A 230,686-nucleotide genomic window follows, 5' to 3' on the forward strand; every position below is an offset into this window, starting at 1 on the left:
AGACATTGTTCACAAATTATGACTTTTACTGTTTCGCATTACCTTGCTTTCATTTTAATTTTCTTGTTTATTATTGCATTAATTGTTTATAGCATTTATGCCTTTATCTTTGTTAGAGTGCGTAAAAGTGTTAATCAACTTTATAAAGATCAAAACACTTATAATGAATTATCGGCTAATTCTTTTATTGGGGCTACCAAACCTTTTGAATTACTATCAAGGAATAAGCGATATCTAGAACATGTTGTTACTTATATGAAAAATTTTGATGCTCATTATAAATCACAATTAAACACCACACTAGCATCAATCAATGAATTAACCAACTTAAAAAATCATTTTGATTTGAAGTTTGCAAAGTCCACATCGGCCCAAATTAATAATTATTTTCTTGTTTTAAATGATCTTAAAAAACATTTTAATGAGTTAACTGTAAACTCATCAATTTACCAAAACAGTGCTTCACGCTTGGTTGTAACTTACCGAAATCTTGTTAATAATTTATCCTTGTTTTTAAAACAACACATTTTACCTAAATATGATAGTGTGATTTTTAAAGATTCTTTAAATAACATTTCGTCAGTTTTTAATGATGCAGACGATTCATATAACACTTTAAAAAACGACATTTTTATTAAGAATATGGAAAATTTACGTAAAGTGATTCACTCGCTACTAGTGTGTGTTAATAAACTATATACCCTTGATAAAAAAAATGATTATGTTAAGTTTTTAATTAAAGAAATCAATCTGCATTACCAGCAATCACGAAAAGATCCTAATGTTTCACAGTTTTCGCAACTAAACGGAATTTATCGAGTGATTAGCGAATCATCGCTTTCTGTTCAAAAAGTTGACGAACACTTACACTTATTTGAATTTAAAGAATCAGAGGTAAAAATTCAAGATTTACTAACAATTTTAGTGCCGCTTAAAAAACATTTATATGATGAAAGCCACGCTAAGCAAATCATTAATTCTGGTTTTGAAAATTTCATTAAAAGTGCAAATCTATTCGAAACTAAATATCACGAGTTAGCCCAAGCAATTAACAAAGTCGGAGAAAATTTTTCTCGAGACGTTGAGATCACGACACGAACGAATCAAATTGACCAACATCTTAATGAAATTCGTGAAGCAATTCAGTCAATGCAATTTGAACGCGAACAACAAAAAGATGATTACAGTGTTCTTTTAGAAAAAATGAATTTCATTATTTCAGCCATTTCCACCCTTCGCACTCGCCTAGAAGAATTAATTTTAATTGCTGATAAAAAAATGAATATTTATAAAAATGTTATTTACGGTATTAATAACTTAAAATTAAGATATTCACAATTAGAGTCGATTATTGAAAATAATAAATTTTTTCCTGATCAATTGACAATAAATGAGTTTTTAACGCTTAAACAAGAAGTTGATTTAAAAGAGAAAGCATTATATTCGGATTATAATCTAGCGATTAAAAATTTTGATGAATTTGCAAAAAATGCTAATAAGACATTTATTAAAACACTAAAAGTAATTGTTGATCTTGCTACACTAAAAGAAATTTCGCGAGCAATCTTTTTATATTTAAACAAATATCGTTCTGAAAGTTCTGACATTCAAAAACATTTGGTTTTAATTGAAGAGGTTTTCGATGAAGGTGATTACGAAAAATGTGTGCATAGTTTGATTCGAGTTTTAGAAATCATGAAGCAATCAGCAGCTAAATTTAATATGAATTTAAACTAGGATTTTTTACACTTAAACTTATATCACTTTGCAGAAAGGTTTTTGTACCAATCTAATTCAAGTAGGCGGAGGTGCACTTTTGACCGTCATGATCTCGCCCAGATTTCAATGCCAATTCTAGTTAAACTTACTATAGCAATGACGATATAGGAGATAATGTAACCAACAATCATAACCGCTGGCCATTTAATCTTTAAGATTTGTTCAACGCGACTATATTCGCCTCCCTGTTGTCAATCTGCTTCTAGCACCCCTGTTGTATTTCCCATAATTTTGGGAATTAATGCCACCATAATGAGGATATAAGAAAAATAAAATAAAGCGAAGCCATGCATGTGGATTAAAAGCGTTTTTTTTCAATTTGTCGTTCAGCAAATCACCATCAGACTAATTAGCATGGACAAATAATGTATCATGAAATACAATTCGCCACCGTGGTAGCCGACAAAAATATAGATTCAGATCCCTTTGGGGTAATTAACCGGGTTGCCAACATCGTGAATAATTTGACCAAATAAGGTGATTGCTGCTCCATAGAATCCAAAGGGTGCTAAGATTTGAGCAATTTTTTTCTTTTTTAAAAATAAAGATAAACTTCCAAAAATAATATAGAAAGGACAAAGATCTAATAATAGCAAGCGACTGTAATCAAGACCTTCTAAAGGTCGGTTCGGATCAGGTGGTGGCATCAAGGGACTGCCAAATAAATCGTAAAGAATTTTACCTCTTAGTTCGGGAACTAAATACTGAAGTTGACGTCCAAAAAAGGCATATCCAAAACCGATCAAACCAACAATAATTCAAAATCATTGATTACTAGCTATTTTTTTTGTTTTGGGACTAATAAAAATGATAAATAAGGCAGGAGTAGCAATAACGAATACAAAAATGATAGTCATTGGCATTTTATTATTTTTAAATAATTATTAGATTTAATTTTATCTAACAATTAAATTTATGTGATCATTATGCAAAACTAAGATCATTACAACGACTACATAATGAAAACACTCATTAATAAATTGGTTTATTTTAATGGCGTCAATAACTGTACCAATTTTTCTTAAATACCGACATAAATTTCTTTAATTTTACTTTCCTATACTATAATGCTTAATTGCATTAAAAAGGAATATTTTCGGATGACGCGTAAGGAAATTGAAAAATTTATTGACGACGATATAACTTTTATAACAGGCTTAAATTTAGTAAACCGGAGATTTGTGGTATTACTAAAAAACAAGAGCTCAACTTTAAAAGTAAAATTTTCAGTTTACGAGTCTTCGAAAAATCAAAATGTTAGTTTAGAGTTTAATCAAGATAATCAATTAACTAAATATACATGCAGTTGTGCTAACTTTAATCAACAACGTAAAAAATGTATCCATTTAGCGGCAGCTCTGCTTAAGTATTTTCCCGAACCAAATGAAATAAAATTAAAAATTAATCAATTTTCAGATCTTGATTTGACTAGTTTCAAAAGTGAATCTTGGAAAAAAGTAAAATTTGTTTTTGAAAAAATTAAGGATGAAACTTTTTCAAAGAAGCACTATTCTTTATTTTCTGTCGAAGCATTAATCGATGGCAGGAAAAAATTAGCAATTTTAGCCACTTACCAACTTTTTAATGATTTTCCTAACCAACTTAATTTAATTGAATTGAATGGTACTGGGCATAGAGTTGAAAGTAATTCATTCAACCAAATGGATTTACAAATTTTTCAATATTTAATTTCGAACCAACCCCAACAATTAATTGAGAAGACAGATTTAAATATTCCAGGAAATTCATTTTGGATTAGCGATAATTTGATCGATAAATTATTAGCAAAATTAAAGGAAGAATTGAATTCTAAAGATAACTATATTGAATTAGTTAACAAAAAAGCAAGTGCTTTTTATTTTGTTAGTAAAAATTCAAAGAAAAGAATTGTTTTAAAAAACTTTAAATCTGATAACTATTACTGTCAAATTCAAGCTTTTTTGGATGCGGAATGAATTAATGTTTTTGCATCCTGGACCAATAAAAATAAAAAGATTTTTTTTTTAGAAGATGCTGAAAGCCTAGCTTGAAAGGGCAAGTATAACGAAACCGTTAGTTTGTCAAACTGTTCGATTATTGACTACTATACTTTTTATTATTTACGCCAAATTACTGATTTTTGAATTATAACTAAGGACAATATTTTCAAAAAATTATTTGAATATTTACCGAAAACCTTTTATGAACTATCCTACAGTTCAAAAAATAAATTGTTTGAACGCAAAATCAAGTTTTTATATTTCAATGAGGGCTTGCCTTTTAGTGTTTTGTCTTGTGATAAAGAAATTAATTTGAAAGATCGGCTTGCCATTTATGAAAAAACCATTGTTAATTGTGCTGATATCAAAACGAAAGAGACTAAAAAATCACTAAATAAAGATGCTTCTGCAAAAATCACTGCTAGTTTAATTGAAGAGATTGTTGGCTTCTTTAAAAGTTTTCCAAAAACCGATTTAATCCAATGCAAGATTGATAAAAATTTAACAAATGAAGGTTTTTTACATTTTAATTATTCAAATTTAAAAAAAATTACAATTCAAAAAGGTCAGAAAGGCAAATTAATTATCCGCTGCGATCGTGTTAATTTTAGTATTTCAGAACTTAGTGCGATTTGCAAAGAATATAATGGTCAAAACGATTTAATTATCACCAAAGATTGTTACTATCAATTAAAGAGTCCTGAAAATATTTTATTTTGTGAATTTTGGTCAAAATTTGATTTTTATGATGCTAAATCTGATGGTCTAGGTACTTTTGAATTTCCCAAATTTCGAGCATTTGATTTATTATCAGCTTTTGGGGATGACGTGGAATTATTAAAAAAATATGCCGATGATTCGGTAATGGAGTTAATCGAGTCATTCCAGCAAAAACATCATAAAAGCGTTAGGGACAAACTAATCGATAAGCCCTTTGACAAACTGCTGCGTGATTATCAGAAAGAGGGCCATTTATGAATGCGAAAATTACAAAATTATTCCTTTGGTGGGATTTTAGCTGATGATATGGGTTTAGGAAAAACGGTTCAAACCATTTCTTTAGTTGCACACGCTTATTATGCTATTCCTAACGATATTCCTTCATTAATTATTGTTCCGACATCCTTATTATTGAATTGAGAATCCGAATTTAAAAAGTTTGTTCCGGAGTTAAAAATTACTACAATTCGTGGAATTCCAACCGATCGACTTCAATTAATTGCTAACAATAAAACCGGAGTGGAAATCACTTCTTATTCTTATTTTAGACGCGATCTGGAAGAACATCAGAAAAAAATTTATAAGTTTGTGATTATTGATGAAGCACAAAATATTAAAAATCATGAAAGTAATTTATCGAAAGCGGTCAAAATGATCCATGCCAGTCACCGATTTGCTTTAACAGGAACTCCGATTGAAAACAGATTAACTGAGTTATGATCCATTTTTGAATTTATTACCCCAGGTTTGTTTGGAACTTATCGCGATTTTGTTCGTGATTACGAACGGCCAATTATCAAAAATGAAAATCAGTATATTACCGATCGACTTAAGAAAAAAATGAACTTTTTTATTCTAAGAAGGGTTAAAGAAAAAGTTTTAAAGGAATTACCACCAAAAACCGAAACTGATATTACTGTAGAATTGACTCCCGAACACCGTGCAATATATGAAAATCACTTGAATCAAACCCAAGAAAAACTAAACAAACTAATTCAAACAAATAAAGGTAATAACGTCCGCTTTCAAATTTTAAAACTGATTATTGAACTGCGCCAAATCTGTTGTAGCCCCTTAATTAAAGGATTTAGTTTCGAAGGGAAAAATGCGAAGTTTAATGCCTGTTTAGAACTTATTGAAGAAGCGGTTGCTAACCACAAAAAAGTATTAGTATTCACGCAGTTTTTGGGAATGATTGATTTATTTGAAACTGAACTTAAAAAACGCAAAATCACTTTTTTTACTCTAACTGGTTCGACGCAAAAAGACAAAAGAATGGCATCTGTGAACCAATTTAATTCTGATGATACACCTGTGTTCATCGCTTCATTAAAAGCAGGTGGGATCGGGTTAAACCTTACTGGAGCAGAAGTTGTAATTCATTATGATTTGTGGTGGAATATTGCTGTTCAAAATCAGGCGACTGATCGGGTGCACCGGATTGGTCAAAAAAAGCCTGTACAAGTTTATCGGATTATTGTTGATGATTCGATTGAACAAAGAATTATCCAAATTCAAGATTCCAAAAAACATTTAAGTAAATCGGTAATCAGTGACGACAAAAATCTTTTGGATTCGTTATCAATTAATGAGTTAGTGAATTTATTTAACCCTAATCAAGAGGTTGCTAAAAAGTACTTTGAAAAAGAAGTTACTGACGAAACTTAATTATCAATATGTTTAGGATTTTATTGGCGAGAATGCATTGTTAGTCGTGTACGTATTCAAACATTTGCTATACCAAAAAATAATCATGATTTCACCATATAAATTTATATTTTAAACACATTCAAAATATGAAATTTTAATTCTTTATTCAAACAATTTCGAAACGGTTGAGAAGATATTCAAGTTTTTTATTTGCATCACGAATCGTTGCATTATTTAAAATAAATTTAACACGAAAACAACTATCGGTTTTGGAGATTTTTTCTTTCACTAACTTTGTGATTGTTAAAAACTTTTACAATTTTAATGTATTTAAAAATTGTTAAATTTTCAAACTCATTATAGATATCATAACTTCGCCTTATTTTTAAATTAAAAGTTTGAATTAATTAAAAAATTAAAATCTTTTTAATTTATTTTTTACCGAATGATCTTTTGCAATTTAAAATTTACATAATTAGTATTATGGGATTTAATTATGAAAATGACTTCAAAAAAAAATAATTTGAACGAACTAGCAATTAATACAATTCGAATGTTGGGCGTAGAAATGATTGAAAAAGCAAATTCAGGTCATCCTGGAATTGTTTTAGGAGCAGCACCAATGATGTATGCATTATTCAAGAATCACTTGAATGTATACCAAAAAGATTTGAATTTTATTAACCGTGATCGTTTTATTTTAAGTGCCGGACATGGTAGTGCTTTATTGTATGCAACGATGTTGTTAGCCGAATATCCCTCCCTTAGCATGGATGATATTAAAAATTTTCGTCAAATTAATGCTAAAACTGCCGGACACCCCGAAAAACACTTATTACCTGGAGTTGATTTTGGCACTGGCCCACTAGGACAAGGAGCAGCAACTAGTGTTGGTTTTGCGATTGCTGAAGCAAACATGAATGCACGCTTTTCCACTTTAATTGATCATTATACATATTGCATACTAGGAGATGGTTGCTTGCAAGAAGGTGTTACTCACGAAGCATTAGCGATCGCTGGCAGATACAAACTTCATAAATTGATTTGACTTTTTGATTCTAATAACGTGCAGTTAGATGGAAATGTTTCTGATTCAACTACAACTGATTATGCAAAATTAGTCGCAGCCCATGACTGAGATTATCTTTTGGTAAAAAACGGCATGGATCACGAAGCAATTGACCAAGCAATTACTAAGGCAAAAAACAACAAAAAGCCAACTTTTATTGAATGTAAAACAATTCTTGGTTATGGTTCAACGGCAGCTAATTCGCATGAAGCCCACGGCAGCCCGATTAGCGCCGAAGGGATTAAAAAACTGCAGGATTTTTTCAAATATCCTCACGAACCATTTGCAATTGATCAATCATTACAATCACATTTCAAACCAATGTGAGCCCGTGGCGAAGTTAAATATAAAAAGTATGAAAAAAACCTAAAAACGCTTGAATCACAAAAACCAGATTTATACAACGCGTATCACAACCAACTAAACAAAAAACTGAATTTTTCGCTTGCAGATCTAGATCATTTAAAAATAAAAGATGTCGAAGCATCACGAAACATTGCGGGTGAAGTTTTTAAAATCGTGAGCAGTTTAAATCCGAATGTTATGGTCCTAAATAATGATTTATCAGGCTCGACGAAAATTAAACCTGCAAATAAAAATAATTTTGATTTTAATAATTATCGTGGGCAAAACATTAATGTTGGGGTTCGTGAATTTTTAGCGACTGCGATTTGTGCTGGAATTGTTGCCCATGGCGGTTTGCTAGCAATTACTTCGACATTTATGAGTTTTGCTGATTATTGTAAACCAGCATTAAGGTTAGCAGCAATTAATCAAATCCCAATTGTTTGCTTGTTTAGTCATGATTCGATTTCAGTGGGCGAAGATGGACCAACCCACCAACCAGTTGAACAATTAACAATGTTACGAACAATTCCTAATGTAAATGTTTATCGCCCCGCTAATTTATTTGAATGCTATCACGCATTTCATCAAGCATTTATTAGTGATTTTCCTTCAGTAATTGTTACTAGTCGTTCCGGTTTTACACAATCTAAGCCAGTTGATATTAAAGCAAACGGGTTACAACCTTATTTTGTCTATGAACCTCAAGGCAAACCAGAATTTTTAATCTTTGCTACCGGTAGCGAAGTTGGCCTTGGCATTGATTTGGCAAAACGCTTTCAAAAAGATCAAATTCACGTCGGGGTTTTATCAATACCTAATATGAATATTTTTTGGAATGAACAAAACCCATTTTTTAGACTTATTAAAAAACTTGCTAACCATAGCGTTCTCATTGAAGCTGGCACCCCATACTTATGAAAGCAATTTTTCAAGCACGTCATTGGCATCAATCAGTTTGGTATTTCAGGAAAACCTAGTGATGTTAGCAAATATTTAAATTTTGATGAAGATGGTATTTATCAAAAAATTTCTGAAATTTTTGGAAACAAAGCATAATTAAGTCAATTCAAAAAATTAGAACAGTTTAATTAATCAAGGTTTATTTTTATTAAATATTCGTAGAAAAATCAGATAAGAATAGGATAGTTAATTTTCGAACTTTTTTAGGATAATTTTGGCTGAGGATTTTTAAGATGAAAAAATACGATGCAATCAACCAAAATGCTCCAGCGACTAAAAAAGATTTATTTGATAACTTTTATTTTTATGTTTTAGCAATTGTGAATAACATTATCAGACGTTATCCTGCAACAAAAAATTATCTTGAATATCAAGACCTGCGAACCATTGCTTACATTATTTTAACTGAAGCGTGGAGTAAATTTGATGATCGTAAAAAAACCGCATTTAATAAATATTTGGCTCTATATGTTAAAAATTACATTCGTACCTACATTCGTGATTTATTATTTGATAAGGAAAATTACACCCCAATTGCTATTTTAAGTGAAGAAAATCTTGATGTAATTTGTGCTAATAATAGTTCATGAAAATATGACCCTAATAAATATTTAGAAATGAATGAAATAAATGAATTGATTGACAAAAGCTTACAAAAATATTCCAAAAAACAGCAAAAAATTTTAAGACAAATTATTAATAACCATACGATTAAAGAAATTAGCACTAATTTAAAGCATTCAAGAAGAAAAATTCAATATTTAAAATCGAGTTTTTACCGAGATTTGTCTTACTATCTTTCTAAATCGGCTTGCATTAATTTTGTATAATTAACACGTGGCATCAACCACGTTAATTGGAAGGTAATACTTTAAAAAACTAACAAGTGCTTTTGTCTTTAAGTTAGAATATTGGAATTATTTTAACTTGCGTTTATAGATAACTGGTTGCGTTACTATTTTTAAAACTTGATTGTACAAAACTAAAGCCGGTAAAATTTATTAGACTAAAAACGGAATTTTAAATTTATTGGTGATAGTGTGTGTTGTATTTAAAAGGGAGTCAATATAGATAACCTTTGTTTGTGAGTTTAGGGTATTCAACTAAGTAAATTAACTGTTTTTACCCTGGAGTGATACCAGGGTGCTTAGTAAAAAAGAAGATCGCATTGTTGTTTGTCGCGATCTTCTTTTTGCTTAATTATTCAAAAATTAAGAGTTATTCACTCTTTAAAGTATTTGCTAATTTAATAATTTGTTCTTTTGGCATGAATCCAGGCGTTGGTTGACCAACCATCTTTCCTTTTAAAAAGGCAATTGTGGTCGGAATGGAAAAGATTTGAAATTCTTGGGCAACTTCAGCCACAACATCAACATTTAATTTAGCAAAAGTTACACCAGTAACTTCCTTTGATGCTTGTTCAAATAACGGTGCCATCATTTTACAAGGACCGCACCAGTCAGCATAAAAATCAACAAGAACGCGTTCGTTTTCTTCAAGTGTCTTTTTAAACTCTTGGGATGAATTGATTACAGTCATATTTAATAACCCTTTATAGTTCTAATTTATTTATAGTACTTAGTTTATAACAAGAATATTTTATAACCATTTATTTGCTTAAAGAAAAAGGTGTTAAAGAACTTACTTTTTTTCACTTTTTTTCACTTTTTTGCCCCGATTTGATTCGATATATCGACATTTTGGAAACCCCGAGCAACCAACAAAAGGCTTACCTGTGCGATTGGCTTTTCTTTCAATCAATTCTTTATTACATTCAGGACATTGTCGATCTAGTAGTTTTGGCTTCTCTTTTTCTTTTAAGGATTCATTATAACGGCAATCAGGATAACCAGAGCAAGCGATAAATTTTTCGCGACTACGCCGGTTAAAACGGTAAATTAAATCTTTATCACATTCTTTACAATTACGACCAACTTTTTCAGGCGGTTGTTTTTCAATGTTTGCTATTGCTTTATCCATATTTTCTTTAAACTCCGATCAAAATGATTGTAAATAGTGGAAGTATTCTTCTTTACCCTCGGCAATTTTATCTAACTTGTCCTCCATGTTTTTTGTGAATTCTTTGTTGATGATTTTCGGAAAATTATTTTCAAGTTCAGTAATCACCTTTCGACCCAAAATTGTTGGGACAAATGCCCGGGCTTCTAAGTTGGCATAACCACGATCCAAAGCAATATTAGACATCTTCGAATAAGTTGATGGCCGACCAATTCCGGCTTTTTCCAAACCCGCAATTAAAGACGCTTGGGTATATCGTGGCGGCGGACTAGTTACGTGTTTATTAATATCTACTGATTTTGATTGGTATTTATTGCCAATTTTTAAATCATTAAGTGGTAATTGGTGGACTGGATCTTTGTCATCATAATGGGTGTAGATTTTTTTATAACCATCAAAATCAATTTCCCTACTAGTTGCATAAAATTTATTTTCATTGTTAATAAACCGAACATCAACCCGTTTATAGCGAGCTCCGTTCATAAATGCCGCTACTGTTCTGATTCAAATTAGTTTATATAAAGCATAAAAATCTTTTTCTACTTTATCTTCAATTGATTCAGGCGTAATGGTTATATCAATTGGCCGAATGGCCTCATGGGCGTCTTGAATAGCAACTGTACTTGTTGCTTTCTTGGTTTTCGCAACTGATTTTGATAAATATTTTTCACCATAATTTTTTAAAATGTAGGCTGAAACACTTTTTTGGAAGTTGTCTGAGATCCGTACACTATCGGTACGTGGATAGGAAATCAAAGCAATCTGGTCACCATTAACGTTTACACCCTCATATAAGCGTTGGGCAACAGCGGTAATTCGTTTACTGTTTCAGCCCAATTTATTAATGGCATCTTGTTGCAAGGTTGACGTTTTGTATGGTTCTTTTGGAGATCGAGTAATGTATTTAGGTTCATCAATCGCATAAACCTCAAATTCTTTACTTAATGAATCTTTCACCGCATGAGCATCTTTTTCTTCTAAAAAGTCAATACCCGATACTTCTTTGGGTTCATCATATTTTAGTTTACTTGCTAGTTTTGGTGAGATCTTACGCAGAATCAAAGGTGCGTTATTTTTCAAAATAACATCGACAGTTCACCATTTTGTTGGAACAAACGCTTCAATTTCTTTTTCACGGTCTTCTAAGAATTTTAAAGCAACTGATTGTACGCGTCCAGCCGATTCAGCCCACAATGTGGATTTAACTAGTTTTGATAACCGAAAACCAATCATCCGGTCAATAATTCTGCGAGCAAACTGACTGCGAACCCATTCATTGTCAATGTCACGAGGTTTTTCTAGGGCACTAATAATGGCTTCTTTAGTAATTTCATTAAAGACAATGCGCTTGCATTTCTTTTGATCTTCCTTATTAATAATTTCATAGACGTGTCACGAGATTGCCTCACCTTCCCGATCAGGGTCACTAGCTAAGTAAATTTCTTCGGCAATTTTTGCTCGCTTTTGGATGTTGTCAATAATGTCTTTTTTTGATGTCTCATTTTTAGTACGTGGCTTGGGAACCACCCAGCGGGGCTCAAAGGTTTCTTCATCATAACCACCATTTCATACCGTTGGCAAGTCCCTAATATGCCCAATCGTAGCGACAATTTCAAAATCGCTAGGTAAATACTTTTGTAAAGTTTTGATTTTGTTAGGCGACTCGATCACTAATAATTTCATTTCTGATTTCTCCATGCAAAATACATTAAAAATATACTTAATAAATTTGCTTCCAAAGATATTTTTTAAGGTTTTTTTACCTTATCTATATATAGATAAATAAATATGGTATTAAAATCAATCAGTTAATGAGGTTGAATTTAAATAAATTCAGAATTAAAATTATCAAAATTTAGTCTTTTTTTAGCCAAAATTTACTTTTTAAAAATTATGTTCAAAAAAAACTAATATTGCAGTTTTGACAAGATTGCTTCAAGACATTTTTTTATCATCAATTACATAATTTTTAATTTTTATTAATTTGAAAAAGTAAAATTGCTAGATTTAGTTTTTAATGACTACAGATCATGGTGACTTAAAAGCGGCTATTAATAATTGAAGGCAAGGATTAGTTGCTGCACACTGTTGTGGTTAACGGCATTGAATTGCATAATGGTTTTGCTGGCGGCAAAGCGCCACCAATTTTGGAACCATTAAAATTGTGTTAAAAGCGGTAAAATTGATACTTTTGTTTTGATTCGCAGCAATCACAACTATAATTTTATATATACTAAATAGGTAAATTGAATTAATGAATGTAAAGATTATTGTTAGTAGCAACTAATCCAAGATAATTATCAAACCATTTAATTAAAAATTAAAGCAATGTAGTTTCATAAAAAAATTATGAACTTTATTGGAGGCTAAAATGGCTAAAAAAGAAGATTGTGTATTTTGTAAAATTGTGTTATCAAAAATTCCAGCAAAGGTTTTAGGCGAAACTGATCATGCCCTCGCTTTTTTAGATGTAAACCCTGTGGCTAATGGGCACACCATTATTATTCCTAAAGATCATTATGAGAATTTATCAAGCACACCATCGGCCACTTTGAATGAAGTCATGCACTTAACTTCTAGTATTGCCAAAAAAATCATGAATTCCGCACTCGATCCATGGGGTATAAACTATTTATCAAATGAAGGTTCAGTGGCTGGACAAGAAGTGTTTCACTTTCACATGCACGTAATCCCTAAATATGCCCAAGGTGAGGGTTTTGGCTTCAAGACAAATAAGGTAAATCTTGAAAAAATTGACGTTGTTTATCAACAACTACAAGAATAATTTTAGATACTTGATAAACCAGCACTTGGGAGTTCGGGTTCTTCTTTTTTAGTTTTTGGTGATTGCTTATCACTCTTTTTCCTTGTTTCGTTTGCATCAAGATCAATAATGACAGCAGTATTATCAGCATTAATATTTTGGTTTTGATCGCTAAAGGCAACTTCGGTTTCTTTTTTTCGTTCATGAATTAACAACTGCGTATCAATTTTTAATCGGGAATATTTGATAAAACCTAAACTAATGACGCCAATAACGGTTGCAATTGCAAGACTAATTCATAATAAGATTCTTAAAATATTAATTGTGCTTGCAATTGCCCGGTCACTATCAATATATTCACTGATCCTTTTGGTTTTTCAGATTGCTAGATAAGTAAAGCCACCAGAATCATTTAAAGATCTAGTGAAATGAATTACAATACCTACGATCAAAGTAATCAAAACCAGAATTTCAAAAGCAAAAACCGCTAGTCCAATTAAATAAAATTTTGTATATTTTTTGTCGAAATAAAATTTTTTATAAGGATAATCAGCAACAAAATACTGTAAATCAAAATAATATAAAATAATTGAGATGATCACTCCAATTAATGGTGATGCTAGAAGAATATACGGATTAATAATGCCTGCTTGTAAATCTGTTACTATTTTATAAATAACAAGGTTAATTCCTATCGCTAGAACTAATAAGAAATTAGCAATTACAATATTATAGTGAGTTTTTCAATTTCGTTTCATGCTTAGATGATGGTTATTCAATAATTTTATCAATTATTGCGTGCAAAATTTTTTTTAATTTTGGCTCGCCATAATGATCCATGGTGATTAAAGATTGATCAATTAGGATCGCCTTGTCTGTTTTGTGGGCTAACCTTTCATTATACACTTCGTGAATAATGGCTTTTAAAATTAAATCCATTTGTTCATAAGATCATTTGGATTTTGTTGTTAAGGCTTGAATTTTTGCAATTGTCTTATTTAAATTATAAGAAAAATAAGTGACAATTTTAATTTGTCACGGATCGATATCAGGAAAAGTTTTTAATTCGTTAATAATTGTTTTAGGATCTTGCTCATTTTTGGCAAGACATGAAAAAATGTATTCAAAAACCGCGACCCGTTTGGCTCAAATTTGTTTTTTCATAAATTTAACTTAACGTTTATGCATAACTTTGGGTCAAATTGTTAAATATCAGAAAGAGTTAGGCACGTTTGTGAAATGATCCATCTTCGGTGGAAACAATGATTTTTTCACCAGTTTTAATAAATTGCGGAACATCTAAAACATATCCAGTTACTAAGGTGGCTTTTTTCATGGCGTTGGAAACACTGTTGCCCTGAACAGCATCCTCAGCATATTTCACTTCTAAAACCACTTTATCTGGTAGCGATAAACCTAAAATTTCGTCCTTGTATGACAGGACACTAACTTCGACACCTTCAGTAATAAAGTTTTTTTCGTATTCTAAAGTACTTGTAGGTACTTCAATCTGTTCATAGGTGTTATTATCCATAAAAACATATGTCGAATTATTTTCGTACATGTAAGCCATTTTTCTTTTATCAACTTGGGCTTGTTCGACTTTTTCAGAAAAAACTTCTTCGGTAATTGAACCAGTACGTAAGTTTTTTACCTTACATTTAACAATGGCCTTGCGCATCGCTGTTTTATTGAATGAGTTAGAAATTACTAAATAGATACTATTGTTAAAAAAAATAGTATGACCAGCACGGAGGTCATTTGGAGCAATAATGTTTCCCATCAGTTTTTATGGTCCTTTCTTTTGAAGATCATTGCAAATATTAACAGTTTTTTTACTGTTTAATAAAAAATCATGAATTTTTTGTTTTTTGTTTGTGTATCGAATCACTTTTTTTGTTTTAAAATGCACGTAAATTGCAAAAAACGGTTCAAGGATTTTTGGAAGTCATGTATACGATGGTCGGCATGGTAGTTCGATGATCCGATTTCTTTGCTTTAATTCTTCGATAAAACCTGGAAGTAACGTATAAATATAAACAACGACTCCAGCATCATTAAGACACATGTGTTTTAAAATGTTACATCATGTTTCAAATTTTAAATCATTTGATCACGGAGCTGTTGTGGAGTTACCTGGTCTTGATGAATACCAAGTTGCTAAAGGTTCACGAATGTAATAAACTGAACTAGTTTTGGAAATCGCATCGTGGTACATAATGCAGTCTTGATACCAAATGTTCTCAACTAGATCATCTAAACTATAAAATAAATCACGGCAATAAAATTTAAGCAAGGGTTGGCTATGTGGCGTTCTTAGTTTATGTTTATTTGTAATTCTTCTTGTTTTTCCAAAAAAAGGATTTAAAACAACTTGCTTTTTATTTGTTAAACAGTTAAAAGAACAAACAACCATCTGTTCATCTAGATGATTTGCGACTTTAGTTAATGCATTTTGTCCAAAATAATCATCGCTGTCTAAAATCGTAATCATCTTGCCTTTTGCTAATTTGTGCTTTTTGACATAATTAATTACTGATCCTCAATTGCCGTTGGGTTTTTTAAAATAAAAAATATTTTCGGGATACTTATCTAAAAATTCTTGAACAACACTTGGTGTTTCGTCAGTGCAACCGTCATCAATAATTAATATTTGGACTTGATTGTATCCATAATCTTGCGTTAATATTGAATTAATGGCAATCGGTAAATATTTGGCACAATTGTATGTTGGAATGATTACACTAAAATTAAATTCTGGTTTTCTTGATGCTAACATATTGGTCGAAGGAACAACGTGAACAAACATGGAACTATTTTATGCAGAATGTTAAATACTGTTTGTAAACTATATTTAATAATATCAAAAAATTAAGTAAATTCAGTAATTTTTTACTACCATCAAACCTAAAAAAAAGATGCATTTTTGCATATTTTATACTTCCTAAATTTTCATTTTGATTTGTAATTAAAATCTTGAATGTTTTTATGCAAATTATTTGTTGTTTATAAAAAAGTTAATGATTAAAAAAACAAGAATTATCAGCACTATACAGCAAATGTTTTATAATACTGCCATTGAATTATCTAAAAATTTTAAGCAACTTATTCGAATTATATTTGTAAATCAAGCGACTAATTATGGTAAAAAAATCAGCAACAGCAATTAATCCCTACACAACAAAACAATATCAAATTTATGCATATACTCACGATGAACGACAAGCACCTAATTTTGTTGGTCATATTAAGGTTGGTGAAACAACAAGAGATATTGAAACACGGGTTAATGAACAAACGAAAACTGCTGGATTTCAACCGCAAATTCTTTTTTGAAAATTAGCACGAAAGAACGACGGCACATGATTTCGGGATACAGATTTACACCGGTATTTTGAATTTAATAAAATTAAACGTAGCAAAGAAACTGGTGGACCAAATGGGACTGAATGGTTTGATTTTAAAGGGCGGGAAGAAGATGCTTTAAAATTAACTGAAAAGTTTATTGAAATTGACTATGATCCTTTAATAAATCCTCAAGGCCAAAAAGACTATATATTGCGTGCGGAACAAAGTCAAGCTGTTACTTGCACTTTTAATTATTTTCATTCGCAAAAACAACCAAAAGAATTTTTATGAAATGCCAAACCACGCTTTGGCAAAACTTTAACCACCTATGATTTCATTAGAAAAATTCAAGCAAGTAATGTTTTAATTTTGTGCAACCGTCCGGCTATTGCAAATTCATGATTTAATGATTTTGATGATTTTATCAGTTGAAGAACAGATGAAGGGTATCGGTTTGTTTCTGAATCGTCTGCAATTAAACGCAATAGCATGTCTTATAAGCAATATGAAAATTTTAAAACAGAACACCCAAACAAGCCAATTAGAAGAATTGCTTTTGTTTCCTTACAAGACTTCAAGGGCGCTAAGTTTGCTGGTGGTTTTTATGAAAAATTAGCTTGAATGCAAGAAGTGGATTGGGATGTAATTGTTCTTGATGAAGCCCACGAAGCTATTGACACACAAAAAAGCCAAATGGCCTTAAATTCATTACGAACTAAATTTACCTTGCATTTATCGGGTACTCCGTTTAAAGCCATTGCTACTGAAAAATTTCGTGAAGATCAAATTTTTAATTGATCTTATCATGATGAACAAAAAGCCAAAAATGATTGGGATGAGAATAATGGCTCAAACCCTTATGCTCGTTTGCCACAATTGAATTTGTTTACTTATAAAATGAGTGAAATGATCCAAAAGGAGCTTAAATCAAAAATTAAAGATGACTTTAGTTTAGATTCGCAGTATGCATTTGATTTAGGTGAATTTTTTCGTGTTGGTAAAAATCATAAATTTGTTCATGAACAAGATGTAAAAAAGTTTTTAGATGTAATAACTCAAGGTAAATACCCTTTCAGTTCATCTGAACAATATGTCAATCGACTGCACCATACTTTTTGATTATTGCCTAGTGTTGCGGCAGCTAAAGCGTTAAAAAACTTGCTGAATAACCACGAATTTTTCAAAAATTTTGAAATTGTTTTAGCAGTTGGTAAAGGATCAGGTTGTTCACAAGTAATAAATGAATTTGATACTGGTTTTAGAAAAAATCAAAAAAGTTTTAACAAAGTTCGTGAGGCCATTGATAAGCCACACAGCAAGACGATCACATTATCAGTCGGTCAATTAACGACTGGCGTAACTATTCCCGAATGAACTGGTGTGTTGATGTTGCGTAACATTGAATCAGCAAGTTTATATTTTCAATCAGCTTTTCGGGTTCAAAACCCGCACGAGTACGAAGTTGAAAATGAGCAACATGAAAAATTTCTTGCAGTAAAAGAAAATGCTTATATTTTTGATTTTGCCCCAGACCGAACGCTTAAGTTTTATGATGATTTTGCTAATGGATTACTTGTTGGTGAACAATACAAAGTTAACAACGAACAACGCCGAAAAAATATTGAGGCTGTTTTAAATTTCTTTCCCGTAATTTCCGAAGATTCCAAGGGTTCTTTGTGTGAACTGAATATTGATGATGTCTTAACGATTCCTAATGAGATTAAATCAGAAAAAGTTGTTCAAAGTGGCTTTATGCATAATTTTTTGTTTGCTAATATCAATAATATTTTTCGGATGCCTAATCAGATTAAAGAAATTTTAGATCAGATTGAGCCAATTAACAACAAGAAAAAAAGCAAAACAAACTTGGCATTAATTAACAATGATTCCGATAGTAAAAATAGCCTTGAAGCGATAACGATTAACCAATCTGGTGTTTTTGGTAAAAAAATAGTTGCTTCAGTCTGAAAACAGAATGATCATGAAACTTTGGATGATACAGTAAACCATTATGATTCTTCGGAAATAATGAAGAAAATATTTGAATCTTATCAATTAGAACAAAATAATGTTCTTAAAAATATTAAGAAATTACCTACAAATAAAATCAAGAAAATTGATAATAATTTTAAAAAGGAAATTGCTAGAGAGTTAGAAACAATTGAAGAAGAATCACAGGATCAAATTAATCGATTTCAAGAACTAATAAGTCAAAAAATTAAATTTGGTTTAAATGAAAATGACCAACTAGAATTAAATAAATTAGAAACTAGCATCCAGACACAATACAACGAAAAATTGTATGCAAAAGTTGACCAAGCCTTTCAAAAATCACTTGAAGCAATAAAAAATGCTGTAGATGATGTGGATAAGAAAAAACGCGAAGATGTAACCCGTGCCCATTTACGCGGCTTTACCCGCACGATTCCGATTTATTTAATGGTTTGTGATGACAAACAAATAACTTTAGCCAATTATGAAACGAAAACTGATCCACAAACCTTTCAAGAAATTAGTAGTATTACAGCCGAACAATTTTGCCTTTTAAAAAACGGTTGCGTTGACGAAAATGGCAAAGTTTCGGGATTTTTTAATGAAGTTATTTTCAATAACAGCATTCAAAAATTCTACAAATTGAAAAATGAATTAGCCAATTATTTTGATGAGACGATTAATAATGATATTTTTAATTTCATTCCCACTCAGAAAACTAATCAGGTTTTTACGCCAAAAAAATTAGTTAAAGAAATGGTTGACAAATTGGAAGAAACTATCCCTGGACTATTTACCAATAAAACTCATAAGTTTTTAGATCCTTACTGCAAGAGTGGTCTTTATTTAGCTGAGGTTATCAAGCGTTTATACATTGGTTTGCAAAATGAAATTGTTGATGTCCAAGAACGAATTAAATGAATTTTTGAAAAGCAAATTTACGAATTTGCCCGAGTGATATTTTAGTTAAACTTATTTCTAATTATTTATCAGCAGGACGAAAGGATTTGGTTTTAAATTTACAAAAATATGAAAATGATTGCAATTTCAAAAATCCTAATTGGTTTAACGATTCGATAAAAAAATGATGAGGTGATGCAGTGAAGTTTGATGTAATTATTGGCAACCCACCATATCAGGAAAAAGATGGCGGGGCCCAAGCAAGTGCAAGTGCCTTGTATCAATATTTTGTGGACGCTGCTTTTTTGTTTTCAAATGTTAAATATGTTTCATTAATTACGCCATCACGCTGAATGACCGGTGGCAAAGGGCTGGATGATTTTAGAGCCCGAATGCTAGAAAACCAAAATTTAATGTATCTTTACGACTATTGCGATGCAAGTACATGCTTCCCTGATAATGAAATCAAGGGGGGGGGTAAGTTATTTTTTGTTTAATCGTGATTATGTTGGTAAATGCGACATCACAACTATTGATTTTGAAGGAAACAAAGAAACATCGAAACGTTATTTAAAAGAATCAGATTTAGATGTTTTTATTCGGTACAAGTCCTTAATAGCAATTTGGAACAAAGTAAAAAGTAAGAAAAATGAATTTTTGGACACAATAGTTTCTTCGCGCAATCCTTATGGTTTTACTACGGACGTTATGAACAATTCTGAAAAAAAAGAATCATCGATTTTTTCATTCACAAAAACTCCAGATAGTTATGTTATTTTGGGATTGGGCAAAAATCAGAAACGATTACGGATGTATTTTCCCAAAAATCATTCATTAGCGAAATTTAAGAAGACCAAGGCTTTTGAAAAATATAAAATTTTTATTGCTAAAGCCTACGGAGTCGGTGCTATTGGCGAAACAATGTCAAGTCCGATTTTGGCTGAACCAGAAGAATGTTGTACAGAAACATTTCTAGAAATTGGTGGTTTTGACACCGAAAAGGAAGCCGAAAATTTAATTAAATATATCCGAACTAAATTTTTTAGAGCTTTAGTAGGAATTCAAAAACAAACGCAAAACACAACTCAAAAAACTTTTCGTTTTGTTCCCGTGCTAGATTTTAGAACAAATAATGAAATTAATTGAGAATTATCTGTACCTAAAATCGATGAGCAACTTTATAAAATGTTTGAATTATCTGACGAAGAAATCAAATTTATTGAAGAAAAAATTTCGGAAATGGAATAGAGTAATGCATAATCTTGTGTTTTATTAAGATCTTAGTGCAATATTAGTAGCATATCCTTGAACGAGTCATTCTGGGCTTCCCAAAGGTGCAAATAATAAACGCTGTGCTGTAATGAAGATTCCAAATCCAACAAGAATCATTAGAAATAAGTAGAAAAGTCAATCAAAATGGTGAACTTCAAAAACACGATATCTTGTTCGGGCATATCTAGGATCATAGGATCTAGCTTCCATTGCATTCGATAATTCACCTGCGTTTCTAAAGGCAATTGAAACCATTGGAACAATTAAGGAAATTAAAGCGTTCGCCCGTTCCCAAAATTTACCGTTTTTAAAATCAATTCCGCGCGAAGCTTGAGCATTTAAAATGCGTTGTGATTCTAATAATAATGAAGGAACAAAACGAATGGCAATACTAATTGTCATTGCTAGTGCATTAACAGGTAATCGCAAAAGTTTAAAAGGCGATAATAATTGTTCAATGGCAAAAGTTAATTCAATCGATGTACTTGTTGTTGTTAAAATTGTGGCTAATAGAATCATCATGTAAATTTTTTGAGCAATGAATATGGTTTGAATTAGCGTCCGGATTGATAAAGCATATCCTTTAAATTCATAAACAGGAAAAATATTTAAAACCCCACTACTATTAGAAACCCTAATGCCAGTTAATTGAGCCCCAACCACTTTTGATACTACCATTTTAAAATTTGAAAAATCAACTGCCCCATTAACTGTATAAGTTTTAATTTCTTCTGGATAAATTTGTGCTAATCTTGATAAAAAATCTTGATAAGTAATCGCTTCTTTTTTATTTAATAAGTTTCTAATATTGTCGGCAATTCTTTCTCCAGGTATCATTTCCCGTTGGAACTGAACGTTAACCATCTTATTTCCTTCTAAATGGAAATTATTACTATTAAAAAAGTTTTTCCCATCAAAAATATTTGATAATACGCGATCTTGGTAAAGCCCGATGGAATTAAATCCAAAAATATTATTTGGTTTGCCATTAGGTAAATCATAAAAATTGATCGCTCCGGGATCACGGTATGTAAACCAATTAATAAAAAATAAGATTAAAAACATAAAAATAATGGACTTAATCGTGGAGAAATAAATTCGTGATGGCAATTTTGCTACAAAAAATAAAGAACTAACAATTAACCAAACAATCATTTGGGCCACAAAACCAATGGGAATAAAAATTAAAATCATAAAACTAATGAACATCAGCATTTTTAAAGTTGGATTCATTTTATGGATAATGGAATTTCTTGAAATATAACCATTAATAAAATTATTCATTCATTTATTCTCCTAATATTTCCAAGATACCTTCAGCAAGTTCATTAACAGTTTTAGGTTTTAATTCATATAATTTTTGAAAACGCTCATCAGCTTGCGACAACTGGTTAATAACTTTAATTACCGGAGGAGGTTTGATTGAAGTTTTGGATAACAATTCTTTATTTGTAAAAATTTCATAAGGAGTGCCATGATCTAAAACTTTCCCCTCGGCCAACATTAAGATTTCATCAGCAATCTCTAAGACTTTTTCCATCTGGTGGGTAATGACAAATAATGTTTTATCGGCCTTTTTAGCATCCAAGATAATCTTCATCATTTCGCGTTCGCCATCGGGATCAAGACCGGCTGTTGGTTCATCAAAAATAATCATTTCTGATTCAATTGCCAAAATACCAGCAATCGCAACTCGCCTTTTTTGTCCACCAGATAATTCAAAGGGACTTTTTTCTAAAAAAGATGAATCTAGGCCCATAATTTTTAAATACTTTTCGGCTAGCTGATAACCCTTTTGTTTTGTTGATCCTAAAGCAATTGGTCCAAATGCAATGTCTTTTAAAACCGTATCTTTAAATAATTGGTATTCAGGAAATTGAAAAACCATCGAAATCGTTTTTCTTAGTTTTTTAAATTCTTTGATCTTGCCGCGTTTACCACCTACATAAATGTTTCTTACCCAAATATTCCCATATTTAGGAACTAGTAAACCATTGAAGTGAGTAACTAGTGTGGATTTGCCGCTACCAGAATCACCAATAATGGCGTAAACTTTATTTTTTTTAAAAGTGAAATTAATATCATCTAAAGCCTTAAAAGCATCTGGTGTATTTTCATCAAAAACACATTTAAGATTAGTGACTTTTAAAATTTCATCCCCAACTAGGGGTGAGATTAATTTTTGTTTTTTATACATTGCAAAATATTCCTAATTAACTTTGGTTGGTTTAAAGTAGGCTCAATGAATGGATTTTTTTTATTAAGTTCTTTTCCTAGTGATAAGGTAAAAGGAATATCTAAACGAATTTCCCTTAAAAATTCTTCATCTTGAAAAATTTCCTCAGGTTTACCAACACGTACTAAATGACCATGATTCATAACAAATACGCGATCAGCATTAATGACTTCTTCCATATCATGAGTCACTGAAATGATCGATTTTCCGCTATTTTTTAAGGTGATCATGAACTGCTTGATGTCAATTTTTCCCTTGGGATCTAGCATTGATGTTGATTCATCAAACAAGATTACATTCGGATTAATCGCTAAAATTGAGGCAATCGCGACCCGTTGTTTTTGCCCTCCTGATAGTTTATGCGGCTCAACTTTTAAAATATGTTCAATGCCTACTTGTTTAGCGACATTGTGCACAATTGCTCGCATTTCATTTCGGGGGAATTTTCGGTTTTCAAGTCCGAAAGCAATGTCATCTTCAGCAGTAATCCCGATAAATTGATTATCCGGATTTTGAAAAACGATCCCAACACTATCACGTAAAAATTTTAAATTTGTTTTTGTAACCGGATGACCGTATAAATAAATGGTGCCTGATCGGGGTTTTAATAATCCTGTTAATAATTTTGATATTGTTGATTTTCCAGAACCATTATGCCCGATGATACAAACATATTCTGGCTGATATATTTCAAATGAAACTTCTTTAACTACTAGAGTTTCATCATACCCAAAACTTATGCGATCAAAATGGACTGCAACTGATTTAGTCGTTTGCATTTATATTAATGAACAACTCCGTATTTTTAACTTATTGTTGCTTACAAGTTAGATGCAAGCATTAATCTTAATTATATATTAATTATAAATATTATATTATAAATATTATATTTAACATCGGTTTTGACTAGTTGTTATCAGTTGTTACTGCCATCAATTATTTTTTGATAAACGAATATTAAGTATTTTAAATTTGAGTTTTTTTAGTAGTAAAAATATCGAAAAATAACTAACTTATGCTAAATTAATAGCCATATATCTTAGACTTAGAATTTTCCACCTATTAATTACTTTTTTTTGTACTTTTCTGTTACAAAAGGCAAAAATGGATCACAAAACAAGCATTGCTAAAAAAGTAATGCAGTTATTTTGATTATCTATGTTGTTTTTCTAGCAAATTGTTTTTATTTTTTAGGTGCAGCTGATGTTAGTGCAAAAATGTTTAAAAAATAACGAAACACTTTAAGTTATTTTATTTTAATTCCGAGTTATTTTTTGGCATTTTTTTTCTTTGTTGTTTTTATGGATCGCGAAGATAATACAAATATATGTTGTTAATTGACGTCTAAAAGGATCTTCTAAATTAATAAAACACAATATTTAAAAACTAGTATTTAATTTTTTTTGCCAAACGAAATTAAAATGCGTAAAATTATCGAAAACAATCTTTTTTAACGCTTTCTTGCGTCTGACTAACCCTTGTTAAAAATAAGGTTAAAATATTATAATCATCCTATTGTGAGATTTTAAAATCAAGCACTCACTAGTTTTTATTTTCAACTAATTCTAGATAACTAACTATCATACATGCATTCTTTTGATCCAAAACTAAAACAGTTAATTAAAAATAATCCTTTTGAAAAAAAACATATTTTTTTCGTAATTTTAAGATTTGTTGGACCAGCAATTATGGTTAGTATGTTTCAAGCCCTATATTTCTTTGGTGACCAAATTATGATTGTTAAATTTGTCCCACGGTCACCAAATTTAAACCCTGACTCCATTTTTACATCTGCACACGATCAATTAAACGGTGCTCTCACTGCAGCAAATGTTGATAGATTAAATATTTTCCAAATCCAAGCGTTACAGTTGCCAAGTCGTGATCACAATTTATATATTGATTATTTAAACGCTGTTTACCGAACTAAAGGGCAGCCTTTAGAAGTTATCGATGTAATTCGGGCTGCCATTTCGATTAGTGTTCCTATCACCATTATTCTTAACGGATTAACGGTTTTTATCAGTATGGGAATTTCTGTTTCTTATGGGAAAGCTTTAGCTCGAAACAATCCGAATGAATTGCAAAAAATTTGATCAACAGGATTTATTACAAATCTAGTACTTGGGTTAACCACATCCATGGCAATTCTTGGATTTTCTTCAATTTGATTGTCCCAAAGTGCATCTGGCGGCATTAGTGCTTCATTTTCGAAAGGATCATCAGAAGACCAAAAAATTATTGATCGTTTTTCGGTTGAAATTTTTCAAAAATTACAAGTTAAATACGCCCAAGGATATATTTATATTTTGTCGGGCTTTAATGTTTTACAAGTCTTTGTACAAATGTACTATTTGTTATCACAAAGCGAAGGACGACAGGTGTTTATTTCGATCGTTCCAGTAATTGCTAATCTTGTGAATTTTCTATTAGATTGAGTTTTTATTCGTTTTACCACTTTGGGTTTAAACGGCTCAGCTGTTGCCACAGTAATTGGCTGATTTTTAAATTTTTCGGCTTATTTTATTTTTAGTTTCATCATGTCTATTAAAGATAAATCTTATCTTGATGTTCGCAAATTAAGATTTAAGTTATATGCTTCAAATTATTTTTCAATAATTATTTTAGTTGGACTAGCCTCTTTATTAAGAAATGCCTCTTTAGCGTTATCAAACGCATTATTTCAAACTTATTTAGTTAGCGTGACAATTGCTGTTCAACCATCAATAGATGGCGTTTTAGTCCCACAAAATTATTACCAGTCGATTTTTGGAAGTATTGCTCCCATAACTGGCCTTGCTTTGCAATCAATTTGGGGTGTGATTCAAGGCGGACGCGTTGTTTGTGCTTATAAATATGGAAAAAAAGATTATGCTTCTATCAAAGCAGTTTATTGATATGTAACAATCCTGTCATTTGCTCATGGAATCATTATTTATTTTTTCTTAGTTTTTGCCATTGCCAATCCATTATTAATAAATCTATTTAACGTTACTACTGGGCGTGATTTGGATGAAGCTAATCGAATCTTACGTATTCTAGCGTTACGAGTTCTTTTTGTTGCAGCAGGTACAACAGCCCAACTCTACTTTCAGTCAACTCAAAAAATTGTTTTATCATGGATTTCTTCAACCATGCAAGGAATCTTTATTTTTTTACCTTTACTTTTTATTTTTAATGCATTTGCGTTAGATCTTAGCGGAACACAAGGAATGAATGTTTTTCTTTGGTTGCCGACTATTAATGCTGCAATTGTTGGGATAATTAATCTATTAATTGGAGCAATTCATATGTATTTTTTCATGGGTAAAAAAGAAAAATTAATTGAACAAGGTTTGAAAAAACCAAGTCGCTGGCTTGCTGCTAGTTAGTTTATTTTTAACTTAAAAGCTCATAAAAATAAGATTTACTAATCAGCACAAATAGGTTTAAAAATTAATCAATTAATAAATATCAAAATTACTACAAATTACTCGAAAGATTATGACTAAAATAACGGCCTGAAATACGCAAAAATATCATTGCATCCATTCATCATTTGTAAATTATTTATAATTTTGTACTTTGAAAATAAGGTGCGTGAAACACAACTACCTGCTGGTCTTCTATTATTTTTTAAGAACAATGACATTATTTCTTTACTTCGGCAAAAATACAACTTTAAAATATAATTAATCTAATGATTTTTATGTATGCCTAAAATTCTTGTTATAGGAGATACGATTTTAGATCGCTATCTTCATTTATTGCCAATAAAAATTTCAAATGAAGCCCCAGTAATTATTCAGCAAATTATTAATGAACATGTTAATCTTGGTGGCGGAGCTAATATTGCTCGCAATCTTGCAGCACTAGATAATGAAGTTACTTACTGTGGATTAGTTTCAAAAGAAACAGAAAGTCTATTTACACGGCTTTTTGCAGAACAAAAAATTCATGCAAAAGTTTATGTTGCTGATGGTTGTATTTCTGTAAAAACCAGAATGATTTCTAATGGTCAGCAAACTGGCAGGTTTGACAGCTCAACTCATGTTGATGAAGTAACCATTTTAAAAATTCAAAAAAAACTTAAAAAATATGTTTTGGAAAATTTAAGCAAATATGATTGTGTTGTAATTTCAAAATATTTAGATTTTTTCTTAACAACTAAATTTATTAATACAATTAGTTTGCACGCTAAAAGAATTAATATTCCCGTTATTTTAGATAATCGTTTTAAAGATACAGTCCAAGTCAAAAATATTTCGATTTTAAAGTTAAATTATTTTGAATTTAAAAATCTTTTAACTCATCCGATTCAAGATACCGAAACATTAATATTTAAAGAATTAAAACTACTAAGATCAAAGCTTCGTTTTGATAACATTATCATTACCAGAGCAAGCGAACCGACCATTTGAATTAATCATCAAAATGAAATTCAAACCTTTGGTGTGCAATCATGTCAAGTGGTTGATGCCACTGGAGCTGGTGATACTTTTTTATCTGTTCTTGCTACGTACTTAAAAAAATTTGACCTTGCACAATGCGTTCAACTTGCCAATACTGCTTGTTCATTAGTGATTCAAAAACCAGGCACTTCAATGATCGATTTACACGAACTTAGTGAAGTGGTTGGTGATCTGGTTTTCCATAATTTAAAAGATGATGAATGGATTTTTAAAAAAATTGCCAATCTTAAAAACAAAAATAAAAAAATCGTTTTTGTTAATGGTGTTTTTGATCTTCTGCATTCTGGACATGTTGAATTATTAACTAAGGCAAAAGCTTTAGGCGATGTTTTAGTTATTGGAATTAATAGCGACAAATCAGTTAAAAAAATTAAGGGTGAAACAAGACCAATTACCGAATTGGCTGACCGGATGCAAGTCTTAAGTGCAATTAAATATGTTGACTATTTAATTCCGTTTGACGAGACTGATGCATCACAATTGCTAGAAAAAATTCAACCCGATGTTTATGCGAAGGGAGCTGATTACACACTGGCTTCAATTGTTGAAAAAGCGGCCTTGAAGTATTGCAAAGAAGTTGTTTTTATTAAAACATCTGATCGCAAAACAACATCCAAAATTATTGATTTCATTAAAAAATTGTCATAACATTTTATTTAATTTCGGATAATTAAAATTTAAAAATTTGGTTTTCAGCAAGCAATGTTTTAAGTAAAGCAAGAACAGCTAAATAATTTTTAAATTAATATTGCTAATACATAAAATAATGGAAAATCTTTAGTTATGAATCCAATCTTAGGATAGTTATTACTTTGTATAAATTTTTATTCTTATTACCAAGTTTAAAACCATTTTTATTTTTTAATAAAATTTAAATTTTTAAAAAAGATAATTGCACTTGATATAAGATAAATTCATTCAGTATAATAATTAAATTTTTAGGTGACTCTCGTGACAAAAGACGAAAATCAGCCCATTATAAAAATTACATACGATAATATTTTTGGAATTTTAGAGTTGCAAAGTCCATCCTAGCAAGGATACCCTTAAATGAGGAATCGAGAAGAAAATTTACTAACTAGGATAGTGTTAGCGGTTCTTGTAGTTGGAACAATTACATCAGTGTGTTTGTGAATTAGTTTCGTCAACGAAATTTTAGAAACTGACAAACAAAAGATTGTTGCAATTTTTAGTCATGATCTTACAGAATTTATGATCAGAAATAAAGAATGTAACTACTGTTTTTGTAAAAGATCAAATCATCATACCTGAAAAGTTTAGCCACTAATTTGCCATTATTGATCGTTTTCCAATTGTAAATTCTTGAAGATCTCGTTCATTAAAAATGAAAATTGTCGTAAAAAAGACAGCAAATTTTTTAACATACTGGAGATTTGCAAGATAATAAGTTAATTAAAGAATTCATTATTAAAAAGTATAAGTTAAAGCAATGAAAAACTAAAGGCAAGAGCAAACAACAATATCCAGGAGTAAAAATGCAGCGAGTTAGCCTTTTTTAAAAAGAAATCCTTATTGATTTATTATGGCAGCAATAAAATTCTATTTATGTAAAGTTTCCTATGTTTTTATTTAAATTTTTTTACCAAAGCATTGAATATGCAAATAAGCCATTAAGAAAAAATTGATAATTATTACATCATTTAAACTAGTGACGAATGCTTTGATATTTTTATATTTAGGAAAAAATATAATATGAAATTGATCTAAATCCAAAATCAAGAATAAAAATTATTAAGCAAATTAACGTTAGCAATCCATTAGTTGAATTAATTATTTCAGTATGCTCTAGTTTACAAGACAAAAAATTTGCAGAAACTAAACCCATAAGGTTCAAGAATTACTTGGTTATTTTAAAAGCAATGATCTTTTGCTACAGTTTGCTAATAACTCTAAAAAAGTGTTGTACCAGCATTAATAATTGCAACACTACAATCCTTAGAATAAAACAATGATAAAAAAATTCTGCCCCTGCAGAAATTTTTAAACTTTCAATACGATATGTCAGCAACTAGTGATGGCACTACCATAAGAGTAAAACTTAAAGTACTTTAAAAAAGATAACTTTCTGTTGACTTTTAATTAAGTATATCAATATTTTTATGAAACTTATTTGTTTGACTAACAACCAATTTTAAAATTAATCATTATTATTTTTTTCTATATAAAATTCTTATTACCGATATAATATTTTCTTTAATTTCAAAAAAATCAGGAAAAAATACTCTAAATAAATCTAATTAATAAAAAATATTTTTAAATTAAAACCAGAAAATTAATTCAACAAGTAAGATTTTTAAAATACCGTTTAAAAACGCTTTGATTCATCAGTTTCCTGATCAATTAGATATTGATAATCCTTGTAAAATTCAATTGTTTCTAAGTATTTTTCAACGAACTCAATCATATTAGCATCTACTCTAAACTGAACGTAACCAACTTTCTTCTTTTTAAGATGACTAAAATCTTGGTAAATTTGTTTAATTAATAGTTCTAACTTATGTTGATCTCATGAAACATCAACATGGACTATAACAATATTTTTCATTAATTTGTAAAGCTTTTGTACTGGCGGTGGTGGCGGTGGTATGTCAGTAGGTAAATGGTACGAATCAATCCGGGCGTTAATTGCTGCATTACCATGATCAACTTTTTGGTCTAGCTTATCAACCTTTTGATTGGTTTTATCAATTTCCTTTTTTAATTCAATTTTAGTATTATCAATTTTCTTGTCCAGTTTATCAACCTTTTCGTTGGTTTTATCAATTTCCTTTTTTAATTCAATTTTATTATTATCAATTTTCTTCTCTAGTTTATCAACCTTTTGATTGGTTTTATCAATTTCTTTTTTTAATTCAATTTTAGTATTATCAACTTTTTTGTCCAGTTCATCGACCTTTTGGTTTGTTTTTTTAATTCAATTTTATTGTTGTCAATTTTTTGGTTTGTTTTTTCAATTTCTTTTTTTAATTCCATTTTATTCTTGTCAATCTTTTGATCCAATTGATCAACCTTTTTGTTTGTGCTCTTAACATTTTCAGCAAGTTCTTTTAGTTGCTCAAGAATCAATTTTTGAAATTTGGAATCATTATCTTTTTTTGCCATACTAATTACCTCTTTTGATCCTTCTAATAAAAAGTTTTAAAATTGAACTTTCTTGTTTTTAATGGTTGAAAATAATGATAGTCTATTATAAATTATTTTGCTTTTTTGAATTTGCAATTTTTTAAAATAATTTTAAATTTAGCATTTAAACTGATAACGATGCATTACTACTAGTTATCTAATCTAAATCATTATGGAAATCATCTACAAATATGTAGTTTTCCTATATTAATTTAGATTAATAAATAAAGATTTTTTAAACTTTAAGTAGTCACAATTCTTTGATAAAGATGATGAGGCACTAAAGAATTTCGCATAAATTTATTATCGTAAATAATTGCACAAGTTATTTATAGGCATGATATCAAATTAGCAAAACGATTAGCACTTTGCATACTTAATTAGTAAGAAATAAAAAAACTAACAGTTGCTAAATACAGATTAAAAAACTCAATGATTGATCTATAAAATAAGTAAAAATTATTAAGATTAGAAATTTTACAATGGAAAAATTATGATTTTTTGATCTTTTTAATAACCATGAAAGTTAATATACATTTTGTAGTTTTGGAATTTAACATTTTTACATTTTTCTAGTATATAGCTTATTTAAAAAATGAATAATTTTTTAATGTGAACTAACTAACATTTATATTACTAATTTAGAATTATTATTAAGTTTAGTTTAGTTTTGATATTTTAAATTTTATTAATCAATTTTTAAATTTAGTTTCCAAATTCATAGTTGTAAAACAGATTGTAAAAACAACCTTTTTATAATTAGATCCATAATATAATTTAAAATTATCATTGTCTCCAGTTGTTTTGTTATTTGGTTTCATCGTTTCAATCTAAAGACTAATGATAAATCAATAACAATCAATCCATTTTTATTTGACCCTTACTATGTCCCAGGTTACTGCGGTTATTATAATCGAGTTTAAATTGGTATTTGCCTTCAACATTTTTAATATTTCGCTTTCTTAAAAAGGATTTTGAAAATTCGATCTTTGAGTAAATTAGTTGAGTAAATTAGTCTTATTAAGTTTGTTTTTCAAGCTAATTAATTTAAAAAACATAAACATTTTTAATTTGTATCATATTGCCAAAAAAAATTTAAAGAATTCTTCATATGATTATTAGTTTGTTGAATTCTGCAATTTTTAATTTTGTTATTTTTTTAACTTCTATTTAAAAAATACAATAATTTCTTAGTAATCCTTAAATTTTGGACTACAAAGGATTTAATTTTTAGATTTTTCTATCAAAAAGCACGATTTTTTAAACAAACCACTTGACAAAAAAAAAAAAAAAACAAAATATTTTCATCATTTAAAAACAAAACATGAAATTTTTCTAAACCTTCTGCTTGTTTACGAATAATCATGTTATGTTATAAGAGGTATCTAAATGAAAAAGTTTAAAAAGAAGTTTTTATTAACTGGGTTGGCATTAGCGGTTCCGTTGGTAGGTGCCATTGCATCAGCATGCTCTGAAGTTAGTCAAGATAGTCCAACAAATCCGCCTGCAAATCCGCCTGGACCTAAAGCACCTGGAACAAACCAAGAATCTGCTGGATCTAAAGGAACTGGAGCAAACCAAGAATCTGCTGGATCTAAAGGAACTGGAACAAACCAAGAATCTGCTGGATCTAAAGGAACTGGAGCAAACCAAGAATCTGCTGGATCTAAAGGAACTGGAGCAAACCAAGAATCTGCTGGATCTAAAGGAACTGGAGCAAACCAAGAATCTGCTGGATCTAAAGGAACTGGAACAAACCAAGAATCTGCTGGATCTAAAGGAACTGGAACAAACCAAGAATCTGCTGGATCTAAAGGAACTGGAACAAACCAAGAATCTGCTGGATCTAAAGGAACTGGAACAAACCAAGAATCTGCTGGATCTAAAGGAACTGGAGCAAACCAAGAATCTGCTGGATCTAAAGGAACTGGAGCAAACCAAGAATCTGCTGAATCTAAAGGAACTGGAGCAAACCAAGAATCTGCTGGATCTAAAGGAACTGGAACAAACCAAGAATCTGCTGGATCTAAAGGAACTGGAACAAACCAAGAATCTGCTGGATCTAAAGGAACTGGAACAAACCAAGAATCTGCTGGATCTAAAGGAACTGGAGCAAACCAAGAATCTGCTGGATCTAAAGGAACTGGAACAAACCAAGAATCTGCTGGATCTAAAGGAACTGGAGCAAACCAAGAATCTGCTGGATCTAAAGGAACTGGAACAAACCAAGAATCTGCTGGATCTAAAGGAACTGGAGCAAACCAAGAATCTGCTGAATCTAAAGGAACTGGAGCAAATTCAGATCTGAATCTCCATGTTTAAAAATACTTATTTTAAGTATAAATCAACAGAAAAGTAAAATTGTTGAAAATATTGAAAAAATATACTAAAGCATGTGGTTTATACTATTTATTATTTCTAACATTTAGTAATTAACAAGTGAGATATTTTTAAATATAAATTCTAAATGAAAATTATTACAAGATAATAGTTGGTAAAAATGCTTTGAAAACACTAATAAGGTTTCATACATTTTTATGAAAATAGGAATTAGGGTAAAGGGATTTAGTGTTGACCTAAAAAATTTAAATAATTTTAAGTTTGTGTTGTAAATTGACTTTTTTGTAAATTTACAAGATTTTAATGTTTTTATTTATTATCCGTATTTTATTGTCTTTTTATATATTTTTTACAAAAAAGTCAGTTTAAATTTCTTAAAAATTTTATACAGTAGACATTCATAAAAATATTAATTTCAAAAAATGATTAATAATGATTCTTAAAAATATGACCTAATACAAAATTATTTGTGAATAAAAATAGGAATATTTCCAAGTAATGACATATAATAAAAAAATAAAAATTAGTTAGAGTTTAAAAAATTAAAAAATTACACAATTAATTTTTACAAATGACCTAACGAGATATTCTGCATTTTTCTTTAGCTTTTTGAAAATATTTATTAATTAATTAGCAATTTATTAATAATTTAATGAGTATTTTTTGAAATTAAGAACCAAAAAAAATGAAATAAATCATTTAGTTTTATTTTTTATAAAACTATTCTCCTTTCTTAGTATAAAAACCATGAATTTATAAACTTACGCAGTTTAATTAAAAATAAAACTTACAAGATTTATTATGCACACAAGATATTTTCCATATGCTTATTTCGTAATGGAAAACTAACTTAAAAAAATAAGTATTTTTAATTTGTGTTATGTACCAAAACTAAATTTAAAAGTTAATTATGTAAATTATTAATTTTTTCAATTTTATCTTTCTAACATCAATTTTAAAAATACGATGATTTCTGCAGTATCAACATTGATGTCACTACATATTGATTGATTTTTTGTTTTTTATATAAAAAAACACGAATTTTCAAACAATTCTCTGCACAAAACGAGAAATCATCAAACTCTAAAATAAAACATTGATCCTCCCAAATTTAATATACTTGCAAATATCGAGGTGTAAGATTAATGAAATTTCACAAAATCTGCAATATTTAAAAATAAATTTTTTAACTTGGCTTATATTAACAATTTTATTAGTAGATATGACTACCAATGTGTTCTTTATCAGGTAATATGTGCTAAAAAACGACTTAAAAAATAATGAAAGAAATATGCAAACACTACTAGAAGCAAGAGTAGTGGAATCTGCAAAACAATCAAGAACTTAAACGCAGAGACTAGATCGCATTTATTTTATCATTTTTCTTCTTTTAATTTAGTGTAAATGTTATACGACTTTATTTGCTTTTCAATGTTTTTTTAAAACCGATCTAATAAATTAACAAATATTTTTTTTGAATTTGACATGAATATTTTAATTCTAAGATTTTTTACTAACTAAATAATAATGTACACCTAACATAAAAATTAAATAAGCATATTAATTAATTCATTCATTAAAAACAATATTTTAAAATTAAAAGCAGTCAATTTGTTTGAAAAATAAGATTTTTTACATACTGTTTAGATACGTTTTGATTCATCAGTTTCCTGATCAATTAAATATTGATAATCCTTACTAAATTCTATTGTTTCTAAGTATTTTTTAACAAATTCAATTATATTAGCATCTACTCTAAATTGAACGTAGCCAACTTTTTTCTTTTTAGGATGACCAAAATCTTGGTAAATTTGTTTAGTTAATAGTTCTAACTTATGTTGATTTCAGGAAGTATCAATATGAACTACAACAATATTTTTCATTAATTTGTAAAGTTTTTGCATTGGTGGCGGTGGAGGTGGCAGGTCAGTAAATAAATGGTACGAATCAATCCGGGCATGAATTGCAGCATTACCATCATCAATTTTTTGATCAACCTTATTGACTTTTTGATTGGTTTTTTCAATTTCTTTTTTTAATTCAATTTTAGTGTTATCAATTTTCTTGTCTAGTTTATCCACCTTTTGATTGGTTTTATCAATTTCTTTTTTTAGTTCAGTTTTAGTGTTATCAATTTCCTTTTTTAGTTCAGTTTTATTATTATCAATTTTTTTGTCCAATTGATCAACCTTTTGATTGGTTTTATCAATTTCCTTTTTTAATTCAATTTTAGTGTTATCAATTTCCTTTTTTAGTTCAGTTTTATTATTATCAATTTTTTGGTCCAATTGATCAACCTTTTTGTTTGTTTTCTTAACATTTTCGGCAAGTTCTTTTAGTTGATCAAGAACCAATTTTTGAAACTTGGAATCATTGTCTTTTTTTGCCATATTACTCACGGACCTTTTTAATCTTTATGTTTTTAATACATTGCAAGGTTAAATTTTTTCATTTCTAACACTTGTAAACACCAATTAATTTATTATAAATTATTTTGTTATTCCAAATTTAGAATTTTTGTAAAAATAGTGACTCAATTTAATATTAAAAAAGGATCAAACACCTTTTTAACTGTGAAATTTTTAATAAATATTGAAAATAGATTAACACTTGTGTAGTTTTATTGCATCATTTTTTTAAACTTTATTCACCTATTTAACCTTTTAATCTAAAATTTACTGTTATTAAACGAATTACCAAAATAACTTATTGGCACTAAATTTTATTTAATACTAAATTATTAAAATTTTTGCAATATTAAGCTAAATTAATTTTTTCAGTTGTTCCCCCTAAAGTTTTACAGTAAAAATTTATGATAAATAATTTGTAGCAAATTGATTTGCGTTTTTAAACTGATCAAGTTTAGTTTGATGTTTATTGAAATCTTTATTTGACCACTAAGTTTATCACTTTGTTTTTAACACCTTGGTTCGAAGGTTTTTAAAAGTGATTTTTATAATGACAATAAAATTGTTATTTTTAATTTTATTCTTAATTTCAGTATATGCGATTTGTATTATTCCATTGCAAGTTATTGGTTATGAGGATTTTTACTAGCGGGAACGGCAAGCAGTAAGCTATTGTATTTGGATGGCTTTACTATTGTTATTTCGTAATTTGATTTTATTCTGTTGTTTAACATTAATCAATAATTGATTTAAACTATTTTAAAGTATTTTTTAGTGACTAGCGATTAATTGTGAGCAGGTTTTTCATCTCGTTGAATAACTTTCATTTCATATCATGCTTTAATGTGTGACGTAATGCTAGTGAAATTTTAAGGATTTATTTTGATTTGTATGAAAATAACAAATAATTCTTTTATAAGTTACTGTGAGCTAAAGCATTTTTGGGAATTTGAATTGTCTTTTTTAATAATTAATTTTATTGTATTCATGCATTGATTAGACCATGTTTACACATGAAAATAATCATTATTATTTTTTAATGCCTGTATTATTTAATGGATTTATGGAAGTAAATTTCATATTGCCAATATTTTTCTATTAAATTTCTACTAATAGTAATTTCTCTTAACTGTTAGGGAACTAGAATTCATTAATTAGATCAAAATATGCAAGTGATAAAGTTTTCCTCTAAGCAATAATGTTCAAACTTAACCCTTTTCTTGACTGCAAATTTAAAAGTTTCTTTAATCAGACATTTGCAAATAAAAATAATTATTGCTTGCATACATATTTTCCGTGTTTAAAATTAACATATTTTAACTAGTTTTAACAGAATTATAAAAACTAAATTTATTGATGATTTAGGAATATTATCAAACAAAGAAAAGGCTTTTTAGATAGTGTTTTTTCAAGCATCATTATTTTTAAATTTGACAGTAATAGCGATCAAATAAATTCTAGAATATCTAGATGGTTAGTATAAGAAATTCACATATTTTATTGGTAAAGAATTTGTTTAAAATTAAAATTTAAATCTAAATTGAATAGTTTTCTTATAATGCTTTGTAGTTTAAATTAGTTTTAAAAAATATTAGTTTTCAGTTTAGGTTATCCAAGCAAAATCAGACTTTAAGGTTCATTAAGCAAAAATAATTGATTGAATTTTGTAATTTTCAATTTTTGTTTTTATTTTAAATATCGAATAATTTTGTGAATATAAAACTTACAATCACGGCTTGATTTAATTTTTAATTTTTTCTACTAGGAAAGCATAATTTTTTCAGCAAACCACTTTTAACAAAAAAATCATCTTATTATTTACAAACTAACCATGGGTTCTTCAATATCTTTTATATCTACGAAGGATCATCTCACAGGAGATTTAATTTCAATAAAAATTTAAAAAATTGATTAACTGATTCCTTAAAACCAATTAAAACTTGAATGTATTAAATATTAATAAGACTATTTTTTAATGTTGTTTAAATAGAATTCATAAAGTTTTGGAATTTGGTTTAAACCAATGGTTGTGTAAGCGTGTATAATTTGCTGAAAATCTCAATCCCATCACTTCATTTCCAGTAATTTTTTAATATCATCATCACCAAAACGGTACTTAATGATTTTGGCCGGATTACCACCAACAACGGCATAAGCAGGAACGTTTTTTGTTACCAAAGCATTGGTGCCAATAATGGCCCCATCGCCAATTTGCACGCCTGGCATGATTGTCGCCGCGTGCCCAATCCACACATCGTTGCCAACAACGATCGGCCCTTTATTAATATCGCGAATATTTTGGCCCGCAATAGCTTGGTGGTAAACTTTTGGATCAAATAAGAAAAAAGGATAAGTGGTAAACAATTGGGAAAAATGGTGAGCGGCATTAAAAATAAATTTGACTTTTCATGCTAACGAACAAAATTTGCCAATAATTAAACGATCGTCAGCTGTTGCATAAAACACGCAGTCCCTCACAAAATTATGGGCTCCTGTTAACGAATGATAATAAGTATATGCTCCAATTTGCACATGATCTGGAAGGTTAGGAATATTAGCGATGATCCCTAAATCTTCATATGGTTGGCCATTAGCTAATTTATTTGGTCAAAGCTGATCTTTATAATCGTTGTTAAACATGTATGATCCTGACTAATAATGATTTATTTTACGTAAATTTTAGTGCCTTTTAGTAATAAAAAAACTAATCCCTAGAGGTCAACTAAGAATTAGTTTTAATTAATGGTCTTTATTTAAATAAACGCTTGAAGATATCGTTGTATTTTTTTACAAAAATAATGCTTAAATCATCCTTAATTTCTTTTGGAACTTCATCTAAATAACGTTCGTCTTTTTCTGGCATGAAAATTGTTCGAACCCCACCACGGTGGGCAGAAATTGTTTTTTCTTTAACCCCACCGATTACTAGCACTTTACCACGTAACGTAATTTCGCCAGTCATGGCAACTGTTGGGTCAATCTTTTTACCCGTTAGTGCAGAGATAATTGCTGTAGTTAACGCCACCCCAGCACTTGGACCATCTTTAGGAATACCACCTGAAGGGACATGAATATGCAAGTCAATCGTCTTAAACATTTTCGGATCAATCCCAAATTCTTTAGCATTAGACTTGACATAACCTAAGGCAACGTTGGCTGATTCACGCATAGTTTCTTTTAGGTTTCCAGTTATTGTTAGTTCACCCTTACCTGGCGAGTAGGAAACTTCGATTGGCAATAAGTCGCCGCCACTGGATGTATAGGCCATTCCATTAACAATTCCCGGGATGGTGTCTTCATCACGGACGGTGTAATCAAAGATTTCTTTTTTCAAGTAAAACTTCACGGCTTTCACGTCAATTTTTTGCGTTTTAATACCATCTTTTTGTGAACGAACTAAGAACTTGCGAGCAATTTGTTGAATGGTTCTTTCAAGTTGTCTTACCCCAGCTTCTAAAGTAAAGTGCTTGATGATGTAACTGATTGCTTCATCGGTGAAATTTAGTTCATCACTACTCATTGCTGCGTTTTCTAGAGTTCTAGGAATTAAGTAGTTTTTAGCAATCGCTAGTTTTTCTTGTTCTGTATAACTTGTTAGTTCAATGATTTCCATCCGGTCATATAAGGCTTCTGGAATGCCTTCAGCATAATTAGCAGTGGCTACAAACATCACTTTTGATAGATCGTAATCTTCTTCAATGTAATTATCGTTGAACTTGTTGTTTAATTCAGGATCTAAAACTTCTAATAAAGCACTGGCGGGGTCACCATGGTTGTCACTTGTCATCTTATCAATTTCATCAAGTAAAAATAATGGGTTAACAACTTTGGCTTTTTTCATCCCCTTAATAATGCGTCCTGGCATTGAGCCGATGTATGTTTTACGGTGCCCCCTAATTTCAGATTCATCGTGAACGCCACCTAAGGACATTTTGACAAATTCTTTACCTAACGACTCCGCGATTGATTTGGCAAGACTTGATTTCCCTACCCCTGGCGGACCAACTAGACACATAATTGGACCCCGAATTTTCTTCGTACGCATTAGAACGGCTAGATATTCAACAATCCGTTCTTTTACTTTTTGCAAGCCGTAATGATTTTTATCTAAAACCTTAGACACCTTTTTAATATCTTCGTTATCTTTACCTTCTTGTCATCACGGAATATCTAATAATCATTCCACGTAAGTGCGAATTATTGAATTTTCTTGGGAATTGACTGTTGCTTCATAACGGTTTAATTCGGCAGTAACTTTTTCCTTAATGTGTTTTGGATAAGGATTACTATTAAGTTTTTCGCGTAATTCACTAAGATCATCTTCTTTAGTGCTAATGTCACCTAATTCTTCCTTAATAGCCTTTAGTCTTTCGCGTAAATAAAATTCTCGTTGTTGTTTGCTTAAATTGTCATTAATTTTTTTAGTTATCTTGCGATCAATTTGTTGGAATTCGGCACTTTTATCTTCGTTATCTTTATCTTTTGCTTGTTGTGCTGCCTTAGCGTGTTTTTTTAAGAATTCAGCAATGGTATCTAAACGTTTGGCAACGTCTAAAGTGCTTAATAAATTTTGACGTTCGGGGACACTAAAGTTATCAATTGAATTAGCTAATAGATCCGATAATTTATCAGCATCACCAGAGAAAATGCCTACTGCTCGGCTTTTATCAGAAGCCGAAGACGCCTCATTAGTTTCGTTGATGTTTGCCAAAATTTTGGAATCTAGTAAACCAAAAATGTCACGAATCCGGCGGGTATTTTCGTTATCTGAAATATTTGTTGATTTTAATGTTTCGTATTCGATTACAGGTTGGGCTGACAAATGGTTGTATTTACTCAATCTAACCCGTTGAACTCCTTTAACTGTTAGTTTGACAGAAACAAGATCGCCCTCAGTTTCGTTTCGTTCCATTTTTTGAATTTCACATAAGGTGCCAATATTATAAATATCTTTTTCAGTTGGTTCTTCAACATCCCGTTCGGTTTGGGCAGTAATTACAATTTGTTTGTTCTTTTTGTATGCGGCTTCGATGGCTTCTAACGATCGCTTTCGACCCACATTAATTTCTTTTACACAACTAGGGAAAACGATAATTTCTCTAGAAACTAATATGTATGCCTTTTTCATCTAGTTAAATCCTTTCCTGATTAACAATGAATTTTAAGATCATTAATGGTAACATTATACCACATTAGCAATTATTGGCACTCTGTAAACATGAGTGCTAATTTATTGTTTTTGCTGGTTTATAATGAATTCGTTAACCTTATTAAGTTTTATCATTAAATAAATTTGTTCAAATTCTTTTAGCATTTTTGATTTTACTGCTGCCAGTTTTTCTTGATCTTGAATATTCAACTCTTTTAGTTGTTTTTCGATTTCAGCATTGACTTCATCATCGGAAATATCAATCTTATTAACTTTTGCTAATTCTTCAAATGCTAAGGTAAATTTCACGTGACGAACTGAGTTTTCCCGTAATGTTTGAGCAAGCCCATCATTGGTGTTGTTTTGGATTTTTAGAAAATCTTCCATACTGATGTTGGCGTTTTTTAAGTTTTGTTCAAGCATTTGGTTTAATTGTTTGATTTGGTCTTTTACTAATGATTCAGGAAGATAACTAAATTTGGAATGATCAATTAAATAATTTGAAATAACCGTAGTGTTGTTTTTATTAATGTTTTTGATCATGGTTTCTTCCAAGCGTTTTTTAGTAGATTGCTTGAAACTATCAACATCAACAACGTTATCCATTTTTTCTTCTTTGGCAAGTCTAATGATATAATCATTATTAAGTTCGGGATACTTAATTTCTTTAATTGCCTTAACTGTTACTTTAAATGAGACAGGTTTATTGCTCATTTTTGGGTCGTGATAATCTTTTGGAAACACTAAATCAAGAATTCTTGTTTCGTCTTTCTTGGCATTAATTAATTTGTCTTCAAAACCATCAATAAATGATTTTGAGCCAATTTCTAATTCATAATTAGATGCGGTGGCTTCGGGCAATACTTTCCCATCAACCGTTCCTTCAAAATCAATGGTTACTAGATTACCATCAGCGACCACGTTATCTTCTTTTGTTGTAATGGTAGCATCGCTTTTCATCCAATTTTTGATTTGCCGACTGATATCTTTTTCGGTAATTTCTGCTGGTTTTTGCAAGTTGGGGATGCTATCAATTGCAGGTAAGGTAATTTCTGGAATTAATTCAAATCTTAACTTAATTACTAGTTTTTGATCATCAATTTTATCTGGTTCAATTTTTATACTATCATCAATAACTTCGTCATCTTCACTAATTAATTTGTCATTAATAATAGCCTCATAATTCTTTTGAATAATTTTATTAGCAGCATCTTCAAGAACAACACCCATATTTACCGATCGACGTGCAATTGCGATTGGGGCTTTACCAACTCGAAAACCAGCAATCTTAATTTTTTTAGTTTGGTTTCTAACTTGGGTTTCAATTTCATCAGTTCAACTTTTATCTTCAAAGGCAATAGTTAACGTTAATTCGCGATCGTTTTTTTGTGATTCAATGATTTTGTACATAATTCAATTATCCTAACTATTTTTTTATTATCGGCATTTAAATTTCATTGATTTTAATGTATTTTATTATAAAAAATTTTTAGATAAATATTATGCAAACATTTTACTCCTTTGAATTTTGTTTCAAATCGTTTAAATTTGAACTTTAGTTAAGATTTTATCGATCAAAACGCTGGTCTCACTGCGTTTTTTTACATTATGATTAAAGTTTAAACTGTGATAAACATACTGTACAATTTCTTTGGCTAACAAATCGACATTAATTTCGGGATGGGCTGGAAAATAAAATAATATGAAGCGGTTAACAAGATCTAGTGCTAATGTGGTTAATGATGGTTCATCAGTGACTAATTCGTTAATCAGATTTGTTAATTTAGCAAAATAATCATTTGTTTCATTTGAAGACAATTGGGAACCAATTTTGGCATAGCGAATTGTCCCGGTATCGCTATTTTCCATTTTGACTTCAATCCCTTCAAATTCACGGACCTTTGAAAAAATTTCAAATAAATAAATTTTTCAATGGTTATCAGTATCTTTTGCTGTTAAATAAGGCATAATAAACGAAAACTGCTCGCGTTGAAAATAACCTGGTGGTTTAGTTTGAACAATTTCCAATAAGGCTAAGTTACTTGGAAAATTGGCAAAAGCTTTGCTAATTAACTCTTTAGATGTTAAGTGGCCTAATGCGGCTTCTTGTTGCTTATTAATTAGTTCAACAATTAGTTCTTCATACATGTTTAAATGTTCTTCAACTTCTTTTGGAACATAAGACATTTGCAATTCTTCATCAATTAATTCCACGGCTTTTTTAATATTTTTTTCTTGCAAATTTTGGTTAATTAATTCAAAGATTTGTTTATAAAATGAATAACCCGAAATGGCTTTTTTAGCATTGGTATCGTGAAATTTTTGCAAAATTTCTTCTGCTGTATTAATTGGCGGCTTTCCGGTTAATTCATTTAGTGTTAATGAATAAACTTTAGATGAATCATTCATGTATTTTTTTTCATAATCCCTCACCATTTGATCCACCATTTTTTGGTCAACACCCTTATTGTTATGATTATCACCACCAGGTTTGTCTATTATTTTAACTTTGGTTTTTTTATTCATTGCTAGATTCTTTTTCTTGGTAATTGGTAGCCACTAAATAATAATTATTTGCTTGGATTTTGTTCGCATTAAAAAAAAGATTAAGCTCTTTGGTTAATTTTAAAGGCAAGGGGATCGTTTGAAATTCATTCTTTTGGTAGAAATAGGCATGTTCATGAGCTTGGTGTCTAATGTTGTAATAAATCTTAAAATTAGTTGTATTCAAAAAGGCCTGCACCAAACCGTGTTTAACAAATGAATGTAAAGTGTTATAAACACTAGCCACGTTTGGCTTTGCTAGATTGTTAGCAGAAAGGTGGGAAATCACGTTTTCAATCGTATGTCAACCTTCATGTTTAACAAGGCATTCAATAACATCCTTACGTTGTTTAGTAAGCTTTAGTTTTTTGTCTGATATTTTTTTTAAATAATAATTTAGGTTATGACTAGTTGTGTGTTGTTTCATTTTATTTAACTTTTCTTAGAAGGGAAGGGATCATGGAATGTTTGGTTGTTTAACATCATGATTTCTTGAGCATATGGTGGTTGATCGTCAACGTATGGTGTTTCTAAAATAACTGGTAAGTTTGCAAACTGTTTACAATTTAATAAATTTAATAATACATTAAAACCAATCTTGCCATAGCCAATGTTGGCGTGTCGGTCTTTGTGGGAGTTAATTTCACTTAACGAATCATTAAAATGAATCACTTTAATTTGCTCTAGCCCAATCGTTTTTTTAATTTCTTTAAAAAGTTGTTCTGTTTTAGCCAAGTCATAACCAGCGTCATGTACATGACATGTATCTAAACAAACCCCAATACGTTTTTTATTGGTAATTTTAGCAATAATCGCTTGCAGTTGGTCAAAATTTTTACCGATTTCATTGCCTTTGCCGGCCATGGTCTCTAAGCAAATGACAACATCTTTCGTATTGCTAATAACTTGATTTAAACTTTGAATTAAATTTTTGATGGCTAAATCAGGAGTGGTGTTAATTGCTGATCCGGGATGTAAAACAATGTATTTAGCACCAATAGCTGCAGTTCGTTCTACTTCTTTGATAAAAAAGTCAACCCCAAATTGCCGTTTGGCAGCATCAGCCGAAGCCAGATTAATAATGTATGGTGCATGAACAATGATGTTGTCAAGGGCTCTGCCTTTTTCCTTTCAAAGTTCTTGGGCACTAATTATTTTTAATTCTTCAAGGTTTTTTCGGAGCGTATTTTGTGGTGGGCCTGTATAAATCATGAAAGCGTTAGCATGATAACTTAACGCTTCTTTGACGCTGCCTAATAAGTATTCGGGTGCTTTCATTGCGACGTGTGAACCTAAAAGGTATTTGTTTTCATTCATGACCATGATCCTTAACTAGTTAATGATATGTAAAATTTATAAAAAAAGTTTGTTTTATGCATCAAATGCATTTAACAAACTGTTTGATCATTGACTTTATTAATTATATTTTATTTTTCAGTTTTTACTAGTACAGGAACAACTTCAACTTTAGTTTTGTCTGATCCAAATTTTTTGTATCTCACAATGCCAGCACTTTTTGCAAATAAAGTGTCGTCGGTTCCTTGACCCACATTTTTGCCAGGTCAAATGCGGTTACCACGTTGGCGGTAAATAATTTGACCAACTTTGGTGTGTTGACCATCAGCAAGTTTGGCTCCGAGAAACTTCGGATTGGAATCACGCCCGTTTTTGGTTGATCCTACTCCTTTTTTTGATGCAAAATACTGCAGGTCGACTGGTAATCAAAATTTCTTCTTATTCATTGTTGTTTTTCCTTTTAAATGATGATCTTTCGCGAGTTATCAATAATTTTTATGTAGTTAGGGTAAACTTTGGCGATGGCTTCGATTTGGGTTTGAATGACTTGCAAAGCGACCAATTTGTCATAATCACTATTTTTTAGTTCAAATGAAAAAATATTATTTCTTTCTGAACGTTGAATACTTAGATCTTTAGGGTCATACCAATTTAATCCGCCCAAGACAATGCCACTAATAGCCGCGCAAACAATATCGTCACCTTTTGGTGCGAAGAAGGCGTGACCTTCAATCTTCACCCCGCCTGCATAAAAAGTTATTGCTAGCATTACTCTTCCGCGTTTTTAAAATTAATCTTAACAATTTTTAACTTGGTGTATGGTTGTCTGTGTCCATACTTTTTCAAGTGGTGTTTTTGACTAATGTGCTTAATGACCTTGATTTTTTTTTGTTTACCTTGTTTTTCAATACGGCAGGTTACAAAAGCATCAGGTAGGGTTGGTTTGCCAACAATTGCATTCACTGCAAGAACCTTATTAATAATAATCTCATCGCCAATTTTTCCATCGATTTTTTCGATATAGATTTCATCGTTTTCACGAACTAAATACTGCTTGGCTCCGGTAGCGATAATTGCAAACATTGATTTCCTCCAGAACGATTTGTTTTGTTGATTATTTTTATTAATCTTGGATAACTAGATAAAAGCCTACTTATGCCCTAAAACAACTATACAATTATTGCTGTATAGAAACTAAACACTAACATTTTAACATAAAATCAATCTTATGCTATCTGAAAGTTCGTAAAAAACTTGGTTTTATTGATAAATATTTTTTCAAAAAATATCAGTAAAAAATTGAAAAGCAAGAGGCTAGAAATAACCTGTTATTTTTAAAAATTGGCTAGAATTACTTTACGTATTTTTTATATTCACTATAGCCTAAACTATCCATATCTTCTAAGGCAATGAAGTTTAGTGATGCAGAATTAATGCAGTATCTTAAACCACCCGTACTTTGAGGACCATCGGTGAAAACATGACCTAGATGACTATCGGTGTTTTTGGCCCGTACTTCAATCCGACGCATGCCATAAGAGTTATCCATTTTCTCGGCAATTAACTCTTTTTCAATAGGTTTAGTAAATGCTGGTCAACCACAACCTGAATCGAACTTATCAGATGAAGCAAATAAAGGTTCACCACTAGTGATATCGACATAGATCCCTTTTCGAAATTCATGGTCATATTTGTTGCGAAAAGCTGGTTCAGTTGCTCCGTTTTGGGTCACGTTATATTGTAATTCATCAAGATTTTCTTCAAGTTCAGCTTGGGTCATTTTTTTAAATTTTTGTTCCATACGTTTTCTTCCTTTATTTTTGTGGGTCTATATTATAAATTACTAAATATGGTTGACCGATTTTATTGATTGCCAAACTCTCAGGTAGTTCTAAAATTGTTTTTGGTTCACCGGCTGGTAAATTTAGTTCTTTAGCACTACAAATCATGCCATCAGACTGGTGGTCTAATACTTTTGAACTATTAATGAATTTGCCAGTTGGAATACAAGCATTAGGCAAAACCACTACAACATATTGATCTTGACGAACGTTAATTGCACCGCAAACAATTTTTTGTAATGCATTTTTACCAACATCTACTTCACAAAAATTTAGGTGACTTTTTGCGATTGGTTTGATTGTCTTGATTTTCCCAATAACAAACGGATACAAGTTAGCATATTCATTTAAATTAATTTTCATAATTTGATTTAGTTGCTTGATTAAGCTCTCGTTAGGAGCATTGATCCCGGCTACTAAATTCAGTTGAAACCGTTTTGGATTAAAAAGGTTGAAACCAACCAAACGATCTTGTTCATCATAAAACAAGACGCAATTTTCGTTAACTTCTTTTTTAACTTGTGCGTTTGGATTACCAATGAAACCAACTAAAATATTTTGTAAGGTTAGTTCATCATAAAAAAGATTTAAGTATTTTTGTTCTTTTGTCATTAATTTGCCTCAAGATAAATACCATAAGCATCTAATCCGGTATGGACGGCAATAATTGAACTCATTGGGCGACAAATAATGTCTAAGTTTTCTGGAAGAATTTTTTTAAACTCATTCAAAATTTTTTGGTTTTGTTTTTCGTTTCTTATTGTAGAAACAATGATAGCCCGTTTAATGCCGTTTTTCCTTCAATTAATTTTTTCATCAAGATAATTCACCATCCGTTCGTGAGCACTAGTTGCATCCCTTTTTTTATCAAAGTATTCTAAATGTCCGTCAGCTGGTAATAACTTAATTAAAATTTTTAACTTAAGGGTTTTAACAATCATGGCCTTAAAGCCTTTTAAGCGCCCTCCGGCTATCAATTGGGACACATCATTAACAACAATTGTCCCTCCCTTTTTTTGGTTATTTTCCTTAACTAATGCATTAATTTTAGCCTCATCAAATCCATGCTTCGCCACATGATCTTTAATATCTTGCAAGGTTCAAACAATACTATATTCCACATCCTTGCAATCAACTACATAAAATTTATCAACACCTAATTCATTTTCAATTATTTTCCAAGTATTATAAGTTCCAGACATCTGGCTATCAATTGGAATCCCGATAACCCGATCATAGGTTTTTAATAATTCTTCCACTTTTTTCATCACTTTATCGATTGCAACTAATCCGGTTTTAAATTTGTGCCCCTTTGCTAGTTCATTTGCTAATGTGTCTAAATCCATATTGATTCCCGCTTGATAAATACGTTCAGGTTGCACATTTATGTTAATGATTGATAATGGCATCATATAAATATCATTTTCTGGATCTTCATGATAGGATGCTGATGAATCGATTAAATAAGCAATTTTTTGAATCATAATTTCCTCACGTATTTTATTGATTTAACTAGTATTGAAAGATTACAGTAACTTCAAACAAATTCCTTTATTTTTGTTTGGTTGTACTTATTAAATTTTAATTAGTTAAACATAAAAAACAAAACATTTGTTGTTTGATTATGAATAATCACATCGAATTTTAGGAATGCTTAACACCAAGTTAAGATGTGAAAAATAAACTTAATTATTTTATAATTTTTACTATCTAATTATTTTTTGACTTTGAAGATTTTAATTATTTGGTTTAACTATCTTTGATTTTAGGCTAGCAATATTTGATCAAATGAATGTCTATTAGTGTCATTCTTTGAACATATTCAAGTCTTAATTTGAAACATGTAATTGAGTATGCAGTCGAAAGGAAATTTGCGTGATCAGGTTAGATGGCAAAAAAATTGCAAAGCAAATTGAGCAAGAACTTTATCCAATTACTTCCACAAAGTTACACCATTTGGCATTGATTCAGATTGGTAACGACTTTTCAAGTTCAATTTACATTCGAAAAAAAATTGAAGCGTGTGAACGCTTAAAAGCTAAAACATCGTTGATTAAACGCATTGATATTAAGCAAGCTGAATTAATTTCATTGATTAATGAATTAAATTACAATCCATCGGTTCACGGAATTTTAGTCCAGTTACCGTTGCCTAAAAATTTTAATGTGGATGTTGTTTTAAATGCAATTAGTCCAATGAAAGATGTTGACGTTTTTCTACCAGCAACAGAAAATTTAGTAACACTTAGTAACCAATCACCAGTGCCTTGTGTGGTGAACGGTATTTTACATCTAAAGAAGGCGTATGATCTGGATTGAAACAAGAAACAAATTGTTGTGGTAGGCAAAGGTAAAACCGGTGGTCAGCCGATTATTAATTGATTACAAAAACATCAATATTGAGTTCAAGGATACGAAAAAAATGATGCAGATATTAATATCAAAATTCAAGATGCTGATGTTTTAATCACAGCGATTGGCAATCCACACGTTATCGACAGTTCGAAATTAAAAAAAGGGTGTGCTTTTTTTGATGTGGGTATTTCCCGCGATATTAATAATCGGGTTATTGGTGACATTAATTTTGAAATTGCTAGTCAAACCCAAGCCGCATACGGCACCCCTGTACCTGGTGGGATTGGTCCAATGACCATCGTGATGCTCCTAAAAAATCTGATTATTTTAAAGCAGATCCAAGATGAAAGCAAATAAATTAACCGTTATTTATAATCCCCATATTGTTAAAAATCATGAACAGTTAAAACTCATTATTGCAGCTTCTAAAAAACTAACCTTAAAAACTAAATTGATTACTACGGATGCATTAGTTAGTTTTTTAAACGAAAAAACAAAGACCAGAAATTTTTCGAAAAAGATTTTGTTTTTAGATAAAGATATTGCTTTAGCCACATTTTTACAAAAACAGGATTATTGGGTTTATAACAAAGCTTTAGCAATTAATTATTGCGATAATAAAGCCTTAACTCATGCCGCATTAGTAGACACAAAAATTAAACAAATTAAAACCTTATTAGGTCCAATTCTTTTTGATAATGAAAAAATGAATCCAACTAGTCCATTTATTAAAAATATTCGTCGTACTTTCAAATATCCAATAGTCATTAAAGATGTGTACGGCTCATATGGAGTTAATGTCCATTTAGTGAATTGTGAACAACAAGCAATCGAGATTATTAATAGGACTTCTGGTCGACAAGTTATTGTGCAAGAATTTATGAAGCAAAAAATTGGTGAAAGTGTTCGGGTTTTTGTGGCCGGTGGCAAAATCATTGCTAGTATTCACCAAAAGCATCCTACTGACTTTCGTTCGAATTTAACGCTAGGATCACAAGGTTCATTGATCAACCTATCAAAAACTCAACAAAAACAAGCATTTTTAATTAACCGTCATTTACAGTTGTTTTATTCAGGAATTGATTTTTTGTTTGATAATTCTGATCAATTAATTTTTTGTGAAGCAAATTCTAACGCTCAGTTAGTCCATGTTTCTAAAACTAGTGGTAAAAATTTTGTTGTTAATTTATTAGAAGCAATCATTAACGATCAAACGTATTACAAATCATTAGAACAGAACAATTAAACCAAAATTTTTTGTTTAATATTTAGATATATTTACTGGATTTTTATCCACTTCAGTTATTTTGAATGATAAATTTCCCGTGTTTTAATTCGTTTTTTAAAAGTTGTGGTTTTTGCGTGAATAGGTCGCCCGGGAACGCGGTGGTGATGGCGACATCGTGCGGTGTATGATTCTTGGTTACCAATTAAAATTTGGGGCGAATCGTATGTCGCTTCTTTGCCATCAATTAGCCGTTGGGTTCGGGTAGCTTCAGCACCGCATTCGGTGCAAATTGCCGTTAATTTTGTGATTTTTTCAGCAATTGTTAATAATAATGGAATTGGTCCAAAAGGCTCGCCCTTAAAATCACGTTCTAAGCCAGCAATTAACACATTAATTCCATTATCTGCTAGTGTTTGCACAACTTCAACAATCTCTTTGCTAAAAAATTGGGCTTCATCTATTGCTACTAGATCGGGATGACTTTCGTTAACGTGATCATAGATTTGGTAAGGATCATCAATAACAATCGCATTAAGAAAACGGCCATCACGCGAGGCAATTCCTTGCGAACGCGAATCAATTTTTGGTTTAAAAATTAAAAATTTCACTTCGGCATACCGAACCCGATTAATTTTTCTAATTAATTCTTCTGATTTACCAGCGAACATTGGTCCACAGATAACTTCTACCCATCCTGGTTGGTAAGAAAGTGCGTTTTTTTTAGCCATTCCATGATTCCTTTAGCGTTAAAAATAAGAATGTTTAAATCTTGAGATTTTACTTTGAACAATGTGTGTTGATTCTGAAATTACTTTTTTGATTAATGATAATCATTTATTATTGTATCTATCCTATTTTAAAAAATGATTTTTAAATGAAGATTTTTCTTGAGATAGTGAACTGAATTGAAAATTTCTTATAACATTCAAATTAAAAGTTAAATGTTTATCATTTTTTTGATCAATTTCATTTTATAATTTAATGAGTTTTCAACTCATTGTAATTTTGAATTACATTACTACAATTATTAATAATTATTCAAAATCATGTTAATTACTTTGATTTTTGGTACTATTAATGGTAATGATTTACGGGAGCGTACCCAAGTGGTTAAGGGGGCACCCTGCTAAGGTGCTAGATCGGTTTCCGGTGCGAGAGTTCGAATCTCTCCGCTTCCGCCATATTAAAAATAGAAAATCCAGATAAATCTGGATTTTTTTAATTTGTAGTGTATTGATCTAACAATTAAAAATTAATTAAATCGTTAAAATCCGCCAAAACCACCGTTACCACCCTTCATGAAATTTAAAAAGGGATTTTTGCCACCTTGTAACATTTTGCCCATGTCGGCCATTTTTTTGGAAGCTTGGTCCCATTCTTTTAATAGTTTATTTAGTTCATCAGGTTTGCGTCCTGATCCTTTAATAATCCGAACCTTGCGGTTTAATTCACGTTGTAAGAGTTTAGGTTGTCTTCTTTCTTTTAAGGTCATGGAGGACATTAAAATTTTTCAGATCCGCATCTTTTCTTCGATTTCACTAATTTTATTATCGGAAATCTTTTCTGATCCTGGAACCATTTTCATAATTGAACCTAAGGTACCAATTTTTGACATCATTCCCATTTGCTTCATCAAGTCATCTAAATCCATTTTACCCGACAGCATTTTTTGCATTGTTTTCATTGTGTCTTTTTCATCAATGGTGTCAGCTGCTTTTTCAGCCAAGGTCATCACATCACCTAAGCCTAAAATCCGATCGGCCATCCGCTCGGGATAAAATAAATCTAGCGAACCCAAGCGCTCACCAATGCCCGTAAATTTGATTGGAACATCTAAAATACTTGTTAATGATAAGGCTGCACCCGCCCTTGCATCTGAATCTAGTTTGGTAATAATAATCCCCGTTAGTTTTAAAACATGATGGAATTCAGTTGCAACATTAATAATTTCTTGTCCAGATAGGCCATCAACGACCATTAAAATTTCATTTGGATGTACCGCCTTTTTAATGGCAACTAATTCATCCATTAGTTCTTGGTTCGTTTGTAATCGTCCCGCAGTATCAAATAAAAGAACATCATGATTATTTTGCTGTGCTTGTTCTAGGGCTTGTAATGCAGTTTGTGCTGGATTTTGAATCCCTTTCTCGTAAAAACCACAATCGACTTTTTGTGATAAAGTTTTTAATTGGTCAATTGCGGCCGGACGGTAAATGTCTAACGCGACCATCATTGGTTTTTTGCCATGCTTTGTTTTTAAAAGCGTTGCTAGTTTGCCGACTGTTGTTGTTTTCCCTGAACCCTGTAAACCAACCAGCATAATTTTTAAAGGCTTAATTAGGTAATCAATTCCTTGGATTTTACGCCCAAGAATGTTCGTTAATTCTTCTTTAATGATTGTTAAAAAAATTTGCTGTGGGTCCTGGCCAACTTCTACCATTTGGCCAACTGCTTTTTGTTCAACCTCATTAATAATTTTTTTAACGACTTGCAAATTGACATCAGCATCTAATAAAGCAATCCGAATTTCTTTTAAAACTTCGTCAATATCTTTTTTTTGGATGGTTTGCGAATCCAATCGCTTTTTCATTTTTTTTGCAACAATATTGGCAATCATTGTTTTTAACATACTTCATTCATCCTTTAAGTTTCAAGTAACTAGTTTATATTTGTTTAAACTAACAAGACTTTAAATTTAAACCTAATCACTTTCATTTCATAACTTATAATTCTTAAATAGTTTAGGTTTAGGAATTTAGTTTTTAATAACGTCTTAAATTAAATTTTAATTTGATTATTTAACAATTAAAAAATTTTCTTTTTTTAACTTTAGAAATAAAAAAATCAGTAAAACCATTTGTTTACATTATTGAATGAAATTGTGATTTTTGATGGTGAACGATGCTTAAGGGGTACAACTAATTTTTTACATCAAAGGCCAAAATTAGTTAATGTTAAGAAAATTTCCTGATATTTAATAATTCTTTTTTTGGTTATGTTATGATAATGTCACGATAGATACTAAAAATTATTTAAAAGGGAAGAATAAAAAGAAACACTATATGGGTCCAATACAAATTATCATGTTTGTGCTTGCGATTTTGTCCTTAATCATTGGTTTATTGCTATCTAATTCTGGTTCTACTGGTGGGTTAGCGTGATTGTCGGGACAAGATCTTGAAATCTTTAAAAAAACAAAAGATCGTGGCCTGATTAAAAGCTTACAGATCATTATGTTTGTACTAATGCTTTTGTTTTTGATCCTAGGTTTAGTTTTTCATTTTTCTTTAAGATAAAGCGGAATATAAGAACATATGGAGAACGATGGAAATAAGATGAACCAACTCGATCAATTTGCCCAAGACATTATTAACTTAATTAAGAGTGAACGGGGCCGTCCGATTCCTCCGGGCATTGTGGTTCGCAACTTGATTGAAAAAAACAGCATTGGTAGTGACTCGCGGACGGCTAGGCTATATAAAACGAAAATTTACCAAGCGATTGATGATTTAACTGCGAAGGGATTAATTCGTCAGTTACCTAAAAATAACAAATTAGTGATTGGTTATGAAGATGCCCCAGCAGTCATGGGCGAAGTCAAGGAAGGAACGATTTCCATTGGTGCTAGAAATTGTGGGTTCATTCGGTTACCCAACCACGATCGGGCCTCTTATTTTGTTTATTCTTTGAACCTCAATGGGGCTTTGAATGGTGATATTGTTAAGTTTGCACCTTTGAACAAACCAGCAACCCGCGATTTAAAAGATGCTACGGTATTAGAAGTAATCACACGTAACAAAACAAAGTATGTTGGTAAATATACTTATAACGGCACGAAGTATGTGGTTTATCCCGATGATCCAAAATTATACTTAACGATTGTTTTAGATCATGATTATGGCTTAAAAGAAAACGATAAAATCTTGTTTGAAATTGTGCAAATTCAAGATAATGATACGGCTGTTGCCAAACTAATCCATGTCATTGGTAATGCTAATGACCTTGGTGTAGACATTCAGTCAATTGTTTATGATAATGGCATTAGTCCCCAATTTGAACCAAAGGCTTTAGCTCAAGCCCGAACTTTAAAGTTAGATGTAGAAGCAGAAATTGCTAAAAACTTAAGAAAAGATTTAACTAATATTGATCTGGTAACGATCGATCCAGCAACCTCAAAAGATTTAGATGATGCCATTTATGTAGAAAAATTAGCCAATGGTGATTATAAGTTAATTGTTGCCATTGCTGATGTTTCTCACTATATTCCTTTTAATTCGGATTTAGATCATGATGCTTTTAACCGTTCAACTTCGGTTTATTTGGTGAATAAAGTGATTCCGATGTTGCCTGAAGAACTATCAAATGATTTGTGTTCACTAAATGCTGGTGTGAAGCGCATGGCAGTTGCTAGCGAAATGGTTTATAGCCATGATGGTATTTTAAAATCACAAGTCGCTTATCCGGCAATTATGGAAAGTAAGCGTCGTTTTAGCTATGATGAAGTTAACGGTTTTTTTAATGGTACTAACCAGTTAGATAGCGACCGTGAAGAAATTAAATCAATGCTAAAAAATGCCCAAGAACTTGGCAAGATTTTAGCAGAAGTCAACCGAAAGCGCGGCTATGTCGAATTTGAAATTCCTGAGCCAGTGATCGTTTTGGATGAAAATAACATTCCGACCGATATTTTAATTGCTAAACATGAACAAGCCCAAGCGATGATCGAAGTGTTTATGATTGCTGCTAATGAGGCTGTAACCTTGTTTGCTAATAAAAATAACGTGCCGTTCTTATACCGGGTCCACCCCAAACCTTCGCCTCGTAAATTAGCTGTTTTTAGCAAAGAAGTAAAGCGTTTAGATTTCAAAATTAACGACAATATTAATAAAATCTATCCGAAAACAATTGCCCACTGGTTTGAAGTTAATCATGACAACCGTCATTTAGAAATTATTCACCGGTTACTTTTGCGAGCAATGGGTAAAGCCTTTTACAACACCATTAACTTACACCATTTTGGTTTAGCAAGTACCCATTACACCCACTTTACTAGTCCGATTCGTCGCTATCCCGACTTAATTGTGCACCGCTTGTTATGAATGTTTGTTTTTGATAAACAATCCTATTCAGATGAACAAAGAAAGATGTTAGTTGATAAATTGAGTACGATTTGTGAACATTCTAACCTTGGTGAAATCCGGGCGGTTGAGTGTGAACGGGCTGTTAATAGTTACATGTTCTGTTTATATATGGAAAATCACCTTGGTGAGCACTATGAAGGGTTTGTTTCCTCCGTGATGAATTACGGGATGTTTGTGGAATTACCTAACACCATTGATGGGTTAGTTCGCGTTTTAAACATGAATGATGATTTTTATACATACGATGAAAATTCATTGAGTTTAGTTGGCAAAAACCACGGCAAAGCGTATGCCATTGGTGATAAGGTGAAAATTCAAGTGACTTCAACGAACATTCACGACCGTAAAATTGACTTTACGTTAATTCAAGGACTTGATTAATTTTCGAGCTTATTTTTAGCCAAATTTTTGATCAAAACAGTTTGTTATTTTGGAATAATCAAACTGTTTTTTTTAATTTAAATTTACGGTAGAAAACAAGGATTGAGTGTGATAAAATTAATTGTTGTTTAATGCACTTTTTCATTAATTATTAATAATTATAAGGAAGATTAAAAAACATGAGTCACCAGTCTTTGAAGACAACTTTTGAAGATGCAAAACAATTAAGTTCTGCTAAAGGTTGATTTAAGATGAAAAAAACCCAAGTGACAGGGGAACTAACTTATAAAAAACTAGTTTTCTTGTGAGCGATGGTTTTATTTGGTTATTTTTTATTTGTTGTTCAGTGGTACTCAATTGGTAATTTTGCTGGTCTTGCTGGCGGGGGTTGAGGTGCTGCTTTTTTCCAACCAGGCACAGTACAAAGTCCGTTTATCCGTGGGGTGCCGAACTGAATGATTACTCTAGGCCGTGGCCTTGGTTCGTTTTTTGCAGGTTGGTTAATTGTTAAGTTTGGTCATAAATACGCCGTGATTGCCGTTTTAGCCTTATGTGTGGCCTCCTTTCCGTTTATTATTTTAGGACAAAATCAAGTGTGAAATTCAGCCTCAATTGCCGGTGGTGCCAAGGTTACTAGTGACGGGGTGGCTGCTGGTGGCTTTGCGGGCTTTGTTATTTTTCGGGTTTTATTAGGAATTGGGGGAACAACCTTAATTACTTATACCAATTCGATTATCGGCAAAATGCCCCAATCCAAGCGTCCGTTCCATATTAACACTAACACTTTTGGTTTTAATGCTGGTGCTTTTATTGCTAACATTTTCTTTGTGATTCCCATTATCAATGATGCTACTTTAAATAGTAAGTTATGAACTGGTGTTCTTAGTGGCTTCGTTGTTTTAATGGGGATTGTGTTGCTTTTATATTTAATTTTTGGCCAAGAAACTGTAGCCCGTGAAATTAAAAATAAGCAAGAAAATTTAGCGGATGCTCCTAATGCTGTAACTTTTAAAGCGGTTGTTAAGCAAAAAGACACTTGAAAAATTGCTTTTTTATTTATTTTGTGGTTGATTGCTGTGGTCTTTATTAATTCTAGTACCATGCACCAATTTATCGAACAATCACCAGCAAATTTTCGAGCCCTAGCGATCGATCACGCCTTAACAACAAATAAAAGAGTTGTTAGTGGGGTAACTTCGCGATACTACTGGGTGTGACCATTATTTATTTGTTTTTTTGTTGCTGGTTTTTTTGGTGGGTCGTGGTTGATTCCTGTATTTAGTAAAACCCGCTTTCACCGCACCCGCTATCTAGTTTTTCTTTTTGGCGTTTCTGCAGTCTTGTCGGCAGCAGCAATTATGTCCGGTTATTTTGGCGGATATGATAACCAAATTGCTTTAGCGTTCATGTTTGTCTTGATTTTTTTAAGTGGGGTGTTTATTTGGGGAGCCCAATCGGTATGTTTATCAGTTCCCCAACAAGTAATGCAAACATCAGCGAAGTATGTGGGGATTGCTGCAGGAATTATTTGGGGCGTAGGTTATTTCGGTTATACTGCTGCTGAATTGTCGTTAAGCTTAATCTCTTCTTATGTTCATGCTTTTAATTTTGCTAGTGCTGTAGAACAAGTCGGCTTAACAATTCGTCAAGGTGGTGCAGCCGATTACAATAGTGCGTTAGCCTTATTTAATTCGGGAAACCACAGCGGTTATAAAACTTCTGAATCAGTTGGTAATATTATTATGATTGTTGCGTTCTCATTGATTTTATTAGGGCTGATTCTAGCAGCATTCATTTTACCTAAACCTGGATACCGTGACCAAAATGGAACATTTATTGAATTTAATAAAAAATGAAATCCACTTAAATTAAGTCACTGGAATTTTAGACATCCTGATAACATTATTCCCAAGATGGGTGATAAATAATTTCTATTTAAGTATTTATAAAATTTTAAATCTGAGTTTGCCGCAAAGGTGCTCAGATTTTATTTATATATGGACCTGTTTTCATGGTTTTAAGATATCTTTACTAGTGAAAATTTGCATTTTAATGATCTGAACGTATTGATTAAGCCATGAAAAATGAAGATCTAATTTCTTGTGAGATTGATATCATTTAATTAACCGTTACTATAAGATGTCTTTAGCAAGGTTGTAAATAATCAACTGTTATTGATTAACAACAATTAATCAACGTTAGATTTTTATAGTAAAAACAACTTTATAGCATCATGATTAAAGTTTCATTATTTTAACTGGTCTTTGTTTTTTAAAATTTGATAAAATCCTAAATACTATTATGACCGATAAATATAAGCCTGAACTTTCTAAAGATATTCTTGAAGATTTATTAAATGACTACACCACAAAGCAAAAGTTGATTTTAGCTAATAAGCAATATTCACGCAATGGTGTTAGCTTAGACCCCAAAGAATTTTTAACCCTAGATTTGTTAGATTTGAATCTGCAATTTCATGATCGAGCAAAAAAGTCCAAAGCAATTGCAGTAATGCGCAGCCGTTATCATGCTGAAGTGTTTACTCCGGCTTGAATTTGCAATAAACAAATCAATTTGATTGATAACCAATATCTGGGTTATAAAAATGCTTTTAATACTGAACATGACAAAAAATGAAAAACCTCTCGTAAAAAGATTGTTTTTAAAAAAGGGTCATGATCTGATTATGTTGCTAGTACCCGATTGGAAATTACTTGCGGTGAAGCCCCTTATTTGGCATCCCGGTACGATGCGGTTTCTCGAGAACCAATTGCTTTATGGGATCGCATCGGGATTTTTGATCGCAAAATGCGCGTTATTAAGGAAAATGTCACTACAAAAAAAGATTGATTAAAATGAACACAACTAGCATTACAGTCCGTTTACGGTTATGATTTTCAAGGCGATAATGTCTTTTTTGCCAGAAGAAATCTCTTACTTTCATACCAAGAATATTATTTCGATTATTTTTCAAAAATGCCAGATGTTAAAACTTTAAAAGAAGTTGTCAAAATTATATGCTGGAATATTTGACAAATGGATGGGATTAAATGCGTAATTCCTTTTAGTTGTGAAAGTGCTAAGCAACCTGGTTTATTTGGTGACTTAGACAAAAAATGTGATGCTTGTCAAAGCGATAAAAAATTGGGGCATGTTGGGATCCATTGTTTGATTATGGATTGAGATATTAAAGAACCCGTTAAGTTTGAGCAATTATTTGCAAAATAAATTTATTATAAAATTTGAATATTGCTGAAACTAAATCTCGATTTCAATTAACTAGACAAAAAATTACAACTTTAATGCATGGAACATTACAGATTATTAATATATATAGACCAATACTGTATGTTAAATTTTTGTCTCAGATTGTCTTTTGTATTGTTATATAATAATTAGACAATTTTAATTGAACATAACAGTATAAATGATGTTAAAAAATTCAAAACCAAAAGTCAAAACATATTATCAGAAACGACCTAAAATATATGCGTATATCCATCCTGATGTTCCTTCACTAAACGGTCATATTAAAGTTGGCGAAACTACCGGTGATGTTGATAAAAGAATTAAAGGCCAAACACAAACGTCTGGTGTTATACCTAAAAAACTTTTTGAAAAATATGCACAAAAAAGTAATGGGACATGATTTAGCGATCACGATTTACATCGTTTTTTTGAATTAAATAACATTAAACGAAGTAAAGAAACAACTAAGACAGATGGAACGGAATGGTTCGATTTTACCGGTCGCATGGATGATTGCGAAAAATTAACAGATCAATTTATTCGTATTGATTATGATCTAGTTCAAAGTTCTGATGATAAATCAGATTATATTTTACGAAGCGAACAACAAGCAGCTGTTAATGTTACCAAACAGTACTATGATTGTAAAAAAGAGCCAAAGGAATTTTTGTGAAATGCCAAACCCCGTTTTGGTAAGACCTTAACTACTTATGGTTTTATAAGGCAAATTAAAGCCATTAACGTTTTAATCTTGTCCAATCGACCAACAATTAGCGACCAATGACTTCAGGATTTTAAAAAATTTATTGAATGAAAAAACGAAGGTTATTCTTTTGTCTCATCAGCAATTGATAATGCGGTGAAATATGAAGAATTTGCTGGATACAAAAATTCTTATCCCGAACGCATAATTAAATTGATTTTTTTCGCTTCACTCCAAGATCTAAAAGGTGCCATTGACCTTGGTGGTAAATATGATAAATTATCGTGAATGAAAGAAGTTGATTGGGATCTAATTGTTATTGATGAATCCCATGAAGGTGTTGATACATCAAAAAGTCAATTTGCCTTAAATTTACTAAAAACGAAATTTACTTTATATCTATCTGGGACCCCATACAAAGCTATTGCCTCTGAAAAATTTCGAGATGATCAAATTTTTAATTGGTCATATTATGACGAACAAAAAGCCAAAAATGATTGGGATGAAAATAATGGCCCAAATCCTTATGCTAAACTGCCTAAATTGCATTTATTTACTTATAAAATGAGTGAAATTATCAAGTCGATAGTTTCGAAAGGAATTAAAACTGACAGTGGGGCCCAATTTGATTATGCATTTACTTTAAATGACTTTTTTAAAGTCAATAAAAAAACTCATAAGTTTGAACACGAAGCAGATGTAAAAAAGTTTTTAGATGTTATCACTCAAGGTCAATATCCTTTCAGTTTATCGGAAAATTTCGCTAGCGAACTTAATCATACTTTTTGGCTTTTACCCCGAGTTGCTGCTGTTAAGGCATTGGCAAAGTTGTTAAAAAACCATGATTTTTTTAAAGATTATCATGTTATTCTGGCTGTTGGTAATCATGATGATAGTTGACAAGAAAATGAACAAGCATCTGAGGAGATTTTTAAAAAGAGTGAAAAAAGTCTAGATAAAGTTAAAAAGGCCATTCAAAAATACGAAAAAACGATTACCTTATCAGTCTGCCAACTGACAACCGGTGTAACAGTTCCCGAATGAACTGGAGTGTTTATGTTACGAAATATTAACTCTCCAAGTTTTTATTTTCAAGCAGCTTTTAGGGCCCAAACTCCCCACGAAATTGCAAACGAACAAGCAATTTATTGAAAAGAAAACGCTTATATATTTGATATCGCTCCTGACCGTACGTTATCATTATATGATCAATTTGCTAATGGTTTAACTTTAATCGACTATCAAAACACCGAACATGAAAACCTATTGAGTGCTGAAAAAAATGAAAATATTAAAACCATGCTTAACTTTTTTCCAGTAATTGCTCAGGATACTGATAGTTCTTTGCGCGAACTTAATTTAGAAGAAGTTTTAATAATTCCAAACCAAGCTAGAGTTGAAGAGATTGTAAAAAGTAAATTTTTAAGTAACTTTTTATTTGCTCATATGAATCTTTTTTGACAAACAAATCGGTTTAATACAATCATTGAAAAACTTCAATCTACTAAAAAACAAAAAAATTCTCAAACAAATTCTTTAGTAAATGACACCAACGTTGATATCATTATAATTAGTGAATCAAATGTTTTTGGCAATCCAATTATTGGTAAAAGAAAAACCACTGAGGAAATTTTACACGAAGGCAATAGTGGCTTTAATTCCAAGACATTGGCCAATGAACTGTATTCAAATTATGAACCAGAATTCGATGCTGTTATTAAAAAACTTGGTAATTTATCCAAAAATGAAGTTAAAAAAGTTAAAAATGAGTTCAGGGAAAAAATCATTTCGGAGCTAAAAATCCTTGAGGATGCTTGTCAAGCAGATATTAGTAAATATAATGATTTAAAAGATAAAGAACTTAAATATCTACTAACTGAAACTGAACAAAATGAATTAGCCGAATTAAAAAAGCAAATTCATGAGCGGTATACACAAAAACTTAATTTTGAAATTCCAGATGCATTTGAAAAATCAATTAATGATCTTCATAATGCTAAAGAAAAACAAGACAAGAGACAAAAGGAAGATAAGCTGCGTAATCATCTCCGTAGTTTCACCCGCACCATTCCGATTTATTTAATGATTTTTGGTGATGAAAAAATCACTTTAAACAATTATGAAACATATGCTGATGATGCTACTTTTGAAAAGATTTCTGGAATTAGCAAAGATGATTTTTTAATATTAAAAAATGGCGACAAAGATGAACATGGAGAAACACGTGGTGTGTTTGACACAACCAATGTGAATGCTAGTTTTCAACATTTTTTAAATTTAAAAAAAGAGTTAGCTAATTATTTTGATAGTAAAGCAACTGATGATATTTTCAATTATATTCCCAATCAAAAAACTAACCAGATTTTTACCCCTAAAGCAGTAGTTAAAGAAATGGTGGATCAGTTAGCGGCAAATAATCCTGATCTATTTACCAACAAAAACCATAAATTTTTGGATATATATTGCAAGAGTGGACTTTATTTAGCTGAGATTATCAAACGTTTAAACGTTGGTTTAGAAAAAGTTATTCCTGATGCACAAGAGCGCATTAGATGAATTTTTAAAAATCAAATTTATGGCATTTGCCCAAGTGATATCTTACTCAAACTAGCATCCAATTATTTGTGTGCAGATAGAAAAGATTTACATCTAAATTTACAAGTATGTCAAGCATACGAAGATTTAAAAAACCTCAATGATGCAAACAAACTTGCGTTGGCAATCGCAAATTTATGGAAGGATTTGGAAATGAAATTTGATGTGATTATTGGCAATCCACCATATCAGGAAGAGGATGGTGGTCCATATGCTAGCGCTCGTCCATTGTACCAATATTTTATGAGTGCAGCTTTTTCGTTTCCAAACGTTAAATATGTTTCTTTAATCACCCCTTCAAGATGAATGACTGGTGGCAAAGGGCTGGATGATTTCCGGGAAGAAACGTTGATGAATCAAAACTTAATCTATCTTTACGACTATTGCGATGCAAGTACATGCTTTGCTGATAATGAAATCAAGGGGGGGGGTAAGCTATTTTTTGTTTAATCGTGATTATGTTGGTAAATGCGATATTACAATCATTGATTTTGAAGGAAACAAAGAAACATCAAAGCGTTATTTAAAAGAACGAGATCTAGATATTTTTGTTCGTCACAAGTCCTTGATAGCAATTTGGCACAAAGTAAAAAGTAAGAAAAATGAATTTTTATGATCCATAATGTCATCACGTAATCCGTATGGTTTTAATACAGAAGCATTAACAAATCCTGAAAAATTTGGTTTTAAGCCCTTTTCTTTAAGCAAAATTCCTGAAGGCTACACTATTTTGGGTCTTGACCAAAAACAAAAAAGATCACGTATGTATTTGCCGAAAGATTACAAGTTCCCTAAGGATCAAATAAGCAAGGCCTTTTTAAAATATAAGATTTTTGTTCCTGAAGCTTATGGAACTGGTAAGTTTGGCGAAGTATTAGGAAAAGCAGAACTTGCTTATCCAGGATGATGTTGTACAGCCACTTTTTTAGAAATCGGCTGCTTTGAAACTGAAAATGAAGCGAAAAACTTAATTAAATACATTAAAACTAAATTTTTTAGAGCTTTGGTAGGAATTCAAAAAACCACCCAGCATACCGGTTCTAAAGCATATCGCTTTGTTCCTATGTTAGATTTTAAATCAAACCACGAAATCAATTGAGAACAATCAGTATCTGAAATCGATAAGAAACTTTATGAAATGTTTGAGTTGTCAGAAGAAGAAACTAAATTTATTGAAGAAAAAATTTCAGAAATGAAATAAAGGTGTTTTATCTTGAATATATGTAGTATTTTTAACTTAATTAAGAAAATTATTAATTAAAATTTTAGTTTTATTAATCAATGTTTTGAAGCCCAAAAAGATCAACTATTTGCTTTATTTGTTTTATATAAATATTAAACTGCATTGTTATATAATACTTCAACGTCTATTTGATATAAAAACAAACCAAATTAAATCAATATGGAAAAAAGATTAAAGACATTAATTAATCCGTACAAAAAAATCGAAGGTAAAATTTACGCATTCATTTTTGATAAAACTGAAGTACCTATCTATGCAGGTCAGATTAAAGTTGGCTACACAGAAGGGGATATTCATATACGAGTCAATCAACAAAGGAACGGACTAAATCTTAAAATCCTTTTTTGAAAATTAGCACGAAAGAATGATGGTACATGATTTCGGGATACAGATTTACACCGGTATTTTGAATTTAATAAAATTAAACGTAGCAAAGAAACTGGTGGACCAAATGGGACTGAATGATTTGATTTTAAAGGGCGGGAACAAGATGCTTTAAAATTAACTGAAAAGTTTATTGAAATTGACTATGATCCTTTAATAAATCCTAAAGGCCAAAAAGACTATATATTGCGTGCTGAACAAAGTCAAGCTGTTACTTGCACTTTTAATTATTTTCATTCGCAAAAACAACCAAAAGAATTTTTATGAAATGCCAAACCACGTTTTGGTAAAACTTTAACGACCTATGATTTCATCAGAAAAATTCAAGCAAGCAATGTTTTAATTTTGTGTAATCGTCCGGCTATTGCAAATTCATGATTTAATGATTTTGATAATTTTATCAGATGAAGAACAGATGAAGGGTATCAGTTTGTTTCTGAGTCGCCTGCAATTAAACGCAATAGCATGTCTTATCAACAATATGAAAATTTTAAAACAAAACACCGAAACAAACCAATTAGAAGAATTGCTTTTGTTTCCTTACAAGATTTCAAGGGTGCTAAGTTTGCTGGTGGTCCTTATGAAAAATTAGCTTGAATGCAAGAAGTGGATTGGGATGTAATTATTCTTGATGAAGCCCATGAAGCTATTGACACACAAAAAAGTAAAGATGCCTTAAATTCATTACGAACTAAATTTACCTTACATTTATCGGGCACCCCGTTCAAAGCCATTGCTTCTGAAAAATTTCGCGAAGATCAAATTTTTAATTGGTCATATCATGATGAACAAAAAGCCAAAAATGATTGGGACGAAAGTAATGACTCAAACCCTTATGAAGACATCCCACAATTGAATTTATTTACCTACAAAATGAGCGAAATGCTGCATCATGAACTTAAAGAAAGCATTAAGGGCAGTGACTTAAATTTGAAACAGACATTTGGTTTTGACGAATTTTTTCGAGTTAATCAAAAAACTCATAAATTTTATCATGAGGAAGATGTTAAAAAGTTTTTAGATGTAATAACTCAAGGTAAATACCCTTTTAGTTCATCTGAACAATATGTTAATCATTTACACCATACTTTTTGATTATTGCCTAGTGTTGCGGCAGCTAAAGAATTAAAAAACTTGCTGAATAACCACGAATTTTTTAAAAATTTTGAAATTGTTTTAGCAGTTGGTAAAGGATCAAGTTCTTCACAAAGAACAAATGAATTTGATACTGGTTTTAGAAAAAATCAAAAAAGTTTTAACAAAGTTCGTAATGCCATTAATAAGCCACATAGCAAGACGATCACATTATCAGTCGGTCAGTTAACGACTGGAGTAACTGTTCCTGAATGGACCGGTGTATTTATGTTGCGTAACATTGAATCAGCAAGTTTGTATTTTCAATCAGCCTTTCGGGTTCAAAGCAAGCATAAGTACGAAGTTGAAGATGAACACGGCCAAAAAATTTCTTTAGTCAAACAAAACGCTTATATTTTTGATTTTGCACCAGAAAGAACGCTTAAGTTGTATGATGATTTTGCTAATGGACTAATTATTGGTGAACAATATAAACAAATAACCAATCAACGCAAAGATAACATTAAGGCTGTTTTAAATTTCTTTCCTGTAATTGCCGAAGATTCCAAGGGTTCTTTGTGTGAACTTAATATTGATGATGTCTTAACAATACCTAATCAAATAAAATCTGACGAGGTTGTTGGAGATAAATTTATTAGTAACTTATTATTTGCTAATCTTGGTAGTCTTTCTGAAATGCCCGATAAAGTTAAGAAAATTTTAGACAAAATTTCACCAAGTAAAAATGGAAAAAATTTTAAAAAAGATTGATTTTTAACTAAAAACGATTCAAAAAATAAAAATAAGACTAAAGAAATTAAAATTAACCAATCTGATGTGTTAGGCAAAAAGATAACTGCAGCAATTTCTACAATTAGTAATGATGAAATTTTAAACGATGCAATTAATTATTCTGATTTTTCAGAACTCAAAGAAAAAATATTTAAACTTTATCAATTCGAACTAAATAATAATCTTCAAAAATTTCCTAATTTACCAAAGGACCAAATTAATAAAATTAAAAGCGAATCAGAAAATAAGATTTTAGAGATCCTTAAAAATGACGGTAAAGAATCTTGTGATGATATCAATAAATATAAAGAACTTGTAAGCAAAAAACAAAAAGGACACAATTTAAGCGAAAACGAGCAACAAGCATTAGATGAATTAATATATCGAACTCGTTCACTATATGATAGCGAAAATTTATCGGGAAAAATTGGGGATATTCTTGACGAATCTTTGGTTGCATTAAAAACCGCTGAAAATGACAATACAAAAAAAGAAAATGAAGATCACGTGCAGAATCACTTATATGGTTTTGTCAAGACCATTCCCCTATATCTAATGCTATGCAATGATGAAGATGTCTCGCTAGAAAATTATGAAACCAAAGCAGATGATGCTACTTTTGAAAAGATTTCTGGAATTACTAAAGACGAATTTTTAATATTAAAAAATGGATATGATGGCCAAACCGGGAAAGTTCGGGGGTTTTTTGATGAAACTATTTTCAATACTAGTATTAAAAAATTCTTTGAATTAAAAAATAAATTAACTCATTATCTTGACGACCAGTCCAAACAGGATATTTTTGATTACATTCCAACTCAAAAAATTAACCAGATTTTCACTCCGAAAAAACTAGTTGAAGAAATAGTTGATAAATTAGGCGAATATATCCCTGGATTATTTACCAATAAAAATCACAAGTTTTTAGATCCTTACTGCAAGAGTGGACGCTTTCTAGCCGAGATTGTAAAACGCTTAAACATTGGTTTACAACATGAAATTCCAGATTCACGCGAAAGAATCCGATGAATTCTTAAAAATCAAATTTATGGCATTTGCCCGAGTGATATCTTGCTCAAACTAGCATCTAATTATTTGTGTGCAGATAGAAAAGATTTAGATCTAAATTTACAAGTTCTTGATAGTTCTTTTGATTTAAACCGTTCAGAATGACTTAAAGATGCTATTAAAAAATGATGGGGAGACGAAAAATTTGATGTAATAATTGGCAATCCATCTTATGGTGAAAAACGTGATAATCACGATTCTTCTTATCAATATTCGGGAAATGCGATTTTTTCACTGGAAAATGCTAAATACATTTCATTAATCACTCCTTCGAGATGAATGACCGGCGGGAGAGGTTTTGGATATTTTCGAGAAAAAATCCTGGAGTCTAAAAGTTTTATGTTTCTCTATATTTACGCTAATGGGAATAAATTCTTTGCTAATACTGAAATTGAAAAAAAGGGAATAAATTATTTTTTAATGGATTGTGGATATACTGGTCCATGTGATGTTAGAGTTTTTGATTTTGCTGGAAAAGAAGAAAATTCAGAACGTTATTTAAAAGAACCGGATTTAGATATTTTTGTGCCCTACGAAATTTTAATAAAAATTTGACGAAAAGTGCAGAGCAAAAAAGATAAGTTTTTATCATCTATAATGTCATCGTGCGACCCTTACGGCTTTAACACAGAAGCATTAACAAATCCTGAAAAATTTGGTTTTCAACCCTTTTCTTTAAGCAAAATTCCTGATGGTTATACTATTTTGGGTCTTGACCAAAAACACAAAAGATCACGTATGTATTTACCGAAAGATTACAAGTTTCCTAAGAATCAAATAAGTAAGGCCTTTTTAAAATATAAGGTTTTTATTGCAGAAGCATACGGAGTAGCAGCCATCGGTGGATCTTTATCAACTCCAGTTTTATCTACACCAGTGCTATCGATTCCGGGAGAATGTTGCACAGCCACTTTTTTAGAAATCGGCGGTTTTGAAACTGAAAATGAAGCGAAAAACTTAGTTAAATACATTAAAACTAAATTTTTTAGAGCTTTGGTAGGAATTCAAAAAACCACCCAGCATACTGGTTCTAAAGCATATCGCTTTGTTCCCATATTAGATTTTAAATCAAACCACGAAATCAATTGAGAACAATCAGTATCTGAAATTGATAAGCAACTTTATGAAATGTTTGAGTTGTCAGAAGAAGAAATTAAATTTATTGAAGAAAAAATTTCAGATATAGAAAACCTAAAATAATTTTTAATTAATTTAATGTTAATTTAGGGCCTGATAAGGCCGACTCAGCACCAGGTTTTTTCCTAATAATGGTGTTTTTCTTATCTATTAATTGCTTAAAAAGAAAATTGACAATCTTGACATTAACGCTATTACCAAATTGTTTGTAAGCTTGCTGCATATTTTCATCAAAAATAAAATCTTCCTTGAAATTTTGAAGCCGGGCACATTCGCTTTCGGTTAAGCGTCTTTGGTATTTACCAATTATCGGAATTTGAACGATTGCAACTAGTGCTGGAAAAACATCAGGGCGTTTAACCCTAATCCCTGACGGACGAAATTGAATAATCCCGTCTCAAATCGAATTTATTGAAGTACCTGCTTGTCATTCAAATTTTTGGTGTGATGGTGCTAAGTTTTTAATTTCTTTTTTATAAGTTTTTTTTCAGTTATCAATGGCTTTTTTGTTTTCTAAATACAATTGGTTATTTTTGGCAATAATGGCATTTTTTCATTCTGGAAAATAGTTATTAGTAATTTTGTTTGATAAGTATTCTAACCAGATTGGAAAACCTAAAATTTTTGGATTAATAATTTGATAGAATTCATTTCACAAATTTAATGTCATTCTTTCATATTCATTGATCAAATATTTTTCATTGGTTACGTTTTCATCTAAAACTTCATACACAGAATTATGATTTTTGGTAAGTAAATTTTTTAAATCAATTTTAATTGGGACCTTTCGGTTTAACGGGTCATATTTACCGATAATAAAAATTCGTTCGCGAAACTGCGGAGTGCCAAATTGGTGTGGACTTAAAATAATGGGTTCACTAACGAGGCGATAACCGATATCAACAAGCACATTTTTGATAATTTTTCAAGTCTTACCTTTGTCGTGCGAAACCAGATTTCTCACGTTTTCTAGCATGATATATTTTGGTGTTTTCGCTCTTAAAATTCTTTCGATTTCAAAAAACATTGTTCCCCTAGTGTCATGAATGCCTTTTTGTTTTCCCGCCTTCGAAAACGATTGACAAGGAAAACCAGCACATAAAACATCATGATTGGGGATGTCTTTAATTTGTAATTTTGTGACATCGTTTCGGCTATTAACCCCATAATTTTTTTGGTAAACTACATTGCAATTATTATCAATATCTGCTGCTAGTACACATTGACCGTTATTTAATGTCATTGCTTGGTGGAAACCACCAATACCGCTAAATAAATCAATAAATTTAAATTTTTTCATAGTCTTTAGATTGCTGGAAACCGATAAATAATAAAATTTTCAATATTTTTTTTATGAAATAATAATTTTGGATTTCTCGACTTACCACTCGGCTGGTGTCCTTGCAAAAAATCATCGCTGATGTAGCGAATATTGAATTTATTGACTTCCAAAATATACATATTTTGAAAATTAACACTATATTTCATTCGTTGACTATAACTTAATAAATCTTTATTTTTAAAATTCTTTTTTTGGGGAAATTTGTTAATTAAATTGTTTCAATAAATTGATGCTGAAAAGCCTTGAACATCTGCGTCTTTAATAGTGGTGTGTTGGTAAATAACATACCAAAATTTTTCATATTGATCTAAATATTTTAAAAACCGGGTTTTATCATTGCCGATTACATTATTTTTTAAAATATCACTAGCTTTTAAATCGCCAAAAAATTGACCGTTATAAAAAGATAAATCGTAATCATACTGATTATCTTGATGATCACTACCAATGTATTTCACTAAATTTTCATATTGACTTGATTTTAAAAACTTATTGAGTTGAAATTCTAAAAAAAATCCAGCCCATTCCGCCTGTCTTCAGTTTGGTCACAAACCATCATGCATTTCACCAATCGCATTAATGGCACAAATATCTTTGCCGGTAAAAAAACTTTTGTTGTACTCATTAAAAACTTTGAATAAATCATCTTTAGAAGCCGATTTTTCTGAAAGATAATTAAATAAATTTTGCGGTTTGATTATGGTAATCAAATTATTGAATTTATCAATTTTTGAAAAAATACCATCGCGCATTCCAATAAACAAATCATTGACATAAACATGTGCTGAAGAATTATGCATAATTTTATTTAAGTATTTTGTTTTATCAAAATCGACATAGATAATGTTTTCTTTGTACTTATATATTCCCAGAAAACGAACGTCATAGTAAAGATTTTTTTGAGTTATTGATGTAACAAATTTTTTCCAAGAACTAGGCAATTGAATTCTTTTTTTAAAAATGGGGTGTTGGCCGTTGCCACCTAAATAAGTAATGGCTTTAAACAACAAAATGATTTTTTTATTGGAATTAGATTGATTTACAAAACTAATCACCTTTTTGTTACATACCACTTCAACGTTAACGTTATTGGCCCCAAGATGCTTTTTAAAAAGTGCTAAATATTGATCAAAAACTTGCACAACATCATCTTGATCAATAACTACCTTCATATTAATGTTTAACTGCTCACTTTTTAAATTTGCCACACTTTAATCCTGATAACTTTGATTTATGTATTATATAAAATCTGATTTATCGAACATAACTACATTTATTTCTTTTTTAAAGATTTAGCCATTGCAATTAATTATGATGAAATTTTGATCGCAATGTTTTAATTTTAACCTGTTTGTAATCAATTCTTATTTATGGGTTAATTTATCAAACTACAGGGTTTATAAAAAGTTATTTATATAAAATGTAAATATTAAGTATAATTATATGGTAAATATTTATATTTAATTCTGCCGATTTAGTTTAGGGGTAAAACAAGTGCATGGTAAGCACTAAAGACAAGTTCGACTCTTGTACTCGGCACCAGAAAACAAACAATAACAACTTGCCTAGTTTCCAAAACTAGGCATTTCTTTTGCTTATAACTTTCCTTACTGAACAGTTTTCATAAAAAATATGGAAAACTTGAAAAAAACACTTAACTATCTTGATTCTTTGATGAACTATTATTAAAATTTAATTGTAGTGATCATATCACTATGTTAAAAATTAAGGATACCACACCCTGAAGAATATTTGGGTTGTGGAATAAAAGCCTTAATGTTCTTTTTGCGTGGGTATAAATCAAAGGTGATTTATGCATTTAATACGCACTAAAGAAATTGTTGTGAAGTCTAAAGAGTTTCAAAGGTTAATTGTTTTATTTAATGAGATGTTTGCTAAAGTGGAAATTGGGCTCGTCATCAACTTAATTGAAAGCGAAATTAAATCTTTAAAAGATTTTCAAACCCAACTTCTTAATCTGTATCACCAAGCATATTCAAAATGAAAATGAAACCAAGTTCGCCGTAAGGATGAAAAGATTCTTCAATTTTACGAAGATTTAATTCGTAAATACGATATTATGATTCACTCCGTGTCAGATTATTTAAAAAAATTAGATAATTTTGTAAGCAGTGCGACTTCTAATAAAAGTACGAAGCGGTTAGTGAATAGTTTAGCCCGGCTAACCTTTAAGGTTTTTCTGGATTTAAATTGTGGCTCTTTTTTAGAAATCAAGTCGATTTCAGCAATGCTAAATAACCTTAGCATGGCGATTGCGAACCAGTAACTTTAATTCACATCTTCAAACACCATTTACTGGTGTTTTCTTTTTTTATTTTACGCTATGTGCGATTAATTCAATTGTTTTATATTCGAATGTAACAATATCATTATTTTTAAGTTTTTAAACGAACTTGTTTAGACTTACTATGCCTAAATAATTTCAAAAAAATTTTGTGATCAATATCAAGATATTTTTTAGTTAATCACAAAATTTTATATAATTGAATCACTATTATAGATACAAAATATTTAGGCAGGCTAACCTTATGTCAGATTTAATTGATAAAGCATATGAAATTGCTGTCAAAGAATTTAAAAACAAGCCCTTTGCTTTTAACCGGCTATGGAATGAATTAACTAAAACTGAAAAGATTTCTAACCAGGATAAACCGAAATTAATTGGTGGATTTTACGTTGATTTATTGCAAGATCCCCGTTTCGTGCATGTTGGTGATCGGAACTGACGGTTACGATCAACCATGAAGTATGAAGAATGGGATAAAATTACCCAATTGATGTACGGGGTTAAAGAATACTACGAAGAAGGTTATGAGGATTTAGTTGAAAAGCAACAAGAGGAAAAAACAACAGAAGAAATCGGCCCTGATATGAGTAATGAAGATAATGTTTCTGACACTGTCTACCTTGATTCACTTTTAAGCACTAATATTCCCGAAGATGAAGATAATAGTTAAATTTTTGGAGAATGAAAATGCATGCTACAAACACCCGCTTACAAAACGCTAAGGCAATGATTCAAAAAGGCTTTGTAGAAAACTTTGCCATCCCCCACATTAATGTTAATAACTTAGAATGAATTAGTGCTACCCTAGATGCTGCTGAAGAAACAAAAACTCCCGTAATTATTGCTGTGTCTGAAGGTGCGAAAAAATACATGGGTAGTTACCAGTTAGTTTTTCATATGGTGAACGACTTAATGGAACTTAAAAACATTACCGTCCCAGTTGCATTGCATTTAGACCATGGTTCTTTCAAGGCAACCTTTGAAGCAATTGACGCTGGCTTTACTTCGGTAATGTTTGATGGTTCACACCTTCCATTTGAAGAAAATTTTAGTAAAACCAAAGAAGTAGTCGCTTATGCTGCTAGCCACAATGTTTCTGTTGAAGCTGAAGTTGGCACGATTGGCGGCGAAGAAGATGGCATCATTGGTAGTGGTGAATTAGCTGACCCGAATGAATGTGTAAAATTATTAAGCATTGGCAACATCACAATGTTAGCGGCTGGTTTTGGCAATATTCACGGAATTTACCCTAATGATTGAAAGGGACTAAATTTTTCAAGATTGCAAGAGATTAGATTAGCGACCAAAACCCCATTAGTACTCCATGGTGGTTCGGGAATTCCTGATGATCAAATTGAAAAAGCCATTTCTTTAGGAATTAATAAAATTAACGTTAATACCGAATGTCAACTGGCTTTCGCTGAAGCTACAAGAAAATATATCGAAGATAAAAAAGATCTTGACTTAGTTAAGAAAGGCTATGATCCTAGAAAGTTATTAAAACCGGGAACCGAAGCCATTAAACAAAAATGTATTGAAAAATTTAAGTTATTTAAAGCAATCGGTAAAGCCTAGTAGTTGTTCTAAATTTGTTACTTTAAGGAGATCTGAATGCTTTCAGCAGGAATTGTTGGATTACCAAATGTTGGTAAGTCTACATTATTTAACGCTATTACTAATTCCCAAGCACAAGTTGCCAATTATCCGTTTGCTACCATTGATCCTAATGTGGGAATTGTTAATGTTAAAGATCCAAGATTAATTGCCTTAGCCGAATTAATTCAACCCGAAAAACTAGTATTTAGTTCTTTTCAGTTTGTTGACATTGCTGGCTTAGTGAAAGGTGCGTCCCAAGGGGAAGGATTAGGTAATAAATTTTTAGAGAACATTCGAAACGTTGATTGCATTTGTCATGTGGTTCGTTGTTTCAATGATAAAGGTATAATTCATGTGAACAATGTGGTTGATCCGATTGCTGATTTGGAAGTAGTTCACACTGAACTGATTATTTCTGATCTTGATTTAATTACTAACCGCATTGCTAAAATTTCTAAGAAAGCACAAAGCGGGGACCAGTTGGCTCAAAAAGAACTTAACATTTGTTCAAAAATTAAAACGGCTTTAAATGCTGGCAACTTTGCTAGCGAAGTGATTCACGATGACATTGAAAAGCAATTAGTGAAATCTTACAATTTACTAACAACCAAACCCTTTATCTTTGTTGCTAACATGTCTGATTCAGAAATTTCCAATCCCGAAGTTTCTGATCTTTTTATCAAACTTAAAAAATATCTAGAACCAAAAAAGGCCACTTTAATTGCAATTAGTGCCAAAATTGAAAGCGAAATCGCAACCAGCACTTCCGAAACCGAACGCTGTGAAATTATGGAAATTTTTGGAATGGGCCAAGTTTCGGGTCTTGATAAAATCATTAAGTCTGCTTATGACGTTTTAGGCTATTGAACTTATTTTACTTTTGGCAAAAAAGAAACAAGAGCGTGAGCGTTTTTAAAAGGATTAAAAGCACCTGAATGTGCTGGGATTATTCATAGCGACTTTGAACGTGGCTTTATTAAAGCCGAAATTATTCGGGTTGAAGATTTATTGCATTATAAATCTGAAGTGAAAGCAAAAGAAGCCGGAAAACTGCGTTTAGAAGGAAAAGATTACATGATGCAAGATGGTGATGTTTGCCATTTTAAGTTTAATGTCTAAATGAAAATATTATAAAATCATTACAGGTTAATCGTAAATTATTATTTAGGTTTTATAATTACTTATTAAGTATTATTTCCACTAACTATTATTTAATGAATAAAAGCACTTTAAATAACAACTAATTGCCAAGGTGAACCCGCCCATGTTTGAATATAATCTTGAACAAATTAAGATCTTAAATTCCAGTCTTAAAAAATTTCCTTACATTTCTTTAATCGATCCGAAAGATAATAAATCCTTTGAAGGCGAAAGCCGGTTTTATTTTCTAAATTTCTACACTAAAAAAGATACGGATCTAATCTCCTTAACTCCAGGCGATCTACTTTTAGTTTCTTTGTCTAAGCACGGTCAGGAAAGCATTAAGGTTATTGGAAATTTATTGCAAATTTTACCTAATGATGAATTAGAAATTCAAGTTGAATCTAATGAACTTCATAAATTACCTAGCGATTTAAAACACTTAAAAATAATTACTTGCTTAAAAAAAGATGTTGAAAAACCATTAGAATTATATTTTGAACAAGTTGCTAGACGCGTTGCTAAAACGATTGCTAAATTCGAAAAAAAACGCAAACGCCGGATGGAGATGGAGCAAAAGTTTGCAACCGAGATTGCCACTTTAAATTTTCTCCCTGCACCAACTGTTTTAAATCGCTCACAAAGTGATCAAAAACAATCTTATTTTGATGCTTACACACTAGCTAATTTACCAGATTCCCGAATCGGCTTAGCCCAATTTCGGCAAGAAATTATTGAAATTTTAAGTCATCATGGTTGTGTCGGTGTAAATGCTGCAACATTGCGCCCAAAAGGATCTTTAATTAGTTCAATTAATATTGAATCTCCCGGTGCTGTAACCTGAATTAATGATTTAAGTAAAACTACAGAATTTATCATCCAAAAAGGCAATACGAAAGGAAAGCAACTAACTTCCTTAGCAGACTGACACCCTGATGTTATCGAATTCATTGTTTCTAAAATTAATGATCCCAAGATTCTTCGTTGAATTTTAGACAATGTTAAAGATCCGTTAATTATTAAGGAAGTGAAGCAAAAATTTAAATTTTTTCCATTAACTGAAGTTGAAAAAAAATACCACGAAAATATTCTTAGCACCAGTTCTGATGAAGTTGCAAAAAATGCATCAAAAATAATTTTAGAAGAAGCAGGATCATGAAAAATTATCAATCAAGATTTTCTAGCAGGAACTGATATTGCTATTGCTATTTCCGACCAATTTATGAATGCTGTCAAAATAAACGCTAAGTGAACGCTTAAATATCCTGATTTAATAAATCTTAGCCGTAAGCAAAAAAACTTTTATGATGCTAACTGGAGTAAAATTAACAACGTTTTTCATTGAGAGCAATTAAATTATCCAGTGAAAAATTATTATGAAATTAATGCCAAAAATTTATGGGATTTAATTATTTATTGCTCATTACATCTAAACCAGCCGTTAATTTATTTTGTGGATACTATTAATCAAGCAAGTGTAGTTGGTGATAAATCAAAAAATTTAATAGTAATCGATCCTTTAAATCATCTTCCCTTACACCAGCATTCGGTCTGTAATTTAGGTTGAATTAATCTTGCAAATTTTATTGATAAATCATCAGGTAATATTAAACAAACCGAATTAGAAGAAACCGTGCGTATTGCGGTTAGGTTTTTAGACAATGTGATTGATGCTAACGAATACTTTTCATTACAGGCAAAGAAACATGCTTTAGGCATGCGACCCATTGGTTTAGGAATTATTGGGTTACACGATTTTTTTATTTGATCATCGGAACGTTATGGTTCGAAAAAATCACGTGCGACAATTGATTTGGTAGCATCAACAATTGCCAAAACCGCTTATCGAGCTTCGGTTGACTTAGCTGTTGAAAAAAAACCGTATAAATTCTTAAAACGAAAGAACTTTAAACTTCTTTCTGAATCTAATTATGTGAAATCACTGTTGTCAGAGATTGTTGAAAAAATCACCAAAAAAGGCTTGCGTAACTCGTGTGTATTAGCATCGGCAAATTCTTTTGAATTAAGCAAAATAGTTGGGGTTGCTAACGGTGTAGACGCCTATCATAGTTTTTATTTAGATGAAAACCAAACTAGCAAAATTTCGTTAGTTGATGAATGATTGCAATACAATGAAACTCCAAATTCGCAAAGTGAATACGAATCTTTAGTTTCAAACTTACCGCCCTATTTTGCTAGTGCAACTGATATTCCGACTGAAGAACATGTTAAAGTTCAAAATTCACTTGAAAAATTTTACGATTCAGCAGTTATTAAAACCGTTTATATTTCGGAAAATGCAAGTTTAGAACAAGTTGAAAAAACTGTTGAAAGTTTATACGATGGCCAAGTCAAAGTAGTGAATTTAAAGATTTTTCAAGGAAGCGCAAAAAATTACCAATCAGTTTCTAATTACAAAACAACTGAACAATTAACCAATAATCTTAAAGCAACAAATGAAACCAAAACAACAGGTTTATTATCGTCTGTTCAAGCTTTAAATTCAAAACAAGTAACCGTTAATCCTTCTGGGAATGATGTTATTGTTGAAAAACCAAAAATAAATGAACCACAAAAAGCAACTTCGTCAGTTCACACCCAACAAAATTCAACTGTGATTCATTCAAATAATTCTAATGAGAACACTATGGATGATGCTACTAGTCTTGAAACTAACCACGAAATATCTGCGAATAATTGATCCATACAAAGTCAATCTAGTCAAGATGAAGCATGCGATAAATCAGAACCCTTAGCAAATCCAAATCAGAATGTTTTTACAGAAAAATAGTTGATTTTAAAATAACTGAATTTGCATCTTTTTCAAAAAAGGTATTCTTGACAAAATTAAATAATTTTCAATAATAAAAACGAGGTTTTACATGAGTTCTGAAAAATTACCAATTAACCGCCTGCACTCCATCAACACCGTTTTAACTGAAGTTGTTCAATACCTTAATGCGAATGTTTTTCAAAATATTTTTCAAGATTGCGTATTAATAGTTCAAAAAGGCAACCGACCTAAAGGCGACGCAATTGCTTGGTTTGCTCCAACCCGTTGGGAAATTGATGGGAAAACTTATCACGAAATCACTTTAGTTGCCGATTGGTTTGGCACTCATTCGATTCCCAAAATGATCCTAATCATTGTGCACGAATTAATTCATTATGAAGGCAATTTATTATCGCTACCAACCACAAATAAAACTGGAAAATTTCATAACAATAATTTTAAAAGAATTGCCGAAAAAAGGGGTCTTGTTTTTGGCGAAAAAAATAAAAAATACGGTTGAATTGATGAACAGCCTGATGATTCATTACAACATGTGATTAAGAGGTGCATTCAAGACCTTGATTTAGAGAAAAATTTGCCTAAATTTGAACGAATTAATTTAGAACGAAAACCTGCCAAGAAGACCATGTTTAATTTTTCATGCCCCAAACATGGCATTAAAATTAAAGCTAAATTAGATACAAAAGTTTTATGTGGGTTATGTGATAGTCAATATGAATTTGATGATGAATTACCAAGTTAATCATGATTTAGACTAATCGCTAATTTTAGTTTACATATGCTATAATACTACAGATTATAGTGATTATTAAATTAATGCAGATGTAGTTCAATGGTAGAACGTGACCTTGCCAAGGTCGAGACGCGAGTTCGATTCTCGTCATCTGCTCCATTATCATCAAATCTGATTTTTTAAATCATTCATTATTTTAAAAGATAAGAAACTATATCAACAGATATAAAGTTCTTATTTTTATTTTGTTAGTAGTTAAATAACGGTTAATTTGTACATACGCATACCATTAAAACACCATCTTTTATCTTAAGAATACTTGATTTTAATTTCTGTAACATATTTATTGATGAAGAAAACTATCCAGGATTTTTTTTGTAATAATTAAAATATGAAAATAACGTTCACGTGACAATTGCTTACTTAAAGGAATATCTATCATGGATGCACAAAAGCAAATTAAAAATTTAATTAGCAAGTTAAGACGGTATGAATATGAGTATTATGGTCTAGATGCACCTAGCGTCTCTGATGCTGAATATGATGTTACTTTACAAGAATTAGCCCAATTAGAATTAAAATATCCTCAATATAAAGATCCTAATTCACCAACCTCACGAGTCGGTGGGGTAATTTTAGATAAATTTAAAAAAGTAACCCACCAGTTTCCGATGCTTTCATTAGGTAATGCCTTTGATGTTGGTGATTTATACCACTTTGATAAACAGATTAAAGATGTTAGTCATTTACCTAACTTAAAATATGTTGTTGAACCCAAAATTGACGGATTGAGCATTTCGTTAATTTATAAAAATGGAGAATTCGTCCAAGCATTAACTAGGGGCGATGGCGTTAATGGGGAAGATGTCACTGTGAACGTTCGGACCATTAAAAATATTCCTTTAAAAATTGATACTGATTTTGAAAATGTTACCGTTCGGGGTGAAATCTATATTTCCAAAAAAGATTTTCTAGAACTTAATAAAAGTCTTAATAACGAAAAGGAATTTGCTAACCCCCGTAACGCGGCTGCTGGGTCATTGCGTAATTTAGACTCTAGCATTACTGCAAAAAGAAAATTAAGTGCTTTTTTATATTACCTTCCTGACGCAATTGAAAGGGGTTTTATAAGCCAACATGAAGTCTTAAGGCAACTTAAAAAATGGGGTTTTCCAATTGCCAAAGAAATAAGACTAACTAATTCGATTGATGAGGCAATTAATGCAGTTAATTTTTTTACTAACCAGCGGGAAATTTTACCATACGCCATTGATGGGGTTGTTTTAAAATTAGATGACCTCAATTTTTATGAAAAATTAGGGTCAACTACGAAATTTCCAAGGTGAGCAATTGCTTATAAATTTCCGGCTGTTAAAGTTGTGACTAAACTATTAGATATTCAAACAACGGTTGGTCGGACTGGCAGAATCAACTATATCGCCAAACTGGAACGAATTAACATTGATGGTACGTTTGTAAGTTCAGCAACTTTACATAATTATGATTATATTTTAGAAAAAGACATTCACATTAATGATTATGTTCTGGTTTATAAAGCTGGCGATATTATTCCCAAAGTTATGGAAGTTGTTAAAGAAAAGCGCGACTTAACGACAATTGTTAAATTTAAAATTGCCACGCACTGTCCCCAGTGTCATGAACCCTTAGAACAAACACCTGGCGAAGTTGACCAGTACTGTATTAATAGTGCGTGTGCTTCACGAATTGTTCAGGCCATTATCCATTATTGTTCACGCGAAGCGATGAATGTTGAAGGCGTATCTGAAGGAATTATTGAAAAACTGTTTGCTGCTAAATTGTTAACCAGTATCACTGATTTATACGAATTAAAAAACAAGCAACAAGAAATTTTAAACGGTAATTTCAAAATTAAAAACAAAAGTTTAAACAACATTTTAATATCGGTTGAAAATTCTAAAAATAACCAATTGTCCAATCTTATATTTGGTTTAGGCATTAGACATATTGGGTTGGCAACTGCCAAAGTTTTGGCCAAAAAATTTAAAACAATTCAAGCTTTAATTGCTGCCAAATTAGTAGATTACCAAAACATTAGCGATATTGGCCCAATTGTTGGCCAATCGTTAGTCGATTGGTTTGCTTTAAAAACAAACCTAGATATTTTGCAAAAACTCATCAATGCTGGTGTAAAAACCACCGAGGTTGTCGATCGTTCCCAAGTAGATGAAACATCAATTTATTATCAAAAAACCTTTTTAATTACTGGTTCATTTTCCATCCCTAGAAACGAAATTAAAAAAATTTTAGAACTTAAATTTGATGCCAAGGTGTCGGGAACATTGTCGGCTAAAACTGACTATGTTCTAGCTGGCAGTAATGCAACTTTAATTAAAGTTGAAAAGGCGAAATCATTAAAAATTCCGGTTTTATTAGAAGAAATTTGGAAAACCAATTAAACAACTTGATATTATTGTTATTTTTATTAATTCATCTAGTTATAATAACTTATATTCATTTAAGGAGATGGCCGTGGCTCATATCATTCGTAAAGGTTATGCGTTTGATGATCTTTTATTGGTTCCCAAAGCATCAAATATCTTACCGAAAGAAGTTCAATTAAAAACCAAATTAACTAATACAATATCGCTTAACATTCCGATTTTATCAGCAGCAATGGATACAGTTACTGACCACAAGATGGCAATTGCGATGGCCCAACTCGGTGGTTTAGGAATTATTCATAAAAATTTTAGTTTAATTCAACAAGCACAAGAAGTCGTTCTTACAAAGCAAAAGGAAGTTGATTTTAATTCATATCCCAACGCTGTGGTTGATGCTCATCAAAAATTACTAGTAGGCGCGGCTGTGGGGATTGGCGATGATACTTTAAGTCGAGTTGCTACCTTAATTAAATATGGTGTTGATATCATTTGTTTAGATACAGCTCATGGTCATAGCAAATATGTTGTTGAGGTTTTAAGAAAAATTAAAAAGAACTACCAAATTCCGGTAATTGTTGGCAACATTGCAACAGCTGAAGCAGCGTCTATCTTAATTGAGCAAGGGGCCGATTGCTTAAAAGTTGGGGTTGCTCCTGGCTCCATTTGTACAACCCGGATTGTTAGTGGTGTTGGTGTACCCCAACTTACAGCAATTATGGACGTAGCAAGTGTTGCTAAAAAAAATAATATCCCAATTATTGCTGATGGCGGCATTAAAAATTCGGGTGATATTGTTAAGGCTTTGGCAGTAGGTGCTAATTGCGTAATGTTAGGCTCATTGATTGCTGGTTGTGACGAAACTCCTGGTGATGTTATAGAAATGGGCGACGGACAATTGTTTAAAACTTACCGGGGCATGGGCAGCACAGAAGCTATGAAGGCTGGATCAAGTGATCGTTATTTTCAAAATAACGCAACAAAATATGTTCCTGAAGGGGTTTCTGGGTTGAAAGAATATTTGGGCCCTTTAAATGACGTATTATTTAATTTACTTGGCGGGATCCGTAGCGGTATGGCTTATTGCGGAAGTATAACAATTGATGTGTTACATAATATTAGCGAATTTATCGAACAATCTTCAGCAGGATTAAACGAATCATATCCCCATGATATTGTCTTAACTGATCATAAATAGTTTTATAGTTTCATTTCATTGTTTTTATCTAACTTTAGGTTAAGGTGATTAATAACATTTAAAATTTTAAAAACTAGTGATTCAGTATTACAATTATTAAAAGTACGAATAATTTTTTAAATCATTCTTATAATTAATCAACTTTATTCTTTAATATTATTTTTATTTTCAGTTTTAATGAACTACTTATTTTTTTGAATATCCATTAATTGACTTTAATGTGATATCAGTTCAAACAATTTTCTTTGAAAGAAGATTTTGATTTTTGTAGCTGATTTTTGCGATAATTATTTTGCCTAATCTAGGCTTTATGTATTGAATGACACTTTTTAGTTAATAACAAATCAGGCAAAAACTATTAAATTTTAATTGATAGGATTTTGTATGAACAGTACAAAAGATTTTTCAGTAAATAAAATTATATTAACTGTGATTTTAAAGGTAATTTATTTTTTCAATATTTGATCAATTACAATAAATGATAAGCGTGTTATCGAATTAACTGAATAAATTTTATATATTAAAAAACAGAAATTTTAAATGAAAGAAAATGAATAAGAAAAGATCTTGTAAAAAATTTTTAACAGTAATAAAAAGTTATAGCCTTCTTGCACTTACCATTAGTGTTTTAACTACTAGTTGTAGCATGGTTTATGAACGATCTATGACATCTAGATTCCTTGATGAATTTAATAAAAATCTGCTGCCAAGACATGTTAAATTAGGATTTCAACAAAAAACTATTGACGAATTTTTGCAAGAAAATGAAACACTTCCATATTTAGAATTACGTAAAATTATTGATGAAACTGATTTACCTGATGTTCCGGTAAATGGTAAAGTAATTTTTATTTCTTTTAGCAAACAAATTAATAACATTTTAATAACTAACTATGCTTTTATTGATGGTGAAAAAAGCACACCATTTCGTGTCCTTTTAGAAGGATTTAAATCTACTAATAATCAAAATTCTGAAAAACTAAACCCAAATTCTAACCCTAAAAAACCTGAACCCAAAGAAGATGATGAGCAAGAGGACTCTATTGGTAATTCAAAAAATCAGCAAACAATTTTGCAAAATGTAAATAAGCAATCCCAAGAAAATCCGTTTATTTTGCCAAATTCTAATCAACATGTTTTAAGTGAGAATCAGGTTTATCGAGACATATATAACCGCACTTTTGCTTTAGGTTTTCACGGATTAGAACAAGATCAAAAATCAATTATTAATTATTTAACTCAAGGCACTGGTTGACTTTTAGATTATGCCTGAAATTCGAATAAAACTAAAGTTATGCTTTATCTTGCGACCAACGCCCATGTATATGGTGCAAGTTATGCACCATTAGACAACAAATACAAATCTACCTTTCCCGAATATTTTAATGATGGTTTTGAAACAAATGTAACAACGATTAAAGGCATTTCCATTGGTAAGGCAAAAAAGAATGTTAATTTAAACCAAATTGAGAACGGAACTGATCCCGGACTAGCAAACTATGTAAATTGATTTAGCAACATTTCAATTAATAGTCATGATCGTAATGCAAAAGATACAACAGTTGTAACAAATATAATTAGCCCCCCCCTAACCGTTTTCTTAGCAGTTAATTTTTTTGATGATCTTGCAACAAAAAAGATTATTGCTAAAATGAACTATACGCAACTTCAAAATGATCCAGTTAACAATACAAAATTTATTGGTAAGGATTTTGCTGTTTTTGGTTTAGAAATCAATTACCATTCTTTAAAATCACAAATTGTAAATAATACGAAATTATCAGAGTTAAAAGAACAAATCGATCAAGCAATCAAATCATTAGATGATAGTATTACTTATTTTAAAAACACTAATGTGCCCAATCATTATTTAAAGGATTTACCTTATTTATCAGTAGATTACAAATCAATGTATCGTTTAAACCCACTAAATCAAACGCTTAGAACTGATTATAATTTCAAAAATTTTTATTCAAATACACGTAAGATCCATATTGCTGGCTATCCAGCAGCAGATGGAAGACAATTATTTATGCGAAACTATCCCAAAAATGTTAGGACACAACAAAAGAAACAAGGCGTATTCAACCGTCATTCGTTTTCACTAACATCGGAAACAGTTAATTTTTTTGGCAATAAATTTACTAAAATTGATGGAGTTGAACAGGTTGCAAACAGCAGTTTATTTTACGGAGCAAGTGGCTCATTAGCTATGAACGAGTATGGTCTTCCGGTCGGAATTTATACAAACATTTCTGGATCAAACGATTATAAAGACTTAAGTGGTGATGGTTATATTTCCTTTTTAATTAAAACTGTTGATGAGTTTTATGATTTTACAGGATCAACACCAGCAGATCCCATTGTTTATGCACATAATTTAATTGATGGAAGTGATAAAACGAAATACCCCCGTCAAAAGAAATCCTACCGTGAAAATTTAAAAGTGATCGATAGTTTTATTGATTATCAAAAAACTGCTTTGTTCCCCGAAGGTGCTTAAAACTTGATTAATATCATTTTTGATTTTAAATTTTGTAATCTGTGTGTATAAAAAATAAATAGGGTTGCTAAAGGCACCCTATCTTGGTTTGAATAAGCCATGTTTTGTAACAATGCGAATTACATTGCTGTCAATCATTTATCTACCATCATGTGATGGTCATTGTTCCAGTTTTTATTCCCGGTCGAACATTCCCTTACCAAATTTTAGGTTTCTCACTTACGGAGTTTACCGCGTTTCACTATTATTTTTCAATAATACTCGTTTCTGTGGCACTTTATGAAAATATCACCTTATTCATGAAAATGAACTTAGGCTCATTCTCGTCGTCTCTTTTTGAGCTAGGCTTTATTTGTTAAACCTACGTAAACGCTACAGGCATTACAGCCTGTGTGAGCATGGACTTTCCTCTACTATTTTTCATAGTAGCGATTGACTACAAACCAGTTTTAAATTTGATTTAATAATTAATCTATTAAATATAATACATCCTTTTTTATTTTGTACAAAAATTATTACTGTTTTTCAAATACAGATTTATTAACAAATCTTAATTCACAAGATTTATTCTATGTACCTAATCTATATCTGAAAATTTCAATTTGGAATCAGTGGTAGCTTATAAAATCTATTTATTTTGTTCTTGAATTTGCATCTTTATGGTTCAAAGCTATTAACTTTTTTGTAACTACAAGCATAATGATTAACTACAGCAAACTTTATATAATTATCTTCAATTTAGACTATTGAACTATTCAATTGTAAGCAGAACTTTAGATTTAGGACTTTATTTAAATTAACATAAAGTTCAAAGTAAAATGAAAAACGCCCGCTGACGACCTTGCTTTTGAAGTAGGTTCCGGGAAACGTATCTAACAAAATTTTAACAAAAATTTTCATATTTTTAATTAGTATTCATCAATTCTGTTCTTCATGATTCTGGGAATCCAATGTGATTTAATTGAATTTCCTTTTTATATTTTTCAAATAAACCCGACAACTCATTATTAATTTTATTGTTCCATAAACGCTTATCAGGAAATATTTCTTTAAGGATTAAGAAAAATTTATAAACATAATATTCTTCTTTTTCACTTAAGTTTACTTCTAAAATTCGCTGTTTATCAGAATCAAATTTAAAAAAGTATAAACGATTAAGATGTGCACATCAATTTCTTAAATACTTACAATTATCAATCCAATTTAATAAAATTTCTGAATCTAGATTTTTTTGAGACTTTAATGTTTTAGCTGTAATGTTTGCAAAATTGTCTAAAACATCATCCTTTCAATTTTTCAAAAAGTCACAAAGATCACTAAATGTAAAAAAATCTACAACAACTCATATTGGCATGCTTTTATACTTTTTCTTATGATGTTCAATAACTAAGGGGTAAATATTTCGATTTTCAATTTCTTTTTTAATTTTTTTGTAAAAATCATTCTTTTGTCTAGGGCCTTTATAAAAAAAATTTTCTTGATCATGATACCATGAAGGACCAAATTTTTTTCCACAAAAGTATGCTATTTGAGTTTTTAAATAAGTCTCAATTTCTACTAATAAAGACAATAAAAATAATCTTAACTCATTATCAAAATTATAAACTTTTACAATTGTTTCAAAATTAAGATTGTCAATTAGTTGGAAATATTTTTCTCCTGATTTATCGGTTATTTCTATCTTGCTATTAGTTGTAGGATCAATTTTTTGAAAAGGCAAAAGATATCCAGACAAACGATAATAATTAACTCATGAAAGAATTTTTAGTGCATAATTTTTATCGTTAATTATGATGCCTCGATCCTCTAAAATTGCAATTTGTTCTTCAAAAGTTTTAAATTTTTTTAATGGTTCCATAAAAGTAAAATATTACCAAAATTTCAGATAGTTCAAAGGATAAAATTTAATTAAAAAATCAATTTTTAATCTTTAGTCTTACTTTTGATATAAATTTTGTAAAAGCAAGTTTTGCAGAAGATTTTATTTCTTAATATAAAAACGTTGATTTATTATAATTTGAATTATTTTTAATTAGTTATAACTTATAGTAACAAATAACGTTATATTCTATGACACATGAAACTGAACCAAATTGTTTCTTTCGGTCTAGTATTATTAATTTTTGAAATATTTACTAGCGTAAGGATTGATTTTTTCTAAATTATCAACTAACGTCCATTCTTCATGACCAGGAAAAATTCACATACCTTGATGTTTAAACTGGTTTACAAATGCTTTAATACTTTGTTCCATTAATTTGGAATTAGAATAGTCAAAGTCAGTCCTACCAATATCAATATCAAAAATATGATCACCTGTAAAAACATATTTATCGGTATAGTAACAACTACTACCTGGGGTATGACCGGGAGTATGAAGGACTTTTAATCCAAATGGATTTTCTTCCATTACCAAAGTTTTGTTGAAAGTCATTACTTGATGATCTTTTAATTTTCCCAAACTATTAAAATACATCGCATTCGGTTTTTTCGATAACTGGTAGTCAGCATCATTAACATATGCCAAGCATTTGTACTTCTCAATAATTTTTTGTGCCCCGTAAGTATGATCATCGTGTCCGTGAGTGATCAAAACGCCTTTTGCTAAAAGATGTTTTTCATCTAAAAACTTCATAACTTGTTCATAATTAAAACTAGGATCAATGATGATTGCGTTTTGATTATGTAACAGCACGTATGTATTATTAATAATTTTCGAATCTATAAACACATATAAATCTGGAAAAATTTTTCCTTCTCGATAGTTCATTTAATGATGACCAGCCTCATATTTATCATTAGTGCATGATTCCAATATTTTGCATTAAATTAAAACTTAAAGGCGAAATAATGCATGTATTTTCAAAAATAAAAATTATTTTTTGAAGATAGTAGCCTAATCTTTTTTATTTTTTAAATATGACATTTAAATGAGTATTAATGTTTAAATTTTCAAAAGAATAATTCGATTAAACAACTGAAATTAAACTTGGTTTTGTTACACATTGCAACATTCTTTAATTATTCAGTTTTCATACATGATAAAATTATAGTACTTAATAAGGTAAGTATATGAAATCAGTAATTAGTGAAAAAAATCAAGCCAAAGAACCACGTGTTGTTCCTTCGAAACGCCAAATTCGCATTGCAACTATTGTTGCTACAAAATCAGAAGATATGGAATTAATTGTTCCAACTGATTTATGAAGAAGAGCCCATTTTATTGTTGATTTAATTTCAATTGAAAAGAAAAATAGTGTGACACTAGCACACGGAACCGCCATTAAATGTACCCAAACAATTGATAAAACCAATTTAAAACAGTACAACGCCATTTTTTTACCTGGTGGTGAAGGGGCAATGAAGTTTCATTTGGAACCCAAATTAGTAGAGCACTTAAAAATGTTCAATGAAACTCAAAGATACTTAATGGGAATTTGCATTGCTCCGCTAGTGTTTAGCAAACTCGACCTTTTAGGAAAACACAAGGCGACATGTTTTCCAGAAAACCAAAAGGAACTTGGAGCAAATTTAGATAAAAGTGCTAAAAATGTCGTTGTGGATGGTAATTTTATTACTGCAAAAGCGGCAGGTAATGTTATTGAATTTGCTTTAAAAGTTATTGAAGTATTAGCGTCTAAAAAAGAAGCCGAAACTGTAGCAAAAAAAATTAATTATAAAAAAAATTAAGGAGAGTTGCGATGCTATCGATTCGCTGAAAAGATTGTCACGCTTCAGATGCTGTGACTTCGCACTTTGAAACAAAGTTAGCAAAAATTATGCGTTTTGACATGATTGATCACGATAACATTAAAGCCGAAGTGGTAAAGTACGAAAAGGAAGATTGTTACACGGTTCGTTTAAATGTTTCTATTATTAAAGGATCAGTGATTCGCTCTGAGGCAAGTGCGAAAGATGTTTTAACAGCAATTAATGAAGTTATTGAAAAATGCTTAGACCAAATTCGCCGCGTTAAAACTAAACATAGTGTGAAAAAACCCAACCATAATTAGATAAAAAAATATTGCTTGTTGTATTAGATTAAGTTTTAATTTGCCATTTTTAATAACATGGTATCTTTGCTATTAGGATCGCATGCAAAGTTCTCCTAGTATAGGCATGAATTTATACATATCTACATACTAAAACTTAATAAAAGATGTTGTTTTAACCATCTAATGACCTTTTTGGTTTAATTTATTGTTTTTAGTTTCTTATGTATTTTAACTTCGATATAATATTAGTAGCAAGTTACTTGAAAGGTATCTTAATGGAAATTATTGAAACAAAAAAACTTTGAGACAATTATGAAGAATTGGCTAATACCAACATTTGTTTAGTGGGTTGAATTCGTGCGAATCGAGCTAGTGGTAAAATTGGCTTTATCGGTTTTAGCGATGGTTCATCGTTAAACACAGTCCAAGTCGTGTATAAACTCGAATTCCTTCCTAATTTTGCAACGATTAGTGCAGCGACTCTAAACTCTAGCATTTTAGTTGAGGGCAGGCTGGTAGTTACTAAAGGTAGCAAACAACCTTTTGAAATTCAGGCGACAAAAATTGATGTCTTAAAAGAAGCTGACGCTTCTTGTCCAATCCAAAAGAAGCACCATAATAACGAATTTTTAAGAACGATTTCCCACCTAAGACCGCGAACTAATAAGTTTTATAGCATTATGAAGATTCGTAATGAATTAGCCAATTCCATTCATGAGTTTTTTAAAAACAATGGTTTTGTTTTAGTTCATTCACCAATTATTACTTCAAATGATGCTGAAGGTGCTGGTGAATCATTTGAAATTAAGGATACTGAAAATGGTCCTTTTTTTGGTAAAAAAGCCCTACTTACGGTTAGTGGGCAAATGGCTGCGGAAGCTTTTGCACAAATCTATAAACGGGTGTATACGTTTGGTCCAACTTTTCGTGCCGAAAAATCACATACTAACAAACATTTAGCAGAATTCTGAATGGTTGAACCAGAAATCGCTTTTATCAATTTGGATAAATTAACAATTATTATGGAACAAGTTATTAAGCATTCAATTGTTTATTTATTCAAGTATGCGAAAGATGAACTTGAATACTGCAATAACAATATTGATAAAACGCTAATTGAGCGTTTAACTAAAGTTGTTGATAGTAATTTCCCGAGAGTGGAATATCGTGATGCTGTTAATATCTTAAAAACAGCAGTTGCTAAAAAAGAAGCAAAGTTTATCAATGAAAACATTTTCTTTGGTATGGATTTAGGTACAGAACATGAAAGGTATATTTGTGAAAAAGTATATAATAGTCCAACTTTCATTTTAAACTACCCAAAACGGATCAAAGCCTTCTATATGAAATTAAACGAAGATGGGACAACCGTTGCTGCAACCGATTTATTATTTCCGGGAGTTGGTGAATTGTGTGGCGGTAGTCAACGTGAAGATTCCTATCAGAAATTAATTAAACGCTGCAATGAATTACAAATGGATACCAATGGGATTCAGTGGTACTTAGATTTACGCAAATACGGTTATTATCGGTCATCGGGTTTTGGATTAGGATTTGATCGCTTTGTTATGTATTTGACAGGATCAGATAACATTCGCGATGTTATTCCTTTCCCTAGGAGTCATGGACAATTAGAATTTTAAATATTAGAATACGCCGTTCCTATTTACGTAAGATTCCTAATTTATTAACAATTATTAGAATAATTCTTTTTATTCCCATTATTAGTTTAATTAGTTCATCAACTGCACCAGCGTATCATATTGATTTAATTCACATCAATATTAGTAAATACCCAATTTCAATTGGTTTTTTAATTGCGGGAATTTTGTTTATCTTAGTGGCATTTACTGACTGACTTGATGGCTATTTAGCAAGAAAATGAAAAGTTGTATCGGAATTTGGAAAGTTATGGGATCCAATTGCCGATAAAATTCTTATTAACTCGATTATGATTACACTTAGTGTCTTCGATTACTTACACTTTGGCATTACGATTGTTTTTGTGATTCGCGATATTTTGATTGATGGCTTAAGAATGTTGGCGTTACATTATCACGTTGTTGTCGCTGCTAATAAGTATGGCAAACTAAAAACCATTTTTCAAATGATTGCGATTTGTTTTAGTCTATTTTTATTTGGAATGAAAAGTTCAGCTGCAGTTACGCCTAACAGTCAAATATGATACTGGTTTGCACAAATGCTGTTGTATTGGATTGCATTATTTTTTGCAATTTTATCATTAGCAATATATTATTTTAAAATAATGACCGTGGTTAAAATAGAACACACCCTTCGCGGTGTAAAAATTCCTTCAAAGGTAAAACCTAGTTAGAAAGCAGAATCAAACATGTTAGATTTTAAAGATATTGTTATTGATAAATTAGCAAAACAAAAATTGACATTAGCGATCGCTGAATCAGTTACTGGCGGAGCAATTGCTTCGACAATTGTTGGTGCACCAGGTGCATCAGTTGTTTTTAAAGGCGGAGTTGTCGCCTACAGTAAAGAAGCGAAAATTCGCTTACTTAACGTTCGCGAAAGCACAATTGCTCAGTATGGGGTGATATCAGCACAAGTTGCTAAAGAAATGGCAATTGGTGTGGTTAAACAATTGAACACCGATATTGGACTCGGGGTTACTGGGGTTGCTGGTCCTGAAACAGTTGAAAACCGGACCGTTGGTACCGTTTTCTTTTGTGTTGTAGTCATTGACAAAGCCTACGAATTTGAAGCCCAATTTAATGATGAAGGCCGTAATAAAAATCGGATTTCAATTACTTCCAAAATTTTGGAAGAATTATTAAAAATTGTTGTGAAATTAACTAAAAGTAAAGAATAATTTTCTCGTTTTTAATTTGGTAATTATTTTGAAGTTAACTACCTTTGAATCGTTTTTTTTAGTTAGCAATAAAACTCTAGTAAGGTTATGTTAAAATTTTGATAGTAAAAATTCTCGGATAATTAAAATTAGTATCTAATTTTAGTTAAAACCTAGGATTCGTGCGATTATCATCTCAAGATTATTGATCAAGATTTTGTGTAGCAAAAACTAGCATTATTAATGGTATTAAAAACCAACCTTTGGCTAAAAGGAAAAAAACTTATGAACGAAAATCAAACAACAAAAATTGAACGGACAGCAGACGGGACTTGAATCTTACGTAATTATGAAATAGCTAACACCAAAACACGATTTGAAATGTTAGTTTTTGATGCCCAAGAAGAAACAATTACCGGATATATTTTTGCCGATTCTAAAAAAGAATTGGATGCTTTAACAAAAGTAATTAACGATAATATTGGTGCTAACAATTATGTTGATTATTGCTACTTAGTAGTTATGAATCAAGATTTATTAAAAACTGCTGATATTGTTTTTAAATTTTGAAAAGCAAACCCAATTGATAATTTTAACGTTGGTTTGTGCTATCTTGATAGCCAAACCAATGGTTTATCAAAAATTGCTACAAGTCTTGCTAAAAATCGCCATTTTTTATTTACAAATTATGTAAAACCACTAGAAATCCAAAAAATTTTACAACTAATTAATGTTCATAACAAGATTGATGCTATTGATCACTCGCCTTCATCAATTATTCGCACTAATTTGGATCAAGATTTAAAAAACTCTTTTGAAGAATATGACAAAAACACCCCTGATTGGTTACGGGATGTAAGCACCAAGGAAGTAAAAAGTGATTTGCAACTAAATTTTTCTTCGCATGTACCAAAAGATTTTAAAATTGATTTGGAAAACAATAGTTATGAAAAAACAACAAAAGACCTTGATCAAAAAGTTAATCAACTTACCGAAGAAATTAAAGATCTAAACTACTCGCAGTCATCCTTAATTGAAGAAATTGATAAATATAAAGAAAATATTAATACTAATTCTAGGCTAGCAAATGATTTAAAAAACTTAAATTTTAATCTAAAAGATTATGGTGTTAGTAATACTGATTTATTAAATGATTTAAGAGATTTAAAAAAACAAAATGATTTTGCAACTGATCCGCTAGTCTACGATCCTTCTCTATCTACAAACGATCTTGATTTAGATTTAGCCGATGATTTATCTACTTATCACGATCAATTATTGAACGACTCGAACTATTATCAGAAATTAAATTCAATTACTAATGATTTAAAATCCCATGATTTTTCCGAGGAAACTAATCGGATTTTAGATGAATTAGAACACAATAAAGATTAGACCTAATTTGACTTAAATTTCAACCAAATAAATTCTCGTTATTACTTATGAGTCTTTATTTTTTTTATTTATCGTTGTGTAGTTTTAATAAAAGATCTTGAGCAATAATTATTTTATATTCAAGTTCTTGAATTTCTTCGCAGCCCTCATCAAGATTTAAATTTTGTAAATTAACATCAAATTCAATATCACTTATTTTTGTTTGCAGGTTATCGATATAAACGCTTAATTTTTCGATTTGTCGATATTTAGGATCAATAGTTGGATCAATATTGGTATCTTGGAATACAATTTCAACTATTTTTTGTTTTAGTTTTTGATTTTTTAATAATTTTTTGGCGAGATGTCGATTTTGATTGTCAAGATCATTTTGTAAATTGATCATTTTTCTAATTTGAATTGTTGATTGGTATTTTTGCTTAATTAAGTTTAATTTTTGTTTTTCTAAATAATTTAAATTTAAATCACTCTTTTTAAAATGATGATGTATAGATTCTTCATTTTTGTGACATAATAGATCAATCTTTGGATATTGTTGCAACTCTATTAATGTTTGGTCGTCTTTTGGTAAATTTGCTGAATCCATTTTTTGATTATTTTCAACAATTTCAGCATTTGCAGATAATTTTAATGTTGTCTTGTTTTCCATCAAATCATCCTCTAAAATTTTTTGCGAATTTTTAATTAAAATTTCACTAATTGGTTTAGCTACTTGGGGATGAAAATTACGCTGAATTGTTTGAATTGGCTCCAATTGAGTTGCCAGTAATTTTTTGTAATCATTCTCCTTATGGCCTTCTTGAACTTTGTTATCTAATATTTTTTCGCTATCAAAATTTGTTGCCTTATTTTGTGTTTCATTATTTTTTTTGTTTGCATTGATTTTTTTGCGATGTTGAACTTTTTTACTTGATAATTGTGTTTTTTTGCTTTCTTTCAATATTTTTTTGCTAGTTTTACAAATTAATTTGTCTTTTGATTTACCTTTATTATGTAAATTTTTTGTTTTCCTTTTGATTTCATAATTTACATTACTTTGAATAGGTATTGTTAAATTAGTATTTATATTCGTTTTTTCGCTAATGGTCTGTGTTTGAAGTTGTTCATCAATAACTGTTTCTGATAATTTATTTAAAATATTTTCTTCGTTTTCTTTAGCAAGAAACTGGCTGCCGATAAGCACTTTAGAGTCTACTTGGTTATTTAATTCCAACTTGCTATTAATCTCTTCTGTAACGCTATCTTTTTTATTAGTTGTAGATTCAAGAAAATTTGTCGGAGCGTGATTATCATTTTTTTCAAGCAAGTTTGCATCGCTTGATTCTTCATTTTTTTGATCTTTTTCTTCGCTTGCAAAAATGATATTGATATTTGTAAAATGATTTATAGATTCAGACTCATTCTCGTGTTGATTTTTTGCAAATCTTAGTTCATCACTTAGACTTTTTGTTTCATCAATATTTTGAGTTGATTTGCTTAAATCAACCGAATCGTTCATTAAAAACTCTGCAACACCAATCAAAGTTCTTATTTTCTTTTTATCTTTATTTTTCATGTCAAACTCGCATCAATGCTATTGGGTCTATAATTAAATTTTAACAAAAGATACATAAATGTTATTAATACAAATTTAGCAGTTTATTGATTTATTTTTTTAATAATGATCCGGATTGGTGAATTTGGGCATCAATTGGTTTAATAATATCTTTTAATTCCATTGCTAAATTATTAAAAATTGGTCTTAATTCTTTAATCAAAGTAAACAAATTGCTTTTTCTTTTGTTTTCAATAATTTCCATTGTTCTATCGTGGAACATTGGAATGTATTTATCCAACAAAAAATCTTTAAAAGTCATTTGCATTTGCGACAATATCTTGTTTTGAGCAATCGATTTTCAATCATACATACTAATTAAAATCCGAAAGCGTTTGTCGCTAAAACTATTAGTAATTGCTTTTTGATACCGACATAATTCTGTCACCACTTTTAAGTTATAGGACATGACTTTAATGGGCACAATTAAAAAATCTAACATTTTAAAAATAGCATCGTTTATTTTAGCAACTGTAGGATTTAAATCTAAAACACAATAATCATATCTTTTTTTACTTCTTAAATCGTGAAATAATTTTTGGAAAATTCTTTCAAGTCCGCCGAATTGAACTTTTTTTAATCACTCTAAATCTGAATCATAAAAACTAACTAAATCAAAATTTAAAGCATGATTTTTCTCAATAATTTTAGCTAATGATACTTTTTTATTAATGTACTCTACAAACGATGGAGCATCAATTAATTGGGATAAATTTGTTTCACCTTCCACATCAAAATTAATAAACAAGACGTTTTGACCAAAACCAACCCAGGCATCAGATAACCCGATTCCACACGTTGTTTTACCAATTTTAGTTTGCGGCGAAATAATCCCAACTTTAAGCATAATCATTTTCCTTAGAAATTATTTGTTTTCATGATCTTGGAAATTTTCTAGGAGTTTTTTTAAATTTTTGATAAATCACGTTATTTAGCATTTTTCCATTAAAAATTGTTTGTTTTGAAACAAAATGCTTTAAACCTAAACTTTTTAAAAACGGTTCAGCATCTTTTACTTCGCTTTCAAAACTAATGGATTTTAAATGAATAATCATCCCGTTAACTTTAATTCATTGCACAAACAATTCGTTCATGATTTTAATGGATGCTACCGCCCGACTAATTCCAAAATCATAAGATTCTTGATGAAATGAATGTTCAAGTAGTTCCGCCCGTTGTCAAGAAACCCTAACATTTTTTAATTCCAGTGATTGAATAACAAGATTTAAAAAATTAACTTTTTTCTTGTTTGCTTCTAATAAATGAAAATTACCTTGGGGAAAACTTAACGCTAAAATTATTCCTGGCGATCCAGCACCCGAACCGATATCTAACAAATTAAATTTTTGATCATTAGGCAAATTTAAATCGTTAATAATGGCCATGATTTCATCCACTAAGCCTAATTTAATTTGGAATAACGATCTAAATCCGGTTAAATTGTACATTTGATTGTGCTTGTAAATTAATTCAAGATAACGTTCAATTTGTCAATTATTTATCATTTTGCTTGGACTTATTTATATAGTTTTTAACTGCTACTAAATCAGGAAAATTAATTCCACTAATTCGACTAGCTTGATCTAAGTTGATTGGTTTAATGCTGTTTAATTTATCAACGGCTTCGTTGGATAAATTAGGCACTTTTTTATAATCTATTTTTTGGGATAAAACAACATTTTTTAACGAACCAATTTGGGTTAAATTTTTTTCCGAATTTTTAATATATCCCGCATACTTAACATTAATTTCAACTTGTAACATTTCGGCATATGTAAGTTTATTAAAGTTTTTTTTAATTAAAGTTAATAATTTTTTTAGAGTAATTTCGGGCCGAGAAAGGTAATGTCGCAATGACAAATTAGTATTATTAGTTAGTTTTCTTAATTGTTCAAATTGACCAATCTTTTTTGTTTCTAAAAATTTTAGAACTTGTTTGATTCTTTTTTGCGATGCTAGGTAACTTAGGTATTGTTTTTGGTCAATCATTTTTAATGATTTAGCTTTTTTAATCAATCGGGTTTGGGCGTTATCATTTCTTAATAATAAACGGTGTTCAGCACGCGAGGTTAGTAGCCGGTAGGGATCACTAACGCCTTTAGTAACAATATCATCAATCATCACCCCAATGTATGCTTCATTTCTGGATAAAATGAATGGTTTTTTTTTGAAAAGTTTTAAAGCAGCATTAATTCCGGCCATAATGCCTTGTCCAGCAGCTTCCTCATATCCACTTGTGCCATTAATTTGACCCGCAGAATAGAGGTTTTTAATTAATTTTGTTTCCAGGGTCGGTAATAACTGAATGGGGTCGATTGCGTCATATTCAATTGCATAACCATATCTAATAACTTTGCAATTTTTTAATCCAGGTAAGGTACGAATGATTTGATCTTGGGTTTTTTCATCAAAAGATGTTGATAATCCAGCAAGATACATAGTGTCTAAAGAAATTGATTCAGGTTCGATAAACAACTGGTGGCGATTCTTATCTTGAAAGCGCATCACCTTATCTTCAATACTTGGACAATACCTTGGGCCAATTCCACTAATTTGGCCACCATAAACTGCTGATCTACTAATATTTTCTTGAATAATTTGGTGTGTTAATTGATTCGTATGAATCAAATAACACGGCAATTGTTTACTTAATTTTAAAAACTTTTTTGTAGAAAAACTAAAGGCTAAGTTAGCATCAGTTCCCGGTTCGATGGTAGTTTGGGAATAGTCAATAGAATTTTTATCAATTCTTGGTGGCGTTCCGGTTTTTAACCGTAATAATTTAAAACCTAACGCAACTAAATTAGCTGATAAATGGTGACTATTTTTAAAACCATCTGGTCCAGCATTTTGGTTATTTTTACCAGTATGAGTTACTGATTGCAGGTAAGTTCCTGTTGTTAAAATTACCGCATCAGCTGCCAAGTGTTTTTGTTTTTTTAAGTTAACGCCAGTAACTTTTTGTTTCTTGGTAACAATTTCGACAACTTCATCTTCAACCAAAATGATGTTTTTTTGTTTTGTAATTTTTTTTAAAAACCAATGATGGTATTGCTTTTTATCGATTTGTGCCCGTAGGGCTTGAACACCTGGGCCTTTGGAACTATTTAACAATTTCATTTGCAAAGCACATGCATCAGCCGCTTTGGCTTGCATGCCACCTAATGCATCAATTTCTCTCGTTACAATTCCTTTAGCTGGTCCGCCGATGGATGGATTGCACGGACAATTGGCGACTGATTTTTTATCTAAAACAACTAAGTAAACTAAACAGCCCAATTTTGCTGCACTAAAAGCCGCTTCTAATCCGGCGTGTCCAGCCCCGATAACAACCACTTTTTTCATACAATTGCAAACTGTACCCAACTATTAAAACGATAGTTTTATTCTCATTCAATCGTACCAATAGGTTTATCAGTAATGTCGTAAAGTACCCGGTTTACTTCTGGAATTTGTAAGCAAATTTGTTCGCTCACATTCTTTAAAAATTTGTGCGGTAAATGAATGTATTGCGCACTAACTGCATCTTGCGATTTTATTGCTCGTAAGACAATTGTTTGACCATAGATGCGTTCACCATCCCGAACTCCGGTTGTTAGTGTTTCGGGAAGAATGGCAAAGTATTGGAATGCTTCAGCAGACAATCCGGTTTGTTCCATTGCTGCTCTAAAAATAAAGTCTGCTCTTCTTAAAATTGCCAATCTTGCTTCAGTGACTTCGCCAATTACTCTAACTGCTAATCCAGGACCTGGGAATGGTTGGCGGTTAATAAAATGCTTTGGTAGACCTAACGCTTCAGCAAGTTCTCTAACGTCATCTTTATATAAATCACGTAGTGGTTCAATTAAAGTAGCGTTAAAATTTTCTGGCAACCCACCAACATTATGGTGTGATTTCACCATTTTTTCACCATTTCTAGATTCTATAACATCAGGGCGAATTGTTCCTTGAACTAAGTAGGGAAAATCCACATTTAAATCTTTTGCTGCTTGGGTGAAGACATCAATAAAAGTTTTACCAATAATTTTGCGTTTTTCTTCCGGATCAACCACTCCTTTTAAGCGATCCAAAAACAACTTTTTGGCATCAACGTGTCAAACGTTTAATCCAATTTTATTTCGCAAACTATCTAATACTTCATAAACTTCGTTATGTCTTAGCAAACCATGATCTACAAAAACACAGTGTAATTGTTCGCCAATTGCTTTTTGGACTAACGTCGCAGACACCGTTGAATCAACCCCACCACTAATGGCGCAAATTACGTGTTGATCTTTGACTTCATTGCGAACTAATTGCACAACTTGCTCGATAAAATTTTTCGGATGTATATTATTTGTCATATCTGAACCTAGATTAATTTTCCTATTTTTTTATTTTTATTACTTATTAAAAAATTAAATGTGCTTTCTATTGTAAATTTGGGATTTGTTTTTTGTTAAAAAAGTTAACAAATTATCCAGATAATAATTCGCTAAATTAACTTACTTTGCTTCTTAACTAGATAAATTGCCAAAAATAATGAATTTGTTTGTAAAAAAAAGTTAAAAACAAAGATTTTAACTATTTGTAATGATTTTAATAATGGTCCTGGGAATGAGACTTGAACTCACAAGGTATTGCTACCGGTGGATTTTGAGTCCACTGCGTCTGCCATTCCGCCATCCCAGGTAAACTTGTTAGATTTTACTATATTTTCAAACGATCTTGATTTTTAAGTTTCGTGCTGTTGAATTTATATTAGTTTTTAAAACCTTAAATGATTCAGAATTATTAGCATACATTTTCAAATAAAATTGTTATCTTGAATATTAGATGTATTTAACATTTAATTTGGTTTAAATCTTAATTTAAATAGATATGGTTAAATAATTTAGGATATAATTGTTTAATCATCTTGAAAAAGATGTGTTGATTTTATTAGCAAGCAGGAGAGCAATTTGCTCATTGAAACTGCACTTAAGAACATGGAGGTGTTGCTTTATGGCTAAAAAACAAATCACAAGAATTGCCAAATTAGAACTAATGGGCGGTCAAGCCAAACCTGGTCCAGCATTAGCTTCAGTTGGAATCAATATGGGTGAGTTTACCAAACAATTTAATGATAAAACCAAGGATCGCATGGGAAAAGTTGTCCCGGTTGTGATTACTGCTTATAATGATAAGTCCTTTGATTTTGTTACTAAAACTACCCCGACAACTGTTATGCTAAAGGAGGCGGCCAAAATTGAATTGGGTGCGAAAAATTCCAAAACCGACAAAGTTGGAAAAATCTCCAAAGAAGCGGCTTTGAAAATTGCCGAGTATAAAATGCCTGATCTTAATGCGTATGATCTTGATGCGGCCCTTCGTTTAGTCGCTGGAACTGCCAAACAAATGGGTCTCGAAATTGAAGGTGTTGATCCGATCAAACCTAAAGCGGAGAAAAAGTAATTATGGCTGGCAAGAAATTAAAATTAGCCCGTTCTAAAATTGATCATAAACAAGTTTATGACTTAACGCAAGCAATTCAATTAATTAAAGACCCATCATTGACCAAATTTGATGCATCAATTGATGTTGCAGTAAAACTTAATTTAGACACTACTAAAGCTGACCAACAATTACGTGGAGCCATCTCCTTACCACACTATACTGGTAAACCAATTCGCGTACTAGCCATTACAGATAATCCCCAAGCAGCACTTGCTGCTGGTGCTGATTTTGCAGGCGATAGTGACAAAATTAACGACATTAAAGCCGGTTGAATGGATTTTGACGTCATGATTACAATGCCAAAATTCATGGTGGAATTAAGTAAGTTAGGTAAAGTATTAGGACCAAGAGGATTAATGCCTAATCCTAAAACGGGAACGGTAACCCAAGATATTCCAAGTGCTGTCAAGGAATTTAAAAAAGGGAAAAAAGAATACCGAACTGATTCGTTTGGTAACATTCACATGTCAGTTGGCAAGGTTTCTAGTCCTGTAGAGCACATTGAAGCTAACGTTAACACATTGTTAGATTTAATTAAGTCCCGCAAACCAGCAGCCGTTAAAGGCGTTTATATTCAAAATATTGCTTTGACATCAACTATGGGTCCAAGCGTTAAAGTTAAAATTGTTCTTTAATAACTTTTTTATATAACCCAAAAGTAAGTAAGGGCTTAACCTTACTTGCTTTTTATTTTGTAAAACTTTTTAAAACTTAAACCAATTAACTAAACCAAAAAAAAACTATAATTCATGGCAAAGATCACGAATTTTGTTTTTTAAATGAGCCACTCCACTTTTTGAAACCGTTGTTTGTAAAGCCAGACTCATTTTTTTGGCAATAATCGACAGTGTTAATTCATCACCAGACATGATGATTTCACAAAAAATTTTGATTTTTTTTGGTAAGGTTTGATACTTTTCATGTTTTTTTAATTTTTTAACTAAAACGATGGTTTCGCTCAAACTATTGATTGATTTTCGTAAGTTGGAAATATCAAGATTATTAAGTCTTTGGATGTTATTAGTAAAGTCGCGACCAATTCTTAAATCTTCGTATTTAAATAATGTTTCAATGGTATTCATTAATTTCAAAACATCAGCAATAGCTTCGGACCTTTTTAAGTATAAAACATACCTCCGGTTTCGTAAAATTATTTGTAACTTTTCAATGCCGAAATAAATTAAGATTTGTTGGATAAATTTTGTGTAGATTTCTGAATCTGAAACAAATTCTAGGTGGTAATTTTTCCGTGTGGGATCACTGACACTGCCGCGACTTAAAAAAGCCCCAACAATAAAGGCTTTTTTGTGATCATCATTGAATTGGTCTAATGCTAATGGCTGATCTAATTCTAGATCAGTTTCAATTTGTTGAAAATTGGCAATAAAACTAATACTAAATTCTTTACGAATTTGAATGTTTCTCGGATGATTACTTGCAATTTGTAAATTCTTTAAATCATAAAGATCTTTTAAACACTTAATTAGAAACCGGGCCAAGAAAGCAAAATGGGTTTGGATTTTTCAAAGATGGCCCTGGCCTTCATGATATTCTTGAATTAAATTGTTTAGTAAATAAGAACGTAAAAAACCTTTAATAAACGTGAGGTTGTAATCTTTGCGACACAACTCGTTTTTTACTAGTTCGCTAAATGTTTGTTTCATCGTTTACCCCAACATTTATCGAATCAATTTGAAAATCATTAACTAATACGATTAAGATGTTCTTTCACACTTAGTGCAGCAATTGTGCCATCACTAATTGCTGTTGATATTTGGCGATATTTTTTGACTACACAGTCACCAACTCCGTATAAACCCACAACCTTGGTGGAACAGTCTTGATCTGTTTGGATAAAGCCGTCTTCATTCAAGACGTTAAGGTTAACCAAAAATTTGGTTGCAGGAATCGAACCAATGTACGGAAAAACACAACTAACATTGAGGGTTTTTAAAGATGCATCCTTCACTGATTTAATGACGATAGCAGTTAAATTTGATGTGCCTTGTAACTCGTTTGGAACGTATGATAAAAAGGGTTCAATATTTTTCATTTTTTTCATTTGGCTTACAGCAAACGGATCGGCTCGAAATTCATCACGACGGTGAATTAAATAGACTTTAGCAGCAATACTTGCCAAATACATTGCTTCCTCGACAGCAGCATTACCTCCGCCAACAACCGCTACTGGTTGATTTTTAAATAAAGGTCCATCGCAAATTGCACAATAACTAATCCCTTTAGTTAAAAATTTTTGTTCGTTAGCTAAACCCATTGGCCGTTCATTGGTGCCTGTTGCTACGATTACGGTTTTGGTAATTAAGGTTTCGCCATTAATCAAATAAACTAAAAAATAATCACCCTCTTTGTCGATTCGTGAAACGGTTGAATAGGTGATGGGAACGCAAAGTTCATTTAGTTGATTAAACATTGCTACACCTAAATCTGGTCCGGAAATTTTGCTAATTCCTGGATAATTTTCAACAAATCCCGTTTTTAACATTTTGCCACCAGGAGCACTGCCTTCAACAACCCGAACCTTAATATTTGCTCGTGCTGCATAAATTGCTGCACTAATTCCACCTGGTCCAGCCCCAACAATTACTAATTCATATAAATCTTGATTGCCATCGATTCGAAACATCAATTGATCCTCCTAAGCATTTATGTACGTCATTTTACTAAATAACTAAATCTAAATTAACTGTTTCGATTTTTGCGTCTTCATTAAGCATTACTAATCTTGATAGTGCTAATAATTGGTTATCAAAGTTAAAATATGATATGTAGGTTGCCAACAGATGTTTTTGCAGTAATTTATACTTAGAAAAAACATCATTGGTATCATCGAATTGAACCGCAACTTGTTCTTGATTTACAACCGGTTGCCCATTTGCTGCAAACAGTTTATATGTTTGTAAATCCAAGTGTTCGCTTGGAAAAACCTTAACAATGCCATGGTTAATTATTGAATCAAGAACAGAAAATGGTTTTTTATCTTTATCAAAATAAGTGACCCTTAAAACTTTAGCAAAGTCTCGACTATAAAAATCAGTATTTTTAGAAATTTCTTTAAAAATATCCATATCTTTTTTTTGAAATGGACTAGCCATTAATCATTCACATTTTGATGAATTAACCGCAACGTTCCGAATTGTTCGCAGAACCCCAGTTTTATAATTGGTATTGACAAGATAACCAGGTGAGGTTATGTTATCTAAAATTTTAAAGGTACATAAATTTGTCATTACTTTACGAACTAGCGACCGAGTCACGGAAAATTTTAATGCCAACTGGTGTTCTGATGGAATGCGTTCGGATAAAGCCCATTCTCCACTTTGAATCTTCAGAATGATGTATCGATAAATTGCTGCTTTCATAAACCACTTTACTCCTATTGTATTGTCTTAGTAGTAATAAATATTTATGATTTAAAAAATAGAATAAATAAAACTAGCAATATTTATTTTGGTTAAAAATCTTGAATAATTTTAGACAAGAATAATAAAATTATAATAAAAGCAGTCGATTTATGTAATAATTAATTTTAATAACCGGGAGCCACGTTCATGCAATCAAAAAGTAATCAAATTTGGAGCGAGTTATGTAAAGAACTTCCGTACGTTCCCGCATATGCAATTTCCCATTTGCTAGATCCTAGTATTTTTCATTTTATCAATAATGTTGATCATCATGTTGAAAAATTAACTTTTTTTATTATTTATGACGCAATGAATGAAACCAAAAGATTATTAATGTTTGATAACGGTTTAGGCTATAGTCGGAAGGAAATCACTAATTTTATTAACTATGAAACTATTGGTTCTAGAGGTTGAAAACAATGAATTCGAGCCTTGCAATGGATTGGTAATAATAGCAAAATATATAACCAAAATCAAGATGCTGAAAAGGGCAACATCACGATGATCCAATCTAATCGCGAACAGTTTGAAATTTTGTCACAAACCGAATGTTCAAGCAAGGAATTTTACTCACGAACTAAGTTTCAACACGGCACGTTATTACAAATTAACGATGTAAAAAAATGAACTTTAAAGGAATTTCAAAACATTGTTTTTACCATCAATCGTATCTATCAAAAATATGTTAACTTGGATAAAATCGACTTCCACGCGATTTATCGCGTTGATAACAAGTTTTTTGACTGTAGCAGTCTTGATCCAATTGAAGTTGCATCGTACCGCAATGCACTACCGATTCAACCGGTGAAAAAACCAGAATTATTTCGATTAAATGAAACTGATTACCAATTAACAATTAATGAAAAAATCGATTTGGAAAACCGCACAATTACCATTAAGGGATATGCAGGTATTTTAAATTCTCCTAACTATGAAAAAGCAGGTATTTATTGTTATAGTAGCAATAAACTCGTTTTGGGGGCAATATCAAATTCAAATTTTAAACCAGCAAAAATTTTTGGAACTAACGAAGATGTTGAATACAGTTCTTTATATGCGGAATTGGAGTTTTCCAACCTTCCTGTAGCAATTACGGGTAATAAATTTTCTGTATCCGAAGAAAATTGGAATAAAATTACTGATTTATTAACGAAAATTATTGGCGAACAAGGTGATTTTAAAACCCCTGATAAACTAACAACGAAAATTAATACCGTTTACCAGTCAACTAATGTTTTACCACTAACTACAGTTAAACAATATAGCCAGATTAGCGAAAACATTATCGATTCATTACGGTCAACTAACGCCATTATTGACGTACAAATGGAAACCGTTAAAGAAAATAAACAAGAAGCCAATATGTACTCAATTAAGGATGAGTATGGCAAAGAGTATAAAATTCAGTTAATTCGAGCAACAAATCAGGATGCTAGCGGCTATTGAATTAAAAAGAAATATGTTGATGATCTAATTGTTGTTTATTTTAATTACGAACATCCTTTTTTTCGACCAATTATTAGTAACAAACGTTCGTACAATACCTTTTGTGAATTTGTTATTTATTATGTAATTGCTGAAGAACGAGCGATTGTTGAGGGTTGTAGTGTCGAAGAGTTAAAACTATTAATTGATAATTATTTACGTAAGGGAAACTAGAATGGAGATCTCGCAAGCCATCAAAGTTGCTATTAGTCAATTTCAGGCTTCGAACCACGAAGCTCATTTTTTTGATTATTGTAAAAAAAGCGGATTAGATGATAGTGCAATCAAAAAAATCATGACGAAAGCGGCTGATGTCATTAGCACCTTAGGTGATCGTCCCAGCGGCTTGAAAGGGCTTTTAGTTGGTAAGGTTCAATCTGGGAAAACTAGTACATTTTCGGCTTGTATTTCTCGGGCTTTTAGCAAAAATTACGATATTGCCATTGTATTATCGGGTCGCGACAATGTTTTAAATAAACAAACTTTTGAACGACTTAAGGCCACTTTTACCAAAAATGATTTTTCCACAGGAATTAATGTTTACCAGGTTAAAGAAGTAATTGCTAGTCAAGACAATAAGACTTTTGTTGATGAATTAAATAAAGCAATTATTAATAAGCACAAAACGATTTTTGTTAGTTTAAAAAACCAACAAATTGAAAAATTGACTGAATTATTATGTATTCCCATCTTTAAAAACGTTAAATTTTTAATTGTGGATGACGAAGGTGATTTAGCATCATTTAATACTGCTGAGCATAAATCAAGCGAATCAGCAACCTATCGCATGCTTAATGAAATGCTGAAAAAAATGAATCAAAATTTTAGTTTTTTATCGGTTACAGCCACGCCACAAGCACACATTTTATTAGCCCAAACTGATTTTATTAAACCCGATTTTATTTTTACCATCGAACCTGGGGCTGCTTATATGGGTTTAAAAGATTTTTTTGGTCGTGATTATTTAAACTATATTATCAAAGTGGCTAATGAAGAAAAGCAAGCGATTGAAAATGAACGTGAACAAACACCTGAATCGTTTAAAACCGCGATTTTATATTACTTAGTTTCAGCAGCAATCTTTCACCTTGAAAATCAAAAAATTCAAAAAACGGCGATGTTAGTCCACACCGCGAAAGAGATTTTGCAACACAACATGATTGCCGATAAAATTAATTCTTATAAAAAAACCTTAGAGCGTTTTTTAAAAATTCCAGATTCGGGTGAAGGTGAAAAATTAATTACCCAAATCAAAAGGATTTATGGACAATACCGGACCCAAATCCCCTGGCATGACCGTTTTATTGATTTAATGCTTTGTCATTTAAACTTCCTTTCTGTTAATGTTGTTAATTCCGAAATTGATGATCCGTTATACAAAGATGCACCTAATAACATTGTTGTGGGTTCATCAATGATTGAACGCGGTGTCACTTTTGATAATTTATTGACAACCTATATTACGAATCGGGCTGAAGATGCCATTGCGATTGATACAGCATTACAACGCGGCCGTTGGTTTGGATATCGCCGCAAGTACGAACACTTAATGCGCATTTTTATTCTAGAGCACTTATTAACTAATTTTAAAGAACAGATTTTAGAGCATGATAATTACTTGTGAGACATCTTGACCAATGCTGAACAAAAACGTTTACCATTTACTCAGATTGAAAAGAAATTATTAATTTCAAGCGATGATCTAGTCGCCACGCATAAAGTTAAACAAAGTCGGATTAGTTTTGATCGGTATTTAGTAAACAATAATTTGAATCGTTCTGCTGAATTACGTAAATATTGTGACCAAATTTTTCAAAAGGTTGTTGAAGATAACCAACTTGTTCACTGCCAAGTTGGTGATGGCAATACTTTTCGCATGCTTAAAGAAGGTAGCATCAATAAAATGAAGGCCATCTTTGATTTGCCAGATCGTTACCAATTTTTTGCTAGTGCCATTGGGATTGACCCCAATAATTGAAGTCTTTTTGAAGATGAAGTTTTAAGTTTATTTGAAAATAAAATTACAATTGCCATTATGGATAATAATTTAGCAATTTCTAAAATTCGCAAGCGCATGATTCATGAGGACGGAACTGTGGAATTATTCCAACCAAAAAATGTTAGTGGCAATAAATATGTTGGCGATAAAGATTGGCATAAAGTTCATGAATTTACAGATAGCATGATTATTCAAATTCATAATATTTATGTCGAAGCAACCCACCGTTTGCAAAAGTTTATTGCAATCGTTTTACCGAAAAAAATTCATACGAATTTTGTAATGACTAAAGAAGGTAAAAAAAATAATACTTAACTTTTTTTAAAGGTTTGAATAACCAAAATAATTAAAGGAATAAAAAGCGATAATCAGGTAATAATCGCTGCAACTGCGAAAAAAGCTTTTGAAGAAAATGGTTTTAATTTTGCAGGTAGATTTTTTACTTCTTGACTATCACGATTTTTAATTTTTGGTTCACTTGCTTCTTTTTGTTTGTAAAAATTATTTAATGGTGGTTTTTGATAACGGTTATTTTTCAATTCGGCCATTTCTTTGTTAAAACGCGAATTAAGTTGGTTAGCAAAAACCGGATCGTTATCGTTGATTTGGTCAATATTACTTAAAATTTGTGACATATCAACAGAAGGTTTTTCTGGTTCAGGAATTATTGGGAATAAATCTTTTTTATTAGTTATGTGCTGTGTTTTTTGTTTTGTATGAACTGAATCGTGTATTTGTGAAAGGATTGTTTGGGAATCATCAACAACAAGAACCGTTTTTTTAGGTTCTTTTTCATGGTTAATTTTTGACAAATCATTGGTCAGTGCTTCAAAAACATCAATTTCTTCGTCATCTTCACTTTTATCTGCTTTTGAATCAATGTCTAATAATTCGGTTAGCGATCCTGATAGGTTTTGATCGTAACGGTTACTTTTAGTTCGAATTGAATTTTCAACATCTAATGGCTCGGTTGCTACGTTTTCTAATTCGCTAGAATTAATCGATTGGGTTGTTCATTTTTGCGAAGCAATGTGTAAACTTTTTGAAACATTTTGGTCAGGTTTAGTGGGGCTATGATTTTTACTAAGATATTGATCGTAGACTGTTTGAGCAACTTGGTCCGATAATGAATCGTAATATAGAGAGGTGGGACTGGTGGTTTTTTCAAACGGTTTTAAATTATTTTTTTTCGCATCAACAAAACTCGTTTTTTGGACAGCAACAGTTTCCTTTGTTTTTTTATTTGGATTTTCAGCCACCAGATCAACCCAATCAAAATTATCTAAAGGTGGTGTTGGTTGTAAACGATTATTAGACACTTGGCTTTCCATTTGTGCCTTTTTTCTTAAATATGCAGTTCTTGGACCAAGTGGTTTAGTTTTTTTAGCAAAATCGTTTGTGTTGGCCATGGTTATTTTTCCTAATTGAAAATCAAATGCTATTTATGAATTATATTATGTTAAACAAATCATCATTTACTAATTAAATTAAATTAATGATAATTTTTATCTTTTGTTTATGAAATTTAATTAATTTAAAAAAAGTTTTTCAACATTTTTAATCTTCTTTGAATCGCTAATAAAATGGTAATTATTGCCAAAATAATCGCTGAAATTGAAAGCCCTAAATTTAACTGGGTACGCAATAATGATACTAAATTGGTAATGGCGGTCACTAAGCCAACTAAACTTAAAAAGATTTGAATTGCAATCACAGCTAAAACCTTTTTTTCAGATCATGAATTAGGAACCATTAATAAGAAGATGGCAAGAATGATAAAAATTCAGGGAATGTATAGATTAGGGTTCATTTGTTAGTGTTTTTTGCTCGTGATAATGGTGCGATCGGTTTAAAACAAACGGTATTTTTGATCGTTGGTTTGCGAATACTTCAATTCTTTTTTCTCTAATAATAATGATGCGAATTTGAAATTTATTAACCGTTTGATCAGCTTCAATTGCTTTTTGAATTTCATAAGACAATAAATCTAATTGTTCATCTTTAATTAAATCTGGTTTCACCATGATTCTTACAATTCGACCTGATTGTAACGCGTATGCTTCATTGACACCATCTATTTTTTTGCAAATTTCTTCAAGTTTTTGCACCCGTTTGATATATTCACTAAATGAATCAATTCGAGCTCCCGGACGGGCGGCAGATAAGGTGTCAACAACCTTAACTAATGCTCCATAAATTGTCGTGGGCTCGACTTTATGGTGGTGTGATTCAATGGCATTAATGATGTATTTCGGCAATTGGTGTTGTTTGGCAATTTGTACTCCCGACTCGACATGATCATAATCTTCTTCAAAATCCACTGATTTGCCAATATCATGGAAGAAGGCTGCAAGTTTAGCTTTTTCTGGATCAATTTTGATTTGAAGGGCAATATGAGTAGCTAAAGCAGCACATTCTAAACAGTGTTGTAAGACATTTTGACCATAACTGTGACGGAACCGCAGCCGACCTACAATTGGATAAATTTCTTTAGGAAGGTTAAATATTTTTAATTTATCTTCTAATGCTTCCTTACCGTATTGGTAAATCTTTTTTTCAAAATTTTCTTTTTCGATTAAATATAAAGTTTCAATTTTAATTGGTTCAATATTTTTCGACTGAATTAAAACGTTTAGTAAATTAACAGCAATTTCACGCCGAATCGGATTGGCGCAAGATAAACTAATTTCTGCTTGTTTTTCAATAATCATATCAACACCAGTAAGGGCTTCGAACAAGCGTTTATTGCGACCTTGTTTTCCAATAATTCTTCCCTTTCACGCATCATTTTCTAAAGCAATGGTGGCGGTTGAACGCTGCGAAACAATTTCTTCGGCCATATTTTCCATAGCAGAAACCAGAATTTTTTGGGTTTCAATCTCCAGATTTTCCATTAATTTTGCTTTTTCATCATGATAAAAACGGTTTAAAGTGCCTCGCATATCTTGATAAACATTTTCAATTAGAAGACTTTTAGCATCTTCAACCGAAAGTTGGGCAATCTTACTTAACTTGATGTTTTCTAATTCAAGCGTTTTTTTCAAATCAGAAACTTGTGTTTCGTATGTTTTTTTGCAATGTGCTAATTCGATTTCACGTTGCTTGGTTTTTTCGATTTGGTTATGTAAATTATTTTTTAGTTCTTTAACTGCATCCAAATCTTCAGTCAATGAGGTCTGATTATTAAAAGATTGGGTTGGCAAAGATTGGGTTAGTAAAGGTTTTGACTCTAATGAAGCAGTTGTTTTTTTTTCAAAAACCGCGAAATCATTTGCTTGTTTTTTTATATTTCTTTTTTTATTAATCTTTTTTAATTTAGGAATAATTAAAAGCGCAATAACAATCGTAAGAGTTATTATGACTAAAGCAACAAGAATTATCAAAATTATCAAGAACGTTGCGTTCTTATTTAGAAAATCTGTCATAAAAATATTGTTTATCTTTTTAATAAGCCAAAAAAACAAAACAATATAACACATATATAATACTAAAAAAACTAAAAAATGCTTCTTAATTTTTAAGGAATGTGAACTAGCTAAATAGGAAAGATTTACAAAGATAATATTTTTATCTTAATAAATTTGGTTTATTTGCAATATTTCTTTTATAATGAAATTGTTTTTTAAATTTTATTAAAAGCAAAAATGGGAAAGTAAAAATTAAAACGCATTATTTGATTACATCATTTTTCGTTTAACTAAAAAATTTTTAATTAGTTAAAAGGATTTGTTTTAATGACAACAAGAAATGTATTTGCCATTATTTTAGCTGCCGGAAATTCAACTAGAATGGTTGGCTTTAACCAACCAAAACAATTTTTATTACTAGACGAATATTGTGTTTTGCACCACACCTTAAAACCATTTTTTCAATGCAAGCAAGTTAGCCACCTGCTAATTGTTACCAAACCGATTTGGTTTGAACAAACCAAAAAAATATGTAAATTATTAAACCAACATTGCGTTCGAACACCAGAGGATTTAAAAATATCTCTAGTTAACGGAGGTCACGATCGAAATGATTCAATTGTTAGTGCCTTAGTATCCATCCAAACAATGCATGAAAAGTGTAATCAAGACATTATTTTAACTCACGATGCCGCCCGTCCTTTTGTTTCGGTTGATTTAATAGAACAATGCATTCAAGCGACTAAAAAATACGGAGCATGCAGCGTTATTTCACCTGCTGTTGATACAGTGGCTTTAGCAAATAATAATTTTTTTGAACAAACCTTACCTAGAGATAAAACTTATTTAGTACAAACCCCACAATGCTTTATTTTTCAACATGGGATTAAAATGTACGATATTACTAAAACTAATTCGTGACCTAAATCAACTGATGTTAGTTCATTATTATTGCTAAAAAATTTTAAAGTAGCAGTCGTTCATGGTTATCGAGAAAACATTAAGATTACTACTAATACTGATTATGAATTAGCGAAATTAATTTTGGAAAACCGTCGGAAGCAGCGGATTGAACAGAATTAATTAATAATAAAACTCATTCCTACCGGAGCATGGTCGCTTACTTTATTTCGCAACCAATCATAATCGGTTTTACTTTTATCTGTTTTGGGACGGGTCACAATTTTTTTATTTACTGATTTTTGAAAATCGAAAATAAAACCTTGTGAATCAGGATGGATTGCGTGCATGTCTTTAGCTTTTTCAGGTGCAACTAACTTAAAATTACTTGAAAACTTGTAAATAATTTTGTCATAAGGATTCACGTATTGACCGAATTTACTCGATAGTGATGATTTATATGAATCAGAATCTTCAAAGGCAAATTTAAATCCATTTGCCGCAATTTCTTGTTCATTGAAAACTTTGGCCTGGTTTTTGGTATGAATGTTTGTATCAGCCATAAAAAATAAATTATCTGTATCTAACTTGTTTTGCATTTCTTTGATCATGGGTACAAATGATTTGGCATCATGGACTTCATAAGTCCCTTGTTTGCTAGCATCACTTTTCTGTTCTTGTGTTTCTCTTAAAGGACTATATTTAGAAACTCCAGGACTATCAAAGTGATCAAAAACAACCCCAAAAGTTATTGCTGGATTTAATTTATAACTAAAGGAAGCACCATACGGTGGACGAACGTAATACAAGTTGTCTTCTTTTGTTTTTGGATTTGAATAAATAAAAGTTTTTTTAAGTTCAAATAAGTTCGTTTTATACAAAATTAGGGTTTGTTCAATTTGGGCTGGTAATGTATTTTTTGAAGGATTCAGGTTACCGCTTAATGAGTAAGACCATGAATTGTTACTACCATTGTTTAATTTGTTAAGAAAATATTTAAACTGTTTGGTTTGTTCATTGATATCTTTATTGATTTCAACCAAGCCAATTAGATCATAATTAATATACTTGATGATATTGACAATTGCGTCTGTTTTGCCATCTTCGATTTGTGTTGTTTTTTTATTTAACATGAAATTTAGTGTATTTCAGCCGCCGATCGTAATTCTATCTTTAGGATTGTGAGTTTGAGTGTTATTTTGCTTGCTGTTATTAATTTGAGTTTTTTGGAAAAATCTGGTAACAACAAAATATGCTCCAGTTGCTGCGGCAATTAAAAATAATGTAAGTCAAATAAAAATAATTGTTTTGAATGTGCGGGGTTTACGTTGTTTCATAGCGACTCACTAAATGATTTAATTTTATAAATACAAAACGGTATTTAGAATTAACAACATCGTTTAAATACCACCTTGTTATAAAAGTAAATTATAAATTTTTAAAAACTGTGACAACCAATTTAATTATGCTAATTTTTTTTAGTTACCACCAATAAATTATTTGCTTAGTGTACGAAAATCATTGTTCTTATCATTGTTCTTATTTGTAATTAAAAACTCAAATATAAGATTTTTTTTACATTTTTATGAAAAATAGACTGTTTTTATAAGCTATTTGTGTCATTAAAAAACATTCGTTTTTATTAATTTAAATTTAAATTAATGCTTTTTCAGTATTTCGTTTTAATGGATCTTTGATTAAAAAGAAGTATAATACTCTCTACCACTATTTCAGTATTTAAGGAGACATGCACCATATTTAAATTAAAGAAAAAGGCTTTATTTATTGGATTTGCTCTTGCAGTTCCATTGATTAGCGGAATTGCATCAGCTTGTAGTACTGCTAGAAATGTAAATCAAGGTAATCAGGGTACTACTGAGCCACTACCAGGCGGCTCTGACAATCAACCTAGTCCCGGACAAAACAATAAAGAAACTGAATCACAAGGAAATAATAATCAAACTAAACCCGAACAAAATAATCAGCAGGATGAATCAAAAAGAAACAATAACCAAACTCAGCCCGAAAAAAACAATAAGCAGAGCGAGGAAGAAATAAAAAAAGAAAAAGAAACAGTTGTTGACACTTTTAATAAAATCCCTGCAACTGCAACAACTAAAAAAAATAATGAAAACATCCTACCTTCAACTCTTGTTAATAGTCTTGTTGATTTAGGTAAAGTTAATGAGCAACTTGATGAAAAAAATAAAATTCCAGATGCACCGAATGGATTTGAATATCTATTTTCGGCAGAAGGAAATGATGATAATGGAATTTTAAAGATCAAGATTGGATTACGAAAAAAAGGTGGCACAAACTTTTTTGATTTAGATGGCAATCGTTCCACTACACAAGTAAATAAAGAGGTTTCTGTAAGTGGCTATCAAAATAACAAAGAGGCGGCTGCGTCCTTTTACAAAAAGATAACTCAAACCAATTTAACAACAAAAAATCCATCAGAAAGTATTGATGATGTGGCCGCAAAATTTTTGGAAAAAACTAAATCCTCAACCATTTCTGAACAGATCCAATTTATTAATGAGCAAATCAAGGAAGAAAATAAAAAAATCCCATCCAATTTAGCCGCTCCAGATACTTTTGACTTAAAAATTTCTGCTCAAAAAAATGCATCTCAGGGTAGATTAACTTTTAAATTTAGTTTAATTAAGAAAGAAAAAATTTATAATGTAGATGGATCATCTCGAAATCTGGATCCGCTTTTTGAAAAAACTGGCAAAACATACATGTTAGGAAAAGATGTTGATGTTTTGGGATATACTAAAACTAACAGTTCGTTAAAAGTTACCCCTAGCACCAGCAAAACCAAGCGATAGAATCGTATTCCAAATACACAATTTTAATTAATAATGTTGCCCCAATGTATTATCAAACAAGAATATAATTTGTTTTGGTTAGATTAGATACTTTGAAAAGCAGGTTCCTTTTTTCAAGTTTTTTAAAATAAAATAAATTAATAACTAACTTTTATATTTTTTCTTTTACATACATGAATATTAGTTTTATGTTTCCATAAAATAATGGATAATCAGCAATTAAGTTGGTTATCCATTTTTATTACTTTTTTGTTATGCTTGACACACAACATTTAAAAATTACTAATTCTTGTTTTCTTTGATTAAACAGAATTATTGCCTGCCTTCCATTTCTTGATAGTCGTATTTGAACTTTCGTACTGTTCTTTTTTGCGTGCTTTATATATTCCTCATTTTTTTGAAAATACTTTTTATTTTCTTTTTTAAATTGTCTCAAATTTAATAACTTTTATTTTTATCAAAAACATAGCAATAAACGCCTTTTTTAGATTTAGTATATTTTCGTTATTGTTAACGTTATTCGCATGTTGAAAAAAGGATTATATTTTTCTAATTTAGCGAATTCGTGTTTTTTAATTGTTTCGCTTTCATGCATTTTTGATTAAAAAGAAGTATAATTTCTGCCATTATCCATTTAAGAGAGATGTAATATGCTTAAACTAAAGAAAAGAATTTTGTTATTGGATTTGTTCTAGCAATCCCATTGATTGGCGGGATTGCGTCAGCTTGCAGCACAGCTCGAAATGTAAGCCCAGGCAATCAAGGCAGCACTGAAACAGTACCTAGCGGCTCAAATAATAATCAAAATAAACCTGAAACAAACAACAAGCAAAGCGAATCAGAAGGAAGTAATAATCAAAATAAACCTGAACAAAACAACAAGCAAAGCGAATCAGAAGGAAGCAATAATCAAACCAAACCCGAAGCAAATAACAAGCAAAACGAATCAGAAGGGAACAATAATCAAACCAATCCTGAAGAAAATAATAAGCAAGTTGACCCTGAAGGCGATAAACAAACTAAACCTGATGGAAACAATAATGAAGTTCAACCGAAAGAAACTAACAAACAATCTGAGGCAGAAATAAAGAAAGAAAAAGAAACAGTTATTGGTATTTTTAATAAAATACCTGTAACTGCGATAACTACTCAGAAGAACAAAAACGTATTACCTTCTGATGTAACTGACAATATTGGTAATTTGAATAAAGCAAATGAACAACTGAAAAATAAAATTCCAGATGTACCAAATGAATTTGAGTATCTAATTTCTGCAGAAGGAAATGATGATAAAGGAATTTTAAACATTAAAATTGGATTACGAAAAAAAGATAGTGCAGACTTTTTTGATTTACAAGGTAATCGTTCAACAACACAAGTAAATAAAGTGGTTCTTGTGAGCGGCTATCAAAATAACAAACAGGCGGCTTTATCTTTTTACAAAAAGATAACTGATAATAGTAGTGCAAAAACAGTTAATACTAACAAAAATGCGATGGAAATTGGCGAAAAATTTAGAGAAATAAAACACAAATCTTCATTATCGATTTCTGAACAAATTAAATTTATCAATGATCAAATTAAAGAAAATAAACAAAAACTGCCATCTAGCCTAACTGTTCCAAAAGGTTTTGTTTTAAAAATTTCTGCTAGTCCAAATGTTACTAAAGGTAAAGTAGTTTTCAAGTTTAGTTTACTTAAAAATGAAAAAATTTACGATAAAGACGGATCGTCTCGAGAACTTGAGGCAGTTTTTGAAAAACCAGGGGTAAGTTATATGTCTGGGAAAGATTTTGATATTGTAGGATATACTACAACTGAATCAGCGGGTCCTACAAAAACCAAACCAAGACGATAGAATACATCAAAATATTTAATCTGAAATAATAATTCTGGTATTGTGTGCACAAGATTAGATATTTTTTAAAATAGATGAATTTTTGGCTGTTTAAAAATATAGTAATTGTTTTAAATCTCAATCAACATTTTTAATAATTATTTATTATATTTTTATTTAAAGTACTCGTATATATTATTCTTTTTTTACGAAAACAAAATTAGTGGACAAATTAGCAAATCCGTTGATTGTCCATTTTTTATTATTTTGTTTTGATTTTTTTAATTTTATGTAATTTAAAGTTGTTTGTCACTTCCCTTTTGTTATCTTCAACACACAACACTTGTAGTTTGCTAATTTCTGTTTTTTGCCTTGGCTTTATGAAATGATGTGGGTATTTTCCATTTCTTGATAATCATATTTGATTTTTTCGTATCATTCTTTTCATACGCTTTATCGATTAATTTTTGTCGCGCCTTTTTTTTAAATCAATTAAAAAAACAACTTTATTTAATTAATTTACTAAATCTATTTTTTACAGTTATTCACATTTCGCCATCAATAACAAAACTTTCTAACTTAGTACTGAATTGAAGTTATTGTTAAAGAATGTGTGATAAGGCGGTCATGTGTAATACTTGCTATCCAACTTTTTATTTGGAAATTAAGTAAATAAAATTTTTTGATTTGAAAAAGATTCTTTTATACAAAACAAGAATTTGTTTAACTTTATGTAAATAATCGATTTTGAAGCAAAAAAATGTTACTTACTGACCAAAATTATGAATTATTATTTGTATAGTTTTAGTTTCTTAATAAAGAACTTGAATTGTTTTGGTTATTTATTTCCATTTGATTGATTTCAATTAATCACATCAAATCATCACTAAAATGTGTAGTAATATTTAAGTTTGCATTATTGCACTGCTTTTTCTTTTTAATTTTGTGTTATTTTATCGATTATAAATTTAAAATATATCCGAAACAAATGGTAATTTTGTATGTAGCACTCTAATTGATATTGATTTTTTAAAAAATTGGTTGAAAAGAAAATAACTATGAAGAAGTTCTGCAGCAATTAAAAATAATGCAGTTGTACTTAAAATAATTGTTTTGAATGTGTTGGTACTTACATTGTTTCATAGTGATCTATTAACTTATCTAACTTTTATTAATGCAAAATTGATATTTAGAAATTAATGGCATCTTTTTGAATGAAACTTTGGTAAAAATAATGTTTAAACTTTCGAAAGTTTACCTGCATGAGGGGACAACCATTAGCATCTTAATTTGTATCCTAAATTAGGATTTTATTTTTCTAATTTAGGGAATTAATGATTTTTCAACTGTTACGATTTTATCTATTTTTTTTTTTAAAAGGAATATAATTATTAATGCTAATATATCTAGGAGGCATGCAATATGCTTAAACTCAAGAAAAATATACTACTTATTGGATTTTCTTTAGCAATTCCGTTGATTGGTGGAATTGCATCTGCTTGCAGCACCGCTGGCACTGGCGGCCAAAGAAATCAAGGCACAAATGAGTCTCTACCAGGCCAACAAAATAACCCTGGGGGAAATAATAACCAAACCCCGCCAGGAAATAATAATCAAACTCAACCTGGAGGGGCAGATAACAAACAGGCCGAGTTAGAAAAAGACAAACAAGCTGTCTTAGCTTTTTATAAAAAAATAAATCATACTAAAGTTCAAACTAAAAATACAACCAAAAAAAACCAAAGATGTTGCTGACCAATTTAGAGAAAAAGTTAAATCTTCATCTATTGCTGAACAGATTAAATTCATTAATGAAGAAATTAAAGAAACAAGTCAACATCTACCATCTGATTTAACTGCTCCCCAAACTTTTGACTTAAAAATTAGTGCTAATTTTAATCCACGTTTGGGTGAAATAACTTTTAAATTTACTCTACTTAAAAATGGAAAAAGTTATGATATAAATGGATTACCTAAGGATCTTGATATCTTTGAAAAACAAGGACTTACTTATCGATTTGGAAAAGATATTGGTGTTACAGGGTACACTAAAGAAAATGGTTCATTTAATATAACCCCTTCGACCAAAAATAATAAAACCAAGAAATAAGATGTATTCAAATACATAAATCTGAAATGAAAATTTTGGGTGATGTGTAATTAAAAGTCTAGTTTTGTTTGGTAAGAATTAGATAATTCGAAAAAAGAGATTAATCTTTCAAGTCATTTGATGAGAAATAAATTATTACGTAAAATTTGAATCAACATATTTTAGTGATTATTATCTTTTTGCTTTGCAAATTCTAGTAAAAGTTTAATTTTTTGAAGAAAAAAATCATGGATAATCACCAACTAAGTTGATTGTCCATTTTTATTTCTTATTTTGACCATTATTTAGTTATTTTAGACGTCAAAACTATTTATTACTTTTTCTTCTATTATGTTCGATGCATAACATTTGTAAATTATTAATTTCTGTTTTGCCGCCTTGGCTTCACGGAACGATGTGATCGCCTTCCATTTCTTGATAGTCGTATTTGATCTTTTCACGCCCTTCTTTTTGACACGCTTTACATATTCCGTCATTTTTTTTGTAAACAGTTATTTTATGCTCTTTTTTAAACTGTCTTAAATTTAAATGGCTTTCATTCTTATCAAAAACATATCAGTAAATTCTTTTTATGAATCGATTATCTCTAACATTAATTTTTATTAAGAATCCATGTTTTTGGTATATAATCTTTTGGTAAATATATTGTAAAGTTTTCCTTACAAACTTTTATGTTGATACGGCTAGTTATCTGTATCTTCTTAGCAAGAAATTGCATGCCCAAAAGGAAGTAACATAAAATGGCGAAATATGAAGTCATGTTGCTTGTTAGCGGAAAGATTTCTCCAGAACAAGCAACAAGTATTACTGATCAATTAAAACAAAATATTAAAACTGAATCCATCGAAACAAAATATCTAGGAATTAAAAATTTAGCATACCAAATTAAAAAGGAAAGTACTGCTCATTATTTTTTACTTAATTTTAATGGTGATGCGAAATCAACTTTTGATTTTAATCGATTAACGTTAATTAATAAATCGGTATTGCGACATTTAATTATTAATCTTGAAAAAGATTATGGTTGAAGGGCAGTAAATAACGAAAAAAAGGTCCGATTAGCAAAACATCGTTTGGCTAAATATGAAGAAATTATGGCCAATCCTGACGCTCCACGGCCGTTACCGCGAAAAGCCCGCTACGAACGGCCAAAACGTCGCGATGAATGGGACATTGTATTGCGGGTTACTGATTCTGGAATCGAAGAACCTCTTAAACGAACCCCACCCATTAAAAGAAAAGGGATTGAATCAAGAAAACCAGATACACTTGAACCTCAAGGAGAATAAAGCGGTATGAATCGGGTATTTCTTGCGGGATATTTAGCAAGCGATCCTAGTAGTGTTCCAACATCAACCGGAACGATGGGCACAAGAATTTCGATCGCTGCAAAAGATGTACGAAATTCAAGCGAAACCCATTTTGTTAATTGTGTTGCATGACAACAAACAGCAAAGTTCATTTCCACATATTTAAAAAAAGGTGACTTTTTAGTTGTTGAGGCCCGCTTGACAGTTAATAAATACATTTCCAAAGAGGGAAAAAATGTTTCCAGTTTAAGTGTAGTCATTGACAGCGTGAGAACCACAAATACAAATAAAACCAAAATTCAATCAACCAATGATTTTTCCCAGTTTTCCAAAGGTATTCATAATAAAAACCAATTTGAAAACTATATGGAAGAAGAAGTTGCTAATCTAGAAGCAGCCTTTCCCGATACAGTCGACTTAGATGTAAGTGATGCGTTTGTTACCAAATCAGTTAATGATAATCTAATCACGACTAATTTTGATAATAAACCAGTTTCTGAAAAGACCAGTAAAGTTAAAGATGAAGAAAATGACGATGATTTGTCTTGACAAGACGATCTTGATGATTAAATATTAAAATAAGGAGTTTTTTAAAATGAACGACGACCTAAATATTGTAAAACAAGCGGCAAATAACATTTCTGAAGACGAACCGGTCAAAAAAGAAGTTGATCCTAATGCTGTTTCTGAAGAACGTAAGGGATTAGGAAGTTTTACCAAACGAAATTACCGACCTGGCGAATCTGGACCAGGATCAGTAAGTGCTCAACGCAAGCGTTACTACCGCGGTCGCGGTCGTAAGATTTGCCATTTCTGTGCTAAGGGCGTTTTGCAAATCGATTATAAGGATGCAGAAACCTTAAAACGCTATACCAGTTTATACGGGAAAATTATGTCACGGCGGCAAACCGGGAACTGTGCATCGCACCAAAGACATTTAGCTAACAGCATTAAACGGGCGAGGATTGTGGCTTTATTACCATTTGTTCGTGAATAAAATTTACTTTCTTTGAAAGGAGCACTTAAATGAATGATCACCAAATTAGAAAACGAATTGGTCCATCAGTTATTACTCCTGAATTAGGCGTTGAAGCCGAAAGTATGGCCTTAAGTGCATTGTTAAACCAGCTTCCTAATAGTGATGATATTTTCAATAAACTTACTAGCCACGATTTTGAAGATGAAGCCCACCGTTTAATTTTTGGTGTTGCCAAATCATTGCATTACGCTCAAAAAGAAATTGATCCAACAACGATTATTGAAAATTTAATTAGCACCAAACTAGCTTCATATACTGATGCCACTCAAGTGGTGACCAGTATCTTTGCCTTAAAGCCTAATGTTAAATCTTTAGAAAGTTATTTTTCAGTAATTAAAATGGCTTCGATTTTGCGCGAGTTAAGAAATCTTGGTGTTGAGATGCAAAATCTGGAAGTTGATTCAGCAAATTTCGATGATCGTTTGGTGGAAATTGAACAACGCTTTTTAGCCATTTCCAAAGAACGGATTGGCGATGAAATTATTCCGTGAAGACAACACGTTGAACACTTTCGTGACAAATTAAAACAAGCTATTAAAGGCGACATTATTACCGGGATTCAAACCGGATATCCGGGAATTGATAAACTAACTAATGGTTTCCAACCCGGCGACTTAATTATTCTTGCCGCCCGTCCTGGTCAAGGTAAAACCGCCTTATCGATTAATTTTTTAATTAACTGTGCCAAAAATCTTAAAAATAACGAAATTGTTGTGATGTTTTCTTTAGAAATGGGGATTGATCAAATTTTGCACCGGGTTACTGCTTGTGAATCCATGGTTAATTTTACTTTTGCTAATTTTAAAAACTTATCGCCAGAAGATAATGCTAGCATTTCTTATAGTTTAAGCGAAGTGGAAAACTTATCAATTGTGATTGATGATTCTAGTAATTTAACCATTAGCGAGATTCAAAGCCGATTAAAGCATTTGGCAAATACTCACAAATTAAAACTTGTTATTGTGGATTATTTGCAATTGTTAAGAGCCACAAAACAAGATTCCAATTTAAACCGTCAACAAATTGTGACGTTAATTTCCCATAGTTTAAAACAAGCTGCACGTACTTTTAATGTGCCAATTTTAGCATTAGCCCAATTATCACGAAAAATTGAAGAACGCCGTGGCCCAAGCAGTACGCCCATCTTGTCAGACCTGCGAGAATCAGGTTCGATCGAACAGGATGCTGATCTTGTTTGTTTTTTAAATTCGCCACTAAAAGACGATGAAAGCAATGATGAAGGCTTAAACGAAAATCCCGAAATTGAATTTATTATTGCTAAGCACCGGAATGGGCCAACTGGCAAAGTGATTTTAAGTTTTGCTAAACGCATTGGCAAGTTTACTTCAGTTGCATATGATCATGATTTTTCCGAGGATAATGATGATGTTTAAATTAAAAAATAGAAAACGTGTTTGAAAACCAACCATTTTTTTTGGGATGTTAGTTATTCCAGCCTTAATTGTCTCAGCATGTAGTTCGCCATCATCGCGAAAGTATCTTACTTCAGTCACTCAGTTTACTAACTTACGTGCTGATCCCAATAACGATCAAAGCACCATGGTGAAAATTAGTTATTCACAACGTATCGAAGGCGGTAGCACTCCGACCGTGATGTATAAACAAACCCCATTGCCAGGACAAAACAACGTTCCTAATGATGCAACCATTGCTGCGACAACAACCGTTCCTAGTGCTTTCCAAACAACATATGCCACAGCAGCGAACACTATTGGTTATCAGTTAGCTCAAGTCGCAAGTATTTATGCGACCACGATCAATAACTTTAATACGAAATTAAGGGGGGCAAACCGAATTGATTTATTGGCTTTAGCTCCAAACCAAGATAACAATTTGATTAACCAGTTTCACCAAGCCTTATCAAATAATTTAGTTATCGGGAACGATCGGACCAATATTGGTTTTGGGATTTCAGACATCCTTTTTAATTTTCGCCATTTAACTGCTAGTACAATTAATCACCTAAATGGTGTAAACACTAAACCCTACGGATTATCTGAGACCGACATTTACGATGTGCGAAAAAATAATAGTCAGATTCTAAATAATCAAGAAATTATGACTGCTGACTCATCAGCCAAATTAACAGAAGCTAATCTTGCTAACCGTTTAGTTAAATTGTTTGCAATTACGGACATCACTGTTGATTTTCGTTTCTTTTTAACTGGACTTGATAATACTGGTGTGCCCCCAAGAACTAGTATTTTAGATGCGAATAATCCTAGTCAACAACTAGCAATCAACAACTTAAAAAGACTGTGAAGATTTAAATTTAAAAGCACTTTAGATACCTTTAACTTTCAATTAAAGTTACAAGACATGATTGCCCATGTGAACTATTCAATTAATAGCAAAACTGAAAACAACCGTTTTATGGTTCAAAGCGTTACTCCTTCTAGCATTCAATCAATTGCTCCGATTGGCTTATATTATCCCGAACTAAGTGTTTATAATGGCAACCAAATTATTCCTAATAACTCGGCAACTAAATTAGAATCTACAATTCTTGATGTTGTCCGGATGCAAAATGCTATTTTATCCAAGGAACAATTAGGAGCACCAGTTGCTGCTAATCCAAATAGCAACCCTCCAGTTGTTCAAAAGGATGCCTCGGGTTTTGCTTTACAACAGCAAAACATTCGCAATGTCACTAATAGTTTTATTGCTGAAATTCGTAACGAACGCCCGGTTGTGAACCAATTAAAAAAACAGGTAATTACCCAATTACCACTAACTGCAGCAAATAATGAATCGCCAACCAAACCGCTATTCATCGAAGATTTATTCCACTTGTATTTTGCTAGCGTTACTAGTTCAAATAATAAAGCTCCGTTTGAGTTTTAATTTATGTTAATTGATTTGCTTAATGAATTGCCGACAAATTGAAAACCGTTATTATTAGAAATTAGCAAATTACCTTTTTTTAGAATTCTTGAGCAAAATTACAAACAAGCATGTATGACCCATACGGTGTTTCCTAAACCAAAAGATATTTTTAAAGCCTTTAGTTTTTTTGATATTCAAGCAACTAAGGTGGTTATTTTGGGTCAAGATCCATACCATGACACCAACCAAGCAAACGGCTTGGCATTTGGTATTAATTGTAATGCTAAGTTCCCTGGTAGTTTACGCAATTTATTAATTGAATTAAAAAATGATTTAAATATTGATCAAAAAGATTGATCACTAAAAACATGGGCCAAGCAAGGTGTTTTATTACTTAATACTTGCTTAACTGTTAACGCCCACACACCCTTAAGTCACGAAAATTTTGGTTGGAAATCGTTTGTTTTAGTTGTTTTAAACCACTTGATTCAACTAAAAAACCCACCAGTTTTTATCTTACTAGGTAAAAAAGCATCTGATTTAGTGCGGCCGATAAAACCGAAATATTTCATTTATTGTGCTCATCCTTCACCCTTTAGTGCACCAATGTTTTTTGGTAGCAAACCCTTTTCGAAAGCCAATGATTTATTATCAAGGCTTGGCTATGAAAAAATAAATTGGTAAAATAATACTAGTAACATATGAATAGGATCACATTATCATTGCAACAACAATCATCAAAAATGACCATAGATTCATCACTTGCCTTTATTACTTTTGGCATTTTATTTGCCATGATTATTGTTTTTGCATTCGCTAAAAAAACTTACTTTTATTTAATTCGTAAAAAACGCTACTACATTATTCCTAGAGTTAGTGTTTATGGTATGACGAATATTGCCATGATTATTGCCATTGCAGTTAGTATCATTATTTTGATTATGGCCGTAACCGGTGGTTTGGCTAGCGTTTTGTTTCGCGCCTATCCTGGCACCCGGGTCACGATTGAAATTATTTTAATTAAGATTTCTGGTTTATTATTTGGTCCGATTATTGGGGTAGTATCAGGTGCATTTATTGATGTTTTGACTGTTGCCTTATCTGGTGGTTTTTTTCATTATGGTTATTTTATTGCTGCGATCATTACCGGCATGTTATCCGGACTATTAAGAGTTGTCATCACTTTTTCTAAAATTAGCCGCCGCAATAATTTGTTTTTAGCAATTTATGCTTCGGTATTTATGGCCGTATCAGCGGTTGTTGTCGTTTTTTTAATTCAACGAATTTTGCCTATTGCGACTTCAACTTTAAACTTTAATGTTCCTGGGATTCCAGCCAAAATTAATATTCCCGTTGTTCATTTCTTTTGAGGACTTGGTGCGTTTGCTGTTTTAATTATTGTTTTTGTTTGGACGATGTACAGTGTTTGACTGTACAAGTCCAAGCGTTATAATTACGCATTAACCCGTTTTAACTATCGTAAAATTAAACATGGCAATCATAAAAGTTCATTGTGATTAAATTCACGCAAAAACTGGTACACGTCGTTAGTAAGTGTGGTGGTTTTAGCCGCTAGTGCTACCTTGATTTTAAACATTTTGTTTTTACCAATTTTTGATGCGGAAATTACCGGTCAGCCCTACCCATTTTGGTTAATTTTCCGCTCGATTATTGCTGCACCTAGTTTGTTTGTAATTGATATTATTGTGATTTATCCAATTTTACTTACCATTAGTCCGATTGTTAAATACAATTATGAAGATGAACTTGTTGAAGAATTAAATGTACCCCTATTTAACCAAACATGAAAATCGTTAGATGTCGAAACAACCATGATTAGTAAAGAACAAATTAAAAATTATAGTCGTAGTTTATTGTTTGAGCCTGATGAAAAACAATTACATCAATTAGAGCACGAGTTTTGTGAAATTTTAAACCAATTTGAGCATGTTGCTAGTATTGATACTACAGGCTATGAGACTTTTGATTATCCTGTAAAAATGCCAGCAGGTTACTTGCGGGAGGATACGGTTAGTTTACCTGATGAAGTAAGCAACATTTTAAAATGTGCGAAAACATTTGATGATAAGTTAGTTAAGGCATACTAAATATGCATTCTTTTATTTTAGATTTGCATGAAAAATTAATCCAGAAAAAAACTAATCCAAAAGTTTTAGTAGCCAAGTCCTTAAAAACGATCAAAAAATTTAAAAAAACTAATTTTGTTTTGTGAAAAAACTCTTTAGAAGCTACCCGTATTGGGAAGCATTTAGACATCACATCGTTATTAACTACTTCCCTTTTAGCAGGCATTCCTTACGCTTTAAAAGACAACATTAGTACCAAACATATAGCAACAACTGGTGGCTCAAAATTTTTAGAACATTACATTCCACCATATGATGCGACTGTTTATAAGTTATTAAAAGATGCTGGTGGCATTCTGGTTGCTAAAACCAATATGGATGAATTTGGTTTGGGTGGTACTGGTTCGTTTTCTGCATACGGAATTGTCAGTCATCCATTTAAAACAAAACATATTGCTGGTGGTAGTTCATCAGGTTCAGCTGTCGCTGTGGCTTGTGGATCAGTGCCTTATGCCATTGGCACTGATACAGGTGATTCGATTCGGCGCCCGGCTAGTTTGTGTGGGGTGATTGGTTATAAGCCATCTTACGGTTTAATTTCGCGCTATGGCGTGTTTCCGTATGCACCAACTTTTGATCACGTTGGGGTTTTTGCAAAAACGGTAGGTGATGTAGCCATTGTGGCTGACGCCATTGTTAAGTATGATCCGAATGATTTTACTAGTCAAAAAAGTGACATGCAATTTTTTCAGACATTATTACAACCACTTCAAAAACCCGTTCGCATTGCGTTTACTACCAATCTTGATCCACTAATGAATCAAGCCATTTTAACCGCCTGAAACCATTTAAAATCAATTTTAGCTAAAAACCAAATTGAACTATTTCATGTTGATTTAAATCTCGAATTATTTAAAGCAATTGATCCGGTATACAAAATTTTGTCCTATGCTGAAGGTGCTAGTTGCTACGCAAATTTAACTGGCATTCCGTTTGGTGAGTCGAGTACTGGTAATGATTTTTTAACTAAAGTAATGGATGCTAGAAATAAATACTTTGGCGAGCAATTAAAGCGCCGTTTTACCATTGGTGCGTTTGCTACAAGTAAAGAAAACTTTGAAAAATACTATTTAAAATCCAAAAAAGTCCGGGCTAAAATTGTTGATCACTTTAACCAGATTTTAGATCAATATGATGCTTACATTACTTTAGGAGCATCAAGTTTTGCACCAAAAATTAAAGATGTTTTAGATGATCAAGTTTTGCCGTCAGTGATTGATGATTGTTTACAATTAGCCAATTTTGGTGGCTTACCTTCGATTACGATTCCGTTTGCTAAATCTAATGACAACCTTGATTTAGGAGTTAACCTTACTGCTAAACAATTTAGTGATGAAAAACTATTACAGATTGCATCTTTAGTTGAAGCCATTTTAACCCACAACGGGGGTTTTGTTCATGTTTAATTTTCAAGCAACAATTGGGGTGGAAGTTCATACCGTTTTAAATACCAAAACCAAAATGTTTTCTAGTGCTCCTAACTGTCGTACTGATGCTGCAAATGTCAATTTGCACGTGATTGATCTAGGCTTGCCTGGAACCATGCCAGCACCAAATAAACAAGCCATTGTTAAAGCTTTGCGATTGGCCCAAGCGTTACGCATGAAAGAAGTCAACTTATTAGTACGGTTTGACCGGAAAAATTATTTTTATCAAGACTTACCTAAGGGTTTTCAGATTACCCAGCAATACCATCCGTTTGCTAAAGATGGCTCATTAACAATCGTGGTTAATAACCGTTCAAAGCAAGTTTTAATCGAACGGTTTCATCTTGAAGAAGATACGGCCAAACAATTTAATACAGCAAACGGATTATATTTAGATTACAACCGTTGCGGTGCACCGTTGATTGAAATTGTGACCAATCCGGTTTTTGAAAACGCGTTAGAAGCAAAGGCTTATTTAATTGCTTTAAGACAAGTTTTGTTACACAACAATATTTCTGATGCGAAAATGGAAGAAGGATCAATGCGGGCTGATATTAACGTTTCGGTTCGCCCAATTGGCAGTAAAAACCTTGGTACAAGGGTTGAAATTAAAAACATTAATTCCTTCAATAATGTTGAAAAAGCCATTAATTACGAAATCAAACGGCAAATTGAAAGTTTATTATCTGGGGTTCAAATTGTCCAATCAACTTACCGTTATGATGACACTAGTCAAACCACGGTTTTTATGCGCAAGAAAACGATTGATGTTGACTACCGGTACATGACTGAAGCTAATATTTTACAAATCCAATTAGATAAAAATTGGGTGCAAACGATTTACGATGATCTACCCAAACAGCCCGAAGCAATTATCGAACAATTAAAAAACTTGCAAATCGATCCCAAACAAATCGACCAATTACTTGATTCACAAGAACTTTTACAAGCGTTTAATTACGTAAATGATCAAGTTAACAATCCCAAAGAAGTCGTTCGTTGGTTACTAACTGAGTTACTTGGTTTAGTTAATAAAAAAGAAAACAATACGTTTGAAAATGCAGTTAGTTCAGTTGATTTAAATAATTTAATTACGTTAATTAATTTGCTTAGTGCTGGCGAAATTAACGGCAAACAAGCAAAAAAAATCTTAGAAGTTAGTTATGAAAATAAAAAATCACCACAAGTTTTAATTAGTGAACTTAACATGGTGCAAATTAAAGATAAGGCAGTTTTAATGCCAATTGTTAATGACTTAATTGAAAAATCAAAAGAAAATATTACTAAGAATTTAGCAACCCGCAAAGAGCGCGTGCAAAGCATGTTGCTAGGTTTGTTAATGAAAGAAACGAATGGTCAAGCAAATCCCGATGTTGCAAATGAAGTTGTTAATCAGTTATTAAATGAAAAGTTTAACTCAAAACAATAGATTAATTTTTGTAAGTTGTTTAGCAAAATCTTTGACAAAATCAACCTAATTTTCAGACTAATTACTCGTTTTTTCAATCTTAAGATTAGTTTTAAAAAATGATCCATTTGATTAATCGGAGTGATAAAAAAATACTAAATTAAAAATTAATTAGATAACTTTTTATCTATCTTTAACTTTTGTTTTGTCATAAAATCTTGTCACTTTTTAATTTTTTGATAATTTTTAGTTTTTTTTGTCGTTATTATATTTTTAGAATTTATAATATCATGGATATATCTTGATTTGCGATGCCAATTAGGCAGTTTTTGTAATAAATTATGAAGGATAAACGTATGGTTCAAAAAAAAGACAAAAGTGGTTCAAGTACTGTAACTGCTAATAAAGCGGTGAGGAAAAGTGCAGTTAATAAAAAAACCGAACAAAAAACTAGTCCAGCAGTAGTTGATCTTAATGGCAACTTCAAAGAAGTGTCACAAAAAGGTTTGAATGATTTATCTTATTCAGATTATTACAAAAACTACGTTTCTGTTAAAAAAACCAAACCCAAAAGAGTTGTAAGTTCCAATTTGGTGGCTCAAAAAAACCAACCGGAACGGCTTTTTGATTCGCCACAACCTATTAGTTATACGCATGAAGTGGCTACTGATCCATACAGTAAATATTTTCAACAACCCGGCCAAGAAACGATTGACGTTATGCCACGTTCGGTTAAAAATGAGCCAACGCAACGGGTTTTTTCTGAACCTAGTCATGTTGTCCCGCCAATGCGGTTTCATTCACAGAACAACCCTTATCCGGCAAATCCCAGCCAAAACTACCACCACACATCCTTTCCGCACCAACGCCCGTTAAACCAGCATTACTTTAGTAATCAACAAAGACCATTTGCGGTGGTACCACCTTACCAGTTTTATCGAAACCCTAATCCTAACGTTTTTTATCCTAATCAAAATTTCAATGTTGCTGGTTTTAACCCACCGTATTACAATCCCTTACCTTACTTTGGACCAAATAATCACTTTCGGCCACAAAACCAGTTTGCTAATCAAGTTAACCACTTTTCGCCCCAACCATTAGGATATCATCAACCACTACCTTACCAAGTTGGTCACCGCTTAACTTTTCCAACTTACACTAACCATCCCAACCATGCTTTAGTTCCATCAAATACAACCGATATTTGGGACAGTCCAAGCACCAAGCAGTTATTAGATTTTGATCCATATGAACCAACAGCTCATGGTGCTAAAACTAATCGGCAAGAATCTAAAAACAGCTTGGTTGTTGCTAATCAAACTGATCAAAAAGATCAAATAGCTCGCTTAATTGATGTATTCCAAAGCCATGCTGCAGCCCAACAAGTAATGATGGAGCGTCAACAATTCCAAATTGAACGCCAGCAAGAAATGCTAGAGCGGTTACAAACTCGTTTGCTTGAGCAAAATGATGCTAGTGATTATGCTTTAACAGCACATCATGGCGAACCAGATGTTGAGGCGGTCGATTTTTTAGACGTTAATGAGCAAAAAAAATCGATTCTTGCTTCAGTAACGCCTGTTGACTTTAAAGTTGATGACATTAAACTCGAAAAGCCTCCGGTTGTTAGCACACCACAAGTTTCGAAAGTGACCATTGCCGATGCTAATTTAAAACCAAGTTTATCTGCATCTGATGTTAAAGAACTAATTGATTTAGCATTGAACGAAAAACTTGCAGCCTTAGAAAAAAAGCATCAACAAGAAAATCATTTAGAAACTTTTGTATCCGCAGTAGAAGTTAAAAATGAACCAGAAACAATTGAGTTATTAGAAGAGTTTGATCAATCTTTTGGTAAACAAGATGATTTTAAAAAACCTGATGAATTAGTTAACTATAGCGATTTTGCACAGCCTAGCGACCATGCTTTAACCGATCCTTTATATGAAGAATCAATTACTAAACCAGGAGATAATGCTGATCCCTATACTGATTTAGTTGTTGATGACTTGAGCGAGTCGTTTGCGGGATTTCAAGATTTTGAAAAAAGTAGCATTGATGACGTTAAAATCTTCCAAAAAAAAGAAGTCAAGCAAGAAGCAGACAAACAACCGGAAGTTCAAGAAGACATAGAACAATTCATTGCAGATGAAAGTCTTGCAGTTGATTTAAAAGTTGAAGAAGGCGAAGTTACTTTTAACACTGATCAAACTGCACCAATGGTTAGTCAAAAACAAAATCCAAGTAAGCGTTTTTGGGAAGCACTAGTTGGCGAGGTTGAATATGGTTACTACAATAACAAGTCATGAAATTGAATTGGACGTTTTGACCGTTTACGAAATTGAATTCCTTACAAAACACCCGATGAAGCACCAAAAATTCCATCAATTCATGCAACTTTAATTCAAACTAAAATTGATAGCGAAACGTTTTGAAAAAAACTAGTTGACAACCCCGATTATGGACACCGTGAAAACGGTATTTGGGTCTGAGATGGTGTTTTTGATCAAAACTTTAATTGAATTCCTAATCCTACTTTGGATAAGCAGTGTGACGTTTTTGAAGAAGTTAAACCAGTTATTGATTTAACCAAGAAAGAAGCAGTTAATAACAACGAATTATATGCTCACCTGATTGGTGATGAATATTATGGTTATTATGATGATGACCACACTTGAGTTTGAACTGGTTCATTCACGCTAGATGGAACTTTTATTCCCGATAATCGTATTAGTAATTTTCAACCTGTATTACCAGAAAATTTTGGTAAACCTAAAACTTCAAAAACCCCATTAATAAATGATTCATTTAAAGATCCAGTGTTTAATGTGGTGGATGCAACAAATGAACGATCCGAAGAGCCAAAAGTTAGTGATTTATTTCAATATGACATTGTTGTTGATTCCAAGCAAACTGATTTTGGAACTACTGATCATTCCGAATACTTAGTAGTTAATGATTCTGAAACAATCGAGTTTAACAAAAAAACAAATCTGTTAGAAGCAGATCTTCATCATGATCATGACCATGATATTGATGTTTTTACATATCTACCTGCTGAAACCACTGATATTGGCTTTGAACCTTCCCAAACTGACGCCCTGCCAACTTTTAACGTAAGTGCTGAACCATTAGTTGAACCTGATAAGCCAAGCATTTCACTAAAAGATGAGCCAATCCCACAAATTGATACTAGTCAGTTACCGTTCTGATCCCGGTTTGAAGGTAACCCGGCTTATGGTCACTATGATGCTGATCACAACTGGGTTTGGGACGGCTATTTTGATGATGATGAAAAATGACATGATGACGGTGCGGTTGTTGAATATGACCCAGAACAATTACCAGTAATTAGTCAGCCTGCTCCTAGTGTTCAACCAACAACTGATGAAGTCAACCGCATCATTAATTTTGAAATAGTTGAACAAAATGAATCGGTTAGTTTTGACATTAGTGCCTTTGAACCGTCTAAACCTGTTTTAAAACTTAGTGAAACCAAAAAAACTGAACCAATTAAAACAACTAGCGAACATGATCGCATTATTAATTTCGACATCGTGGAACAAGGTGCTTCCACTGGTTTTGACTTAGCGGCTTTTGAACCTTCAAAACCAATTTTGAAATTAGAGGAATCTAAAAAAACCGGTCCCATTCAAACACCAGTAAGTTATGAACCTGATGAAATCATTCTTGTTGAAGAAAAAAAGATTAGCCAGCCACAGCAACCATCGTTACTTCAGTTGGTTCAAGAAGCAAAACCTGTTGTTTTTAACAAGCAAAAGACTAATGACGCTACCGAACAAGAATTAGAATTATCGACTAGCCGAGCAACTTTAACAGAACTACCGATTGCAAAAAATCTTGAAGAACCAGTTAGTTTAGTTGAAATAAAAGACAGTAGTGCAGTTTCTTTTATTAAATCTGAAAAACCCAAAGTTGTTAATGAAATTGCATCATCTCCTAGTTTAATGATTTATGAACATAAGGATTTACTTGAAAACCATCAAGTTTTTTCAAATATCAATAAACCAATTGAAGACGAACCACTTCTAGTCCACGTTGAAGAAAGTATCATTCCGTCTGTTCCAATTGAAGTTGAGTCAAATGAACCACTTGAAACGATCGCTGCTTTCGAACCGGAAACATTTGATGATTACGTCCCACCAGTACAAATGCAACCTACTGAGGAAATCAGTATTGATGTGGATTTGGTTGATGATGTCGTTGAAGAAAGCACAACCGAAGAGCCATACGAACCGGTTATTTTTTTAGTTAACGATGAACCTTTAATGAAAGCTGGTGCACAATTTGAAAGTCTTGCCCAAGCCGAACAAGAAGCCAAAAAAGCAGCACTTTTTAAAAATGGCGTACCAACATTTTATCCTGAAGAATTTGTCGAGTTTGCCGATGAACAACTTGTAGCAGTTGATGATTATCAAGAAGAGCCTGTCTCTGTCATTTTACAAGAACTTGAAAATATTGGAATCGAAGTAACTGTTGAACGAGACTTCGCACCTGATATTATTGAACAAACACCAACAACTTTTACACAAGAACTTGAAAATTCTGCTATGGAAGAAGTTGATCCAGCAGTTCAGGCTGATCTCCAAGAGGTTGAGAATGTTCCAGTTGAGGTTTTACACGAAGATCTTAACGAAACAAGCATGGATGAAAGTGATGAAGCTGTTGCTAAAGATGGTGAAACTAATGCTTCTTTCTGGGAAAAATTTGTGGGCAACCCTCATTATGGTCATGTCAATGCGGATAATGAATGAGTTTGACATGGTGCTTTTGACGAAAACGAAAATTTTGTTTTATTTGATGAGTATGCAACACAACAAGAACAAACTGCTGGTGCAACAGCAGAAGAAGCTATATCGCCTTTCTGAACGCAATTTATCGGTAATAGTGCATACGGTCATTATGATGAAAATCATCAATGGCAATGGGATGGCTCGTTCCAAGACGACAAGGAACATACTTGAATTCCTGACCAAAAAATGCAAGATGCCCAAGAAACTATTGTTGAACGTGAACCAATAGTAGATAATGAGAATTCTGTTGCAACCCAATCTGAACTAGAACCAACGCATCGTGAAGAATTTAACGAACCACAAGAAGTAAGCGTTGAACCATCTGACATTGCTGAACCACGATTTGATCAAGATCTTCCTAATTCTGAAGATTCAAGTCAGCCTGAAGAAACCATTGATGAACCAAACTTCGAATCTGGTTTGGCTGCCAATGAGCCAGAAAGTGCTGATGCGGAAGAAGTATTCTGAAGCAAATTTGTGGATGATCCAAATTATGGTCACTATGATGAAAATGGTGAATGGGTTTGAGATGGTTATTTCGAAGATGATGAACAACACACTTGGGTGCACAATGAGCCACAGGATGAAGTTGAATTGGGTCACCAAGAAGCGGATTTTACTGAACCACGATTTGATCAAGATCTTCCTAATTCAGAAGATTCAAGTCAGCCTGAAGAAATCATTGATGAACCAAACTTTGAATCTGGTTTAATCAACGATGACGCATTATTAACTAAAACCCAATCATTGGATAACGAACTAAGTGCGATGACTCCAGAAACCGAAGAGCCAGTCGCTGAAGCAATTGACGGACCAAACTTCGCATCTGGTTTAGCAGCCAATGAGCCAGAAAGTGCTGATACTGAAGAAGTATTCTGAAGCAAATTTGTGGATGATCCAAATTATGGTCACTACGATGAAAATGGTGAATGGGTTTGGGATGGTTATTTCGAAGATGATGACAACCATACATGAGTTTCTAACAAACCTGAGTCTGAAACTTTACCAAAAACAAGCGCAGAAGCATTAGCAACAGAAGCAAAAGATACTATCGAAGGTCTGGATGAAGTTAGTGAAAGTACAGAACCAGTAAAGCAAGTTGAAGCAAGTGAAAATGAAGTAGCGATTGAGGCCATTGAAGGTGAAAACTTCATTACCGCTGATGAAAATGGCGAAATCGATTTCGAAAAATACGTTGGCAATGAAAACTTTGGTTACTACGATGATCGTGAAGAATGACAGTGGTACGATGGTGATTTTGATGAAGATGGCAATTGGTTTGTGTACGAAAAAGACGATAGTGAAGTTGAAAACTACGATGTTACTAAAGATATTCCTGTACTAAAAGATGTAGGAACGAGTCGAATTGATGCTGATGACTGATTATCCAAGTTTGATGGAAATTCAGCTGATGCGTTATTTAATGATAAATATTCAGAGTAATAATTAATTAAAGATAAATAAAAAAAGCAAGTCTCAACCATCGACTTGCTTTTTAATTAATATGGCGCGCCCGATAAGACTTGAACTCATAACCTTCTGGTCCGAAGCCAGACGCTCTATCCAATTGAGCTACGGGCGCATATATTATACTATATTATAACTTTTTTATACTAAAATGCTTAAAAACTAAATATTATTTTTAACCTGAACTTTGATTACATTCATAAACTTTCCAGATTGAACGATAAAAATTTATGAATCTTATTTTTTCAAAGATAGATATTAACCTTTTCCCAATCGTTTTAAATTTCATTTTTTGCATACAGTAAATATAAAAGTGTGGCAATTATACCCATTGGCAAAAGTCTTGCTAAGAAGGTTAAAAATTTATATTTACTACCGACTGCTGTTTTTATTAACATATTTCTTTTTTTAAGTTGTTGACATAAGGCTTTTGCAACAATTGTTGGACTAGCACCATGTTGTTTTTCTTCTTTTTCCATCTTTGTAATTGACGCCTTAACACGCTTGGCATACTTATCTTCGCCATGATAATTAGTATGCTGTGCTCTAGTGTTAGAAAAATTGGTACGCGTATCGCCAGGCATGATATTACAGATTTGAATGTTTTCTTTATTTAAAACGGGCATAAGCATTTCGGTATAAGCATCAATTAAGGTTTTTGTTAAAGCGTATCCGCACTGAAACGGAATCGCAAAGGTTCCAGCGACACTACCAATATTGAAAATTCTTCCTGACGTCTTTTTTAAATAAGGTATTGCAATCTTAATAATTTTTAAAGCTGCAATTAAATTAACTTCTAGCATTTGGTTAAACTTGGTTTCGTCCATCATTGCTAATGCTCCGCTTATTCCATATCCAGAGTTATTAATTACTAAATCGATCGAGCGGTGTTGTTCAAAAATCTTTTGAAAACAAGAAGTTACTAATTGGTCATTGGTAATATCACATTCTAAATAAGTAATTAATGTGTTTTCTTTTGCTTTGCGCGATAAAGAATAAACCGTTCAGTTATTTTGAGCAAGTGTTTTGGCAATTTCATAACCAATGCCACCTGACGCTCCCGTAATAATTGCTACTGGCTTGGCAACTCTTGCAATACGAATATTATTATTTTTAATAATTGGTTTTTTATTTAGAACTTGTAAGTAATAAATATTTTTAGGTAAATTATTAATCAATTTCATTGTTTTTCTTAAGGATAATAATTTTTTTAAAAAGGACTCATAGAAATAATCATTTTCCTGATAGTAACACGCGTGAATTTGTGGCAGATATGGCTTCATTTCGATTCTCAATCCTTGTAAGAAACCTAAAACGTAATTATTAAAAATTACATTTTTTAAAGGATCTAAATGATCAAATGCAAGGTTAACAATTAGTTTAACCGGTTTATCTTTAAATCCAGCAAGGATGGTCTTTACATGCGTATTAAACCTTAGAATTGCTTCATGCATGGATGATAGATCACTATTTTCAATTAGACTTGCTGATAATTTTGGCGGCTTTAAAGATAAGATGACGTGACTAATTTCATAATTAGCAAAAGCTGTTAAAATTTTTTCTTTAATTTGTTCACGATTTTCAAAATCACACGTTAAACGATTGGTATTATCTAACCGATCATTAGATGTTGCTGTAATAATCACTGGTTCCATTTGAAGAGCACGAATGGTTTTAATGATTGTTGGCTCGAGATTAAGGTCGTCATTTATTAAAATTACCCTTGATGTTTTTACCATGTTTTTCTCCTTCAATGCAAGTAAGCAACTACTAATTTGCTTTGGCAGATTTGCCAAGTTAAATAATTAAATTGTAATGATAAATTGACTAGTTTATTGATGTAAATGGTCATTTACATGTTTTTCATTAGCAACTATAATTTTATAACAATTTGATTAAAAACCTAATTTCCATTCTGAAAACAATTAAACTATATTAGCTTATCAATTAATATGAGATTTGCAATTATTTTTGAAGTTATTTTAATAAGGCAATTTGTGACAAAATAAACTAAATTTACTAGAGTTTTTAGTGAATTATGGTATTAGTGGGTGAGTTTTATTTAAAAAATTAATTTTAAAACGTCATTAATATTTATTAATTGATCTCATTTATTTTGGTATTAATTTTTATTTATTAAACTAATAAATTCTAAATTTATTGCTGGTGAGTCAAGCACCAAATGTAGGTTGCTTTAATGATTAAATGTTCATTATTAACAGCAAAGGTTATCACTATTTTATAGACAAGAAACCAAATACGATTGATGTGAATTAAACCAAATACGATTGATGTGAATTAAAAGGTAAATCTAATTTAATAACTATATATTTTATAATTATTTTAACGAGAAGATTTCAAGTAGTTAGGAGTTAACAAATGACCCCACATATCAATGCAAAACCCAATGATATTGCCAAAGTAGTTTTAATGCCAGGTGACCCGTTGCGAGCTAAATGAATTGCCGAAACTTTTTTAACAAATTTTCGGTGTGTTAATGAAGTTCGCGGTATGTTAGCGTTTACTGGAACTTATAAGGATAAAGAGGTTACGGTTATGGCCCATGGGATGGGCATCCCTTCAGTTGGCATATATTCGCATGAATTAATGCATTTTTATCATGTTGACGTTGTGATTCGCGTTGGTTCTTGTGGGGCGTTAAAAAAAGAACTAAAACTAGGTGATTTAATCATTGCCGATGAGGCTTATAGTGAATCGTCATATGCTAAACAGATTCAAGTTCTTACAACTAACAATCGCCTTAGTGCTACTAAAGAATTGGTTGAGTTAGCCCAAACCAAAGCACAAGAATTGAAAATAGAAACCCAAACCGGAAGAATTATTTCTGAAGATTCTTTCTACCAAACTTTGTATACAGCAACTGACATGGTTGCCAAGCACAATGCTTTAGCAGTTGAAATGGAAGCATTTGGCTTATATGCGAATGCAATTAAAAACCAAAAACAAGCCCTCACTTTGTTAACGGTTAGTGATTCTTTAGTTTCTGGCGAAATGCTCTCAGCCCAAGAACGTCAAACTTCATTCAAAAACATGATGATGTTGGCCTTAGAAATAGCACATACATCACTAAATAAGTAAAATTAACATTGAAAAGTAATCAAGAAAACCACATTATGACTCAGTATAACGAATACATTGACCATACCTTATTACGTGCTGATGCATCACCTGATGAAATTAGTAAATTATGTAACGAAGCGATCAACTATAATTTTTTTTCAGTTTGTGTGAACCCATCGTATATTGCTCTTGCCAAAGAAAAACTTGCTGGTTTCAATATCAAAATATGTACGGTAGTTGGCTTTCCTTTAGGTCAAACTTTTACTAAACAAAAAGCATATGAAACAAAAACTTCAATTCGGGCTGGAGCAGATGAAATTGATATGGTCATTAATATTGCCGAACTTCGTAATCAATGTGCTTGTGTTGTTGATGAAATTCGGAAACTCAAAAAGATTTGTGGCAAAAGAATTTTAAAAGTTATTTTAGAAACGGCATTATTAACTGATAAGGAAATTGAACTCGGTTGTTTAGCGGCTTTAGAAGGTGGGGCTGAATTTGTTAAAACATCTACTGGTTTTTCAACTCGTGGTGCATCGTTAGACGACATTAAATTAATGAAAAAAATTGTGCAGGATAAAATTTTAATTAAGGCGGCTGGTGGTATTAAAACCGCGAAAGAAATGATCACCATGATTGAAGCTGGTGCGAATCGTATTGGCACTTCACAAGGTGTGACTTTAATGAAAGAATTGCAACAAATTTAAAGGCGTAATGATGAATTTTATTGATTTAATTGAACGCAAAAAACACAAAAAACCGCTTAACGAAAAACAAATTCAATTTTTCATTAACAATGTGGTTAATAAAACCTTACCAGATTATCAAGTTAGTGCTTTTTTAATGGCACTTTGGTTTAATGGTTTGTCTACCAACGAATTATATTTTTTAACAAAGGCCATGATTGCATCTGGTGAAACCGTTTCATTCCATCCTAAGTATCAAAAACCAATAGTTGATAAGCATTCCACTGGGGGCATTGGCGATAAGGTGACAATTGCTTTAGCGCCAATTTTGACGTGCTTTAACCTTGGTGTTGCCAAACTTTCTGGACGTGGCTTAGGATTTACTGGTGGCACAATTGATAAACTTGAAGCGTTAAGCATAAATACTGATATTACCTTAGAAAATGCTAAAAAAATTCTTCAAGACCATGACATGTTTATTATGGCCCAAACTGATAATTTAGTTCCCGCTGACCGCTTTCTATATGCCTTGCGTGATGTTAGTGCAACTACTGATTCTTTACCTCTAATAGCAGCATCAATTTTATCCAAAAAGTTTGCTTTAAAAACTGACTATATTTTTATTGATATTAAATACGGGAAAGGTGCGTTTTGTAAAACATCAAAAATTGCTCAAAGCCTTGGGGAGATGATGGTTAGTATTGCTAAGAAGTTTCATCGTAACGTCAAGTATGAATTAAGCGATATGAATCATGTTCTAGGCAAGACAATTGGTAACGCCATTGAATTTAAGGAAGCAGTTGATTATTTAAGAAATGATTTAAATTTGGTTGGTAGTGATTTTCAAAAATTAATGGAAAAAATCGTTGCTAATATTTTATTAGCTACCAAACAAGTTAAAAATCGTAACGAGGCCATTGAACAACTAAAAAAAGTTCTAAAATCGAAAGAAGCCTTTAATAAATTGTGTGCTTGGGTAAACAGCCAGAATGGTAACGCAAAAACAATCATCAACAATAATTTTTTTCATCCGAAACATGAAGTTGTAATTAAGGCAGAAAAATCTGGTAAAGTTAATTACATTAGTCCAATTGCTTTAGCTGAAATTGGTATTAGTTTGGGTACAGGTCGAAAAGTGAAAACCGATGTTATTGATTTTCAAGCCGGTTTGTATTTGCATGTTAAAGACAACGAAAGGGTTCAAAAAAATCATCCAGTTTTAACTTTATATTCATCCACACCAATTAGTAGTACAATCATTAAGAATGCTAGTTGTTTAATTAAAATTAATTAGGAAATTTATGGATTATAATTGCCAAAAGGATCGTTATTTTTTAAAGCTTTTAGAAATTAAAAAAAGTGCTTATGCCCCGTATTCCAATTTTCATGTTGCTTGCATTTTAGAAACTAATAAAGGTTGGTTTTACGGCGTAAACGTTGAAAATGCGGCCTATCCAGCCACTTTATGTGCAGAACGGAACGCGATCGGATCGATGATTACTAATGGTGCTTCAAAAATTTTAAGAATCTGGATCCTAACTGATTCTAAGCAAACTAATGGTACAGCTTGTGGTCTTTGTCGTCAGGTCATCAGTGAGTTTGCTGATCCTAAAGCACAAGTAACTACTTATAACATCTTGGGTCAAAAAACGGTTGCGACCGTTGCCGAAATTTTACCAAATAATTTTAGTCCATTAGCCATGAGTAGCAATCACAAGGAGTAAAGATGATATCCGAACTAATCGTAAACCGATGATTAAATCATCCTAAAGTTGGTCAAAAGTTAAAAAACCAAATTTTAGCAATGGATGCTAACGAACTAAAGACTGCATTTGATTTGGCTCCATTGGTTTTTGGTACAGCTGGAATTAGAAGCAAAATGGGTCCAGGAACCCAGTATTTAAATGAATTTACTTACCGGCAAATTGCTTTAGGATATGGCTTATTTTTAAAAAAGAAATATCCCGCTCAACAAATTAATATTATTGTGGCTCATGATAACCGCAATCATGGGGTTTTCTTTAGTAACGTGGTGACTGATGTGTTAACATCACTTGGCATTAATGTGCTTTTATATGATAATAATCAACTAGTGGCTACCCCGATTGTATCTTATACCATTCGCAAATTAGGCTCCCACGGGGCGGCCATTATTACTGCTAGCCATAATCCAAAAACCGACAATGGCTTTAAAGTTTATGATTCCACTGGTGGCCAAATCTTAACCGAAGATTGTTTAAAAATCGTTGAACTAATGCCACCTGCCGATTTAATTTTGGACTTAGAAATTAATGCTAATAATGCTTTAATTACTTTTATTAGTGATGCGATTTTTGATGAATATTTTAAGGCGATTAGTCAAGTTTTAATTAACACTGATTGCCAATTATTGAAACATGACAAAATTATTTTTAGTGGTCAACACGGAACTGCTAGTAAATTATTACCGCAATTTTTAAAACGCTTGGGCTACACTAACATCATTCCGGTTGTTGAACAATGTGAATATGATGGTGATTTTACCCATACTAAATCACCAAATCCCGAAAATCTTGTTGCGTGGGAATTATCAATCAAATATGCTAATTTTCATAACGCGAATGTCATTATTCAACTAGATCCAGATGCGGATCGTTTTGCAATTGCTGTTCGTAAAAACCATGATTGAAGGTTTTTTACAGGTAACGAAATGGGCATCATTTATACTTACTACATGCTTAAAACGAAAAAGTTTACTAAACCCCCATTTATTGTATCTTCTTATGTTTCCACGAATTTGGTTGACCGAATGATTCAAAAATATGGCGGTCAAGTTTATCGCACAGCAACTGGGTTTAAATCAATTGGTGCAAAAGTGACCGAAATTGGTGAACGTGAGGATTTTGTTGTTGCTTTTGAAGAAGCAATCGGGGCTTTAAATTCGTTAATCGGACGCGATAAGGATGGCTTTCAAGCCGCAGCATTAACGTTAGAAATTTACTATCATGCCAAGCAATTTCACCACATGGATTTAGTTGATTTTTTAGAAACATTAATTTATGCTGAATTTGGTAATATTTATAACGATACGATTGCTTTTACGTTTAAAGAACTAAATTGGAAAGATCTAGCCAAAAAACGCATGGAAAAGCTTTTACACTATTCGTCTAATCAAATCGCAAGCCGGAAAATTACTCGTATTGAGTGAAACGAAGTTGGCGGTTGCATTGATTGATTGTTAGATGGTGATTCTTGGTTAAGGTTTCGTACTTCGGGAACCGAGCCGAAATTTAAGATTTATTTTAATCTTTATGGTGATCAATTAATTAAGTTAAAGCAAGAAGCGATGGATATTGAAAAAGAATTAAAGACAATTTTAGATCTATAAAGATAGGATTATTATGAAAAAACGAATTATTATTGGCAATTGAAAGACGAATAAAACGCAAGCTGAAGTTCAAGCGTTTTTTGCCGAAGTTAACCCGGTTTTACTAGAAAAGAAACATGCGAATTGATGTGGTGTTGCCCCTGTTTTTATTCATTTACCTTTAGTGTTATCGTTAGCGAAAGGACAAATGGTAACCGTTGCTCAAGATGCCAATTTTATTAGCACTGGCGCTTATACGGGAACAGTTAGTTATTCGCAATTGAAAGACCTTGGTGTTAATACAGTAATTATTGGGCACTCCGAGCGCCGGGAGTACTATCACGAAACTGATGCCATTGTTAATCAAAAGATTAATGCTTTGTTAACAAATGGTATGACGCCAATTTTGTGTATTGGTGAAACTAATGCTCAGTTTGAAGCCAATGTGACAGATAGTGTTTGTGCAAGTCAATTAGAAAAAGCCATTCATGGGGTTGATCAACGATATTTAGATCAATTAATTATTGCTTACGAACCAATTTGGGCGATTGGAACTGGAAAAACGGCAACTGCCGAAATTGCTGAAAGTACCATTAAAAAAATTCGCCTGCATTTGTCAAAATTAACGAATGATACTCTTGCTAAAAAAATTCCGATTTTGTATGGTGGTTCAGTCAAGCCAAACAATATTGAATCACTAATGGCCCAACCAAACATTGATGGGGCTTTAGTTGGTGGAGCATCTTTAAGTGCTAAAGATTTTTTAAGTTTACTAGGAGATCAATAGTTTTTTATGGCTTGTAATAACCGCAAAGTTTTATTAATGATTTTGGATGGCTATGGCGTTTGCAAAGAAGTTAAAGGGAATGCGGTATTAAATGCAAAAACTCCCCATTTAGATCGCTTACAATCTGCTGAATTTCCCCACACTTTGCTTGCCGCTTCTGGACAAGCGGTTGGGCTACCAGAAGGACAAATTGGCAATTCGGAAGTTGGTCATTTGAACATTGGTGCTGGTAGAATTATTTACACAGGGCTATCATTAATTAATAAAGCAATTAGTGATCACTCTTTTTACGAAAATCTTGCTTTAAACCAAGCTGTTGCTCACACAAAAAAACACGATTCAAAATTGCATGTGATGGGTTTAGTTTCCCACGGTGGGGTTCATAGTTTACTAAATCACATCGTTGCAACTTTAAAATTAGCACACCAAGCTAGCGTAAGAACGGTTTTACATATTTTCGGCGATGGTCGGGATGTTCCGCCAGAATCATTGTTGCACGATCTTGAACAATTATTACCAACTTTGAAAGAATTAAATGTAACCATTGGCATGATTTCTGGTCGGTATTATGCGATGGATCGCGACCAGCGCTGGGAGCGTATTGATCTAGCTTATGATGCCTTATTACATGGTGCACAAATTACTTTTAATGATCCAATTCAATATATTAAAGAATCATATGCTAAAAATGAATCGGATGAATTTATCAAACCTGCTACTAATGCCGTGACTGATTTGCAAACAATTACTTTGCAAGATCATGATGCAGTTGTGTTTGCTAACTTCCGTCCGGATCGTGCTCGGCAATTAAGTCACTATATTTATGGTTCAAACTACTATCAAGTTCAACCAAAAATGCGTCGCGATGGCTTATTTTTTGTAACGATGATGCAATATGAAGGTATTGTCCCTTCAGCCGTTGCGTTCCCGCCTGAAACTTTTAAAAATACCTTAGGTGAAGTTATTGCTAATGCTGGTTTAAAACAATTAAGAATTTCTGAAACCGAAAAATACGCCCACGTGACTTTCTTTTTTGATGGCGGTAAAGAAGTTGATTATCCAAAGGAAACTAAAAATTTAATTCCTTCCAATCGTAGTGTGCCAACATACGATTTAGTTCCTCAAATGTCTTGTAAAGAAATTACTGACGCTTTACTTCCTACTCTTGGTAAGTACGAGCTAACTGTTTTGAATTACGCTAATCCTGATATGGTTGGTCATACAGGTAAATACTTACCTACGGTTCAAGCACTGGAAATGCTTGATGTGCAAATAGGTCGGGTTATTGATGCATGTATTCAAAATAATGTGACTTTATTTTTTACTGCTGATCACGGTAACGCTGAAGTGATGCTTGATGACAAAAATGAGCCAGTAACTAAGCATAGCACTAACCCCGTTCCTTTTACTTGTACTGACAAAAATATTAAATTACTCGATGGTGGTAAGCTAGCAAACGTCGCTCCAACTATTTTAGACTACATGGAAATTGAAATTCCTAAAGAAATGGACGAAAAATCAATTCTTGTAAAAAATAATTAAGCAAGTTTAGTTTTCCTTATCTTCTATTTGCATGAAAACTTTATTTTCATTTAATTGAATTTAGGAAAATACTGGAATAATTCCAATTTTTTTTAAAAACATTTACCATCTTAATACAGGTTGGATTGAACACTAATCACAAAAAATAACTGTTGTTATTTTACATCAGGATTTATTACGAAAAAATCGATGAATCGATATTCAATAATGACTAAATAGAAAGCAAAAAACCAATGATTAACATTGGTTTTTTTATAAGTTTTATTTTTTTGTACAAGACTATGCTAAATCTTATTTCGCAACCATATATTTTTCTGGATGTTCTGTTTTCATTTTGGCGATAAATTCATCTTTATCCAATGAACCGTATTTATTCATTAATTGGACACATTCCTGATATTCTTGAAGTGCTCAATTTGCATCTTTGAATCCAGTGACAACAACTCATTTTTTTTGTAATAATTTATATGTTTCAAAAAAATTCTGAATTTCATCTAACAAGTGTTTGCTTACATCTTTTAAATCTTTAATATGTTCATACCTTGGGTCACAAGCAATTACGCCAATTAATTTCGTATCAGTTTCCCCGTTATCAATCATTCCCATTGCTCCAATAATTCTTGTTGGAACAATTACCCCCGAAATAAAGGGTTGGTCACTAATGACTAAGCAGTCAAGTTCATCGCCATCCCAATCTAGCGCTTCTTTGATGAAACCATAGTTTTGTGGATAGTAATTGGCACCATATAAAATTCGATCAACAGTGATTTGTTTTGTTTTTCGGTCATATTCATATTTAACATTTGAATGTTTAGGAATTTCTACTGTTATGTTTAATATAATGTTTTTTTCCATAAATTAATCCTTATAGGTTTTACTAATTATAAAACATCATTCTAATTTATTATTTGTGGGTGAATTTTAAATAATATTATAAGTTTAATAAAATCATGCTTTTATTTAGGTTACCTAGGCGTTTATTTTTATTTTCTAAAAGATTTTCTAATATATTAAATTAGTTGGTTAAAATTACAAACAGATTGACCGTAAATTAAAATACCCCCCAGAGTTTAATTGCAAACCCTAACTAGAAAGGAATTCCATAATGGTTAACATCTTTTAAACGAATGTCGGAATTAGTGGAAATAATAATGGGTTTTTTAAGAGACATAATTGCAATATCTAATTCAATATATATATATACACCCGAATCATTATTGATAATATCAGCCAGAAATATATCTGCTGATAAAACAACTTATTTATTTTTTTAAATTTTTTTTGGAGATAGCGGACTTGATTTGTTCTTGTTAAACGATTGCTCGATCAAAGCAAAGCTTGGATTTTAAAATTTTTCATTCTAATCAACGCTGGCTCCTTTAACTAGTTAAATAATCTCGTGCTAAATATAGTTTTATTCTTTCATTTTTCATTAATTTTAAACTTTATAAGACAAAAAATATGATCATTTTTTATTTTTAAATGGGATGAATTGGTAAGTTAAAATAAGCCATTTTTTGTGAAAATTAATTAATTTTTAAAACTTATTATGTTGAAATAAATCGTTGAAATTTTTAGTTATCAAGCGTTCAATTTATAAGTTGAAACAACATTGGTTTTTTATTCTATTAAAGAACAAATAATAAATTTATGCATCTAGGTGTTAACTATAATATTCATGTTATATAATTGATTTGCTTTTATGGTTATAAATCCATTTCGAAAGGTTTTCTTACATCTATGAACAATAAAGTGCTTGTTTTAAAATCATCAATGATGCCGGACACTGATTCATTCTCAACACATTTGCTAAACAAATTTTTGGAATACTATAAGGCTAAAAATCCAACCGATGTTGTTGAAATTATTGATTTAAATAATCTACCAATGGCTGCAAAAACGATGACTAGTGGCAATTTGGCTATGTATTGAAATGACGCAGATAGCGATAAATATATTGAACAACTAAAAAGTGTAAATAAAGTTGTAATCTCTTCACCAATGACAAACTTTGGTATTCCAGCAACTTTAAAAAACTATATTGATCATATTTCTGTCGCAAATAAAACTTTTTCTTATAAGTACTCAAAAAAAGGCGAAGCAAAAGGGCTATTAGGTAATTTAAAGGTTCAAATATTAACAACCCAAGGAGCACCATTTGGATGATACCAATGGGGAAATCATACGGAAAATTTACGCGGAATTTGGGATTTTTTAGGAGCTAATGTTGTCGAACCACTTTTATTAGCCAGCACTAAAGTAACTTATGCTAATAAAAAACCAGAAGATGCAATTAAGGACTATGATGCTCGTATCAAATGAGCTGCTGAACAGTTTTAGAGCACTAATTTTATTAAAAAAACAAGTGAGGTGAAAGGACCCCACTTGTTTTTTTTACTTTAATTTTGGTTTGTATGAAGAAGCAACTAGTATAAAACTATTTTTTAACTAATCGTTTATACCATTCAACGACATACGTTTCATTAATTTCACCTGGTAATTCATTGCGCTCTGGATAGCGAACGTAAGTCCCGGTAAAAGTTTTGTGATTTACCTCAGCAAATCCACAAGCGTTTTTGCTTTCAATTGTTGCTTTTACCATTGGTAAATTACGAGCCTTCTCTTTGATTTCAATAATTGCACCAACCGGAATAATACTTGAAGGAATATCCACCGTTTTTTGGTTAACCTTAACATGACCATGATTCACCAATTGGCGAGCACCACGACGTGTTGGGGCAAAACCCATGCGGTACACTAAATTATCTAACCGCGATTCTAGAACTCTAAACAAGTTCATTGTCAGAATGCCTTCCATTTTTTTAGCAACAGAAAACAAGCGTCTGAATTGGCGATCAGTAATTCCGTACATGTACTGCATCCGTTGTTTTTCTTGAAGTTGTTCGGCATATCCTGACAACTTTGGTCGCATTTTTGCATTTCCATGTTGTCCGGGAATAGTACTACGTTTTTTCCCTTTTGAAAATTCCTTATTGTTTTCTAATAACGAAAAATTTAAACGACGCGAGCGGCGGTGAATACTGCCTGTATATCTTGACATAATAAAACCTTCTTTTTTATCTTTGATATTGTATTAAAACACTAGTTACGTTAAATAATGATTCTTGTTTTATGAAACGTTATTAATGGTTTCAGAATCTTTCAGCATTTCTTACTTCCAAAACAATAGTTAACGTTTATTTAAAACAATACCATTCTGCTGAACTGTGCATTAATATCTTAACATATCTAAATTTAATCTTGAAACTTTTCAAACTTAATATCTTGTGAGATAATGTCATTTAACTAGTTATTGTTTTTCTTTGGTTTAGTATTGGACTAAGTCAAAACAAGAATCAATATTCTTGTGATATTTATTCAAATAAATCAATAATACTGTTGTTCAATAGATTGATGTTGTCACAGACTAATTTTTTATTTTTAATATGGACAAATTTTAGTTTATCTTTGTAATAATTGTAAGCTGATTTGTATGGTTCAATTGAAATGTCAATCCCTTCAAGAAGTCTTAATCCCATGATTAAAATTTGTAAAAAATATTTTTTTGGATTCATTTTTCGTGAACGTTTTATTGGCTTATTAATGGAATTAATGTATTCATACGATATTCTTTTTTCAAGACCATGAGCCCCATAGCCGACTGCAGCCCAATCTTTTGTATACCAATAAGCTAAGTTATGTTGAGAGCGGTATTTTTTATTGATTGCTCAATTGGAAACCTCGTACCGCTCATAACCATTTTTTGCTAAACCAATGATTGCTGCTTCTAATTGATCGGCCTCATCATCTTGGTTAATTTGGTAATGTTGCTTGGTAAGCATTGATCCTGGTTTTAAATCTAATCCATAAAAGGAAATATGGGTCAGATGGTTTTTAACAACAAATTCAATGGCATCATTGACGTCACTTACTTTCAGTAAAGGTAACGCATAGATAAAGTCAGCTGAGATGTTTTTAAATCCATGTTTTTGCAGCAAACTTACTGCGGTATAACAGGTTTCAATTGAGTGCAAACGATTTAAAAGTCGCAAGATCCGGTTATTTGTTGATTGGACACCTAAAGAAATCCGGTTAACCTTATTGATCTTCATCACTTTGATTTGATTTTCAGTGATTAAATCAGGATTACATTCAATTGTAAATTCACACCTGTTATTAGTTAGTGGTTTTAAATGACTTAACAAATAATTTAAATCGTTATTATCTAAAGCATTTGGGGTTCCACCACCCAAATAAATGGTTTTAAATTGCTTATTTTTAAAACGTTTCAATTGTTTGACTAAGTAAGTTACGACTTTTTTCGGATCATAGTCACACATTAACTCTCTTTTAAAATCACAAAAGGTACAGATTGTTTTGCATAAGGGAATATGCAGGTATAAATGTTGGGTCACGTTAGTTTGCCTTCGAAAAATTTGCAACTTTTTGCTTTAATTCATCGTATGAATCTTTGGTTTCATCATACACAATTGCTTGGTTAAAATAACGGCTTTTACACCAGGAAATTTGCCGCTTCGCCAGATTTCTTGGTAATTGCTTTAAATATTCTAAATCAATGGTTTGCTTTTGAACTAGACATGATGCTAGATAATAATATCCTGTTGCTTTAATGGCTTGCGTATGCATTAAATTTGGATATTTTTTTAATAATGATCTAATTTCATCTACTCAACCATTTTGGTACATTTGCATCGTTCGCATATTTAATCATTCATATAAAAGAGATCGGGGCGGCATACAAACAATCATTAAGGTATTGTATTTAAAAGTTGTTTGCACATCAAGACTTGATTTTGGAACATTGTTTAGTTCACAAATTGTGATTGCTTTAATTAAACGCCGCCGGTTATTAACATTGATTTTTGACGCTTCTTTAGGGTCTATTAACGTTAACTTATCGTAAAGGGCTTGGTTAGTTCATGTTGCGTAATTTTGTTCTGACAAATCACTTCACATATCCTTCTTTTCTAAATGATAGTCTTTCAGCAAAGCATCAACATACAAATGTGAATTGCCGCAAACTACGGGTAATTGACCTTGATCATGGATGGTTTTTAATAAGGGTTTAGCTTCGTTTTGAAAACGATAAATACTTCATTTTTCATTAATATCACAATGATTAATAAAATGGTGCTTGACCTGTTGAAGTTGTTTATCTGAAGGTTTATTAGTTCCAACATTGAGTTCCTTATATATCTGGAAAGCATCTGCACTAATCAATTCACTATTTAATTTTAGATCACGAATTAACCGTAAAGCCAGACGACTTTTTTTTGAAGCAGTTGGTCCAACGATAGCTAATACTTTTTGTAACATGTTATAAATTTCAGCAAGCGATGGTTATTTTTTAATTTCATATTTTACTAATTACTAAATTTAACGGTTCGAAAGAATCTAATAGTTCTATTTTTTCATAAAAAACATCAATTTTTAGATAATAAAAATGAATTTAAAAATGAAACAGGTTTTTTGTGATTATTCTTGCTGGCACTTACTAATAATATTTTTTATTTTATATTTTATATAATTAATTAAACATCCATGATGATCGCTGCAGCAAAGATTAGATTTGTTGTTAGTTATTTATTTTTACCAAATTTAACGGGTTATAAAAACATGCTTCATAATTTTTTTAAATTAATTGCTCCAAAAAATCGTATTTTAAAGCGTGCCCAAAAAGCAGCTCATGCCATTAATGCTTTAAAAGATGAATACCGAGTCTTAACTGATGAACAGTTATTTGCAAAATCAGATGAATTTATCGGCGAATTGAGCAACAATAAAACCTTAGATGATATTTTAGTTCCAGCATTTGCCGCAATTCGGGAAGCGATTTATCGCGAAACCAATCAATTTGCTTATCTAGTGCAGTTAATGGGTGCATTTATTGTTCACCAGGGCGATTTTGCCGAAATGGTAACTGGCGAAGGAAAAACCTTAACATTAATGCTGGTTGCTTATTTGAACGCTTTAGACAAAAAGGGCGTTCATATTGTCACTGTTAACGAGTATTTAGCCCAACGGGATGCGGCATTAGCTGCCAAAATTTTTGCCCGTTTAAATTTAACCGTTGGATGCAACACTGCTAACATATCGCCATGACAGAAAAAAGAGGCGTTTGCAAAGGACTTAACGTACACGACAAACTCCGAATTAGGGTTTGATTACTTGCGTGATAATATGGTTTACAATTACGACGATAAGAAAATTCGTGGGTTACATTTTGCCATTGTTGATGAGGGCGATTCGATTTTAATTGATGAAGCAAGAACGCCATTAATTATTTCAGGGCAACCAAAAAAGGATTTCAGTAAGTATTTTGAAGCTGATAAGTTTGTTAATAGTTTAACTGATGATGATTTTAAAATTGATCCCGAATCGCGCTCGCCTTCACTAACAGAAACTGGAATGGTAAAAGCCGAAAAATTCTTTAATGTACAAAATTTATTTGATATTGAAAACTCGGACTTATTCCATAAAATCGGTAACGCCTTAATGGCTTGTAAAGTTTTTGAAAACGGTAAAGAGTACATTGTTCGCGACGATAAGATCTTGATTGTTGACCATTTTACCGGGCGGGTTTTAGAAGGTAGAAGTTACAATAGTGGGTTACACCAAGCCGTTCAAGCCAAAGAACGCGTGCCGATCGAACCTGAAAACGTTGTGGTTGCTACCATCACCTACCAATCTTTCTTCCGCCTTTATAAAAAATTAGCAGCCGTTTCGGGCACCGCACTAACTGAGCATGAAGAATTCATGAAAATCTACAACATGGTGGTCGTTCCCGTACCTACCAATCGTCCCATTTGTCGCAAGGACTATCCTGACTATGTTTTTGGTAATGCCAAAATTAAATGACAAGCAGTTGTCAAGCACGTTCAGGAAATTCATGCCAAGGGACAACCAATTTTAATTGGTACGGGCAGTGTTGAAGATTCGGAAATTTTGTCGAATTTATTACACGAAGTGAACATTAAACACGAAGTCCTTAATGCAAAAAACCACGCTAGGGAAGCCGAAATTATTAGTCATGCTGGTGAAAAAAATGCGGTTACTTTATCGACTAACATGGCTGGTAGAGGAACAGATATTAAACTTGGTGAAGGTGTTTTGGAACTGGGCGGTTTGTATGTAATTGGAACTGAGCGCCATGAATCACGTCGGATTGATAACCAGCTTCGTGGTCGTTCGGGGCGACAAGGCGATGTTGGTGCCAGTCGTTTCTTTATTAGTATGTCAGATAGTTTGTTTAAGCGTTTTGCCAAAGACACGATTGATAAAGCAATTGTGAAATTAGGTGATGACTCTTTTGACTCGGTTTTCTTTTCGAAAATGTTAAACCGCACGCAAAAAAAGGTGGAATCAGTCAATTTTGATGTGCGAAAAAATCTCATCGATTACGACCATGTTTTAGCGAACCAGCGGGAATTAGTTTACAAGCAACGTGATAAGGTTTTATTAGCTAAACAACTAAAACCCGTAATCGATAAAATGTTAGGTCAATTTATTGTTAAATTTGTTAACGATTATAAGGATGCGAAAAACCAAAATTTAGTTGTTCACACTTATTTATCAGAAGCATTAAATAACGAATTACTAGGAATTGGAGTAAGTAAACCGAGTCATTTTGAAAATCTCAACATTAACCAAGCAGTTGAAAAAGCAACGACAATGGTTAACAACATGATTGAACATAAAATTGAATTGATTACTGAAGCGATTGCTACTAATATTTTTAAAAATATTATCATTCAAGCGATGGATAACGAATGAATTAAGCATTTGGATCGCATGATTAAACTGCGCGAAGGTGTGAGTTTAAGATCGTTAGAACAAACTAGTCCTTTAAATATTTATGTTAAAGAAGGTGACCTTTTGTTTGTTAGTATGTTGGCGAAAATTGCTAGAAATGTCATTGTTGCTATTTGTCAATTGTCAACACCAACTTCGCAAGTTGAACCAGTTGTTGATTCAGTTGCTTTGCAACAGCGGGCCGAAGCACTTGCTCGCTTAGAGCAAATTCGGCAACAAAACCAGCAATCTTTTGTTGACAAAAACGATTCTTCTGAAGATTTAACTACTACCAAAGAACCGGTTAAACCACCGGTAACTAACCCATTGCCGGAACTAGATATAGATCCCGTTCCGGTTTTAACTGAATTTGTGAAAGAATCAATTCCGACCGGGCATTTACAACCTACAGAAGATGTGAATGCCAGTTTTATTGAAGACGATCGGATTGAAGAATTTACCGTTGATCAAAAAACCCAAAACGAACTTGAAGCTGTTGAAGTTATTAAAGACGTTGTTGAAGTTAGTAGCGACGAATCATTTTCAACACCCGTTAGTGATCCCGACTCGTTTGCTGGTGTTGAAGTTGCCCAAACAATTGCTAAAAATAGTAAACCAAAAATTATTGCGACCAAACCAATTGTTTATTCGCCAGCAAAAATTAAAGTTACTGCTCCGATAATGCATACTGTTCAGATCGCAAAACCTCCAGTTCGTTCACCAATTAAACCGAATGATGCAGTTAATGTTGCAAATGATGTGGAGCAAAAAGGGATTTTTACTAAAATTGAAAAGAGTAAAAAAGAGTTAGTTATGGAACTTGTTAACGATAAAGAGGTTTTAATTGAAAAAAGTAACTAATGGCAATAGCAATGGATAAATTTAATTTAGTTAGTAAAAATCATCCGGCTGGTGACCAACCACTAGCCATTCAAAAACTTGTTGATGGCTTATTAAAAAAGAAATACAAACAAGTCTTACTAGGTGCAACAGGAACTGGGAAAACTTTTACGGTTGCTAACGTAATTCAACAAATTAATAAACCAACTTTAGTTTTAGCTCCAAATAAAACTTTAGCTGCCCAATTGTATTTGGAATTTAAGGAATTATTTCCCCATAACGCTGTTGAATATTTTGTTTCTTACTTTGATTTTTACCAACCCGAAGCTTATATACCAAAGACTGACACTTACATCGAAAAAAGTTCAATGACTAATGCCGAAATTGAAATGTTGCGGTTAGCTACTTTAAATTCTGTTTCATCACGAAGCGATGTGATTGTTGTGGCATCAGTCGCCTGCATTTATCCTAGTGCTCCTCCTGATGACTTTGAAAACTTTCGCATTGTTTTTAAAAAGGGTAACAAAATTAAAATATCGGATTTAAAGCGGCGTCTTGTGCATTTAAACTATAAATTTAACCGGATTGAAATGGCTCCGGGCAACTTTCGGGTTAATGGTGATGTTGTGGAAATTGCCCCTGGTTATACTGATCAATTTTATTTACGATTGTCATTTTTTGATGACGAAATTGAAGAAATCGCCAAAATGGACGTGACCACTAATTCTTTAATTGAACGTTGGATTAGTTATGTTCTTGGCCCAGCTGATGAGTACATTATGAATCGGGACCGCATGAACGAATCATTACGTTTAATTCAAAAGGAAATGAAAGATCGGGTGAAATGGTTTACTGCCCACGATAAACTAATTGAAGCCCAACGGATCGAAACTAGAACCAAATATGATTTAGAAAATTTAAAAGAATTTGGTTTTTGTAACGGCATTGAAAATTATTCACGACATTTAGAATTACGCCCCGCTGGATCAACACCGTGGAGTTTATTTGATTATTTTGGCAAGGACTGGTTACTAGTAATTGATGAATCGCATATTTCCATACCCCAAATTCGGGGAATGTACAATACGGATCAATCACGAAAGAAAAACTTAATTGAATATGGTTATCGCTTGCCGTCAGCCATCGATAACCGTCCCTTAAATTTTGAAGAGTTTGAAAAGAAAACCAAATACACCATCTATGTTAGTGCAACTCCAAATGACTGGGAAATTGGTGCATCTAACCACGAAATTGTCGAACAAATTGTTCGCCCAACTGGTTTAATTGATCCGGTGATTGAAGTTAGGTCTAGCAAAAACCAAATTGATGATTTAATTGCCGAATTAAGAAATCAAATTGCTAATGACCAACGGACGTTCATTACCGTAATGACTATTAAAATGGCTGAAGATTTATCAGAATATTTAAAGGAAAAAAAGATTAAAGCGGTTTATTTACATAATGAATTAAAGACGTTAGAAAGGTCAGTAATTATCAACGATTTAAGAAAAGGCAAATATGACTGTATTGTTGGTATTAATTTATTAAGAGAAGGTCTTGATGTTCCCGAAGTTTCATTAATTTGTATTTTTGATGCTGATAAATCTGGTTTTCCCCGAAGTGATAAATCGCTAATCCAAATAATTGGCCGGGCCGCTAGAAACATTAAAGGAAGGGTAATCATGTATGGTGATACAGTTAGTGATGCAATGCAAAAAGCGATTGATGAAACCAACCGTAGGCGCGAAATTCAATTGGCCTTTAACAAGAAGCACAAGATTACCCCAAAGAGTATTGTTAAACCAATTTATGAAAATTTAAGCAACAAAGAAACATCACGGAAAATTAATGAATACCTTGAGAAAAAAACCAAAAGTCTGCAAGACACGACAAAATTGATTGAAACTTTACGCACAGAAATGCTTGCGGCTGCTAAAAACCAGCAGTATGAACGAGCTGCAGAATTACGGGATGCAATTATTGAGTTAGAAGCAAGCCAATCAAAAAAGATAACTAAAAAATCAAATAAAAATTAATAGTTATAAAGTATTAACAATTAAAACAAATTTTAGTTTTTAGATTAATCCTTGCAGGAAACGTTTGGGTTCTATAGTAAGGACGTTTTTGGCAAATTTAGGTAGTGAAATTTCGAAGTGTTATGTAATTTTTAAGGAAATTTACAAAAAAAATGCATTGACATAAATTTGGTGTTTTCAAAGATAGCCTTTTCTTTCCTTGTCCTTTTATTTTAAAATTCTTCCTGCTTTACCTTTGTTATTAATGTTGCTTTGCCCAAGTAAAACTGTTACGTAAATAAATGATTGCTACCAGTTTCTGGATATATTAATTTTTATCAATTTTTGCTATAAAAGTAAGCAATTTTGAATTATCAAATTTCCATTATTTTATGGTTACCAAAAATCTTAATAATTTGCAAACTATTTAAAAAGAATCAGTTTACAATAGTGTATAATCCAAATTAATATAAAGAAGTTTTTAAGGATTCATTATGAGATATAAAAATAAGATTTATTACTTTGGATCATTTTTTCAGTTAGGTGTAATCTTTTTGGCGACTGCATGTAGCAATGCTAAAACTGCTGATCAAGGAACTACTCTTAAAAACAATAGTTTTAACCAAACTATTACTCAAGAAATGGTTATAAAAAACCAAAACAATTGGCAGGGTCAAATTGAAGTTACACATGATTCAGCATGATCACCGGTGATTGATAAGGCGATTAATTTACTACCTGATGGCTTAAAAAAGCGAGTGAAGAAAATCGATTTAAAAACCACTTCATCGATTGATTATATTACTAATACTGTGCAGTCTCAAGCAAAAAATGCGGCCGATGTTTTTGCTGCTCCCTTAGATCGTTTTCAAAATCTTGTCGATTTGCAACTTGCACTCCAAGTTGGAACCACTCAAAAAGATCAAGATAAATGATTGGAAGAATATGGTGATAATAAACAAATGGTACAAATTGGCGACGGATATTATGCCTACCCTTTAAATGTTGAATCAGTAATCACTTATTGGAATAAAAAGGTAACACCAACGCTTCCTGAAGATTTGGAATCAGTTTTATCAAAATCACCAGAAGAATCAAAGTTTGTAACAAAATTTGCTGACTTATGAATTGGTTCCACGTTATTTAATGGTTTATTTGCCAAAGAAAAAGGCGTTAAAAATGCTTCGAAACAATGAGCCGATGGTAATAAGCCCAACATTACTGCTCCATTTATCAATGATCAAGAATCGGTTGACATTATTAAAAAGGCTTACACTTATCAAAGTAACTTGCGTAAATCAAATGATAACAATTTGAAAACAGTTGGTGAAGGTGGTCCACAACGCGACGCCACTACACGCGATGGTTTAGCAAAAGGACAAATCGGCATGAGTTTAGATGGACCGTGAATTTTAAATGATTTAGTTTCATATGTGCTTCTTGCTAATAAAGATACACCTGCTCAAGCCGTTGAAACGTTAAAAAATTTAGAAACTAAAAAACTTCCTAAACTTAATGGAAACCAAATGCGTCACTTTAAAGGCGGTTGAGGTTATGTTTTAAATCGTCAAAAACTTGCTAACGTAGCTGCCAGTGAACGTGCAGCTCGTGCTGAATTTGCCAATTATTTCACCCAACTTTTAACTAGTTCGCAATTATCATCAGATTGATTTGCTAATGCTGGGAAAATTTCAGCTGCTAAAAATGCTAGTGTAGATTTAGATTTGGAAAAACTTGTACTAACTGATCCTACTTCAGCTGCATCACCAAAACCAAAAATTGATTTATCCAAATTTGTTAACCAAGCAGGTTTTAAAGAAGCAATGAGTCAACTTTACAACTCTGTGATTACTGCTGTTAAAGAGCAATCTGCATTAAATGTTGACCAGCCACGCTGACCGGGTAATGGTTATTGGGACGCGTGGGATCGTTTAGGTTTAAGTTCAACTACGTTTGCAACAAGTGCTGACCAGTTTTACAGTGATTTTAAAGCCAACATCAATCGTGTTTTAGAAACGGCTAATAAATAAAGAACCAAATTTAGTAGTTGTATGTCAAAAGCGTTAAAAACATCCCACAAAATTTTAATTAGAAAAGAAATTTTTTACGTAATCCTTGGCTTGATTATTGCCTTACAATTAGTGCAATTAATTAATACCTTGATCTACGCTTTTGACATTAATCGTTTTAATTTATACTTGAAAAATAATCCCCTTTTAAAAAGTGAGCAAGCAGAATTAATCTATCGACAAATTTTAATTTTTCGCATGATTATTAACTCTGTTTTTTATATTGGATTTGCCATCTATTTATACTTTGCTTACAAAAACATTCCAATTGGTTTTGTCTTTACTTTGTTTTGATCATTTGTCGTTGTTGGCACCATTGTTTCAAACTGGTTACTTGCTCATAGTAGTGATCTTTGAAGTCAAGTGATGGTCACAATCATTTGTGTCGGTTTATTAGTAAACCTTTTTTATATATTTGTTCTTTTAAAACAAAATAAATTTTACGAAAACAATTTAAAACGATGGGTTTAATAAACAATTGGTTTTTCTTGATAGGATTAAATTTGGGTAATAGTAAAAGTCTCATTTGTAATTTATAAAAATTTATCAAACTAGGAGGATTTAATGGTTGATCTTGATTTAAATAAGGAAAGTTTTAGTTCGCTACAATCTAAAGTCCGGTTTTTAAATATTGATGAGATTAAAAAGGGCTTGTTACAGAAAAAGAAAATTCAGAAAATTAATGAAAAAAATCAATTAAAAAAGCAAATTCAAAATGCTAAGTCAAAATATTTTAATTACCAGTTAGCCCTTAAAAGTCTGAATCGTGATTTTCAAAACCAATTAAAGGTTTTTAAAAATCACGCCTTGAATCAGGTTCAATTATTGCGAAAATCGTTTTTAACTGTTAATGGCATTAATCTCGAATTAGAATTACAAAGTTTACAAAGAGAAGTCTTGTATTTTCAACAAACTCAAGTCGAAAACATAAAAGTTAAAGAATTGCAAACTAAATGTGATGTAATTAAAAAACAAATTAATTCTTTAAAAACTAATTCTGGTTATGTTGAAAAAGTTAAAGTTATTGAAAATAATTTACAAGAAAAAATTGCGAGATTAAAAAACGATTTTTTTGTTGGTGAAAAATCTAAAAAAAGGCAATTAAAACTACAAGTTGCCAATGAATTAAAAAGTGTTAAAAAAGTTGTTGCTGATTACAAAACTACTTATTATCAAAAATTAAAAGAGCACCAAACCGCAATTCGTGCCGCTAGAAAACAAGCGGCTATTGATTATGTCGCCACAACCAAACTGTTGAGACAGAAAAATCTTTACGTAAACTCATATAACGAATTGGTTCAAGAAATCAATGAAATTGAAAAAAAGTATCAAAATCTTGAACCTTATTTGGCAATTGCTAATGCAGTTAGTGCGGACTCAACTTATGGGCGAAAAATCAAAAAAGCTGCTGAACAATTAAAAAAACAAGTAAATAAAAAAGGCTTTGAAACCGTAGTTAAACAAATTAATTTGACTAACAAGATAACTACTTATGAACAAATTTTAAGATCGTGAAAAAAGATTGATGAACAAATCTTAGATGCTCAAAATCAATTGGCAGCACTGACTAGTAGTTCTGTTACTTCTTCAGAGTTAACTACTTTGCAATCTGAACACCAAAAAACAATTGAAAAAATTCGTAAAAATCGCCAAAATTTAAGTAAGAAAGCATACCAGAATTTAATTCGCGAGAAAAACTTCCGTTTTAAAATTGATAAAAAAGAATTAGAAAATCAAAATGAACAGTACACCCTTAAGGAAAAGATTCGCTTTTTAAAATTAACAAAAATTAAACAAAAAGAACGCTTATTAAAAATTATGTACACTTCAATTGATGATGAAGTGAAAAAAATTCCAACAAAAGCCTTTAAAAATTCCCGGTGACTGGCAATGTTTTTATCGTTACTTGTACCAGGTTTAGGCCAATTTTTAAATAAGGAATATTTTAAAGGTATTGGTTTTTTAATAGGATCATTGTTTATCTATGCACTTGCATTACCGTTCTTTTTTGGCGTAGAAGGCTATCACTCCCAGAGTGGTGGCGGAATTTTTGGATTATCAATCTTATCACCTGTTCAATCAACTGATCCATTATTTGGTACGATTTATTTAGATGCAAGATTTCGGATTATTGAGGGCTTGATTTCGCTGTTTTTGTTAATTTATTCGTTATTAATTTATATGTCAGGAATCTATGATGCAAGACGTTCGGGATTTTATCGTGAATATGGCTATCGTCCGAAAAACATTCGTGATCTGAAAACTTTTTTAGCTGGTACAGGGCTACCATTAGTGATTTCTTTACCGGCTTTTGTTTTAATCACATTTGTGGTTGCTTTACCGGTTTTAGCGACATTTTTACTAGCGTTCACCGATTATAATTTTCAAACCCAACCACCTGGTAACGCCTTAAATTATAATGGCGGGGCTAATTTTGTTGAAGTTTTTTCTGGGGCTTATTCAGCAAGTTTTGCTTATGTATCAGGATGAACTGTAATTTGAACATTGGTTGTAACAGTTGGCATTGTAATAATTGGGACGACTTTAGCATTGATTTTAGATAATCCCAGGATTCAAGGGAAAAGTTTTTGAAAAACCGTTTATATTTTGCCATGAGCAGTGCCGGCTTTCGCAACAATTCTGTTTTTTTCAGCCAGTTTTATTGGCACCGGAACCAATACGTATTACAACCAATTTTTTGGTAGTAATGTCGCTTTTGCCCAAAGCGAGTTTTACACGCGTTTGTTATTAATTGTCATTCAAATATGGCTGGGTCATTCGTATGTTTTTATGCTCGTTAGTGGGATTAAAAAAAGTATTAGTGAAGAAATTTATGAAGCCGCTAGCATTGATGGATCTAACCGCTTCCGAACGTTAATGAGTATTACTGCTCCTTTGATTTTACAGCAAGTTGCTCCGCTACTAGTTGGTCAATTTATTTTTAATTTTAATAATTTTGGGTTAATCTTTCTATTTTCTAGTGGCGGGCCGGTTGGTCCTTCTGGCTTGCCAGGTAATCCCGGGGCAACTGACATTATTATTTCGTTAATTTTTAATCTAACGACTTCTAACAATAACCAAATTGGTTTAGCTAGTGCTTTTACAATTATCATGTCAGTAGTAATTGTTGCAGTTAGTGCGACCTTATTTTTGAAAAGTAAAGCATTTAAAAGGGAGTTATAAATGATGCAAATGAAGAGATTAATGAAAACTTCAATAGCAAAATTGAAACAAAATTTAAATCCTTTTTCTAACTACTATGCAAGATCTTTCAAACTTAGTTTGCACAGTAGTGTGATGCTAGCTTTTAACCAAATTTTACGTAATACAAGAAGTCAAAAAATTATTAGTAATAATGATTTTCATAAACTGGTTTTATTTGTTAAAAAGTATGACGTGCGCAGCAATCTTACTATTTTAAGTCAAGCCATTTTGAAATCTGATAACAAAGCTAATACCGATCTATTAGTTCTAATTAAATTATTATCGTTGTATACCATAATTAATTCCAAAAATAAAAACGAATTGTTGCAAATTTTAAAAGTAAAAAAGGTTTTAAAAAAAGTGATTGAATACTATGTCAATCACTTTGGAAAAAAGTGAAGTGATCTGGCAACAAAATTATTTGCGAGCATAACTGTTTTTGAATCTACGAAACAAACCGTTTTAAACTGCCAAGTTGATCAGGTGCGTCAAATCTATTGGAATTCCCGCTTGTTTTTAGCAAGCATGCTAGCTGAATATTTTCATAATTTAAATGGAACAGATTATTCGGTTTTTAACGATGTGGCAATTTTTGAAATTTTACAATTTGAACAATCATTATATTTTTATAAAAACGAACGCTATTCTTTAAAAAATTACATTAATTATAATGACTTAAGCCAGCAGGTTAATTTGGTTTATGAAAGAATCAAAAAAAGTGTTGCAAACCATCATTTACCGCAATTTCATTTATTTTTGAGACATTTAAACGAAATTAGTAAGTACATTCGTTTGTCTGATTTACCACCAATGACGCTTTCACAGATCATTAGCCTGATTTTATCTTATTTACTTCTAATCGGCTGAGCTGTGATTATATTAGTTCCGTTAATTCAAATTGTCGTTTTATCGTTTGACGGCAAGGGTGGTAATTTTTTAGGAACAACTAACGTTTTGGGTGATCGTGGTCCGTGAATTAATTACCAGATTTTATTTACGCAAACACTTTTTGTAAATTGATTAGAAAATTCTTTGATTGTGGCTTTTGCAACAATGTTTGCGACTGTTTTTTTCACCTTTTTATTAGGTTATGCTTTTAGTCGCTTTCGTTTTCCCGGACGTCGTAGTTCAATTATCACAGTTATGTTGCTACAAATGATTCCTTCAGTTGCCGCGTTAACTGCCTTTTTAGTGTTATTTAACTTAACTAATTTGCCTGTATTGTTGTATTTAATCATCATTTATACTGGTGGGGGATTAACTGGCAATACCTTTATTTTAAAAGGCTACTTGGATTCAATTCCAGTGGATTTAGATGAGGCGGCAAAAATTGATGGTTCATCCACCTTACGCGTGTTTGGTAGTATTATTATTCCGCTTGCCAAACCAATGCTTGCCATTATTGCCTTGTGATCTTTTATTGGACCGTTTGGTGATGTGATCTTACCGCAACTGCTTGTTTTAGGTAACCGGCCACAGGACTACACCATGGCCGCTGGTTTAAGAACGCTAATTCGTGGTGCTAATCCCTTCCAATACGTGTTTTTAGCAGGTGCACTAATTACTAGTATTCCTTTAACAATTTTGTTTATTATTGCTCAAAAATTTTTAGTAAGTGGCTTGACAAAAGGAGCGGTAAAATAACATGAAGATTGAATTTCGTAATATTGCAAAAAAATATGCTGGTCGGGAAAACTACACGCTTCAAGATATTAATTTCACAATTCAAGATAAAGAATTTGTAGCTTTATTAGGACCGTCAGGATGTGGGAAAAGCACCCTATTACGGATGCTTGCTGGGTTAAATTCGATTACTAAAGGCGACTTATTATTTGATAACGTAAGGGTTAACGGACTAAATCCTAAAGATCGCGATATTGCTATGGTTTTCCAATCATATGCCTTGTATCCGCACATGAATGTTTACAACAATATTGCTTATGGTTTAAAAGTACGTAAAGAGCCAAAAAACTTAATTAATAATCGGGTTTTAAATGTTGCCAAAATCTTAAAAATCGAAGCTTATTTATCAAATAAACCAAGTGATATTTCGGGCGGTCAGCGTCAACGGGTTGCCTTAGGCAGAGCAATTGCTAGAAAGCCGCAATTATTTTTAATGGATGAACCATTATCCAATCTTGATGCCAAATTACGCGAAGAAATGCGAAGCGAAATCGTCAAAATTCATAAACTGCTTGAAACCACAACTGTTTATGTTACCCACGACCAATTGGAAGCAATGACCATGGCTGACCGGATTGTTTTAATGAATAATGCTATCATTCAACAAATTGGTACGCCCCGCCATTTGTACGATTATCCGGATAATCTTTTTGTTGCTAAATTTATTGGTAACCCTACAATGAACATTATGACTGTCTTAATTAAAGATGGTTATGCGTTAATTGGTAATTGGTTCAAAATGAAAATTATTGATCATGATTTAGCAAAACTAAAGCCATATGAAAATAAAATGGTTTATTTGGGAATCAGAAGTGAAAATATTAGTCTTTGCAAAAAGGATACGGCTTGTTTTGAAGCCGAATTAGTCTTGCATGAAATTTTAGGAAAAGAAGAACAGGGCTTATTTGATTCAGCCAATCCTAATAGCACAATTGTTACCATGCGTCCTGGACAAAATCTAGAACGCGGTAAGAAGTATCACTTAGAATTTGATAATAGCAAAATTCATTTCTTTGATGTGGATTCACAGGAACGAATTAAGTAATTTTTTCACGAAAACTTGTAGTTTTTCTTTTGCTGTTACTCCTACATATTTGTTAATATTTTATAAGTAAAATAATTACTCACCACTCTTAAAAACTTTAGATAAGATTTGAATGATTGTTCTTTTTCGAACACATGTACACTTAGCAATAATTTTTTTTTATTTTTTTTGGATTTCTTATTATAATAGTTTGTAAATAAGCAATATAAAAATATAAAGGATATTCTCATGATCAAGACTTACAATGCCGAGGCAGTTTTAAACGAAGATGGCACAATCAATGCGACAGCACGTGGCTTTAATTTTCTTATTGATCCAAAAGCAGGTGGTAACGCTGCATCCCAAGGTATGACTCCAGTTGATGCATGATTAAATGGTGTTGCTGCATGTGAATTGGCATCATTTAACATGCACGCTAAAGTTGAAGGATTTGAATTTACTAACGCTAAAATTGTGATTGAATCTCAACGTGATTCTTTAGGTGGTGAAAACCGTTACTTTGGTTTAACTGAAATCATCCAACACTTCTATATTCAAACACCTGAAGACAACAATGCGGTTACTAAAATTGTTAAAAGTTCACAAGAACGTTGCCCATTAGCAGACACTTTAAAACGTTTACGTGATATAAAAATTCAAACCGTAATTCATGTTGTGCGTTAATTAAAGTTTTTGATTTTTGCAAATTAATTCTAATTATCTAAAAAAAACAAATTGAACGGAATCTATCACATCCGTTCCTATTTAATTTCTTCTACAAATTCGTTTAAAAAACAAGACTGTAGAATTAAATGTTTGAAATATTTACCTTGATTTAAGGTAATTTTTTCAAATATTTTTATTTCACCAATAATAAAAGGAGAATATTTTTGATTATTGGTTTGAAGTTAACCCAACTTCTTGTTGAATTTTGTTATTAAAACTATTAATTAAAATTTTTAACCACGTTATTAGTAAACAAAATATTAACTATTAGGAAAATGATGCAATTTCCTGTTGTCAGATGGGAATACTAATTATTATTAGTGTTGAAATTTAAAAATTAGTTTATGAATATTTTTGTTAATTTTTACAAAATTATTTTCGTATTCAGTCATGATGTTATCAACTAATAATGGATCTGAATTAGGTAAGTTATGTAAATCGTTAGTTTGATGTAAAATCACAATATTTTGCTTTAATTTTAGTTGTTTTATACAATAAGCGTTTAGTTGATCATTATCTGTTTTAAATTCAATTAAACCTTCTGGCTTCAGAATTGTTTCGTACATTTTTAAAAACGAAATGTCTACTAAACGTCTTGAAGCATGGCGCGTTTTCGGTCAAGGATCGCTAAAATTTAAATATATTTTTTCAAATGTTTGGTTTTGAAAATAAGACAAAAGGTTACAAGCATCACCGATCATTAAAAGCAGATTTGTTGGTTTGATTTCACTTTTTTCATACTTTGTTAAAGCTTTTTTAACAACGGTTGGATATTTTTCTAGACCGAGAAAGTTAATTGTTGGATTTTCAAGTGCTTTTTTTCATAAAAAGATGCCTTTACCACTTCCGATTTCCAAATGAAAAAGCTTGTTTTTATTGCTAAACAATTGTTCAATAACTGCTTGCGAATCAGTTTTTAGGTCAGTGAAATAATTACTTTTTTTACACTTGATTAGTGCCTGGGGATCACTTCTTAGTCGCATTACAACACTAATCCTTTAAAATTATTTTGTCGTAATACTTCATACATTAAACAAACAACACTATTGCTTAAATTTAAACTACGTAATTGTTCATTAACAGGAATTCGAACTGTATAATTTTTATATTGGTTTAATAGTTCTACTGGTAACCCCTTGGTTTCTTGCCCGAAGACCAAATATATTTGCTTTTTTTCAACAAATCTAAAATCAATTTGGTGCGGGTTTAAACTTCCTTCTTTGGTTAGAAAATAAACTAAATCTTCGTTATTTATTGTTTTTAGAAAAGATGTAAAATTATCGTGTTCTTGCAGTTGGGCTTGCTCGAAATAACCTACAGCTGCCCGAATCATTCTTTTGTCATTTAAAAAGAACCCGTAAGGTCGAATGAGGTGCAGTCGAGCGTTAAAAGCGACGCAACTCCGTGCAACATTCCCGGTATTATATGGGATTTCAGGCTGGTACAAAACAATATTTAATTGTTTTATTTTGTCTAGATTATTAATCATCTTTTTGCTTTTTTATTGAGAAATAATTATCGTATTATTTTTTATTTTATAAATTAATTTTTAACTATATAATAATTTCTCTCTGGCTGTTCTCTAACTTGATTGAATATCGTACTAATTCACGTTTTAAAAAATAACTAAATTGATGTTATTAACCAAATAAATAAATTCTTTGGTTTCGTTGTTAATTATTGCAGATTTATTGTATAAATTATTCTTATAAATCAAGATTGCTATCTTTATTAAAAAAACCCATTTTTTCACTAAAAAAAAATGTAAAATTTTACTACTTATAATAAGTTTAGAAGTTATATTAATTTACGAATTTGGGAAGAAGACAAATATGGATTTTAAGCAGACCTTGATTATTCCAAAAACTAATTTTGAAATGAAGGCAAATTTAAATATAAAAGAACAAGAAATTCAAAAAGAATGACAGATTAAACAAATTTATCAAAAGCGGTTAAAACAAAATAAACATCATCAAAAAAAAATTTTACACGATGGTCCCCCGTATGCCAATGGCAGCATCCATGTTGGCCATGCTGTTAATAAGATTCTAAAAGATATCATCGTTCGCTTGTGACTTAATCAAGGATATTATTCACCTTTTATTCCTGGATGGGACACTCACGGTTTACCAATCGAACACACAGTTTCAAATCAAGTTAGTAACTTCAAGCAATTGTCAGTTAAAGAACAACGAAATTTATGTTTGGAATTTGCTAAAAAACAAATCAATAATCAGAAAGAACAATTTCAAAAACTGGGTCTTTTTTTTGATTTTCAAACTTGTTATTACACTTATGAACCAGCTTTTGAAAAAAAGCAATTTGAAGTATTTAAAAAAATGATTATGAAGGGTTTGGTTTTTCGTGACCTTAAACCTGTTTACTGATCGTGATCTTCAAAAAGTGCGTTAGCTGATGCCGAAGTCGAATACCAAACAACAAAAGCCCCAAGTATTTTTGTTTCCTTTGATGTTGTTAGCAAAAACCATGGTTTGGTTTCTGAAAATACGAAATTATTAATATGAACAACAACACCATGAACAATTCCTTCTAACCAAGCAATTTCAGCTAATCCCAAGTTTAGTTACGTTTTGATAAAAGTGAATGATCAATTATATGTTGTTGAAGCAAAACTATTACCAAATGTTGCGGAAATGATTGGTTGAAAACAGTATGAAATTATTAAAACTTTTATGGGTAATGAACTTGAACATTTACAGTATAAACATTCACTATATCCAACAAGGATTTGTAAAGTTTTATTAGGCGATCATGTTACTAACGATAATGGTACAGGATTAGTTCACACTGCACCTGGTTTTGGACTTGAAGACTTTTTAGTTTGCAAACGTTATGGCATTAAGGAATTATTAGTGCCGATTAATGAAGAAGGCTGTTTTGATTCGTCTTTAAATGATGACTCTTTAACGGGAAAATTTTATTTAGATGCCAACAAAGATATTGGCATGCGTTTAGAAAAAACTGGGCATTTACATGCTTTGAAATTTATCGAACATACTGAGCCCCATGATTGGCGCACAAAAAAGCCAGTAATTTACCGAGCAACTAAACAGTGATTTGTGAATTTACGAAAAATTCATCGCGACATTCGTGGTGCTCTAAAGGAGGTAACTTTCCAAAATGATTTGTTCCGTAAACGCATTACTGACATGGTTACCAATCGTTTTGAATGATGCATTTCACGACAGCGTGTCTGGGGCCTGCCCATTCCGATTATTTATGACGAAAATAACAACCCGCTATTTGATCCCAAATTAATTCAGCACATTATTAATTTATTGGAAAAACATGGCGTTAATGCTTGATTTGAAAAACCTGCTGCCTTCTTTTTAACAGAAAAATATGATCCATCAAAAAACTATACCAAAGAAAAAGATATCATGGATGTTTGGTTTGATTCTGGATCATCTTGAAATGTTCTAGAACGGGAACATTTGCACTATCCGGCTCAACTTTATCTAGAAGGTAATGATCAGTACCGAGGTTGATTTAATTCTTCATTAATTTGTGGTGTGATTGCTCATAATGCTGCCCCGTTTAAACAATTGATTTCGCATGGCTTTACTTTAGATGAGAAAGGTCTAAAAATGTCCAAATCAGTTGGTAATGTGATCGAGCCATTAGCGGTATGTAACCAATATGGGACTGATATTTTGCGACTATGAGTGTGCTCAATTTATTACAATGATGATCACCGCATCGGTAAAAATATTTTAGATCAAGTTGTGGAACTTTACCGAAAGTTACGTAACACCTTATTTCGTTTCATTTTATCGAATTTGAATGATTTTGATTTCCATGCATTATCATCTTACGAGCTTTCAGTTGCTGATTATTTAGTTATTCACCGTGTTAATGAAACCTTGCAAAAGGTTGATGATTACTTTGATAAATTTGATTTTTTAAATGCGGTAAGAGTTATGAATAAACAGGTGATTGAATTATCAACATGGTATTATGAATTAATTAAAGATAGTTTGTATTGCGATACTAAAAATAACCCAAAACGCAAAGCAATTCAAGCGACACTAAATTATATTTTTGAACATTTCTTATTCCGCTTATCCCCAATTTTAGTTCATACTTGTGAAGAAGCATACACCCATTACCATTCACCCCAAAAAGCCGAAAGCATTTTTTTAACTAATCAACCCGTAATTTGAGCCCCACTTAGTTCAGTCGATTTATCACAATTATGATCCACTTTTAACGAAATTAAAGATGATGTTTTTTTAAAAACAGAACAAGCGCGAAACCAAAAGATCTTTAATAAGAATAATGAAGCAAAAGTAATCCTTGCCAAAAAATACCAAACGACTCCAAAGTTTTTAATCCGACGCTTGAAGGCGTGATTAAATGTTGCCGAAGTTTTTTTAGGCGATAAAAATGAAACTGAAGTTTTTAAATCAGAATTTAAGCGTTGCGAACGTTGCTGAACCCATTATGGACCGGATAGCTTTGCTGCAGATTTGATTTGTCAACGTTGCGATGATGTGATTAGTCAAACGATGACAATCTAATATCAACTTTAAAAAGTAGCATAACGTTCTTTCAAACTATTTTACAAATATAAAAAATTATCATTTGCTGTTTAGAGTTTAAGGTTTATTACGCTAGTTTGGTTTGCTATTTTTCCACTTTTAGTTAAAGAATGTTACCAGATTTGATTTTTATAATAAAAATCTCCTATTTTACCATAAAACAATATTGTAAAATGCTCCTTGGTATAATATAATTATTTGGTACAAACTATTGGTTATGCATGTTTTTTCAGCGATAATCTATTTTTATCACGATACATACATCATGATTATGGAAAATAATTTTTAAACTAAGGCTTGAAGATAAAATTTATGAACACTAACGATAATTTCAACCAAAATGGGAATAACCAATTTGACCAACAATACGGTCAGAATGGATCGATGCAACCAGACAGTTCCCAATTAGCAGCAAATCAATATTATAATCCTAATGATCCGAACCAAGCAGTTAATTCTAATGCTCAGCAAAATTATGATTATGGGGCAAATAATTCTAGTTTAGGCTATGATTACCAAAATTTAAATCAAGTCGATCCTAGTTTACAATACCAATATGATGAGTATGGTAACCCTTTGCCTTTTGATCAAAACCAATACAGTCAACAATATAATAATGCTTCTAATTATAATGCTTATGCCCAAAATCAAGGTGTTGACCCTAGTTTACAATACCAATATGATGAGTATGGGAATCCTTTGCCTTTTGATCAAAACCAATACAGTCAACAATATAATAATGCTTATGACCAAAATCAAGGTGTTGATCCTAGTTTACAATACCAATATGATGAGTATGGTAACCCAGTAAGTCTTGATCAAAATCCGTATTACAACTCCTATGATCAAAATCAAGACGACCATAGTTTAAATCAACCAGAACTAAAAAGGGCTGATGCAGCACCATTAAATGATTTTTCGCCTAGTGCAAATAATTCATTTGCTAATGGACAAGATGCAGTTGCTAAAGCTTTAATCCAAGAGCCTACAACGATTGTTAAACCCCTTCATGTTGTTAATTCGGATGTTCAAGAGCATGTGGTTGATATTCCCGTAAGCGATCTCGAAGATGCTTTGGCACCAAAACTAAATGATACCAAGAATCGCATATCTGAATTGGAAAATTCACAAGCCGACTTACACGAATCCAACCGTCGTATTGAAACTCAACTTGAATCTGTTTTAAAAAAGATGCAAGGAAGTGATCAACAAGGACAAGTGATCGCACCAGTTAATAAAGATGTTCAGGATCGGTTAGATCTTTTAGCATCAATTGTTGAAAAGTTTCCGACAGAAACAACACAAAAAATTAGCGAATTATCTGAGCGAATTGAAACCCTTTCTGATCCGAAAGAAAAACGTTTATTAGAAAAGAAATTTGACGAACTGTCTAACAAAATTTCATCACTATCTTTAAATGAATCAAGTTCACTTCATGAACAAAATGAATTAAGATCCAAAATTGAAGCATTAACTTCTAAAATTGCTGATATGAATCAACCTGATCCAACTTTTAAAAAGCAACAACTTGAACTTGAAGATAAAATCGATGCATTAGCAAATAAAATTTCTGGTTTAGGGAAAAGCGATCCTAATATCTTGATGGTTAAAGACGAATTAAAAGATAAAATTGATAAATTGACCAACAGCTTGGCAAATAAGATATCATCAGTTAATCACCTTAATTCCCAAGTTAAAGTTCAACAAGAACAACTTGAAAGAAAAATGGCTGCCCTTGATGATCGTATGCAGGAAATTTTAGTTAAGAATGATAAGTTAATTGAAGGAAAGTTAAATTCTGTCGTTGATTTGATTGCTAAAAAGACACCACCTACGCCAACTTTAGAAGTTTCCAAATTAGAAAACCGGTTGGATGAAGCATTGATGCGGATGGAGACAATTGCTCAAGGCAATTATTCAACCAAACAAATTGATGAGGCTAAAATTGCCGAAGAAACTGCACGTAGACTAACCAAATTTAATGAACATAGTCAAGCCCAACAGCAGTATTTAAATCAACAACGTTTACTTATGGAAGTTGCTGCGATGAACAACAAAATGAACCAACTTCTCCCGCCGAAAGTTCATTACGTTCAACAACCAACTCAATTACAGCAACCTTTAGCATTGCCACCTGCATCATATGTTAATCCGTACGCGACACCATATCAAGCACTCCCACCACAATTACCAGGATCTGTAATGAATCCTCCAGTTAATCCTTTTGTTCCTTTTGATTACCAAAATGCCATGCCATGATTTGAAAAATGAATGCTTGCTAATATGTTTAAACAAAACTTTAACCAACAAGTACCATGTCAAAATTACAATATGTGCAATTCTAATCCTGGCATGGTACCACAAGCCTATTATGCAGATGCACCTAAGCAATTAGCACCAGTTTATGTTCAACCACCAGTTTATCGAGCTTATGATGAACAATGAACTGATAGTCAATTACCTGAAGAAATCCAATTGTCCTTCCAACGTCGTGGCATTAATGAACAGTTAGGATAGTAACTTTTACTAGGAAAAGCAAACCATGTACGATAATTCAACGAAATTTAAAGCACGATACAAGCATGCTCCCGATAGCGTTTATGTGCTTGAGCCGAAGTCAAAAAGTAAAGTTCAATCTTCTTCACAGTCAGTTTATGATTTGGGTTTTGATGATGGTTATATTCAAAAAGAAGTAGAAACTAATGCCCAATTACAATCATCTGAAAGTAAGATTCATGAAGTTGTTCAAGATTTAAACAATGAAATTTCTTCTAATGAAAAACTTCGTGAAGAAAACGAAACTTTGTGAGCAGAAAACAATGAACTTTACAAACGCTTACAAAAAGGTTTTAAACACCTAAATCAAACCGCTCGTGCTCACCGAAATACGCAAGAATTATTCGGCGAAGATAAAATTAATTCTCTTGACGACTACGATTTTAAACATGATTTGCTAATTAGCACCAAAAACCAGATCGAAACCCATCGTAATGAAATTAACGAACGGCTTGCACGTTTGGAGAAAGAACAAAATAGTTCATTAGAAAATAAAAGAGCATTTGAAAACCAACAACGCCAACTTCAAGATCAATTAGAACGCCTAAATTCTGAATGAAACCAACTCGAACGTTACAAGTCGGATAGTTTAGATCATGTTAATGATTTAAAATACCAACTAGAAATCGAACGTAATGATTTTCTATCACAAAAACAGCAATATGAAAAACAGTTAAATGAAGAATTTGATGAATTGTGAAAATTACAAAAAAAATTGGATCAAGAACGTAATGAGTTTGATGTCCAAAATGCCCAAGCCCGCTCTGAAATTGCTGTAATTAATGATGAAATTGCCTATAAACAACAAAAAATTGACGATTCACTACGTAATCTAAATTTTGATTTACAGCGCTATGAGAAAAATAATGAATTGCTTGATAGCGAACGGGAAAAATTACAAACCGAAGTCAAGGTGTTACGCCAAGAACAACTTGACTTAGAAAATCGTAAAAAATTGTTCGAATTTGAGCAACAACAAGGGCGAATGCGTTTGGCGGATTTGGAACAATCACTCAAAGTAAGAGAACAACGCCTGGAAAAACTCCAAAAAGAGCAAAGAACTCGCTTTGAAGATTTCAGTTTGGAACTAAAAAAGATTAATGCTAAAATTCGTGCTGCCAATGAGCAATTTAAACTTGAAGAATTGGAACGAAACAAAATTCGTTCAGAAGCTGACGCGTATATTAATGCACGAAAATTGGAAATCGCCACAAAAATGGGCGAATTGCAGCGAGAAACCCAAAGAATTGCCAATGAGCGTAACGAAGCAAAAATTTCACACGATGAAGCTTTGCAACTAAAAAGACAAAATGAAAAACTTTTGGAAGATTTAAAAAATGAGAAAAATCGTCTCGAAAATGAATCACGAAGTTTGCAGTTCATGCGTGAAAACACGGTCAAAGAACTGAACGATTTGCAAAATAAACTCAATGAAGAAGAAAATGCCTTAACTAAAGACCGTCGTGACCTAGAGCATGATTACCAGTTGCGCGTTTCTGAGGTTGAACTTTTAAAACAAACTTTACAACGTAATGCTCAAAAATTTGCCGAAGAACAAAAACTTGCTAAAGAAAAAATAATTGATGCCGAAAAAATTTTAGATGCCAAACGTAAAGAAATTGATAATATTTTACTTGAAGCCAATCAACATTTAAGTCAAGCGAATTCAGCCAAAGAATGAAACAATAAGAAAACGGCTGATATTGAAAGGCACTTGTTGCAATTGCAACACATGAAAGATGCCATTGATCACCAAAAAGAACAATTAATTCAAAAAGAAAAAATTAACGAACAAGAAATTGCTAGAATTCAAACTGAAGTTGCTAACGAAAGAGCCGAACTAGAACGTTTGTATGTGGTTGAGCGGCAACGTCAAGAACAAAAGGATGCACAATTACATGATTTCGAAAGAAACTTGATGCGTCAACAAGTTGATTTTGAAAACAATATGAAACGGGAAAGAGTTAATTTGCAATTACGTGAGCAAGAATTAAAAGATGCTTACGATCGTTTACAAACTAAAGAAGCCCAAACACAAAATAAGATCAACCAGTTAAATGCCGAATTAGCTAAAGCCCAAGAATCGAAAGAAGACTCATATAGTTTACAAAGACAATTAAGAATTGGTTTAGACGAAGTTAGACAAACCAAGTTGAATTTAGAACACGAACGTAAAGAACTTGACCAAAAAACGCAAACTATGCTTGCTGATTTGAAAGCTTATGAAGCCGATTTGAAGAAGCAAAAAACCGAAGTTGATTCCTTACGTACAGTTAACGAAGCGGCGAATGCTAAGGCATGGACTGAACTTGATGAAGCGAAATCATCATTTCAAAAATCAAAATCTGATTTTGATTTGCAAAAACAGCAAAGCATTTGGGAAGTTACTAAAATTTCCCTCGAATTGAAGGCGCGAGAACAGTTTTTAAGAAACCAAATTGCTATCCTTCAAAAGCAAAAAACCGATATTGAACTATCCAACAAAGCAACTGCATCCGAAAAACACGAGTTACAAAAACAGATTGATGATGTAGTTAATGAAAAAAAACGCCTTGAGAATTACAAATTACAACTCGAAAATTTCCGTTCTGACTCGATCAACCGTTTAAACGCTTATGAAGACGAATTAGTACAGCGGCGCAAGGATTTTGAAAATTTTGCAAAAGAGCAACAACGCAGTTACCAACTTCAAAAAGAAAGTCTTGAATTGGCCGAAAAACAATTAGAAAAAGAACGTCAACAGTTTGACGAACACAAACAACAGGCCATTGAAAAAATTAATGCCGTTCATTTGAAATTAAATGAACGCGAGAACGAAATTAATATAAATGCCGCCAAGTTAGATGAAGAGTTTAAACATTTTCAAGAAGTTTCTGCAAGCCAAAAAATTTCCCAAACCGAAATTGATAAGCAATTGCACGATCTTAAAAGACGTCAAGATGAATTGTTAAACGAACATCAAAAAATTGATGACGAGCGTTCCAGTTTGGCTCGACAAGTTCGGCTTTATGAAAATAAATTACGTTTCAAAGAAATGGCTTTATTAAGTCAATTTCAAAAAAATCAGGAAACGGCAAAGTTACAAGTTGAACGTGCTGATAAATTAAAAGAAGCTGTTCAAGAGTTAAACAAAGATCGTGAACGTTTTGACGAAACTAAGAAAAAAGAAATTAAGCAAATTCAGCAACGGCATTTTGAATTAGAAAAAAAGACGCTTGAAAACAACTTATTGCGTGATGAATTGCAACGAAAATTCAAAGAATTAGATGCTGCTTCATCAAGCACTCAATCGGAACGCGATGCGATTAAAAAAGAATGAGAAAATTTAACATCGCAACAAAATCTTTTTAAAAAACAAGAGTTTGAACTTGAAAACCAACGTTCCAATTTGATGCGCCAGGTGCAACTTTTACAAGCTGATCTAACTAAACGCAATGCTTTGATTAATACAAAAGAACAACAAATTTTGCAAAAAACAAAATTGCAAAAAGAAAAAGATCAACAAATCGAATTAGCACTAAAACATTTGGAAACAGAACGTTCCAAGTTTGATCACCAAAAATCAACGGAAATTTCGCAAATTCGTGATGAACAAAAGTCTTTAGAAAACCGTCAAAGCGAATTGGATAAACAAGCTTATAAGTTGGAAGTACAGTTTAAACAATTACAATCTTTGAAAAAAATAACCAGTGCTGATAAAGATAAATTTAACCAGCAACTTGCTGAATTAAATAAAAAACGTATCCAGATTGAAAAACGTGTGGCCGAAGTTGAATACAACCGTTCAATAATGCTAAGCAAGTTACGATCTTTAGAAGGACAATTACAATTAAAAAAACAACAAATTGAAATTGATGAATTACGTTTAAAAAAGGTTGGTAATGAACAATCAAATACTTTAAAAGAAATCGAGTTATCTTTAGCTAACTTAAACCAACAAAAAAGCGAATTTGACCAAACAAAATCAAAAGAACTAGAAAAAATTAATTCCCGTTATAAAGAAATTGAAAAAAGCGAATCTTTACTAAATAAAAAGATTTACGATTTTAAAGCAAATGCAGCCAAATTAGAAGAGCGCTCGCAGGCAATTGATGTGAATCAGTTCAAATTGCAAAAACAATATGATCAATTCTACCGTTTGAAACGAGCAATCGTTAGAGAGCAACAAAAATTAGAAGCATCTAAAGTTGAAACTCAAAAGCATTTAAACAAATTCAATGATGAATTGAATAGCAAACGCGACGCCTTAAAATCACTTTATGTTAAAGTTAAAGCTGTTGAAAAAGAACAAAATCAACGTAAAGATGAATTGGAAAAGATTGCTAAAGATCGCGAAGCCGAAATGGCTAAATTAGAGACAACTAAAAAAGAAATTGCTGATAAATTTGATCAATTTAAAGTTGAAAAAGAAAATGAAATTCGCCGTTTGTCGCAAATTCATCAAAACCTAGATAATCGTGAAAAAACTTTAAATAAAATTGGCAACAAACTAAAACAAGAACACCAATTAATTAAATCTAAATCAGAAAAAACTCAAGAAGAATTGGAACAACTGCAGGCTGATAAAACAAGATTAATCAAAGAAAATGAAATTTTATCCAGTCAACAAAAATCGCAATTTCATTCTAATCACCATTCGGAGAATTATATGTGTAACTATCAAAATAACAGTAATAATTGCCAAAACCACTTTTCCAGTTGCAATCCATGCTCAAGAAACAACCAACCAACATATGGGTATCAACAAGACTATGGTCAATTTGCTCAAGCAGTGATTCCCTTCAATGCTTATCAACCTAATCCTAACTTAGTGCCGACAAATCCGCTTGTTGCTATGCAGCAAATGATTAATCAGCAGCAAATACAAATGATGCAACAAAACCACCACTGGGAGTTGCGTCAATTAAGCAAAGAGCGCAATGAATTAGCCGAAAAGCTTGAAGCAATCAAAAGATTCCGTAAGGAAGAAAAAGAACGTTTTTTCATGGAACAAATTAGACGCCATGAAAATGAATATTACCGTAGAAAATACCGTCATGATCATCATGATCAGCGAGCCCTTGTAGCCGTTTCACAAGAAAAACAAAGAAATGATCACGCCGTTAGCGACATGCTTAAACGTTTGGCAAAAATCACTACCGTTCGTTGAAAAACCTTACAAGAAGAACTTCAACTTTTAAGAAAAGAACGTCAGCCTGAACAAAAGTTAATTGATGATTTGCAAAAAAAACAAACCGAATTAAGTCGAATTGAAGAACGGAACAAGCGTTTTTTAGAAGAAGCTAAACAACTTATTGATAGTCAACGTCAAAAATTTGAAGACGAACACTTGCACTTGATTGAGTTAACAAAACAAGACTTAACCAAGTCAAAACAAGATTTAACAAGAACTAAAGAAGAGATGTCACAACGTGAATCACAACTGGTTGATTTAGTAAAAGAACTGCGTTTAAATTTTGAAATTGAACTTAAAAAATTTAATCAAGAAAAACAACAACTTCATGAAAAATTAAAAACATTGTCTAAAGAAGTAAAAAACAACCCAAAAGTAACTGATCAATCAGTAAGCATTGATTTGAATCGCCAAATTGAATTGATGAATAAAACTAAAGAAATCTTATCGCAAGAAAGACAATGCTACGCTCAAGAACGCCAAGCGTTAATTGATAGCATTAACCGGAAGAAGGCTGAACAGGCTGAATTCAACAAACACCGCCATGATGCATCACGTTCTCATTTCGATCATCCAAACGCTTCTTCGGCAGTAAAGCCAGCATCGAATAATGAATCTAAAAAACGTCAGATTGCTCAACTTAATGAACAAATCGCAGCCATGAAAGCCATCTTAAATAAAAAGTAAAAATTTCTTGCTTCACAAGATATTTTTAAGGAATTAACTATGATTTACGATAACGATTTTAATTTTACTAATCAACTTCTTGATGTAACCGACGAATCCTTTTCACAAGAACTTGAAACAATAAAAAAGGAACGAGAAGCACTTATTCAAGCTTCGCATGATTTGTTGGGTAGTGATGGTGCATGTCACTATAATTCAAATCCTTCGCCAGAATTAAATTCGCTTGTTGATGTTGTTTCTGATGTGCAAAAAAATGATGAAGATGATTTAGTGATTGAACAATTAACAGCCCAATTGCATGAATTACAACAATTATTAATTCAGCAGCAGAAAGAACAAGCCGCTCAAGCAGCAGATACTACTAAGAAAATTATCAATGGCTTAAGTGTTCTTTTAAATCGCTTTATAAATAACTTCCAAGATTTGCATGCACGAATGCAAGCAATTGTTAAAAAACTATCGACCAAATATTACAATTTAAAAAATACCCTTGATTTTGTATCGATTGATGAAATTGAAAGTGTTAATCAGGAACTAAATGAGTTTAAAACAAGTCACTACCATGAATTTGTGGATCAATTGCAAGGTCTTGGTGAAGAGTTAGTTTTAGCCCTTGATTACTTAAAACCAGATGCTGTTGATGCTTTACAAGAATTAGTGAACCGCACTGACGTTAATGTTACTGGTTTAGTACCGCATAATTTAGCATTGAAATTATTTGTTAAACAAGCCATTTTGAAAATTAAACGCTTGTTTGCTCAAGTCGATGATCTTATTGGACAAACTAAAAATTTATGAGAAAAAAAGTCCACGTTAGTTAAGAAAGAAGCTGAGGTGAATTTTAAACCCTTGCAAACTCCATTTCATGATGAAGTAACTAGTAAGTGCAGTGAATCTAACTCGCAGTTTGCTCACAACAAAGGTGCTAGTTTTATTGATTTGGAAAACGGACACGTTGGTGAAGTAACTGCTCAAAACCAATTGCAAAATCCTGATCGTCAAGAGAGTTTAGCCTCATTGACCGATGAAATCACTAAACTAAAAAGTTTAATGCGTGAGGAAGTTGAAGAACTCCAACGAATTAACGAAGAAAAAGAAAAAAAATGAAAAACTATTTTAGCGAACGAAACTGCTAAATATGAAAAAGAAATTGCTAATTTAAAATCGACTTTTGAAACAGCATGAGTTCAAAAACAAAAACAATTGCATCATTTAATTAACGATAAAATCGAAGCGAAAACTAACGAAATTATCGACAAGGATGACCAAAAATTAACTCGTGATGATTTACGGAATGTTTATAAAGAAATCGTTGATGGCGAACAACTAAATTTTGTTAATCAATTAAAGGCTGAACAAGATAATTTAAAACGTCAATTAGATATTGAAAGAACGCGTTTTGAGGACATCATTGAATTAAAATCTAAAGAATGATCCCAAGAAAAAGACCAGTTATTAAAAAATAAAAACAACCGTTTAATTGAACTAGAAAATAAAATGAAAACCATTGTTTCAGAACGGGATAAACTGCTTGAAGAAAAGAACAATTTGTTAATTGATTTACAAAATTTAACTGTTAAATCATTAAATGCTGAACCAGCAATGCTAAAGAACCAATCTGCGATTGTTCAAAAAAATGTTTCTGAAATTATTCCATTTTTTGCCGACAAACACCCTGAAGAAAAGTTAACACAATCAGATTTACAAAAATCTTCCCAAACTAAAAAAATCGTCGATAGTTTAAATGTGCTTTTAAACCGTTTTGTTGCTAACTTTCATGATTTATCGCTGCATTTGCAAAATAAAGTTAAAGGTTTTTCAACAAAATATCATCATCTAAAAAATAGTCTTGATTTAGTTGCAATTGACGAAATTGAAAATTTTCGGAATGAGTTAAACGACATAAAATTAACTGGTCACCGCGAATTTGTTGAGCAAGTTCAAACTCCAGGCGAAGAATTAGTTTTAGCTCTTGATCATTTAAAACCAGATGCTGCTGAGGCTTTAGAAGAATTAGTGAGTCGGGTTGATGTCAAGGTGACAGGATTGGTTCCAAACAATTTAGCCTTAAAATTATTCATCAATCAAGCTAATTCCAAAATTAGTCGTCTTTTTGCCGATGTCGACAATCTAAGTGAACAAACTAAAAACCTCCTTGATAAAAAAAAGATTGGCATTACTAAACAAATTCCGCTTGATTTTAAACCGATTGCAAATCCGTTTAAAAACAATGGAAGTATAAATTCTGTCCATTCTTACAGTAGTAATCCGTTGTTACCAGTAAATTGCACTCAAAAACAAAAAGCACCAGATATAATGGAGCCTTATGGTGCAAATAAACCCGAAATTACCAATATCAATCACCTTTTAGATAGCACTCATAATCAAGAGATTAAAAAATTAACTGATGAAATTGAAAAACTGAAAGTTTCGATGCGGCAAGAAATTAGTGATTTACAACGCATTAATGAAGATAAAGAACGTAAATGAAAAAAGATTTTAGACGACGAAGCCAGTAAGTATGAAAAAGAAATTGCTAATTTAAAATCGACTTTTGAATCAGCATGAGTTCAAAAACAAAAAGAGTTGCATCATTTAATTAACAATAAAATTGAAGCCAAAACTACTGAAATTTTAGAAAACAATGATGAAAAATTAACGCGTAAGGATTTGCACAATGCTTATCAAGATATCGTTAATGGCGAACAGTTAAACTTTATTAGTCAATTAAAGGACGAACAAGATAATTTAAAACGCCAATTGGACATTGAAAGAACACGCTTCGAAGAAATCATTCAATTAAAGTCAAAGGAATGGGCTGCAGAAAAAGACGAATTATTAAAAAATAAAAACCAACGCTTGACTGAATTAGAAGCCAAAATGAAAACCATTGTTTCAGAACGGGATAATTTGCTTCAAGAAAAAAATAATTTGTTAGTTGATTCAAACGATGATTTTTCACCACAAACGCGAACCACCAGCGACAATATTTTTGAAATTCCGGTTGCTTTCCAAGGTGAACAAAGCAACATTAACTCAACAAATCCACAACTTGAACTAGAAAAACGCTCACAAGATGACGGCAGCAAAGAAGTTGAATCTGTAGTAGACAATCAGATACCACAATCCTTTGATGAAGTTTTTAACCGCAATTATTTTGAAAAATTAAACGCTTTGCGAGCATCAAGAATTGACCAGGAAATTGCTAAGGCCGAAGCCGCTCAAAAAAAAGCCCAAGATCTTTATGCGAAGTTTGAAGATCGCCGTAGTTCATTACAAGAACAATTAAAGCAGGCACACGAACGCAATAGCATTGAAAAATTAACTAGAGAAATTACGGAACGAATTAGTGCTAAGTTTGATAACGAATTGCAAAAATTAAAAAGTCAAGTTGAATACCCAACAATTGTTAATAGTCAATACCAATACTATCAAGATCCCAATTTAATTAATTTTAATGAATTAAATAATTATCCGCCTTATGGTTATCCGCAAATTATTGAACCAATTGAATATCCATTCGAACAAAATGGTGCTAATTTTCAGCAACCGCCGTATGGTTATGATCAGGTTTTTAATCATGATCAAATTAATGAAAATCCGATGTCTGCTGACGAACAAAATAACCAAATGCAAGAAACTTTTAAACCACATTCAAGAAAGGCTGTTTTTCTAAAAGTATCTGATGATGAAGGCCGATTGTCGAGTGAGAAAATTCGCAAATATGCCAATTCAATTATTGCTGCAAACCGTCGTAAACACACGGATGTAAATTTATAGAATAAGAGTTATGTTTTTACAAAATGAAACTTTAACAAAATGAGTCCAGAGAATTTTAAAAGCTAATTTAGTTAATCGTCCTAACGATGTATTTGATCAGATTTCGCTTTCGCCAAATCGCTCAATTGTTGTTATTAGTGGGATTTCTGATACAGGATTAAACCAAATTTGTGCACAATTAATTGCTAATTTAAGCACAAAAAATCGTGTTGTTTTGTTTAATTATACGGACAATCACTTAAAACAAGAAACTTTTGATTTTGATGAACTAACTAATTTTCTGCGCGAAAATAATAACACAACAGTTTTTATCAATGAAGTTCAAAACTTATTGAATACGAAAGTGATGATTCGCCAATTTAAACAATTAAGCCGAAAGTATAATTGTCGTTTTTACTTATTTTTTAACCAAATTGGTTTATTGTATACTAAATTTTTTCATCAACAAAATTGTGACCATTATTTTGTTAATCCGGTTAGTTATAATGAATGGTTGCAAGTTTTAGAAAAACGGGAAAATTCACTTAGTGCTTTTAGCCATTTTTTAAACACGAATGGATCACTAGTTTGTAGCCCAAAAACACCTAATCATTTAGCAGTACGTTTGTGCGAAATGGTCGAACAAATTTTACGTCATGATGTTTATGAACTACACACAAAAAAGTATAGTATTCATGTTTGTTTGCAATTATTACATTTAATCGCTTACGCACAAATTCCTGTTTTTAACTTTGTTGTTTTAGCTACGCATTTAAAACTCGATGTAATTGAATTACACGAGATTATTCGCATTTTAAGTGCAACTAAAATTATTCGTTCCTTCTGTGTATACTCTAAAGATTTAAAGCGCGTTAATCCTAACGAGGTTTATTTAGTCTTTGCTGACCCGATGAACTACGGTCTTTTTGCCGGAATTAATCTTGGTGAAAAAGGAATTTTGGCAAATTTAAGAATCTGAATTAGCGTTTTTGCAAGTTCATACAAACCATTTGCAAAAATGGTTGTTTTAAAAGATGAGTATGTACCGTATGACGAGCAAGTTTCTTTATTTGATTTAGAAAAGCAAATGTTGTTGCAAACTGGCATTGCCCCTTATTCGCAGGGACCAATGCTTGTTTACCTTCAAAATAAAAATATTAAAAAAACCCATTATTTTCAATTTAAAAATTTACTAAATTTTTTGATCAACTGATCCAATAAAACTAATCCAGTGATTAAATTAAACTAGAATTTATATTTCAGAAAATTTGATTAAAAAATTTCTTTTGCTTTATTTTCTTTTATTAGTTAAGTATATTATAATTTGCTTATACAATAAGCGATTATTTGCTTTAATAATGGAGACGAGAATATGACAGAAAAAGATGTCGAAAATAAAGAAATCAAAAATTCGCAGTTTCCAGATGAACAGCAAAAAACAGAAGAAGTTTCCAGCAATCATTACAATACCGATTCACAACCAAATAATAGTAAACATCCAACTGCTTCCTTTACTTCTATAGTTGAAGATGTTGATACACTTGTTATTAACGATGATAATACCCCATTTACGTCTTTTGAAACAAAGCCGATTATTATTTTTGAAGATGATCAAGAATCCATTCAGGATTCTGATGATTTTTTGATTGATACAAAATCTTTACACAAGTCTAAAATAATTGATGCTAGCAAAATCGTTTCTGACGATTTAAGTAATGAAGCGAATCAAGTCTATAATGAAGTTACTAAAGTAATTATTTCAGCAGATTCACCAGTAGTTTCCCATTTAACACATGAAGTCGGTAGTGAAAATCTTTCAACTACAAATAACAAAGAAACAACGATTCAAAAAATTGATTCTTTCCAGGTAACACAACCTTTGGATTCTTCCAATTTCCAAGAAAGATCAGACGAAACGCTTATTAATGTTTTAAATCGGGAAAATGATTCAAATATTGTCAAAACTATTAATTTCGACAGAGAAGAAAAAATAGCACTTGAAGTAGATAACACTAAAACAAAACACCATGATGATGTTTCGCTAACAAAAAATGATTCTGTTCAAATGACAGAATGTTTGACTACATCTGTTTTGCAAGAAATATCAAGCGAAGCCGCTACCAATACTTTAGATCTAAAAAATGAAAATAATGAAATGCTAATTACTGACGTTTTGACTTCAGAAGATAACTTAGTTGAAAATAAGAATTTTGTATCCTTGAATCAAGACGAAGCGATGATTTCAGAAGACGGCAAGTTCGAAACTTTTATTCCTTTTGTTCCGTCGTTTGAACCAACGTCTTTAGATGATACTAGACAATTTTCAAAAACGAATAATGTTTTATCTGAAGCGGAAATTTCACATGTAAAATCCTTTGAAAACAAATCTCCAGATACTTTAAATCTTGACCCGATTTTACAAAACAAAATCGAACAAGAAATTTTTCATCACAATTCATCTAGCATTTACTCTTCTTGGCCATATAATACCAATAGTGATACATTAGAATCAAATTCAATTAATGCAGCATTTTTAGAAAAAAATGATTTATTACAAACTACAAAAATTGCACTTAGCGATAATTTATTAGTAGAAAGTTTCGATGATCATTCTTCATACGATCTTTCTGTGCCTATGGTTAATTTTGTTATAGAAAATAGTGATCGTAGTGATCATGATGCTAAAACCATTGATTCAGTTAATGTAAAATTGATTGATGATTCAAACATTTTTTCAGGCAGTGAAGAAATTCTCGTTAATAGTGACGAAAACCAAGTTGTTGATGATCTTTTAGAAGTTGATGATAGTTCGTTAGTTCAAACTACATTAGAACAATCCATATCATCTAAGAATTTAGATGGTGTTTTCTCTGAGCCAGAAACGGTATTTGTTGATGATTTGCAAATGATTGATGGATCATATGATGTAGATTTATTTGAATCTTCAATTTCGATGGAAAATAATCATGAAAGTAACCAAAGTAATGAAGAGGAATTACATAATTTATTTGATGATTCACTTTTACCTATCAATTTACACGAAGAACGAAATGACGAAATTTTTATTCCAACTCCTTTACGCAACGAAAATGTTGAACTATTTTCCGGCAGCACGGTTGATCATGTTATGGGTCAAAAAATTTTGGCAATTGAAAATGATCATCACCACTCCATTCAACACGACGAAGAAGAGATTGACAAATCACTTATTAAAAAACAACAAGTGATTATCCCTGATGATACAGTTATTGAGTTAGTTGTTAATAACGAGCCAAATATTACACCAATTGTCTCTTCTGTTAACAATTTGGAATTACAAAAATCAAATACAGAAATATTTATTCCGTTTGATTTCCAAAATCCTAGTTATGAAGAATTTATTCCGTTTGCAACCATTGATTCTGATGAAAAGAATGTAGATTCTGTTCAAGATCAACTAGAAATTAACTCTCCTAAATTAATTTTTTCAGATGAGAACGATTATTTAAATCCATTAGAAGCATTTGCACCGGTCCTACTAGATTTAGATAAAATTCAAAACGACAAAAAAATCAATAATGATGAAGTTGATTCTTCATTAGAATTAAAAACCAATGAAATTTCTTCTAATCATTTTGAAAAGGAATTATCTGTTTTAAATAATGATTTACTAGCACACCTGTTAGATGAAAATGAAACGAATGTTGAATTTGATGATATTTTAGATTCTGAATTGATCACTGAACTCAAAGATGCAAGTAGTTTTATTTCAAAAAAGAAAAATGATTTTCAGAAAACTAAAAATGAGGATCAATCTTTTGAAAATACAAAATCCAATTCTTTTGGTTCAAACCAAAACGATCAAAATTTGGAACAAAATGATACTTTTAAAATGATCGAAGTTGATCGCTTAATTAACGAACCTTCTAATGATTTTAATTTTCATAAAACTGATTCACCAATTATGTTAAAAGACAATGACTATTTTGAAGAAATATCTGATGAAAAAAAAATCGTTTTCGATAATGTTCATAACTTGATTGATGATAGTGATTCGTTAGCATCGTCTGATGTTGACATTGTTTGGAACTCTGAAGAATCTTTAAAGAAAGAAGACAATGTTTTAAACAACAAGAATGACGTAGTTTATTTTGACAATGATACAAAACTTGATGATTCTAAAATAATTCATGGAAACGATAATGCTGATCAAAAAAATTTCAGTTTAGATAATGAAGTGCTAGTTTCGAATGAAATATTTTATGATGAAGATTCATTCGACAACGTTTGCGAAAACAAACCGGGCACTATAACAACTGATGACGAATTAGTTTTTGCTGCTCCAGAAGTAATTTTTACAAAAAATACTGCTGTTTCATCACCTGATCTATTGGCAAATGATGAAACATTTAATTCATCAGATGACAGTAATTTTTTAAGTGAATTTATGTTTGATAAATTTGGTTTTAATTCTGAAGGATTTGATCAAAAGGATAATAATGAAGATGTTGATGATGTAGAAAATGAAAAAAAACCTCTTGATCCTAAAAGTTCTCAAATTCTTACAAAACCTGAAGATAATATGTTAGCGTATCATTTAAAAAAAGATGGTCAAGATAATCATACAACTAGAAAGCCAAAACAAAAGAAACATTTTCAAATTTTATCTACAGTCAAAACAGATTCTTTATCGCCAATTAATTGTTTTGATTTAGAAAAGCCGAAGAATTTTAATGAAATTGAGCACGTTGATAACAATTCAATTATGGTCGATGATTCGAAGGCAGTTTCAAGAAGAACGATTAAACCTATTAAGGTTGATAGTGATTTGCATCAAATTACTACTGATGTTCATGCTTTTCAAACTAATACCAATCCAAGAACGCAAGGAAAAAACCATATTTGTCAATCTAGCCAACTTCCTTCTGCAAATATTTTTAGTTCATATCGTGAAAATCAAAAAAAACCTGAGCAATCTAAGGGCAAAAACACTGAAATTGCTGATCTTATGGACAATAAACAAATCGAATCCTTAACGACTAGTCTTCACAAATTAAATGGCCCACAATTTGTTTATAATCAACCGGATTGAGAAAACTCATCCAAGGGTTTTTGGCATAGGCTCAAATCAAAAACTGTTCAAGAAATTGATTATGGTGACAAAAAACTAACTCGAAACAAATCGAATCCTGTTAAAGTTTCAAAATCTAAGGGTAAATTAAGATCAAAGAAATCAAGTAAATCAATCGTAAAGAACAAAAGAAAAAAATAACTAAAAATCTAAAAACAATATAGTTAAACAAAAAAATAATTTTTAATTTTTATCAATCTTTTTAATCAAAATAAATAATAAAAATAAGCACACGCAGTCCACCTGCTTTTGTGCTTATTCTAGTACACTAAGGATTTTTGACTCTGGTTTTTAAGGGATTTAAATTTTATAAAAAATGGATGGGATTAGCTGAAACACTTGTCATCATTGCTGATTTTCCTGGTGTTAGTCCAAACCGTAAATACACTGGTTGACTTGCTACTGCTGAGTTTGATGCTCAAGAATTGTTGTAATAATTGCTGCTTCTGCCTGCAACTTCTGGTTCTCTCGCTGAATTAATTAATGTTGATAACCCTTGAATTATCGTTGAAAACAGTAAGGTTGCACCCATAGCAAACGACCAAAACGATAAACCAGCAAAAATTTTTCTTTTTTTATCCAGTGATAATAGTTGCATTTATCCTCCTTTTAAAATAGCAAAATATTAATACCTTGCCACTTAATATAATGTTGAAATTAGGGGAAAATGAACAATTTATTTTGGATTTTTTATAAAAGATCAAAGGTACTTGAGCTGCCGCTTAAGTAAATGTTTAGGGTTTTTAATTGTTCAATTTCCTTTGAAGATAACTTAACATGATAAGCTTTTGCATTACTTTCTATTCTGGAATTGTTTTGTGATTTAATAATTGGACACAAAGCAAGATTTTTTAAAAAAGCAATTAGTATTAATGCACTATCGATTTTGTGCGTTTTTGCAATCTTAACAACTACTGGATGATTTAAGAAAATTTTCTGATCATTTGTTAAAGGTCGTCAACTTTGGATAATTATTTTCTGTTGTTGATTATACAAAACCCGATCCCAGCGCATGTTTGCTACTGATAATTCGATTTGATTAATTTTTGGATAAACTCCGGAATGTTTGAACAAAATATCAATCATTTCCTTATCAAAATTACTAACTCCAATTTCTTCAACTAAACCGGCTTGTTGGCATTTAATTAGTTGCTTCCATGCTAAAATATTGATTTTCATGTCTCAGTGCGGCCGATGCAATAAATAACTATCAATTTTTGTTAGTTGCAAATCCTCTATTGATTTTTTTAATTCAGTTTTCACATTAGTAAAGTTTTTTGGTCAAACCTTTGATTGAACTAATATGTGAAAACTAAACTCTTTTTTTAATTTTTGTAAAGCACTGCCAATCTTTTTTTCGTTTTTATAAAATCGTGCCGTATCGATAAATTCATACTCATTGTTTGAACAAACAACTCTTAAATTTTCAATAAATTGACTTAAAGGCTCTTGATTCTTATAAGTTCCAAAACCCATCAAACATTGACTTACTAATTTTTGCTTGGTCATTTTTTACTTTTGTCTTTTCTAAAAACAATTAACGTTACTTAGACAATATTTTTCAAAATAAATGCGAGTCACTTAAGAGTAGATTTAGTCCAACGATTGATTATTTATTTTTAATTTTGATAATTTTACTTTATGGACACTTTAATACCAATTTTTAAAATCAAAACAAATGAAAATAAATTTGTAAATAACTTTTAGTTGTTTTGCTGATTTTTAAACTTAATCCAGTTTTTTCTTTGAATCACCAGTTTGATTTTGCAATTCTTTTTTTTCTTCCTTATTTGTTTCGTTAGTTTCACTATTGCCAAAAATATTTTCAGTCATTTGCGAAGGATCAAAAATATTTTTAAAATTTTTCATTAGATTGTTATAAAAATCTGTTGATCCTGGCTCACCACTCATTGCGGCAGTGAATTTTTCTTGTAATTCTTTAAGAATATTGGAATTCATGTTTTCCATTGCTTTCGAACTATTAATGTAATTACTTAAAATTAATTCAATTAATTGCTCTAAAGTCGTTCCATAAGGAATTTGTTTACCTTGGAGGTTTTTTAAGTTAGCCTTTAATTCTTCAACAATGCTAGGCATTAAATGAATGGTAATTGCCGTTTTATTTGATTCTGACATAAATTAGACCTTCTTTGTAGTTTGCTGTGGCGGCACCACTTGAGTAGCATGTTTTGGTTTGGATTCATCAACATGATGCAAAATTTGTTGCGTGTGATTAATTCGTGGCGGAATTGATTGAATTGTTAGATGTTGCTTTAACGGAATAATGTTTTTAATTTGGGTGGTTGGATGAATTTGTTGGGTTTTGTTAACGGTAGGTTCAATCGCAACAGTTTTAATTTCCTGTAAAACATTTTTCGTTGCTAGACTACCATCACTCACCGCCACGACAGCATGGCGAATAATTTTGTCATGTAATGTGTAACATGCCTTTGTGATTTTAACCACATGGTTTTTCGGCAAATTTGACTCAAGCTTTTCAAAGGCTGACATCGTTTGATCATCAAAGGGATCCCCAATTTCGATCGGCATTTTTTCAATATTCATTTCGTTTAATCACTTTAAAAATGAATCAGCAACCATTCGAAACCCCGCCACATAATTTTTAATGGTGGGATCAAGGGCAGCATAGCCTAAAGCAATTTCAAGTTGGTCTAAAACATTGATCGCTGATATAATTGATTTTTCGATGGCAAACCGCTTGGCACTCTCCAATTCTTCCTTCTTTTTTTTGTCTAATTCATCAATTTTTTCGGCGATTTTTAGTGCTGCTTTATTCTCAACTTCTTTAACTTTTTTCAAAAATTCCTCGTTTTTTATAGTGATATCTTTTTCAAGCGAATGCTTGTATGACTGTTCAATAGCAGCAATTAAAGAATCGATCTCGTTTGCTACTGTTTTGTTTTTTTGATGATTATTTTCTTTTAAAAAAGATTTCAGTTTTTCTATATTTTGATTAAAGTTGTTATTTACGTTATCCATAATATCCTCTTAAATTATAACAAGATACCTTAATAATTTACGATTAATTGTTATCGTTTGAATTTTTATTAATCCCGTTGGTTTTTTTAGTTTTACTTGTTGCGTTATTCTTGCGAACTAGATTCAATAGGTTCAAATTGTAAATGATTATTCTTGACTGTTAAAGCATCTAATTCTTTATGAACTAAACGCGAAAATTCTTTGATGTATGCTTTAAAAGTTTCGTGTTTCAGATTTTTAAATTTGTGTTTTGGTTCTATGACTCTAACAATTAAATTACCTTGAGGCATAAATTGTTTAGTAACTACATCATAACGTGGCGGAAAGCCTTGACCTTCAATAATTAACTGATCATTTGGTTTTGTTCCCGGATCTAATTTAACTCGAATTAATTGTTTTAAAGTTGGTATTAATATTTCACCACCTAATCTGGTAATTTTGTGATTGATTAACGCCATTGTCCAAACATTGTTTTTATCAAGCTTGAATAGTTTACTTTTGATAACAGTGAAATTAATCGTAAGATCACCTTGGTTTCACTCATCCACAATGTGTCCAAACCCTGGGTAGTTAACTTTTAATTTTAGTCGGTCGGTGATGGGCAAATTAATATCTAGAACAATTTGTTCTTTAACATACGATTTTCCCTTACATTTTTTACACGGTACCCTAATTAATTTTCCATAACCCTTACATGTTAGACATGGTGCACCCATTGCTTCTTTATTGTTGCAACTAAAACATTCCAAGAAAGCATTAGGATCATTTTGATCGGCCCCGGTTGAATGACAGGTTTTACATGGAATGCAGCGGTAATATTTTAACCTTCTTGTAGCGTTATTAAATAATAATATTTGCGGAATTTTGACTTCATAGCTAATGTCCAGATTTCGTTTTTTAGTGATTTGCAAGACCTGATCATCTGGCAATCTATTGGCAATCATATCATCGACAACTTCTGTTAGAGTTTGCATTAATGATTCACTGACATTTTCACTTAAAGGTTCTAGCTGTGGGTCAGGTTGAACATTTTCGTGAATTAGCTTGGTAATTACTGTGGTCAATTCATTATTGTTTGCAAGATCAATATTGTTATGATTTATTTCATTGCTGTTTTCATCTTTTTGATGGAGAGTATTTGCTTCACTATTATTAAAGTCTGGCAAATTCGTTTGGTAATTATTTAATTTATCTAAAACGAAGTTAATGGGATTATTATCTTGCTGTTCAGATAACGGTTGTTCAACTGGAATTGTGACAATTTCTTTACTAGTTTTTTGACTAGACTGATCGACGGTAACTTCTGAAATTGGTTCTTCATGGTTCATGTCAACATCATTATTAGTAATTGATGTGTTGTTTAAATCGTTAAGATTGCTTATAACAACTTCTTCTAATTGAATGTTACTTGTTGCTGAGCTATTTTTTGTTTCTTCATTTTCTACAAGTTGATCAAAAAGTTTGTTAGACACATGATCATCAGATCGCGGCTCTATATGGACTAATAAATCTTTCGATTGTTGTTTTATAATTAAATCTTCGTCTTGGCTGATCTCGGTATTTTTATTAATTTCGTTGTGAACATTGCCATTGAATGCATTTGATTGCGAGTCATTTTCAAACGAGTGTATCGATGGTTCGAAAGAATTTATTTCAGAAATGGTGGGATTTTCTTGTAATTTAAATAAATCTGACGAGTTAGCAACAGGCAATGTCGGTCAGCCATCTTGTGGTTCATTATTTTGGTCCATTATTGGTTTTTCAGGATCAGTTTGGTTAGGAATTCATTGGTCGTTTTCATCAAAATAACCATTTCATACCCATTCTTCACCCTGATAATAACCGTAATCAGGATTACCAACGCATTGGCGTCAAAATTCATTTTCTTCTTGCGAATGATCTGAATTGTCTAAGCCTGCTGCAAAATTTGGTTCTTCATTTCACAACGAATCAAAAAAACTTTTTGTTGGTTGATCGTTATTCGTTGTAATTTCTCTACTCTTGTGGCCTCTTTTTTTTGATTTTCTTTTTTTCTTAGGTTTGGTTTCAGATCATTGATCATATGATTGGGTGAATGCTTGTGATTCATTAATAATGTCAAAAAAGGACGAAAAAACTTCCCGTGATGCGAATGAAAAATCTGATGACTTTTCCTCATCACCGTGCCCAAAACGATCGTAATCTCTTCGTTTTTCAGAATTGCCTAAAACTTCGTATGCTTCGTTAATTTCAGCAAATCTTTCCGCTGCGTCACGAGCACCATTACGGTCGGGATGATACTTTTTAGCTAGTTTACGAAACGCTTTTTTTATCGTGTAACTATCACAGTCGCGATCAACCCCTAAGATTTCATAGTAATCGTGTTTCTTTTTCTCCATTTTTTCAACCCCAACTAATTAAATTATAAAACTCGTTGGAAAAGTTTTCAAAATAATCCATTATATGTTACTAAAATATTCTGTAAAAAAAGTGATGAATTTTAGTTTTATAAAAAATAAAACAAGATTTTTGAAAAAACTCATTTTTTTTGCTGCTAAACGAACTTTATTATCTTAGAAAAACTTCTTTTCTACTATTCAGTGCTTAGATTTACTTTTATTTATCGTTTTTCGTATAGTTGTAATTTAGGAACTACCTGGATTATTTTTGAATAATAAACATGAATTAACTAATCAAATTTTAGCAGTCTTAAACCAAAAATTTCCATATACTATTATGCTATTATTTAAATATGCTACTTATTAATAATCCGCTTCTTTTGACAAAATTACAAAACATTCCCAAACTACCTGGATGTTACTTGTGAAAAAACAAGTTTAACCAAGTGATCTATGTTGGTAAAGCGAAGAATTTATATAACCGGACTCACCAATACTTCTTGAAAACATCTGATTACAAAGTAACTCGTTTAGTTTCTGAAATTGCTGACGTTGATTTTATTATTGTCAAGACGGAAAATGAGTCTTTAATTTTAGAAGCTAATTTAATTCAGAAACATCAACCCCGTTACAATATTTTGCTAAAAAACAATAACGGCTATCCTTATATTTTGGTCACAAATGAGCCAAAACCACGGTTGCTATATACAAGAAATTTTAAAGCAAGTTTAGGAAAATATTACGGTCCTTTTGCTAGTACCGACGTGAAAGCATACGAAATCTATAAACTTTTATTAAAAATTTTCCCCCTGATTCGCTGTGCTAATAAGCATAATAAGAAATGCTTTTATTACGATCTGAAAATGTGCATGGGGCAATGTGTTAACGAAGATACTGTTGATAAATATGATTTAGCAAGAAAACAAATTGATGATTTTTTTAATAAAGGGACTGCATCAGTTATTGCCATGCTAAAACAAAAAGAACAAAATGCTGTAAATAATCTTGATTTTGAACAGGCCCAAACATATTTTGATCTGCAGAAAAGCATTGATGCTATTAGTAATGAACAATTTATTAATTTAATTGATCTTTCGACATCAGATTATGTTGCTTATGACACTAAAGATAACTATGTTGTTTTAGTTATTTTTTCATATGTTAAAGGCAAACTTTTAAACAAGCATACGATGATTACGAAGTATATTGGTAATTTAAATGAGCAATTAGCCACTTATTTATATCAGTATTATCGTGAAAATTACCAACCCAAACATATTTATCTTTCTTTAGATAATGTTAATACTTTAATTCTTAAAAATAGTTTGCATTTAAATATTTGTAATCCCGAAAGGGGAAAGCAAAAGCAAATTATGGAATTAGCCTTAAAAAATGCGAAAAATGAACTAATTCTTAAATATGCTTCTGTTGCCATGCGTGAAGAACGAACTACGATTGCCAATCAAAAATTAGCATCCCTATTAGGAATTGAAACCCTTAATCGTATCGAATTATTTGATAATTCTAATCTTTTTAATGACGATCCAGTGGCTGCCATGGTTGTTTTTGAAAACGGGATTGCCAATAAAAAAGAATATCGGAAGTATAAAATTAAACTAGCGGCATCTAAAAGTGATTTTGACTACATGTATGAAATCATTTATCGTCGTTTTTTAAGGTTATTAAAAGAAAAAAAACCGTTTCCGGATTTAATCATTGTTGATGGGGGCTTAATTCAAGTTAATGCTGCCAAAAAAGCTCTAGATCAATTGTTACTAACTAACCAGATTAATTTAATTGGCTTGGTTAAAGATAATCATCATAAAACAAAAAGTATTATCAAAAAAGACGGAACCCAATTACCACTAGATAAAACAAGTTCATTGTATTTTTATTTAGTTAATATGCAAGACGAAGTTCACCGCTTTGCTATTAGTTTCTTTCGTAATACGCATCGTAAATCGATGTTTAATTCGATTTTTGATGATGTGAGTAATCTCGGACCTGTACGTCAAAAAAAGCTTTTAAGCGTCTTTGATAGTATTTATAAAATTCATGCTGCATCTGTTGAACAACTTGCACAAATCATTCCCAAAAGTGTTGCTATTGAATTAAAACAAAAAATTGCAAAACAAATTGATTCGAAAGATAAAACCAGTAGTTTTCATCATCATTCTGAAAAATAAATAAAGTTATATTGATAAAATATCTTTCAAATATAGGATTTACGATATGAAAAAAGTTTTAAGTGTTTCTGATACTCACGGAGTAAATGAACGTTGGTTAAAAATTATTGATTTAGAAAAACCAGATATTATTTTACATAGCGGTGATCATTGTACGGAAAAAAAATTTATGGATGGTATCGCAACGTACTGGGTTGCTGGCAACAATGATCACCTTGGTAATGAAATTGAATGTTTTATGATTGAAAACATGCAATTTGTTTTATTGCATGGTCATCAGTGTGGATCCCGTTGGGATAACCAAAGATGAAAAGAATGCTTGGTAGCCTATGTTAAAAAATTCAAGCCTAATGTTATGGTTTACGGCCACTCCCACATTCAAGAATTAGATCTTATTGATAATGTAATAACAATTAATCCAGGGTCATTGCAATTACCAAGAAATCAAGAAAATTTACCAACTTATGCGACCTTTGAAGTCGTTGATAAGAAATTAGCGAATTTAAAAATTAATTTTGTTAGCAAAAAAGATTAAACTGGCGGTTTCAAATATAGTGGTTCTAGTAGGTTTACGTCTTTGAATTCAGTAAAATTTTCTAAGTTTGAAACCAGTGACTCAAAGATGTTGGTGTTCTCAAAATTTTTATATAAAGGTAAATCCATATTATCTTTACAAGTAGCATCGAGTCGTGCTTCATCAGTTAGTGCTGGTTTACCAGTTCCATCGCGGTAAATTGCGTAATATTTTTTACTGCCAGTTGCATCCAAAACACTAATGCCATTAGCATGTAAGACTTGCAAGCGTAGCGTATCAATGGCACACAATTTACAGCCATGGTTGATCATGCACCAAGTTTTGGCAACAATACAGCCCATTCTTACTCCAGTATAGTTTCCTGGACCAAGCGTGACATAAAATGCCTCAATCTGCTTATTTTTAACTTTATTTTTTTTCAAAAAATTATTTAAGTATTCTAAAGCGAGATCGGTTAAGTTATTATTTGTTTCAATACTTAATGAATTAACGATTTGCAGATTTTTATCGAGTAAACATAAATTTAAATGTTTAAAAGAACTATCAAAAAAAAGTTTAAATTTCTTCATTTATTAATGTCTCCAGCGATTTAAATAATTTTAAGTTCAGTTCGTTCAACTTTTCATTAAAAATTGAATCAATCGGGGCTTCAAGAAAAATTTTTTGATTGGTAACAGGATGAGTTAATTCCAACTGGTAAGCATGTAAAAACTGTTTATAACTATTTTCAATTTCGCCTTTTAATTGATACATTGGATCGCCAAGAATCGGATGATTAATAAATTCTAAATGAGCCCGAATTTGGTGGGTTCTTCCGGTTAAAAGTTCACATTTAATTAATGCGTATCTTGTGGTTTGATCTAAAATATAAAATTTCGTAATTGCTTTTTTTGGATTTTTCGCATTCACTACGCAAAACTTGATATTATCACCCTTGGCGTGCCCTAATGGGGCATCAATGGTTCCCATTAATTCATTGAAAGGATAATTGACAATTGCTAAGTAAAAACGTTTGATTTCATGAACTTGTAATTGTTTTTGTAATTTGGTAAGAATCTCATAGTTTTTAGCTGCAATTACTAAGCCAGTAGTGTCACGATCAAGGCGGTGCACCATATAAATTTTTTCAACTTTTTTAAATTTTGATGAATGTTGTAAATAATATAACAACCCATTGACTAAAGTATTTTGTTCACCATGAGTTGTCGGATGAACAATTAAATTTTTTTGTTTGTTTACGACAATCATTGCATCATCTTCATAGATAATATCTAAGGGAATTTGTTTTGGTAAAATTTCTTTTTTTTGAAGATCAAACGTATTTAAATCATACTGAATTTCAACTTTTGATGCAATTTTTAATGGTAAATTATTTTTTGAAACGATTTGTCCGTTAACTTTCACGCAGCCTTTAAAAATTAAATAAGATACTTTTGTTCGCGATAAACCAAGTTGGTTAGTTAAAAATATATCTAAACGTTTTTCGGGATTATTTGTGACGAAGTTATGCGAAGATATCATGGTCAATTTTTGGTTCTTTTTTATTTAGTAATGTGGCTTGCTCTGGTTTTAATGGATCGGTTGCTTCTTTTTGCTTTTGTTGTTGGGCATCTTTTTTTGATTTCATAATCGTGCGAACGATGTAAGCAATAACCACAGCAATAAATCCGATTACAATGCACGAATCAGCAAAGTTAAAAATCGCTCCACCAAATCAAAATTGTAAGTAGTCCAAAACAGCATTAGCCACATTTGGTCCAAATACTGCTGCTGATGTTGCTCGGTCCATAATATTGGCAAACGCCCCGCTAACAATAAATGATAAACAAATAATGTAGTCAATTGTTGGTGCATACAGCAATCAAATTATGATTATGATCATGACAATACTTTGCAAAGAAAATGCTGCTGCTGGATTATTAGCTAAATTGCCAAAAGCAATTCCGGTATTAAAAGAAACGACAACGTTGATGAAACCATTGGTTTCAATTATTTGTGTATAAGAGTGATTAAGTTGGTTGCCATTTAATGTTAAAGCAAAACGGTTTCTTACTAAAAACACAATTAATAGAACAATAAAAAAAATGATAGGAAACGCTACTGCTTTGGTTAAAATAATTTTTTTAGGATTATTTCGAATTAAAACTTCTTTAATATTAACTAAAAATTTTGAAAAAAAAGATTGGTTTGAATGTTCCATATATTCTAATAGGTGATAAATTTTAACACATAATCAAATTCGTTATGCGTTTAAACTTTTTGATATAAACGATATTTAAATAAAAAAAGCAACCTTCAATAGTTGCGTAAAATTTTGAATCTAATGTTTTGCAGTTAATAAAATTATGTAAGTTAATTTTAATGGTATCAGGGAAGGGACTTGAACCCTCACAGAGTAATCTATACGCACCTCAAGCGTACGCGTCTACCATTCCGCCACCCTGATAAATATGGCAGGGGCAAAAGGAATCGAACCCTCATCAATGGTTTTGGAGACCAGTGTTCTACCGTTGAACTATGCCCCTATTATTGGCCTCTCCTAGAGGAATCGAACCTCTATTTCCCGTTTAGGAAACGCACGTGTTATCCGTTACACCAAGGAGAGTGATAATTAATAAATTAATAAGTGTTATACTTTAACTTATTTATTCTGATCATCTTTCTTATGATCATCAACAATTCGCAATTTTAATTTGACAACATTGTCTTTAATTAGAACCGGCTGAATAACGTGTTTTTTAGGGGGTGGAAGTTGATTTTCTTGATCTTTAATTTCATTCTTTTTAACTGACTTTCCATCCTTATCAGGTTTCATATCATTTTGATTTTTATTGTTAAAGTTAGTTTCACCTTGTCTGATAACTGGTTTTTTATTTTTCATTTGCGGCTGAACTATTGTAACCTTCGGCGTTGGGGGCAAGTAATAGATTGGCGTACTGTTTTGTGTATTTAAAATGTAATCGTATAGTTGGGTATTTTCTGCATGCAACTGACCAACTGCCAATTGTAAATTGTTTAAAGTCATGGATTGTTCGTTTTGCAAAACTTGAAGAGTTTTTATGTTTTCTAGCCACCCTTGATTATCAGCTAACAAACTTTTATTTTCTTGTAAAACCCTTCGGAATTTATTCGCTAAAGAATTAACGTTACTTGCATAATGGTGCGAAAAAACGTTAGCGATTGATTCTTGGTATCATAAGTTTAAATCATCATCTTCGTCTATTTTTTTGGCTTTTAATGAAAGATATGAAATATAAAATAAAATAATATTTAGGAACGGAATTCATCCAAAAAGAAAATTAATGGTTGCGTATTTTTTAACCAGATTTCATTCGGTTTCATAGTTCGTTTTTAAAGATAATAATGGCTTTAATGAAAAAGCTCAAATCAGATTCATTAAGACGTATGAAATTAAAAGAAAAGCCAGTGAAAGTTGGCTAATAATTTTATACGTGAAGTTACCGCCTGTTAAGGTTCATTCGTTTAAAGTTAAAAAAGTGAAAATCAAAGTAAAACAAGCAGAAAAAATGGTAGCTAGAATCATTTCGGTAATTACGATTTTTCTTGCATAGTTTACAATCTCGTTATAAAAGTTTGATTGTTGCTCAAGCAGTTTAAAATTTTTTGGTTCTTCTGAGCCATCAAACTTTAAGGATTGTCCAAATTTTTGTTTTTTAATTATTGCTGATTTATATTGTCCACTAGCAAGTGCTTTAGGATTATTTTCTGTACTCATGTTAATTCTTACTTTAGTATTCCAATTTTTAGTATTTAATTATGAATCAACCAGTTTTAGTCGTGAGAATTTTAAACAGTAACAAATTTTTGATTCGTAACCTACTAATTATACTTTTATTGAAAAAAATTTGATAAATAAAGACTTTACTGATTCAACGTTATAAATTAAAGTTGGCAATATTTATCCATAATAATTATATCAATTAGATCGTTAACTCAAAAGGAACCAAACCACTTATTTTCATGTAGAAAATAACTATTATGCTTCCTTTTTTTAAGTATTATTTAACACGAATTAAACATTTAACTTAGTTCCTTTTTGTTTTTTAAATCAGCATCTTCTTTTAAAACATTAGTTTATAACCTATCTTAACAATTGCGTTCTAAATTTTAATTGATCTGTGCAACTTTAAATTAACAATTTTTTAAGAGGTATTAGATAAAACAATCCAAATTCATTAAAAGTCCTTGATATGGACCTGTAGTTCTTATTCTGAAGTAATTAGTAAAACGCCAAAAGGTTTAAGTTTAATTAATTATTACGTTGATGTTGTTAGCCAAGAAGTAAAAATTGAATTTTATGCAGATGTTGTTGATTAACAATCGATCTTATGGAAACTTAAAAAATGCAAAAAATTGAAGTTGTTCAACAACCTAAACTAATGAATTTAAGAATCTTTTAGATTTCTATAGAGCGAAACGATACCAAACTTATTTATAAAAATATGGATATTTACTAGAATTAACAATTATCTAAGGAATGAATAATAAGTTGAATTGGTAGTGGTTCATCGATAAGTTTGATAAACTGCCACAGACAACAATGCTGGCTGCAATCATTAGGAAAAATAAAATAACTCTACGAACTAAACCGCATACTCAAAAAAATGCCGATAAGATTACGATGTAGTTTGTTCGTATTGTTTTAATATTAGAAATTATGATTTTTTTTAATTCATTTATTTTTGGTTATCAAATTCAACAAGTTCTTGCTTTAAAAACCAATTTTACTTTCAGAATTCGAAAAAAAGTACCATTATCAGTTCAGGTAACAATTCGTAACGTTCAATAAAATTTATTATGTAATCACTTTAATTGTGACTTCGTATCTGTTGTGCTGGCTTTAATTTCCCGATTAGCAGTGACTATTGGTGCTGGTAAAACTGGTTGTAAAGTGATTGTGTTTAATAATATTGATGTTTTATTGATGTTTTCGAAAAGACAAAAAATAGCAGAATTTCTTTGTGCAACCATGTTTATTAATGAATTGTGCCTCATGACAGGATAGATCCTTACTAAATTCAAACGCAGAAAAATTGATATATATTTAGTAAGCAGTAACAATGAACCGATTGTTCAAATGTATAAACAAAATAAAAATTGGCCACATAGTTGGTCAAGCATCACCGTTTGGTAAAAAAAATTAATTAGCAAATTGAAAGCAAATAACTAGCATGTTGTTTTTGTTGATGATAAGGTAAATGATTTGATTGCTTTGCAGAAAATGGTTTTATCAATTAACATGTCATTAATCAAATGATCCAGCCAAAACAGTAATTGATACTAGTATTGTCAACCAGTGGTGTTCGAAAATTTATCAGGTGATTGACATCTCCAGAAAGATAAGAACATTAATTAAGTTGAACTTTTTGTAAGCATTTATACTTATCATTTGGATTTTAATCTCATTCACCTTTCCGTGATTATTCTAACAATTATGCGATCGTCTCAATGGGTCTTAGTAACTTGCTATCGTTATTATTACTTTGATTTTTTAACTTTGATAAAAAGCGTACATTGTACGAAACAAAGCGTTCTGATAGTTGATTTGAGAAAAAACAATAATAAATTAATTGTTTTGGGTAATTTTTCACTTTTGTTTTGTAAATTATCTTGATTTTTTTTACGTTTTTTTATAGAATTTAATCCAAATGTTTTGGTAGTTAATTAGCGATGGCATCAGCCATTTACAGTGCTGTTTATTAAGCCAAGCAATTGTTAAATATCACCATTAGTAAGTAGGTAAAGTATGTTTAAAAAGAAACAACCCACAGAATTTGAAAAGTACGTGATGAAGCATGAGCAAGAAATCGAAATTGCCAGACGACGTCTACTAGCAAAAGAACAAGGAGTTGCTCCTGATGCACCCCAAGTTGCTCCTCCGATGCCGCCAAGCCGCCCAATGCCTTCAACAATACCAAGCCGCCCAATGCCTTCAACAATACCAAGCCGCCCAATGCCTTCAACAATACCAAGCCGCCCAATGCCACTTGGTACTCCTGTTCCTGCTCCAAAACCAATGCCTGAACCAACACCTACTCCTGAACCGGAGATGGAAGTTAAACCAGTGGAGTCTGAAACCGAAACTAGTGCCGATACACCAAAACGAAAAGGCTTTTTAGGATTGTTCAAGAAAGATAAAGGTGCAACTCAACAAGTTGATGCTGATGAAACTAAGGCCGATGAAACTGCTTCAGGTGCTGACGTGGTTGTTGAGGGTTTGAAACAATTTGCTAATGATAGTAAATTAGAAGTTATTGAACTTGATTATGATATTCAGGGTAAAGAAATCATTTTTAAACTTTCCTTCTCAAACAAGCCTTTAGTTGCAGACGGATCTGATATCAAAGAAGTTAAGGCTGAACCACGATATCCCTTGAAGAAGATTAATTATCACAAGGTTCTTAACCAGTTTGTTAGCAATTTAAAATCAGTATTTGAAATTTAAACTAAACCATAATTAATCATATATTAGTGACTTACCTAGGAATTTACTTCTTTTAACGTAGGTTGCTTTTATTTTTTAGTTATTCGCTGTTACAAACCCATAAAATCACTCATTTAATCTTTAACAGTATTTTTAAGCTAAAATTTACAAAATATTTTTTAAAACAACTTTTTAGTTTTCAAAATTATTCTAAGTTTGATAAATTTTTTAACTTTTCCATAGCATTTTGCATGAATTAAAATTTGGTTTACACTAACTTGCAAAAAGTTTTTATTTTTTTCAAAAAAACGCATTTAATCATTTAAAATTACTTCAATTCAAAGATACCAAAAATCTTAAATAATGAATTTTATTTTATGTTCGTTTGTATCTTTTTAATATGACTAAGAAAAGGAATGAAAATTTATGCATGCTTGCAATAAAAAGAAGTTGAATGAAATGTTTAAATTTAAAAAATCAAAACAAACGCTTACGCTTAGTAGCCTATTAGGTGCTTCTGTTGTTGTGGGTTCGGTTGCTGCTTCTTGCAGTGGTGCGATTCAAGAATTCAAAAGTTCGATTCAACTAATTGTGTCAGACAACACTTCAACATTAACGGATAAATCATTTAGTCAGTCTTCTTGAGATGGCGTTCGTAAATTTTTCATTGACGACATTAAAATTCCTGAAAATCAGGTTCCGAAAGCTGATAGTCCCGCAGTGACTGATGGTAACGGTATTTGAAAACGTCCCGGAAGTAATCACCAAGACCGGATCAATACATACATTAATGCGAAAAATGATGGTTCAAAAGTTATCGTTGCCACTGGTTTCAACCAGCAAAGTGCTTTAGAAGACATCGCCAAATTAGATGGTAATGGTAGAAGAAATAATAGCGGTGAAGATCTAAAAGACACCGGGTTTGTTTTTGTTGATGGTGCTTTACCGCCAGCCTCACAAACCTTTAATCCACGAAATATTGCAAGTATTACTTACCGTGCTGATATTGGCTCTTTTTTAGCTGGTGTTGCAACTGCAGTTTATTTAAATTCGAACGCTGATTATTTTAGGACTGTTGGCCAAGTTGTGAGTAACGCTCATAAGTCAGTAACTGATACTTTTGGCGTGTATGGCTATGTTGGGTTGCCATTTCCATCAACACTAAGTTTTTTTAATGGATGGCGCCAAGGGATTGCTTACTGGAATACTGTTTTAGCTCCAAAATTAACAATTAAAGTTAACGGCGAAACCAAGGATGCAAAATTATTATCTTGAATTTCACCAAACCTTAGCCCTTCCCAATACGGAACCGATGATAATCCACAAATTAGTCGTTCAATGAGTGATTTTATTAGTGGAGGTTTTGACACTAATAATCAACAGGCAAACACACTAGTAAAAAATGCGATCACTAACGGTGCGTCAATGATTTTACCGGTTGCTGGTTCCCAAACTAACATCGTTAAATCTGCAATCCTTCAAAGCACCCAACACCGTGCGACAATTTTAGGAGTTGATACAGCACAAGAAAATGATCCAAACTTACAGGCGGATTTAAAAGACACACCAACTAATTTTGTTGGTAATAAAAAAATTATTCCCTTCTCTTCGCTTAAAAATCTAACTTCTTCGGTGCAAAACACCTTGAAGGCCATTCATCAAGGTAAAGAAGTTAATGGTTATAAAGGTTTTGGTTTCAATAGTGTTGCCACTTTAGATAATGATGGCGTAGGAATTAGTAACGATGGACTAGAACTTTTAATCGATCCGTTATATTTCACAAAAAATGAAAAAATTACCGAAGAAATGAAAACTAAAAACAGTTTTGACACGAAAATGATTACTAACAAAACTGAACTAAGTACTTTATTAACAAAAACTAAAGAACAACAAAAAATTGCATTGGATAGTTTTAAAAAGATTTTAAGCGAAGACAATCCAACCCTTGTTACGGGAACTGAAACTATGAAAAAGGGTAATTGATCAATTGCTGGTGATGAATTAAAAATGGCATACGGACCACAATTATTTGCAATTACCAGTAGTTCTAATGATGATGCTAATCCTAATAATAAATATGAATTAAAACAAGTGGGTGGTAAAGGGTTTACTCAAGACTTAAAAGTTACTGATGCGTTAGATTTACAAGGTTATAGATTTAATATTACTCGGAAATAGAATGTTCCTATTAAACATATAAATAGTAATCGATGGGTAAAAAGACAAATCTTGTCTTTTTACTTTCTAAATGAAAAAAAGGAGCAATAGATGAATTTTGGCAATTTCAACCAGTATTATTTGGAACGTAATTATGATCGTAGTGCTTATGCACTAGAAATGATTGATATTCATAAAAGTTTTAATAATGGCAAAATCAAGGCTAATATCGGGATTAATTTAGCAGTTGTTAAAAACGAAATTCATGCGATTATTGGCGAAAATGGTGCTGGAAAATCAACATTGATGTCCATTCTTTTTGGTCTTTATGAGCAAGATCGCGGTGATATTTACATTAATGGAAAATTGGTAAAACTTAAATCTTCAAAAGACGCGTCCAAATATAACATTGGCATGGTTCACCAACATTTTAAATTAATTGATAATTACCGGGTTATTGATAATATCATTTTGGGCGTTGAAAAAACCAAGTGAGGTTTTCTTAGCAAATCTGCTAGCCGTAAAAAAATTCAAAACTTAATTAAGCAATACAACTTTAACGTTGATTTAAACGCGATGGTTTCTTCTTTAACTGTTGGCCAACAACAAAAAGTGGAAATTTTAAAAGTTTTATTTCGTGATCCTGAAATTTTAATTTTTGATGAACCAACAGCAGTTTTATCAGACAATGAAATTAGTAGTTTTTTAGAAATTTTAAAAGAATTTAAAAACCAAGGAAAAACGATCATTATTATTACCCATAAACTATACGAAGTTAAAAAAGTTGCCGATGTAGCAACGATCATTCGTAAGGGGACATATGTTGGTACCATTGATGTTAAAAAAACCCCAGTAAACGTGATGGCCGAATTAATGGTTGGTCGGAAACTTGTTGAATCTAAAAACAATTTATCGACCACAACAAATGAAGTTGTCTTAGAAGTAAACAAACTTGATTTAACTTTTATTCCCCTGTTTGACTGGTACGTTTTACGTTTTGAAAAAACGGTTCGTAAAATTTTCAATTTAATTAAAGGATTACTGTTGCATAAAAAAACAATTTCACAAAAAGCGTCGGTTAAAAAACCTAAAAAAAGTGAACCGATAACTGTTAGTTTTAAAGTAAAAAAAGGCGAAATTTTTGCAATCGCTGGAGTGGAAGTTAATGGTCAAGCAAAACTTGCCGAATACCTTTCGGGATTAAAATTAGCTAAATCAAAGACAATTACTTTTCTTGGAAAAGATATCTCCCATTACTCAATTAATAACCGCAATCGCTTAGGGATTAGTCACGTGCCTGAAGATCGTCATAAGCATGGGTTAGTTCTTGATCAAAATTGTCGCAAAAACGTTGTTAATAATTTAATTAACAAACACCCATTTAGTGTAGTTGGACTAGTTGTTGAGTACGAAATTGCCCAATATGCAAACGCTATTATTGAAAAATTTGACGTTCGGGGTAGTGCGAACGGTACGGCTATGGCCCGGACTTTGTCAGGCGGCAACCAACAAAAATTAATTGTAGGTCGAGAAATTAGTAAACCCCATAAATTATTAATTATGGTGCAACCAACCCGAGGTTTAGATGTTGGAGCCATTGAATACATTCACCAGCGTATTATTGAAGAAAAGCAGAAAGAAAATACAGTGGTTTTGATTTCATATGAATTAGATGAAATCTTAGCATTGGCTGATACCATTGCCGTAATTAGTAAAAATAGCATTGTTGGGATTGGCGATAAAATCACGATGACCCGACAACGGATTGGCGAATTAATTGGCGGGAGCGAGGTAGTAACCCATGCGTAAACCACTATTAAATTCGTTTACTAAATCACAAACAATTTGTTTATTTGATAAATGATTTTATCGGGGCCCAACTAAATCATTACGCCGTAAGTTATTTTCAGTAATTTTATTTATTGCTGCATCAATTGTTTTAGCTTTTATTATGACAATTATTTTGGGTTCATCGCCAGCAGCGTTTTTTCGAATTTTTACGCGGTTATTTTCCAGTAGTGTAAATAATGTGCAAAGGTTTATTTACCAAATTGCGGTATTTTCCATGGCAGCGTTAGCGTTTTCTTTCTGTATGAATGTTGGTATTTTTAACATTGGTGTATCAGGACAAATGCTTGCAGGTGCTTCATTAGCGTTTTTTGTTATTGACACCTTTCCGAGTAGTTGGAAACAAATTGAAGGCGGTGGCCAAATTGTTACGTTATTACTAGGAATGATTGGGGCAGCGATCGTTGCTTTATTAACGGGTCTTTTGAAAATTTATTTGAAAGTTAATGAAGTTGTTAGTGCGGTTTTATTAAACTGGATTATTTTATTTATTGTCGGATATCTTACCCGTTCTTACCTTTTAGATTTTAGTCAGGAACAATTAGGTTTTTTTCGGTCGCGACCAATGCCGTTTGGCTTTGCGTTTTTTCAACCAGGATCAGGTTTCACAAAAAATAGTGGTTGGGTTTGGTCAATTGCAGTAACTGTTGTAGCAATTATGGCAGTTTGGTTTGTGATGAAATTTACCGTTTTTGGTCACAAATTAAAAACCACTGGCTTATCATTTAGTTCAGCACAATATTTTGGTTACAATCATAAAGGTATACAGTTGTCATCATTTTTAATTTCTGGTCTTTTGGCTGGTGCTTTGGGCGTGATTGTTTATACCGGAACAGAAAGTTGGCTAAACTTTGATAGCGTTGGTAGACAAAACTTGAATAGTGTGCCTGTTGAAGGCTTTAACGGAATTGCAATTGGTTTAATTGCGTTGAATAATCCTTTCGGTATTTTTGCCGTTTCTGTGATTTTTGCATTTATTAATGTTGGTGCCCAACCTGCTGGCTTACCGATTAATACCATTTCGTTAGTAACTGGGATTATGATGTATGTCATTGCGATCCATGCTTTAGCAAATTATTTACGACCTTGACGCTGGTTTTACTTACTAAAATATCGCAAGGCCAATAGTGCTAACTACTTGCATTATGAAAACATGATGTCAGCCCTTGCTGAAAAAAGAACCTTTGAAATTGTTGGCTTTAAAAATGAACTAATTGATAATTATGTCAAAATGAAGTTAGGTAATAGTAAAAAATCAGTTAAAAAAGTTTTGACATGTCTTTTTACGAAAACATTTTACTGCTTTTTATTTGTTTATTTTTCCAAAGCATATAATGTTAAAAAAGCCGAAATTAATCAAAGCTATTTACAATCGAAAAAGCAGTTAGTTATTCAAATGCAATTAGGTTGCATAAAAACGCTTATTAATGATTGGCAAGATAAAATTATGCAATCTAAAAACCATAATCAACCACGCTTATCATATTGATTAAAAGACAAAAAATTAATTTATAAATGGGGTTTAAAAATAAGGAACGAAGAGTTCATTACACAGACTAATCAAAACATCAGCAAAATAGATAATTGGTTTATTGACAATGTGCGTGTTCAACACCGGAGTGTTTTTTAATGCAGTTAGTAAATGTTTGACTAATTTGGGGACCTGCTTTAGCATTAGGCTTAGTTAGTGGATACTTATCAGAGCGGGTCGGAATCGTGAATATTGGCATTAACGGGATGATGACTTTTGGTGCGTTATTTTTTTATATTTTTTCCAACATTTTTTTTGATGCCTTTGGCAATAATGCTGCAATGTACAATTGGACCTTTTTAATTGCTTTTTTAATTGCTGGTCTTTTGTCGATTTTTGTTGGAGCACTGTTTGCTTTAGCAACTATTAAATTAAGGGCTGACCATGTAATTGCTGGAACAGGTATTAATTTATTAGCACTTGGGATTGGCACTGCTGTTGCCGACCGCTCTTCTTTATTATTTAACGGCCGTTCTAGTTTATCTAACCAATACATTCCAACGACAACCATTGGTTCATCTGGAATTCTTGCTGAAGCGGTTGTCTCTTTTGCTATCGCAATCGTTTTGATTATTGCAATTTATCTAGTTTTAAACTTTACTCGCTTGGGTTTAAGATACCGAGCTTGTGGTGAAAATCCAAACGCTGTTGATGCCCAAGGAATTAATGTCTTAAAATACCAATGATTAGGTCTTCTTTTTGTTGGTTGGATCGCGGGTTTAGGCGGCGCATTTTTTGGTTTTGGCTTAAGTAATAGCACATTTACTGGCGATGTTGATGGCATTGGTTTTATTGCTTTAGCATTATTAATTGTTAGTTCATGGAAGATTTTACCAGGAGTTGTTTTGGCGTTATTATTTGAGGTTTTATTAACTTACGCTCAACAAAAAACATTATCAGGAGGACAAATTCAAGATAATTATTTATTGAAAATGATTCCATTTGTTTTAACTTTATTTGTCATGGTTGCTTTTGGCAGGTTTGTTGTGCCGCCTAAGTATGCTGGTAAGCATTTTGATAAGGGCTTACGTTAACTTTATAGCAATCTGTTTATTTATAAAAAACAACTAGGTATATAGATTGAATTAATTATCAAAAAACCTTATTTTACTAAAGATATCGGTTTATTTATTATCGATTAATAAAACCGTTGCAAACATTTTTAGTCTGAGTATTTTTGCAATTAGGAACATATTTTTTAACCATTTTAAAATGTGCACTTTTACAATGCTTAACTCACAAAAATACTTGAAAATTAGAAAATTATTTGATCTTCTCAAAAAGAAATTTTAATAATTTTAATTATTTCGAAAATATGCAAATTTATTTAGTATGATGTTGCTACTGTTAGTTGCTTTGAAGCCAGACTTATTATGATCAAGACACCATCTTTTGCGTGTTTTTCCGAAAGAAAAATACATAAATTTTTTACTAATTAACCAACAATCATTAGTCGAAACATTCCTGCGATTTTAACCATTTTAAATGATCTAATTATTTATCTTCAGATTTTTTAATAAAACTATGACGTTTTAACGCTTTTAAAATGTAGATCTTGAAAATCACAAAAAGTTTTTAATTTGTAATTTTCTGAATTTCTGACAAGAATCAATTAAAGCGATCTTGTGCTCATTCTGGTCTTGATTCTATTGCAAATAAATAGAACTTAATTTTCGATTCAGTTCCGCTTGGTCGCAAAGCGATTCAATCACAACGGTTATTGATATTAAATTCAATTTTGAGCATATCACTTGGTGCACAGTGATCTTTCCCATTCGTATAGTCGATAAGTTTGCCATGATGCATCTTCAAATTTTTAAAGCGTTCTTTGATTTGGTGATATTGATTAGGATTATTTGGATCTAAATCAATTGTTATGCTTTGGGAAACAACATAACCATATTTTTGGTAAATTTCTTCTAAAACGCGTAGCAGATTAGTGCTTCTTTTTTTGTATTCGTTTGCCATTCTAACAATGATTGCAACTCCTTGCAAAGCGTCTTTGTCAGCAGCAATATCGGCTTTAATTAATGATCCGTATGACTCTTCAAAAGCATAAAGCATTTCTTGTTTTTCATCTTGTTTTTTAATTTTTTGAATTAATTCACCAATCCATTTAAATCCCGTGGCCGTTTCATAAACATTTATTCCGTTGGCTTTGGCAATGGTTGCTGGCAGGGTGGAAGAAACAAATGAGTAAATTAAATAATAGTTTTTTAAATCTTCTGCTTTCGATACCAAATAATTAAAGGTTAATAATGCTGTTTCGTTTCCTGTCAATAAAACATATTTGCCTGTTGCTTCGTTTCTAACGCCAACGCCAATTCGGTCGGAATCAGGGTCAGTTACAATTAATAAATCCGCTTTATTTTTTTTGCCACTTTCAAGCAAGCGCTCGAACGCTAATGGTGATTCGGGATTAGGATTTTTAATGTAAGTAAATTCGGTATCTTCCACCATTGTTTTCACATCATAAATGGCTTTGACTTTGATTTTATCAAATAAACGTTTTACCAGTTTTGCTCCGGTTCCGTGTAATGGCGAATACGCTACCGTTAAATTTTTAAAATTATCATCATTTCCAGCAATTCTTACTAAACTCTTTAGATACTTTCGAATTAAGTCTCTTTTAGTGTGTTCGACATATTGGAAATATTTATTTCTAAAATTAAACTTGTACTCTTTTTTTGGAAAATTTTCATACTTGTCAAATTGAATAACAATTTGATCAACTTCATTCGGCAATATTTGATACCCATATTCACTATATAATTTAATTCCGTTGTATTCTTTGGGGTTATGACTGGCTGTGATGTTGATCCCGCCCTTCGCGTCAGTATGTTTGATTAAATAAGAAATTAATGGTGTGGGTGAAATTTCTTTAGTGTAATACACATGGATTTTATATTCACACAATACAGATGCTGCTGCTTCGGCAAATTCTTTGCTTTGCCTGCGCTTATCTCTGCCAATTACAACTGCAATTTTTTTACATTCATCATTTTCATATCTTTTTTTCAAATACTTTGCATAACCTTCAATGACCCGTTGCACATGTTTCACGTTTAATTGGTGTTCTTCAGGACCTAAAATTCCCCGCATCCCAGCCGTCCCAAATTCTAACTTTTTCATCTTCTATCTCCTTATGGCAATAGTCATCATTTCCTTTTTTATTATAAATCGATAAAAATGGAGATTAAGATGATGACTAGTATTTTTAATTTTTTGAAAAATCATCATTTTTAACCGTTTTTATTAGTCATTTATTAGTTTTAAAGAATGGTTAACGTAAGTGTAAAAGTCCTAATTTTAGGAATTAAAATAACTAAAAAATTTAAGAAAACAGCATTTATTATTTATTTAGCAGGTAATTATTCATTAAAGTAACATTTAATGTATAATGGTACAAATCTTTATAAATATTAGATATATTTAGTAAATAATATGGTGGAGAGGAAACATTATGCGGGTTTGATATATTTCTGCTGAATGCTATCCATTCATGAAAACTGGTGGGTTAGGCGATGTTAGTTTTGCCTTTCCTAAGGCGTTAAAAAAAATTGGCGTTAATGTCAATGTTGTTTTACCCTTTTTCCATTCTATTCCTGAAAAGTTTACTGCTATGATGAATATTTTTTTGCAGTGAAGCGTAAAGTTAGGTAACCAAAATTATCATGTAATCGTTAAGCATTTAAGGTATCAAACAATCGACTATTATTTCATTGCTTCACAACAAAATCCGTCCGAAAGACTAACAAGTATTTACAGTAATTTTAGTAATGCATCTGATTTTGCAATGTTTTCTGAAGCAGTAATTAAGTTTTTGGAAGTCGTACCTGAGAAGCCCGAAATTTTGCACTTAAATGACTGGCACACTGGGTTAATTCCCCTCCTTCTAAAATTATCAGGCCATAGTTCTATTGAAAAAATCAAAACGGTGTTTACGATTCATAACTTGCAGTATCAGGGTCAGTTTGGTTTGAATCACGTGTTATCGCTATTTAATTGACAAAAAGAAAAGGCCATTATCCAAGAAGCAATTACTTCCAATATTTTTTCATTTATGCGCTCGGGAATTGTTTTTGCTGATGCGGTAACAACAGTTAGCCCGACTTACATGTTTGAAATTCAAAGTTGTGAACTGGGGATGGGATTAAGTTCATTATTAGCCAAAAATAGTCATAAACTTTCTGGCATTTTAAATGGTTTAGATAAAGAAGTTTACAGTCCACAAATTGATGATCAGATAAAAGTCAATTATGATATTCAAAACTGAAAACCTCAAAAACGGAAAAACAAAGCATATTTACAAGAAAAAATTGGACTGGAAGTTAATTCAAATAAGTTTCTTATCGGTATTGTTAGTCGTTTGGTCAACCAAAAAGGGTTTGATATTTTTGACATGGCGTTGCCAATGTTGCAAAAAAGCAATCCTAACATTCAATTTGTTATTTTGGGAACTGGTGATAAAATCTATGAAATAAATTTAAAGCAAATGTGCTCGAAGTTTGGTGCGAATTGCAAATTTATTAATGAATTTAATGAGGGATTAGCCCGACAAATTTATGCTGGTTCTGACGCCTTTTTGATTCCCTCATATTTTGAACCATGTGGACTAACTCAATTAATTGCTTTAGAATATGGTACGGTGCCAATCGTTCGCAAAACTGGTGGTTTAGCCGATACTGTTGTCGATTTTCAAAATTCATTAGGTACCGGTTTTTTATTCACTGATTTTAACGCTAATGCTTTGGTTAGTTGTGTTGAACAAGCGTACGATGTATTTAAAAACGATCCAGAAAAATGGGATCAACTAGTACAAAATGGAATGCAGTCTGAATTTAGTTGAATTGATATCGCAAAAAAATATTTGGAGTTATATAAAGACAATGTCACAAAATAATTTTTTACAAAAAGTTGTGATTGAACCAGAAAGTATTGCAAAAAATGTTAACAAGTTTGTTGAGGGTAATCACGCTCACTTGCATGATTGATTAGGAGCACACGTTACTAACCACGGTACTATTTTCCGAGTATGGGCTCCGGGTGCAAAAAGTGTTAGCGTTATGCTTGTAATTGGTAATGAAACCATTAACCGTAGAATGCAGTTGCAACGACATGGTATTTGAACTTGTTTTATTACAAAGTTAGGATTTAATACAAAATATAAATACGAAATAACCACCCAAGATAATCAAAAAATCTTAAAATCTGACCCCTTTGGTTTTTATCACGAATTAGAACCCTATTTTGACACGATCATTTATGATCGGTATAAATATGTTTGACGTGATGAACAATACTTAATTAAACGAAAAAGTGAAGATTTTCAATCTGCACCCATGGCCATTTATGAAGTCCATTTAGGTTCATGAAAAAAAACGGCAGATGATAAGTTTTTAACTTACAAACAATATGCTGATAAACTCATTAAGTACGTTAAGGAAACTGGTTATACCCATATTGAATTACTGCCACTAGCCGAACATCCGTTTTTAGGTTCATGAGGTTACCAAATCACCGGTTATTTTGCTGCAACCAGCCGTTATGGTAAACCCGATGAACTGAAATATTTAATTGATTTAGCCCATCACAACAACATTAAAGTGATCATGGATTTTGTCCCCGTTCATTTTAATAAAGATGATCACGGCTTGTACCGTTTTGATGGCACCCACACGGTATTTAGTTCAGCAATTGAATATGATCGTGAAAACGTTTTGTGAGGTACTGCTAATTTTGATTTAGGTAAAAATGAGGTTCAAAGTTTTTTATTATCCTCTTTAACCTACTGAATTGAAGATTTCCACGTTGATGGCTTCCGGTTTGATGCTGTTTCTTACATCCTGTACCATCAGGGAAATACTGCTGGTAAGCTTAATACTGCTGGCGTTAGTTTTATTAAAAACACAATTACGCAAATTAAAAAGCACCACCCTGATGTTTTATTGATTGCTGAAGATTCATCAAATCATGGTAGTGTTACCAAGCCAATTACTAGTCGTGGCTTGGGGTTTGATTTGAAATGAGATTTGGGTTTTTCCAATGATTTATTTCGCTTTATGCAGCGTCCGTTTGACGAAAGACGTTTTGCTCCCAACGCTTTTAACGATATCACGTTTAGCGTTTCTTATAATTCTACCGAACGTTTTTTATTACCTTTTTCGCATGACGAAGTTGTCCACTTAAAAAAATCACTCGTGCTTAAGTCACCCGGTTTTTATGACCAACAAATCCGCCAGTCAAAATTAATGCTTGGTTTTATGTTTGGTCGCCCTGGTAAAAAATTGTTATTCATGGGTCTTGATTTTGCTCAAAATTGCGAATGAAATGAACAAATCTCATTGGATTGACACTTATTAGAAGATCCAGTTCATGCTAAACACCTGTTGTTTGTTAAGGATTTATTACGCGTTTACAAGCGCAGTAATCCTTTATTTGAACGCGATTTTGATCAAGCCGGTTTTGAATGAGTGTGTGTTCACGAAAATAACAACGTTTTTAGTTTTAAACGATTTGCTAAAAAAACTGATGATGAGTTACTAATGATTTATAATTTTTCAGATCAGTACTTTGAGCACTATAACATTTATTTAAAAAATGATGCAACTAATCGTCAGCCAAATTACGTTTATTACGAAATTTTAAATAGTGATAATTTAAAATATGGTGGTACTGGGGCGATTAATTCCATGACAAAAGATCCTGGTGTAATTCCAATTCAAAAAAATGAGCATCAGACGTGGATTGACATTAAACTAGCTCCATTTGCCGCAATTTTTTTAAAAAAAGCCTTTATCAAATAATAAGATTCGGCCTTGGTAGTTCTTCATGCGTACAATTCCAATCGCCTTTAAAGATGAAACTAATGAATCAATTGAGTGTTTTTTTGACAACTGGGATTTAATTACAATTAATTCGCCAAAAAATCGTTACCAAAAAGAAGATAGTTTTTGGGTTTTTGATCTTAATAAAAATTTACTCTATCAGGCTAATGTTTTGTTTATTGAGAACCATGAAACTGAAGATTTTGTCAAACTAAAAATTCCCAAAAACATTTTTTATCCAAGACATAAGTATTTTGTAATTGATAAAAAATTGGTCCGGTTACCTGTGAAAATGGGCTCATTAGTATTTCGGCCCGACTTTGATCAAAGTATCTATTGCGATCATCCTGATTTAGGTTATCAATATTCCAAGCAGTCAACCAAATTTAAAATTTTTGCACCCTTAGCTTACAATGTCGATTTATTAGTTTATGATCCAACTACTAAAGAACTCTTAGAAACTCACGAAATGACCGAAGGCGAGAAGGGAACGTTTTCGTTAGTTTTAGAACGCGATTGTGACATGTTGATGTATCGTTACAACGTTTATAGTAATCACACCGTTCATGAAACGACTGATCCTTATGCTTTTAGTTCTAGTGCTAATAGTGAATTTTCATACGTCATTGATCTTGATAAAACCCGAGCGGCGATGGAGTATGAACAACCCCAAACGTTATTAAAAAATTACACCGCCGCCGTGATTTACGAATTAAACATTCGTGATTTTACCGATTCGGGTTTTTTTAAAAATCGTGGTAAGTATTTGGGCATGTGTGAAACTGGGCTAGTCGATAACAACAACAATAAAATTGGGCTAGATTATTTAAAAGATTTGAACATCACGCATGTTCAGATTTTACCGTTTTATGATTTTCAAACCATTGATGAATTAACCTATCCTAAAGCATTAGATTACAACTGGGGTTATGATCCAATTCAGTTCAATGTTCCTGAAGGTTCATATGCATCCAACCCGAATGATCCGTATTGCCGAATCATTGAACTAAAGCAAATGATTTCCATCTTGCACAAAAATAATATTGCTGTGGTGATGGATGTCGTTTATAACCATGTTTATGATGTCAACAGTTTTGCGTGACAAAAAATTATTCCTGGATATTTTTTTCGTTTTGATGGACAAGGTTTTTTTTCAAATGCGACTGGTGTGGGTAACGATATTGCCAGCGAACGTTTGATGGTAAGAAAATATATTGTTGACATGTGCAAGTATTGAATCCAAGAATTTAAATTAGATGGCTTCCGCTTTGATCTAATGGGAATTTTAGACATCAAAACGATGAATGAAATCCGGGATATGGCTCACAAAATTAATCCCAATTTCATTATTTATGGCGAAGGCTGAAATATGCCTTCAGCAACTGATCAACCGCTAGCGAACATGCACAACCATAATGATTTAAACAAAATTGGTTTTTTCAACGATTACTTCCGGGACTGCATTCGTGGTAGTCAATGGGAAAAACAACATGCTGGTTTTGTTAGTGGTAATATTAGTTCATTTAACCAAGCTGCAAATGCGATCATGGGATCACTCGGACTAAACATGTTTCACGTTATTTTTAACGAACCATGACAAAGCGTTAATTATGTTGAAGCCCATGATAATCAAACCTTTTATGATCACTTAAAAGAACGCTTGCCGTCCTTTCATTCATCAACCATTCAAAAAATGGCCTTAATGGGTTTAGGAATTGTTATGTTAAGTCAAGGAATTCCTTTCATCCATGCTGGGCAAGAATTTTTTCGTACCAAATTTGGCGAAGATAATACTTATAATAAATCAATTAGCTACAACCGGTTTGACTGAAACCAGATTAATGAATACCGAAACGAAATCAACTTTTTTAAAAAACTGGTTGAATTAAGGAAAGCGAATGAACTATTTCGTTACAATGAAAAAACAAAAATTGCCAAAGCGGTCAAAATTACTCACGAAAAAAATTTTTTAATAACTTACCGCTTAGATAATGGCAAAGATGAATACCACGTCATTTTAAATCCATCGAGTGCAACGCAAACCACACTAGTTAGTTATGAAGACTTTCTATGTGTTTTAAGCAACTATTTTGAACCATTAGTTTTTGATGACAATTTTTGTGCCCAAATTCAAGCCTATGGCTTTTACGTTTTTTATAAAAGAAAATCGAAAAGGAAATAATTATGAAAAAGGAAGTTATTGCCTTAATTTTAGCTGGTGGTCAAGGATCTAGATTAAAGCAATTAACCAAAAAAATTGCCAAACCTGCCGTTCCCTTCGGTGGACGTTTTCGGATTATTGATTTTACTTTAAGTAATTGCACTAATAGTGGAATTGATACAGTTGGTGTGATTGCCCAATACCAACCCTTAACTTTATCACGGCACATTGGCATTGGTTTGCCGTGAGAATTAGATTTAATTGATGGTGGCGTCACAATTTTGACTCCTCAAGTCCGCGGCAAAACTGGTTCATGGTACGAAGGTACCGCCCACGCTGTTTATGAAAATTTTGAGTTTATTGAAGATTATAATCCCGAATATTTAATTGTGCTTTCTGGCGATCATATCTACAAAATGAATTATGCCAAGTTGGTAGAGTACCATAAAGAGCATGAAGCCGATATTACCATTGCTTCAATGGAAGTTGCTTGGGAAGAAGCGAGTCGCTTTGGCATTTTAAACGTTGATAAAGAAAACCGGATTGTAGAATTTGATGAAAAACCCAAAAAACCCAAAAACAATTTAGCTAGCATGGGAATCTATGTTTTCAATTGGAAATTATTAAAAAAAACAATGGAGTTTTGTAATGCCAACAAAATTCCGTTTCATGATTTTGGTCACGAGTTGTTGCCATACATGCTTACAGTGCAAAAAAATAAAATTTACGCTTATTTATTTCAAGGTTATTGAAAAGATGTAGGGACCGTGCAAAGTTATTGGGAAGCCAATATGGATTTAATTAACTCGCACAGTGAATTAGATTTATCGGACCGTTCTTGAATTATTTATTCCAAACCGAATTCTTTGCCACCCCAATTTTTAGGAACTAATTCCAAAGTTACCCAATCCTACGTGGCTAACGGTTGTCGCATTGATGGTCACGTGGAAAACTGCATGATTTTCCCCGGAGTTGAAATTGAATATGGTGCTTATGTTAAAGATTCAGTGATCATGAGTAACGTGCATATTTGTGAAAATGCTAAGGTGATTCGCTCGATTGTTACCGAAGGTCAAGTGATTAATTCTGGTAGTGAAATTGGCAGCAAGGATTTAACGGAAATCTTTGTTTTTGCTGGAGGCAGTAACTAATGACTTTAGACCGCAGTATTTTTGCAATTGTTGATGCAAACCAGAATGCTAGCCAAATTCGTGGTTTAGGTTCTAACCATGCTTTACCAATTTTACCGGTTTTAAGTCGCTACCGGTTAGTTGATTTTGCCTTCTCGAATTTAGTTAATGCATCCATCGATCCGGTCTATTTAGTTATTGATAAACCAAACCGCCATATTTTTAACTACATTGGTTCTGGTTCTAACTGGAATTTACATCGCAAAAACCGGGGTTTAAACTACCTTTTTACCACTAAAGATCAAATTGGAACAGGAAATAATCTTGGAGTTTTGTACAAATCCAAAGAACACATTTCCAAATTGAACCGGAATTATGTTTTATACACGAACATTAAGACCATTAACCGGATTGACTATAAGCAAATGTACGAATTATTAATTGAATCAAATGCTGATATTGTTTGGGCTTATCGAACCCAAACAACCGATAGCACGATGTTGGGTTCAGAAATATTAAAAGTTAACAAAAAAAGTCAACGTGTCTTAAATTTTGGGATTAACAGTACTGTTAATGAAGAAAAAAACTTGAATTTAGGCATTTTCATGATGCCCAAAGACTTATACATTCGGATGCTAGATGAAGCGGTTGAAGTTAATTTAAACAGCCGGATTGAAACTTTTTTACAGTCCAAAGTTAACGATTTAAAAATTGTTGGTTACCAAGTTCCGACATGAATCGGTTTTTTAAATTCGGTGGAAGATTATTTTACGAACCAAATTTATGCTTTATTAGATGCTAATATTACCAAAGAAGTTTTTACTAAAACTCCTTTGTACACCCAAGAAAACGACCAAATTTCTTCATTTTACGGCAAAACGGCTAAAGTCCGCCATTGTCTTTTAGGTAGTGGGTGTCACATCACGGGAACGGTTAAAAACTCAATTTTATTTAGAGGAGTTACAGTTAAACCAGGTGCCGAAGTAGAAAATTGTATTGTTTTAAATAATGTGGTGATTGGCGAAAACGTTAAATTAAAAAATATCATTATTGACGATAACGCACTGATTACTGATGGGAAAATCTTAATTGCTTCGGAAAAATCACCACTAGTTGTTTTTAAAAACTCCCAAATATAAGTTATTAATTTCGTACTAATGTTGTTGCCATTAAATTTTCATCTATGTACTAATCCCTTTTGCCTGTTATAAAATTCGTGATAATATAGGTGCTAATGTTTTTTTAAATTTGCAAATTTATACGATTAAATGGGTGAAAAATTTCTTAAAAAATATTTTTATTTTTAATTGTGGTATCATTTTGCAATCAAACTAATAATTTATGAGAATTCGTTTCTACATTCTAAAAAAGTTTTTTGTGCATTTGACTTACTAATGTTATAAGTTTCCTTTTTTAACCTACATCAACGTAAATATTTAGCCCTATTCTTATCCATATTTTTGACCAGTGATAAATTAAAAACTCGTTTGATTACGCATAAGAATTGCTTTCAGTTATCGAACCCTGTTTATGCTTATTAACAAACAAAATGTTTTAGATTTACAAAACAAATTGGATCGTGCAAATCCGCAAAGCGTGTTTTCCGCTTTCACTTATTGATCGTGAAATTATTATGGAATTAATATTGAGTATGATTACGACGATCTTGATAATGCCGTAATTTTTACCTCCAAATCAGACATTAAGTATTCCACTTTTGCTAGGGAAGTTTACGATCGAGAAATTATTAATCAAGTTAATAACCAGCACCAAATTCTAACGACGCAAACAATCAATCATGATTTATTTTTAAAAATAATTTCCAAGCAAATTAAAGAAATTTTGGATAATTGCGTGGATTGTTTAGGCGTGTATGTTGACGATGTCAATGATTGACAACTTGCTAAATTAAAAGATGTTTTTGATGTTCAAGAAATTTTTATAACAAATAGCAATTACCTTTATACCAGAGAACAAATGGCCGAAATGACTGGTAAAAAAATGCAAAAAAAGCGTAATCATCTTAATTACTACTTACTTAACTATGAAAAAACGACGGTCATTAAAAAATTATTCGAGATTCCCTTTAAGGAAATTATGGCTTATTTACAAACATGGTCGACCACATTTACTAGTTTTAATACACATGCTGAAATTGATTTTGTGCAAAATTGTGAAGAATTTATTAAGCAAAAAATCCTTAAAGGAATCGGAATTTATCTCAAGGATCGCTTGATTGGATTAATCATCAGTTTTGCTCATGGATCATACTGTGAAATTCTTGTTGAACATGCCAATAAAGACATCCGCGGTGCTTACCAATACCTAGTTGCTCAAAATCTTAAAATTAACCATCCAGATGTATTATGAATTGATCGCCAAGACGACATGTGGTCATCACAAATTGACCAAATCAAACGCACGTACCAGCCGGTAGAAGTCATTAAAAAACATTTTATTTTAGTTAAAGGTTTCAAAAATGCTTAGTAACCACTTTTCACCTAAAGCCTTTTTACAATATCGTAAATCTTATTTAAAAAATTTTACCGATGATACGTGTCAAGCATTTGATTTTACTATTAACAACTACATTAAATCAAACCAGTTATTCATCAGTCAAACCGATCAAGATAATTATGATTTAGGCTTAATTGTTTTGCCTAAAACAATTGTATCTGGTAAACAAAAATATTCAGGATGTTTAATTTATGGGTTAGTTGCTAGCGATCAAACTAAAGGCACGGGAATTTTAAAAAAATACTTTCCAACTTTTTTGCAGCAAATTAGTAGCCAATATGATGTGGTTTTAATTCAAGCTGATCATTGAAAAATTTATCAAGATTACCCGTTTGTTGACGTTAGCGAAATGATCGTCTACCAAAGTGATGTTCACCAAGATCAGCGTTTTTTTGCTCACGAAACTTTTAGCATCGATTTAGCTAGTTCGATGCTATCAATTTACGAACACTATCTAGCGAATTTTGGTTTTGAAAATTATGTTAAATATGATCTAGCATCATTTTCTAAATTTTTGCAATTGTCATTTTTAAACAAAGATGTGGTTTATCTTGTTCCAGGTGCTTATACGGTTTGTGACCCGATTAATTTGACTTGTAATAGTGTGGCGTTTGCATCGCTAGATTGTTTAAAAAACCTATTAACGATTCTTCCGGTAAATGCCAAAATTGTTCTAAATAAAATTATTAATACAAAACAAATTACTAGCTTGAGACCAAATAACACCTTTATTCTTACAAAACAATTACAGAATATCAAAAAAAGTTTAAACCCTTTAATTTTTAATGATGTAAATTAAATTTTAATATATAATCTATACGATTTTTTACTACCTTGGAAGTATAGCTCAGTTGGTTAGAGCACACCCCTGATAAGGGTGAGGTCGATGGTTCGAGTCCATTTACTTCCACCATGTTTTTGGGGACGTAGCTCAATTGATAGAGCACCTGACTTGCAATCAGGAGGTCGAGGGTTTGACCCCCTTCGTCTCCACCATATAAAATTACGCCACTTTTCTTATGTAAGATCAGTGGCTTTTTCTATGTATTGCTTAATCAGATGGATTTGTCTGTTAATTTTGCTTTAGTGTTTCAGGTTGGTTGATTAAAATCCAACCCAATAAGTCATTATTTTAATTAGTAATTATTGATTGCTTAATTTCGTTTTATTATAATCAATCGTTAGGTTTTGAGGTTTTTTATGGCAAGTGCTTTATATCAAAGATACCGTCCGGGATGTTTTAGTGAAGTTTTTGGTGAAACCCACATTATTAAAGCGCTAAAGAGTGCTTTAAATAACGATTTATTATCCCATGCTTATATTTTTTCCGGACCACGCGGGATCGGAAAGACAACGATTGCTAAAATTATGGCAAAAGCTGTTAATTGTTTAGCGTTAAAAGATGGTGACGCGTGCAATCGTTGTGAGAATTGTCAAAAAATTAATACCAACCAAACCTTAGACGTTCTCGAACTTGATGCCGCTAGTAATAATGGTGTTGCTGAAATCAGGCAAATCATTGATTCCATTAATTATTTACCTGCTGATTTAAAGAAAAAAGTATATATTTTAGATGAAGCCCATATGTTAACTAATGGGGCTTGAAATGCCTTACTAAAAACGTTGGAAGAATGTCCAGAACATGCGGTTTTTATTTTTGCAACAACTGAATATCATAAAATTCCCTTAACGGTTGTTTCCCGATGTCAGTGTTATAGTTTTAAACGGTTAGCAGCCGAAATTATTAGTAGTTTAATTACGAATATCTCCAAAATTGAAAAGATCAAAATCACTCAAGACGCTATTAATAAGATTGCTGTTATTGCCGATGGTTCAGCACGTGATGCTATTAGTTTATTAGACCAACTTAGTTCGTATAGTTCCCATCATAAAATTGACATTGACGACATTAATACAATTTTTGGTTTATTAGACGAAACTAAAAAAATCGAATTCATTAATTTATTGGCGTCTGGTGATTTAGCAGCCGTTTTAAAAAAAATTGAAGAATTTGAAGCAGATGGTATTCATTTTGGACAATTAATTGAAAACACTTTTGGCATGTTTGTTGATATTTATTTATATGAAAAAACAGATCATAAAAGTAGTCCAAAATATTTTCAAAAAAAAGATTGGGATAAAATCAAATTATCTGGGGAAATGGCTTTAGTTTATGCTGGTCTTTGGGAAGATTTAACAGGTAAAATTCGGTTTAATCCGCAAATTCGAAATAATTTAGAATTGGCAATTTTTAAAGGAATTAATGCCACAAAAAAACTCGTCAAGGCCAATCATCAACAACTAGAATTAACAAAAAATAATCCTGAACCAATTATTAAACCGTTAGAAGTTGCAGCAAAATTGCCTGATCGTGAGTCACAAGACAGAACGAGTTTTATTTTGCCAATGAAAACCGAAAAAATCGATCCACCCCAATCAATGATTAATCCGACTTTAAATATTGATGATGTTTTTACTACTGCGGAAATTGATATATCAAACGTAACACGGGATGAAGGTTTGGCAGTCGAGCAAACAACAAAGTCATTGCCAAAAATTAAACAATTAAGTCCTAAAGAAATTTTCATTCGTATTGCTAATTTTCAAAATGCCAATTTCCAAAAAAAATATCAAAGCATTCTGGAAACGGTTAAATTAAAAAAGTCACAAACACTTCAACAAAAAATTTCCAAAATTCACCAAAGCGATCAATGACTTGAAAACCATCCTTCTACTAACTTAATTGTCAATGCGAGCAAAGTATTAATTGGTGCTGATCAAGGTATGGTTTTGTTATTTAATACTGAAGACGAATGTCTGTTACTAAACGCTAAGTGTCAAACGACTGAATTTATTTATTTTGTTAATGAGTTATTTGGCACCCCTCTTTATATAATTGGGGTGACAAAAATCATGGGTCGCGAATATCGAGATGCATTTATTGATGAGCAAAAAACCAAAAAAATTAAAAAATTAAGTCTGACTCAATTGAATAAATTGCTTATTAAAAAACCTGCTGACAAGGCAAATGATTTAAAAGCAATTGCTCTAAAATATTTTGGCGATGCTTTAATTATTGAAGACGATTTTAACGAGTAATTTCTTTTATGGAATACGAATTTATTGAATTTGAATACTTAGTCGATGCTATTAAAGCATTACCAGGAATAGGAACAAAATCTGCACGAAAAATTGCCTTCTTTTTAATTAAAAAAGATGCTAATTTTATTAAGGAATTTATGCATCGCATTTCGCATGCAAGAAGCGTAATATTAACTTGCACCATTTGTGGAAATTGGAGTAAGGACACCATTTGCGATATTTGTGCTTCTGATTTACGTGAAACTGATAAATTATGTATTATTGCTACAGTTGATGATTTAATGACAATTGAAGCATGTCAAGCTTACCATGGTTTATACCATGTGTTAAATGGCGAACTATCAAGATCGAAAAATATTGAACCTGAACACTTAAATTTACCAACCTTAATTCCCCGCATTCACCGCCAAAAAATTAAAGAAATTTTGATCGCTACTAATTTAACAATTGAAGGCGAGTTAACTGCCAATTACATTAAAATCTTACTTAAGGATGTTGATGTTTCAATTTATCGAATTGCTTTAGGCATGCCGGTTAATTCGATGATTGATTATGCTGATGGCATGACCTTAAAATTAGCTATCGAAAATAAAAATAAAATTAAATAATTTCGTGTCTGATTTGATCGATTCATTCTTTAACTTGCTTTTCAACTTGCTCTGGATAGTTATCGTAATCTAATGCCAATCCGACAAATTTGTCACCAACAACGGCCGATGAGTCACTAAAAGTGTATTTGCTTTTTGAAACAAATCCGACAAATTTAGGATGTTTAGATTGTAAATTTTTATACAAGCCACCTAACCCATTACAAAAAGTGAAGGCATAAATTTGACTATCACCTAAGCCAAATAAAGCGACAGTTTTATTTTTTAATTCTAATTTTTTAAAATTAAATTCTAACCAATGGTCTTGCATTTCACCAACTCCTCAGGTTGATGTGCCCATGATTAACTTATCATATAAATTAATTGCTTCAGCAGTGACATCAGCAATATTTAAAATATGTTTTTCATCGATGTTTAATTCCTTTGCAATCATTTTTGCAACTGTAAAGGTATTTCCTAGATTGCTTCCGTAAATAATTCCTGTAGCCATTTTTACAATCTTTCTTTATTTAAAATATGGTTTTCAATTCAAAAGCCAACACCGTCCTCATGCACGCCATTACAAATAAATTTCGCAGCATTTCTTGCTGATAAGTGCCCATTTTCCATGGCAACACTTCATTGTGATCATTTTAACATTTCAATATCGTTTATATTATCGCCAAAAGTTGCTGTATTCATTGGCGTTAAATCATGAATCAAGTGATCCCTAATAAATTTTAAACCAGTGACTTTTGATACCTGAAAGGGCAAAATTTGCATAACTGTATTATGAATTACTAGTTTTGCATGAAATTGTTTACATAATAATTTGATTTCATTTTGCAGCGATTGATTGATCATCGATTTTAAAAAAACAATTGTATTCACGCGATGAAATGGTAAATCTCAAGATTTGTCTTCTTCTAAAATTACGCTATTTAAAAAATCGTTTTCTGGAAAGAACATTAAATCTAAGTACACTTGTTCTTCAGCAGTTAGTCAATTTTTAGTGGTACTCATGTAAGTTGTATAGTCACTAAAGATTAAGAAAACTAATTGGCGAAAGCGGTTTGCGATTTGATTAAAGCAATAAACTAACCCTTGTGGCAAACATTCACTAAGAACTAATTTTCTACCTAAATAAACTTGGGCTCCATCTAAAGCGATAACAGGCATGGTAATTTTGTTGTGCAAAACAATGGGATAAGTTTTTTGATAAGAACGGCCTGTAGCAATCCCAAACCCAATTCTTTTTTGGTGACATTTAACAATTACTTGCTTATTTTTTGGTGAGATTTCTAATAAATTAGAAAAACTATACTTGTCGTAGTAAAACCGTTCTTTTGTTTCTTTAGGAATGATTGTTTCATCCAGGTCCGTATAAACATATTTTATTTGTTTGCTATCCATTGTTTACTTTAGTAAATTTTTGATTAATCATATTTAGTGTATCTTTTGCGTCAGATAATTTATTATATTATATGCGTACATTTTAGGCATATCTTGTTAAAATAATGGCAATGAGTTTTCAGACAATATTCAAACGAATCAGAACTTTTCTAAGGAAATTTGTTTTTGTTTTAGTAGCAACTGGTAGTGCTAGTACAATTATTATTTTGACCAGTGCTAATTATATAAGGTTAAACCAAAGTAATCAGGGACTAGTTGTTGCTCAACCCAATCGCTTAGAAACGGTTCGTACTTACGAACCAAGCCGTTTTTCTCATCTTTTAGTTGCTGATGGTGGCTATATTGTTCTTGATAATCACAAAAATACTGCAGGAATTTCCCGATTAGATAGCTTTGGTAATGTTTTATGACAACATGCCGAAGCCCCGATTGAGCGTCATGATCGTGCGATTGTTGAAGTATTACAAAATCCGATTGATCCAAGCATTTATTATTTGCTTTCAATTCCAAAAGAAATTTCAAAGCAAAATATTCATAAGTTTGATGAGAACTTGTGGTTATTGGCCACGATTACAATTATTAAGGAAAATTTAAAAAGTTCACCATCAACTGCTGTAAATTTAGTGGGTACTTTCTTTGTTAATCCGATCGCGATGATACAAAATCTTCCGCAGTCATGAAAAAAAACCGGTGACACTTCTTTTTTAAAGGGTGCTTCTGATTTATTACATAATGGGAGTTTTAGTTACAGTTATTTTACATACTTAGCCAATATCGGTAACATGGTATTTAAGAATAACACGATTTATTTATTTGGCAACGCCGGAGTCAATGAAGGGTTAAGTCTTGGTGTATACAGTTTAAATTTAACTAATTTTGTCATTAAAGCTTGACCATACGCCAAACTGATCGCAGGTTGAAGTGCAAATCCGAAAGAAAATTATTTAAATTTTCCGATCCATCAAGATCCGAACTTTCAATACATTTTTCGTGGCTCAATTGCCGGGGTTATTGTTGACCGACGCCGTTCAAATCTAGTTAATGTTGCTGGTTATTTTGCAACAGGCGAAAACAACACTATTAAAAATGATGGCTTAGTTACCCCGACGATTTCCAATCCTGTTACCAGTGCAGATTCGGGCTTGATTGGCCAGTTTCAAATCGATTTAGCAGTGCTTGATAGTTTACATAGCAACGATGGTGAGGATGATATTGAAATGTACCAAAACGTTTCTAATTCCCAAACACTTAATTTTGGCAGTAAATCTTATCTTCAAACCAATCAGATGACTCGTAATTTATTTAGTAAAACAGTTAATCGATTTAGTTCTGAAAATGTGAGTAATTATCTCAGGGTTTCCCGAGTTAAAAACGCGATGCAGTTTCTCAACCAATTAGTGATTTTTGAACAAGATAGTTACTTATTATATGATGATATTAATTTAACTGATCAACCATACCAATGAGCCAATTTTAAAGGATTATTTACATGGTCACAAAACAAATTAATTAGCGTTTGATCCAATTCTAATTTTGAAAATAGTTTTCAATTTTTATTTTATGACTTTAATCGTCCTGAACCTTTAACCGATTTAACTTTGTTTAGTTCATTACCTGAACTTAACGTGGTTTTAAAAGCCAAAGCAACTAACCACTTATTTTTACAAAACGCTGCGAAAAATACCAATTATGAGGGCTTGAGCCGCGTTTTTGTTAATGTTAGAAACGTCCAAAACCCCATTTTGGAAGATCGAAGTTTTACAAATCCGCTTAAGGTTAGAGATCAATATTTAGGCCATGCAAGTGTTCGTGATATTACTAATGCTCCGATTTTGCAAAATATTGTTCGCGATCTTATTGAAGAAAGAAACGGGGCTTTTTTTGTTAAAAAACAATACATTCGTGACTTTATTAATTATTTACCGCCAGATCGCAGATTAAACCCCTTACCAGAGATTGATTTACCAGTAGTGACGTATGATAGTGCCAACCAATTTATTACATTTAATACTTCGGTAATTAACCCGTTAACAAATTTGCCAACTGCCATTCCTGGCTTAAGCACAACATCAACGATTGCTGGTTTTAACACCACCCCTGTTTACATTTGAATTACTGTTGTCATCAGCGTGATTATTGCTTGCTTATTAATTGTTATCATTGGTTTTTCTTCATGGTATATTCAATATACAAAGCGATTGAAAAAACGCTCAAATGTTTTAGTTAAATTGAAAAATAAAAAATATGTGAATCAACCCTTAAGTAAAAAAGAATTAGCTTTAATTGAAACCGATCAAATGTACCAAAAATATGTTAATTCAATGAAACAGAAAAAAGCCGAGATCATTAAACGGTCCAAACAACCCTATTATATCGAAGATCATGAAGATTACCAAAAGTGAGTTGATGATATTGAAGACCTTTTTCTTTACGATGATTTTGATGATGAAACTTCTAAAAAAAATTACCGCTTACCACAGCCTGTAGAAATTTTGGAAATTGACCACCGTAAACACCCCGATCGCCAAGTTGTTAAAGTTCATAAAAACAACCGAAAAGGTTAATTGCAAATATTATGGCCACTAAATTAATTGTCGGATTAGGTAATCCTGGCGAACAGTATGCGAAAACGAGACACAATGCTGGTTTTATGGTTTTAGACCAACTAGTTAAAACCTTAAACCTGAATTTTAATGAAAATAACTTTTCTGGCACTTTTTGTAAAACCACGATTAACCAACAACCGGTTTTTTTTGCTAAACCACTAACGTATATGAATCTTTCTGGTGACTTTGTCCGGAGTTTTTGTGATTTTTACAAAATTTGATCGCAACACATTTTAGTAGTACATGATGAATTAGCTTTCCAAATCGGTCATTATCGCCTTAAAGCTCGTGGCTCAGGCGGTGGTCATAACGGAATGCAAAATATCATTAACCGGATGGGTACTGAAAAAATTAAACGACTTCGGATTGGGATCAATAACCAGACACGTTTTGATATTGCTAAATACGTTTTAAATAATTTTTTACCGGAAGAACAAATTAAACTAGACACCGTGATTGCTAATGCTACCATTGCCTGCTATGAATTTATTAACTGTGAATCATTTGATCTTTTAATGAATAAATTTAATAATAATTAAATGAAAAAAAAATATTTAATTGCTGTTTCAGGTGGTCCAGACTCGATGGCACTGTTAGATTTATATAAAAATGCGATTGCTGCCGTCTTGCACGTTAATTACCAAAAACGTTCTAGTGCATTAAATGATCAAATGATTGTTGAAAATTATTGCCATAAAAACAATTTAAAATTTTTTGTTAGATTTTATGAACCCAAGTTAACTTATTTTCAGTTGACTAATAACTTTCAAACTGATGCTCGTCATTTTCGTTATGAGTTTTTTAACAAAATTGGTAAAGCGATCAATATCAATAATTTGCTAGTCGCACATCATCTTGATGATTTTGTTGAAACCGCGTACATGCAATTGCAACGGAAAAGTCAAACATTATTTCTTGGGATCCAAGAACTAACAAAAATTTTAGATTTAAATGTTTTTCGACCGTTACTTAAATATCGTAAAAAAAGCTTAGTTAATTATTGTATAAAAAATGATATTGCTTTTGGCGTTGATGAAACTAACGAACATTTTTTTTACGAACGGAATTTAGTTAGATCCATTATTAAAAAATGAACATCAAAGCAATTTCATGATTTTTTAAGTCAAGTCAAAAATTATAATCAAAAAAATGCGAGCTTAAAAAACCATCTTGGCCATTTGTTTGTTCACTGACAACAAAAAAAGCATGATGTTCGCTTTTACCAGCAACTTAGACCATCTTGAAAATTACATTTGTTGTATGCTTATTTGCTGTCATTAAATCTTTATATTAATCGTGGTAAACTAAAAATGATTGATCAATTTATTAATAATCATCATCCTAACAAAAATTTACGAATTGGTAATAACATTTACCTATCGATAATTGGCAATCAATTAGTTATTAAAAAACCTCTTGGCTAGTGTGTCAGCAACACCACAATTATCGTTAGTGTGTTTGGTAATATATCTAGCTACTAACTTGGCACTAGTTCGAGCATTTTTCATCGCGTATCCAAAACGCACTTTTTCTAACATTTGCATATCATTTTGACCATCACCAAACGCGATTGTACTATCGGCTTGAATCCCGTAATAACTCGATAGAAAATCAACAGCATTGCCCTTATTAGCGTAGCGTGAATTGATTTCAATAATGTTTCCTGAATTTGGTAATGACCAGTTTCGTACTACAAAAGTGTTAAAAGTTTCTTTGATGTAATAAGTGACTTCGTCAATGCATTTTTGGTCACGAATTTGCAATAACATTGCGTTCGGATCATAACGCATTTTTAGCAATTGTTGTTTCCCAAAAAATATGCCTTGATCATCATTCATGACAACATGGAACCATTCATTAAATTCTTTTACTTCATGGTCGATTGCTGGTTTATTTAGAATGTAAGTTCCGGACCGATTCTCGACAATAATATTATCGATCCGGTTCATGATCTTTTTTTCTAATAATAAACTTTTTACTAAACTTTTTTGGAACACAATATTAATTGGTAAAAAGTATTCGTCATAAGGATGCCAAATGTATGATCCATTTAGATTAACAATAACTGTTTTTAAACCTAATTGTTTATAAATGTGTTCTGCCCCACGTCACGGACGTCCGGTTGCTAAGCAAAAAATATGCCCTTTATCTGTTATTTTTTTAACAACATCAATCGTGTATTGGTCCAAGGTGCCATTTTGATTTAATAAAGTTCCATCAAGATCACTTACAATTAACATTTTGCGCTGGTGGTATTCCCAATTTGCTGTTAATAATTCTTTTTTATTAGATTTTTTTAAAGCCGATGTGTTCATATACTTTTTTTAAGGTTTTTTGTGCGATAGCCTGTGCTCTTTTATTGGCTACTTCGATTTGTTCTTTAATCTTGTTGGTTGCATCATATTCTTCTTTTCATAATCGCATTAATTGTAAACGATGATTAATGATCGTGAATAAATCTTCCTTGAAAAAAGCATAATTTTTATCTAAGTATTTTTTTTCAATGTCTGTCATCTGAATTTTTTCACTAGTATAAAATAACGTTTTTCTTAAATTTGTTAAACTGTTTTCGTTAATTAAAACAAAATAAATTGTTAGTAAGTTAGACACCTCTGGTTGCAGTTTTTGGTTGTAACAAACCTTATTCAAACTATCTGTTTTAGCACTTTTAATTTTAAGTTTTAAACTTTCAGAAGTTTCATCCAAAAAAATGACCCCTTTATGATTTTTGGAAGATTTTGACATTTTTTTTATCGGGTCAACTAAATCCATGATTCTCGCTCCAACTGTGGGAATTAATGGTTCAGGGATTTTAAAAATGTTGCCATATTTCGCATTCATTCTTAGTGCCAGATCACGGGCTAGTTCAATGTGTTGCTTTTGATCAGCACCAACAATAACATCATCAGGTTCATACAATAAAATATCAGCAGCCATTAGGGTGGGATAAGTTAACAATCCGGTCGGAATTTTCACAGTACTGTTGCTTTGTTTGAACCCATCTTTAATTTTTGTTTTAAATTGGGTCATTCGTTCCAATTCGCCTAAAGTTGAATGACACAATAAAATATGTGCCAAAGTGGCGTGTTCGTAAATTTCACTTTGTAAAAAAATGTTAGTTGTTACTGGATTTAAACCTGCTGATAAGCATGCTAGCATTACTTCCTTGCGATTTTGTGCTAAGATAACTGGATCAAAATCAACGGTAATTGAGTGCAAATCAGCCACAAAGACAAATAGTTCGTGATCATCTTGCATTTTTACGAGATTGGTTAATGAACCTAAATAATTACCTAAATGCAATCTGCCACTGGGTTGAATGCCTGACAAAATCCGTCTTGTTTTCATTTGCTTTTTCACTTTTCAAAAAAATCATTAAGTTTATGCGTTATTTGTGCATCAATTATAATATAATTGATTAACTATTAAGGGAGAAAATATGGATAATAAAATCGACATTTCTCATGAAGTGACCCCAGAAGAAAAAGAGGCCGATGCGGGTAAAACCCTATTATTGATAACTGCTAGTTGTTCTAGTTGCGTTCGTGCTAAAAAGTTTTTTACTGATAACAATATCCCGTTTGTTGAAGAAAATTTTTATTCAGAACCAATTACTGAAAAACATTTTAAGGATATTTTATCATTGACCGAAAACGGGGTATATGACATCATTTCCCAACGCAGTAAGTTTTTATCAACAAATAAAATTAATATTGACGAATTAAAAGTGTCTGAATTGATTAGTTTGATTCAAGAACACCCATCGATTGTTAAGCGTCCGATTATATTGCAATATGATCGCTCGGGCTTGCCAAAACGGTTAATGATCGGGTACAACCGTCAGGACATTAAAGTTTTCTGTCGGCCAATCAAAGATATCGAAGTGCACCTTTCAGATTTACCAAGTGATGATTGTACTGATGGCCACCACACTCATGAGCTTTACGGTGATCCAGTTGAACATACAATTAATATTGATCCGATCGAACCATCTGAACCAACTCCTTCTTCAAAACCACAAAAAACTAAAAAAATTTAATTAAAAAATGACATGTGCTCGTAAATCTACCTACAAAATCATCGCAAGTCCTTCGCCCAAAGCACAAGCTGTTAAAAAATTATTAGCCGATCATTTCCGAAATTGAACAGAGATTACCAGTAATAACCCCGAATACTTATTTATTATTGGTGGCGATGGTACTTTTATTAAAGAAGCGGTTATTCACAACCAACCTGGCGTTAAAATTATTGGCATTAATGGTGGTACTTTAGGATTTTATGCAGCATTTGGCGATGACCAAATTGATTTATTGTGCGATAAGATCGACCAAAAAGATTTTCGTAAAATTAAATTTTTAGATATCCAAATGGACATGGTTCAAGCTACGGCTGTTAATGAACTATCGGTTGTTAGTAGTACCGCATTTCCTTTAAATATTTATTTCAACGGGATTTTTTATGAAAAATTTCGTGGTACTGGCGTTTTAGTAGGAACAAGAACCGGGTCCACAGGATTTGTGAAATCTGCCCGTGGTGCGGTTGTTTTTCCTGGTGTTGACTGCATTGAGTTTGTGGAATTAGATCCTTTACTTCATGTCGGTTTTATTACGATTCAAGCTCCAATCATTTTACCAAGTGATACACTAATTACCATTAAACCAGCCCAAGAATACGTTCAAAACACCAATTGTCCTAGAGTTTATGCGGACGGTAATTTACTAAATCCTAATTTTTGTATTGGGGAAATTAATATTCAAGCCAAGTCAACAAATGCGGAGTTTTTACTACCTAATGATCATAATGGATTTATTAAAAAATTACAATCAACCTTTATTAAGGGATAATTATTATGGGCAAGTTTAAGCTGATTTTAGGTTATATTTTTACTTTTGGAATTTTATACATCGTTTTAAGACGACGCTTAAAAAAACATGTTGCTAGTAAAAATAAACAATTAACAGTTTCGACTAAAATCCCTTTTATAATCGGTGATTTGCTTGCTGCTTTAGGAACTAAAGAAAATATTATCAATTATAATAGTACGATTACTACCTTAAAAGTTGAAGTTAAGTCAAAATCTGCTGTTAATATCGATCATCTCAAAAAACTTGGTACCAAAGGGGTGATGTGGGGCAATAATCAATCATTAATTCTTGTGATTGGCGATTTTGCTCCAACAGTTGTGAAGGAATTAGACGCTGTATTAACATAAAAACTTATGAAGATCCTAGTAAATAATAAAAAGGCTTATTTTAAATACGATGTGAAATTAACTTATGAGGCAGGAATTTGCTTAACAGGAAGCGAAGTGAAGTCGTTAAGTTTAGCTCATGGGAACATTGAAGAAGCATTCATTATTATTAAAAAAAAGGAAATGTTTTTATTAAACATGAATATTCCTAAATACAAATTTAATACTTTAAAAAACCATGATGAATCAAGAACCCGAAAATTATTAATGCACCGTCATGAAATTATTAAAATCGAACTTTTGAAAAAACAGGAAAAATTAACACTTTTTCCCATCAGCGTTTATTGATCTAAAGGACATATTAAAGTCAAAGTTGGTTTAGGTCGCGGCAAGAAAAAACATGATAAACGCCAAACCCTAAAACTACGCGATGATTTAAGAAAAATGAAGGAGTACCATTATTAGCAATGGCACAAACTTTACTAGCAAAAAGCCATTTTCAAGAAACTTTTAGTGATTACCAAAAACGGATTTGAAGTAATTTAGATGCTTTAAGATATCACCGACATTATTTAAAATCATACCGTTTTTTGTTGAATACTCTTGTTACACTAACTTTTTTATTGTTATCGCTTAGTTTTAGTTCGGCAATTTTATTAGCCATAACTTTTTTTAATTTTGGAGTTAACATTTTCGGTTCATATAATCGTCCGTTAACCATTAATTTGAGTAATATTAAGATTTTTACCTATATTTGCGTGGCGATTGGCATCATTATTTTGCTTCTTTTTGCCGCATTATTCAAAGTTTACAAAAAAGATACTTATACGCCAATAAAAAGTATTCACACCCGTTTTGTTTACTTATTTGTAATTGGCTTACTTTTTTCAGGATTAAGTGCAATCATTATTAGCGTTGGCATTCCTGAATATAGTCGCTACCAAACGTTATTAAACGATTGGTCCGCACAGTTTTTTAGCCAAAAAAATATTTCGATCCCATTAAGTGTGATTCCCATAATTGTAAATGCAGTTTTAATTAATGGGGTTCCAGCCATTCTTTCCATGTTTTTGTTAGGAACAAT

General features: G+C 31.7%; 166 protein-coding genes, 10 tRNA genes and 1 other RNA gene (1 of these 177 running past the window's edge). 106 read left to right on the top strand and 71 right to left on the bottom strand.

Features of this window, described 5'->3' with window-relative positions; translation table 4 throughout:
- The first annotated feature begins 18 nt into the window (after positions 1–18).
- A complete protein-coding gene (locus ABDB96_RS01340) occupies positions 19–1,737 on the top strand; it encodes a septation ring formation regulator EzrA (protein ID WP_343251726.1) in 1,719 nt (572 codons plus the stop codon).
- Here ABDB96_RS01340 and ABDB96_RS01345 read toward each other — a convergent pair.
- Positions 1,734–2,642 (bottom strand): DUF5378 family protein, encoded by a 909-nt coding sequence (locus ABDB96_RS01345; protein ID WP_343251727.1) that lies wholly within the window; start codon positions 2,640–2,642, stop codon positions 1,734–1,736. The genes ABDB96_RS01340 and ABDB96_RS01345 overlap by 4 nt on opposite strands.
- A 237-nt stretch (positions 2,643–2,879) precedes the next feature.
- On the opposite strand from ABDB96_RS01345, the gene ABDB96_RS01350 reads away from it, so the two are divergent.
- From ABDB96_RS01350 to ABDB96_RS01360, 3 genes are all read left to right on the top strand, one after another.
- Entirely contained in the window at positions 2,880–6,146 is a 3,267-nt protein-coding gene (locus tag ABDB96_RS01350) for a DEAD/DEAH box helicase (RefSeq protein WP_343251728.1), read from the top strand.
- Between the two features lie 478 nt (positions 6,147–6,624).
- Positions 6,625–8,601, top strand: coding sequence for a transketolase-like TK C-terminal-containing protein (locus ABDB96_RS01355; protein WP_343251729.1), 1,977 nt, complete (start codon positions 6,625–6,627; stop codon positions 8,599–8,601).
- Positions 8,602–8,738: 137 nt separating this feature from the next.
- The gene (locus ABDB96_RS01360; RefSeq protein ID WP_343251730.1) at positions 8,739–9,335 is read left to right on the top strand and encodes a sigma-70 family RNA polymerase sigma factor; all 597 of its coding nucleotides are present in this window, start codon (positions 8,739–8,741) and stop codon (positions 9,333–9,335) included.
- Positions 9,336–9,723: 388 nt separating this feature from the next.
- Here the strand turns inward: ABDB96_RS01360 and trxA are convergent, their stop codons facing one another.
- Positions 9,724–10,044, bottom strand: a complete 321-nt coding sequence (trxA, locus tag ABDB96_RS01365) for a thioredoxin (RefSeq protein WP_343251731.1) — start codon at positions 10,042–10,044, stop codon at positions 9,724–9,726.
- A 102-nt stretch (positions 10,045–10,146) separates the two neighbouring features.
- Entirely contained in the window at positions 10,147–12,207 is a 2,061-nt protein-coding gene (gene topA, locus ABDB96_RS01370; protein WP_343251732.1) for a type I DNA topoisomerase, read from the bottom strand.
- A gap of 688 nt (positions 12,208–12,895) precedes the next feature.
- On the opposite strand from topA, the gene ABDB96_RS01375 reads away from it, so the two are divergent.
- Positions 12,896–13,309 carry an HIT family protein gene (locus ABDB96_RS01375; protein WP_343251733.1) on the top strand — a complete coding sequence of 138 codons (414 nt, stop codon included), beginning with the start codon at positions 12,896–12,898 and terminating at the stop codon, positions 13,307–13,309.
- A gap of 2 nt (positions 13,310–13,311) precedes the next feature.
- On the opposite strand, the gene ABDB96_RS01380 is transcribed toward ABDB96_RS01375, so the two are convergent.
- The 4 genes from ABDB96_RS01380 to ABDB96_RS01395 are packed head-to-tail and all read right to left on the bottom strand — an operon-like array spanning position 13,312 to position 16,097.
- A complete protein-coding gene (locus ABDB96_RS01380) occupies positions 13,312–14,046 on the bottom strand; it encodes a DUF5453 family protein (protein WP_343251734.1) in 735 nt (244 codons plus the stop codon).
- A gap of 13 nt (positions 14,047–14,059) precedes the next feature.
- Positions 14,060–14,452: a DUF1948 domain-containing protein gene (locus ABDB96_RS01385; protein ID WP_343251735.1), complete on the bottom strand. Its 393-nt coding sequence runs from the start codon at positions 14,450–14,452 to the stop codon at positions 14,060–14,062.
- A gap of 58 nt (positions 14,453–14,510) precedes the next feature.
- On the bottom strand, positions 14,511–15,071 hold the full coding sequence (efp, locus tag ABDB96_RS01390; RefSeq protein ID WP_343251736.1) for an elongation factor P: 561 nt from the start codon (positions 15,069–15,071) through the stop codon (positions 14,511–14,513).
- Between the two features lie 6 nt (positions 15,072–15,077).
- A complete protein-coding gene (locus tag ABDB96_RS01395; protein WP_343251737.1) occupies positions 15,078–16,097 on the bottom strand; it encodes a glycosyltransferase family A protein in 1,020 nt (339 codons plus the stop codon).
- A gap of 332 nt (positions 16,098–16,429) precedes the next feature.
- Here ABDB96_RS01395 and ABDB96_RS01400 point away from each other — a divergent pair, with 332 nt between their 5' ends.
- The 3 genes from ABDB96_RS01400 to ABDB96_RS01410 are packed head-to-tail and all read left to right on the top strand — an operon-like array spanning position 16,430 to position 20,776.
- The gene (locus tag ABDB96_RS01400) at positions 16,430–19,594 is read left to right on the top strand and encodes a DEAD/DEAH box helicase family protein (protein ID WP_343251738.1); all 3,165 of its coding nucleotides are present in this window, start codon (positions 16,430–16,432) and stop codon (positions 19,592–19,594) included.
- Positions 19,546–20,025 carry an Eco57I restriction-modification methylase domain-containing protein gene (locus ABDB96_RS01405; protein WP_343251739.1) on the top strand — a complete coding sequence of 160 codons (480 nt, stop codon included), beginning with the start codon at positions 19,546–19,548 and terminating at the stop codon, positions 20,023–20,025. The genes ABDB96_RS01400 and ABDB96_RS01405 overlap by 49 nt, the downstream gene beginning before the upstream one ends.
- Positions 19,988–20,776 (top strand): hypothetical protein, encoded by a 789-nt coding sequence (locus ABDB96_RS01410; RefSeq protein ID WP_343251740.1) that lies wholly within the window; start codon positions 19,988–19,990, stop codon positions 20,774–20,776. Before ABDB96_RS01405 ends, ABDB96_RS01410 begins: the two co-directional genes overlap by 38 nt.
- Positions 20,777–20,800: 24 nt before the next feature.
- On the opposite strand, the gene ABDB96_RS01415 is transcribed toward ABDB96_RS01410, so the two are convergent.
- From ABDB96_RS01415 to ABDB96_RS01425, 3 genes are read right to left on the bottom strand one after another with little or no spacing between them, the layout of a single operon-like run.
- Positions 20,801–22,084, bottom strand: a complete 1,284-nt coding sequence (locus ABDB96_RS01415; RefSeq protein WP_343251741.1) for an energy-coupling factor transporter transmembrane component T — start codon at positions 22,082–22,084, stop codon at positions 20,801–20,803.
- A gap of 4 nt (positions 22,085–22,088) precedes the next feature.
- A complete protein-coding gene (locus ABDB96_RS01420) occupies positions 22,089–22,997 on the bottom strand; it encodes an ATP-binding cassette domain-containing protein (protein ID WP_343251742.1) in 909 nt (302 codons plus the stop codon).
- Entirely contained in the window at positions 22,976–23,815 is an 840-nt protein-coding gene (locus ABDB96_RS01425; RefSeq protein ID WP_343251743.1) for an energy-coupling factor transporter ATPase, read from the bottom strand. Before ABDB96_RS01425 ends, ABDB96_RS01420 begins: the two co-directional genes overlap by 22 nt.
- Before the next feature lie 807 nt (positions 23,816–24,622).
- On the opposite strand from ABDB96_RS01425, the gene ABDB96_RS01430 reads away from it, so the two are divergent.
- A complete protein-coding gene (locus ABDB96_RS01430; protein WP_343251744.1) occupies positions 24,623–26,407 on the top strand; it encodes an MATE family efflux transporter in 1,785 nt (594 codons plus the stop codon).
- Between the two features lie 321 nt (positions 26,408–26,728).
- Entirely contained in the window at positions 26,729–28,135 is a 1,407-nt protein-coding gene (locus tag ABDB96_RS01435) for a PfkB family carbohydrate kinase (protein ID WP_343251745.1), read from the top strand.
- Between the two features lie 1,678 nt (positions 28,136–29,813).
- Here the strand turns inward: ABDB96_RS01435 and ABDB96_RS01440 are convergent.
- Together ABDB96_RS01440 and ABDB96_RS01445 are read right to left on the bottom strand one after the other, a co-directional pair.
- Entirely contained in the window at positions 29,814–30,053 is a 240-nt protein-coding gene (locus ABDB96_RS01440; protein ID WP_343251746.1) for a hypothetical protein, read from the bottom strand.
- 302 nt (positions 30,054–30,355) lie between these two features.
- Complete coding sequence (locus ABDB96_RS01445; protein ID WP_343251747.1) at positions 30,356–30,610, bottom strand: hypothetical protein; 255 nt, start codon at positions 30,608–30,610, stop codon at positions 30,356–30,358.
- A gap of 1,471 nt (positions 30,611–32,081) precedes the next feature.
- Between ABDB96_RS01445 and ABDB96_RS01450 the strand changes: the two genes are divergently transcribed.
- Together ABDB96_RS01450 and ABDB96_RS03945 are read left to right on the top strand one after the other, a co-directional pair.
- Complete coding sequence (locus ABDB96_RS01450) at positions 32,082–32,990, top strand: DUF7486 family protein (RefSeq protein WP_343251748.1); 909 nt, start codon at positions 32,082–32,084, stop codon at positions 32,988–32,990.
- Between the two features lie 14 nt (positions 32,991–33,004).
- Positions 33,005–33,067, top strand: coding sequence for a tetratricopeptide repeat protein (locus ABDB96_RS03945; protein WP_425528242.1), 63 nt, complete (start codon positions 33,005–33,007; stop codon positions 33,065–33,067).
- Positions 33,068–34,614: 1,547 nt separating this feature from the next.
- Here the strand turns inward: ABDB96_RS03945 and ABDB96_RS01455 are convergent.
- From ABDB96_RS01455 to ABDB96_RS01515, 13 genes are all read right to left on the bottom strand, one after another.
- Positions 34,615–35,361 (bottom strand): hypothetical protein, encoded by a 747-nt coding sequence (locus tag ABDB96_RS01455; protein WP_343251749.1) that lies wholly within the window; start codon positions 35,359–35,361, stop codon positions 34,615–34,617.
- 1,983 nt (positions 35,362–37,344) lie between these two features.
- On the bottom strand, positions 37,345–38,019 hold the full coding sequence (locus tag ABDB96_RS01460; protein ID WP_343251750.1) for a CatB-related O-acetyltransferase: 675 nt from the start codon (positions 38,017–38,019) through the stop codon (positions 37,345–37,347).
- 109 nt (positions 38,020–38,128) lie between these two features.
- Entirely contained in the window at positions 38,129–40,507 is a 2,379-nt protein-coding gene (gene lon / locus ABDB96_RS01465) for an endopeptidase La (RefSeq protein WP_343251751.1), read from the bottom strand.
- Between the two features lie 102 nt (positions 40,508–40,609).
- Positions 40,610–41,938 (bottom strand): trigger factor, encoded by a 1,329-nt coding sequence (gene tig, locus ABDB96_RS01470; RefSeq protein WP_343251752.1) that lies wholly within the window; start codon positions 41,936–41,938, stop codon positions 40,610–40,612.
- Between the two features lie 132 nt (positions 41,939–42,070).
- On the bottom strand, positions 42,071–43,054 hold the full coding sequence (locus ABDB96_RS01475) for a DUF3196 family protein (protein WP_343251753.1): 984 nt from the start codon (positions 43,052–43,054) through the stop codon (positions 42,071–42,073).
- On the bottom strand, positions 43,047–43,499 hold the full coding sequence (locus ABDB96_RS01480) for a transcriptional repressor (protein WP_343251754.1): 453 nt from the start codon (positions 43,497–43,499) through the stop codon (positions 43,047–43,049). Before ABDB96_RS01480 ends, ABDB96_RS01475 begins: the two co-directional genes overlap by 8 nt.
- Before the next feature lie 5 nt (positions 43,500–43,504).
- Positions 43,505–44,389, bottom strand: a complete 885-nt coding sequence (locus ABDB96_RS01485; RefSeq protein ID WP_343251755.1) for a deoxyribonuclease IV — start codon at positions 44,387–44,389, stop codon at positions 43,505–43,507.
- 110 nt (positions 44,390–44,499) lie between these two features.
- Entirely contained in the window at positions 44,500–44,814 is a 315-nt protein-coding gene (gene rpmA / locus ABDB96_RS01490) for a 50S ribosomal protein L27 (RefSeq protein WP_343251756.1), read from the bottom strand.
- A 14-nt stretch (positions 44,815–44,828) separates the two neighbouring features.
- A complete protein-coding gene (locus ABDB96_RS01495) occupies positions 44,829–45,137 on the bottom strand; it encodes a ribosomal-processing cysteine protease Prp (protein ID WP_343251757.1) in 309 nt (102 codons plus the stop codon).
- Entirely contained in the window at positions 45,137–45,451 is a 315-nt protein-coding gene (gene rplU / locus ABDB96_RS01500; RefSeq protein ID WP_343251758.1) for a 50S ribosomal protein L21, read from the bottom strand. The genes ABDB96_RS01495 and rplU overlap by 1 nt, the downstream gene beginning before the upstream one ends.
- 268 nt (positions 45,452–45,719) lie before the next feature.
- On the bottom strand, positions 45,720–46,169 hold the full coding sequence (msrB, locus tag ABDB96_RS01505; RefSeq protein ID WP_343251759.1) for a peptide-methionine (R)-S-oxide reductase MsrB: 450 nt from the start codon (positions 46,167–46,169) through the stop codon (positions 45,720–45,722).
- A gap of 13 nt (positions 46,170–46,182) precedes the next feature.
- Positions 46,183–46,821: a YtpR family tRNA-binding protein gene (ytpR, locus tag ABDB96_RS01510; protein WP_343251760.1), complete on the bottom strand. Its 639-nt coding sequence runs from the start codon at positions 46,819–46,821 to the stop codon at positions 46,183–46,185.
- Entirely contained in the window at positions 46,821–47,693 is an 873-nt protein-coding gene (locus tag ABDB96_RS01515) for a DegV family protein (RefSeq protein WP_343251761.1), read from the bottom strand. Before ABDB96_RS01515 ends, ytpR begins: the two co-directional genes overlap by 1 nt.
- 391 nt (positions 47,694–48,084) lie before the next feature.
- Here ABDB96_RS01515 and ABDB96_RS01520 point away from each other — a divergent pair, with 391 nt between their 5' ends.
- Together ABDB96_RS01520 and ABDB96_RS01525 are read left to right on the top strand one after the other, a co-directional pair.
- Positions 48,085–48,921: a bifunctional 5,10-methylenetetrahydrofolate dehydrogenase/5,10-methenyltetrahydrofolate cyclohydrolase gene (locus ABDB96_RS01520; RefSeq protein ID WP_343251762.1), complete on the top strand. Its 837-nt coding sequence runs from the start codon at positions 48,085–48,087 to the stop codon at positions 48,919–48,921.
- Positions 48,908–49,810, top strand: a complete 903-nt coding sequence (locus ABDB96_RS01525; protein ID WP_343251763.1) for a RimK family alpha-L-glutamate ligase — start codon at positions 48,908–48,910, stop codon at positions 49,808–49,810. Before ABDB96_RS01520 ends, ABDB96_RS01525 begins: the two co-directional genes overlap by 14 nt.
- 56 nt (positions 49,811–49,866) lie before the next feature.
- Here the strand turns inward: ABDB96_RS01525 and ABDB96_RS01530 are convergent, their stop codons facing one another.
- The gene (locus tag ABDB96_RS01530) at positions 49,867–50,520 is read right to left on the bottom strand and encodes a thymidine kinase (protein ID WP_343251764.1); all 654 of its coding nucleotides are present in this window, start codon (positions 50,518–50,520) and stop codon (positions 49,867–49,869) included.
- 364 nt (positions 50,521–50,884) lie between these two features.
- Between ABDB96_RS01530 and ABDB96_RS01535 the strand changes: the two genes are divergently transcribed.
- Positions 50,885–50,973: transfer RNA gene (locus ABDB96_RS01535), tRNA-Ser, on the top strand.
- Positions 50,974–51,056: 83 nt separating this feature from the next.
- On the opposite strand, the gene ffh is transcribed toward ABDB96_RS01535, so the two are convergent.
- Positions 51,057–52,421, bottom strand: a complete 1,365-nt coding sequence (gene ffh, locus ABDB96_RS01540; protein ID WP_343251765.1) for a signal recognition particle protein — start codon at positions 52,419–52,421, stop codon at positions 51,057–51,059.
- A 433-nt stretch (positions 52,422–52,854) separates the two neighbouring features.
- Here ffh and secG point away from each other — a divergent pair, with 433 nt between their 5' ends.
- The 7 genes from secG (at position 52,855) to ABDB96_RS01575 (ending at position 67,622) form a co-directional block, all read left to right on the top strand.
- The gene (gene secG / locus ABDB96_RS01545; protein WP_343251766.1) at positions 52,855–53,088 is read left to right on the top strand and encodes a preprotein translocase subunit SecG; all 234 of its coding nucleotides are present in this window, start codon (positions 52,855–52,857) and stop codon (positions 53,086–53,088) included.
- Between the two features lie 39 nt (positions 53,089–53,127).
- The gene (rnr, locus tag ABDB96_RS01550) at positions 53,128–55,314 is read left to right on the top strand and encodes a ribonuclease R (protein WP_343251767.1); all 2,187 of its coding nucleotides are present in this window, start codon (positions 53,128–53,130) and stop codon (positions 55,312–55,314) included.
- A gap of 179 nt (positions 55,315–55,493) precedes the next feature.
- A complete protein-coding gene (locus tag ABDB96_RS01555; RefSeq protein ID WP_343251768.1) occupies positions 55,494–57,242 on the top strand; it encodes an MFS transporter in 1,749 nt (582 codons plus the stop codon).
- Between the two features lie 373 nt (positions 57,243–57,615).
- A complete protein-coding gene (locus ABDB96_RS01560; RefSeq protein WP_343251769.1) occupies positions 57,616–58,542 on the top strand; it encodes a restriction endonuclease subunit M in 927 nt (308 codons plus the stop codon).
- Between the two features lie 202 nt (positions 58,543–58,744).
- The gene (locus ABDB96_RS01565; RefSeq protein WP_343251770.1) at positions 58,745–62,311 is read left to right on the top strand and encodes an Eco57I restriction-modification methylase domain-containing protein; all 3,567 of its coding nucleotides are present in this window, start codon (positions 58,745–58,747) and stop codon (positions 62,309–62,311) included.
- A complete protein-coding gene (locus ABDB96_RS01570; RefSeq protein ID WP_343251771.1) occupies positions 62,274–63,062 on the top strand; it encodes a hypothetical protein in 789 nt (262 codons plus the stop codon). Before ABDB96_RS01565 ends, ABDB96_RS01570 begins: the two co-directional genes overlap by 38 nt.
- A gap of 201 nt (positions 63,063–63,263) precedes the next feature.
- Positions 63,264–67,622: an Eco57I restriction-modification methylase domain-containing protein gene (locus tag ABDB96_RS01575; protein ID WP_343251772.1), complete on the top strand. Its 4,359-nt coding sequence runs from the start codon at positions 63,264–63,266 to the stop codon at positions 67,620–67,622.
- 7 nt (positions 67,623–67,629) lie between these two features.
- Here ABDB96_RS01575 and ABDB96_RS01580 read toward each other — a convergent pair whose 3' ends face one another.
- Together ABDB96_RS01580 and ABDB96_RS01585 are read right to left on the bottom strand one after the other, a co-directional pair.
- Positions 67,630–68,859, bottom strand: coding sequence for a DNA cytosine methyltransferase (locus tag ABDB96_RS01580; RefSeq protein WP_343251773.1), 1,230 nt, complete (start codon positions 68,857–68,859; stop codon positions 67,630–67,632).
- 5 nt (positions 68,860–68,864) lie between these two features.
- The gene (locus tag ABDB96_RS01585) at positions 68,865–70,109 is read right to left on the bottom strand and encodes a hypothetical protein (protein ID WP_343251774.1); all 1,245 of its coding nucleotides are present in this window, start codon (positions 70,107–70,109) and stop codon (positions 68,865–68,867) included.
- Between the two features lie 260 nt (positions 70,110–70,369).
- Here ABDB96_RS01585 and ABDB96_RS01590 point away from each other — a divergent pair.
- The 11 genes from ABDB96_RS01590 to ABDB96_RS01640 all read left to right on the top strand — a co-directional run bounded on the left by ABDB96_RS01590 (position 70,370) and on the right by ABDB96_RS01640 (position 83,593).
- Positions 70,370–70,443 (top strand) — tRNA-Thr (locus ABDB96_RS01590).
- A gap of 271 nt (positions 70,444–70,714) precedes the next feature.
- Positions 70,715–71,188 carry a hypothetical protein gene (locus ABDB96_RS01595; protein WP_343251775.1) on the top strand — a complete coding sequence of 158 codons (474 nt, stop codon included), beginning with the start codon at positions 70,715–70,717 and terminating at the stop codon, positions 71,186–71,188.
- 262 nt (positions 71,189–71,450) lie between these two features.
- A complete protein-coding gene (rpoE, locus tag ABDB96_RS01600; protein WP_343251776.1) occupies positions 71,451–71,879 on the top strand; it encodes a DNA-directed RNA polymerase subunit delta in 429 nt (142 codons plus the stop codon).
- Positions 71,880–71,896: 17 nt separating this feature from the next.
- Entirely contained in the window at positions 71,897–72,784 is an 888-nt protein-coding gene (fba, locus tag ABDB96_RS01605) for a class II fructose-1,6-bisphosphate aldolase (RefSeq protein WP_343251777.1), read from the top strand.
- Between the two features lie 36 nt (positions 72,785–72,820).
- Entirely contained in the window at positions 72,821–73,924 is a 1,104-nt protein-coding gene (gene ychF / locus ABDB96_RS01610) for a redox-regulated ATPase YchF (RefSeq protein WP_343251778.1), read from the top strand.
- A 145-nt stretch (positions 73,925–74,069) separates the two neighbouring features.
- Positions 74,070–76,736: a hypothetical protein gene (locus tag ABDB96_RS01615; RefSeq protein WP_343251779.1), complete on the top strand. Its 2,667-nt coding sequence runs from the start codon at positions 74,070–74,072 to the stop codon at positions 76,734–76,736.
- 91 nt (positions 76,737–76,827) lie between these two features.
- Positions 76,828–77,481, top strand: a complete 654-nt coding sequence (locus tag ABDB96_RS01620; protein ID WP_343251780.1) for a hypothetical protein — start codon at positions 76,828–76,830, stop codon at positions 77,479–77,481.
- Between the two features lie 76 nt (positions 77,482–77,557).
- Positions 77,558–77,631 (top strand) — tRNA-Gly (locus tag ABDB96_RS01625).
- A gap of 281 nt (positions 77,632–77,912) precedes the next feature.
- Entirely contained in the window at positions 77,913–79,910 is a 1,998-nt protein-coding gene (gene ligA, locus ABDB96_RS01630; protein WP_343251781.1) for an NAD-dependent DNA ligase LigA, read from the top strand.
- Positions 79,911–79,983: 73 nt separating this feature from the next.
- Positions 79,984–81,090: an IMP dehydrogenase gene (guaB, locus tag ABDB96_RS01635; RefSeq protein ID WP_343251782.1), complete on the top strand. Its 1,107-nt coding sequence runs from the start codon at positions 79,984–79,986 to the stop codon at positions 81,088–81,090.
- A gap of 664 nt (positions 81,091–81,754) precedes the next feature.
- Positions 81,755–83,593, top strand: a complete 1,839-nt coding sequence (locus ABDB96_RS01640; protein ID WP_343251783.1) for an MIP family Ig-specific serine endopeptidase — start codon at positions 81,755–81,757, stop codon at positions 83,591–83,593.
- 88 nt (positions 83,594–83,681) lie between these two features.
- On the opposite strand, the gene rnpB is transcribed toward ABDB96_RS01640, so the two are convergent.
- From rnpB to ABDB96_RS01655, 3 genes are all read right to left on the bottom strand, one after another.
- Positions 83,682–84,038: RNase P RNA component class B (gene rnpB, locus ABDB96_RS01645), an RNA gene on the bottom strand.
- Between the two features lie 459 nt (positions 84,039–84,497).
- The gene (locus ABDB96_RS01650) at positions 84,498–85,451 is read right to left on the bottom strand and encodes an Abi family protein (protein ID WP_343251784.1); all 954 of its coding nucleotides are present in this window, start codon (positions 85,449–85,451) and stop codon (positions 84,498–84,500) included.
- 258 nt (positions 85,452–85,709) lie between these two features.
- A complete protein-coding gene (locus ABDB96_RS01655; protein WP_343251785.1) occupies positions 85,710–86,363 on the bottom strand; it encodes an MBL fold metallo-hydrolase in 654 nt (217 codons plus the stop codon).
- A gap of 302 nt (positions 86,364–86,665) precedes the next feature.
- On the opposite strand from ABDB96_RS01655, the gene ABDB96_RS01660 reads away from it, so the two are divergent.
- The 6 genes from ABDB96_RS01660 to ABDB96_RS01685 all read left to right on the top strand — a co-directional run bounded on the left by ABDB96_RS01660 (position 86,666) and on the right by ABDB96_RS01685 (position 91,804).
- On the top strand, positions 86,666–87,283 hold the full coding sequence (locus tag ABDB96_RS01660) for a DJ-1/PfpI family protein (protein ID WP_343251786.1): 618 nt from the start codon (positions 86,666–86,668) through the stop codon (positions 87,281–87,283).
- A gap of 11 nt (positions 87,284–87,294) precedes the next feature.
- Complete coding sequence (gene hpf / locus ABDB96_RS01665; RefSeq protein ID WP_343251787.1) at positions 87,295–87,606, top strand: ribosome hibernation-promoting factor, HPF/YfiA family; 312 nt, start codon at positions 87,295–87,297, stop codon at positions 87,604–87,606.
- Positions 87,607–87,863: 257 nt separating this feature from the next.
- A complete protein-coding gene (gene asnS, locus ABDB96_RS01670) occupies positions 87,864–89,231 on the top strand; it encodes an asparagine--tRNA ligase (RefSeq protein ID WP_343251788.1) in 1,368 nt (455 codons plus the stop codon).
- Between the two features lie 89 nt (positions 89,232–89,320).
- Positions 89,321–89,923 (top strand): CDP-diacylglycerol--glycerol-3-phosphate 3-phosphatidyltransferase, encoded by a 603-nt coding sequence (pgsA, locus tag ABDB96_RS01675; RefSeq protein WP_343251845.1) that lies wholly within the window; start codon positions 89,321–89,323, stop codon positions 89,921–89,923.
- Between the two features lie 15 nt (positions 89,924–89,938).
- The gene (locus tag ABDB96_RS01680) at positions 89,939–90,430 is read left to right on the top strand and encodes a CinA family protein (RefSeq protein WP_343251789.1); all 492 of its coding nucleotides are present in this window, start codon (positions 89,939–89,941) and stop codon (positions 90,428–90,430) included.
- A 264-nt stretch (positions 90,431–90,694) separates the two neighbouring features.
- Complete coding sequence (locus tag ABDB96_RS01685; RefSeq protein ID WP_343251790.1) at positions 90,695–91,804, top strand: hypothetical protein; 1,110 nt, start codon at positions 90,695–90,697, stop codon at positions 91,802–91,804.
- 64 nt (positions 91,805–91,868) lie between these two features.
- Here ABDB96_RS01685 and ABDB96_RS01690 read toward each other — a convergent pair whose 3' ends face one another.
- The 6 genes from ABDB96_RS01690 to ABDB96_RS01715 form a co-directional block, all read right to left on the bottom strand.
- Positions 91,869–93,359, bottom strand: coding sequence for a hypothetical protein (locus ABDB96_RS01690; RefSeq protein WP_343251791.1), 1,491 nt, complete (start codon positions 93,357–93,359; stop codon positions 91,869–91,871).
- A 91-nt stretch (positions 93,360–93,450) separates the two neighbouring features.
- Positions 93,451–94,245, bottom strand: coding sequence for a ParA family protein (locus tag ABDB96_RS01695; RefSeq protein ID WP_343251792.1), 795 nt, complete (start codon positions 94,243–94,245; stop codon positions 93,451–93,453).
- Positions 94,238–94,903, bottom strand: coding sequence for a 16S rRNA (guanine(527)-N(7))-methyltransferase RsmG (gene rsmG, locus ABDB96_RS01700; protein WP_343251793.1), 666 nt, complete (start codon positions 94,901–94,903; stop codon positions 94,238–94,240). Before rsmG ends, ABDB96_RS01695 begins: the two co-directional genes overlap by 8 nt.
- Positions 94,893–96,743, bottom strand: coding sequence for a tRNA uridine-5-carboxymethylaminomethyl(34) synthesis enzyme MnmG (gene mnmG / locus ABDB96_RS01705; protein ID WP_343251794.1), 1,851 nt, complete (start codon positions 96,741–96,743; stop codon positions 94,893–94,895). Before mnmG ends, rsmG begins: the two co-directional genes overlap by 11 nt.
- A 38-nt stretch (positions 96,744–96,781) precedes the next feature.
- On the bottom strand, positions 96,782–97,741 hold the full coding sequence (gene guaA, locus ABDB96_RS01710) for a glutamine-hydrolyzing GMP synthase (protein WP_343251795.1): 960 nt from the start codon (positions 97,739–97,741) through the stop codon (positions 96,782–96,784).
- 242 nt (positions 97,742–97,983) lie between these two features.
- Positions 97,984–98,069: transfer RNA gene (locus ABDB96_RS01715), tRNA-Leu, on the bottom strand.
- A 312-nt stretch (positions 98,070–98,381) separates the two neighbouring features.
- Here ABDB96_RS01715 and rplK point away from each other — a divergent pair.
- Positions 98,382–98,831 carry a 50S ribosomal protein L11 gene (gene rplK, locus ABDB96_RS01720; RefSeq protein WP_343251796.1) on the top strand — a complete coding sequence of 150 codons (450 nt, stop codon included), beginning with the start codon at positions 98,382–98,384 and terminating at the stop codon, positions 98,829–98,831.
- A 2-nt stretch (positions 98,832–98,833) separates the two neighbouring features.
- Positions 98,834–99,508, top strand: a complete 675-nt coding sequence (gene rplA, locus ABDB96_RS01725) for a 50S ribosomal protein L1 (RefSeq protein WP_343251797.1) — start codon at positions 98,834–98,836, stop codon at positions 99,506–99,508.
- Positions 99,509–99,613: 105 nt separating this feature from the next.
- On the opposite strand, the gene whiA is transcribed toward rplA, so the two are convergent.
- The 3 genes from whiA to ABDB96_RS01740 are packed head-to-tail and all read right to left on the bottom strand — an operon-like array spanning position 99,614 to position 102,253.
- Positions 99,614–100,537, bottom strand: coding sequence for a DNA-binding protein WhiA (gene whiA, locus ABDB96_RS01730; protein WP_343251798.1), 924 nt, complete (start codon positions 100,535–100,537; stop codon positions 99,614–99,616).
- 38 nt (positions 100,538–100,575) lie between these two features.
- Positions 100,576–101,517, bottom strand: a complete 942-nt coding sequence (gene trxB, locus ABDB96_RS01735) for a thioredoxin-disulfide reductase (protein WP_343251799.1) — start codon at positions 101,515–101,517, stop codon at positions 100,576–100,578.
- Positions 101,518–101,554: 37 nt separating this feature from the next.
- The gene (locus tag ABDB96_RS01740; protein ID WP_343251800.1) at positions 101,555–102,253 is read right to left on the bottom strand and encodes a GntR family transcriptional regulator; all 699 of its coding nucleotides are present in this window, start codon (positions 102,251–102,253) and stop codon (positions 101,555–101,557) included.
- Positions 102,254–102,442: 189 nt separating this feature from the next.
- Between ABDB96_RS01740 and ABDB96_RS01745 the strand changes: the two genes are divergently transcribed.
- Positions 102,443–103,954 carry a hypothetical protein gene (locus ABDB96_RS01745; RefSeq protein WP_343251801.1) on the top strand — a complete coding sequence of 504 codons (1,512 nt, stop codon included), beginning with the start codon at positions 102,443–102,445 and terminating at the stop codon, positions 103,952–103,954.
- Position 103,955: 1 nt separating this feature from the next.
- On the top strand, positions 103,956–106,094 hold the full coding sequence (locus ABDB96_RS01750) for a Z1 domain-containing protein (protein ID WP_343251802.1): 2,139 nt from the start codon (positions 103,956–103,958) through the stop codon (positions 106,092–106,094).
- Here the strand turns inward: ABDB96_RS01750 and ABDB96_RS01755 are convergent.
- The 3 genes from ABDB96_RS01755 to ABDB96_RS01765 all read right to left on the bottom strand — a co-directional run bounded on the left by ABDB96_RS01755 (position 106,091) and on the right by ABDB96_RS01765 (position 109,204).
- On the bottom strand, positions 106,091–107,188 hold the full coding sequence (locus ABDB96_RS01755) for a hypothetical protein (RefSeq protein WP_343251803.1): 1,098 nt from the start codon (positions 107,186–107,188) through the stop codon (positions 106,091–106,093). The genes ABDB96_RS01750 and ABDB96_RS01755 overlap by 4 nt on opposite strands.
- A gap of 125 nt (positions 107,189–107,313) precedes the next feature.
- Positions 107,314–107,589, bottom strand: a complete 276-nt coding sequence (locus ABDB96_RS01760) for a hypothetical protein (protein ID WP_343251804.1) — start codon at positions 107,587–107,589, stop codon at positions 107,314–107,316.
- Positions 107,579–109,204 carry an HDIG domain-containing metalloprotein gene (locus ABDB96_RS01765; protein ID WP_343251805.1) on the bottom strand — a complete coding sequence of 542 codons (1,626 nt, stop codon included), beginning with the start codon at positions 109,202–109,204 and terminating at the stop codon, positions 107,579–107,581. The genes ABDB96_RS01760 and ABDB96_RS01765 overlap by 11 nt, the downstream gene beginning before the upstream one ends.
- Before the next feature lie 309 nt (positions 109,205–109,513).
- On the opposite strand from ABDB96_RS01765, the gene ABDB96_RS01770 reads away from it, so the two are divergent.
- Positions 109,514–110,269, top strand: a complete 756-nt coding sequence (locus tag ABDB96_RS01770; protein ID WP_343251806.1) for an IspD/TarI family cytidylyltransferase — start codon at positions 109,514–109,516, stop codon at positions 110,267–110,269.
- Here ABDB96_RS01770 and ABDB96_RS01775 read toward each other — a convergent pair.
- Complete coding sequence (locus tag ABDB96_RS01775) at positions 110,266–111,423, bottom strand: MnuA family membrane nuclease (protein WP_343251807.1); 1,158 nt, start codon at positions 111,421–111,423, stop codon at positions 110,266–110,268. The genes ABDB96_RS01770 and ABDB96_RS01775 overlap by 4 nt on opposite strands.
- Positions 111,424–111,894: 471 nt before the next feature.
- Between ABDB96_RS01775 and ABDB96_RS01780 the strand changes: the two genes are divergently transcribed.
- The 3 genes from ABDB96_RS01780 (at position 111,895) to ABDB96_RS01790 (ending at position 116,521) form a co-directional block, all read left to right on the top strand.
- Positions 111,895–112,920 carry a lipoprotein 17-related variable surface protein gene (locus ABDB96_RS01780; RefSeq protein ID WP_343251808.1) on the top strand — a complete coding sequence of 342 codons (1,026 nt, stop codon included), beginning with the start codon at positions 111,895–111,897 and terminating at the stop codon, positions 112,918–112,920.
- A gap of 703 nt (positions 112,921–113,623) precedes the next feature.
- Positions 113,624–114,778: a lipoprotein 17-related variable surface protein gene (locus ABDB96_RS01785; RefSeq protein ID WP_343251809.1), complete on the top strand. Its 1,155-nt coding sequence runs from the start codon at positions 113,624–113,626 to the stop codon at positions 114,776–114,778.
- 1,401 nt (positions 114,779–116,179) lie between these two features.
- Positions 116,180–116,521, top strand: coding sequence for a hypothetical protein (locus ABDB96_RS01790; protein WP_343251810.1), 342 nt, complete (start codon positions 116,180–116,182; stop codon positions 116,519–116,521).
- 652 nt (positions 116,522–117,173) lie between these two features.
- On the opposite strand, the gene ABDB96_RS01795 is transcribed toward ABDB96_RS01790, so the two are convergent.
- On the bottom strand, positions 117,174–117,278 hold the full coding sequence (locus ABDB96_RS01795) for an HNH endonuclease (RefSeq protein WP_343251811.1): 105 nt from the start codon (positions 117,276–117,278) through the stop codon (positions 117,174–117,176).
- Positions 117,279–117,607: 329 nt separating this feature from the next.
- On the opposite strand from ABDB96_RS01795, the gene rpsF reads away from it, so the two are divergent.
- The 10 genes from rpsF (at position 117,608) to ABDB96_RS01845 (ending at position 133,302) form a co-directional block, all read left to right on the top strand.
- Complete coding sequence (gene rpsF / locus ABDB96_RS01800) at positions 117,608–118,156, top strand: 30S ribosomal protein S6 (RefSeq protein WP_343251812.1); 549 nt, start codon at positions 117,608–117,610, stop codon at positions 118,154–118,156.
- A 6-nt stretch (positions 118,157–118,162) separates the two neighbouring features.
- On the top strand, positions 118,163–118,747 hold the full coding sequence (locus tag ABDB96_RS01805) for a single-stranded DNA-binding protein (RefSeq protein WP_343251813.1): 585 nt from the start codon (positions 118,163–118,165) through the stop codon (positions 118,745–118,747).
- A 25-nt stretch (positions 118,748–118,772) separates the two neighbouring features.
- Positions 118,773–119,174, top strand: coding sequence for a 30S ribosomal protein S18 (rpsR, locus tag ABDB96_RS01810; RefSeq protein ID WP_343251814.1), 402 nt, complete (start codon positions 118,773–118,775; stop codon positions 119,172–119,174).
- A gap of 29 nt (positions 119,175–119,203) precedes the next feature.
- Positions 119,204–120,610, top strand: coding sequence for a replicative DNA helicase (locus tag ABDB96_RS01815; protein ID WP_343251815.1), 1,407 nt, complete (start codon positions 119,204–119,206; stop codon positions 120,608–120,610).
- Entirely contained in the window at positions 120,603–122,081 is a 1,479-nt protein-coding gene (locus tag ABDB96_RS01820; protein ID WP_343251816.1) for an MG095/MPN233 family lipoprotein, read from the top strand. The genes ABDB96_RS01815 and ABDB96_RS01820 overlap by 8 nt, the downstream gene beginning before the upstream one ends.
- A 3-nt stretch (positions 122,082–122,084) precedes the next feature.
- Positions 122,085–122,747: a uracil-DNA glycosylase gene (locus ABDB96_RS01825; RefSeq protein ID WP_343251817.1), complete on the top strand. Its 663-nt coding sequence runs from the start codon at positions 122,085–122,087 to the stop codon at positions 122,745–122,747.
- A 17-nt stretch (positions 122,748–122,764) separates the two neighbouring features.
- Entirely contained in the window at positions 122,765–124,171 is a 1,407-nt protein-coding gene (locus ABDB96_RS01830) for an Asp-tRNA(Asn)/Glu-tRNA(Gln) amidotransferase GatCAB subunit C (RefSeq protein ID WP_343251818.1), read from the top strand.
- 2 nt (positions 124,172–124,173) lie between these two features.
- Positions 124,174–125,616, top strand: coding sequence for an amidase family protein (locus ABDB96_RS01835; protein WP_343251819.1), 1,443 nt, complete (start codon positions 124,174–124,176; stop codon positions 125,614–125,616).
- The gene (gatB, locus tag ABDB96_RS01840; protein ID WP_343251820.1) at positions 125,609–127,066 is read left to right on the top strand and encodes an Asp-tRNA(Asn)/Glu-tRNA(Gln) amidotransferase subunit GatB; all 1,458 of its coding nucleotides are present in this window, start codon (positions 125,609–125,611) and stop codon (positions 127,064–127,066) included. The genes ABDB96_RS01835 and gatB overlap by 8 nt, the downstream gene beginning before the upstream one ends.
- 335 nt (positions 127,067–127,401) lie before the next feature.
- On the top strand, positions 127,402–133,302 hold the full coding sequence (locus tag ABDB96_RS01845; RefSeq protein WP_343251821.1) for an EAGR box-containing protein: 5,901 nt from the start codon (positions 127,402–127,404) through the stop codon (positions 133,300–133,302).
- Positions 133,303–133,364: 62 nt separating this feature from the next.
- Here ABDB96_RS01845 and ABDB96_RS01850 read toward each other — a convergent pair.
- Together ABDB96_RS01850 and ABDB96_RS01855 are read right to left on the bottom strand one after the other, a co-directional pair.
- Positions 133,365–133,441 (bottom strand) — tRNA-Arg (locus tag ABDB96_RS01850).
- A 163-nt stretch (positions 133,442–133,604) separates the two neighbouring features.
- Positions 133,605–135,065: an SDR family NAD(P)-dependent oxidoreductase gene (locus ABDB96_RS01855; protein WP_343251822.1), complete on the bottom strand. Its 1,461-nt coding sequence runs from the start codon at positions 135,063–135,065 to the stop codon at positions 133,605–133,607.
- A 640-nt stretch (positions 135,066–135,705) separates the two neighbouring features.
- Here ABDB96_RS01855 and deoD point away from each other — a divergent pair.
- The 7 genes from deoD to gpmI are packed head-to-tail and all read left to right on the top strand — an operon-like array spanning position 135,706 to position 142,768.
- Positions 135,706–136,425, top strand: coding sequence for a purine-nucleoside phosphorylase (gene deoD / locus ABDB96_RS01860; RefSeq protein WP_343251823.1), 720 nt, complete (start codon positions 135,706–135,708; stop codon positions 136,423–136,425).
- 8 nt (positions 136,426–136,433) lie between these two features.
- On the top strand, positions 136,434–137,114 hold the full coding sequence (gene deoC, locus ABDB96_RS01865) for a deoxyribose-phosphate aldolase (RefSeq protein WP_425528238.1): 681 nt from the start codon (positions 136,434–136,436) through the stop codon (positions 137,112–137,114).
- A gap of 10 nt (positions 137,115–137,124) precedes the next feature.
- On the top strand, positions 137,125–138,387 hold the full coding sequence (locus ABDB96_RS01870) for a thymidine phosphorylase (RefSeq protein WP_343251824.1): 1,263 nt from the start codon (positions 137,125–137,127) through the stop codon (positions 138,385–138,387).
- Positions 138,388–138,394: 7 nt separating this feature from the next.
- Complete coding sequence (cdd, locus tag ABDB96_RS01875) at positions 138,395–138,817, top strand: cytidine deaminase (protein ID WP_343251825.1); 423 nt, start codon at positions 138,395–138,397, stop codon at positions 138,815–138,817.
- Between the two features lie 2 nt (positions 138,818–138,819).
- Positions 138,820–140,460 carry a phospho-sugar mutase gene (locus ABDB96_RS01880; RefSeq protein ID WP_343251826.1) on the top strand — a complete coding sequence of 547 codons (1,641 nt, stop codon included), beginning with the start codon at positions 138,820–138,822 and terminating at the stop codon, positions 140,458–140,460.
- A 13-nt stretch (positions 140,461–140,473) separates the two neighbouring features.
- Positions 140,474–141,226: a triose-phosphate isomerase gene (gene tpiA, locus ABDB96_RS01885; protein ID WP_343251827.1), complete on the top strand. Its 753-nt coding sequence runs from the start codon at positions 140,474–140,476 to the stop codon at positions 141,224–141,226.
- Positions 141,227–141,232: 6 nt separating this feature from the next.
- Positions 141,233–142,768 (top strand): 2,3-bisphosphoglycerate-independent phosphoglycerate mutase, encoded by a 1,536-nt coding sequence (gpmI, locus tag ABDB96_RS01890; RefSeq protein WP_343251828.1) that lies wholly within the window; start codon positions 141,233–141,235, stop codon positions 142,766–142,768.
- A gap of 291 nt (positions 142,769–143,059) precedes the next feature.
- On the opposite strand, the gene ABDB96_RS01895 is transcribed toward gpmI, so the two are convergent.
- Positions 143,060–143,623 (bottom strand): inorganic diphosphatase, encoded by a 564-nt coding sequence (locus tag ABDB96_RS01895; RefSeq protein ID WP_343251829.1) that lies wholly within the window; start codon positions 143,621–143,623, stop codon positions 143,060–143,062.
- A gap of 885 nt (positions 143,624–144,508) precedes the next feature.
- Here ABDB96_RS01895 and ABDB96_RS01900 point away from each other — a divergent pair.
- Complete coding sequence (locus tag ABDB96_RS01900; protein WP_343251830.1) at positions 144,509–145,108, top strand: FMN-dependent NADH-azoreductase; 600 nt, start codon at positions 144,509–144,511, stop codon at positions 145,106–145,108.
- 97 nt (positions 145,109–145,205) lie between these two features.
- On the opposite strand, the gene rpsD is transcribed toward ABDB96_RS01900, so the two are convergent.
- The 3 genes from rpsD to miaA all read right to left on the bottom strand — a co-directional run bounded on the left by rpsD (position 145,206) and on the right by miaA (position 148,105).
- Complete coding sequence (gene rpsD, locus ABDB96_RS01905; RefSeq protein WP_343251831.1) at positions 145,206–145,829, bottom strand: 30S ribosomal protein S4; 624 nt, start codon at positions 145,827–145,829, stop codon at positions 145,206–145,208.
- A gap of 313 nt (positions 145,830–146,142) precedes the next feature.
- Entirely contained in the window at positions 146,143–147,183 is a 1,041-nt protein-coding gene (gene hemW, locus ABDB96_RS01910) for a radical SAM family heme chaperone HemW (protein ID WP_343251832.1), read from the bottom strand.
- 1 nt (position 147,184) lies between these two features.
- Entirely contained in the window at positions 147,185–148,105 is a 921-nt protein-coding gene (gene miaA, locus ABDB96_RS01915; RefSeq protein WP_343251833.1) for a tRNA (adenosine(37)-N6)-dimethylallyltransferase MiaA, read from the bottom strand.
- A 300-nt stretch (positions 148,106–148,405) separates the two neighbouring features.
- Here miaA and secA point away from each other — a divergent pair, with 300 nt between their 5' ends.
- The 8 genes from secA to ABDB96_RS01955 all read left to right on the top strand — a co-directional run bounded on the left by secA (position 148,406) and on the right by ABDB96_RS01955 (position 162,099).
- Positions 148,406–151,441: a preprotein translocase subunit SecA gene (gene secA / locus ABDB96_RS01920; protein ID WP_425528239.1), complete on the top strand. Its 3,036-nt coding sequence runs from the start codon at positions 148,406–148,408 to the stop codon at positions 151,439–151,441.
- Positions 151,441–153,456, top strand: a complete 2,016-nt coding sequence (gene uvrB / locus ABDB96_RS01925) for an excinuclease ABC subunit UvrB (protein ID WP_425528240.1) — start codon at positions 151,441–151,443, stop codon at positions 153,454–153,456. Before secA ends, uvrB begins: the two co-directional genes overlap by 1 nt.
- A gap of 473 nt (positions 153,457–153,929) precedes the next feature.
- A complete protein-coding gene (locus ABDB96_RS01930; protein WP_343251834.1) occupies positions 153,930–155,465 on the top strand; it encodes a type 2 periplasmic-binding domain-containing protein in 1,536 nt (511 codons plus the stop codon).
- 21 nt (positions 155,466–155,486) lie between these two features.
- Positions 155,487–155,975, top strand: coding sequence for a hypothetical protein (locus tag ABDB96_RS01935; RefSeq protein WP_343251835.1), 489 nt, complete (start codon positions 155,487–155,489; stop codon positions 155,973–155,975).
- A gap of 93 nt (positions 155,976–156,068) precedes the next feature.
- On the top strand, positions 156,069–158,687 hold the full coding sequence (locus tag ABDB96_RS01940; protein WP_343251836.1) for an ABC transporter permease subunit: 2,619 nt from the start codon (positions 156,069–156,071) through the stop codon (positions 158,685–158,687).
- 21 nt (positions 158,688–158,708) lie between these two features.
- On the top strand, positions 158,709–160,352 hold the full coding sequence (locus tag ABDB96_RS01945) for a sugar ABC transporter permease (protein WP_343251837.1): 1,644 nt from the start codon (positions 158,709–158,711) through the stop codon (positions 160,350–160,352).
- A gap of 1 nt (position 160,353) precedes the next feature.
- Positions 160,354–161,436, top strand: coding sequence for an ABC transporter ATP-binding protein (locus ABDB96_RS01950; protein WP_343251838.1), 1,083 nt, complete (start codon positions 160,354–160,356; stop codon positions 161,434–161,436).
- Between the two features lie 228 nt (positions 161,437–161,664).
- Positions 161,665–162,099, top strand: coding sequence for an OsmC family protein (locus tag ABDB96_RS01955; RefSeq protein ID WP_343251839.1), 435 nt, complete (start codon positions 161,665–161,667; stop codon positions 162,097–162,099).
- A gap of 359 nt (positions 162,100–162,458) precedes the next feature.
- On the opposite strand, the gene trmB is transcribed toward ABDB96_RS01955, so the two are convergent.
- A complete protein-coding gene (gene trmB, locus ABDB96_RS01960; RefSeq protein ID WP_343251840.1) occupies positions 162,459–163,124 on the bottom strand; it encodes a tRNA (guanosine(46)-N7)-methyltransferase TrmB in 666 nt (221 codons plus the stop codon).
- Positions 163,124–163,630: a tRNA (uridine(34)/cytosine(34)/5-carboxymethylaminomethyluridine(34)-2'-O)-methyltransferase TrmL gene (gene trmL / locus ABDB96_RS01965; protein WP_343251841.1), complete on the bottom strand. Its 507-nt coding sequence runs from the start codon at positions 163,628–163,630 to the stop codon at positions 163,124–163,126. Before trmL ends, trmB begins: the two co-directional genes overlap by 1 nt.
- A gap of 343 nt (positions 163,631–163,973) precedes the next feature.
- Between trmL and ileS the strand changes: the two genes are divergently transcribed.
- From ileS to ABDB96_RS01995, 6 genes are all read left to right on the top strand, one after another.
- A complete protein-coding gene (ileS, locus tag ABDB96_RS01970; protein WP_343251842.1) occupies positions 163,974–166,682 on the top strand; it encodes an isoleucine--tRNA ligase in 2,709 nt (902 codons plus the stop codon).
- A gap of 333 nt (positions 166,683–167,015) precedes the next feature.
- Positions 167,016–169,220 (top strand): TonB-dependent receptor, encoded by a 2,205-nt coding sequence (locus tag ABDB96_RS01975; RefSeq protein WP_343251843.1) that lies wholly within the window; start codon positions 167,016–167,018, stop codon positions 169,218–169,220.
- A 25-nt stretch (positions 169,221–169,245) separates the two neighbouring features.
- Positions 169,246–175,119: a hypothetical protein gene (locus tag ABDB96_RS01980; RefSeq protein WP_343251118.1), complete on the top strand. Its 5,874-nt coding sequence runs from the start codon at positions 169,246–169,248 to the stop codon at positions 175,117–175,119.
- A gap of 39 nt (positions 175,120–175,158) precedes the next feature.
- On the top strand, positions 175,159–178,899 hold the full coding sequence (locus ABDB96_RS01985) for a hypothetical protein (RefSeq protein ID WP_343251119.1): 3,741 nt from the start codon (positions 175,159–175,161) through the stop codon (positions 178,897–178,899).
- 10 nt (positions 178,900–178,909) lie between these two features.
- Positions 178,910–180,127, top strand: a complete 1,218-nt coding sequence (locus ABDB96_RS01990; protein ID WP_343251120.1) for a hypothetical protein — start codon at positions 178,910–178,912, stop codon at positions 180,125–180,127.
- A 123-nt stretch (positions 180,128–180,250) separates the two neighbouring features.
- Entirely contained in the window at positions 180,251–184,129 is a 3,879-nt protein-coding gene (locus tag ABDB96_RS01995; RefSeq protein WP_343251121.1) for a hypothetical protein, read from the top strand.
- Between the two features lie 166 nt (positions 184,130–184,295).
- On the opposite strand, the gene ABDB96_RS02000 is transcribed toward ABDB96_RS01995, so the two are convergent.
- The 5 genes from ABDB96_RS02000 to topJ all read right to left on the bottom strand — a co-directional run bounded on the left by ABDB96_RS02000 (position 184,296) and on the right by topJ (position 189,366).
- On the bottom strand, positions 184,296–184,586 hold the full coding sequence (locus ABDB96_RS02000; RefSeq protein ID WP_343251122.1) for a hypothetical protein: 291 nt from the start codon (positions 184,584–184,586) through the stop codon (positions 184,296–184,298).
- A 92-nt stretch (positions 184,587–184,678) separates the two neighbouring features.
- A complete protein-coding gene (locus ABDB96_RS02005; RefSeq protein WP_343251123.1) occupies positions 184,679–185,497 on the bottom strand; it encodes an aldo/keto reductase family protein in 819 nt (272 codons plus the stop codon).
- Between the two features lie 219 nt (positions 185,498–185,716).
- A complete protein-coding gene (locus tag ABDB96_RS02010) occupies positions 185,717–186,124 on the bottom strand; it encodes a hypothetical protein (RefSeq protein ID WP_343251124.1) in 408 nt (135 codons plus the stop codon).
- A 3-nt stretch (positions 186,125–186,127) separates the two neighbouring features.
- Positions 186,128–186,988, bottom strand: coding sequence for a nucleotide exchange factor GrpE (locus ABDB96_RS02015; RefSeq protein WP_343251125.1), 861 nt, complete (start codon positions 186,986–186,988; stop codon positions 186,128–186,130).
- Positions 186,989–187,092: 104 nt separating this feature from the next.
- Positions 187,093–189,366: a terminal organelle assembly protein TopJ gene (topJ, locus tag ABDB96_RS02020; protein WP_343251126.1), complete on the bottom strand. Its 2,274-nt coding sequence runs from the start codon at positions 189,364–189,366 to the stop codon at positions 187,093–187,095.
- Between the two features lie 353 nt (positions 189,367–189,719).
- Between topJ and uvrC the strand changes: the two genes are divergently transcribed.
- On the top strand, positions 189,720–191,552 hold the full coding sequence (uvrC, locus tag ABDB96_RS02025; protein WP_343251127.1) for an excinuclease ABC subunit UvrC: 1,833 nt from the start codon (positions 189,720–189,722) through the stop codon (positions 191,550–191,552).
- A 46-nt stretch (positions 191,553–191,598) separates the two neighbouring features.
- Positions 191,599–192,087: a YfcE family phosphodiesterase gene (locus tag ABDB96_RS02030; protein ID WP_343251128.1), complete on the top strand. Its 489-nt coding sequence runs from the start codon at positions 191,599–191,601 to the stop codon at positions 192,085–192,087.
- Here the strand turns inward: ABDB96_RS02030 and tsaB are convergent.
- From tsaB to ABDB96_RS02065, 7 genes are all read right to left on the bottom strand, one after another.
- Positions 192,084–192,656: a tRNA (adenosine(37)-N6)-threonylcarbamoyltransferase complex dimerization subunit type 1 TsaB gene (tsaB, locus tag ABDB96_RS02035; protein ID WP_343251129.1), complete on the bottom strand. Its 573-nt coding sequence runs from the start codon at positions 192,654–192,656 to the stop codon at positions 192,084–192,086. The genes ABDB96_RS02030 and tsaB overlap by 4 nt on opposite strands.
- Positions 192,643–193,608: an RluA family pseudouridine synthase gene (locus ABDB96_RS02040; protein WP_343251130.1), complete on the bottom strand. Its 966-nt coding sequence runs from the start codon at positions 193,606–193,608 to the stop codon at positions 192,643–192,645. The genes tsaB and ABDB96_RS02040 overlap by 14 nt, the downstream gene beginning before the upstream one ends.
- Positions 193,592–194,287 (bottom strand): signal peptidase II, encoded by a 696-nt coding sequence (locus ABDB96_RS02045; RefSeq protein ID WP_343251131.1) that lies wholly within the window; start codon positions 194,285–194,287, stop codon positions 193,592–193,594. Before ABDB96_RS02045 ends, ABDB96_RS02040 begins: the two co-directional genes overlap by 17 nt.
- A gap of 162 nt (positions 194,288–194,449) precedes the next feature.
- Positions 194,450–194,533, bottom strand: a tRNA-Leu gene (locus ABDB96_RS02050).
- A 5-nt stretch (positions 194,534–194,538) separates the two neighbouring features.
- A tRNA-Trp gene (locus tag ABDB96_RS02055) sits at positions 194,539–194,612 on the bottom strand.
- 5 nt (positions 194,613–194,617) lie between these two features.
- Positions 194,618–194,692: transfer RNA gene (locus tag ABDB96_RS02060), tRNA-Arg, on the bottom strand.
- A 36-nt stretch (positions 194,693–194,728) separates the two neighbouring features.
- The gene (locus ABDB96_RS02065) at positions 194,729–195,823 is read right to left on the bottom strand and encodes a hypothetical protein (protein ID WP_343251132.1); all 1,095 of its coding nucleotides are present in this window, start codon (positions 195,821–195,823) and stop codon (positions 194,729–194,731) included.
- A gap of 470 nt (positions 195,824–196,293) precedes the next feature.
- On the opposite strand from ABDB96_RS02065, the gene ABDB96_RS02070 reads away from it, so the two are divergent.
- The 6 genes from ABDB96_RS02070 to ABDB96_RS02095 all read left to right on the top strand — a co-directional run bounded on the left by ABDB96_RS02070 (position 196,294) and on the right by ABDB96_RS02095 (position 205,102).
- Positions 196,294–196,425, top strand: coding sequence for a hypothetical protein (locus ABDB96_RS02070; protein ID WP_343251133.1), 132 nt, complete (start codon positions 196,294–196,296; stop codon positions 196,423–196,425).
- Between the two features lie 1,429 nt (positions 196,426–197,854).
- Positions 197,855–198,553 (top strand): hypothetical protein, encoded by a 699-nt coding sequence (locus ABDB96_RS02075; protein WP_343251134.1) that lies wholly within the window; start codon positions 197,855–197,857, stop codon positions 198,551–198,553.
- A gap of 405 nt (positions 198,554–198,958) precedes the next feature.
- Positions 198,959–200,710 carry a BMP family ABC transporter substrate-binding protein gene (locus tag ABDB96_RS02080; RefSeq protein ID WP_343251135.1) on the top strand — a complete coding sequence of 584 codons (1,752 nt, stop codon included), beginning with the start codon at positions 198,959–198,961 and terminating at the stop codon, positions 200,708–200,710.
- A 90-nt stretch (positions 200,711–200,800) separates the two neighbouring features.
- The gene (locus ABDB96_RS02085) at positions 200,801–202,498 is read left to right on the top strand and encodes an ABC transporter ATP-binding protein (protein WP_343251136.1); all 1,698 of its coding nucleotides are present in this window, start codon (positions 200,801–200,803) and stop codon (positions 202,496–202,498) included.
- Positions 202,491–204,167 (top strand): ABC transporter permease, encoded by a 1,677-nt coding sequence (locus ABDB96_RS02090; RefSeq protein WP_343251137.1) that lies wholly within the window; start codon positions 202,491–202,493, stop codon positions 204,165–204,167. Before ABDB96_RS02085 ends, ABDB96_RS02090 begins: the two co-directional genes overlap by 8 nt.
- Positions 204,167–205,102 (top strand): ABC transporter permease, encoded by a 936-nt coding sequence (locus tag ABDB96_RS02095; RefSeq protein ID WP_343251138.1) that lies wholly within the window; start codon positions 204,167–204,169, stop codon positions 205,100–205,102. The genes ABDB96_RS02090 and ABDB96_RS02095 overlap by 1 nt, the downstream gene beginning before the upstream one ends.
- 541 nt (positions 205,103–205,643) lie before the next feature.
- Here ABDB96_RS02095 and ABDB96_RS02100 read toward each other — a convergent pair.
- The gene (locus ABDB96_RS02100; protein ID WP_343251139.1) at positions 205,644–207,200 is read right to left on the bottom strand and encodes a phospho-sugar mutase; all 1,557 of its coding nucleotides are present in this window, start codon (positions 207,198–207,200) and stop codon (positions 205,644–205,646) included.
- A 331-nt stretch (positions 207,201–207,531) separates the two neighbouring features.
- Here ABDB96_RS02100 and ABDB96_RS02105 point away from each other — a divergent pair, with 331 nt between their 5' ends.
- The 11 genes from ABDB96_RS02105 to recR all read left to right on the top strand — a co-directional run bounded on the left by ABDB96_RS02105 (position 207,532) and on the right by recR (position 220,413).
- Positions 207,532–208,971, top strand: coding sequence for a glycogen synthase (locus ABDB96_RS02105; RefSeq protein WP_343251140.1), 1,440 nt, complete (start codon positions 207,532–207,534; stop codon positions 208,969–208,971).
- The gene (gene glgB / locus ABDB96_RS02110; RefSeq protein ID WP_343251141.1) at positions 208,958–210,874 is read left to right on the top strand and encodes a 1,4-alpha-glucan branching protein GlgB; all 1,917 of its coding nucleotides are present in this window, start codon (positions 208,958–208,960) and stop codon (positions 210,872–210,874) included. Before ABDB96_RS02105 ends, glgB begins: the two co-directional genes overlap by 14 nt.
- A 25-nt stretch (positions 210,875–210,899) precedes the next feature.
- Positions 210,900–213,077, top strand: coding sequence for a type I pullulanase (gene pulA, locus ABDB96_RS02115; protein ID WP_343251142.1), 2,178 nt, complete (start codon positions 210,900–210,902; stop codon positions 213,075–213,077).
- Positions 213,078–213,079: 2 nt separating this feature from the next.
- Complete coding sequence (locus tag ABDB96_RS02120) at positions 213,080–214,207, top strand: glucose-1-phosphate adenylyltransferase (RefSeq protein WP_343251143.1); 1,128 nt, start codon at positions 213,080–213,082, stop codon at positions 214,205–214,207.
- Complete coding sequence (glgD, locus tag ABDB96_RS02125; protein WP_343251144.1) at positions 214,207–215,325, top strand: glucose-1-phosphate adenylyltransferase subunit GlgD; 1,119 nt, start codon at positions 214,207–214,209, stop codon at positions 215,323–215,325. The genes ABDB96_RS02120 and glgD overlap by 1 nt, the downstream gene beginning before the upstream one ends.
- 391 nt (positions 215,326–215,716) lie before the next feature.
- Positions 215,717–216,673: a phosphatidylglycerol lysyltransferase domain-containing protein gene (locus ABDB96_RS02130; protein ID WP_343251145.1), complete on the top strand. Its 957-nt coding sequence runs from the start codon at positions 215,717–215,719 to the stop codon at positions 216,671–216,673.
- Positions 216,666–217,502, top strand: a complete 837-nt coding sequence (locus ABDB96_RS02135) for a hypothetical protein (RefSeq protein WP_343251146.1) — start codon at positions 216,666–216,668, stop codon at positions 217,500–217,502. The genes ABDB96_RS02130 and ABDB96_RS02135 overlap by 8 nt, the downstream gene beginning before the upstream one ends.
- A 37-nt stretch (positions 217,503–217,539) precedes the next feature.
- Positions 217,540–217,616, top strand: a tRNA-Ile gene (locus tag ABDB96_RS02140).
- Positions 217,617–217,623: 7 nt separating this feature from the next.
- A tRNA-Ala gene (locus ABDB96_RS02145) sits at positions 217,624–217,699 on the top strand.
- 204 nt (positions 217,700–217,903) lie between these two features.
- A complete protein-coding gene (gene dnaX, locus ABDB96_RS02150; protein WP_343251147.1) occupies positions 217,904–219,802 on the top strand; it encodes a DNA polymerase III subunit gamma/tau in 1,899 nt (632 codons plus the stop codon).
- Positions 219,803–219,810: 8 nt separating this feature from the next.
- Positions 219,811–220,413, top strand: a complete 603-nt coding sequence (recR, locus tag ABDB96_RS02155; protein WP_343251148.1) for a recombination mediator RecR — start codon at positions 219,811–219,813, stop codon at positions 220,411–220,413.
- Here the strand turns inward: recR and fldA are convergent.
- A complete protein-coding gene (fldA, locus tag ABDB96_RS02160) occupies positions 220,406–220,903 on the bottom strand; it encodes a flavodoxin FldA (RefSeq protein WP_343251149.1) in 498 nt (165 codons plus the stop codon). The genes recR and fldA overlap by 8 nt on opposite strands.
- A gap of 2 nt (positions 220,904–220,905) precedes the next feature.
- The gene (locus ABDB96_RS02165) at positions 220,906–221,805 is read right to left on the bottom strand and encodes an HAD hydrolase family protein (RefSeq protein WP_343251150.1); all 900 of its coding nucleotides are present in this window, start codon (positions 221,803–221,805) and stop codon (positions 220,906–220,908) included.
- Between the two features lie 104 nt (positions 221,806–221,909).
- Between ABDB96_RS02165 and ABDB96_RS02170 the strand changes: the two genes are divergently transcribed.
- Genes ABDB96_RS02170 through tilS form a run of 3 tightly spaced genes read left to right on the top strand, consistent with a single transcriptional unit; the run spans position 221,910 to position 225,835 of the window.
- A complete protein-coding gene (locus ABDB96_RS02170; protein ID WP_343251151.1) occupies positions 221,910–224,369 on the top strand; it encodes a hypothetical protein in 2,460 nt (819 codons plus the stop codon).
- Positions 224,370–224,380: 11 nt separating this feature from the next.
- Positions 224,381–224,950, top strand: a complete 570-nt coding sequence (pth, locus tag ABDB96_RS02175) for an aminoacyl-tRNA hydrolase (RefSeq protein ID WP_343251152.1) — start codon at positions 224,381–224,383, stop codon at positions 224,948–224,950.
- Positions 224,951–225,835 carry a tRNA lysidine(34) synthetase TilS gene (tilS, locus tag ABDB96_RS02180; RefSeq protein ID WP_343251153.1) on the top strand — a complete coding sequence of 295 codons (885 nt, stop codon included), beginning with the start codon at positions 224,951–224,953 and terminating at the stop codon, positions 225,833–225,835.
- On the opposite strand, the gene ABDB96_RS02185 is transcribed toward tilS, so the two are convergent.
- Positions 225,809–226,726: a Cof-type HAD-IIB family hydrolase gene (locus ABDB96_RS02185; RefSeq protein WP_343251154.1), complete on the bottom strand. Its 918-nt coding sequence runs from the start codon at positions 226,724–226,726 to the stop codon at positions 225,809–225,811. The genes tilS and ABDB96_RS02185 overlap by 27 nt on opposite strands.
- Positions 226,698–227,759, bottom strand: a complete 1,062-nt coding sequence (trpS, locus tag ABDB96_RS02190) for a tryptophan--tRNA ligase (RefSeq protein ID WP_343251155.1) — start codon at positions 227,757–227,759, stop codon at positions 226,698–226,700. Before trpS ends, ABDB96_RS02185 begins: the two co-directional genes overlap by 29 nt.
- A gap of 91 nt (positions 227,760–227,850) precedes the next feature.
- On the opposite strand from trpS, the gene ABDB96_RS02195 reads away from it, so the two are divergent.
- The 5 genes in view from ABDB96_RS02195 to ABDB96_RS02215 are tightly spaced (at most 7 nt apart) and all read left to right on the top strand, a layout consistent with a single transcriptional unit that may run on beyond the window.
- Positions 227,851–228,450 carry a Spx/MgsR family RNA polymerase-binding regulatory protein gene (locus ABDB96_RS02195; RefSeq protein WP_343251156.1) on the top strand — a complete coding sequence of 200 codons (600 nt, stop codon included), beginning with the start codon at positions 227,851–227,853 and terminating at the stop codon, positions 228,448–228,450.
- A gap of 7 nt (positions 228,451–228,457) precedes the next feature.
- Positions 228,458–229,255 carry an NAD(+) kinase gene (locus ABDB96_RS02200; protein ID WP_343251157.1) on the top strand — a complete coding sequence of 266 codons (798 nt, stop codon included), beginning with the start codon at positions 228,458–228,460 and terminating at the stop codon, positions 229,253–229,255.
- A 5-nt stretch (positions 229,256–229,260) separates the two neighbouring features.
- Entirely contained in the window at positions 229,261–229,623 is a 363-nt protein-coding gene (locus tag ABDB96_RS02205; RefSeq protein ID WP_343251158.1) for a PTS sugar transporter subunit IIB, read from the top strand.
- Positions 229,624–229,629: 6 nt separating this feature from the next.
- Positions 229,630–230,067: an SsrA-binding protein SmpB gene (smpB, locus tag ABDB96_RS02210; RefSeq protein ID WP_343251159.1), complete on the top strand. Its 438-nt coding sequence runs from the start codon at positions 229,630–229,632 to the stop codon at positions 230,065–230,067.
- Positions 230,068–230,069: 2 nt separating this feature from the next.
- Positions 230,070–230,686, top strand: partial view of a hypothetical protein gene (locus ABDB96_RS02215; protein ID WP_343251160.1) — the 5' portion only. It continues 454 nt past the right edge of the window; 617 of the gene's 1,071 nt are visible here — the first part of the coding sequence; it begins with the start codon at positions 230,070–230,072; its stop codon lies off the right edge, out of view.

It is taken from the genome of Mycoplasma amphoriforme A39 (assembly GCA_000723365.1).
GTDB classification, from domain to species: Bacteria; Bacillota_I; Bacilli_A; order Mycoplasmatales; family Mycoplasmoidaceae; genus Mycoplasmoides; species Mycoplasmoides amphoriforme.